The sequence below is a fragment of the Flavobacterium tistrianum genome, from assembly GCF_003254545.1.
GTDB lineage: Bacteria > Bacteroidota > Bacteroidia > Flavobacteriales > Flavobacteriaceae > Flavobacterium > Flavobacterium tistrianum.
In genome coordinates this window covers 1-230,686 of sequence record NZ_QJRH01000068.1, presented here as the reverse complement: position 1 = coordinate 230,686, position 230,686 = coordinate 1, and the positions used below count along the sequence as shown (strand labels likewise).

Sequence of the window (230,686 nt, the reverse complement as noted above, 5' to 3'; positions counted from 1 at the left end):
ATTAATGCGATTTACAAATGGAGCAACTGCTTTCCAGTCGATAGATTCATCTAAACATTTTTGGAAACCTCCTGCAGCAAAACTCAATTCATATTTTTTACCCAAAGTAGAACGTAATATTTTAATCAATTCAGTAAAATTAGGTTTGTCAGCAGCTTGATATAAATGTCCAGGAAGTCCTTCAATAGATGGATATTCCCAATCTAAATCTAAACCATCAACTTTAAAATAATCGCTAACTTCTTTTACAGATTTTGCAAATTTTAAGCGCCCTTCAGCAGTTGAGAATGCTTCAGAACAAGGTTCGCAACCTCCCCATCCGCCAAGTGATACAATAATTTTAAGTTGTGGATTTTTCGCTTTAAGCGAAACTAAATGTTTGATCGTAATAGAATCTTTTGCAGAATCGACACTTAATTTGCCATTTTTTAAATGACAAAAACTAAAAATAATCTGATTTAATTTTCCAACTTCGTATTGGTCAATAAGTTGAGAATCGCCAGTATAATAGGCAATAATGTCCATTTTTTTATTTTTCTGTGCGAAAGCAGCTGCGAAGCAAAAGCACAATAAAAATGATGCAATTAGGTTAATTTGTTTCATTATTTTGTTTTTATAGTTTTTAGAATGCTAAATATAATGTAATCCATTTGATGTTTAACTATTCTGTATGAATCTAAAAGCTAATTTTAACAAATATTTTGCAAATAACTGCAAAAATATTGCGACATGTAAGAAATATCTTTTACTGAAAATATAAGAAAAAATAAACCCGCGCAGTTTCGGACTTGCGCGGGTTTATAACAAATTAAAAGCTAAAAACTATTTTGAAATTAGTAGCAGTAAGTGTTTTCTGCTACTAATTTTGCTGCAATTTTTTCTCTAAGTGCCACAACATTTGGCAGGTTAGTATATTTAGTGAAACGTTTAAGTCCCATTAGCATCATACGTTGCTCGTCACCTTCAGCAAAAGAAGCGATTCCCTCTTTTCCTCTTAAGTTTACAATATCTACCGCTTTGTATAAGTATAATTTTGCCATAGCGATTTGCTCTTGAACTTTATCTTCGCCTTGAGCTTTTGCTAATTTTTCAGTTCTCAAAATTGTACTTTCAGCCATATAGATTTCGATTAAGATATCAGAAGCTGCCATCAATAATTGTTGGTGAGCATCTAATTCTGGACCGTATTTTTGAACAGCGCTTCCAGCAACCATTAAGAAGACTTTTTTCAAGTTAGCTACGATTACTTTTTCTTCAGAGAATAATTCAGAGAAATCTGGAGTATCAAAAGATGGAATTCCCATTAATTCTTCTTGAACTTTCATTGCTGGTCCAAGTAGATCAACGTGACCTTTCATTGCTTTTTTGATCAACATACCTACAGAAAGCATTCTATTGATTTCGTTTGTTCCTTCGTAGATACGAGCGATACGAGCATCTCTCCATGCACTTTCCATCGGAGTATCTTCAGAGAATCCCATTCCACCAAAAATCTGAATTCCTTCGTCAGAACAAGATTGAACATCTTCAGAAACTGCTACTTTCAAGATAGAACACTCGATAGCATATTCTTCAACACCTTTCAATTCTGCTTCTTGGTGAGAAGTTCCTTCAGCTTCACGAGCAGCGATTCTGTCTTCGATATCTTTTGCAGCACGGTAAGAAGCACTTTCTCCAGCGTACGCGTTAGTTGCCATTTCAGCCAATTTAGCACGAATTGCTCCAAAAGATGCAATAGGAGTGTTGAACTGAATTCTTTCGTTAGCGTATTTTACAGCTCCAGAAGTAACTCTTCTTTGAGCATCTAAACAAGCCGCAGCCAATTTAATACGACCAACGTTTAACGCGTTCATAGCAATTTTGAAACCGTTTCCTCTTTCAGACAACATGTTTTCAACCGGAACTTTAGTTTCGTTGAAGAAAACTTGACGAGTAGAAGAAGCACGGATTCCTAATTTATGTTCTTCTTCATTCATAGAAATTCCGTTTGAAGGATCGTTTTCTACGATGAAACCTGTAATATTTTTATCATCTCCAATACGAGCAAAAACGATGAAAACGCTACAGAAACCTGCATTCGAAATCCACATTTTTTGACCTGTGATAGAGTAGTATTTTCCGTCTTCAGATAAAACGGCTTTAGTTTTTCCTGAGTTTGCATCAGATCCTGCGCCTGGTTCAGTTAAGCAATAAGCTCCAAACCATTCTCCAGAAGCTAATAACGGAACGTATTTTTTCTTTTGTTCTTCAGTACCATAAAGTGTAATTGGCATAGTTCCAATTCCTGTATGCGCACCAAAAGCAGTAGAGAAAGAACCTGTTGCTCCAGAAATGTAGTCACAAACTAACATTGTAGAAACAAATCCCATTCCTAATCCGCCGTATTCTTCTGGAACTGCAACTCCAAGAAGTCCAAGTTCACCAGCTTTACGCATAGAAGCTTCTGTATAAGCATAATCTTTTTTCTCAAAACGATCTTTATGCGCCCATAATTCTTTGTCAACGAACTCTTTTACAGAGTCACGCATCATTAACTGCTCTTCCGAGAAATCTTCTGGTGTAAAGATATCCTCGCATTTTGTTTCTTTAACTAAAAACTGACCACCACGAGTCACGTTTTTTTCGATTGTATCTGCCATTTTGTTTTTTGTTTAGATTAAAAGATGCAAGAGTCAAGAAGAAAGATTTTGATCTAACTTACTTATGAAACCTGTTGTCATCTTTTGAAATTCAATTATTTTGTTTTCTATTTCTTCTGTTTTTGTCTTGGATAGATAATCATTTTGAAAAGCTATCAGTAATTGTGTTTGTAATTCAAATGACGAACCTAAACTAATATTCAAATAATGCTGAAAGTGTCTATTTCCTCTGTTAGAGCCTTCAGCAATATTAGAAGGCATTGAAACAGAACATCTATTCATTTGACTTGTCAAACTATACGTTTCTGATTTTGGAAAAGTGGTAGTTAGTTTATAAATATCATTAGTGATTTCCATTGCTAAAATCCAAATTTTCAAATTCTTAAAATTGTGTCTCATGTTTTTTGAGGCAAGATAAGAAGAAAAATTAAAAGTAAGTTTTTTACTACTTTTAAAAACACGCTTTAGAATATCTACATTCCAAATGTAAGTCTTGCTTCTTGCTTCTTTCCTCTCATAAAAAAACTACAATACCTCGTAAATCCCCGCAGAACCTTGCCCAGTCCCCACACACATAGAAACGATTCCGTATTTATTACCACGACGTTTCATCTCATCGAATAACTGAACAGAAAGTTTAGCTCCTGTACAACCCAGAGGGTGACCTAAAGCGATCGCTCCACCGTTTACGTTTACTATTTCTGGGTTAATGTTTAACTCACGAGTAACTGCTAAAGCTTGTGAAGCAAAAGCTTCGTTTAATTCAATTAACTCGATATCGTTTAATGTTAATCCTGCTTGTTTTAAGGCTTTCGGAATTGCTTTTACAGGTCCGATACCCATAATTCTTGGCTCAACACCAGAAGAAGCAAAGTTTACTAGACGTGCGATTGGCTCAAGGTTTAATTCTTTTACCATTTCTTCGCTCATGATTAAAACAAAAGCCGCACCGTCGCTCATTTGAGAAGAGTTGCCCGCAGTTACACTTCCTCCAGCAGCAAAAACTGGTTTTAAACCTGCTAAAGCTTCTTTAGAAGTTCCTGCTCTTGGGCCTTCGTCTTTGTTTACAACGTAAGATTTAGTTTCTTTTTTGCCATTTTCGTTGATGAAAGTCTGTTCAACAGTAATCGGAACGATTTGTTTATCGAATTTTCCTTCTGCTTGCGCTTTCAAAGCTTTCATGTGAGAGTTGTAAGCAAACTCATCCTGATCTTCTCTTGAGATTTTGTATTGGTTCGCCACTGCTTCAGCAGTTAAACCCATTCCCCAGTAGTAATCTTCATGACCTGCAGCTGCAACTTTATAATCTGGAGTTGGTTTGTAACCTCCCATCGGAATATAACTCATACTTTCTGCACCACCAGCGATGATACAATCTGCCATTCCTGATTGGATTTTAGCAGTCGCCATTCCGATAGTTTCTAATCCAGATGCGCAATAACGGTTTACTGTAACTCCAGGAACATCTTCCACTTTTAATCCCATTAAAGAGATCAAACGTCCAACGTTAAGACCTTGTTCTGCTTCCGGCATGGCATTCCCTACCATAACGTCGTCGATACGTTTTTTGTCGAAATTAGGCAACTCGTCCATCATAAACTGAATGGTTTCTGCAGCTAATTCATCAGGTCTTTTAAATCTAAAAACACCTTTTGGAGCTTTTCCAACTGCTGTTCTATATGCTTTTACTATATATGCTGTTTTCATTTGTTTTTGTTTTTTTAAGATTTTAAAGAAGCAAGAGGCAAGAGAAAAGACAAAACTTTGTTTTGAAGTCTTGCTTCTTGGCTCTTTCATCTTATTCTCTAATTACGAAGTGGTTTTCCTTTAGTTAACATATATTGAATACGCTCCAGAGTTTTTCTTTCCGTACATAAACTCAAGAAAGCTTCACGTTCGATATCTAATAAATATTGTTCAGATACTAAAGTTGCTTCAGATAAATCACCACCAGCCATTACGTAAGCCAGTTTGTTAGCTATTTTCTTGTCGTGCTCAGAAATGTATTTTCCAGCTTCCATTTGATCTGTTCCAACTAAGAACATCCCTAAAGCTTGTTTTCCTAGAACTTTAATATCATTTCTTCTGATTGGTTGAGTATAACCTGCTTCTGCCATTAACAATGCATGTTTTTTTGCTTCAGCAATCTGACGATCTTTGTTTACTACGATAATGTCTTTTCCATGTTGAAGAAGTCCAGTATCAAAGGCTTCGTAACCAGAAGTTGAAACTTTAGCCATAGCGATTGTCAAAAAATACTCTTGAAGAACATTCAATTCCACATCGTTTTTGCGGAATAAATCTGAAGCTCTTAAAGTCATTTCTTTAGATCCACCACCACCAGGGATAACTCCAACACCAAATTCAACTAATCCCATGTAAGTTTCTGCAGCAGCAACCACTTTATCAGCATGTAAGCTCATTTCGCATCCACCACCAAAAGTCATTCCGTGAGGAGCTACTACGACTGGAATAGAAGAGTAACGAACACGCATCATCGTATCTTGGAACAATTTAATTGCCATGTTCAATTCGTCGTATTCCTGCTCAACTGCCATCATGAAAATCATTCCGATATTAGCTCCAACAGAGAAATTCGCTGCCTGGTTACCAATAACAAGACCTTGGTGTTCTTTTTCTGCTAATTCTATTGCTTTATTGATTGCCGAAAGAACGTCTCCACCAATAGTATTCATTTTTGATTGGAATTCTAGATTCAAAATTCCGTCTCCTAAATCTTGGATGATTGCTCCACTGTTGCTCCAAACTTTTTTGCTTTCGCGAATATTGTTCAGAATAATAAATGAATCTTGTCCAGGAACTTTTACTTGCGATTTTGTTGGAATATCGTAGAAATAAGTAGCGCCTTCTTTTACGGTATAAAAACTTTTGCTTCCAGAAGCCAACATTTCGTTTACCCATGCAGCAGGCTCTAAATCTTCCGCTTTCATGATTTCAATTCCTTTTTCAACACCAATTGCATCCCAGATTTCGAAAGGACCATTTTCCCATCCAAAACCAGCTTTCATAGCGTCGTCAATTTTGTAGAATTCATCTGTGATTTCAGGAACTCTGTTTGAAACGTAAGCGAACATTCCAGCAAAACTCTTACGGTAGAATTCTCCCGCTTTGTCTGTTCCTTTTACTAAAACTTTAAAACGATTAATAGGTTTATCGATAGTTTTAGTTAATTCTAAAGTTGCAAAATTAGCTTTTTTTGCAGCTCTATATTCAAGTGTATTTAAGTCTAAAGAAAGAATATCTTTATCTACTTTTTTATAAAAACCTTGTCCAGTTTTGCTTCCTAACCAATTATTTTCCATCATTTTGTTGATGAAATCAGGAAGTTTGAACAATTCGTGTTGTTCGTCGTTCGGGCAGTTTTCGTAGATACCGTTGGCAACATGCACCAAAGTATCCAAACCAACAACGTCAACCGTACGGAAAGTAGCCGATTTTGGACGACCAATTACTGGTCCTGTCAATTTATCAACTTCTTCAATTGTTAATCCCATTTCTTTTACCAAATGGAATAAACTTTGGATCCCGTAAATACCAATTCTGTTTCCAATAAACGCCGGAGTATCTTTAGCAACAACCGAAGTTTTTCCTAAGAATTTAGATCCGTAGTCATTTAAGAAATCCAATACTTCTTTTGAAGTTTTTGGACCAGGAATAATTTCAAATAATTTTAAGTAGCGCGCAGGGTTAAAAAAGTGTGTTCCGCAGAAGTGTTGTTGAAAATCTTCGCTTCTTCCTTCACTCATAAAGTGAATTGGAATACCAGAAGTGTTAGAAGTAACCAAAGTTCCCGGTTTACGGAATTTGTCGATTTGTTCAAAAACCAATTTTTTGATATCCAAACGCTCTACAACAACTTCAATAATCCAGTCTACATTGGCAATTTTTGCCATATCGTCTGTAGTATTTCCAGTCGTAATTCTGTTTGCGAATTTCTGACTGTAAATAGGAGATGGTTTTGATTTTAATGAATTCGCCAAATGTTCGTTTACCACACGGTTGCGAACGGCTTTACTTTCAAGTGTTAATCCTTTTTTAGCTTCAGCTTCGGTCAGTTCACGCGGTACGATGTCAAGAAGTAAAACTTCGACACCAATGTTAGCAAAATGACAAGCTATACCTGAACCCATAATTCCGGATCCAATTACAGCAACTTTTTTAATTGTGCGTTTCATAATTTGTTACTATTTGTTTGTAGGAGAAAATGAATTTTCTTTCTAAAAAAAGTCTATTCCTTTTCTGTGTTTTCTGTTTGATTAAATATGTTTTTATCGTGAATCAGTTCATTTATGATTTCAGAAACTTCGATAAAATGATTCAGTTTTTCTTCCGAAACATGTTTTCTCACGGTTTCATTAAACTTTAGAACTGTATTTTTAGATAAATCTCTTTTTTCTTTTCCAAAGTCGGTTAGATAGATTAGAACACCTCTGCCGTCGCTTGGATTTTTTTTGCGAACAATCAAACCTTTTTCTTCCATAGATTTTAAGGTTCTTGTTAAGCTTGTGGCTTCCATTCCCATTCTTGGGCCGAGAGCCGTTGACGGAGTTCCTTCTTCCTTGTCCATACTTAAAAGAGCAAATCCTGTTGCCATTGTTGCATCATATTTTGCAGCCTCTTCATTATACATTCTTGAAACAGCCTGCCATGTAGCTCTCAAAATATAATCTATCGTTTTATCTTTCATAGGTAACTATATCGATTTCAAATATAATTAAAAAATACTATGCATGCATATAATTTTTTAATAATTTTTTGGTTAGTTATAAAATATCCCTGATTTAGAGGGTTTTGGTTGTTTATTTTAAGTGTAATATACTATTCTTTTTTTAGATTTTAACATTTTTAATGCGGTAAAAATCCTTTTTTAGTTTTTAAAACGCATTTAATTCTGTATTCTGTAAAAAATTATGCATTTATTTCAGTTGGTTTTTCAGAATCGTAGCGTGAAATAGCGTCTTGAAGCATTTTTTTCATACGATTTCTCAGACCTTCTGGTCTTAAAATCTCCAAACAGCTTCCAAAACCTAACAGAAGTCTTTCCATTTCGTAATTTGGTATTACATATATATGTATAATAATACTGCCGTCTTCATTTTCTTTGATTAATCGCTGAGAAGTGTGCAAAGGTTTCGTAAGCACATAAGGCGCATTCGAAGCATCAACCCATAATTCAATACGTCTTGCATTCAATCCTGAATTAACCGTAACGCCAATTACATCTTTATAATAAATGTCGGCATCAAAATCTTCTTCTAAATATGGATGATTAAAATCATAGTCAATCGAAATGATTCTATCTAATGCTAAATTGGTAATCGGCTGTGAGGCTTTTTTCTTTCCGATTAAAAACCAGCGGTTATTGAATTCCTTCAATATAAAAGGATGAAAATGGAATTTCGTTTCCTCAGCAGATTTAAAGGATTTATAGGTAATAATCAGAACCATCTTTTTGATAATTGCCTGATATATTTCATCCAAATAATGCAGTCCTTTTAGTTTTTCATTTTTATCCAAATAAATGACCGGTTTAGTATGCGATTTTTCGGCGTAGATTTTATCTTCCAATCTCTGTAGAATATCTGATACATCATTAAATAAAGAGAAATCTTTAAATTGTTTCAACATTGAAACCGTTTCTGTCAAAACATTCATATCCGTTTCCGTCAGCGGAATATCGGTTATCGAAAAATCCTCGTCTTCATATTTATAATACTTTTTATCGTAAACCACGATTGGTGCATTATAACCCAATTTTTCACTTCGCATCAGCTGAATATCCATTTGGATCGTTCGTTTACTTATTGGATTTTGTCGTCCTTCATATTCAAATAAAGCCTCAGAACATTCTTCGATTAAATCTTCGAGCGTCCATTGTCTGTATTTATTTTGAAGGCATTTATCGATGGTTTTGTACCGAATTAAGGCGTTTTTGTTTTGTGACATGGTTTTTGTTTTTTGCTCGCAAAGTCGCTAAGACGCAAAGTTTTTTTGCCACAGATTATAAAGATTAAAATGATTTTTCCTTTTTTGTCATCCTGAGGGACAAAGGATCACACCCAATATTCCTCAAAGAGAATCGTCAATCTTTGTAGAGTTCCTTGTGCGATCCTTCGTTCCTCAGGATGACAAACTGTGCGTTTAATTAATACTTTAAATAAAACTTTGCGACTCTGCGTCTTTGTGAGATTCAATTTTTTAGCTTAATAACTTTATTTCTTTCTCAATATTAATTCTCGCTTTCTCTTCATACAAAATCCTAAACTCAGCCGTTTGAAAAATAAATTCATTCTCCAGAAAATGTTTCAAAGCTTTTGCACGTCCAGGTTTGTATAGAAAATCAGGATAAATTCGATATTCTTTTCGAATTTGTTCAAAATAGATTTTATAATCTTCCCAATCTTTTGCAAGGATTTTCAAATCAAAATCGATTAACCAATTTATATCTTCAATTGCATTTTGCTGATGTTGCTGTGTGGCGCAGATCGCATCAAAAACTAATTGTTTATTTAGGATGCTATTTTCAGATAGAATTGACAAAGCATATTCGGCACTTTTGAGTTCGTTATCTTTTTTGGAAGCCGAATACACAAAATCATGATAAAAGATTGAGAATAATATTTCATCTGGGTTTTGAAGTTTGTCTTTATAAATTTCAAAACTCTCAATCATTTCTTTTAAATGCGTGAGATTATGGTAATGTCTTGACTTTTTGGAATATGCCTTTTCTAAATCCAACCAGTTTTGCTGAATTTCATTTGCTGAAAAGCCAATATTTAAGAGCAAATCAGAATAAATTTCTTTTAAATTCATCTTGTTTTTTACTCAAATTTAAAATTCTTTTTTTACTGCGCAAAATAATTGCGTAGTAGTTTTGAAATCTTTGCTCAAGAAATAAAACAAATAGTATTTCTAAAAAATGGAACAAAAATTTTACTACGCAAAATAATTGCGTAGTAGTTTTGAAATCTTTGTTCAAGAAATAAAAACAAACGTTCATAGAAATAAAAAAAGGAATAAAACAGGTTAAGTTTGAGTTACTTCGAAACACTTTCCACGTACACACTTACACCATTACCTTTTTATTTATAATTATAATTGGGGCAGTAGCTCAGTGGTAGAGCAGGTAGTTTTGAAATTATCAATCAAAGGTCAATCAAAATTTACTTCTTACACTTTTAATGTCCGTGTCGTGGGTTCGAATCCCACCTGCTCCACAATTAATGGTCAATTAAAACTTACTACAGAAAATTGGTTACTACGGTTCGAGTCCGGCAAGTTTTAAAATTATCATTAATAAAAACGAGGGTCAAGATTAACTTACTTCTTTCGCGGTAGCCCGCTCCATTTTAGCTTAGTTAATCAATTATCGTCAAATTTCAGGTCAAGTGTTTCTTACTTCAAAAATCTTTTAGGTAGAACTCAGAAGCACAATTATCTAAATTTTAAAAATTAAAAAAAATGAAAACAAAAGAATTATTAAAAATTAGTTTACGTCAAAATGCTATTTTCATTCCATCAGAAATGATTACGAATGACGTTAAAAATATATCAGGAACAACTTCAGTTTTGTTGGCCAATGTTTCTAAACTTGGATTCACCTTTTCTGAATCATTGCTTCATGCTTTGAACAATGTAAGTCCGAATTATAAAATCGAGGTTTTAGAAGTTTTGAGAGAAGTCCTAGGAACAGATAAAAACTGGACGCCTTTGGTAAAAGAATGGAATGTGCCAACAAATGAATCTGTTGTAGATCATATCATCACGTTTTTCGGAAATGTTTTTCAGACTAAAAACGGAACAACTTTACAATGTGGACATATCATTCCAGATAATACTTTTCCATTGGAAAGATATAACGGTTGTCCGTTCTGCGGAACTCCGTTTGAATTCGGTAAACTGGGAAATATCGGGCAAGGAAGCAAATTGAAAATGTTGGAATTATGGTCAGAAAAAGATTTAAATGATTTCTATATATCGTTATTGCAATCAAAAACCGCTTTAGACGCTACTCAGGTAGATAGTTTAAAAATGGCGATGCAATATTTGCCTTTACCAAAAACCGAAGTGGCCATGAAGGAAACTTTAATGCTAGTTATTGATCTTTTGATTGAAAATGGTAAAGAAGCCGAAGCGTCTCAGTTTTTGAAAACGCCTACAGATATCTTACGATACTTGTGGTACAAAAACACAGGAATGCTTCAGATTATTGAGCCAAAAACGATTATCAAAAGAACATCAAAAAACGCTCAGCATTTCTACAATGTCTTAGATACAAGCGTTCAGGCGAGAATTGCATCTCAAAAAGATTTGAAACTAAAATATTCCCGAAAAGAATGTTTAATGGTGGCAAACTGGTTGAATAATATGGATATGGATGTTGAAGCGATGTGCGAAACGATGCATCCAAAAAGAGGAATGTGGGTTCGTTTTATCCGAGCGCTTCGTTTGGCAGAATACAGCAAAAGAAAAGGGTTTGAGAAATTGAACTTTTTAATGGATGCATTCTACAACCAAGTGTATGACGTTTGGCAAAGTAAAGTAGATTCGTCAAGATTGAAATTTGATGCAGATAAAACATTTGCGTTATTAAAACAGCGTCCAGGATTATTTGCACGTTCGTTATTTTCGAATATGCTTTGGTTTGGAGCAGAAGAAACTATTGCTCATTTTGAGGAAATCATCGATAAAGTTCCGGCTCGATTGGTGTTTACATTAAATATGTATGCTCAAAATTATTTTGATAAAAACATGCAGAGAAGTGTGAAACCTTTAGGCGGAACAAACAAACGAATCGAAGCAAATGCTTTATTGAAGTTATACGAAGATTTTCAGTTGGAAGCAATGAAAAATCAAATCGAACAATTGTGTCTTTTGGCCATGAAAAAACGATTTGCAAAAATTGCGAACACGAATAAAACAATCTATATCGATCAGCAATTGTTTAATATTCCGGTTTCTATAGGTGACCGAAGCGAAACTGTTCAGGATTTGCCAGTTGCTTTAATGGGAACACGTTTCCCGGTTGAAGGAAACGAAGTGCGATTGTTTATGCAGTGGGGTAAAGATCTTCCTGCACAACATTTGGATATGGATTTAAGCTGTCATATTGCCTACGAAGACCGTTCAGATATTTGTTCTTTCAGCCGATTGACGACTACAGGTTGTCAGCATAGTGGAGATATCCGAAGCATTCCAAATAAAATTGGAACTGCCGAATATATCAACATCAATATCGACGAATTGGCTAAAGCCAAAGCCAAATTTGTAACTTTTACTTGCAACGCGTACAGTAACGGAAGTATTACGCCAAATTTAATCGTAGGTTGGATGAACAGCAAACATCCGATGAAAATTTCGGAGAAAACTGGTGTAGCGTACGATCCGTCGTGTGTAGATCATCAGGTTCGTGTGACGCAGAATGTTGCCAAAGGTTTGGTTTTTGGAGTGTTGGATGTAGCCAAAAGAGAAATCGTTTGGTTAGAGATGACTTTCGGAGGTCAGGTTGTGGGTGGTTTGGATTTCAAAGGCGTTCAAGCGTTGTTGTCAAAACTAAATAGCAAATTGAATATTGGTAGTTTGTTACAGCTAAAAGCAGAAGCTCAAGGTTTAACAATCACCGAAAATGAAATTGCCGATGAGGTGTATACAGCGCAATGGGCGATGAACCCAGCGGTTGTTACGCAGTTGTTAATAGATTAGGTACAAAGGTTCAGAGAGGCAAAGGTTCAAAGGTTTTGTAGAGGCGCACTGCTGTGCGTCTCCTCAAAGATTGGTAAATTTATATCTCGCAAAGGGCTTAAAGTTTTTTGCCACAGATTATGAGGATTAAAAAGATTATTTTAAATCTGCGGAATCTGCGGGAAAATGATCTTGAAATGTAGTAACCACAAAGTTTGTCATTTCGACGTAAGGAGAAATCTCCACAAGTAACTCCGCAAAGAGAAGCCAATCTTTGTAGAGCTTCTCGCGAATATTTCTCCTTACATCGAAATGAAAAAAAATCCCTTTTAATCCTCATAATCTGTGGCTTAAAAAAGAAAAACCTTAGCGACTCTGCTCCCGATAGCTATCGGGATTGCGAGAACCATCTCTTTCGCTGAGCAAAAAAACTTAGAAATAAAAAGCCTACGCAAAATAACTGCGCAGTACGGAACAACCTTTGTACTATCAAAATAAAACAAACAAATGAAAACACAAATAAACGGTACAGATATATTAGAATTAGGATTTCCAGAAGGAAAAATAATTGGAATTGCCTTAAAAATAAACAGCAAAAGAAACGGATTCACAAGAGACGAAATGATCACAAATTTCAAAAACGTCTTAGAAACTCCGGAGAATTATATAGACGATAAAATCTTCAGCAAACTGGCTGTGGCTTTAATCGAAAAATCGAATGAAAAACCAGAAGATTTCATTGCTTTAAATCAGAATCCGAATGCGTATTCGGTTTACGGATTGGATCATATCGAAGACGGAGCGAGAAAACAAATGGAAGTCGCCATGAAACTGCCTGTGACGGTTGCCGGAGCTTTAATGCCAGATGCGCACCAAGGTTACGGATTACCGATTGGCGGAGTCTTAGCCACAAAAAATGCCATTATTCCGTATGGTGTTGGAGTTGATATTGGGTGTAGAATGGCGTTATCGGTTTACGATATTCCAGAAGATTTTTACTTTGAAAACGAAGCCAAATTCAAAAAAGAATTAATCGCGAATTCTATTTTTGGAGCGGGTCACGGATTTCACGGTCAGTACAAATCAGATCATGCGGTTTTGGAAAACGAAACATTCAATATGAATCCGTTTGTGAAAAATCTGAAAGATAAAGCCTGGTCGCAATTAGGATCTTCGGGTGGTGGAAATCACTTTGTGGAATTCGGAATCATGGAATTTGCTCAAGACGATACAGTTTTAAACATCCCAAAAGGAAAATATGTCTCTTTGTTAACGCATTCAGGTTCACGCGGAATGGGAGCAACAATTGCCGGACATTATACTAAAATTGCCAAAGACGAATGTAAACTTCCAGAAGTAGCCAAAAATTTAGCGTATTTAGATATGAACTCACAATTGGGTCAGGAATATTGGATGGCGATGAATTTGGCGGGAGATTATGCTTCGGCTTGTCATGAGATTATCCATAACAAAATGGAACGCGCTTTGGGTGCGACGATTTTAGCCAAAGTCGAAAACCACCATAATTTCGCTTGGAAAGAAACGTGGAACGGCGAAGAAGTGATCGTGCATAGAAAAGGAGCAACTCCAGCCGGAAAAGGCGTTATGGGAATCATTCCGGGAAGTATGACCGCACCGGGATTTTTGGTGAGAGGAAAAGGCCAAGAAAATGCAATAAACTCCGCTTCGCATGGAGCAGGAAGACAAATGAGCAGAACCCAAGCCATAAAAAATATCACCCAAACCGAAATGAAATCGATCTTGAGAGATCATGGCGTTACGCTTATCGGAGCAGGTCTTGACGAAGCCCCAATGGCGTATAAAGATATCAATCAGGTGATGGAAGCGCAGAAAGATTTGGTAGATGTTGTAGCGAAGTTTACACCGAAATTAGTGAGAATGGCAGATGATGGGAGTAAGGAAGATTAGTTCTTCTTTTAGGTTCAAAGGGACAGAGTAACAAAGGAGCAAAGGTTTCTCATCACATTGAATATCCTCATTTTATGTCATTTCGACGAAGGAGACTCGAGTGATAGCGAACTGGCGAAGCAAATCTCCACAAGCAGCTCCGCAACGTGAGTCCAATCTTTGTAGAGTTTCTCGCGAAGATTTCTCCTTCGTCGAAATGACAAATATTATGTTTTAAAAAACTTTGTCCCTCTGTCCCTCTGTCCCTTTGAACCTTTGCAACTTAAAAACAATAACCAAAAAGACTCAAAGAGAAGAAACCTTTGTCCCTCTGTCCCTTTGAGCCTTTGTAACTTTAAAAAAATATGAATTATATAGATATCGGAATTAACCTAACCAACAAACAATTCCAAAACGACATAGACGATGTCGTACAAGACGCACTTGACGCCGATGTATCGCAAATGATACTCACAGGCACCAGCGTACGAAATAGCGAAGAATCTGCAAAGATTGCGAGACAGTATACGGGTGTGTTGTACGCTACGGCGGGAATACATCCGCATGATGCGAAGAGTTTTGATGCGCAGAGTATTTCGAAACTCAAGAAATTATTAGAACTGAAACACGTAGTTTCGGTTGGGGAATGCGGACTCGATTTTGATCGTGACTTTTCGCCCCGAAACAAACAGGAAGACTGTTATAAAGCCCAACTCGAATTGGCGATTGAAGTACAGAAACCTTTGTTTTTGCACGAAAGAAGTGCTTTTAGTTCGTTTATGAATATCACAAAAGACTATCTGCCGAAACTGCCAAAAGCCCTTGTGCATTGTTTTACGGGAACTCTGCAAGAAGCGAAAACCTATCTCGATAACGGATTTTATCTGGGTTTTACGGGAGCGATTTCAGATGCCAAACGTTTCAGCCATTTAAAAGAAGTCATTCAGTACGTACCGCTCGACCGAATGATGATTGAAACCGATGCGCCGTTTATGCTTCCTAAAAATGTCCCGAACAGCCTCTTGAAGAAATACCACGAACGCCGTTGCGAACCTGCTTTTCTGCCGTATGTGGCCGGAACAATTGCACAGTTTAAAGGAATTACTTTGGATAAAGTGGCGGAAGAAACGACTCGAAATTCTAAAAGTTTTTTTGGGATTTAGAATTTTAAAAAGTTTATAAATTTATAATAAAAATCAACTATGAGCCAAGAAAATATAGATTTCAAGATACTTACAGATTATATATTGTCAATGAATCTATGGGATGATTTTGATTTTGATTTAATTGAAGATTGGGCAATAGAATTTATTAATTTAGGATACGAAAGTGAAGCTCTTTATACATTAGCGACCTTTTATAAACCCATTAATTCTAAAGAAATTATGCCTTATTTAAAACGTACTTTTTTAGAGCTGAATTTAAAAGAAAAAGATCAAGAAGAAACTAAAGTATGTTATATCCGTTATCATCTTTCTAAAATCGCAAAAAAAGAAGACATTAGGAGACATTTTATATATGCTGAAAAATTCTACATTGGCAATGGTATGCAAGCCGAACAGAATCTTAATTTTCTTGATGAAATGTGGCTTGATATGAAATATAATGTAGATTCTTGCTATAATGCAATGAAGATAAATAATAGTGAGCAAATAGTTATTGAGAAAGCTAAATTGTGGTTAGAAATGAATCCTTTAAATTAAAAATATTTAGAATTTCCAAAACCTTAGACGAGTAGAGAAAAAAAATATCAATAACAAATCTTAAAAATAGAGGAAAAGAAGCAAGTGACGATGACTTATTCGGAACGGAGAAAATACAGGTAAAACTAAAAGAAGCTGTGACAGATTTGTCTTATTTTCTGAGCAGAGGTTATGGCGAAAAAGCAACATTAGCTTTAGTTGGAAACCGATATCGTTTAAACTCCCGCCAGCAACAGGCAGTTCGGGGAATGAGCGCTTCTCAAAGTCAGATTGAAGACCGACAATCTAAAGAAATTCAAAGCTCCGATTTAGAAGGAAAAGAAATTGCTATAGATGGTTTTAACGCTTTGATTTTATTAGAAAGTATTTTGTCAAACGCTTATGTTTTTAAAGGACAAGATGGTTTTATTCGCGATTTGTCTAGCGTTCACGGAACTTATAAGAGAGTAAAACAAACGTCACAGGCAATAGAAATGATTGCTGATTTCTATAAAAAAGAAAAGATTAAAACAATCTATTGGTTTTTTGATAAACCTGTTTCAAATAGTGGAAGATTGAAAAAGATGATTGAAGAAATAGCTTTAGAAAATCAATACGATTGGAAAATAGAATTGGTTTATAATCCAGATAACGTCATTGCAGAAAGTAATTGGATTGCTGTGACTTCTGATGCTTGGATTTTAGATAATGCATCAGCTAATTTTAATCTGATTAAATATATACTATTGAAAACGAATGTGAATGAAAATTTAATTTGTTGTGAGTAAAAAACTTATTTGCGTTTGGAAGGTCTTTTATTTTTAGATGATTACAATTCATTATTGATTATGGAAAGCCGTAAAATACATTGCAAAATTTTCTGCATTTTTGATTAGTAATTTTCAATTAGAAAAAAATGCAATTCAAGAAAATTGATATACAGGATTTAGTTTCGTGTTAATAAAATAAAATAGTTATTATGGAAAAAATTTGCGATTTAATATTAGACTCAGAATTATTTAAAGATTATTTTTTAAATGATGAAGATCATTCGATAAATTATTTTCCAAAATTTAATTCAATAAATATAATTGTTGGAGCTAATAATTGCGGCAAAAGTAGATTTATGAGACAATTGATGTCGCTAAATTCATATAATGGAATTAATGATATATTGTTAACAAGGCAACTGATTCAAGAGTATAATTTATCTGTTGAAATTTTTAATAGAGACAAAATACAAACTTTCGTAGATAAGTATACTCGAAGGATGTCAGGGACAAATATAGTGGAGCAGAGAGCTGTTAAAATTCAAAATAATAGACTTGTTAAGTTGGAAGAGGGGGAATTAAAGAATGTTATTTCTGTAATAAATGGAAATAAAAAGAGACTTAATGAAATGGAAGGTTATCCCAATTTACAAGATGAGTTTTTGAAAAATTATTCTAAAATCGAGGGAACATTTAGGACAGAATTTAATCCTAAAAAATATTATATTCCAACTTTAAGAACAGCACATTCCTTATTTAATTTTGACTCAGATTTAAAAAAATATTCTAAGATTGAAGATGACGCCTATTTACATACTTATTTAAAGAATTATAAAATAAGTAATAGTGTTGAAATATTTACTGGCTTACATTTATATAGAGAAATTTTAAACGCAAGAAATTCAAAAAGAGAAACTAGAAATAAATTTGAAAAATTTCAAGATTTTGTCGGTGAGAATTTTTTTGATGGAAAAAAAATAGATATTGTAGCGGAATTTAAGAAGGAATATAATCTTGATGGAAAAAACGATAATGAAATAATAAGCGTTGATATTGAAGGTGAAATAGAATCGAGAGATCTCTGTGATTTGGGAGATGGAATTCAGGCATTAATAATTTTAATGTATAAGATTTTTATGGTAGAGGATAATTCATTCATTTTTATTGATGAACCAGAATTAAATCTTCATCCAGGAATGCAAAGATTATTTTTAGAGCAAATTACAAATAATAAGGATCTAAAAAAGAAAAATTTAACTTATGTTATAACAACTCATTCTAATCATTTTTTGGATTTGACAATTGAAAAGGAAAATGTGTCTATTTATTCATTTGCTCAAAAAAAATCAGATGTTGGGGAAACACAATTTGTAATTAAAAATGTGAACAGAGGTAATAACTGTTTGCTAAAAGAGTTAGGAGTAAATAACTCTTCAGTCTTTATGGCAAATTGTAGTATTTGGTTAGAGGGAATATCAGACCGTAATTATATAAAAGCATTTTTAAAATCATATTGTAATTATAAAAAAAAATCTTATCCAAAGGAAGATATAGATTTTGCGTTTTTTGAATATGCAGGCTCAAATATTGACCATTATATTTTTGATAATAAGGTTGAAAAAGAAGATGCAGATATTGTTTTGGAAGATATAAGAGCTTTAGCAATTAGTAATAGAATATTTCTTTTAGCGGATTCTGATGCATCTAAACAAAGCAGTAAAAAAGGAATTAGATTAAAAGAGTTAGAAGAAGCAAAAACAGATAACTTTGTTCCTAAAGTTGTTTGGAATATTAGAGAGGTTGAGAATCTTTTGACAAACGAAATGTGGAAGGAAATTCTAATTGAGCTTTGCAATAAAACATTGGTTAAATCAAATAAAACTGAGATTTTATTAAAAATTGATGAAGCGTTGTCAGAGGTTAAATATTCGGATTATGAAAAAAAATATGTTGGAGAATTTCTTGAAAAGATAAGAAATAAAATGGGGAGAATTTCTTCTACTTTTATTCTAAATCAATCTGCTTATGAGGTAAAATTAGATGGATCATTTGGTACGATAATTAATAAAAGAGAATTAAGCGAACTAGTTTTTAATGCTAATTTTTCATGGGAAACTTTATCTAAAAACAAAGAGATTGAAAAATTAACTATTGAAATTTATGAGTTTATAACTCAAAAATAAGATGCAAATCGTTACAAACAAAAAACGTTAAAAAGTGAGTTATTTCTTTCTTTTTAAAATAAAAATATATCTTTGTAATGTCAAAATACAATACAAGGAGAAATCCGAAACTTAGTAAATAAGTTAACATAACGAGCCCTCATTCACGTTGCTGGAGCTAGTGATAGCCCTAATTCCACTCCTTGTAGTGTTTTGACACAACCGAAGATGAGGGCTTCGTGCGTTTAAATATTTTCGAAAATGTCAAAAGAAAATCAAAAACCAACACATCGTGATGTAGTGCCATCCGTAATTAATTTCCTTACAGACGAATTGTTTGAGGGAGATTACAAAGAACAGCCCCTGTATTTGCAGGAAATCTTCGAGCTATTAATGCATACAGAGTTTGGCGACGATATCAATTTAAGGCAAAAAATACTGAGCTGTTTAAGAACCAGCCGAAATCTGGCAGAAACCTTATCGCCATTTTCAGAGAAACAGATTTATAAGGCTTGTAGTAGCAATCGTAAATTATCTCAATAAAAACTCAAATCCCGACAATGTCTATTTGTCGGGATTTTTGTTATAAAAAATATATTTTCAGTATGTTTTGTTAAATTAATCTAAAATATACTACATTTGTATCTGTAATTAATAATAGAAAAAAATACATATGAAATATTCATCAAGCCAATTTTTTGAACCTTTAGCGGGAAATTTTCCAGCTAATTGCTCAGGATGCGTATGTATTTTTATGAAATTATGATCTAGAATTTAGAGTCAAACTCATCATAGAATAGAAAAGCGTCCTTATTTTAGGACGCTTTTTTGTTTTAAAGCCTTTCGATTTCGCTTAAAAAGCACTTCGACTTCGCTCAGTGTGACAAAAGTGAACAAGAAAATGATAAAGAAAACAAACCAGAACTAAAAAAACTAAAAAAATATTTAACCAAAATGTTTAATGATTAATAAAAATAGAGAGATATAGTCTTGGAAAGTAATCTGATGAGTAACAGTCATTTGATACAAAAGTGAGATCTGCACCAGTTTGCGGACAGGAATTTCTTTGTCTTTATTTTGAGTTTAACTTACTGGTAATCAGAAAATTATTATTTAAAAATATTTGGAAATATGAATTTTTCCATCATATCTTTGCCGAACAAAATTGAAACAGATTGCAATAACAATAGCAATAACAATTACAATAAAACAACAATAGCAATACAACAACAATTAAAAAAATAAATAAAATGAGTTTTAAATTATACATACATAACCCAGGATTAGTAGCCGCGACTTCGTTTCGTGAATGCTTTTACATGTCGGTGCATCAATATAGGCAATAGGATAGTTATATCGTATTTGTTATAGAAGCACCTTTAATTGGGTGCTTTTTTTGTTTAAGGTGCAAAGGGACAGAGGTCCAAAGGAACAAAGGTTTAAAAAACTTAGTCTCTTAGCATCTTAGGGACTTAGAAGCTAAAAAATTAACAATAAAAATTTAAGGATGAATCAAGAAATAGGATTTGCGTCGGACCATAGTGGTCAAACAGATAAACTGGAAACAGGTGAACTGTCGTTTGCCTCAATTAAAAAGAAAGATTTGGAACTGATTAACCTATGGAAAGAGAAGGTGAGTTTTAAGGAAATTATATATATCATTTAGAGATTTTTCTCTGGTAAAGCAATGGTGCTTTTGAACTTTTGTGATATTGGATTTCTTAGAAAAGCCTTCGATTTCCTGAGATTCCCAAGAATTACAAAATCAAAATACCATGCAAAACAATACATTACAACAATATAAAAAAGCAATTAGAAAAAAATACGAAATAGAAAAAGAAGGCAAATACTTTGATTATTTGTACAAGCCTTCTCGTGGAAAACTTCGTGATTTGTGCTGGCTAATTTTCGAAAACAACCCAACAAAGGATGACTTGAACGTTTTCAGTAACCTATTGGGCTTAGATTTCGATCATAGTAAAAAGAATAAGTTTAAAGAGAAAAAAGATAAGTTCAGACCTATCGAAACTTTCTTCAAGGGAGAAACAGATCCGTCAAACATTGATGCTATAAACATGGCAGCTATTTTGGTAGATTTTGAGCCACGTCCTTTTAAAAAGTTTTACGAAATGTCTAAAACTGAAAAAATAGAACCAGTTAAACGGATTGAGAAAGCTAAAGCAGTTTTTGAAAAAAAGAAATCTGCTAAAAAGGAAAAGCATGAAAAGAAGTCTAAAAAAAGAAGTTTCTTTCTAGATTTTAAAAGCATGTTCTTCTAAAAACAAAAGATATTCGGTAGAGACGCACAGCAGTGCGTCTATCACCGAGTAATATAAATCTATCCGAGTTTAATTTTTTTATTTTCTACGCAGAATAATTGCGCAGTTCAATTTGAATATTTGCTCAAGAAATAAAACAAGTTCTTTATAAAATGAAATATATCAAAGTTTCGGCTTTGGCTAAAAATATCAAACAAGCCCAGTTGCGTGTTTCTGTATAGCACCATTGTAGAGAACTTTCCGCGAAAGCGTATTATGTTTTTCTATGCAGCTTGGTTTGGAGGTTTTGATGGTTTTCCAAAAAACTATCTCACGATCTATTTGTCATGGGTTCGATTCCCATCCGCAGTAATGTGGTAACTCAGTTGGTAGAGTAATAGAATGTTTATGCAGGTTCGAATCCTGCACCGAACGCGTTTTGGTTGGACGAATCCGGTAAGTCAACGGGTCTCAAAAACCTGTAACAGTAGAGACCATCACTCTTAAAAAGATGACCATTAGAAAAAACTGATTTGTCTTTGTCAGTGAAACTAAGATTTTAGAATCTGATGTTTCACACTCTGATAAAGCCAGTGCGAATAGAAACGTACTTTGAAAAGTTTGTTTTCTTTTTGATTTGATTGTTAAGAGAATTTGGGGATTCTCTCAGTAAAATAGAATCAGAAACAATTCAGGTAGACAAGTAACAAACTATTCGTCCGTTTTTCTTAGAGGAGAAAGGCAAAGAGTTTTTTTATTTAAAAGAGAATAGAATAAAGAAGAAATAGAAGTTTTATAGGTACTAGAATTTGGAACATGAAACTTTAAACAAATAAAACCAAACATAAACCATGATAAAAAGAATTAAAATCGAAACTTACCAAGTAGGCTTGGTGTTTGAAAATAGAAAATTAGAAAAAGTATTAAAAGAAGGATTGCACTGGATTTTTGGAAACAAAAACATTATGATTTACGATCTAAACGGATCTTTTCAGGCTCCTTTTGAGTTGGATATTTTATTGCAAAATGAAGTATTAGCATCTCTTTTGGAAGTTGTTGAGGTTGCCGATAACGAAATTGTATTACAATTCGTAAAAGGAAATTTCAAAGAAGTTTTAACACCAGGGAAATATGCTTTTTGGAAAGGAGTTGTAAAAAATGAATTCATTAAAGCAGATTTGTCTAAGATTGAAATCACAGAAAATATTCAAGTTAACTTATTGGAAAATCCTAAGATGAGATACTTTACAAGAAAATTCATTGTGGCAAGCAACGATAAAGCTTTGTTGTTTGTGAATGGCACTTTCGTGAAAGAATTGAAATCAGGGACGCATTATTTCTGGAATAATGCCATTACAATTGAAGTGAAAACTGTTGATGTAAGACAACAACAATTAGAAATTTCTGGTCAAGAACTGTTGACTAAAGATAAAGCAGGATTAAGAATCAATTTTTTTGTGAGATACCAAGTAGTTGATATCATGAAAGCTTTGACTGAAAATAAAGATTTTGAAAAACAATTGTATGTAGCAATGCAATTGGCTTTAAGAGCTTTTGTTGGAAGCTTGACTCTAGATGAATTATTAACTAAAAAAGATGCTATTGCCGAAGCTATTTTAGAAGAAGCAAAAACTAAAATCGAAGATTTAGGGTTGAAAATTTCAGATGCTGGAATTAGAGATGTAATTCTTCCAGGAGATATGAAAGAGATTATGAATCAGGTTTTGGTTGCTGAGAAAAAAGCGCAAGCCAACAGCATTATGAGAAGAGAAGAAACTGCTGCAACAAGAAGTTTGCTTAACACAGCAAAGCTGATGGAAGAAAACGAAATGTTATGGAAATTGAAAGAGATGGAGTACGTTGAGAAAATCGCAGATAAGATTGGTGAAATAACCATTTCTGGCGGCGGAAACGTAATTGGTCAATTAAAAGAAATCTTCGTGAAATAAAATCTCTCTCTATGAGAGAATTATTAAAAAATTAAAAAAATGAAAACAACAGATAAAATTATTATTATCGATTTAGAAGCCACATGTTGGCAAGGCGCAGTCCCGAGCGGACAGCAAAATGAAATTATTGAAATCGGATTGGCGGTTTTAGATACCGAAACCGGAGAAATTTCAAAGAACAAAGGAATTTTAGTCAAACCACAGCGTTCAAACGTCAGTCCGTTTTGTACTGAACTGACCACTATTACTCAGGATTTACTGGATAAAAACGGAGTGAGTTTTGAAGAAGCCGTTGATTTGTTAATTGACGAATACAATCCAGATTTGTACACTTGGGCGAGTTACGGCCAGTACGATCTAAATATGCTGAAAAAACAATGTAAATCGTTTGGTATTCAATATCCGATGGGAGAGGAGCATATCAATGTAAAAGAGCATTTTGCCGAAAAGTTTGGCTTGGTTAAACCAACCGGAATGAACGGCGCGCTTGCATTGCTGAATATTCCGCTAGAAGGAACACATCACCGCGGAATTGACGATGCTAAAAACATCGCTAAGATTTTGCATTGGTGTCTGAAAAACTAGAATGGTTTAAATCCACTCTCCAGCTGCATTATAGTCATCTGGAAGATAAGTGAGATATTGAACCATTCGCGGTTTTTCACCTTTATTTGGTGTCGCACAATGCGGAAGTGCCTGATGCCAAATAATAAAATCTCCCGCATCACCTACAATCGGTTTTGCTTTGAGTGTCTGCAACGCTTTTTCTCTCGGATCTTCATGAGGTTCTACTTCGTCCAACCACTGATCGATTTGGTTATGAAACCCAGGAACGCAATGAAAAGCACCATCATTTGGTCCGCAATCGGTTAAATACAGTAAACCTTGAAGGCCAAAAGTCAGAGGCTTTTTCAGACTCATATCCCAATGAAGCGGACTTCCTAGAAAATTAAAATTTTCTGTTTCAGGCGGATTAAAACTTACCTTATCAATCGTTTTGTAAATTTGAGTGGTTTTATAGAGCTGTTCATACGCTTTTTTTACTCTTGGAGAAAAACGGTTACGGTTTAAAGTTTCATGATCAGAAAAATTGAGCATAAGACCTTTTTGATTTTCGTGCCTTTTGTACCAGCTTTCTTTGTCATCAGGATTCATTTTGAGATATTCCCAAATAGCTTTTTGAGTGTCTTCGCAATCTTCTTTAGAAATGGCATTTTTGACTACAATATAGCCGTTTTGATTCCAGAATTCTAAATCGTGTTCAGACAGGACATTTTCAGTTAAATCTTCGGTTTCAGAAGCAGAATCTCGTTTTCTGTTATTAATCCAAATTTTAAAAGTTTCAAAATCGGGTTTTTCGAAATATAAGAACTGCAAAGTATCTTCCATGCCGATGCCCAATTGGTAAAGGGTTTTTATCTCGTTATCCCAGTTGGTATTGTTCGAATTGGAGTTTTCCTTTTTTACGGTGCGTTTCCACATTTGTTCTAGTACATTCCAAGGCATGGCTTTCAGTTTTAGAGAAAAGCTAAAATAAACGATTTATGGTTTAGTATTCAAAGTAAAAATACCTGTTTTATAAACTAAAAAAGCTGTCTTAATTTCTAAGACAGCTTTTCTTTTTGGTTTATGTTATTCTGATTTATTAATTGTTTCCGTAGATTTTTCCGTAAAGATCTTTATAAATTTCTTTAATAATTTTACGTTTTAGTTTTAAAGTAGGAGTAAGCTGTCCGCCATCAATAGACCAAACATCTGGAGTAAGCTCAAAACGTTTTACTTGTTCCCAGTGTCCAAATTTTTTGTTGATGCTTTCCACTTCTTCATCGATACGTTTAATTACATCTGGATTTGCACTGATTTCTGCATCAGAACTTCCTAAAGTAATTTTGTGGATTTTTGCCCATTCTTTTACAAATTCAAAGTTTGGCTGAATAAAAGCTCCTGGCATTTTTTCGCCTTCACCAATAACCATAATCTGCTCAATAAAACGAGATTGTTTCATGGCATTTTCGATCATTTGCGGAGCAATATATTTACCTCCAGAAGTTTTGAACATTTCTTTTTTACGATCTGTAATTTTTAAGAAACCTTCGCTGTCAATCTCTCCAATATCTCCGGTATGGAAATAATCATCTTGTAAAGCTTCTGCTGTTTTTTCAGGATCTTTGTAATAACCTAACATCACATTAGGACCTTTTATTAAAATTTCTCCGTCTTCGGCAATTTTAACTTCTACATTACGGATTGGTTTTCCAACAGTTCCAATTTTGAAACCTTTATTTCTTTGGTCGTTTACAGCAATTACTGGAGAAGTTTCAGTTAATCCGTAACCTTCCATAACCGGAATTTCTGCAGCAGCAAAAACTCTTGTCAAACGTGGCTGTAATGCGGCACTTCCAGAAACCATTAAATCTAAATTTCCGCCCAAACCTTCTTTCCATTTGCTGAAAATCAATTTACGGGCAATTTTTAATTGAAATTCATACCAAGCACCATTTGCTCCGTACGGTTCGTATCTTAAACCTAAATCAATAGCCCAGAAAAATAGTTTTTTCTTGATTCCTGTCAATTCTGCTCCTTTTGCATAGATTTTATCGTAAACTTTTTCTAAAAGTCTTGGCACAGCCGTAATTACAGTTGGACGAACTTCTTTTAAGTTATCGCTGATTTTATCAATAGATTCTCCAAAATAAACCGATACACCATAATATTGGTAGATGTACAAAATCATTCTTTCAAAAATATGGCAGATAGGCAAGAAGCTTAATGCTGTACTTTTTCCTGGATCAAACGGAATTCTTGGCGAACTGTCTAAAACATTCGACACAATATTTTTGTGCGAAAGCATAACTCCTTTTGGTCTTCCTGTTGTTCCAGAAGTATAAATAATAGTAGCTAAATCATCTGTATGAATGCTGTCTTTTCTAGCCTCAACTTCGCTTTGATTACTGTCATCTTCACCTAAAATCAATAAATCTGACCAATGTTTACAGCCATCAATTTCATTAAAAGAATAAACCTCTTTTAAAGAAGGTACGTTGGCTTTAATTGCATTTACTTTCTGTAAAACTTCTTCATCAGAAACAAAGCAATAAATACTGCCACTGTGGTTTAAAATATATTCGTAATCTTCTTCTGCAATAGTTGGATAAATTGGAACGTTCTGCGCAGCAGTCTGCAAAATACCAATGTCCATTATATTCCATTCAGTGCGGTTATTTGAGCTAATTAAAGCAATTTTATCATCTTTCTGAACGCCCATGCGCAATAATGCTCTTGAAATAGCATTTGCTTTTGCAATATATTCCTCGCTAGATGTTTTTTCCCAGACTCCATTTTTTTTGGTTGCGAGAGCAACTGGAAGGTTGTAAGTTTCTTGTTGATAATAGGGAAAATCAAAAAGGCGTGTGATTGAAACCATGTTTAATATATTGAATTATTATTGCAAATTAAATAAAAATCAGGTATGATTTTTAAATTTATAAAATTTAATCGGAAAATTTACGGGTACCATTAAAATTCAACGAAAACGTTTTCTTTTTGGTAGAAAATGAGGGTAAAATTGAATAAATATTTAATAAGAGGACTGTTTTCTGAACTTTACTGAACGTTGTAATCTACATATTCTTTCACTCTTTCGCCCATTAAAAACATTTTTTTCTTGGCAAAATGAATAGAAAATTGAGAATAATACCATTCTTCGCTATCATTTGGTCTGTACCAGAAAGTGTAAGAAGCGCTGTTAAATCCTTCTTTGAATACTGGAACACCTTCTTCATTGCATTCTATTCCCCAATTGATTTTTTGTTTGCTCAAATCTTCAGCCTGAATAAAACCTGTTCCATCAGGATTTAAAACCGTAATAGGCTGTTTTTGATTTAAAGGCGCATAAGTTCCAGGAACCGGATATCCGATTGTTGTGGTAATATAACGTTGTTTTGAATTGTAGGTAATCGGATCTACGTGAACTTGCGAATGTGATGGCGTAACAGCAAAGAATAAGCTGAAAACAAAAAGTAATTTTAAAAATTTCATTCTATGTAGGTTTAAGTGTTTTTGGGCCGAAAAAATCGAGTGGCTGATTTTTTGCTGGGCGAATATAATCCAATTTTTTTATAGAATGGAAGCTTAAAAATACAAGAATGAAATTTTTATGATTTATTTATTTTAGGTAAGTTTTTACTCAGTAGAAAACTGATTTTCGAGTAATTTTTCTTTAAAGTCAGATCTGAAAGTGTAGGCAAAAGTTACCATCAATGCACGTGTGTCTGATTTGTTGGTTCGGTGATTGCTAAACAAAAGGGTATTGTTTTTATAACCACTTTCTAGAGTATTAAACATATCAGTTACAACCAAACCTAATCGAGCATTTCCTTTTCCTAATTTCTGTTGAAATCCCATATCAACATTATAAATCGGAATTCTTTTTCCTTGCGGAGTTGCAACAGCCGAATTATAATTTCCAATTATTTGAAGTTTTCCGCCTTTCCACGGAACAAAGTTATTGATCACTTTTCCGTACCAGCTGAAAGCGCTGTTTACAATGTCTTGTGCTTGTGGTAAATTGTCTGCATTGATGTTTTGCTGAAAAGCTGTCAAACTAATATTAGCGTCATAAAAGCCAACTGGTTTAAGGGTAAAAATGGTTTCTAAACCATACGTGATAGTACTTCCAATGTTTTGTGGCTGAAGTAAAACCACTCCATTATCTAAAAGCTGTGCATATTGCCTAATTGCATCAGTTGCATTTCTGTAAAAGGCATTGGTTGAAAAGGAATAATTTTTCCAGTTTTTGTTATAGCTCATTTCTGCAATATGAATGATTTCTGGTTTTAAATACGGATTTCCTCCATGCGGATTTAGTGCATCTGTAATATCAATAAACGGATTTAAATCATCGAGATCAGGACGATTAATTCGTTTGCTATATCCTAATTTGATAAATTCATCAGGTTTTAAATTTAATTGCAAGGAAGCCGACGGAAAGAGTTTCAGGTAATTATTGCTGAATCGGTCACTATTATTTTGCGTTGCTCCAGTATTAGAAACATTTTCTGCGCGTAAACCTAAATTATATTTCCATTTTGGATTTTCGCTTTCGCCAATATAAGAATTCATCAGACCATAAACGGCATTTATCTGTTCGTTAAATTTAAAAGTATTACTCGCTAACGGATTTACGACATATTCGCCATTGATCATATCAGCGCTTTCAAAATCTGAATTAAAAAACCTGAAAGTTCCTTTGTAACCCGTTTCTATAATTGATTTTTCAGAAATTGGAAAAGTATAATTTACAATTGCATTAGAAATATTTTGGTTTTCGTAATTGTGCGTTCGTTGTAATTTAGCTTCACCAATTTGCTGTTGATACTCATCATAATTATAAGTATCAATATCGGTATTTTCTCTGTGTTTCCCGAAAGAAGAAGTAATTGAGGTATTTAAACTTTTTCGGTCATCATCGAATTTATGATCATAAGTAAAAGCAAGTTCACCAACTTTTGAACGTTCCAGTTCTAAAGAATGTCTTCTGTTGCTAGAGAAAAATGCATTAGTGCTTGTATTTACTTGTGTGTATAAAGTTTCATCATTGTCTTGAGTTTCAATATTTCCCAATGCTTCAAATGAAAAGCTGTTTTTTTCATTTGGAGAAAAATCGATATTTAATTTCAAATTCTGAAGGCCCTCAGTTCGTTCATCATTTCTATTTTGATGAATATAGTGCTCGTCATTAATAAAATAATTGGTTCGGTCAGCATTTATTTTTTTTGTTCTTCCGGCAAAACGATTGTCATATCCTAAACCAAAATTCCATTTTTCTGTTTTATGGTTAAAAAGAACAGAACTATTAATTCTTCCTTTTGCTCCAAAACCTGCACCTAAAGCTACAGCGCCATTTGTACCGCTGAGGTTGTTCTTTTTAAGCTTTATATTAATAATGCCGCTTTCTGCATTTGCATCGTATTTTGCCGTCGGACTTGTAATGATTTCAATGCTTTCGATACTGCTCGCTGCAATCTGATCCATGTTGGTAATGGCAGAATTTTTTCCGTTTATCAGAATCAGTGGCGATTTTCCCCTTAACGTGATACCGCCTTCGGCATCAACGGCAACAGTGGGAATGCTTTTTAGCATATCTGTAGCGGTTCCGCCTGTTTGTGAAATATTCGAAACAGCATTAAAAACAAATCCTTCATTTGTTTTTTGAATCTGTTTTTTCTGTGATTTTACAACAACGTCATTCAATAAATTAGTGTCGTTTTGTAGTTTGATTGTTCCAATAGAAATTGGACTCTCAGAAACTTTTACTTTTTGGGAAATAGTCTTAAAGCCTATTAATTTAAATTGAAGCTGATAATCTCCAGGAACAATATTTTCTAAAGAGAAATTTCCAGAAACATCTGTTACAGCATAATTGGCAACTTTAGTAGAATCGTTGACGCTTTTTAAAACGACATCAACAAATTCAACAGGCAGTTTTCCATCAGAAACATTTCCTTTTATCGAAGGGTTTGTTTGGCCAAAAGAAAATTGGCTCATTAAAAATAAGAGAATAAGGGCGGATAATTTTTGCAACATTTTTTTCATGAGACAAAGATATTTATCCGAATGTTTGTGCTTGCTTAAGCTGTCTTAAGATACCATTAAATTAATCTTAGAATAGTTTTAAATAGTTTTTTTTTGCTATCAATTAAATTAGTTTTCAATGATTTTGAGTTTTCCTGCAAGGTTTTCAAAACCTTGTAGGTCTTCTATATAAAGAATTTGAATTATACACCTACAAGGTTTTGAAAACCTTGCAGGAGTTTTAAACAAAAAACGCCCGATAAATTCGGGCGCTTTAGTAAAAATATATTTTTAGTTTTTCTCAATCCATTTTCTGGCATTCACAAAAGCTTCGTGCCAAGGCGTAACCTCGTCATTTCTATCTTTTGGATAATGCGCCCAGTTCCATTGGAAAGTAGAACGCTCAATGTGAGGCATCATAACCAAATGTCTTCCTGTTTTATCACACATCATCGCTGTGTTGTAATCAGAGCCGTTAGGGTTTGCAGGATAACCTTCGTAAGCATATTTAGAAACAATGTTGTATTGATCTTCTGCATAAGGTAATTTGAATTTACCTTCTCCGTGAGAAACCCAAACTCCTAAAGTGCTTCCAGCCAAAGTAGATAACATCACAGAGTTGTTTTCTTGAACAGTTACAGAAGTAAAGATACTTTCGTGTTTCTGACTTTCGTTATGAAGCATTTTTCCGTGAACTTCGTGCTCTGGATTAATTACTTCCAATTCCATAAACAATTGGCAACCGTTACAGATTCCAACAGATAATGTATCTTCTCTTTTGAAGAAATTATCCAAAGCAGTTTTTGCTTTTTCGTTGTATAAGAAAGCTCCAGCCCAACCTTTAGCAGAACCTAAAACGTCAGAGTTAGAAAATCCTCCAACAGCTCCAATAAACTGAATATCTTCAAGAGTTTCACGACCAGAAATTAAATCCGTCATGTGAACGTCTTTTACGTCAAAACCAGCTAAGTACATAGCATTTGCCATTTCACGCTCAGAGTTACTTCCTTTTTCGCGGATAATAGCTGCTTTTGGTCTTGGCTTAGAATTGTCGATTTCTGGTTTCTTTCCTGTAAAATGCGCAGGGAAAGTATAATTTAAAACCTGATTTTTATAATTTTCAAAACGTGCTTGAGCTCTTCCGTTTTTAGATTGTTTTTGATCTAATAAATAAGAAGTTTCAAACCAAACGTCTCTGTACTCCGCAATATCCAAATTATAAATTCCAAATTCCAAACTTGGTTTGCTTTGAACTGTACCTAATTTGAAGAATTCAATATTCTTGGCATTTAATTTAGCTTCAACAGCTGCATCCGATTTAGCTTGGAATACGATTCCGATGTTTTCTGCGAAAAGGATTTTCAATAAGTCTTTTTCTGCGAAAGCATTGAAATCAATTTTAGCTCCCAAATTCACATCAGCAAAACACAATTCTAATAAAGTTGTGATTAAACCACCGCTTCCGATATCGTGACCCGCTAAGATTTGGTTTTCACCGATTAATTCCTGAATCGTATTAAATGCGTTTTTGAAGAAAGAAGCGTCTTTAATTGTAGAAGTTTCGTTCCCAATTGTATTTCTGATTTGTGCAAAAGACGAACCTCCTAATTTGAAATCGTCTTGTGACAAATTGATATAATAGATTGAATCTCCGTTTCTTTGCAAAACAGGTTCAACTACTTTTCTAATATCTGTACAGTTTCCAGCCGCTGAAATAATAACCGTTCCAGGAGCGATTACTTCGTCGTTTGGATATTTTTGCTTCATTGAAAGTGAATCTTTTCCTGTTGGAATGTTGATTCCCAATTCAATTGCAAAATCTGAACATCCTTGTACAGCTTCGTATAAACGAGCGTCTTCACCTTCGTTTTTACAAGCCCACATCCAGTTTGCAGATAATGAAATTCCTTTTAACTGATCTTTAATTGGCGCCCAAATAATGTTTGATAACGATTCTGCAATCGCATTTCTAGATCCCGCAACCGGATCGATCAAAGCAGCAATAGGAGCGTGACCAATAGAAGTTGCAATTCCTTCTTTACCTAAATAATCAAGAGCCATAACTCCAACATTATTCAATGGCAATTGTAACGGACCAGCATTTTGTTGTTTCGCCACTTTTCCTCCAACACAACGGTCAACTTTGTTTGTTAACCAGTCTTTTGAAGCAACAGCCTCTAAACGTAAAACGTCTTTTAAATAGCTTTCGAAATCTGCAGCGTTGTAAGCAACTTTAGCATATTTTCTGTCAACAGTATTGTCAGTCATAACCGTTTTTGGAGAACTTCCGAAGAAATCTTCTAAAGCATAATCCATCGGTTTTGAACCGTTAGTTTTTGATTGGAAAGTAAAACGGTGATCTCCCGTAACGTCTCCAACCTGATACATTGGGGAACGCTCTCTGTCGGCAATTCTTTGTAATGTATCAATATCTTTTTGACCAATAACCAATCCCATTCTTTCTTGAGATTCGTTACCGATAATTTCTTTTGCAGAAAGTGTTGGGTCTCCAACTGGCAATTTATCTAAATCGATCAAACCTCCAGTTTCTTCAACCAATTCAGAAAGACAGTTTAAGTGTCCTCCAGCTCCGTGATCGTGAATCGAAACAATTGGATTATTGTCGCTTTCTACTAAACCACGAATCGCGTTTGCAGCACGTTTTTGCATTTCAGGATTTGAACGCTGAATGGCATTTAATTCAATTCCTGAACCGAAAGCTCCTGTATCTGCAGACGAAACCGCAGCACCACCCATTCCAATTCTATAATTTTCTCCTCCAAGAATTACGATTTTATCGCCTTCTTTTGGTTTGTGTTTGATAGATTGATCCAATTTTCCGTAACCAATTCCACCTGCTTGCATGATTACTTTATCATAACCAATTTTTCTGTTTTCTTCTTCGTGCTCGAAAGTTAAAACAGAACCTGTAATAAGCGGCTGACCAAATTTATTTCCGAAATCAGAAGCTCCGTTTGAAGCTTTTATCAAAATATCCATTGGCGTTTGGTACAACCATTTTCTTTCTTCAACAGCATTTTCCCATTTTCTGTCTTCTTTCAAACGAGAGTAAGAAGTCATGTAAACAGCAGTTCCAGCTAATGGCAACGATCCTTGACCTCCAGCTAAACGGTCACGAATTTCTCCTCCAGAACCTGTTGCAGCTCCGTTGAAAGGCTCAACTGTAGTTGGGAAATTGTGTGTTTCTGCTTTTAATGAGATTACAGAATCAAATTCTTTTATTTCGTAAAAATCAGGTTTGTCAGCCGATTTTGGTGCAAATTGCTGGACTTTTGGTCCTTTTACAAAAGCAACGTTGTCTTTGTAAGCAGACACAATATCATTAGGATTTTCCTGAGATGTTTTTTTGATTAATTTAAAAAGAGACGTTTCTTTTTCTTCTCCGTCGATCACAAATGTTCCGTTGAAGATTTTGTGACGGCAGTGCTCTGAGTTTGCTTGAGAGAAAGCGAAAATCTCAGAATCAGTTAATTTTCTTCCTAGTTTAGTCGAAAGATTGTTTAAGTAATCAACTTCTTCTTCGCTTAAAGCTAAACCTTCCACTTTGTTGTAAGCAGCAATATCATCAATTTCCAGAATTGGTTCTGGCTGAATGTTGATAGTGAAGATTTCTTGATCTAATTCATTGAATTTTTGAGAAAGCATTGGGTCAAAATCAGTAAAATCTTCCGTTGCAGGATGAAATTCCTCGATTCTGATAATGCCAGAAATTCCCATGTTTTGAGTAATTTCTACAGCATTTGTACTCCAAGGTGTAATCATGGTTGCGCGTGGTCCAACAAAAAAACCTGGTAATGCAGATTTCTCGATCTTATTCGCGTCGGCAAAAAGCCAGTTTAATTTTGAAATGTCTTGAGCTGAAATTTCGTTTTGCGTTTGTACGGCAAAAACAGTTTTGCTTTGGTTTTCAAAGAAATGGATCATTTGTGTAGTTTGTTGTATTGAGCTGCAAATTTAATGTAAATAAATAGTAAGCGCAAATTTGAAAACCATCTCTTTTCAAAAAAAATGAAATTGCTTTTTTCTTGCATTTTTTCTACCAAAAAGACGCAATATCAAGAGGTTTCGGTCTTTCGCGAAATTTAATGTTTTAGTAAAATTTCTTTTTTGATATGTTCTGTAATATTAAACTTTTAGAAAGGAAAAAATCAAAAATAAAACGGCATAATTTCGATGCTTACACTTCAGCAGATTTGCAAAATTTACGAAATGCAGAAAGTGATAAAAAATACGTTTCTAAAGAAAAATCTTTCAGCCTTTATAAAAAAAGCGGCAATTTGCCGCTTTTTTAGTTGTTGAAAATCTAATTTTTAATTAATAATAACCTTTTTAAAAGCTGTTTTTTCTCCTTTTATAATTTTAATAATATAGATTCCTGTTGGAAGATTATGTACCAAAACTTCTGGAGAAATTGTGTTTTGTTTTTCGAAAACTTTCTGTCCAGAGAATGAGAAAATTTCAACAGAATAAGGACTATTTACAATACCTGGCTGAATATTGAAATTTCCATTAGACGGATTTGGGTAAATTGCAATTTCGTCAGCAATAACTTCTTCTTCGATTTCAGGAGTCTGAACCATTTTACTCGCTAAGTTGTTGCAAGTATCTTGAGAATATGAATCCCACTGCGCACTTAAATTGAATGTGGTACTTGGAGAAGTTACAGTCGATTTTCTTCTTAAAGTAACATCTATGGCAAAATTGGCTGTTCCGCCATTGAAAGTTCCAATGATATCAATTAAAATGCCATTTTTAAATAAACCTACAGCATCATTTCCGTTAAAAGTAAGTTCGGTTGCTGTTGTTGAAATATTGGCCGCGCTTGTAGAGAAGCAGCTTGATGACATGGAGCTGTTTACAATTACAAATTTGCTACCAGTTGTTAACGTACCGCTTAAAGCTAATCCTGTGCTCCAAGAACCTGCGCCATTTGTTTGTTTTTTGATTGTATAGGCAGACAAATTAACAGAAGCTCCAGTATTGTTTGCAATTTCTAAAGCTTTGTTGTTTCCAGAACCTTCAATATATTCAGAGAAAAGCAAATCGGTTGCAGTTCCTGTTCCGCTACTATTGGTTGTGACTGAAATGGTATTGCTTGATGCAGAAACATTTCCAGCTGCATCTGTTGCTTTTACATAAATAGAATAAGCTGTTGAAGCTGTCAAACCAGTAATTGTTGCAGTTGTAGTGGAAACAGTTGTTTTTAAAACACTATTTGCATAAACATCATAACCTGTAACAGCAACATTATCGGTAGAAGCTGTCCATGAAAGCGCAATTGAAGTTGCTGTTGTAGATGTCGAAGCCAAACTTGCAGGAGCAGTAGGTGCCTGAGTATCTCCAGAAGATGTTCCGCCCCAAATTTGATTTACATATTCTGGATGATCAATAAACGGATTTCTATTGTTTTGGCGTGCGTAAACGGCATTGTTTCTAGCAATTTCTCTTGCACTCACAGGATCTTGCGCGTGCCAAGCCAAAAGCATATTCAAGAAAGCTGTTGTAAAAACTTGGTTGCTTGTGCCATTAAACATGGCATAAGAATAACCTGCAACGGTGTTTTCGTATCTTGTCGCAAAGTAGAAATACATTCTAGCAATATCACCTTTAAAATCATTTATCGGTTCGAAAACAGTTCCTGAATATCCAGAAACGGCGCTCGATCCTAATTTGCTCCCGTTTTGAGAAGTGTAGGTTGCAGAACTTACATTTCCGTGCGGATAATTGGAACGCATTCCGTTTACTTTACCATCAGTTGGAGTAATAAAATGAGCATCGGCAACCATTGGCGACTGCTCATTAAAAACAGATTGCGGAATAATGTGTTCTCTGTTATAGCAATCGCCTTCAACAGAATAATTTCCACAGCGTTGTGTGCTTCCTGTACTATAATTGTAAGGGTCTGTTCCAGAAGGATTTTCAGAATACATGTCTAAAACAGTTCCATCATTTTCGTAGAAATTATCAACGTCAGAAGTTTGGTAAGTGGTGTACAAACCTGCGTAACCATTATCGGTATGTCCTTTAATAATGTTGTACAATTGAGTTTTTAAAGTGTAGCCCGTTCCAGTTGCAGTGCTGTAATATCCAGAAGGAATTTGAGCAAAACCAATTGCAGTAAACATCAATAACCATAAAAAGTAGTTTTTTTTCATAAGTGAAGTTTTTAAGATTTGGTTTGGAATTGAATTTTAAACTTTTTAAATGTTTGAATTTTAGAAAGTTAAAAATGTATTGTAACAAATCTACTACTTTTATGAAAGCAATACGTTAAGTGATGTTTAATTTTGGATATATTTTCTTACGAGCTAAATAATTAGGTTTTTTAATCTCGCAAAGGACGCAAAGTCGCTAAGTTTTTCTACTTAAAAGATTAAACTTGGCGACTTTGAGTCTTTGCGAGCAAAAATCATTTTGAGCTTAAAAAAATACTTACTTTGGAAAATCCTGACTCTGATAAGCCCCCACATCTGGCGGAGAAGTTCTTGTAATTCCTAAAATATCTATTGGAATGATATACGCTTGATTTCCTTTCGCGAAAGCGGCAGAAGTTTTATCGATATTAAATTTATTCTGAGAAACATTATAAAATTTCGGATTTTCATTTAGAATAATATTCGTATAATGTTCTGTATCAGTTTTAAATTGATAATTAGAATCTTTAGTTGAACTGCTAAATTTTAGTAGACAATTGTTTAATTGGTAAACAAATGGCGCGCTTGTATTTTTATCTAAATTAAATTCGTTTGTAGCCGAACCATAAATAATGCAATTATTAAAAGTTGCCTGAATAAGCGGATTCGTTTCTGGAGTTGCCCCTGCCAATGAATTGCTTAAGTTGACAGCAAATTGAGAAGGTGTTGACCAGTTATTGTTGAAAGTGCAATGCGTGAATTTATAGTTTCCGCCATAAACGCAAGACAAACTCGATAATCCAGCATAATTAATCACAATATTTTCTCCATTAATTTGAGCGTTTTGAGCTAAAATTCCATACTCAGCACAATTGTAAATCTGTGAATTTTTAATTTCAATTGTATTTGAAGGACTTCTAAAATCTAAACCAATAACAGCATTTTTTAAAGTCAAATGATTGATAGCATGTTTGGCGCTCCCTTTTTCAAAAATAACCGATTTCCATTGTCCTGGAATATCAGAATAAAGAGATTCCAAACGATCGCCTTCAAAAATCACTTCGTTTTCAAGTTTATCAGTTGTAGAACTTGTTCCGTTAATTTCTAGAGAAGCCTTATTTCCAACATATAATCCAGAATTGGCGTGAAAATGGACTCTTGCGCCAGCTTCAAAAGTTACGGTTTTATTTTCAGGAACTCCCGCGTAGCCATAAATTACGTATGGTTTTTTATTTGTAAAAAGAAGTTCATTTCCGTTTGTCGGATCATTTTCACTTAAATAAAATCCATCAACATCTTTGCCGTCTATTTTAATTTTTTCTTTGGTTCCATCAGGATTTTGGTTGGGATATAAGAAAACCGCATCTTGAATTAAAGTAACCAAGGCAACTTCTTGCAGATTGGCTCCGCTGTCAAATTGGATTTCATCGGTATATAAAAAATCTGTTGGATTGGCATCTGTAATGTCTGCTGTAGTTTCTATAAATATGTACAAACTGTCTTTGGCTAAAAGCGTAACATCTTTAAAAATCTTTCCGTTGTTGCCACTCATTCCGTCAACAGTCATTCTATATTTAGAATTCAAGCCTTTTTTAAATTGCACAATTGGAATCGAAATATCATTTTTACTTCGGTTGTATACTTTTAATTGGTAAGTGCTTGAGCCAATATTTTTAAAAACAGTATCCAAATAAACTGTGTCTTTTGAGAACTTTAAATCTCCAGAACTGGCAACAGTATCAAAATCAGTTCGGCAAGAGCTGAATGTTAGAATTAAACCCAGAACAAAGATTGTAAAGTATTGACGCATTGTTGTTTTTCTTTTTTTGCCACAGATTAAAAGGATTAAAAAGATTTTTTTTGCTACGAATTCACGAATTATTTATTTTTTAAATTAGAAAAATTCGTGAATTCGTGGCGGAAAAATTCAGCACGAAGTATTTTAAAATCCCTTTAATCTGTGTAATCAGTGGCAGAAAAATCAGCCAAAGATTGATTTTGATTGTTTTTGTAAAAATAACAAAAAACCTACAGGTTTGAAGTTGATATTTAAATTTTAGAATCTGATTTTAGATTTATGTCTTATCTTTCTTTAATTTTACGTTTTTAAAGTTTATTTTAATGAATTATACAAAAGAACAGATTTTAGCGCGCTGTAATGAGTTTTCTAAAAACACATTAATGGAAACGCTGAAAATTGAATATATCGACGCCGGAGAAGATTTTTTAACTGCAAAAATGCCTGTAAATCCAAGTGTTCACCAACCAATGGGATTGCTTCACGGCGGAGCTTCTGTAGCATTGGCAGAAAGCGTAGGAAGTGCAGCTTCTTTCTTCTTTATCAATCCGAAAGAGCAGGAGGTAAGAGGAATTGAAATCTCGGCAAATCATCTAAAAAGTATTCGTGAAGGTTACGTTTTCGGAACAGCCAGAATTATTCACAAAGGAAGAAGTCTTCATCTTTGGGAAATTAAAATTACCGATGAAGAAGGAAACTTAGTTTCGCTTTGTAAATTGACGAATATGGTTTTGGATAGAAAGAAAAGTGAATAAATTATGAATTCATTTTTCTTAAAAATTAAAAATCATAAAGAACAGAATTTACCTTTTGTGCTTTATTTAAAACCCAATACAGAAAATTACGTTGGGATTTTACAGCAAAATAATAATTTAAATACGGTTTCTGATTACAGCGAAAAAGGATTTGTTTTTGCTTCTTTTGATGAAAGACAATTGATCCTGATTCCAGAAAATGAATCTGAAATTATTACTGCTGAAAAAGAAATGACTTCATTTGAACCAATTGAAATTGATGATTTAAGTTTTGATCCTGAAGCTAAATTTCAATATGAATATTTAGTGGCTCAGGGAATTCAGGCCATAAAAAACGAAGAATTCAAAAAAGTAGTTTTATCGCGAAGCGAAGAAGTGCCTTTGGCTGAATTTGATTTTATTGAAACTTTTCAGCATTTGGTTCAATTATATCCAGCGACATTCTGTTATTGCTTTTTTCATCCGAAAATAGGACTTTGGATGGGAGCAACGCCTGAAAAACTTTTAAAGGCAAACGGAAATGTTTTTGAAACCATGGCTCTGGCAGGAACACAAAAAGATAATCAGGAAACTGAAATTGTTTGGCAGCAGAAAGAAAAAGACGAACAGCAATTTGTGACCGATTTTATTGTGAAACGCCTTCGCGAATTTACCGCTTCGGTTGTAGTTTCTGAACCTTATAGCTTAAAAGCAGGGTCAATCTGGCATATTAAAACGGATATTTCTGGAGTTTTAAAAGATAATTCAACTTTAGAAGAAGTAATTGATACTTTGCATCCAACTCCAGCTGTTTGCGGACTTTCTAAAAAGAAATCGAAAGCATTTATTTTGGAAAACGAAAATTACGACAGAACTTTCTATACAGGTTTCTTAGGCGAATTAAACAGCACTTTTGCAGGAAATAATGCAAGTTCTGATTTATTTGTAAATTTACGATGCATGCAGATTCAGGAAGATAAAGCCATTCTGTACATGGGATGCGGAATCACAAAAGAAAGTATTCCTGAAAAAGAATGGGAAGAAAGCGTCAATAAATCGATGACGATGAAAAGAGTCTTGAGAGTTATGAGTTATGAGTTATGAGTTATTAGTTATGAGTTTTCAGTCGCAGTCGCAGTTTGCAGTTACTGAGACTGCGACTAAACTTGAAACCTGAAACCTGAAACAAAACAAACAAAAAAATCAAAAATCAATTTTAATTTATCAGAATTGTTATTGAAATTGATTTTTGGCATTGATATTAAAAATTATGAAACTAGACATATTAGCCTTTGGTGCACATCCAGACGACGTAGAATTAGGTTGCGCTGGAACCATTTTAAAAGAAGTATCGCTTGGTAAAAAAGTAGGTATTGTAGATTTAACGCGTGGTGAGTTAGGAACTCGCGGAACTGCAGAAATTAGAGATCAGGAAGCAAAAGATGCTGCGAAGATTTTAGGAGTTCTTGTGCGTGAAAATTTAGCCATGCGCGATGGATTTTTCGTTAACGATGAAAAGCATCAATTAGAAGTCATTAAAATGATTCGCAAGTATAAACCTGAAATTGTATTATGTAATGCAGTTGACGATCGCCATATCGATCACGGAAAAGGAAGCAAACTGGTTTCTGATGCTTCCTTTTTATCTGGTTTGATGAAAATCAAAACTTCGATAGATGAAGTGCCACAAGAAGCGTGGAGACCAAAAGTGGTTTACCATTATATTCAGTGGAAAAATATTACTCCAGACTTCGTTGTGGATATTACAGGATTCGAAGAAAAGAAAGTGGAAGCGATTATGGCTTATAAAACCCAATTTTATGATCCAAATTCAAATGAACCTGCAACGCCAATAACGAGTAAAAACTTTTTTGAAAGCTTAAATTATCGTGCAAAAGACTTAGGAAGACTAGTTGGTAAAGATTTTGCCGAAGGTTTTACAGTTGAAAGATGTTTGGCAGTCAATAGCTTAGAAAATTTGATGTAATTTTTATGAAAATTTTTCATTTTTTTCTTTGTAGAACTCAACCTTTGTTCTATATTTGCACTCGCTAAGCAGAAAAATGGTGGTTGTAGCTCAGCTGGTTAGAGTAGCGGTTTGTGGTGCCGCGGGTCGCCGGTTCGAACCCGGTCAGCCACCCAGATTTAAAGCCTTGAAGAAATTCAAGGCTTTTTTTGTGCGTTTAATTTTGTGAACCATATAAGTTATATAAGATCATTTTAGAGTAAGACTGGAAATTATTAAGTTTAAAAAGAGGAGGCTTTAATTTTTTTAGAATCTAAAATTTTGATAGATTTTTAATTCCAAAATCCAAATTTCGAATTTTAAATATAGCCCGTGGTTTCAACCACGGGAACGTTCGCATATGTAAGGGCATGGATTGCGCAATCGTTGTGTTCCAGCGGTTGACCGCTGTTTATGTTTTTTTGTATGGCGCTGAAAAAATTAAATTTATATAAGATCATTTTAGAGTAAGACTGAAAATTGCGATCTCCAAAAAGAGAGGACTTCAAAATTTTTTAATATCTAAAATTTCGATCGATTTTTAACTCCAAAATCCAAATTTCGAATATAGCCTGTGGTTTCAACCACGGGAACGTTCGCATATGCAATGGCACGGATTGTGCAATCGTTGCGTTCCAGCGGTTGAAACCGCTGGCTATGTTTTAAATATTGAGAGGTAATTGAAAAGAATGAGATTTCTTATCCCTAAACATAATTAGAGTTTAGAATTTTTAAAATATTGGAAATTAAAAAAGCCCAACTGTATAGTTGGGCTTTTCTGGTGGTTATTATATTTTGGTTTATGTATTATCGAATTTCTTCAAATGTAGTTCCTTGTTTAATGTCGCCAGTTTTAAAACCTTTTTTAAACCAATACATTCTTTGTTCTGAAGTTCCATGGGTAAAAGAATCTGGAACTACATGTCCTTGCATTTTACTCTGGATGGCATCGTCTCCAACAGCATTTGCAGCACTTAATGCTTCTTCGATGTCTCCAGTATCTAAATTTTCCTGATTGTAATGTGCCCAAACGCCAGCGTAGAAGTCAGCTTGTAATTCTAGAGCAACAGATAATTTATTAGCTTCGGCTTCACTTTTTCCTTGCTGTTCCTGACGCATTTTTGCAGACGTACCAAGCAAAGTTTGTATGTGATGGCCAATTTCATGCGCTATAACGTAGGCAATGGCAAAATCACCGTCTTTTGCACCAAATTTACTTTTTAGCTCTTCAAAGAAACCTAAGTCCATATATACTTTTCTATCTCCTGGACAATAAAAAGGGCCGGAAGCCGATGATGCACCTCCGCAGGCCGTTTGTACAGATCCTTTAAAAAGTACTAGTTTGGGTTTTTCGTAGGTCATGCCATTTTCAGTAAAAATTTTACTCCAAATGTCTTCATTATCTGCCAAAACAACTCTAACAAAATTTCCCATTTCTTCATCTTCCTTGCTTAAAGGAGCTGCAGCTTCTGTCTGCTGACCTTGACCGCCTTGCATTTGTTCAAGAATTGGTGCTATCTGTTGGCCAGTTTCACCGCCAAAAACATTCAGAAGCAAAACAATGATTCCGATAACTCCACCGCCAATTATTGCTTTACCTCCGCCGGAAATTGATCTTCTGTCTTCGACGTTATCACTTTGTCTTCTGCCTTGCCATTTCATATTGAATTGTTTTTTTATTTTTTGATTGAAACGTTGTACGAATTTATAGATTTTTTATGATAAATTTTACAATTGAAACGTTTATGTTTAGTTTTCAGTTTCGACAAATGGTCTGTGAATAAAACTAAAAATTATCCCAGCCATTTAATTAAAGCTTCTTCAACACTTCCTTTCATAATTGGTTTAGAAATATAATCGTCCATTCCAGCAGAAATGCATTTGTTGCGTTCTTCTTTTTCTGCGCCAGCAGTAACTGCTATTATTGGAATATCGCGTCCTTTTTTAGTATTTCTAATGGCTTTGGCTGTTTCATAACCATTCATAATCGGCATCTGAATATCCATAAAAATGATGGTCGGGTTAATTTTTTCAAATTGCTGAATGGCTTCGTATCCATTTTCACATTCGAAAATAAAAGCGTTATTATACAGATTTTTTATAATCGTCTTAAGAAGAAGCATGTTTACTTTGTTGTCTTCGACGATTAAAAAAGTAATATTGTTGCCATTTGTCTCGATTTCGTCAGAATCCAGATCGATGTTTAAGCTTTTGAGCTCGGCGTTGTATTTGTCATTAATGCTTTGGTTGCTTGTTTTTAAATTCAAGTCAAAGAAAAAAGTGCTTCCTTCATCAATTTTGCTTTCTAGCTGTAAACGGCTTTCCATTAAAGCAAGCAACTGATTGGATATGGTTAAACCGAGTCCAGTTCCTCCAAATTTTCGAGTAGTAGAACTGTCTTCCTGCGAAAAGGCTCTGAAAATTTTCTTCTGGTTTTTTTCTAAAATGCCAATTCCTGTATCGATTACAGCAAAGCGGATCACGAAATTATTGTGCTTTTTTTCTAAAACCGAAACATTTAATTTGATGGAGCCTTCAATTGTAAATTTAACCGCATTAGAAAGCAGATTAATCAAAATCTGTTTGAGACGCACAATATCTGTCCAGATATATTTAGGAACTTCAGGATCAATATTCAATTCAAGTTCCAGGTTTTTTTTGTTGGATTCGTAGATAATTAAATCAAAAACTTGCCCTAAGATTTTTTTGATATCATACAAATCAATAAAGAGCTCTAATTTTCCGGCCTCAATTTTTGAGAAATCTAGAATATCATTAATAATTTCAAGAAGAGAATGAGCCGATTGGTTAATTGTGGTCATGTATTTTTCTTGAATTTCCTCTAAATCTGTTTTCATTAATAAATGTGTAAAACCAATAATTCCGTTTAGAGGAGTCCTAATTTCATGCGACATATTGGCTAAAAAGTCAGATTTTGATTTGCTTGCGGCTTCTGCCAGCTGTTTGGCTTTTATGGCGTCTTCAATTTCTTTTTTACTTGTAATATCAAAATAAATTCCGCCAACAAATTCAATTTCATCATCTCGCTTAATTACGTCTCCAAATTCTTCTATCCAAATATACTCTCCGCTTTTGCGCTTAATGCGATATACATTATGCAAAGGCATTCCGTTTTGGAGATTATCGATTTGATTGTTAATTACTTCTTCTTTATCCTCAGGATGAATTAACGATAGAAAAGATAAATTATTTTCAATAAATTCAGATTTTGAGTATCCTGTAAGGTTTGAGACCTCGTCATTTAAGAATATTTTGGTTGAGAAAGCATCAAATTTTGATAAATAAACCGTTCCTGGAATATTGTTGGCAATCAGTTTGAATTTTTCTTCGCTTTCGATAATTTTAGTTTCATTTCGGTTTCTTTCTAATGCAGACGAAATGTTATTTGCTAAAACCTGAAAGATATTAATTTCGTCTTCAGACCATTTTCTTTCTGTCGTACAATCATCAAAGCCAATAAAGCCAGTGAAAATGTCATTTATGTAAATCGGCAAAATTAAAATCGACTGGATTTCGTTATCGATTAAAAGCTTTTTGAAAAAACCATCATTAAGATTTCGGGTTAACGTATTTAGGATTTTTCTCTGCGAGGCCACGTCATAAATCTCTCGCAGATTTTCTTCTGTCATATGGCGAAGTGGTGTTATCTGGTGAGTAACTCCTTCGCGCGACCATTTATATTTCTGGCTTACTGTATTGTAGATTGCATCTTTTTCGTAGTAATACATGTGGTCTACTTTGGCTGCTTTTCCAATAATGTTGTACGTTTCCTGAAACATTTGATGCGTGGTTTTGCTTAGCAGGAACTTTTCTGTGCATAGAGAAAGTGCAGACAAAAGTTGGCTTTTGAGTTCTAATTTCCTTTCTGCTTCCAATCGCATTTGTGAAGAAATAGCAAGCGAAATTACATCTGAAATAGTTCTTGCATAATTAATATCCTCATTATCCCATTCGCGTTTATGCTCCGTGCTTTCAAAACATACAACTCCTGCCAATTGTCCTGTTAAGAAAATAGGAACATCTAGCATTGATTTTATGTTGTTTTTTGTAAAGTAAAGTTTTTGAAATTCAGATGTTTCCAATTTATTAAATACATCTGGAGCATTTATAATGGCTTTGTTATTTAATGTTTCAAAATAAATAGGATAGGACTCTTTGTTTAAAATGTTTTTGTCACTTAAACTTTGATTGTCAAGGCTAAAGAGATTTTTGCAAGTAATGAGATCGTTATCATATTTCCAGAAACTTACACGATTGACATCGCTTATCGTGGCAGCTTCTTTTAATATTAAATTAATGATTGTGTTTAGTTCGTCATATTTGCTAAAATCAGTAGTCGATAATTTTTTGGTCGAACTATTGTAAGCTTCAATTTTTTTAAGACGTCTTTTTTTCTCGTTTTCAATATTCTTTTTTTCAGTAATATCTCTTGCAATACCAGAAAAACCAGTTGTTAATCCTAAATCATTTTTACGTACAATGATTTTTTGCGAAATCCACATTTCTTCACCATTTTTCTTCAGAACGGGGATTTCAATAATCGGATAATTATTTTCATTTATAACTAAATTTTCATAAAAATCGACAGCACTAGTGATGTAGTTTTCATGAATAAAATTGGAATAGTGTTTTTTAATGATTTCGCTTTCGGTATAGCCGAGAGTAGAAAAACCAAATTCATTTATAAAAGTAAAATAACCTTCTGCATTAATTTCAAAAATGATATCGGTTGCAGTCTGAATTAAATTTTTGTATTGATCTTGAACGATAACCTGCTCTGTAACATCTTGCCCGATACTTATGATTAAATCTTCTGAGAACTTTTTGTCCTTCCATTGGATATATTTGTATTCGCCACTTTTGGTTTTTAATTTCCTGATGTAGAGTTTGTTTTCGTGGTTTTTGATAGGATTTAATTTTTCTTCAGAATCTTGAGTTAGCTCCCAGAATTTTACCCCCATGACCTCTTCTGGCTGATATCCTAAAATAGGAGTTATGGTTTCGCTGCAAAAGAGTATTTCGCTTTTTTGATTTGAGGCTATTGTAAGCGAATTTCCTTTGTGAACGATTTCGCTAGCAAACCTAAAATTGTCTCGATTGTTTAATAAAACAGCATATTTTACCTGATTTATAATGAAGATTAGAATGCAGAAATTAAGCAATAAAATAGAAGATTTTATTGGAATGAGATGAAATGCTAATGTAGCAATTAAAAAGGTAAAGGTTAAACCGACAAAAGACCAATAAATTTTTATGGGCTTGAGAATATTGTACGAAAAGAAAAAGGAAATTAGGAATACAATTATTGGTACAACATCATTTCGTAAAGTGACAATATTGTAAGAAACGTAACTGATATAAATGAAAAAACATGAAATAAAAATCTGCTGGATATGATCTCTCATCCATTTGATTTTGTTTGTTATCATGTAAATAATAAGAACAAAAATACCAATTAGAACATTTACCAGTAAAAGACTTTTGGGTCTGATTTTGAAAATTTCATTGATGATTTCGATAACTATTACTGCGATACCGAAAAATAGAATATAAAGCTGGTATTCTTTGCTTACGGTTTCTTGTTCTTTCTTTTTTTCAATGAAATATCCAATTTTGGCTTTAATCTTAAAAAATTGGTAGACTAAAAGCGAAAGAAAGGCAATGAGCGATAAACCTAAAACAACAAGTTTATGGTTGTTGTAATAAATGATATCAGGATTAAACACATACCATCCGGTCATAATTGATTCGAAGGCATTTCCGCTAGCGGAAATTCCTGAGATAACCGAATTGAAAAAACTACAGTTTGCGACCATAGAATTTGGGTATGTTAGTTAAGTAAATAGCGTTTGAAAATTCTTAAAAGAAGTGGTTAGGTTCTCTATGATTAAGAATTTTCGATTTTAATCTACATTGTATTTTCCGATTGAATCAATTGAATCCTCTTCTTCAGATTGTGTTCCAAAAATGGCAAAATAAGTTGCATATTGCATTGAACTGTTAAAAACTGCAGTAAATATTACTCCTACACAGCATGCAACAAGTCCTACTAAAGCACCCAAAAAACCTATGATGAAAAATGCAAATATATTTAGTGGATTTTTAGTAACTATTCTAATGCTTGCTTTCAAAGATTCTATTCCTGTTAAATTTCCAAAAATAATTAGAGGGGTCGACAAATAAACGAAATAGGATATAATGTAGGGAATTGCAAAAGCAATTAATTCTCCAAATGGAATATTTAAACTTCTAATTAAATTAGAAAGTAAGTTTCCTGTAATAGCGGCGATAATAGCTGCGATGAAAATCTGTCCAAAATATTTTCCTTTGTAATAGGAGAACATTGTAGAGACGTTAAATTCAATATCCTTATCAGCAGAATCTGCCATTTTTAAAAATCCTGCGCCAAAAGGAGCTATTAATGCTGCTAGCACAGAAAATCCAATAGTTTGGACTAAAAGCTCAACAGCTGTAAAATTTTGATTTGCGAATTCCTTTAGATAATCTTGCTTTAGGCTTTCGATTCCAAAATAAGCTATCAATATTCCCACATATGCCATCACAATGATAATGGTTAAGACCAAAATGATAAGTCCCGAATAAAGAGCTATTTTTTTATAGTTTTCGAATGCGTGATTAAAAACTGTAGAAAAATCAAGGGAAAAGCCATTTTTTTTAATGTCCTCAATTTGGTCACGTGTAGATTTCATTTTTATGTAAAATTGTTTTATAGACTTGTAATATTTTAAAGGTATCTTGACGTAAATATAATATTTTTAATCAATTTGGTATAAAAATCTATAAAACATTCCGAAATGTTTTAACTGACTTATAGCCAGTCCAAAACTCGTTTGATGGAAGCTAGTTTGTTTTTGTAAGGTGCATAACGCATAGGTAAATCAAGCCAATTTCCTTTTTTGACAATTGCTTTATGGTGAGAAAATGTATCAAAGCTTCGTTTACCATGATAAGCTCCAATTCCGCTGTGGCCGACACCGCCAAAAGGCAATCTATTATTAGAAAAATGAATAACAGAATCATTGATACAGCCTCCTCCAAAGGAGTATTTTGCCAGTAATTGCTGAACGAAAGAATTATTTTCGCTAAAAATATAAAATGAAAGAGGTTTCTCATAACGACTGACAACTTTTTCGATGTCATTTTCATTTTCGTAAACTAGAATTGGCAGAATAGGACCAAAAATTTCCTCTTTCATAACAGGACTATCCAAATCTGGTTCTTCAAGAATTGTTGGTGCTATATATAATTTGTTGGCATCGCTTTCTCCACCAAACAAAACATGTTCGTTTTGAATCATATTGGTTAGTCGATACCAATTTTTTGTATTTATAATTCGTGCAAAATCTGGAGATTTGTCAATTTTTTTTCCATAAGCTTTAATGATTTCTTCAATTAAATATGAAATGAAATTGACCTTCATATTTTTCTGAATCAGAATATAATCGGGTGCAATGCAAGTCTGGCCGGCATTAATAAATTTTCCCCAGACAATTCGTTTTGCAGCGAGTTTTAAGTTGGCAGTTTCATCAATAATACATGGATTCTTTCCTCCCAATTCGAGTGTAACTGGAGTTAAATTTTCTGCTGCCGCTTTTGCAACAATTTTACCTACCGCAACGCTTCCAGTAAAAAAGATATAATCCCAGCGTTGTGCAAGGAGTTTATTAGAAACTTCGATTCCTCCTTCAAAAACTTCTACATGATTAACATGAAACGTTTTTTCTATAATTTTTGCAATTATGGCAGAGGTATGAGGTGTAAGTTCAGAAGGTTTTAAAACTACTCTGTTTCCTGCGGCCACTGCAGCAACCAACGGACATAAAGCTAGCTGAAAAGGATAATTCCAAGGAGCGATAATCAGTACATCTCCGTAAGGTTCATTATAAATGTAATCGCTAGAAGGAAAGTTGAGAATTGACGGAAGGACACGTTTGGGTTTTGCCCATTTATTAATGTTTTTTATAACATCTTTCAGTTCTGAAATGACGTAATTGGTTTCAGTCAAAACAGCCTCGAACTCAGGTTTTTTAAAGTCATCGTATAAAGCTTTTACAATTAAATCTTCGCTTTTCTGAATATTATACAATAACTTTTTTAGAGTTTCCTTTCGATATCCGATGTTGCTTTTATAATCCATTTTTCGATTAGCTTGTTTTTTTCTCCCTGCAAGTTAATCGATAAAATTTAAAAATTTAACAATTAAATCATAAAAATCATACAGCATTCCAAATCGAATCATCTGGAGTAGGAGCAATAATTGTGATATTCTCTTTTGAAACAGGATGCACAAAAGTTAATTTTCGGGCATGAAGATGAATTCCGCCATCAGGATTACTTCGGTCTGCTCCATATTTTAAATCTCCTTTAATTGGAGAACCAATTGCAGATAGCTGTGCGCGAATTTGATGATGACGCCCCGTGTGTAAATTGATTTCTAGAGCGGTATAATTTTGAAGTTCTTTGATGATTGTATAATCTAGACTAGCTAATTTACTGTCTGGAACTTCTTTTAAATGTGCTTTTGAAGTGTTATTTTTTTCGTTTCGTTTTAAATAATGAACCAATTTAGCTTTTGCCTCTTTTGGTTTATTCTTTACGACAGCCCAATATGTTTTTTTCGTTTCACGATTGCTGAATAATTCATTCATTCGGGACAACGCTTTACTAGTTCTAGCAAAAACCACAATTCCAGTTGTAGGACGATCTAAACGATGAATAACACCCAAGAAAACATCACCAGGTTTATTATATTTTGCTTTAATGTATTCTTTTACTACATCAGATAATGGTTTATCGCCAGTTTTATCTCCCTGCACAATATCTCCCACACGTTTGTTAACCACAATTATGTGATTGTCTTCGTGTAAAATTTGGAGATTGTTTTTGTTAGAAAGAATTTTCATATTAGACTTGCTTAGATTTTAGACATACTTAGACTTCTTAGATTTTGACTTTTTTTTGTTTTTACAATAATGTCGCTCTAAATCGGGATGTCATTTTAGTGATTTCTTCCAGTAAATTAATTAATTCAGTTGTGCTTTCTTCATTTATAAATCCTAAATCAGATGAAATTAAAAGTTGTGTTTCAACTTCATAGGCTGATCCGATAGCAATTTCTAAAAAACGAGCAAAATCTTTATTTGAATTTCTTGAAGAACCCTCTGCAATATTTGAAGGGATTGATACTGAAGCTCTTCTTAATTGATTAATTATTCCAAATTTTTCTTCACTAGGAAATGTGGCTGTTACAGAATAAACTTTAGAACAAAATGATCTGCTTTTCTTCCAGATCAAAAGCTCTTTGAATTGATGCATGGCTTAAATTATTGATGGTTTTTGGTATGAGCTTAAGATTTCAAAAATTAAACTTCTTAGAGTTTTATTCAATTATATAAATTTAAGAATAAGATCTAAGAAGTCTAAGTATGTCTAAAAATCTAAGCAAGTCTAACTTTAATACTGTTCATTAGCATTAGGAAAATCACTAGACTTAACATCTGCAGCATATTGTCCGATTGCTTTTGTCATTTCTTCGTAAAGATTTAAGTAGCGACGCAAGAAGCGTGGACTGAATTCGTTATTCATTCCTAACATATCGTGAATTACTAAAACTTGACCGTCAACACCGCCTCCAGCTCCAATTCCGATTACTGGGATAGAAATACTATCAGCTACTTTTTTAGCAAGAGCAGCAGGAATTTTTTCTAAAACAACAGCAAAACATCCTACTTTTTCTAGCATTTGAGCGTCTTCGATTAACTTCTCAGCTTCTTCTTCTTCTTTAGCGCGAACCGTATAAGTTCCGAATTTATAGATAGACTGAGGAGTTAGTCCTAAATGTCCCATAACTGGAATTCCAGCATTTAATATTTTTTTGATAGACTCTTTAATTTCTTTTCCGCCTTCCAATTTCACAGCGTGTGCACCACTTTCTTTCATGATTCTGATAGAAGAACGTAAAGCTTCTTTTGAATCTGACTGATAACTTCCAAAAGGCAAGTCAACTACAACCAAACCTCTTTCTACAGCGCGAACTACAGAAGAAGCATGATAAATCATCTGATCTAAAGTAATAGGCAAAGTAGTTTCGTGACCAGCCATTACGTTTGATGCCGAATCACCAACTAAAATTACATCAATACCAGCGGTATCAACAATTTTTGCCATTGTGTAATCATACGCAGTAAGCATAGAGATTTTTTCTCCATTGCTTTTCATTTCAATTAATGACTTTGTTGTGATTCTTTTATAATCTTTTTTTGCTACTGACATTTTATTGTTTTTTTGATAATGTAAAAGTATTGAATAATTGTAAAAGGGGAATCAGCAATTATAGAATATTTCGACAGAAAATAGTTTTCCGTCTTTAAATTGTAGCTGAATTTGTCCATCTTCTAAGTTTAATGAGTAGTGATGTGGAGTTTTTAGAGAAGTTTCAATATAGGTCCCATATTTTTCGATAAAGTCTCTTTCAGTGAGCTTATAATCAAAAACGGTTTTTGAATTGAGAATAAATTTGTTGTTTTCATTTAAAAAAACTTTTACAATTTCAACCAGATTTTTGCTTTCATCTACAGAAACTTCCAAATCGGAATAATAATAAAAAGTATCACTTAAATAAATGCCACATCCGTCTTCCATGGTTTTCTTTTTTAAAGGCTGATTATACAGTTTTAAAAGTTCGCTAAGCGGAAGATTGAATGTTTTGGTTTTGACTCCTTTTAGTAAAAATTCTGCTTTTTTAGAAATAGCTGTAATTTCATCAAAAGTCTTTTGTTGTCCTAGTTTTCTAGCTAAAAGTTCATTTAGTTCTGTTTCCGAAATTAATTTTTCATCATTAATCTGCTTTACAACAGCAGAATAACGCTGATAAGCAGGTGCTAGTTTTTTGTAACCACTATTCCAAGCAAGCTCTACAATTCGTTCGCTTAGTGTTTTTCTTTCATTTATTTTTGAAACATCCAGTTTGTCAAATTCATTAATTAATTTGTCAAAATCAGGACGTTGTCCAATATATTTTCTTTGTACAAATTTGTTATATTCATCTCTAAATGTACCGCTGATATTAACCCATTCATCTTGGTTTTTAGGGTAATAATTTACAGGAATAGGATCTCCAGTAAATAAAATTTCTCTGATTTTTGAAGTTTTATCAGGCATTGCGCGTGCTTTCAAGCCTGCAGCTAAAACAAATAAATGAGGGCTACCATAATAATTATCGCCACTTTCAATGATTGGGTTTTCTTTATCTTTTGTTTTGATATCAGATGCATTGAGTGTTTCTGCAATATATTTTGCCTCAACATAGCCTTCAGAAAAATTATCAGATTGTATTTTATACCATCCGTTTTCGTTTTTAGATAGTAATTTTATAGATGCTCCATATTTAAAATAGCCCAGAAAATCAGATGATTTGTTCTTAGAAGTAAATAATCTTGTGTCCGATTTTATATAGTATATTTCTTGAGAGTGCAGTAAAAAAGAAGAGCAAAAAGCAAATAGAAAGTAAAGTTTTTTCATGAATGTTTCTATATTTTTTTGCCACGAATTCCACAAATTGGCACTAATTTATATAAAAATAATTCGTGGCAATTTGTGGAATTCGTGGCAACTTAATTTTTAGCAATCAGCCATATTTACGGCAACTGCAAGACCTCCTTCAGAAGTTTCTTTGTATTTTGAATTCATATCTTTTGCTGTTTCCCACATCGTATTAATTACTTTGTCTAAAGGAACTTTAGCATTTTTAGAATCAGTTTCTAGAGCTAATTCAGCTGCATTTATCGCTTTAATGGCGCCCATGGTATTTCTTTCAATACAAGGAATCTGAACCAAGCCGCCAATAGGATCGCAGGTTAAACCTAAATGATGTTCCATTGCGATTTCGGCAGCCATAAGAACCTGAGCAGGAGTTCCGCCCATTAATTCGCATAAAGCTCCAGCTGCCATTGCAGAAGAAACACCAATTTCAGCCTGACATCCGCCCATTGCTGCAGAAATAGTAGAACCTTTTTTGAAGATGCTTCCGATTTCTCCGGCAACCATCAAAAATTGTTTGATTTCTTTTTCGCCTGCATTATGGTTTTCAATAACCATATAATACATTAAAACGGCCGGAATTACTCCAGAACTTCCATTTGTAGGTGCTGTAACAACACGTCCAAGAGAAGCATTAACTTCATTCACGGCAAGTGCAAAACAGCTAACCCATTTTAAAATCTGACGAAATTTAACTTCAGTTTTTCTGATTTCTTCCAACCAGCTTTGCGGATCAGTATAATTTGATAATCCAATTAAATTTTGGTGCATGTCAAAAGCTCTTCTGCGTACGTGAAGCCCACCAGGAAGAATACCTTCAGAGTGGCAGCCTATGTACATACACTCTAGCATTGTATTCCAGATACGCATTAATTCAGAATGCACTTCGGCTTCCGGACGCATCGAAATTTCATTTTGATATACAATTTCAGAAATTGTTTTGTTTTCAGTAATCGTATAATTCAATAATTCGGCTGCATTTTGAATTGGGTAAGGAAATGCACATTTTATGGCTTTCTTTTCTTTCGCATTAGTACGCTCTTCTTTTACAACAAATCCGCCTCCGATAGAATAAAAAGTAGATTCGTATTCAGAATCATCAGATTTATAAGCTGTAAATTTCAAACCGTTGGCATGAAACGGAAGAAAGTCTTTATTGAAAACAATGTCTTGAAGGAAAAAGAACGGAATCACTTTTTGGTTGCCCAAATTGATTTCGTTTGTAGTTTCGATTTTTTTAATAATTCCTGCGATATCTTCAACAGGAATATACTCAGGATCTTGTCCGCTCAATCCGAGCATTACGGCAAGATCTGTTGCGTGGCCTTTTCCAGTTAAAGAAAGTGAGCCATATAAGTCGACTTTTACTCTAGTAATATCGTCTAAAATTGCTTCGTCTTTGAGCTCTTCAAGAAAACGTTCGGCAGCACGCCAAGGACCTAAAGTATGTGAGCTTGAAGGGCCAACGCCAATTTTAAGCATATCAAAAACAGAGATACATTCTTCCATTGTTCAATTTTTATTAAGACAAAGATAATCGAATAATGCAATTATGATTATTTTTTGAATGTTAATCTTGCATATTTGTTAAAAAAGATATTAAAATTTAATAATTCGGCAACGAAATAAATTTAAAACCTTAATATGCGCTTTGCGTAAAAAGTTAGCTATTTTTAGGTATTTTTGTAAAAGAACGAGTTGTAAAAAATACTCGATTCTTCAATATTAATACTTCATGGATTTTGTTTGAAAATGTCTTTTTACAAATTATAATACCACAAGAAGATAAAGTTACCATATGATAGAATTTTTCAGACATCTATTACAAGAATTCGAGTTACCTTTAAGCAATCCTGTATTAATTTTTTCATTAATACTTTTTATAATTCTGCTTTCACCGATTTTACTTAAAAAGATTAATATCCCGGGAATTATCGGACTTATTATTTCGGGTGTTATTATAGGTCCACACGGATTAAACATTTTAGCAAAAAACTCTGCGGTCGATTTATTTTCGACAATTGGGCTCTTGTATATTATGTTTATTGCAGGATTGGAATTGGATATGAATGAGTTTAAAGCCAACCGAAATAAGAGTTTGCTCTTTGGTTTTTTTACGTTTATTCTGCCACTTTCTATAGGTTTTCCAGTTTGTTTTTACTTGCTTCAATATGATTTTAATGCCAGTTTTTTAACTGCGAGTATGTTTGCAACACACACCTTAGTGGCGTATCCTATTGTAAGTAAATTGGGAATTGCCAAAAATCAGGCGGTTGCCATTACCGTTGGAGGAACTATTTTGACAGATACTGCCGTTTTGATTATTCTGGCCGTAATTATGGGAAGCGCTCAAGGGAATTTAAATCAAGCATTTTGGGTAAAACTAATAATTTCTTTAGCTATTTTTTCTGCCATAATGTTTGTAATTATTCCGCGTGTTGCAAAATGGTTTTTCAAGAAATTAGAAAGTGAAAAACATGCTCATTACATTTTTGTGCTTTCTGTCGTTTTCTTTGCAGCCTTTTTGGCCGAAGTAGCAGGAGTGGAGCCAATTATTGGAGCTTTCGTTGCTGGTTTGGCGTTAAATCCTCTTATTCCACATTCTTCTGCTTTAATGAATAGAATAGAATTTATTGGAAATTCATTATTCATCCCGTTTTTCTTAATTTCAGTTGGAATGTTAGTTGATGTAAGCGTTATCTTAAGTGGACCAACAGCTTTGATCGTGGCCGGAACTTTGAGTGTTGTGGCGATATTTGGAAAATGGATTGCAGCATTTTTTACTCAAATTGTTTTTAAGTACACCAGAACCGAAAGACAGCTTATTTTTGGATTAAGCAGTGCGCACGCGGCAGCAACGTTAGCTGTAATTCTGGTAGGGTATAAAGCTAAAATTTTAGACGAAAATATCTTAAACGGAACCATTATCTTAATTCTGATTACCTGTATTGTAGCTTCGTTTGCCACTGAAAAGGCAGCAAAGAAAATTGCAATCTGCGAAGAAGAATTTTCACATGAAGATACAGGAAGAGACCAAATCCTTGACGAGCATATTTTGATTCCACTGGCTAAAACTTCGGCAGCGGCAAGTTTACTAGATTTTGCCCTTTTGATAAAAGATAAAAAATCTTCTAACCCAGTTACTTTACTGACAATTGTTCCTAATAACAATCAGGCGGAAAAAAATATTTTGAAGTACAGAAAAGCAGCTGATAAATTTGTTATTCAAGGTTCGGCTTCAGAAGTTAAAATCAATACCATTGCCAGAATTGATCATAATCCCGCAAGCGGAATTGCTAGAACTTCAAAAGAAATCATGTCTGATATTGTGATTGTAGGATGGCCAAGAAAAACAGGATTTATCGATAAAATTTTTGGAGAAAATGTAGATTCTATAATTAATAATGTCGACAAGACTTTGTTTATCTGTAGATTCCAGAAGAATTTTATCGAAGAAAAAAGACTGATTTTTATCTGTCCTCCGTTTTCTGAAAGAGGTGTTGGATTTCATCTGTTGCTTCAGAAAATATGTCGCTTATCACAGGAATTAAGCATTCCGATTGTGCTTCATGCCGAATACAAAACGCACGAAACTATTCAGCAGATCGCTAATAATTTAAAGCTAAATGCAAAATTAGGATTCAAAAATGTTTCAGATTGGGAAGATTTTGAAAATATTTCAGATGAAATAAAACCAACCGATTTAGTTGTCTTCAACCTTTCTAGAAAAGGCTCTGTTTCGTATCAGTCTATTTTTGATAAACTGCCACAGAAATTTGAGAAATATTTTGACAGCAATAATGTAATACTGGTCTATCCGCAAGACGATCGTAAAGAAAGCGCAATGGATGCTTACGAAGATTTTACGGCATCACCTTTAGCAAAAGGAATTGAAGCTATAGAGCAGATTGGGCGAGGTATTGGAAGTATTTTGAAGAAAAACTAGACAATCTTTTAAAGTTGCAAATCGAATAGATGAAACCAAAACTTCTGTTAATTGTATTAATCGCAATTACTTTTACAGTAAATGCACAGAATAAAATGAAAAACACAAAAGAACTTATAGATAAAGCCGATCCAGGTTGGCCAATTGTAGAAGAGTGGATTAAAACTGCCAAAAATAAAGTTGAGATTTTACCAGTTGATCCAGTGAGAGCAAATGAAACTTTATTTAAAACTCAAGTTACGACAAGGTCAACTATGGGAGCCGTAATTTTTATGACGGGAGGTCTTTTAGTAGATGATGGCTGGATTAGGATTTTGGGTTCTGGAAGTGCAAAATTTAATAGAACATTACCTGATTGGAATAAAGGAAAGTCATTTAACGAGTTTGGCGAAACGCCAAGTTTTTTGTTGATTGCTGATGACGCAATTGGCGGTTTTTATTTATTGAACGGTGGCGGATTAGGAAATGATTTGGGAAAGATTTATTATTTCGCGCCTGATAATTTAGAATACGAGCCACTTGATATTACGTACTCGGAGTTTTTAGGTTTTTGTTTTAATAATGATCTGGATAAATTCTATGAAGGCAACAGATGGAATGGCTGGCGCGAAGAAGTGTCAAAGTTAAAAGGCGATGAAGTTTTTAATTTTTATCCTTTTCTCTGGACTGCTGAAGGAAGCGATGTAAATAAAAATACAAGAAAGGTGATCCCAATTCAGGAACAGTATGGTCTTAATCTTGATTTGAGAAAACAGCTTGGTTTTGAAAAGTGAAAATTGGAAGAGTAATTTCAAAAAGACATAAATATGAATCATAATGCTAAGTCAATACGCCCCTTTATAGGTTCTAGAAATTTTGAAATATCAAGAAGTTTCTATCGAGATTTAGGATTTGAAGAAACGGTTTTAGAATCTAATTTTTCTGTTTTTAAAACGGGAGAAATTGCTTTTTATCTTCAAGATTATTATGATAAAAGCTGGAACGAAAATACTATGATTTTTCTTGAAGTGGATGATGTGGATCGTTATTATAATGAATTGTTAGCGCTTAATTTGACTGAAAAATATGGTGTAAAATTAACGCCAACTCGCCATTTAGATTGGGGAAGCGAGTGTTTTCTGCATGACCCTTCGGGAGTTTTATGGCATTTTGGAAAGTTCAAGTAAATAAATATATGGATTGTGTTTACGATTTGAGAAATTGAATTCACAATTCAACTTAATTTTATTAACATAAATTCGTGAATTCGTGGCTAAAAAAACTACCTCAATCCAAAATCACCCAAAACTCGAGTTGTGCTTTTTCGCTGATACCAGTCATTATAAACCAATTCTAAATTTTTGACTTCAAATTCTCCAAAATCATAATCACGGAATTTCTCTGCAATTTCAATTAATTTTTTCGGATTTTGAAGTTTTTCCTGAAAACGCATTATCGTAGAATGCGCGGTAGAAATTTCATATCGGCTGTCTATAGATTGCTGTAATTCCGATTTTTTGAAATTCTCTCTAAGCCTATTTCTAAGATTATTTAACGTTTCATCACTTGGAAATCCTTGAATCATTATGGCCGATGGAGAAGCGGTTATACCTTTGTAATGGATTTTGATTTTCTCCACTTCAACAAGACTTCTGCAAATTACCTCAATATATTCGTTTGGAGAAATCTGATTTAACTTAAAATTTTCTGAACAAGAAATAATCGACATAACCGTAATATGAATATCTGAATCGGGATAAAAATACTGCTCAGGTTCAGCTTTTTTTAATTCGTTGATAAAAGTCTGAATGTTAGCTTTAATCTCATCATTTGGGCGAATAAGCAACGTAATTCCGAAACGGAAATCTGATTCATTTTTAAGTTCAGAGTCAATAGAATATTTTCCTGCCGAAATGATTTCAGAAGATGTTTTATAAAGCTGATCGTAATGTTCGGTTAAATTCATTTCTGTACGTTATTCTGCTTCAAAAATTGATTTTAGAAGCTTTTGTAAATCATGTTTATTGTTTTCTCCGCCACCTTTCCATTTTCCAATAATAATGCCGTTTTTATCAATAAGGACTTTGTGAGGGATTCCATTAACGAAATAATCGGTGTCTATAGAACTGTTATTTTCTAAAATCGAAATGTGTTTCCAAGATTCGATTTTGTCTTTTTCAATGGCCTTTTTCCAAGCATCTGATTTTTCATCTTTTGTAATGCTAATAATTTCAAGACCTAGTGAATTATATTTTTTGTATAACTCTCTAATATACGGTAATTCTTCGCGGCAAGGAGCACACCAGCTCGCCCAGAAATCAATTAAAACATATTGTTTGTTCTTAAAGTCGGCAAGCGAAATGTCTTTATTATCAATATCTTTCAGATTAAAGTAGGGAGCAGGACTTCCAACTTTACTTTGTTTAAAATATTTAAGTTTCTCGAACATTTCTTGCCCTTTTTCAGAATTTTTTATTTCTGGCGTGAAATTTTCAAAAACTTCCACGAAAGTGTCATAAAAATTCATTCCGATAAAACGACCAACATGAATTCGTATAAGTTGTAACGCACAGTATGAATTAGGATGATTTTTAGCAAAAACAAAATCAAGTTTTAATTCGTCAATATCATTTTGATCTTTTGCATTTTCCAATTCATCCAAACGAAGATTTAATTGGTTTTTAATTATGGAGTCTTTTTCAATTGCAATTTTTGAATACACTTCTTTTTGCAGTTTTACGATTGAATCACGAACTTTTTTTGTGGGTTTATGAAGTTCTAAAATTTCTTTTTCAATTGTGGCTTCGTCTTGAGCAAAACTCAAAAAGGTTACAAAAAAGGCAAAAAGTAAAAAAAGAAAGTTTATTTTTTTCATTGAATAAGACTTTACAAATGATAAGAAAATTGAATCTAATAATTATTTCTTTTTTACTTTTTCAAGGTTTTCTTTTACTCTAAACTTAACAATTTCAGCAATTAAGTCAAAAGGCATTGGCTCTTTCAAAGGAAATTGAACAGAACCTTTCCCTGATTTATACTTCGAAAGTTTTTCGGCAAATGCAGCATGCCCAGAAGGTAGAGCGTAAAGTCCGATATGGTTTTTGAAAGCCGCAAAATAAACCACAATTCCGTTCTGCTCAAAAGCCGGCATCGAATAACTGATTTTTTCTTTAGCATTTGGAGCCGCTTTCTGAATCGTCATTCGAACCTTCTCAAGAATTTCCTGAACGTCATTCGGAAATCCGCCAATGTATTCGTCTATATTCTCGGGTTTTTTAACTTCCATAGTTTTTTGTTTCAGGTTTCACGTTTCAAGTTGACTTTCTTTGCGGTTAAATTTTTACCGCAAAGTGCGCTAAGTTTTTTTTACTACAACAACTAAGCAAAATCTATATTTTAAGTTCGCAAAGCATAGTTTATAAAAAAACTTTGTCTAGACAAAGCTTTGTGAACTTTTTCATTTTTAAATGACTCTCAAAAAAACTTAGGATACTTTGCGTAATCCTTTGCGTTCTTTGCGGTAAAATTTAAAAGCAAAGGCCGTAAAGCATAGTCTATAAAAAAACTTTGTCTAGACAAAGCTTTGTGAACTTTTTCATTTTAAATGACTCTCAAAAAAACTTAACGTACTTTGCGTAAATCTTTGCGTGCTTTGCGGTAAAAAAAAAAGACTATGCGGTTAAAAAAATTAAGCGAGTCCCTTCGGAAAACGATCTAGAACCAGATTCAATCTTAAATTATGTTCTAAATAAGCTTTTGCTCCAGCAAGAACCAAAGTAAAACCTTCAGTTGAATTACGAACCTGATCGATTATTTTATCTGAATCTCCGTGAAAACCAGAATTGGTGATACTCACAAAAGTTTCATTTTCGTTCAACGGACTAAAAACCCATTCGACTAAAGTAATTTCGTCTGGATTTCCCCATTCAATAACAATTTTTTTGTTTTCTTGAATGACTAGTGTCGTTACAGAAAGAGAGAAACCATACATTTCCCAAGTCCATTCGGTTTTTTGGTTTTCTTCTAATTTTCCCGATCCTTTTGTAAACCAAAATTTACTGGTAATCTGTGGATCAATAAAAGCCTGAAAAACTTCTGAAACAGGTTTTCTAATCAGCATTTCGGCCTTTGCATATTTGTTGTTTTCTGTTTTCATTTTTTTTAGATTAGAAGTTATTTGTTAGAAGTTTAAAAGTAAATTTTAAATTAATTTACTTTTAAACTTCTAATTTAGGAATTCAGATATTATTATGTGCTAAAATTTAATTAAAATGTAAATCCAGCGATTAAATTAAGAGAATTTGTTTTCATTGATCCATCAGATCGAATAGGGTATTTAGCAATATCTGTTAGACCTAAATTTTCTCGTAATTCAATATAGATGTTGTGATTGTCATTTAGTTTAAATTCTTTTCCGAATCCAGCTGAAATTCCAAAATCCATTGATTTACTGTATTTTGTGTCTTCTAAATTTTCATTTGAGTTTTGTATGCCAGAAGTTTCATATTTCCAACCAGACTTAAGCAAATAACCAAAATAAGGCCCTCCATTAATATAAAAACTCTTATTTCGGGTAAAATTGAATTTTAACATTATAGGAAGTGTAATATAGTTAAAGTAGTTAGTTGCTTTAATGCTATAACGGTTATATGGTGTATCCGAAGTATAAGTACCTTCTCCTTTTGAAGTTTGTGTTTTTCTGTCGTAATTTAAATCTGCTCTTAAAGATAGGCTTTCATTTATTTGGTATTGTGATGAAACTCCAAATAAATAAGAAAAGCCAGGTTTTTCATCTGCAAAAGATTCATAACCTCTAAAACTTGAGTAAGTTAAGCCTGCTTGCACACCAAATTTAAATTTTGATTCTTGTGCAGTTGTTTTGAATGTGATTAAAGTAATTGTAAAAAGGAGTAGAGTAATTTTTTTCATTTAGTAATTGGCTAGTTAATTTTGAAGGGCGAATATATGTATTTAGCTTTTACTAGCTAAAATTAAACGTTCTTTTTATCAATCCATTTTCCAACAGTTGGCGCAACATAATTTTTCATTTGATCCAACAAATCATCAATATTGTCACTTACCAAAAGCATTTCTCGATTTACTTCTTTGAGCAATCCTTTTTCGGTCATAGTTTGCAATAACTCAATCAGGGAATCGTAATAGCCATTTACGTTTAAAACAGCAATTGGTTTTTTGTGCAATCCTAATTGTGCCCAAGTCAACATTTCAAAAAGCTCTTCTAGTGTTCCAAAACCTCCCGGAAGCGCAATTACTCCATCGCACAAATCGTTCATTTTGGTTTTTCTTTCGTGCATGCTCTCTACCAAAATTAATTCAGTTAAACCTAAATGCGCAATTTCTTTTGATCTTAAAAAGTTCGGAAGCACACCAATTACTTTTCCGCCTGCATTTAAAGCTCCGTCTGCAACAGCACCCATTAAGCCTACATTTGCTCCTCCGTAAACTAATTCTATATTTTGCTCAGCTAAAGTTTTTCCTAAAGCAACGGCTTGTTCTTCGTAAATTTTTTCAGTGCCAAAACTAGAGGCGCAGAAAACAGTTATTCTTTTCATTCTTTTGAGTTATGAGTTATTAGTTATGAGTTGGATCTAATTACAAGTTATTGTCAACTTATAATTCGTAACTCATAATTCATCATTTTTTTTAGTTCATATTCAAAATAGGGGAAATCAGCGCCATTAATAGAAAATGTCAACTCATTAATTTTTTCTGCACCGAGTTTTAAAACGGCTTTTTGAGATCGGAAATTTTCTGCTCCAATGTGAAAAAGCACCGAATTAACATGCTGGAAAGCATAATCCATCATTAGTTTTTTGTTTGACTTATTATATGGTCCACCCCAATATTTTCTTGTAATAAAAGTGTAGCCAATTCCAACATTCGATTTTTCTGGATTGTAGTCATAAAAACTTGTTGTTCCCATAACTTCATTGGTTTGTTTGTCAAGAATTAAAAACGAACTTTTTGTGATTATTATGTCAAAATAAGTTTTAAAACCTTCTCTTGTATATCGATCCTTTACAGGGTTCTGTTCCCAAATTAGTGGATCAGAGGCAGCTTCAAATAATGCTTCAAAATGTTTTTCTTCTAAAGGAATTAATTTTGAAATTTCATTTTCTAAGAAATCTGGTTGTAAATTGAAATTTGATGTTTGCATTGTTTTGGTTTTTTGATTGATGGTTTGAAGTTAAATTTTTTTAATCTGCACGCAGGAAACATTTTGCATTTTAATCTGTTTTCCTGCTTTCTTTAATAATCCGGTTTTAGGATCTCTTTTAAAAACAACAATATTATTAGTTTGAACATTCGAAGCCACTAGAAATTTTCCACTTTCGTCAATAGCAAAAATACGAGGATGTTTTCCTAATGAAGATTGATAACCAATGTTTTTCAAGAATCCGTTTTCATCAATAGAGAATATCGCAATATTGTTTTCCTTACCTCGGTTTGTCGCATAAAGAAATTTTCCGTCAGGAGAAATATGAATGTCAGAACTTTCAAAACCTTCTTTGATTTTGTCGGGATGTGTGGCAATGCGCTGAATTTTGCTCAATACACCATTTTCGTAATTGTAAACGCTTATTTGTCCCGCCATTTCTTCAATACAATAACCCCATTTTTGATTTGGATGAAAGGTAAAATGTCTTGGCCCAGCTTCTAAATCGGTTTTCGTAAACGGATTTTGAGTTTCGATTAAAGGTTTTTTTTGATTTTCATCAAAAGCATAACAACGTATTTTATCGGCGCCTAAATCAGGTAAAAACAAATAATTGCATTGTGGAGAAAACACTGCCGAGTGCACATGAGATTTGGTTTGTCTTTCTTTGTTTACACTTCCGTCTGAATATTGAAAATTTTGCGCGATCGAATCGATTTTACCGTTTTCTAGAATTGGATAAATAGAAACGCTTCCTTCTGTATAATTGGCATTGGCCAGCCATTTTCCGTTTTTATGCACGCTAACATACACTGGATTTTCGCCACCGCTTCTCTGGCTGTTCAAAAATGTCAAAGTTTTTGCCTTTGTATTAAATTCAAAACTGCTCACGCTTCCTGCATTTGGAGTTTTGGTATCTGTGCATGCATAAACATATTTCCCGTTTGGAGAAACCGTTAAATAAGACGGATTCACAATATTTTTAACCGAAGTAAATTTAATTAGTTTTCCTTTCACCGTATCCAATTGATAAACCTGAATTGCTTCTGCCGATTTATCACGATTATAAGATCCTAAAAAGACATATGTGCTTTGAGAAAAGATGCTGGTTGTTACGAGAAATAAAAGTGCTAAAAAAAATATTTTGTTTTTCACGGTTTTTAAGTTTGTTTCAAGTTTCAGGTTTCAAGTTTTGCCCACATTGTCAGGCTGAGCGAAGTCGAAGCCCTAGTATTAATGGGAACGCCCTTCGACTTCGCTCAGGGTGACTATTGGATAGATTTAGAACTCACAATTCATAACTCATAACTCATAACTCATAACTCATAACTCATAATTATTTAACCTCTTTCCACCATTGTTTAAAAACTTGTTTATCATTTTTTAATTCAACCGCTTCACCGATCATTGGCGTTACTAACGGAATCGGATTTTCTGATAAACTATTCAATTCAGTTACTTTATTCAAAGGTTCGTCCCAAGAATGTAGCGATAAAGCAAATTTCGATGAATGTACTGGAAATACTCTTTTTGCTTTCAGATCTTTCATCGCTTTTATTACATCTTCTGGCATGTTGTGAATATATTTCCATTTTTCATTGTACTGGCCATTGTCAAGTAAAGCAATGTCAAAAGGACCGTATTTCTCGCCAATTGCAGCAAAATGGGAATCATAACCGCTGTCTCCGCCTAAATACATTTTAAAATCTTTTGTTTCCAGAATGAAAGAAGTCCAAAGCGTATTACATCTTTTAAAACCTCTGCCAGAAAAGTGGCGAGAAGGAGCAGTATGAATCGTTAGATTTTCATCCAATTCGATTTTAGAATACCAATCTTTTTCAATAATAATTTCAGGAGCAAAGCCCCAGAATTCCAAGTGAGAACCTACGCCAAGAGCTGTGATTATCTTTTTGGTTTTAGGTTTTAATTTTAAAATCGTATCGTAATCCAAATGATCGTAATGATCGTGCGTAATCAGTAAATAATCAATTTCTGGAAGATCTTCAACTGTGTAAATATCTGATCCTTTAAACGATTTTGTTGTGCCAGGAATAGGAGAGGCGTTACCGCTGAAAACAGGATCAATCAAAAAACGCTTTCCTTCCAGCTGAATAAAATAAGACGAATGCCCAAACCAAACTAAAACATCTCGATCTAAGGGAAGTTCTAGTAAATTGGTTTTTATTGACGGAATTAAATCTGCCGGGATTTTTCGATCTACTTTTTTAAAGAAAAATTCAAATAAAACTCCTGCCATACTTGCTCCCTCAGCTAAATCTGGCGTGAAGCTCTGGTTTTCGAATTTTCCGTTTTTATATTGAGGTGAGTTTTGAATCTGAATCAATCTTTCACCAGAAGGTGCTTTTCCGAATTTGGGATGCTGCAGGAAAATGTAAAATGCCAAAGCAGTCAGGCATAATAGAATTAAGAATGTTATCATTTATTTTTAGGATATAAATTTTGGGTATATTGAATTGAAAGTAAAATTATCTTTTTTAAGATTTCAATATCGATATCTGCCAATTTTTTAATATAAATACAGGCTTTTGAAGAAGTATGTTTTCCTAGTTTAGATAAAAGTGCTTCTCTTTTTTCTTCTGGCAGATAAAAATAAACAGTCATTGCTGTTTTTCTTGGCGAAAAACCAGCCAACGGAGCATCGCCTTCGTGACCGCTTTCATATTTATAATGATAACTTCCAAAACCAATAATGCTTGGTCCCCACATTTTGGGTTCAAAACCTGTTATTTCCTCAATTATTTTTAGAAGTTCAAAAGCATCATTTCTTCTGACATCATTTTCAACAGCGTTAATAAAATCAGTCACGCTATTTTGAGTTTCTGTAGTTTTATTTTTTGCCATTTCAGTTTATTTTTTTATTTAATAAATCGCTTTTCAAAAGCATGTTTTTGATTTTAAATTCAGTCGCATAAAACAAATTAGAATCTTCTGGCATCTGATTTTCCATTACAATCAAACTCACATCACTTTCAGGGAAATACAAATTTACAGAAGAAAATCCGTCACCTAATCCTGTATGTCCGAGATATTTAATGGATTCTTTTTCAATAACTCTAATTCCGTATCCATAACCGTCTTCTTGTTTACCGAAAAAATTATGTTGAGACAAAATGGTGTTTTTAATCAATAATCGATACGATTCTGGCTTAAGAATTTTTCCTTTATGAAGATTGTTATTCCAAATTGCTAAATCTGATGCTGTAGAAATAATGCCATCTGCTCCCAAGCTTTCGTCGGTAATTTGTCTCGTTGTAATAGGTTCTAGCTGATTATTTGCATTAAAATATCCTGTTGCTAGGTTTTGGGTTTTATCTTCAGAATAGCAAAAAGTATGATTCATTTGTAGTTTCTTAAAAAGCGATTCGGCAACTTCGCTATAACTTTTTTTAGTGCTTGAGGCTACAATTTGGGCAACCAAGTTAAAACTCAAATTTCCATATTTGAATTGTGTTCCTGGCTTAAAAGCCAAAGGTTTTTGTAAATCGACAATTCCGTGAGAATGATTTAAAAGCTGATGAACCGTTACCGAATATGCCCAAGTTTGAGTTAATTCGGGAAGATATTTTTTTATTGGTGCATTCAAATCTACTTTTCCTTTCTCAACTTCCAATAAAAGCAAAGTCGCAGCAATTAATTTACTGTTCGACATGATTTCAAATTGTGTATTCATTTTCAAAGTCTTTTTATTTTCGAAATTTGAAAAACCTTCAACTTTTGAATACAATGTTTTTCCGTTTTGAGAAATCAAAACAACACCATTAAATTTAGGATTAGCGTTTTGAAGTATACTATCAATGCTTTTTTTATAATCGTCTTTTTTTTGAGCCGACGAATTGCACGAAGCGAAGATTAAAACTAATAATAAGGAGATTTTGGCGATGAAATTCATTTATAATTGTTAATGGTGAATTTTTTAAGGTTTCAAGTTTCAAGTTTCAGGTTTAACGTTTTGTAAGTAACTTGAAACCTGAAACGTGAAACAAAAATTAAAACATTCCGTTTTCGTTAATAGAATCTTTTGGTACGGCTTGTCCTAAATCCCAAAGTTCTACAATTTTATCTTCTTTGAATTTGAGAATATGCACAACTGCAAAGCCAATATCTGAAGGAGTTTGTTTGAGATGCGAATGCACGGCAACAAGATTTCCGTCTTCTAAAATATGATGGATTTTAAAAACTTTATTCGGGTTTGTTCTGGCAGACTCTTCCATGGCAAGCATCAATGTGTCAGCATCGCCTTTGAAATAGGCATTATGATGTTTGAAATTCTTTCCGACATATAATCGAAAACCTTCATGAGGATGCCCTTTTGCTGCTAGTTTCAGGAAGTTTTTAGCGATTTCTTTATTAGTCATAACTCAAGATTTTAAAGCAAACTAAGTTATGAAATTAAGCGCTATAAATTTTGTAGAAAATAATGTGAAATTTATAAAATTAAACTTCTTCCGACTTGATTTTAGAGAGATCTACTCCAAGTTTGGCAAACTCGTTTTCGCCCAATTCCGTAATATAAAAATGCTTGTCCGAGGCTTCATTTTTAGCAATCCATTTTTTGTCTGCGAATGTTTCAAAAAGCAATTCGCCGAGTTTACCGCCAATGTGGCTGTAGCATTTTTTGGCTGGCTTTATAGTGTTTTTTGATTCCATTTTTCTTTATATTTTCTTTTTTACAGCGATTTTAGAAGCCAGATATGCCATTGGAAGATAAGCAAAAACTAAATCGACAATGCTGAACCAAATTGGAGATGGAAGTGTGAAAACCATTGTAATGCCACCAAATAAAAAGAAAGCTCCAATAACAAAAGCTAATTTTGTTTTGTGAGAGGCAGCTGATAGTGCAGTTGTAAGTGCTCCAGCAAAAGTTCCGATTGCGTGGGCTAAAAATGGAAATAGAAAATGCTTTGGCTCAAATAAGTGCATAGTAGCCTGTAAACCTTCTGTTGTAGTAACATCAGCACCATTTGGAGGCGGAATTATAGAACCGCTTATTAAAATGATGCTCATGTTGACAATGCTTCCGATAACAAGACCTGCAATTACGGCCAAAGTATTTCTTAAAATAGGATTCATAATTTTCGTTTCTTTTTATTGTAACGAATTTATGAAATTTATTCTTTTGATGATAAAGCTCTTTCGGTTTCTATTTGAGGTTTTCCAGTGGCATTCGGCTGACCTTTTCCAGTTTCAATTAATTTTTTCAAACTGTTTTCGATATAGTTGCTCCAGCCTTTTGTGCAAACATCAAAACATTCGTATTCTGGAACCAAACCAATGTGGGTAAAAGTGAGTTTTGTTTTATTGTCTTCTTTAGAAATATCAAAAACAGCTGTCGTATTGGTCCATTCGGTATCGTCTTTGGTAAAACTGAAAAAGTTTTCTTCAATGAGCCAGACAATTTTTTGGTTCGGAATAACTTTTGTTAATTTTATTTTACAGCGGTGAACGTCTTCATAGTGGTATTTAAATTCGTCTCCTTCGTTTGCTGTTTTTCCTTCAATTTCTTCAGACCACCAGCCTTTAACGTTTTGTATAGCTTTAAAAACTTCTTCTGGCGATTGGTTGACAAGTATTGTTGTGGTAAAATCGTGTGAGTTCATAATCAATTGATTTTTTAAATTAGTTAGGTAAAATTACAATCTAAAAATCAATTGATTAAGGTGTTTAAAAGACAATTTTGAGGTGCTTTTCGGACAAACTCTGTTCTTATTCTTTTCGTAAGAAAGACATCATAAAATTTGCAATGTAAATAGGAGTGGCAACAAAAAGGATAACAAAAATTTCTAAGATTAATACTAAATTTAGAACTAAAGAATCATCAGCGAGAGAGAAATCATTATTTGCAATTAGTTTATAATAAAGAAAAAGAAACCAATAAATCATAAAACTTCCAATCAAAATAATAGAGTGAATTACGGTCAAAGGTTTTGTAAGCTGTTTTTTGAAAACTTTTTCAATTAACCAATAACCTGAGCCCATAAAGAAATAGAGAAAAAATAGACTAGCAGTAATTGCAAGATTGGAAATTATATAATAAGTATCATGAATATTAATATCCAGAAAAGAGTTGGGATAAAAACTTTTTATAAAACCAATAATTAGAACTAGAATAGAAACAATCCAAAATAAGTGGTAAACTTTTATTTTGTTGAAAGGCATAATCTATTGTGTTATTTTTTAAAGAATGTGATTAACGTAGTCCGAAATGTTTTGCTATAATATTTTTTACAAAAGTTATATGGAACTTTCTGTCAATAGAACTACACTCATAATAATTCCAAAAAATATTAGAATGCTCAATAAGCCAATCAAAGTAACTCTCCACCCGCCGAAAGTTTCACCACCATTTTGAATATGATTTTGAATGTTCTGTTCTTGAAATTTTTTCAAGAAATAAGAGGCTACAGCTGAATAAAGCACTGGAAATAGAATATTTGGAAAGTTATCGGGAATTATAAATATAAGCCCAATAATTGCAATCATTGATAAGGCTGTAATAATCCATGTGTTTTTTGCTTTTTCAAAGTCATTAAATGCTTTAAAATTTTCTGCAATGCAATAACCTGCAACTAGTGGGCCAGCAAAGAATGTTCCTATTCTTATAGCTTTTTCTGAATATATTTTTTCGGTTGGAATTTCTTCAAAAACTGATTTTTCTAAATTATTGTCTGATGTCATTTTACGAATTGAGGTTTGTAATTTATTGTATTGCTTTAATTTTTTCTGGAATTTTATTAATTAGTTCAAAATGCTTTGCCATTACATTTTCTAGTTCTAATGTTCCGCCCAGAATAATCATTTCTTTATGTGTAAAACGTTTTCCGAGTCTGTCTTCGAGCATTATTTTTTCCATGCTTTGTGCGATTTCAATTTCGTGTAAAAAATCATTCGGATGACCCGCTGTACAAATTACAAGTCCAAACGGAATGGTTTTCATTTTTCTCGAAGTTTCATTTTGTCCGTAAGCATATCCAACAGAATAAACTCGGTCAAACCAGCCTTTTAATTTTGCAGGACAATCGCTCCACCAAACTGGATACAGGAAAATAATGACATCTGCTTTTTCTATTTTTTCCTGTTCTGCTAAAACATCAGAAGGAATAGGAAGCTGTGTTTTGGCAAATCCTTCACGCTCATATTCTGCTTCAGACATATCGCTGACAAAATTAGAGGCATACAAATCGGAGACTTCAATATTCCAATTTTCATTTCTTAAAACCGATTTTAATCTTTCCAAAACCTGAAAAGTGTACGATTTTTTGCTTGGATGCGCATAAACAATTAAAACATTCATCGCTAGATTTTTTTAGATTTTCAACTAATTAAAATTCAGATCTGATTTGTACGAAAATACGAATTATTTTATTCGTTTTTACTTCCCAAATTGAATTCTCCTTTAGCAATCTCTGTAGATAGAGTTGAAGAATATTGTTCTGGAATGAATTTGAAATTACTCATTTTAAATTAGATTTTATAATTTTCAAATGTACGTTTTTTACTATGAAAAACTTCTTTTATTCAATAATCCATTTTCCTTTTTCTTTTGCAATATCGATTAATTTTTGACCATGTTCTGTCATTAAATTCTGTTGAATCATGCGTTCGGCTCTTTCGATATTTGGTTTGCTCCATTTACTGGTTTTGGGATTTCGGTGAGAGAAGGTCAGGTAGTAACTTTCAGCATCTCGTTTTTTGCAGAGACTGTCAATCCAACCAAAACAAAGCGCTTCTTCGGTTGCTTCAACTAAATTCACACTTTGCGTTTTACTTTTTTTATGAAACAAGATTAGCCAAACCGATTTTTCTGTTTGACTGTTTGCCTCGAGCCAGTTGCGCCAATCTTGTCTAGTTGGAGCATAAACAGCTAATTTTCCGTCTTTAGTTTCCATCTTTTTAATTTTTATTTTATAAAAATAAAATGCCTTTATGACAACAGTATGTCAGTAATAAAATTAAAATAAAGTTTTGAAAATTAAATGGTTAATAAGTCTGATTATTTTAACCGAAGTAATTGACCTTTTCGTTTAACAATGTTTTTATAATCCCATTGAATTTCCCTGCTTTTGTCAAGCCAGCGTTTTAAATCTTCTTCATTTATCTGATCGATGTTTGTGTAGCGCTTTTCAGCAGCTTTAAACGAGCCTTCATTATGAAGTTTTTTTTCTTCAAAAGATTGTCCGCTCCAGAAAAGCAGTCTAATCGAATCTTTTAATTTGCTATAACCCACGATAGGATTTCCATCTAGAAACCAAACCGGGTGAGCATGCCAGATTTTGTTTTCAGCTTCAGTTAAGTTTTTATTTATAATGTTATAAAGAAGGTCGCAGATTTCTTTATTTTCTGCTGTTTGAGAATCGTTGTAGTCCTGAATCTGATTCATATCTTAAACATTTAGGTTAATTTATATCTTTTGTAAGTTCAAATAAAATATAGGTTCCATTGCTTGAATGTCCTTTCGATTTTTCTATAAATCCTTTTTTAAGGTAAAATTCAGTTGCTTTGGTGTTGCTTACAAGACATTTCAGGGTAATTGGAAATGCTGTTTTCTGTATTGCGGCTTTTAATAATTGGGTGCCAATGTTTTTTCCTTGATAGGCACTATCAACGTAAAGATGATGAATAAAATGGTTAGGCATCCAAATAGAAATAAATCCGACGGGAATATCGTCTATAATTGCAGTTAGAATATATTCTCCTTTTGTCTGTTTGTCAAAATCTTCAAGTTTAAATTCAGATGTGTCTTGCTCTGTAAATGTTCGCTGTCTTTCATTTAAGAATATGGTTCTTAAATGTGGTAAATTGATATTTTTCGCTTCTTCTACAATTAGCATTTCGAATATATTTATTGTTCGTTAAGCGTATGAAAGTTAAATAAAAAATCCGACTTGCTGATGCAAATCGGATTTTGGTATTTTTTAGGGCTGTAACTTTTTCATGAATTCATTTGAAGCCAGTTCTAATGCTTTGTAATAGTTTCCTTTTTTAAGTTCAGGAACTGAATAGGTGCTAATTATGTTTTGTGTGTCTTCGGTACTTAATTTGTATCTTATAAAATCGACACTTATAACCTGAATTTGTCTTAATGTTTTGCTTACTATTATTAAAAGAGTAGGGTCTAATCGCGGGTCTTTTGATAGAAATTTATCGAGCTCCAATGTATATTCTTCCAAGGACTTAAATGGAGAATAAGAAGGAGTAGTGATAACAACAATTTTATAAAGGTATTTTTTTTCGAAACCGTTTAGTGTGTTATTCAAAGATTTAAGCTCGGTTGGAGTTAATATTTTTTCGAAGTCGTTGACACAGTCTGTCGATCCTGAAAAAGAGTTTTTTAGTTGAGCAGCAAAATCGGTGTCGTTTTTTGTTTGGGCAGATAAAAGAACTGAGGTTAACAGTACTAGCGTATAGAATAATTTTTTCATTCTGTGGCAGTTTAGATTTGGTGCAGCAAAAGTAGCACATTCTTTAATTTTAAACAGATGAAAAGTAGAATAGTTTTGGTTTTAAATGGAAAAAAAATCCGACCTCCTTTCACAAATCGGATTTTGATAGTTAACTTTGATAAAATGAATATGTTTTGTCAAATTGTTTATTTATCAAGTCAAATTTGTTAATAAAAATTTGGTGGATTTCTACGTCGTTATCTAACTGTAATAGTAAAATATCATCTTTTGAGTCATCATCATCAATTCTTGGATCTTCTTCAAAATAAAAACTTCCATAGCCTCCAATTTTATATGAACAATGATTAAACAATTTACTAAATTGTTCTTTTTCTATTTCATTTAAAAGATCTTCGTTTAGGCCATTAAATTTATAGTCAAATCTAAAATCTCCCGTAGAAGCATATTCTTCTTTCAAAAAAAAGGATATTTTTCCTTCATCGACAATGTATACTTCGTCGTAAAAATCATTTGGAAGAAAGCTAAAATCTGTATGATATTCTTCTATTTTCTCATGATATATTATATGGAATTCAGAATTAGATATATAAGATTTATCTAAATAAACTTGTAGAATGCCGCTGTCTGGATAGTTTTCGAGTTTAGGCATTTCGGAGAAATTTATCTGTATTATTAAAGGCATGAGATTTCCGTTTTTATCTTTAGGATATTCTGCGGAAATTGGTATATAAGGATTTCCTAAATATTTGCTATCAGTTATGCCTATTATTTCATTTTTTTGTAATTCATAAGTGTTGATTTCAATGTAATTAAGTTTATAATCTAATAGATCTTTTTCAAATTTCTTTAAAAATTCTGGTAATAATGTATTCATATTATTTGCATTGAGATTGCAAATATATAAGTTTTTTACTACTTTTTTTAATAGAAAGAAATAAAAAATCCGACCTGCTTTCACAAATCGGATTTTAAAGTTTTCTATTGAAGTAAAGGCAATAAATGATCCCACTTTAATTCTGTGGCAAAATCTAAAGCAGTTTTGCCTGTAGCTGTTTTAGCATGTTTATCTGCGCCAGATTCTAGTAAAACTTCAACAGAAGTCTGATTTCCCGCAATAGTTTCGCGATGCAGAAAAGTATAGCCTAATTCATCTTGGTTGGATACTTCTTCTGGATTATTGGTAACAAATTCAATAAGACTTTCTTTCATGTTTTTGCTCATTGGGTGTTCGATTAGATTTTCTGGCTTTTCTTTTTGTTCGTTTACAACTAGAATATCATTAAAATCGCCAAAATCTAGTCCCCAAGCTTCGTCATGAGATTCTCTTTCGTCTTCGCTCATTTCAGAACGCATCGCCTGAATTGTAAATGCGCCAAAAGTTTGTCCATTGATGGCAAATAACCAATCGCTGATTTGATTTATCGGAATTGCAATTTCGTCTCCGTTACTTACATTGGTAAGTTCATTTGGATCGTTTACTAAAATACCGTAGATATTTTCTCCATCAAAATTTACATCATTAATCCACATGTGTTCTACAACAGTTTCATTGTCAATTTCTTGAGTAAAAGCTAGTTTCACGCAAGCAACGTCCAATCCTGGAACTATTCTTCTGTATTCCCAAGAAAGTTCTCTCCAGAAATATTTAAATGTTTCTTGAGCTTTTTTGTAAGCTTCGATCATTTTCGGGTTTTCCCCGTCGACGTAGAATATTTTTGTTTCTTCCATTACAATGCTTATTTATATTGATTTATAAAAGTAATCTTTTTATTACTTGATGAGAAATGTTATTTTTTACTAACTTAAAAAGCAAGATTGTTTAAGAAAAGTTTTGTCATTTCGACCGAAGAGAGAAATCACACTAGAAATTCCGCAAAGTGGAGTTATTGATAAAGATTTTTATCAATCTTTGTCGAGCTACTTGTGGAGATTTCTCCTTACGTCGAAATGACAAAGATCGGCGATTCACTTTGTAGAATTTCTAGTGTGATTTCTCCCTTCGGTCGAAATGACAAAACTATAGGCACAAAAAAAAATCCGACTTGCTTTCACAAATCGGATTTTATAAATTGAGAATTATATATAACCGTAAAACGGTATATTTTTACAAGTGAATTACTTCGCCGTAAGCATCAGCTACAGCTTCCATAACAGCCTCGCTCATAGTTGGGTGAGGGTGGATAGATTTTAAGATTTCGTGACCAGTAGTTTCTAGTTTACGAGCTACAACTGCTTCAGCAATCATATCTGTAACGCCAGCACCAATCATGTGGCATCCTAACCATTCTCCGTATTTAGCATCGAAAATTACTTTTACAAATCCGTCAGCATTTCCAGCAGCTTTTGCTTTTCCAGAAGCTGAGAATGGGAATTTACCAATTTTTAATTCGTAACCTTTTTCTTTTGCTTGTTTTTCTGTTAAACCTACAGAAGCGATTTCTGGAGTTGCATAAGTACAACCAGGAACGTTTCCGTAATCGATTGGGTCTACGTGAAGTCCTTTAATTTTCTCAACACAGTTAATTCCTTCAGCAGAAGCAACGTGCGCTAAAGCTTGACCTGGAGTAACATCTCCAATTGCGTAATATCCTGGAATATTAGTTTCGTTGTAAGCGTTTACTAAGATTTTATCTCTGTCAACAGCGATTCCAACTTCTTCTAATCCGATGTTTTCAATGTTTGTTTTGATTCCAACCGCAGAAAGTACGATATCAGCTTCAAGAACTTCTTCTCCCTTTGCAGTTTTAACGAAAGCTTTAACTCCTGTACCTGTAGTGTCAATACGCTCAACAGAAGAGTTTGTCATTACTTTAATTCCTGATTTTTTCAAAGAACGCTCAAATTGTTTTGAGATATCTTCGTCTTCTACAGGAACTACATTTGGCATAAATTCTACGATAGTAACATCTGTTCCCATTGAGTTGTAGAAGTGAGCGAACTCAACTCCAATTGCTCCAGAACCAACAATGATCATAGATTTTGGTTGCGTTGGCAAAGTCATTGCCTGACGGTATCCAATTACTTTTACACCATCTTGAGGTAAGTTTGGCAACTCGCGAGAGCGAGCTCCAGTTGCGATAATAATGTGATCAGCGCTATATTCTGTAACTTTATTGTCTTTATCAGTAACGTCAAGTTTTTTTCCTGGTTTTAGTTTTCCAAAACCTTCGATAACGTCAATTTTGTTTTTTTTCATTAAGAATTGAACACCTTTGCTCATTCCTTCTGCAACACCACGGCTGCGTTGAATAACTGCAGGGAAATCTTTATCAAATTCAGAAACTTTCAATCCGTAGTCAGAAGCGTGTTTAAGGTAATCAAAAACCTGAGCAGATTTTAAAAGCGCTTTTGTTGGGATACATCCCCAGTTAAGGCAAACCCCACCTAGATTTTCTTTTTCTACTACAGCAGTTTTAAAGCCTAATTGTGAAGCTCTAATCGCTGTTACATATCCTCCAGGACCACTTCCTAAAACAATAACGTCGTATTTCATTTTTTTTGCTTTTAGTATTAACTATCGAAAATGAAGTTTATATTTCCGAAACTCATCTTTCGATTTCTTCTTTTGTTATTTGTGTTTGCGAATTTAAGGATTTATTTTATATGAACACCTGAAATTTTGTTTTTAAAGAAGCAGATTTTGGTCTTTTCACAGAAACCGAATGAATTGTGAATTGCAAATTGTGAATTATGAATTGATTTTTGTGATTTAGTGAGTAATTGTTTATGGTTTATGGTTTGTGGTTGTTGTTTGATGTTTGATGGTTGTTGTCAAAAAAAATAGCCACAGATTACACAGATTAAAATGATTTTTAAAAAATCTGTGTTAATCTGTGTAATCTGTGGCTATTATATTTTTTAGAATTAATAATTAACCATTAATAATTAACCATTAAATTTTCACGTGTCCCCAGTTTTCTCCGCTGGCAATTCTTCTAATTTGCATTTCGCTTACGCCAAATTGTTTGGCGATCATTTTAAGACGTGTTTTTTGCTCTGGTCTAGCAAGGATTTTTTTGATTAACATCACTTTTGTTGTGGTTAATTTTCGTCCGTCGGCTTTAAGATTGTGTTCGATTAAGTTCTTTTTTGCCTGAATAACGCGCGGACTTTTACGGCTATGCGCCATCATTTCCTGTTTGGTTGCCCATCGAAGATTGCTTACATCATCATTAGCTCTGTTGTAATCTAAGTGCAGCACATAGGTTTGCTCTTCCGATTCTTTCGGAATAAAATATTGGGCAACTAATTTGTATAAGAAAAGATATTTGTTTACGATTTTATCGTCTTTTTTAACCTTAAAACGGAAAGTTGGATATCCGTCGCTTAAGCCGCCTTTTAAGATGCGTCCGTTTTCAATATTGTCGGTAAAACTTATTAATCTTCCTCTGTTTGAAATGGCATATCTTAATTGTAATGAGGCATTTATTTCTATTTCTTTGAACTTTTCATCAGGATAAAATCTATTTTGTGGCATTGTCTTTTACATTTGATTTCTATATTCTCAAAGATAAATAATAAACCAAAAATTTCAGCTATCTTGCTGATTGTGAAAGGGCAATTTTATGATTTCTATAACGCTAATTTAACGTTTTAAAACGTTTTTGACAGTTTTTAGTCGGATTTTAAATCACAATTTATCAAAAATGCAGTTTTTGCGTTTTTTGAATTGGAATTAATTTATAGCTAAATAATTATTAAATTACTGATCTAGCCACTTCTTGAAGTTATTAATTTCCTTTTTGCTGATGAAAATTGCGTCAGATTCGGCTGCGGGAACTGTCAAAATCAATTCAACTTTCTGGTTAGAATGTTTTATAACTTCTTTAATGCTGTCTCGTCTTACGATGTATTTTCTATTTATTTTGAAGAAATGGAACGGATCAAGACTGTTTATGATTTCGGTTAAGGTGCTATTGTACAAATAGCTGTTTCCAGATTTTATATGAATAAAAAGATGCTTTCCAGTTGCGGAAAAATAAGTGATTTCATTTTCATTAATAGAAATCAATTTATAGCCATGATTTACTAAGAAATGTCGCTGTATTTTATTGCTTTCAGGATTTTCTATTGCTACCAAAGATTGCAGCGTAGAATCGCTGTTAAAGCTGTCTTTTATTTTTTTGAATTTCTGAAGTGCTTCCCATAATTCTTCTTCTTCAAATGGTTTTAAGAGATAATCTATTGTGAAATGTTTGAAAACCGAAATGGCATAAGAATCGTAAGCGGTTACAAAAATAACAGGGCAGGAGATATCAGTTTTTTCAAAAATTTCTAGACTTTTTCCGTCACCCAAATGAATATCCATGAAAGCGAGATCTACTTTGTTTTCGCTAAAAAATGCTACAGCTTCTTTTACCGATTTTAAAACGCTGATTGCATCAATCGATAAGACGTCCTGCTGTTCTAAAATAGATTTTAGATAGCTGGAAGCAAGATGTTCGTCTTCGACAATAGCAATTTTCATTTTGCAGATATTTATAATGCAAAGATAAATTCGGGAATTCTTATACGCAATAAAGAGCGCATTTTGTTGCATTGATTTTATAAAAAAAAGGCCTAGTTTATAAAAAAACTAGACCTCTTTAAAAAAAAACAATTAGGTAAAATTATAGATTGGGATTATTCAATCTCGCGTTTGCTGGATAAATAATGGTATAACGCGGATCATTCTGTATTAAAGTGCTTTCGGTTGTCAAGAATTTATGAACAATTTGTTTTTGAGTTGTTCTTCTTAAATCAAACCAACGGTGACCTTCGACAGCAAATTCTCTATGTCTTTCTTCGTAAATGAAATTCGTTAAATCTGCTTTGTTCATTGCATTAACTTCGCCTTCTAGCTGTGCATATCCAGTTGCTGAATATCTGTTTTTAATGAAATTTAAAATAGTTGCTTTAGCATCGTTAATATTGTCTAATTTCAATAAAGTTTCAGCTTTTGTTAAATACAATTCTGAAGTTCTGAAAGATGATTTTTGATTATCATTTCCGCCTTTCGCAATTCGGTAACGGCTTCCGCTAGCTGAGAAATAAAGCGGGAAACGTAAATCAGCTGTTTTATTGTAAGCAGCAATTAAATCGGCAGATGCAAATGAAGCTCTCTGAAGACCAATTATGTATCCGTCTTCCAATGCTAAAATCGATTCTTTTCCGTCAAATTTTGTAGCTAGAACAGGAGTTGCTTTTAAGTCAATTAAAGTATTGTTGATTTCCAAAGCTTTGTTTGCAGCATCTAATGATTTTTGCCATTGCTGCTGATATAGATACACACGGCTTTCTAAACTGAATAAAGCTGCTTTTGAGAAACGGTAGTTTAATCCTTTTGGCTGTGTGCTAATGTTAATTAATTTTTCAGCTTCTTTAGTATCAGAAATAATTTGGTTGTAAACAACTTCTACACTCTGAGGTACAAAAACTTGTTCCAAATCAATTTCTAAAGCTAATGGAATTCCTTTGTCTGTCCCTGCAGTTGAAGGATTATAAGGTTTCCCGAAAAGGTTAACCAAATCAAAGTTTGCCATTGCTCTCAAAGCATAAGCTTCTCCTAATAATTGATCTTTTTCCTTAGATGCTTCTACTTTTTTTGAAGCTTCATTTATAACTACATTCGTGTAAAAAATAACATTGTATAAATCTTGATAGTGAAACTCTAACGTGCTCTTATCAGGATTTGCATCTTTCCATAAGTATACATCTTTATAAATAGAAACTTCGCTGTTGTCTTCATTCATCAACAATTCGTCTGTACGAACTGCCGATAAAGATTTGTGTTCTGGATATGATGCATATCCTTTGGTTAGAACTGCACGAAATTCTTCTAGCGATTCTGGAATTACTTTTCCTATCGGAGTAATGTCTAGATAGTCATCGCAGCTGCTAAGGGCAATAGCAGCAACGAATAGTGTTATATATTTTGAGAATTTTTTCATCTTTTTTAGTTTTTTAGAAAGTAACATTAAGTCCTAAAGTAAATGATCTAGGAACTGGCTGTGCATAAATGTTTCCGAAAGTTTCTGGATCAAAGTAACCTTTGTAATCTGAACTGATCACAAACAAGTTTCTTGCTTCAAGATTTAAACGAATACTTTGAATATTGATATGATCTGTGAATGTTTTTGGGAAAGTGTATCCAAAACGAACACTGCTTAATCTCATATAACTCATTTCGCTAACCCATGTATCTAGGTAATTGTAAGTATTGATTTGATTTGCACCAGAAAACCAGCTGTATGCCATCCATGAATCGCCTGTACCAGAATCTTTACTCGTAATACCTGGCAAATTTGATGACGTATTTGTTGGTGACCAAGCGTTTAAAATATCAGTTGTATAGTTCTGTCCTCTGTCTACTATTGTTCCATTGTAAGGAGGTGTTTTGGTAACCGTTTGTTTGATATTGAATGATGCGGCAATCGTAAGATCAAAATTACGAACCTTAAAGGTGTTTGTAAGACCTCCTGTAAATTTAGGATCTTTGTCTCCTAGGTAAACAAATAGATCTCTAAACTCTGCAGGTGTTAAACTTGACTGCGTAATTTCTCCTGGTAAAAAGTCTGCATAAGGATCAAACAAACCAAAGAAAGTCTGTGCATTTACAGTTTCTCCTTTTTTGTTTACGAATAATGGATAACCATTTTCGTCAATTCCGTTTGTTTTAAATCCAAAAACAGCGTTTACAGCATGACCTTCTTGGTTTGGCAAATAACTGTTATCTCTTATTTCTAAACGGTCAATGTTACTTTTGTTATGAGCAAAATTAATTGTAGTATTCCATTTAAAATTAGGACGATCGATGTTTTTTGTAGCCAAAGCAATTTCATAACCTTTGTTGCTTACCTGCGCCCAGTTCATATTGGTAAATTCAAAACCATTTTCTAAAGGAAGCGCTTTCATACCAATTAAATCGGTACTTTTTCTTCCGTAGACATCAGTTACAATGCTAATACGGTTGTTAAACATACCAAGATCTAAACCTAAGTTGGTGCTTTCTGTTTTTTCCCAACGTAATTTGCTGTTTGGTGGAGTCGTTACTTCAATTATAGGTTCTGTCTGTCCAGGCAAAATAGTGGTAGTTTTATTTTCTCCAACTACATAAGGTGAAGTATTTTTATCAATATTTCCTTGTAAACCGTACGAAGCACGAAGTCTTAAATTAGAAATCGTTTTGCTGTCTTTTAAGAAATCTTCTTGAGATACTAACCAAGATCCAGATGTTGACCAAAGTGGCAAGTATTTGTATTTAGGGTCTACACCAAATAAATCAGAACCATCATAACGAACACTTCCGTAGAAACTATATTTTCTGTTGTAAGTATATGCTGCTGTTGCAAAGAATGATGCAAAGGCATTTTCTTTTTCTGTTTTTATGAAAGTTTTGTAAATAGCATCATTAACAGAATTTGAGTTCGGGAAAATAATTTGCTGAGTTGTCAAATTCTTTTCGTCAAAACCAAAACCTCTTGTTAAGATCGAAGTGTTTTTATTTCTTCTTAATTCATTACCAACCATTACTTCAATTTCGTGTTTTTCTCCTAAAAGTTTAGAATAGTTCACCATTGTTTTTAAGTTGTACTGAAAAAAGTCTGTGTTTGTGTTTTGAATAATACCGCCTTCAGGAAGGAAATACTTTTGAACTCCGCCAGAATAATAACTTGTTTTTTCTTTTTGTTTTCTAGTGTAAAATGTCTCCTTTCCAGCAAATTTTTCGCTAGAAGAGTTGTCCAACTGTAAACCTAATTGGCTTGATACTTTCAAATCTTTTGTGATTTTATACTCAGCGTCAAGCAATGCTTTTATAGCTCTTGTTTTTAAATCGTAAGAAGTATTGTTTCTTTCTTCTAAGAAATTAAAAGGCAATTTAATATCAGAATATGAAGCAATATCTGGATCGTATTTATAACTTCCATCTGCATTGTACGGAGTCAAATACGGATTTACGTTTCTTGAATAGTTGGCAGGATTTGTAAATCCGTCAGTATCTGTAACGTAAGACGTAGTTTTAGTGTCTGAACCAAAAAGACCAATACCTACTTTAAATTTATCAGTAATATCGTAGCTGTTTTTTAAGGTTAAATTATAACGTTTAAGACCTGTTCCAATAGTTGTTCCTTTTTCGTCATAATATCCTAAAGAGAAATAGTAATCAGATCTCTCGCTACCTCCAGATAAACTTAATCCGTGTTGTGTGTTAATGGCAGCTTGGTATAATAAATTACCCCAATTTGTATTAATGCCTCTTAGGTTATTGATTGATTGCTGTGTTTGCGGACTCAAAGAAGAGAATCCACCGGCTCTGTATGCGTCTAATTCATTCGCTCCATTCAGGATACGAGCAACATCACCACCGGTGTCTCTGTAAGTCAAATCTGCACGGCTCGCCATATTCAATTCAAGATCAACTTTTTGGTTTGAGTCTAATAAGTTTAATTTTGAAAATTCTGGTCTTTGCGTGATAAAAGTATTGGTATTGAAGCTAACAGTCATTTTACCGCTTCTTCCTTTTTTAGTTGTAACAACGATTACACCATTTGCCGCACGGGCACCATAGATAGCAGTTGCCGCAGCATCTTTTAAAATGGTAATATCTTTAATATCGTCTGGATTTAAACCAGCGATAGAGTAGTTGTTTAATACATCGATATTGTCTTTGTCGTAATTTTTAGGTACATCGTTGCTCTCTAACGGAAGTCCGTCTAATACCCATAAAGGATCTTGAGTTCCGTTTAAAGAAGCAGTACCTCTAATTCTGATTTTTGCGGCAGCTCCTGGCGCTCCTGATGGAGTAGTAACAGCAACTCCGGCAACTTGTCCAATCAATAACTGGTCAATGCTAGAGACACCAGTCTGTTGAATTGAAGCCATATCTACTTTTGTAATAGCAGATGTTAGCTTTCTTTTTTCAATTTTTTGGTAACCTGTTATAAGAACCTCTTGAAGTTTTGCTGTTTCAGAATTTAAGGCAATAGTATAATCTTTTTGAGCAGATAATTCAAGAGTATACGATTTGTATCCCATGAAAGTAACTCTCAAAGTAGTAACGTTTTTTGCGATTTTCAAGCTGAATTTACCATCAAAATCTGAGGTAGTTCCAATTGCTTCACTATGAATAATACCTGCCATAGCAGTTTTGTTTGATATCGAATTATTCTCAACGAAGATCGATGCGCCAGGAATTGGCGATGAATCTGCTGCATCTTGAATGATACCCGTGATGGTTCGGGTTTCCTGCGAGTATCCTGCGATGGCCAGGAACAGCAGTAAGGCTTGTAAAATTTTTTTCATGTTTTTGGGTTGTGTATTAAAAGGTTGTATTATTTAGGTTTTTTTCGATTCGTTGTATCAAATCGCGGTAATGATTTTGGGTCGATTGATCTCCAGTGCTCTTTTTAGTTTTTAATAATTGAAGGATTTTATTTAGTTCTCCTTTTTTATCAGAAGTCACTTCTGTAACTCTTTTTAAAGAAGACTGATTAATGTTTCTTGCCATATGAGCATCATCCAAATAAGTGCACAAATGAGGCATATTTAAAGTCTGCTGAATGTCTACTAATTTTTTTGCATCTGTTTTCTCAAATAATTTGTTGGTCGAAACAATTAACACATCAACATAATTCTTTTGCGTCATGCGCTCCAGAATCGATAATGATTTATTGGCGATAGTTCCTGCAAAAACACTTTGGTGCATTTTTTTAAACAAATCATTTACGGTAAAAACGGGATCTTTGGTTTTGTTACGTTGATATAATTCGTTTTCAGTCATTCGAAGCAAGCGATCATCGCTTAATAAATCATACAAAATACTGTACTGCAATTCTCTCGAAAGTGTATACGGAGTATATTCGTAAGGCCCAAGAGGAGAATCTTTCAACGGATTTGTCTTGTCTAAAATGTCATTAAAGAATAGCCATTGCGGAATTGTAATCACATTTTTAGCCAGATAATCTGCTGCTCTTTTTTGCATTGCTACTGGAACTGGAATATAGCTTTGCTTGTTGTCGCCGTGAACGGTAGCATTCAAATAAACACCACCAATATTATTCATTACATGACGGTTGTACATTTGCCACTGGCCGATAGTCCCAATGTATAATTTACCAGTTTCATAATACGACTGATCTTTATCGTAAGTCCAGCTTAAAATATTATCTACAACACGTTTTAAGTTTTTCAAACCATATTCGCTTGCTTTAACAGCATCATTTCCTAAATCTTCAGATTGTGAACGAGGATCAATTATATTTTCCTGCTGTTCTCCATAAAAATAAATGGGGTCATCTTGATGTTTTGTAATTAAGGCGTTTAGTTTTGTTGTTTCGTTGTCGTTAGGCGAGTACCATCTGTAACCCCATTCAATAGCATATTTATCATATTCTCCAATTTTCGGAGTAATAACTGTAACATTGTCTTCTGGCTGTGCTACATAATTGTAACGCGCATAATCCATAATTGATGGAGCAGTTCCGCCCATTTTTGCTGTGAATTCTTTAGAACGCAACGATTCTACATCATAAGCAAAAGAAGAACCCATGTTGTGTTTTAGACCAAAAGTATGACCCACTTCGTGAGACGAAACAAAACGGATTGCTTCTCCCATATGTTCATCGCTAAATTTATTTCCTCTAGCTTTTGGGTCAATTGGTCCTGTTTGGATGCGCATCCAGCTTTGAAGAGAAGTCATTACATTATGCCACCAGATAATATCGGCTTCGATAATTTCACCGCTTCTTGGGTCAACCACAGATGGCCCCATTGCATTTGATTTTGGAGATGCAGCATACGTAATTACAGAGTAACGTACATCATCAATATCAAAATCCAAATCTTTATCAGTAGGTTCTTTTGCTATAATAGCGTTTTTGAAACCCGCTTTTTCAAAAGCTGCCTGCCAATCGTGTACCCCATCAATAATATATTTTCTCCATTGTTTTGGAGTCGATGGATCGATGTAATAAACGATTGGTTTTTTCGGCTCTACTAATTCACCTTTCAAATATCTTTCTTCGTCTTCTTTTTTTGGTTCTAATCTCCAGCGTGTAATGAGTTCTTTTTCAACCATTGCTTGCTGTGCATCGGTAAAATACCAATGCTTTTCAGAAAAGAAACCAATTCGGTTATCAGAAAAACGAGGTTTCATTGGCGTTTTATCCAATAAAATAATATTACTTGTTACGCCAAGCGTTACCGATAATGCCGGTCCGCCTTCGCTTACAGAAGTTGTCAGTTGAGATTTTACAACAATATTTTTAGGGAAAGATTTTACACCTTCAATATAAGAGAGATCAGATTTTACAGAACCTCCAAAACCAATATTGCTCAAAACATCATTGAAGCTTTTTTGTTTTCCGTCAAAAATCTTATTTACTTTAATAACAACAGAAGTCGAATCGTTGTTTTTGGTTTCAATATCAAAAACTTCAATAATAGATTCTGCAAAATTATTTTGAACCGATTGTGTAATCGCATCTTCTTTTGGTGAAGAAACCTTAGGAACATACGATTTTACCCAAACCTTCTTTGCAATTGTATCTTTATAAAAACTAATGACTTTGTTTTCATAATTCATTCCTTTGTTTAGTCCAGCTTCGTTTACTTGAAAAGGAACTTGAGATAATTTGTTTACTACTAAAAACTCTCTTTGAAATAAACTGTCTTGAATTTCAAAATAAACATCGGTTTTTACTTGAATGACATTGAAGATTCCTTTTTTAACAGAACCTTTTTTTACAAGGTCATCGTATTTTTTACCTTTTTTAGAATCGGTAGAATCTTTTTTAATTTCAGTTTTGTCCTCTTTTTTGTCTTTCTTTTTCTTTTGAGAATGAACGGTAAGCGGCGATAATAATAATAGGAGTATGCAAATTGTTATCAAATTATGCAGGAATGATTTTTCCTTCATTAGATGTTAAGTTTAGGTTAATTTTCGATCCGAAACTATTTTATTTTACTTCGGAAAAAAAACAAAAAGGAGTGAGTGGCTTTTTTTTAGGAGTGAATGGATATTAATGGAAGAATACAAACAAAATAGCCATCTTTTTCTGATGTCTTAAATTCTGTTTTTGAATAATAATTGTAAATACTCTTTAGGTAATTTAACCCAAATTTAGTACTTGGTTCAGCAGTCAATTTCTTTTGAAGAGTATTGCTGATAATTACCTGATCTTCTTTAATCAGGATTTTTGTAGTAAGTGGACTTTCCTGTGTGGCTCTATTATGCTTAATAGCATTTTCGACCACAATCTGAAAAGCAAGATAGGGGATGTGTTTGTTTAATGCAGCTTCGTTTTCAATTTCGATAGAAAAGAATAACTCTTCCTTAAAACGAGTTTGCTGCAAAAAGATATATTTTTCGATAAATAATAATTCGTCCTTCAAAGGAACAATGTTCTTTTCAGGCGGATCAATTAAATAGCGATAAATACGAGATAGGTTTAAAGTAAATTTCTGCGCGACTTTAATATCACTTCCAATTAGCATATAAAGTGAATTGAGCGAATTAAATAAAAAGTGCGGATTAATCTGCTCTTTCAGTTGCTGTAGCTGAATCAAAGCTTTTTCTTTGATGATCTTTTCATTTTCGACCAAGAGTTTATTTTTCTCTTTTATGACAATTCCTTTTTCTCTGTAAGCACGTCTGTTGGCATAAGAGAAAAGATAAAAAATCAAAAGCAGCATTATGGTCGTAATCGAATACGTTAAAGTCGAATACCTTTTAATGACAGCTACGTTTTCATCAACAAAAATTTTAGGGAAATTGACGCAGATAAACCAGTTAGAATTTTTAACATCTAGTTTTTGCGTATAACGGATCACATCTAGTTTTAAAAACTCAGACATGGTAATTCTTTTTGCAAAATCTTCATTCTTCTTGAAAATCGTATCAGAAGAAACAAACGACGAAATTTTAAAAATGTTTTTTCCAATAAAAGCAGCTTCTGGATGGTAAACGCAGGTTCCTTTTTTGTCAAAAACAAAGGCGTAGTTGGAAGCGGTTTTATCTATTTTAGAAAAATAAGTATGAAGTAATCCTAAATTAATATCGTAACCATATTTTACAACCGTATTATCATTAGAAACTAATTTGAAGAAAATACGCCAAACCAATTCTTTCCCTTGACGGACAACGACGCTAATATGTTTTGCATTTTTATTTTGAAGCAGAAAAGTTTTTAAATCATTTTTGGTTTCATTGGAAATGACTTTTTTTCCGTATTGAATCGGATTTTCATTAATCTGAAACCAATTGTTTTCAACTAATCTGTTGTTGGCTTGGAGCAGTGACATAAGCTGCAGGTTATTCTGGAGATTCGCTGGACTGCTTATTTCTAAAACATGCTGAATTTTTTTCTCCTGCTCCAGAAACTTAGAAAATTCCTCAGACATAAACTCCTGCTTTTTGACTAACGTTCGCAGCGAAGCATCATCATTGGCTTTTTCGGTCAAATCAGTAATCAGATTACTTAGAATGTAAACCGCCGAAACCGTAATTAGAATCGAGACAATAACGTATATTAAAAAAGCACGTCTAGAAGTAATATTTTTTAATCTAAATTTCAAAAAGTAACATTATGACTTAGTTTGCCACAGCAAACTGTGAGTCATATAAATTTTTATAGTAACCATCAGTTTTAACTAATAACTCCTGATGCGTCCCTTGTTCAACAATCAATCCCTTATCCATCACCACAATCTTATCTGCATTTACAATTGTTGCTAATCTATGTGCAATAATAATAGAAGTTCTTCCTTTTGTAATCGTCTCTGTTGCGCGCTGAATCATTTCTTCTGAATACGTATCAATCGAAGAAGTAGCTTCATCCAAAATCAAAATACTCGGATTACTCACATAAGAACGTAAAAAAGCAATAAGCTGACGCTGGCCAGAAGAAAGCATAACGCCTCGCTCTTTTACATCAAAATCATAATTATCTGGTAAGTTCATAATAAAATTATGAACACCAATTTTCTTTGCCGCATCAATTACTTTATCACGAGTAATTTCTGGATTGTGCAATGTGATATTATTATAAATCGTATCGGCAAACAAAAAGACATCTTGTAAAACCACCGCGATTTGTTTTCTTAAAGAAGCCAAAGTATAGTTTTCGATATTTTCTCCATCAATACAAATTGTTCCGCTGTTGATTTCGTAAAAACGATTCAATAAATTAATAATAGTCGATTTTCCTGCACCAGTAGAACCTACAATTGCAACAGTTTGTCCAGCTGAAACCGATAAATCAATTCCTTTTATGACTTCTTCTTCTGGAATATAGCTAAAACGAACATCTTTAAATTCGATACTTCCATTAAAAACAGGCGCTTCAATTTTTCCAGTATCTTGAATATGATCTTGCGTATCGATAATATCAAAAACACGATTGGCAGCAATCATTCCTAATTGCATCTCATTAAATTTATCCGCAATTTGCCTTAACGGATTAAAAAGCATTCCGATAAACATGGTATAAGAAAACAAATCTCCAAAAGTGGTAAAATGATCTCCGTTCAAGATTCTAAAACCACCATAAACCACAACTAAACCTAAAGTAATAGACGAAATAATATCGGCAATCGGGAAGAAGATCGAGTTGTACAGAATCGTCTTAATCCAAGCTACTCTATGTTTGTTGTTGATTTCTTTAAAGTTTTCAGCTTCGATTTTTTCGCGGTTAAAAAGCTGTACGATCTTCATACCTGTTACGCGCTCCTGTACAAAAGAGTTCATGTTGGCAATTTGAGTTCGTACTTCCTCAAAAGCCACCTGCATTTTGCGTTGGAAAATTCTCGTGACATAAACCAAAATTGGCATCGCAATTACCACAATCCAAGTCAGTTTCCAGTTCATGTAAAACATAAAAATCAAAACCACAACCATTTTCATCAAATCGCTTATAATCATAAACAAGCCTTGGCTGAAAATACGAGCAATCGACTCAATATCCGAAACGGCTCTTGTAACCAATTGCCCTACCGGAACCAGATCAAAATACTTCATTCTGAAACTCAAAATGTGCTGAAAAAGTTTGGTTCTAATATCTTTTACAATATCCTGACCAAGCCAGTTTGCCCAATATACAAAGTAAAACTGAGAAAAGACCTCCATAAGCAAAACCACTCCCATCAAAATGATGTACAGCAGCAATCCCATTTTGTCATGAGTTTTGATGTAACCGTCAACTGTTTCTTTAAGTAAATAAGGACGAAGTGCAGCAAAAATAGACAGCGAAATGGCAAAAATAATTACGCCATAATAACGCCATTTATAAGGGCGGGTATATTTTAAAATTCGTTTGAATAATCCTGTGTCGAATGCTTTTGCTTTCATTTATTTTTAGGAGCTGTTTCCTGCTTTCCGTTACAAGTTTTTCTCAAAAATATGTTTTTGTTTTAATTTTTATAAAGCTTCCGTTGGTCGCTCCATAAAAATTACAAAAACTATATTTTTTTCAAAAAAGCTTTTCACTGCAATCAGGGCTATTAAATGTAATCGTAATAAATATTGGTTAAATATAAACCATGTGCTGGGACAGAAAACCCTGCTTTTTCTCTGTTTTTGCTGGCAATAATATTTTCAAAATCTGCCAATGTGATTTTGTGCAATCCTATATTAATTAAAGTTCCCACAATGGAACGAACCATATTTCTTAAAAACCGATTGGCCGAAATGGTAAAAATCAATTTTGAATTTTCTTGTTTCCAGAACGCCTCAAAAATCGTGCAATCAAAAGTATTTACATCCGTATTAACTTTTGAAAAACATTGAAAATCGGTGTGTTTCAATAATAATTGCGCCGCTTCATTCATTAAATCTACATCAAGTTGCTGTGTAACATACCAGCTCAATTCCTGCAAAAACGGATTTTTAACGGTATTGATATGATATTCATACGTTCGTTTTGTTGCGTCAAAACGACAGTGCGCATCGTCATGAACCGCAATGATATTAAAAATCGCAATATCTTTTGGTAAATACGAATTCAGTTTATAAATCAAAACCGGAATATCCAAAGTCTTTTCTGTATCAAAATGACCATACATTTCACTCGCATGCACGCCAGTATCTGTTCTTCCAGCACCCATAATGCTGATAGTTTCATTTAATAAAACCGAAAAAGCTTTATTTAAAGTTTCTTGAACTGAAGAAGCATTTGGCTGTATTTGCCAGCCATGATAATGTGTTCCGTTATAAGCGAATTGAATAAAATATCTCACTGTTGAGGTTCAAAGGTTCAAAGGCACAAAGGTACAAAGGTTTTTTCTTTTTTAGTTGCAAAGTTACAAAGGTTCAAAGTAACAGAGGTTTTTGGGTATTTTTATCTGTAGAGACGCACCGCAGTGCGTCTAACGCCAGATTGGAAAAATGTACTTATATATAGGTATACCATTTGCGATATGATTTCTAACTGATAAACACCTGTTTCAATAAAATCTAAAAACAAAAACTTAGTTGATTAGCATCTTAGGATCTCAGAAACTTTGTTAAAATCCATTAAAACCCAAAATGCAAATCATAGTTTGTCCAACTAAAAATCGTGTCAGAAATTGACAATTCTAACGATTTAATTAAAATGATTCTTTAACATTTTTAGTCAGAAATTTCTAAATGTTAAATTTTTAAAATTTTCATTTTAACATTTCATATTTCTCCTATGTTTGTATCACTAAAAAACAAAAACGATGAATGAAATTACCTCTTATTGGTGGATACTTTTAATTGTATTTGCCATTCTTTTTTACAAATTTATTTTGCGCGTTTTCTTCGGAATGGTGATTGTTCCTGAAGATAAAATTGGTTTGGTAACCAAAAAGTTTGTTTTGTTTGGCGCAGACAAATCATTACCCGACGGCCGAATTATCGCAACAAAAGGCGAAGCGGGATATCAGGCCAAAACACTCGCTCCAGGGTTGTACTGGGGAATGTGGATTTGGCAGTATTCAATTGATATGACTAGTTTTACATTAATTCCGGAAGGAAAAATTGGACTGGTTTTAAGTAAAGACGGAAAAGAAATTCCGACAGGAAGAATCTTAGCTAGAAAAGTAGAAAGTGACAACTTTCAGGATGCAACAGCATTTTTAGACAACGGCGGACAAAAAGGACGTCAGACTGCTTTTATTACGACAGGATCGTATCGTATCAATACGTTTTTGTTTGAAATCATAATTACAGATCAAATTAAGATTTACGAAAACATGATTGGTATTGTTACAGCTCTTGATGGTGAACCAATTCCGCAAGGACAGATTGCGGGTAAATTTGTTGATAATCACAACAATTTTCAGGATTTTGATAAATTCCTTGAGCATGGCGGAAACCGTGGTTTACAGCCTCAGGTTATGTTGGCAGGTTCTTATTATATTAATACGTGGGGAATTTTAATTGAGCAAAATCCAATGACAGATGTGCCAATTGGTTACGTTGGAGTTGTGATTTCTTATATAGGAGAAGATGGGCAAGACGTTACAGGCGACACTTTTAAACACGGAAATATTGTTTCAAAAGGACAGCGTGGTGTTTGGATGGAGCCTTTCGGGCCAGGAAAATATGCTTTGAATAAATATACAACTAAATTAGAGCCTGTTCCAACAACAAATTTGGTTTTAAACTGGGCTAATGCCAGAAGTGAATCGCATGATTTAGATAAAAATCTATCTACAATTACGGTTCGTTCAAAAGACGGTTTCCCATTCAATCTAGACGTTGCACAAATTATTCACGTTCCAGCAGCCGAAGCACCAAAAGTAATTGCACGTTTCGGAAGTATGAACAACTTGGTTTCTCAGGTTTTAGAGCCAACAATTGGTAACTATTTTAGAAACTCGGCTCAAGATAGCGATGTGATTTCATTTTTGACTACAAGAAAAGAACGTCAGGAATCGGCTAAAAACCATATTAAGTTAGTTCTTGATGAATATAACGTAAATGCAGTTGATACCTTAATTGGAGATATTGTTCCGCCAGATTCGTTAATGAAAACCTTGACAGACAGGAAACTGGCAGAAGAAGAGCAGAAAACATATCAAACCCAAAAACTGGCGCAAGAACAACGCCAGGGAATGGAAAAAGAAACGGCAATTGCAGATATGCAGAAAGAAATTGTACGAGCTTCGCAAAGTGTTGAAATCGCACAGCGTACCGCAGATGCAACTGTTAAGAAAGCTGAAGGAGATGCAACAAGTTTAAAACTGAATGTAAATGCTGAAGCAGAAGCTACGAAAATGCGTGCAAGTGCAGAAGCTGAAGCTACAAAAGCAAGAGCAGGAGCACAAGCCGAAGCAACAAGATTGAACGCTAGCGCAGAAGCTGAAAAAATCTCAAAAACTGGTTTGGCTGAAGCGGAGAAAATTATGGCGATTGGTAAATCTACTGCGGAAGCATATCAATTGCAAGTTAGTGCAATGGGCGGAGATAACTTTACGCGCTACAAAGTAACCGAAGAAATTGGTAAAGGAAATATCAAAGTAATTCCTGATGTATTAATTTCAGGAAACGGAGGTTCTGACGGTTCTATTAGCGGTTTATTAGGATTGAAATTGATGGAAATGATGGATACCAAAGAATCGAAAGAAGGTAAAAATCAAAATACTAAAAAATAAATTAGCTCCCAAAATACCTGACAGGTATAATAGTTTACAAAAATCCGATCTGGAAAACAGGTCGGATTTTTTATCTTTATAAAGCAGACAAAACTTTACAAAAGATGCACTGCATCGCGTCTCTACAGAAAAACCTTTGTACCTTTGTTACTATGAACCTTTGAACCTAAAAAAAATTGACCAAAATCCTACTTCTCTCAGACACCCATAGCCATATCGATGATACAATTTTAAAATATGTTGCTCAGGCAGATGAAGTCTGGCATGCTGGAGATATAGGAGATTTGATTGTGACAGATACTATTAAAAAGCTAAAACCTCTGAGAGCAGTTTATGGAAATATCGACGATGCGAAAGCACGATTAGAATTTCCGTTAAACAATCGTTTTTCGTGTGAAAATGTGTCAGTTTGGATTACGCACATTGGCGGTTATCCAGGAAAGTATAATCAGAATGTTAGAGAAGAATTGACTCTGAATCCGCCTAAATTGTTTATCTGCGGACATTCACATATCTTGAAAGTCATGTTTGATAAAAAGAATAATTTACTACACATGAATCCGGGTGCAGCAGGAAAAAGTGGTTTCCATAAAGTAAGAACCATGCTTCGATTTGTAATTGACGATGATAAAATCAAAGATTTGGAAATTGTCGAAATAGGAGCTAAGTAATCAATGCGGCAACGGAATTCCAATTTTTATTTTGGTTCCTTGATTTTCTTTTGAAACAATTGATAGAGAACCTTTGTATTTTTTAATTCTAGCTCTAATTCTGTTTAAGCCGAAACCTTCAGCCTCTTTTAATTTTTGAGTTTTAAAACCAATTCCATCATCATGAATACGCAGGATTAATTGGTTTTCTTTTTCATTCAAAGTAAGTTTTGCTTTTTGGGCATTGCTATGCTTCATAATATTGCTGAACAATTCACTTACAATAAAATAAATCTTCATTTCGAATTTTTCAGCATATCGTCTGCTGGTCGGAATTGAACTTGAAAATTCAAATTCAATAGCAGAATTGGAGTTCTTTTCGCATAAATCTTCTAAGGAATAAATCAGCCCAAAACGCACTAAAAGCGATGGAACAAGATCATGAGACATATCTCTCAAAAGTTCGTGAGCTTCAGATAAAATAGTTTTTGCCTTCTGTATTTCATTAGATTCTACATTGTTTTGAGCTGTAAATGTATTTAAATGTAATCCAGCTGAGGATAATAGCGAATTGATATTGTCATGCAGAAAAGAAGCAATTTTTTTGTGTTCTGCTTCTTGAGAATCAATGCCCGAATTGATGATGTCAAGAAGAATTTTATGTTTTGTGTCTTTTCGTTTTATTTTTTGCTTTAGTTTATTGTTTTGATATAAAAAATAAAACAAAAGAAAAATAATAATGGTGAGTATGATGGATAAACTAACGATTTTTTTATTTCGTAATTGTTCAGATTTGCTAATAGGTTTAAGAGAAGTCTTATTATCAACTTGGGTTTGTGGTGCCTTTGCATTTACAATATTTTTTGGCTGTTCAAGATTTGTTCCTTTGACAGCAAAAAATAATAATAAAGAGATAAAAAAACGAAAACCAAACATAAAGGGAATTATTAAGGGTTGATTAGATTGTTTTTAAGAGCATATTTAACTAAGCCGATTGTGCTTTTAATGTTCAATTTTTTCATGATGTTTTTTCGATGCGTTTCGACAGTATGCGAACTGATGAAAAGTTTTTCACTGATTTCTTTTCCGCTATATTCCAAGGCAATTAGAATAATAATTTCTATCTCTCGTGGGCTCAAAATTGGATTTTCTATAATCAAATTATGATTCAGTTTTGGACTGTCCATAAAAGAGTTGAAGATTTTTTCTCTGACAGCATCACTAAAATATTCCTGTCCTTGATAAACAGCTTCAACAGCTTCGATAATATTTTCTCCTGCGCAATTTTTTGTCAGATAACCTTTTGCGCCTAGTTTCATTACTTCTTTAATGATTTTTAAATCATCATAACTAGACAAGATAATTACTTTGCAGGACAATTGTTTTTCATTAAATTCTTTCAGCGTTTCAATACCATCTTTTTTAGGCATGCTAATATCTAAAATTAAAACATCGGCATTGTTTTTCAAAACATCATCATAGACAGTGGTGCCGTCTAGTGAAGTCCCTGCTACTTCAAAGTTTGAAACGGTCTGAAGTAAGTTGGATAATCCATCAATTAAGACCTGATGATCATCTGCTAGATGAATCCTTATTTTTGGTGCCATGATTTATTTGAATTTGAAAATACAAATTTATCATGCAAAGTATATTTTTATAATACTCTTTAAGTTTGATTTATAATATAATAGGACAAAAAAAACCCGAATCAAAATTCGGGTTCTTCTTCGCACAAAATAAACTAAGTTTATAGGTTTACCTCAAACGATCAACAGATTTTACAAGATCTTCGTCCTTTTTGATGGCCTTATTAGCTAAAACTAATAACACGATAGCGACAATCGGCATGAACATCCCAATACCTTTCTCAGAGACCTCAGTCCCTCCAGATAAATTTAGTGATCGATATACAAATAATCCTAATAAAATTAAATTTAATATTATATTAAGTCTGTTTAGCACAAACTGATTTTGTCTCTTTTTGAATGAAATAATACTGATAATACTAAGCATAGTTGTTAAGCCTAATAAAACAGTATAAAGTTGATCCTGCATAAAAAAGAATGGTTTTCCTGCACTAGTTGTCCAAAGCGGAACAAAAAGCATTAAAATGCCAGTTGCAGCAAAAGCTAGAAATAAATATACAGTCTGAATTCTTTGTATCATGGTCTAAAAATGTTTTACAAAAATATATTTTCTTTTTTTAAAATACTATTGTATGATAAAATTTTATTCGTATTATTGCATCATAATACCGTAAGCACTTCATACTGCGGTCAATTCAAATTAATTATCTACCTATTCTTTTTACAGTATTCCTTAAAATAATTAAATTCATAGAACATTCATGTTTGATATTTCTGCATTAAAAGAAATGAAGCTTTCTGAGCTTCAAGAAATAGCTAAGTTAGCTAAAACAATAAAGATTACTGGTGTCAAAAAAGAGACTTTAATAAGTCAGATTTTAGCACACCAAGAGGCATCTCTTGCGCCGACAGAAACTCCAAAAACTGAAGCAGCAGAAACTAAAGAAGAGAAACCAAAACGTGCTAGAATTGCACCAGCCAAAGCAAAAGCAGCAAATACCAAAAATGCACCTGTTTTAGAATTTGATAAAGTAGAGGAAACTGTTCAAAATACAGAAACTGCAGAAAAAGTGGAGCCAATTGCAGAAACGGTGACAGAAGCAGTACAGGAAAATAAACCTGCAGGAGGAAAAAAAGAACCTAAAGCAGTAAAATTCAATAAACAGGCATACGAGAAAAAAGTAGCTCTTAAAAAAGAGAAAGAGGCAGTTAAAGAAGTAACTGCTGAAGAAGTTGCAGATTCAACTCCATCAGAATCAATTATTTCTGAGCCAACAGCAGAAACAGCTGAAAAAACTACACAATCTCCTGCAAAAAAGATTAATCCGAATCAGAATAAAAATCAGAACCAGAACCAAAATCAAAATCAAAACCCGAATCAGAACCAAAATCAAAACGGGAATGGCAATGGAAACGGAAATCACAATAACCAAAATCCTAATCACAAGAATAAAAAGAATAACAATAATTTCAGAGATTCTGATTTTGAATTTGACGGAATTATCGAAAGTGAAGGCGTTCTAGAGATGATGCCGGACGGTTACGGATTCTTACGTTCATCAGATTATAATTATTTAGCTTCTCCAGATGATATTTATTTATCGACTTCACAAATCAGATTATTTGGTTTAAAAACTGGGGATACAGTAAAAGGAGTGGTTCGCCCTCCAAAAGAAGGTGAGAAGTTTTTCCCTTTGGTTCGTGTATTAAAAATAAATGGGCACGATCCGCAAGTGGTTCGCGATAGAGTTTCTTTCGAACACTTGACACCAGTTTTCCCTTCAGAAAAATTCAAACTAGCCGAAAAAGGCAGTTCTATTTCAACAAGAATTATAGACTTGTTTTCACCAATAGGTAAAGGTCAGCGCGGTATGATCGTTGCACAACCTAAAACAGGTAAAACAATGCTTCTTAAAGATATTGCAAACGCAATTGCAGCTAACCACCCAGAAGTTTATTTAATTGTTCTTCTTATTGATGAGCGTCCTGAGGAGGTTACAGATATGCAAAGAAGTGTTCGTGGTGAAGTTATCGCTTCAACTTTTGATAGAGAGCCACAAGAGCACGTAAAAATTGCTAACATTGTATTGGAAAAAGCAAAACGTTTAGTTGAATGTGGTCACGATGTAGTGATTTTATTAGACTCTATTACACGTTTGGCAAGAGCTTACAACACAGTTCAACCAGCATCTGGAAAAGTATTAAGTGGAGGTGTTGATGCAAATGCATTACAAAAACCAAAACGTTTCTTTGGAGCGGCTAGAAATGTAGAAAACGGAGGTTCTTTAAGTATCATCGCAACTGCGTTAACAGAAACAGGTTCTAAAATGGATGAGGTTATCTTCGAAGAATTTAAAGGAACGGGTAACATGGAACTTCAATTAGATCGTAAGATAGCTAATAAACGTATTTTCCCTGCAATCGATCTTACATCTTCAAGTACACGTCGTGATGACTTGTTATTAGACGAGAAAACATTACAAAGAATGTGGATTATGCGTAAGTATCTATCAGATATGAACCCAGTAGAATCTATGGATTTCGTAAACGACCGTTTCAAGAAAACGAAAAATAATGAGGAGTTTTTGATTTCTATGAATGACTAATTTAAGGAGCAAAGGTTCAAAGTTACAAAGGTTCAGAGATTTTTTTTTGGAATCTATAATATAAAAAAGGGATGAATTTTAAAATTCATCCCTTTTTGGTTTTTTATAATTTTTGCAATATCGGTTCTTATCGAGTAATCTTTGAACCTTTGTACCTCTGAACCTTTGTACCTATTTTTTATCAACTACCGGTCTATTTTCTCTATTAGCTAAATCCCAGGCTACTACGAAAGCCAGTTTTGTTCTTTTTGTTAAAGCGTCGTATTCAATTTTTTGAGGTTCATCGCCTTTTCCGTGGTAATCTTCGTGAACTCCGTTGAAGAAGAAAACAGCTGGGATACCGTGTTTTGCAAAGTTGTAATGGTCAGAACGCTCATAGAAATGGTTTGGATCTTTTGGATCATTAAATTTAAAATCTAAGTCCATTTTGATGTATTTTTCGTTTTGAGCCACAACCGCATTGTGTAAATCAGAAGATAATCTGTCAGCACCAATTACATAAACGTAGTTATTTGTATTAGAATGCTCCACATCGCGACGTCCGATCATATCGATGTTGATGTCAGCAATTGTATTTGCAATTGGGAATAATGGATTTTCAGAATAATAACGAGATCCGTGTAAGCCGTGCTCTTCGCCAGTTACGTGAAGAAACAAAATAGAACGTTTTGGACCATGGCCTTGTTTTTTAGCTTTAGCAAAAGCTTTAGCCATTTCAATAACCGCTACAGTTCCAGAACCATCATCATCAGCTCCATTGTAAACTTCACCATCTTTAACGCCCACGTGATCATAGTGTGCAGAAATTACCAAAACTTCATCTGGTTTTTCAGTTCCTTCAATATAAGCCCAGATATTTTCTGAATCAGGAAGGTTTTGATTACGTCTTGCATTCATAAATGCAGCAGGAACTGGCTGATAGAAATCTGAAGCTCCTTTTGGAAAAGAAATCCCGCTTTTTTTGTATTGCTCGATCATATAAAGACCTGCTTTTTTTTGCCCTTTAGAACCAGTTTCGCGACCTTCCATTTCGTCAGACGCAACAGTATAAAGCATTTTTTTAAGATCTTTTTCACTGATGGCTTTAACGTATTTTGATGGATCTGAATTGTCTTTTGATGCCGTTGACTGCGCAGTTTTGCAAGAATACGCAGTAACAATTAAAAATAAAATGAGTATTTTTTTCATTCTAGATAGTTAGTGTAAATTAATAAATGTGTAAAGAACGTAAAGGGTTAGTAAAAATAGAATAAAAAGAGAATTTATAATAAACAAGAAGAAGCTTTTAATAAATGAGACTATTCTAGATTCACCATAAAAACGATGATGTGCAGGATAAAAATAATAACACATCCAAATGGTTCCCGCAAAAGTGGTAATGCCTGAAATAAATGATAATGGACTATCTTCTCCAAAAAGACCAATTACTCTGTCGATGATAAACATGATGAGAAAAATCAGTAATAGGAAAGAAAAATAATGGAGCGTGAAAATGCCATGATCAAAATAATACCATTTCTTTTTGTTGTGGAAAAGCCACAGGAAAAAAGCAAAAAACGGCATTATTATAAAGAGGATTTTAGGAAGGTTGTGAAAGAACGATTCGACAAATTTTTCATAAATCTCTTTTTTGGTATATTTTTCCGTAACATGTATTGCTTTTTCTGAAAACCAATAAGAAGAAGCGTTCAGCTTCTCATGTGGTTTTCCATATTTTTGAATCGAATCAATTTCTTTCATTGTTTTAAAATGAAAGTATCTTTTATCGTCCTTTCTGCTTATATTTAGACTGTCAGTAGCCTTAGAGAGCTCTTTGTTAAGCGCTTCTTCACTTTTGTCAATTTTTTCACCTACATTGTTTGGAAACATTGCTATCAATAAAAAAGTAATAAAACTTATAAAAATGTAAAGTCGAACCGGTGCAAGGTAAGACAAACGTTTTCCTGAAAGATATTCTTTGGTAAGCGTAGAAGGCTTGAATAGCAGATTTTTTATGGTTTTCCAAAAAGCATTTTCATAATGGGTCAAATCTTCAAAGAAATGAACAAATAAATGATGAAAAGTTTTTCGGCTATCGCTGTTTTCTTGTCCGCAGTTGGGGCAGTATTTTTGTTCAACAACATGTCTGCAGTTTAGGCAAGTTTTGTCTTCTCTTATTTTATTATGTGACATTGGTTTGTATTAATTGATTTGTTCTGGTAGTTTTTAGGTATTTAATTTTTGAAATTATTTCTTCAAGACTTCGTTTAAGAAAAGCTGTAAATGATCAAAAGATCTTTTTGCCGCAACAGCATTGTATGCAGCGCCTTTAGAATTATCATTTCCGGCTTCTGGATTTGTAAAAGAGTGAACTGCATTTGCATAATAGATCATTTCCCAGTCTGCTTTACCATCACGCATTTCCTGTTGAAAAGCAGCAATTTCATCTTTTGAAACATACGGATCATCGGCTCCATGACAAATAAGAACTTTTGTAGAAATTGGTTCATTCTTTCTGCTGGCATCTTTTCCTAAACCGCCGTGAAAAGAAGCAATACCTTTTACATTCAAATGCCCGCGGGCAGCTTCAAGAACTCCGCTTCCGCCGAAGCAATAGCCGATAGCAACAATATTATCTTTATTAGCGCCTAATTTGATTAATTCATGTAGTGCTATATCAATTCGTTTTTGATATTCTTCATAATTTGTTTTATAATATCCGGATTGTTTTCCAGCTTCACTTGTATTTTTAGGATAATTTCCTTCGCCGTATATATCAGCAATAAAAACGTGGTAACCCAGTTTAGATAATTCTTCCGCAATTCCTTTAGAAGCATTATCAATTCCAAGCCAAGCTGGCAAAAGTAAGATTCCCGGATTGTTAGCGCTTTTTTTAGCAGATTTTATGAATAAGCCATTTAGCTGTTGGCTTCCTTCTGTATATTTTACTGGTTTTAACTGCGCATTCATAAGATTTGAAAATAAGATTGCACTGAATAAAATGATTATGGAGTTTTTCATGATTTCTTCAATTTTTAACAAATATCAGAAATATTATGTTACAAAAAAACCTCGCAAGTAAATTCTTGTGAGGTTTGTAACCAATACTTTAAAAGAATGTTTTTCTTTTTTACAAAGATATATTTCGTTTAAAAGCGCAACCCAATTCTACAATAGAATCGGTTTTATCGATACCTGGTATTCCATCGATTTTTTCATAAAGAATACGGCGCATGTGCTCATGATTTTTGGCTATGATTTTGATGTAAAGCGTAAAGGAACCTGTTACATAATAACATTCGGTAATCTCAGGAATTTCTTTAAGCGCTTCAATAATTCGTTCAGAATCAGAATCTTTATTTAAGGTAAGTCCAGTAAAAGAGGCCCAGTCGTACCCAATTTTCTTTTCTTGAATAATGGGTTTAATTCCGCCAATTACACCTTGTTCAATCATTCTGTTAATACGCTGGTGCACCATTGTATTTGATATTTTAAGATTAGTGGCGATAGCAGAATAAGCCATTCTTCCGTCTTTTTCTAATTCTTTTAGGATACTAATATCAAATTCGTCTAATAATTCCATTCAGTAAAAATCGTTTTAAAATTGAGTCTTTTGCGATTCATAAAAGTAATTCTTTTTTTTAATAAACAGACATTGAATCACATTTCTCAAAAATAAATATGTCTTTTTTGATGTGCTTAAATTTAAGTTTTGACTTTTATTTTGTTATATTTAAGTCAAAATATTCTTTTTTTGATTATTATTCGTTTAATTTTAATATTTTTGTAGAAATAAAAAGCATATTATGACAAGTACAGAAAAAACACTTTCATCAAAATCAGAAGTTTTGATTGAAAAAGAAAACAAATATGGAGCTCATAATTACCATCCGCTTCCTGTAGTTTTAGAACGAGGAGAAGGCGTTTATGTATGGGATGTTGACGGAAAGAAATATTATGATTTTTTATCTGCTTATTCTGCGGTAAATCAGGGTCATTGCCATCCTAAAATTGTGAATGCAATGGTAGAGCAGGCGCAAAAACTGACTTTGACTTCTCGTGCTTTTTACAATGATAAATTAGGAAATTACGAAGAATATGTAACGAAATATTTTGGTTTCGATAAAGTCCTTCCAATGAATACAGGTGCTGAAGCAGTTGAAACAGCTTTAAAAATTTCTAGAAAATGGGCCTATGAAGTAAAAGGAATTCCAGAAAATCAGGCGCAGATTATTGTATGCGAAAATAACTTTCACGGAAGAACCACTACTATCATTTCATTTTCAAATGATGACACAGCGCGCAAAAACTTCGGACCTTTTACAGATGGTTTCATCAAAATAGAATATGATAATCTTGAAGCTCTTGAAAACGCTTTAAATTCATCTAAAAATATCGCTGGATTTTTAGTTGAACCAATTCAGGGTGAAGCAGGAGTTTATGTTCCTTCCGAAGGATATTTAGCGAAAGCGAAAGCACTTTGTGAAAAACATAATGTGCTTTTTATTGCCGATGAGGTGCAGACTGGAATCGCACGTACAGGAAAATTATTGGCAGTTCATCACGAGAATGTACAGCCAGATGTTTTGATTTTAGGAAAAGCAATTTCTGGTGGAGTTTATCCAGTTTCGGCTGTTTTATGTAATGACGAAATCATGAATGTGATTAAACCAGGACAACACGGATCTACTTTTGGAGGAAATCCTGTTGCGGCAGCAGTTGCGGTTGCAGCCTTAGAAGTAATTAAAGACGAAAAACTGGCTGAAAACGCAGAACGTCTAGGTGTAATTTTAAGAGACGGATTGAATAAAATCGCTGAAAAAAATAACTTAATTACACTAGTTCGCGGAAAAGGTCTTTTGAATGCCATTGTAATCAATATAGACGAAGAATCTGATTTGGCTTGGGAAATCTGCTTGAAATTCAGAGACAATGGATTATTGGCAAAACCAACTCACGGAAATAAAATCAGACTGGCACCGCCTTTGGTAATGACCGAAGAGCAGATCAAAGAATGTTTGGAGATTATCGAGAAATCTTTGAATGAGTTTAAAAAATAATCTGATTTCTTTTTTAAGATAAAAACAAAAGCTGTCTCATAACAAGACAGCTTTTTTTGTAGACCATTTTTTTGTTTTAAAAAGCGACTGCTGTCACAACAATCGCTTTTTGTTATAATTACTAAAATATCAAAAAAGTAATTATTTTTTGGGAGCAGCACCTGGAATCAATTCGCTCTTTTGCTTGAATTTGCTGTATTCTACCACTCCTGTTTTGTCTGCCCAATCAAAATATTTTGCAGAAAGATCATTTACAATTCCTGGATTTTGTGCTGCAACGTTTGTTGTTTCTCCACGGTCTGCTTCTAGATCATAAAGTTCCCATTGGTAAGACGGATAAATTGAAACCAATTTCCATTTTCCTTCTCTAACGGCTCTGTTTCCAGCTCTTTCCCAGAATAATGGCGCACCACGGTTTACTTCTGATGCGCTGTCAAATAAAACAGGCAATAAACTTTTACCAGGAAGCGGATTAGAGTTTACCCCATTTAAAGTTTTAGGATATTCAATTCCAGCCAATTCGTAGAAAGTAGGAGCAAGGTCAATAATATGTCCAGTTCCTTTATCGATTCTTCCTGCTTTAATTTTTGATGGATACCAAGCAATAAATGGAGAACTGAATCCGCCTTCGTGCATATTGTTTTTATAATCCTGTAAAGGTGTATTCGATAAATATGCCCAGTTTTGTTCTTGATAATCAAAAGAGCCAGAAGAACCCACAGGTCCGTCATTTCGAACCAAACCTCTCCCCAGCGGATTGTAAGTATTAAACCCACCTTGAGCACCATTGTCGGAAATAAAAATAATTAATGTGTTTTTATCCTTTTTTAGTTCTTTTAGTTTGTTCAAAACTTTGCCCACGTTTTGATCCATATTGTCCACCATTGCGGCATAAACCTCCATTTTGGCTTTCCAGAATTGTTTTTCATCGTAAGTCAATTTATCCCATTCTGGAACTTCAGGATCACGAGGAGCAATAGTTTGGTTAGGAAGCAAAATGCCATTTTCTCTTAATTTTTGAATTCTTTTTTCTCTTAATACATCCCAGCCTTCATTAAACTTGCCTCTATATTTTGCAATATCAACAGGTTTTGCTTGTAATGGCCAATGTGGAGCAGTAAAAGCTAAATACAAGAAGAAAGGTTTGTTTTCTTTGTTTTGCTCATCTAAGAAAGTAATCGCATTATTGCCGATTTCATCTGTAAAATAATAAGAATCATCTTTTGGGTGCAGCTCTTCGTTATTGCGAATTAATTTCACTGGATAAGGCGTTTTTCCAAAAGGCAGAGGTTTGGTGTCAAAATAATTTGAAGCTCCTTTTAAGATACCATAAAATTTATCAAAGCCTCTTTGATTAGGCCACTGCGCTTGATCTTCAGAGCCCACATGCCATTTTCCTGATAAAAGTGTACTGTATCCGCCTGCACGAAAAACTTCACCCAAAGTCAAAGATTCTTTGTTTAAGTAACCTTGATAAGCTGGTAATCCCAGATTGACATCAAAGAAGCCAACACCAGCTTTATGCTGATATTGTCCCGTTAATAATGAAGCTCTCGTAGGCGCGCAGATTGAGTTGTTGTAAAATTCGCGAAGACGCGTTCCTTCTTTTGCCAATCGATCTAGATTTGGAGTGCTAATTTCGGAGCCGTAATTTCCTAAATCAGAATATCCCATATCATCTACCATAATCAAAATGATATTTGGTTTTGATGAATTATTCTGTGCGTTCGATTGGTAAAAACCAACCGTTCCAGATGCAAGAAAAGACAGTAAAATGTTTTTTATTTTAGTATTCATGGTATTGTTTTTTGTTAATTTTCATTGGTTTTTATGTATTGAAAAGTAAAAAAGCAATGAAAAGGGTAATAATAATATTGAATAATTGTGCAATTAAGAAGGCAAATAAAGGTTTTCTACTATTATTTTGAAATAAATCTCTAAAATTGGTTTCTAAACCAATGCTTGTAAAAGCTAAAGCAAACCAAAGCCCTTGCAGATTTTTCAAGCTTTCTTTAAGTTCATCGCGAGTTTCTGGTGCAACAAAAAAGGAGAAAACAACAGAAGCCACGATAAAACCAATAACAAACTTTGGGAAACGTTCCCAGATTACTCCAAGAGTTGGTTTAGATTCTTGAACTTCAGAAGATTTATTGTGAGTGTAAGTCCAATAAATAGAAATGGCAAAAGCGGCTAATCCTAATAAAACATTTTGAGAAAATTTGACAATTGTGCTTATTTTTAAAGCAGTTTCGCCAACCAAAGTTCCAGATGCTACAACAGCTCCAGAAGTATCAATACTTCCTCCGAGCCAAGCACCTGTTACTTCTTCAGGGAAATTAAAATATTTAGCAATAATTGGCATGAAAATCATCATCGGAATTGCGGTAACCAAAACGATTGAGATTACATAAGATAATTTTTTTGAGTCGCCTTTGATTGCGCCAGAAGTTGCAATGGCAGCCGAAACTCCACAGATGGATACAGCACTTGAAATCATCATGGTTAATTCGTCATCAACTTTTAGTTTTCGACAAAGCCAAAAAGCAAAATACCAAACCGATAAAACGACAACCAAAGCCTGTATTAAACCTAACGAACCTGCTTTTAGAATATCCGAAAAAATAACACTCGTTCCCAATAAAACCAATCCGATTTTGACAAAAAGCTCAGTTGATAGAGCAGAACGAAACCATTCTGGAAGTTTGAAAAAATTACCAATAATCAATCCGATGGCTAAACTAAAAATTACAGCTTCTAGATTGAGTGCTTTTACTTCAGTATTTCCGGCAAGTATTAGTGCAATTATAGTGAGGAAATAAACTATTGGAAATCCTAAAACGAAATTTTTAACCGATTTTCCAACTAAAATAGTTCCGATTATTCCAATGACAATAAAATAAAGAAACTGAAATCCAATTGTTTGAAGGTTTTTGATTTCGAAAATATTGTTTATTAAGTCTGTTCCGTTCGTCCATTTAAAAATGGGAATTTCGGGAAGAAAAATAAAAAGAGAGATTCCGATGATTAGAAAACCAAGAATTACGACGGTCCAGTCTTCGTGAATAGTAAATTTTGTTGAGTTTGACATTGTATTCTTAATTAATTTGTTATCCTAACAGGTTTTTTAAAACCTGTTAGGTATTATTTGTAGGCAATTAAAATAATAGCTGCTATACAATTGATTTTGAATCCGCTAGATTTCCTATTTGCTTTAGACTGATTTAAAAGTAAATACCTAACAGGTTTTAAAAACCTGTTAGGATATTGGAATTATTTCGTCTGTAATGTTATAGATAGTTTACAAATCGACAAAGTATTTTTGTTTTCCAAAGTCAAATTCGTAATAAGTTAAATTTGGCCAAAGCGGTTTAATTAAACCCTTTTCCCAAGTTTGCAGCGCAGTTTGCAATTCTTTTACTTTTTTTGGATTTTTTTGTGAGAGGTCTGTTGTTTCCGATTTATCTGAGGCAAGATTGTACAGCCATTTTTCATGTGTTTTTCCGCTGATGACCAATTTCCAGTCACCACTTCTAATGGCTTTTGCATCACCTGAGCGCCAGTATAAGTCTTTGTGGGCGACTTTGTTATCATTTACTGTTTTCACTAAATCGACCCCGTCATAAATTCTGTCTTTTGGTAAATCAGATCCAATTGCCGATGCAATGGTTGTAAAAATATCCAGAGTGCTTACAGGATTTTTATAAACCGTATGCGGCTTGATTTTTCCTTTCCACGAAAGTGCAAAAGGAACATTGATTCCGCCTTCAAAATGTGAAAATTTACCGCCTTTTAATGGTGCATTTGTTGTCGCAAAAGTATAATCGGCACCGCCATTGTCGCTGGCAAAAACAATTAAAGTATTTTCTTCAAGACCTTCTTTTTTGACTTTTTCGCGAATTCTTCCGATGGCATCATCCAAAGCGCTGATCATGGCAAAATAAACGCGTTTGTTTTCGTCTTTTACATTCGGGAAACGGTCATAATACTTTTTGCGAACCTGAAATGGCGTATGAGGCGCATTAAAAGGAATATAGAGTAGAAAAGGTTTATTCTTATTTTTATCAATAAAAGCTTCTGCTTCATCAGCAAATTTTTCGGTTAAGTAGGCTTTTTCGTCAATAATAGTACTGTCTCGACGAATTTGTCCAATTCCAACACGGCCATTTCCCCAAATCGTTTTGTCTGTAAAATCTTTATGATGATGATTTATAATATCAGGATCATCTTCAGGAGCATAAAGCGAAAATGCCTGATAAAATCCGTAATGATAATCGAATCCACGGTCTAAAGGGAAAAATCCTTTGTTGTGTCCTAAATGCCATTTTCCGATAATTCCTGTAGCATACCCTTGTCTTTTGGCTAAATCAGCAAAAGTGATTTCAGATTTTGGAAGTCCTTGCGTTTTAATAGAAGCTTCGTTTGGATAATCGATTTTATCATTTAATCTCCAGCCATTTGTATTAATTAAATATTTAAAACCATAATATTCCAAATTATTTTTCGGATAACGATCTCCAGGCTGATACTCATGTCCAAAACGTTCTTGATATCTTCCCGTAATCAATCCCGCGCGCGAAGGCGAACAGATTGCTGCTGATGCATAACCATCTGTAAAAGTAACTCCAGAAGCTGCCAAAGAATCGATTTGTGGAGTAGGAGTTGATTTTCCGCCATAGAGCGAAATATCATATTTGCCTAAATCATCTGCAAGGAGAATTATAATATTTGTCTTTTTTCCTATAGCGGAATCTTTAGGTTTTGAGGCTAAAAATTCTTTTTTGCCTTCTGCCAATTTTTGATCTTCTTTGACTAATGTTTCGTCTGTATTAATTGGCCAGAATAAAAATGCTGCCAGAATAAGAAGCAATATTAAAATCGGAATTACAATTTTGGTTATTTTTTTATAGGTTGCCATATTTTGGTTTGGTTAGTTTTTGAATGGAATGGAAGTATCTATAAGAACTTTGTCAAAGTTTGAAACTTTGACAAAGTTTTAAAGTTTCAAGACTACTTCGAAGCCAACGCAACATCAACTTCATTTTTCAAGTCATTTGTTCCTTCTTTCTTAAAAACAATTTTTCCATTTTGATATAAAATCAAGGTTGGAAAAACTTTTACGGTTTTTAAATCGGCAATAACTTGCGGACTGTCTTCCAGTTCAATTTCTACGATTTTTAAGTTCGAACTATATTCTGATCTTATGTTCTCTAAAACTGGTTTTACTTTTTTGCAAGCACCACAGTATTTCGAACCAATATCAACTAAAACTGTTTTATTTTCAGCTATAATTTTATTGAATTCTGCCAGAGACAATTTGCTCTTTAGATTGGAATAAAAAGGTTTTCCGTTTCCAATCCAATTGGCAATTCCGCCTTCTAAACTATAGGCTTCTGAGAAACCATTTTTTAATAATTCTTTTTCTAAAGCAACGCTTCTGCCAGCTCCAATAGAATATATAAAAACAGGTTTTGACTTATCTAGTTTAGCAACAGATTGCGCATAATTTTCAGATTGAAGATTAAAGTTTACAGCACCTTCAATATGATTCAGAGCAAATTCTTCAGGCGTTCTGGCATCGACAATCTGCGGATTCTTTTGACTTTTTATTTTCGAATAAAATGAATCTAATGATAATGAATTATGAATTTCATTTTGCGAAAAAGCAGCAACTGCGCATAAAAAGGCAATTGCTGTTATACTGGTTTTTAAAATGTAATTTTTCATATCGAAAAGTTTTATACTTGTTCTAATACTGGTGCGGGAGTTTCTTCAGCAACAACTGCCTTAGGTTTTAAAGGAAGAGATAATACGCCTTCAGCAAGAGAACTTCCTTCTTTTTTAGATTTGAAAATTGGCCAAAGAAATTGAGCGTACCATTCTTCTTGCTTGTATGATTTTGTTCCGAACGATTTTGGATATTGGCGAGTAATCAATCCTGTTCCGAAAATGACATCCCATATAAAAAACATGTTTCCGAAGTTTCCTTTAAAATGTCCAACACCGTCTCCGCTTGTGTCAGCATGGTGTGCGTGATGCGTTGCTGGAGTAGAAATCAGTCTTTCTAAAACCCATGCAATTGGATGCAATATTCTGTATTTGTAAAAAGGTTTGTCCCAAGGAATGCTTGAATGCGCTCCTAAAGTGATGAAACTTTTTATTACTAAAACAAATAAAGCAGGAAGTCCTAAACCTAAATAGGTTAAAGTGGCTGTCAAATAAATTTGAGAAAAGAAAACTGTATAAATAAAGTTTTGTCTAGAAGCCATAGCCATTCCCATATACGGAGCAGAATGGTGTGTTCTATGAAAACGCCATAAAAACGGAACTTGATGATGCAATCTATGATACCAATATTGCGTTAAATCGTCGGCAATTGCAATTAAGAAAAAGCCTCCCCAAAACGGAACCCATGATAATGAATTAGCCAGATTTGGCAATAAATAAGGCAAAGCAGTTAAACTAAAAAAAGCAATTACAGGAGGTAAAAGCAATTTTGGAGCTAAGAAGCAAACGATATCTATTTTGCGTTCTTCGCCTGTCCATTCATCATCGTATAAGCCTGCCGCAAATTCGATGACTCCTAAAACTAGCATAAAAACGGTTAATCCCCAAGTGCGGATGTTTTCGAAAGCTGGTTTTGCAAATTCTAAGAATGAAGGTAATGCAATATGTGACTCGCTTACTGCACCGCCAGTTAGTTTAAAATAAAGGTAAATTGCCACTACAGGCAATGAATAAATGAAGAAACTTATCGTCAAATCTCTTGTTAATTTTTCTTTTTGAACTATTGCCATGATTTCTTATTTTAAAAATTGATTTACTACTGCTAATCCGCCAGCTAAAATGGCAAGCGGAACTAAAAACAAGATTATCCCAACGACAATCTTTTTTCCTATAATTTCATAATCTACTCGTTTCATAATTATTCTTTTTATGTCCTGCAAGGTTTTTCAAACCTTGTAGGTGTTTTTTATTTATAAGATTTGAAACCTACAAGGTTTGAAAAACCTTGCAGGTTAAGTGTAACTAGTTATTGGTTCCTCCAGGTTTAGTTGCCTGTTTGATTAAATCAGAAATTGTTTTTCCTTTATCAGCACCAGTATTGTGAATTCTTCTGTTATAAACATCCTGCCAATCGATTAAAGGATATAGATTATTTTCTTTTGCCTGTTCGTCAAATAATTTTTGAAGTTCAGCCAGTTTTTCAGGATATTTTTTTGCTAAGTTGTTACGTTCGTTAAAATCTTCGTTTAGGTTGTATAATTCCCAAACATCAGTATCGAAGTTACTTGGAGCAGGTTTTTCGTTGCTTCCTAAAGACTTTTTTACTGCGAAAGAATCTGGTAAGTGTGCTGCAGAAGCCTTCCATCCGTCTTTATAGATTGCTCTATTTCCAAAAATGTAGTAATACTGCACTTTATGTAATGATTCAGCTTTTGGATTGTCTAAAGAAGCTTTGAAAGTTGAACCTTGAATAATGTCTTGTTTGATTCCTTTAATATATTCTGGAGCTTTAATTCCAACAATATCCAAAGTAGTTGGCAATAGGTCTGTTACATGACTGTACTGATTTCTGATACCGCCTTTATCTTTAATTCCGTTTGGATAAAAAACAATCAACGGATTACGAGTTCCTCCTTCTGATTGTGCATCTTGTTTCCAGTTTTTGAAAGGAGCATTTGTTGCTTGTGCCCATCCTAAAGGATAATTCGTGTTTAAGCCTTTTGCAGTTCCGATTTCGCCTATATTGTTCAAATTGCTTTGGAAGTTTTCTTCGTCGGTTTTTCCTTGAGCAAATAAACTTTGGTTAATTGTTCCTTGAAGAGTTCCTTCTTTACTTGCGCCGTTATCTCCAATGGCAACAAAAATTAAAGTATTATCCAATTGTCCGCTTTGTTTTAAATAATCTACAACTCTTCCAATTTCATAATCTGTATACGTTAAGAATCCAGCGTAAACTTCCATGAATCTTGCGTATACTTTCTTTTGATCTGGTGATAATTTTTTCCATTCTGTAATTAAAGCGTTACGATCTGGAAGACCTGCATTTTGAGGAAAGATTCCCAGTTTCTTTTGGTTAGCCAATACTTTTTCGCGGTAAACATCCCAGCCTTCGTCAAATTTACCTTTGTACGGTTCAACCCATTTTTCAGCCACTTGATGAGGTGCATGAACTGCTCCCGGCGCATAATACAAGAAAAATGGTTTTCCTGGCGCAGCTTTTTGCTGTTTTTGAATATAACTGATTGCTTTATCTGTAATCAATTCATTCAAATGACGCCCATCAGGTTTAATATGAACTTGATCTTCTACCAAATCAGGATTGTACTGATCGGTCTGAGAGCCTAAGAATCCGTAGAAATGGTCAAAACCTTTTCCTGTCGGCCATCTGTCAAAAGGACCTGCATCTGTTGCATCTTCGTCTGGCGTAACTCCATATTTTCCGACAGCAAATGTATTGTAGCCGTTGTCGCGTAAGATTTCTGCAATTGTTCCTTTATCAGAAGGAATTCTTCCGTCCCAACCTGGGAAACCAGCTGATAAAATGGTATGAGAAAATCCGCTTACGTGAACTCTTCCAGAATTTCTTCCAGTTAATAAAGCGGCGCGGGTAGGAGCACAAATTGCTGTTGTATGGAAGTTTGTATAACGTAAACCGTTATTTGCCAGATTCTCGAAAGTTGGCGTGTTGATTAAACCTCCAAAAGCACTTGAAGCTCCAAATCCAACATCATCCAATAAAATCCAAACAATATTAGGAGCGCCTTTTGGTGCCGTTACAGGATCTGGCCAATATTCTTTAGAATCTGCTAAAGTTTTCCCTATTGTACCCTTAAATTCTTGTTTTTCCTGTGCAAATCCTAATTGTGCAATTAGGACAGCAGTAATCAAAAGCCCTTTCTTAGAGCCTTTGATTGAAATGCTATTTTTAAAATTTTTCATTTTTATAGTTTTTTAGTTATATGGTTTTAATTAATATCCAGGATTCTGAGGCAACCCGTCAGGGTTGATGTTTCTTTCGCTTTGCGGAATCGGATAGAGATTATTTCGTTCTGAAACTGAATTTTTAGCCGTTACTTTTTTTACTTCGGTAACCAATGTTCCCCACCTTACCAAATCGTACCAGCGCTGTCCTTCCTGCACAAATTCTTTTTTGCGTTCTTCTTGAATTGCAGCTCTGAAAGAAGTCTGATTTAATCCAACTAAGTCGACAGTTGCATCTGGAGTTGTAATAGCTTTTCCAAAAGCTCTTCTTCGCACTTGATTAATCAATTCGTATGCCTCTGTAGTTGGTCCGCCTTGTTCATTTATCGCTTCCGCTAAAGACAAAAGGATGTCTGCATAGCGTATAACAGGAAAGTTGATCGCGACATTTCCAGGAGTTGCCAGATTGCTTAAATCCAAGTATTTTTTGAAGATAGGTTTAGGAAATGTATAAAGCGTTCCTGTTGCTGGATTTAGAAGCTGTTTGGCATAACTAACATCTCTTCTTTTATCTCCAGGTGCATAGATGTCGTAAAACAAAGCAACATCTGAAATAATATCTGCTGGTTCTGTTGCTGTAAATCCGGTAAAAGAAGTAGATTGGAAAGTACTTCCGCTAGAACCGTTTCCTGCCTGATTTGGCTCAAATTGAACAGAGAAAATATGCTCTTTTCCGTTCTTTTTTGTTTTGGTGAAAATATCTTGAAAATCTTCAAATAATGCATATCCGTAACCGCCATTAATTACTTCTCTCGATTTTGCAATAGCATTTGGCCAGTCTTTTCTAGTCAGGTATACTTTTGCTAAAATCGCTTTTGCTGCTCCAGAAGTTGCACGTCCGGCATCTGCTGCTGTATACGTTTTCGGAAGAGCTTCGGCATCGGTTAGATCCTTAACGATTTGAGCGTAAACTTCGTCAACTGTTGAGCGATTTGTTTTTAAATCTCCCAAATTGATAGATTTAGCTTCATGCAAAACAATTGGAACTCCACCCCAAAGACGAACTGCTTGAAAATAAAGCAATGCTCTGATGAATTTAGCTTCATTGATCAATCTAGTTTTGATTACTTCAGAACCAGATACTTTTGGGATGTTGTCAATCGAAACATTAGCTCTATTGATTCCGTTATAAATTTGTCTCCATGCTACCTGAACGCGGTCATTAGTAGCATCGTGGGTTAAACTGCTCATTGCTCTAACTTGCGGATTTGTTGCGGAAACTCCCGCTGCTGCATAATCAGATCCCATATCAGTCAAGAAATAAAGATTTCGACCAAATAAACTCTGCTCACCTGGATCAAGGCTTAAAGAAGCATAAACAGCAGTTACACTAGCCGTAGCATCATCTTGAGTGATAAAGTAATTGTCTTCGGTTACAAAAGAGGTAGGTGTTACCTCTAGATCAGCGCAAGATACAAGTAGACCAGCGCTTAAAAGTAATGTTATAATTGTCTTTTTCATTTTAATATCTTTTACTTAGAAAGTTACGTTCAAGCCCGAGATGAATGTTTTGGAGTTTGGATAAGAACCAAAATCGATTCCCGGATATAAGTTGTTTTGTTCGTATGAACTTACCTCTGGATCGTAGCCAGTGTACTTGGTCCATGTAATTAAGTTTTCTGCTGAGACGTATATTTTTACCGCTTTTACACCCAATTTTTTAGAAGTGCTTTTTGGCAAAGTGTATCCTAAAGTGATTAATTTTAACCTTAGAAAAGAAGCATCTTCTACATAGCGTTCAGAAACAATTCCAAGTGGCGAACTAGAAGCTCGCGGAATTTCGTTACTTGGATTTGTTGGTGTCCAACGGTCATTTAATGTCGCTGCCGCGTTAGTTCCAAGGGTAGAAATCTCTAACTGTTGATTTAAAGCATTGAAGATTTTTCCGCCGTATGCGCCTTGAAAAGAGAAATTCAAGTCAAAGTCATTATAGGAAACTGTGTTGCTGAAACTTCCAACAAATTTTGGCTGAGAGGTTCCTAAGTTTCCTTTGTCAAGAGCTGTAATTACGCCATCTCCGTTGGTATCTACATATTTTCTGTCTCCCACTTTTGTATTTGCCAAACTATTGATTTTTGGCTGTGTGTTTACTTCTTCCTGAGTTTGGAAAATTCCGTTGGTTTTATATCCCCAGAAACTTCCCAAAGGCAAGCCTACTTTTACAATTACGGGTTGTTGTTGCAGCAAAGATCCGTTTGGCACTACAGGAAAAAACTCGTTTACACCATTTCCGATTTCTGTAACTTTATTTCTATTTAAAGAAAAAACGATGTTCGAATTCCAAGCGAAGTTTTCTGTTTTAATATTTTCAGTTGTTACACCAACCTCAAAACCTTTATTTTCAACTCCTCCAATGTTCTGAAGTACTGTTGCATAACCAGAGCTCAATGGCACTGGAACATTGATTAACAAATCTTTTGTTTTCTTATAATAAACATCAAATACAAAGTTAATTTTTCGATCTAATAAGGATAAATCAAGTCCAACGTTGTACTGATTTGTTTTTTCCCATTTCAAATCTGGATTTGCCAATCGGGTAGGAGCAAGACCTGTGTATAAAGTTCCTCCAAAAGAATAATTTACAGAACCCATTGAAGCCAGAGGAAGGTAATTTCCAATTTCTTGGTTTCCTGTCGTTCCTGCCGTAATTCTCAGTTTTGCTTCGGTTACGCCTTTAATATTGTTGGCAAATTCTTCGTCAGTAATATTCCAAGAAAATCCAGCAGAAGGAAAGTAGCCCCAAAGAGATTCTGAACCAAATCTAGAAGAACCGTCTGCACGTCCAGAAAGCGTAAAGTTGTATTTTCCTTTATATGAATAATTAACTCTTGCCAACCAAGATTTCAAAACACTTTCGTATGCTTCGCTGTATGGTTTTACCGCCACACCATCTTGAAGTGCATTGTATGTATTGGCATCATTAACAAAAGTCTGAGCACCAGCATTCACAACTTCGCCTTTTGTATATTGAAGTGTATAACCTCCCAAAGCTGAAAATTTATGGTTTTCTCCAAAATTAGTGTTGTAAGTCAGCGTATTTTCGTTTAAAACTGAACTTACCTGTCTTTCTCCAATAGATGCCAAACCTTTTGTTCCCGCACCTGTAGTAGTGTTTGAAGGAGCATAGTAATTTTGTTTTGTATTTAAAACGTCACCACTTACAGCCACTTTTGCTGTCAATTCTTTATTGAATTTATATTCGCCAAATAAACTAGTTAGAATTCTGTTTAATTTGGTTTCGTTTGTCGTATTATCCAAATCGTTAATCGGATTAGGAACATAACCATTTACAGAAGTTGCGTAAGGATTGTTGGTTACATTGTAACTCCCATCTGCGTTTTTAATAGGAACTACAGGAGCTGTCAAAACTACACTAACAAGCGGGTTCGGATTTCTTCCGGCCGCTGCGCCTCCATTTGTACCAACACCATTTGCAATCGAATTGGTATAATTGGCATTTACACCAAATTTGAACTTCTGAGAATAATTTCTTTCATAGTTTGCTCGAAGCGAAATACGTTTAAAGTCAGAGCCTAAAACAATACCGTCTTGATCGAAATATCCTGCAGAAACCGCATATCTTGATTTTTCGTCTCCGCCCGAAAAAGATAAATTATGATTTTGTACAGGTGCTGCAGTAACAAAAGCAGCCGACTGCCAATCGTAATTTCCAGAAGTTTTTAAAGCTTCGATTTGTGCAGGAGAAAAAGAAGGAGCCTGACCAATACTAGCCTGAACGTCATTTCTTAAACTTGCCCATTCGCTGGCATTCATTAATTTTAGTTTCTTGGAAATATTTTGGAAACCAAAATAGCCTTGGTACGAAATATTATCTTGTCCTTTGGTTCCTTTTTTAGTTGTAATAATTACAACACCATTAGCACCGCGAGAACCATAAATTGCTGTTGCAGATGCATCCTTAAGAACTTCTATAGATTCAATGTCGGCAGGGTTTATAGTAGATAAAACATTTACACTTGCCCCGGCATAAGTTACTCCAGCGCCGCTATTGCTGTTATCGTTATAAATTAAGATTCCGTCAACCACATAAAGAGGCTCGTTACCAGCAGTAATAGAGTTTCCTCCGCGAATGCGAACACTCGAAGAAGCGCCTGGACGCCCAGAACTTTGTGTAACTACAACTCCTGCTACAGCACCTCTTAAAAGATTATCTGCCGATGAAGTTACCTGAGATAAATTGGCTTTTGGTACAGAAGCTACAGAACCTGTAATGTCTTTTCTTTTTTGAGTTCCGTAACCTACAACTACTAATTCGTCTAGTTCCTGACGTTCTTCTTTAAGGTTAATAATGACTGGATTTTTCTCAACTATTACTTCTAATTTTTTATATCCAATGTAACTTACGATCAAGGTGTAAGGAAATTTTTGTCCCGTTTGAAAATAGAATTTTCCCTCAGTATCTGTTACAACGCCGTGAGTTGTTCCTTTAATATTGACAGAAGCGCCTATAATAGGTTGATTTGTAATAGCATCAACAACAGTTCCATCTAGTTTTGATTGAATGAGTGGGGTGGTATTCTGGGCTTGTATTCCTGCCGTTATCAAGAGTAGAAACAGCAGTATGTGTATGTTTAACTTTTTTTTCATTTCTTTGTGTTGGTTTTAAGTAATTAACAAGACGCCATGAGCACTGTATATACAGCACTCTAAAAGTGTTCTTGATTTAGTGATAAATGTTCTTTAAGCCTTGCCATTTCTGTTGCCGCAGAAATGGCTTTTTTTATTTACAGCAACAGCTTTGCATTGTTTTCATTTTAGTCTTTTTAGTTGTTAGTCATTTAATTTGTTGAATAATAGGTATGGTTTCAAGAATCTGCCAAACACATTTTGAATGTCTCAGGGAGATTTCTTGGTTAAAATTCAGTAAATATTTTTGGTGGTGTTTTTTATGTTTTGCTTTGATATGAACTCGAAAGGCAAACAAAATGAAAGTAGATTATTAACAACAGAAACACATATAACAAATAGTGCTATAAGTGTAATTTTTAGGAAGAATGTTACGCGATATGCTTTCTGTTGTTTTCACAATAATAGTTTTTATGGTTTGAAATATTATTTTTAAACTCTACTAATCCTATAGACAAAGTTAAATTTTATATAATAAAAACCAAAAGTTTGAGGAGTTTTTTTTGAAAAATATATGTTTGTCGAAGCGCTGTAAGAAGGATTTGTTTTGTTTATCCCTTATTTTAAAAGGGATCACAAAGAATTCTGTAATCAGATAAATGTTAAAATAAATTTTGCGCTTGGATTAAAATTGTAGTATTTTATACTTGTTTTTAACTCTAAAACAGCACTTTTAATAGACTCAAATGGATACAAAAGCATAAAAAGAGTCTTCAAAAACTCTTTTGGCACTTATATCTAAAATCTAAATTTAAATTTCAAGTTGATTTTGAATAAATTAGAGTAATTTTATAGACTATAAAAAGAAAAGTAAAATTTTTTAATCAACTTACGAATAAATACTTATATGTGTATTAAGTATTTTTACTTAGTTTTATAATTAAACGAAATGATAGAAGTAAAAGAAGCTTTAGAAATTGTGGCTGCAAATAGTTCAGTTTTGTCTACTCAGAAAATTTCTGTTCAAAAAGCGCTCGGATATGTTTTGCCAGAAACAATTTACTCGCCGATTTCAATGCCTCCGTTTCGCCAATCAGCAATGGATGGTTATGCTTTTATTCATTCAAGAAGACATCAGTTTGATGTGGTTGGAATTTCGCAGGCTGGCGATCATGCCAATATAAAACTAAAAGAAAATCAAGCTGTTCGCATATTTACTGGCGCGTATGTTCCTAATGATGCAGACACTGTAGTAATGCAGGAGCATGTAATGGTAAACAGAGATTCGATTTTGATTGCAAAAATGCCAGAGTCTTTGGCCAATGTTAGAAATAAAGGAGAGCAGATTAATGCGGAGGATGTTGTTTTTGATGCCAATACATTAATCACTCCAGCAGCAATCGGATTTTTAGCCTGTTTAGGAATCACAGAAATAACAGTTTATAAAAAACCGAAAGTGGCCATTTTGGTTACTGGAAATGAGCTGGTGAAACCAGGCAAGAAACTTCCTAAAGGAAAAATTTATGAGAGTAATTCTGTAATGTTGCAAGCCGCTTTGCAAACCATCGGAATTAATAAAGTTAAAGTTCACACGGTAAAGGACAATTTGAAAGCAACGAAAAAAGCATTGAAGCCAATACTTAAAAAGAATGATATAGTGCTAATATCTGGTGGAATCTCTGTTGGAGATTATGATTTTGTAAAAGAAGCTTTGCTGAAAAATGGTGTAGAAGAGCTTTTTTATAAAATCAATCAAAAACCTGGAAAGCCGATGTTTTTTGGTTCTAAAAAAGATACTTTAGTTTTTGCATTGCCAGGAAATCCAGCTTCGTCATTGACTAATTTTTATATTTATGTATATCCTGCAGTTAAAAATAAAATGGGATTCTCGAATACGCATTTGCCAAAAATTGTTCGAAAATTAGAAAATGACATTGTCAATGACACAGGAAAAACACTTTTTTTAAAAGCATTATATAATGAAACAAGTGTTACAATTTTAGAAGGACAAGCCTCTTCAATGTTAAATTCTTTTGCTATTGCAAATGGTTTGGTAATTGTGCCGCAGGATGTTGAAAATATTAAAAAAGGCGAGTCGGTAACGATTCTCCCAATCGATTAAAGTTCTTGAAAAAATAAATTTTACGGCAAAAAGTAAAAAGCGCTATATAAATAAAAACACATAGCAAAAAAACGATTAAACAGTTAACCAAATAAAAGATTAAACAAAAAATATGAGTCTCCTAACTTCCGAAAATATACTATTATTCAGTTTCGCATTAATTGTAATTGCATTTTTATATTCAAGTGTTGGACATGGCGGAGCTTCGGGATATTTGGCATTGATGAGCATTTTTGCTTTTCCAGTTTCTATTATGAAACCATCAGCTCTACTGCTGAATTTGTTTGTTTCAAGTATTTCGTTTTTGTTTTATTATAAAAATAATTATTTCAAGCCCAAGCTATTTTATCCGTTTGCCATTGCTTCGATTCCAGCAGCTTTTATAGGAGGTTTTATCACTTTAGATAATGCGATTTATAAAATAATTCTCGGAATTGTATTGGTTTTTGCAGCCTTGAGATTGTTTGGAGTATTTAATTTTAAAGAAAAAGAAGAAGTAAAAATAAATCTTCCGTTTGCTCTGGCAATTGGTTTTGCGATCGGATTATTATCTGGAATGTTAGGAATTGGCGGAGGAATCATTTTGAGTCCGATCCTGTTATTTTTAGGATGGGCATCGGTAAAAGAATCGGCAGCGATTTCGAGTCTGTTCATTTTTGTGAATTCATTTGCCGGAATGTTAGGATTCTTTTTAGGAGGAAAAACAATTCCAATGGAAAGTTTTTATTTAGTTCCAATCGCAGTTATAGGAGGAATGCTGGGCGGATTCTATGGAAGCGGCTCTTTCTCCAACAGAACTTTAAAAATGGTTCTAGGAACAGTAATTTTAATGGCAAGCGTGAAATTGATTTTTCCATGATAATGATATGGTTTTGCCACAGATTTAACAGATTAAAAGGATTTTTTTTTTGCCACGAATTACACGAATTTCAGTTACATATTTAAAAAAAATAATTTGTGAAAATTTGTGTAATTCGTGGTAAAAAAATCAACACAAAGCATTTAAAGAAATCTTTTTAATCCTTTTAATCTGTGGCAAGAATAGACAAAAGAAACCTGAAATAAGAAAACTATGAAAACACTAACAGTATTTATTCTTTGCGGAGGAAAAAGCTCCAGAATGCAGTCAGAAAAAGGATTGGTTTTGTTTCAGGAAAAACCATTTATAGAGCATATAATTCAGGCAATTTTGCCTATTACAAATAAAATAAAACTGGTAACAGCTTCAAAAGAATACGATTATCTTGAATATGAAAAAATACCCGATCTTATTTTAGACAAAGGCCCAATAGGAGGAATTTATACGGCACTTACACACTCTGAAACCGAATTCAATTTAATTTTAAGTTGTGATATTCCGTTAATTTCAACTGAATTATTGCAAGAATTAATTTCAAAACATACAAGTGAAGCTGGAATTACAGTTTTTGCTTCCGAAAGTAAAACCCATCCTTTAATCGGAATTTATTCAAAAAGTATTGTTCCCGTTATAAAAGAAGCAATTGATTCTAATGAATTAAAAATGATGGATCTGCTAGCAAAATTGCCACATCAGATTATCAATATAGAAGAAAGTGAAAATTATCATTTCACCAATGTTAATTCGCCAGATGAATTAGATGATTTAAATATCAATTCAATTTAAAGCAATATGGAAACTTTAAAAACACCCAAGTTGACAATCGTAGGCGCAGGTCCTGGCGATGTTGAACTGATTACAATGAAAGCCATAAAAGCTTTAAAAAGTGCCGATGTAGTTTTGTATGATGCTTTGGTAAACGAAGAATTATTAAATTATGCACCAAATGCAGAAATTGTTTTTGTTGGAAAACGTTTAGGTTGTTACGCTTACACTCAGGATCAGATTAACGATTTGATTGTTTCAATGGCAAAAACTCATGGACATGTGGTTCGTTTAAAAGGCGGCGATCCGTTTGTATTTGGAAGAGGAAGTGAAGAAATTGAATTTGCAGAAGATTTCGGAATCAAAACTGCCATTGTTCCTGGAATTTCATCTGCTTTGGGAGTTCCCGCTTCGGTTGGAATTAGTTTGACGCAACGTAAAGTAGCTGAGAGTTTCTGGGTTATTACAGGAACAACTTCAGATCATAAATTGTCAAAAGATATTCAATTGGCATCAAAATCAGCAGCAACGGTTGTTATTTTAATGGGAATGCATAAATTGGAAGAGATTGTTTCGATTTATCAAGAAAACAGAAATGACGATCTGCCAGTTGCCATTATTCAAAACGGAACGAAAAATTCTGAGCAAAAAGTAATAGGAACTATAAGTACAATTACTAAATTGGTGGCTGAAAAAAACATATCATCACCAGCCATTATTGTAATTGGCGAAGTGGTTAGAAATACATCAAGCTGGATTTCTTATTTTCAGGAACATTTTGATGATGAGTTTATTTTCCAGAATTTAAATTTATAAAAATGATTGAGGTTAAATATTTTGGAGCTGTTGCCGAAAAGACAAAATGCGAATTTGAAAAGTTATCTTTTTCTGAAGAATTATCATTGCAAAAACTATTGCAAGATTTAAACGAAAAATATGAATTTGAAGCACTTACTTTCAGCGTGGCTGTCAATCAAAAAATAGTTCCAAAATCGACAGATTATACATTGAAAATCAATGATATAGTAGCTTTATTGCCTCCGTTTGCAGGAGGATAAAAATTAGTTTATGAGTTCAATAAGCCAATATAACAGACAAATAATTCTTCCTGAAATAGGAGAAGAAGGTCAGGAGAAATTATCAAAATCAAAAGTTTTGGTAATAGGCGCCGGAGGTTTGGGAGCCGCGATTCTGCCGTATCTGGCTGCAGCTGGAGTTGGTGAAATCGGAATTGTAGACCAAGATGTTATTGAAATTTCAAATCTTCAAAGACAGGTAATTTATAAAACCGCTGCCGTTGGAAAATCAAAAGTAAAGGAAGCAAAAGCGATGATTACTGAATTAAATCCTTTAGTGAAAGTAAAAGCGGTTTCAGAAAAATTATCGGGAAGAAATGCCATTTCGTTGTTTTACAACTATGACATTATAGTTGATGCAACTGACAACATCGCAATCAAATATTTAATAAACGATGCTTGTCTGGTAACTCATAAACCAATGGTTTACGGATCAATTTTTAGATTTCAAGGGCAAGTTTCCGTCTTCAATTATCAAAATGGCCCAACATATAGATGTCTGTATCCTGATGAAAATTTAAATACATTAAATTGTGAAGAAGCGGGAGTTCTTGGTGTTTCAGTTGGAATTATCGGGATGTTTCAGGCAAATGAAGTACTAAAAATGATTCTCGGAATTGGAGAAGTTTTAAACGGAAAAATATTGGTTTATAATACGCTGAACAACGAACAGCAAAAATATGATTTTGATAAAAGTGATTTTCAAATCATAACTAGAGAAACATTCGAAGAAAAATATAATAAATGCAAAGTTGAAGAAGTGAGTTTTGAATCGGTTTTGAATGAAATGGACAATGATGAGGTTCTTTTTCTCGATGTTCGAAATGCAGATGAATCACCAAAAATTAATATAAAAAATCAAATTCAGATTCCGTTAATGAATTTGGAAAAGGAAATCGAAAAACTGGATAAGAATAAAAAAATATATGTTTTCTGCCAATATGGAATTAGAAGCAAAATTGCGTTCGAATTGCTTCAGAAGCATCGATTTAAAAATATAAAAAGTATTGCAGGCGGAGCTTTGGCAATGAAAAATGTATTGAAAGAAGAAATGATATAGCCACGAATTCACGAATTATCATGTAATCTTTGTGTAATTTATATTTCGCGATTTTATTTTTTAAAATCTATCCGCAAAGTATTGGATTAATTCGTGAATTCGTGGCGGAAAAAACGTAAAAAATGAGTAAAAATGTATTTGTAGAAGGACCGATTTCTCCTGAATTTATAGCCGAATCGATCGCCAAACATCAATCTAAACACACAATTGGGGCCCACAATATTTTTCTAGGGCAAGTCCGCGCCGATGTTATTCACGATAATACAGTCGTAGCAATTGATTATTCGGCATATAAAGATATGGCAAATGAAGCATTATATGCGATTCGAGAAAAAGCTTTCGCCAAATTTGATTTAACTTGTATGCACATTTATCACAGTTTGGGCGTTGTAAAAGCAGGCGAAATCTGTTTGTTTGTTTTTGTATCGGCTACGCGCCGCAAGCAGGTTTATGAAGCGACAGAAGCCATTGTAAACTGGATTAAGACAGATGTTCCAATTTTTGGTAAAGAAATGTTTGAAAACGATACGTTCACTTGGAAACAAAATACCTAATAAATTATAATGGTAGATATTACGCATAAAATAAGCACATTAAGAAAAGCAACCGCAACTGCAATTGTAAAAGTCAGTAAACAAGAAACAATTGATGCTGTTGTCAATAATTTAGTGCCAAAAGGCAATGTACTGGAAATGGCAAAAACTGCGGGTTTGTTTGCGGTAAAAAATACCCATTTGTCCATTCCAGATTGCCATCCGCTTCCAATTGAATATACTTCTGTTGAATATAATATTGAAGGATTAGAAATTCATATTATCTTCAATGTAAAAACAGTTTATAAAACAGGAGTTGAGGTTGAAGCCATGCATGGTGCGTCGATTGTAGCGCTTACAATGTATGACATGTTGAAACCAATTGATAAAGAAATCGAAATTTCAACCATCAAATTAATCAATAAAGAAGGCGGAAAATCGTCCTTTAAAAATAAATTCCCGAATGCTATAAAAGCAGCAGTTTTCGTTTGTTCCGACTCGATTTTTGCGGGCGATAAAGAAGATCGTTCAGGAAAAACCATTGTAGAAAAATTAGGTTCATACGGAGTCGAGACTTCTCATTATGAAATCATTCCAGACGAATTGGATATTATTCAAGAAAAAACAAAAGCTTTCGCTAAAGATAATCAGCTGGTGATTTTTACAGGTGGAACTGGTTTGTCTCCAAGAGACGTTACGCCAGAAGCTTTAGAACCGATTTTAGAAAGTAGAATTCCGGGAATTGAAGAAGCGATTCGCAATTATGGTCAGCAAAGAATGCCATATGCAATGCTTTCGAGAAGTGTTGCGGGAATTTTGGGCAAAAGTCTAGTTTTAGCTTTGCCGGGTTCAACAAACGGGGTAAGAGAATCGATGGATGCTGTTTTTCCGCATGTAATGCACGTCTTTCATATTTTAAAAGGAAAAAATCATGACAGCCTCTAACACTATTTTAACGGATGGTTTTGGGCGCAAGCACAATTATTTGCGCATTTCGTTGTTGGAAAAATGCAACTTGCGTTGTACGTACTGCATGCCAGCTGATGGAATTGCACTTTCTCCAAAGGCCAGTTTAATGACGTCAGACGAGATTTTTGCCATTGCCCAAACTTTCGTAAAAAATGGTGTTGACAAAATCAGGTTAACAGGCGGTGAACCTTTACTAAGAAAAGATTTTCAAGAAATAGTTTCTAAACTATCTCAGTTAGATATTTCACTTTCTTTGACTACAAACGGAATTTTAATTGATCGTTATATTGAGGTTTTAAAACAGTTTAATGTCAAAAAAATCAATTTGAGTTTAGATACTTTGGTTTCGTTTAAATTTCATTCTATAACGCTTAGAAATCAGTTTGAGAGAGTGATTGATAATCTGCATTTGCTTTTGAATCATGATTTTCAGGTAAAAGTAAATGTAGTTTTGATTAAAGGTTTTAATGAGAAGGAAATTGTTGATTTTGTAAAATTGACTCAGTTTCTCCCAATCTCAGTTCGTTTCATCGAATTTATGCCTTTTGCAGGAAACGAGTGGGATAGAAGTAAAATGGTTTCGCAGAAAGAGATTTTATCATTAGTTGAAACCCAATTTTCATCAGATGAAATTCTGAAATTAGAAGACGAAAAAAACTTCACTTCTAGAAATTATAAAATAAAAGATTTTCAAGGCGATTTCGGAATTATTAGTTCCATTACAAATCCGTTCTGTGATAGCTGCAATAGAATTCGCTTGACGGCTGATGGGAAAATTAAAAACTGTCTTTTCTCCAATTCTGAAACTGATTTGTTAACGGCTTTTAGAAATGGAGAACCCATCACTAATTTGATTTCAGAATCGATTCAGAATAAAAAGAAAGTAAGGGCAGGAATGGCAAAAGTTAATGAAATTAATGATCCAACACTTCATTCAGATAATCGTAGTATGATTGCAATCGGGGGGTAATAGTTTCGAGAGAAACTTTGACAAAGTTCATGCATAGTTTGTCATTGCGAGGAACGAAGCAATCACACGACTATTTGCAACGTAGCTTTTATTAATGTGGTTGCTTCGTTCCTCGCAATGACTCGTTGGAAGGTAAAAAAAGGTTTAACTAAAAGTCAAACCTTTCTCAAAATTATTTTTTCTTTTTAGCTTTTGCCTTTTTCTGAGCCTTAGCTTTTTTGTCGGCAACTTTCTTAGCTTTAGCTTTCTCTTTTGCTTTTTTAGCCTTTTCTTTTTTCTTTTCAGCCGCTTTTAGTTTTGCTTTTTTAGCTTTTTCTAATTTTTTAATTACAGCTTTAATCGCTTTTTCTCTCTTCTTTTCTTTTTCCTTTTTGGCTCTCAGCTTAGCTTTTAGCTTTGATTTTATATCGTTTTTTTCTTTGCCAATTTTTTCAACAGTTACAACAGGCTTATTTTCTGCAGCATCATTGGTTTTAATTTCTACAATTTCAGAAACTATTGGTTCTTTTTTTGCAGGTGCTGTAGCTGCTTTTTTGACAGTTGCGCTAGGAGTTGCTTTAGAGGCAGCTCTTACAGGTGTTTTTGCTGCAGGTTTTACAGTAGCAGTGGGAGCTTTTGTTGTTGTTTTCGTAGCAGTCGATTTTGTAGCCGCCGTTTTTGCTGCTGAGGTCTTCGTAGCTGTTGGTTTTACAGCTGTTCTAGTGGTTCTTTTAATTGTTGTCTTAGTTTCTGGTTGTATTTCTGTAGTGCTTTCTACAGCTGTTTCTGCTGGAATATCGGTAACTTTTTCGGCAGAAGATGGTGTTGTTCTTTTTATCATAATTGTATTTTTTATTGAATAAATAGATGTTAACCAAGTGGTTTTAAAGCTTTTGAAGTATGTTGCTTTACCATAAATTCTTAGTTAAGCTAAATATACGCAATTTTTGAATACAGAAATGTTAAGCTTTTGTAGAAAGCACGAATGTTCAATTGTTCCAGGTTTAATTTTCATGTTCTGAATTGTCGGATGCAATTATTTTTTTCTTCCCACAAAGCGAATTACTGAACCTGTTCCGTTATGGAATAAACCTTCGTTTAGTTCGATTTCTTTTTCTTCCAATTCAATGATTTCATAATTTAGAAAATCAGCTTTGATTTCTTCTATTGAAAAAAGAGATTCAATGTCTTTTGGGCCGCCGACTTTTTCATTTTTGGTTACATATTCCAGATGCTTTTTGCTGAAAGCTTCAAAAATAATGATACCGTTTTTGCGTAATAATTTATTTAATTGTTGATGAATTTCCGATTTAATTTCAGCAGGAAAATGAGCATAAATTAGAGCAATTGTATCAAATTGTTCTGCTTCGAAATCAAGAGTTTCTAATTCGCCGACTTGATAATCAATTGAAACATCATTTGCTTCTGCAAGTTTTAAGGCTTTATTTCTTCCTTCTTCGCTAATATCAAAAGCCGAAACGTCCCAGCCTATTTTTGCAGCAAAAATGGCATTTCGCCCTTCGCCTTCGGCTGGAAAAAGAATAGAAGCAGGGTTTAATTTTTCTAGTTGTTCTTTTAAGTAATTGTTGGGTTCTTCGCCGTATGCAAATTCTACGCTTTTGTAACGGTCGTCCCAACGCTGAGTCCAGTTGTTCATGGTTTATATATTGAATTTAATTATTTAAAGAATAGTTTTTAAGAAACCCAAGTCTCTTCAATTTTATCTATAATCCAGTTTTCATTTATTTTTTTTATATAGATTCTAAAACCTTGTCCGCAAAGTCTTCCGCAAACAAAGCCTCCATTTAGAACTCCAAACTTTTTATTTTGATCAAATTGTATTCTAGTAAAGAAAACGGTTCCTGAAAAATTGAAGTTGTATTTAGTTTCCCAAATTTTGCCTCTTTCTTTAGGAAACTGATTTTTGTTTCTTAATTCAAATCTATTATTAAGTTTAATCTTTTTAAAGTCAAAAATATATTCATTGTACACTTTTTCTTTTGGAACAAATGCTTTTACGTTTTTAAATTGTTTTTCAAGATATTCTTTTAAATCTTCGTTACTATACTCTATTATAGGATCAAATGCAATTACGATTTTAGAAGTATCTTTTTTTATTTTTTCAGTTTTAATTTTCCACTCTAACAATTTTTGTTTTTGTTCTTTTGTTGCTTTAGTGCTGTCAACACCGATAAAATGACCTGTTTTATCAAATATTGATTCACCATACTCTGGAGGAAAGTTAATAAATAGCCTTGTATCCATGCAAGTTGAATCAATTAAGCTTGGAAAAATTTCAGTCATTACTTTTTTTTCAAATTCTAAATCTGAAATTTCTTTTTTACAGCTTATAAATAGTATGATAGATGTAATAAATAGAAAGGATACGATTTTCTTCATATTGGATTATTGATTCGATTGTCAGGTGTATTTTAAATTGCAGACTTCAAACTAGAGATTGAATTTAATTATTAAAGGTTTGTGATCACTGAGCATTGTCCAATCTTTGTAAGCACCGATTTTAACACTTTCTAAAACTTCAATAAAATCATTTGAAGCAAAACAATAATCAAGATGATAAGGTTTGTTTTCGTGACGATACAGATACCAAGTTGGATGTTCTTCTTTACCTTGAATCTGATTGAAGTATTTGTGATACGTGCTAAAAATATTCTTTTCAGCCAATTTATTTACAACAGTTGTATGATTTCCTTCGCGACGTGGTTTGTCCCAAATGGTGTTGCTGTTGAAATCGCCAATTAAAATAGTTTTGGTTTCTTTAATTAAATTTTCGTAATAATTAATCGCTTTCCAAATTTGGGTTACATAAGCGCCATCTTTATCCGCAGGATTATTTGCCCAAATGGCGAATAGCATAAAATCAACTTTTTCGTCAGTAACGGCTATTGGTAGAATATTTTTAAAATCCGGATTATGGCAATCAAGAAGTTGAAACCGATAATCGCTATAAGAGAAAACGCCAACTCCTTTATTTGGATTTGTGCCATACCAAAGAATATCGTTTGGCGCTTTTATGTTCGTTGGGAATTTTAACTTTTCAGGACTTTCACACTCAGAAATAACGACAATATCAGGATTATGAGCCAGAATGAATTCTGCTTTTTTTCTGAATGCCATGTTGCAATTCCAAGCGATGATTTTCATTTGAAACTAAATTATTTCTTACTCAAATATAATGATTAAAGAGAAGAATATTTTTGTGATTTATCAAAAAAAAAGCCCTTTCTCAAAATAGAAAAAGGGCAGTTAATATATTTAGTTTCTTTAATCTTAACCAACAAATTTTGTCTCTCCGCTATTGATGTCAATTTCGGCAAAATTATGTTTTCCGATAACGATAAGCAGTTTGTTTGAGTTGTAGCCAACATATCTAATTTCAGGTTCGCCTTTTTTAGGTTTTCCGCAGATAGAAATTACATTGGTTTGCCATTTTAGTTTTTTTCTTTTGTAGGCAGAAATGGTTTGCAAATCATTTTCAACATAATAAACGATGTTGTTTTTTTTAATTCCTCTTTTTTGCGTTTTAGCAAAATTAATTTCTGAGTTTTTCGAAATTAAGGCATCGTCATATTTTTGGGCAATACCTGTTTGCGTGACAATAAAAGTCAGCAATGACAATTTTAGAAATGGTTTCATTAGGATAGAATTGGGGGTTCATAATCACTTCAAATATAAATAATTAAACATATAATCAAAGCTATTATGAAATAAAAAAAATACCCTTTTCCAGAAATAGGAAAAGGGTAAAAATTATGAGTTAATTTTTAAGAAAAATTATTTTTTCCAGCTAAAAATTCTAGGATTAACAGAAATCATTAACCAAGCCCAATTGTTGGTATGGTTTGCATCTCCATTTTTGATAAATTCCATTGTTTTAGAACCAAACATTTGAGAATAACCTCCTGTTACTGTGATATCTTTTCTGAAATTATAGCCAAAACTTGCGTCAATCTCAGTTCCTAAATACGAATCCATTTTTTCGTTAAGAGGAACATTGACTACATCAGCTGCAGATAAAAATACGTGCGGAATCAAAGCAAACTGCCATTTGTTTATGTTGTAATTCAATTTTATAAAAGCGTCTTGCAAACCAACATTGTTTAAGTGATTTCCAACATAAAAATAATCCATATAACCGTTAAATCCATGATTGGTTCCAAAAATCGGGTTAAAAGATTTGATTACTGTACTTCCGTCATTTGAAGCTTTTCCAGATAAAAATTCGTATCCTAAACCAGCTTTAAATGATTCTGTAATGTTGTAATTAAAATTTGCGGCAGCATTCCAAGCGCTTACTTGTAGATCGGTACTTTTTCCAGTTTGTCCGTATACCCAAAAGTTACTATCTATTTTATTTGTTTTGTATGTCAAATAAGGTCCGAAAGTCTGCTTGTAATCAACCAAAAGTTTCGCGTCTGCATTTGCATATTCGTAACCAGTGTTAAGCATTAAAAAGCTCGCACCTAATTTTTCGTTAAATTGGTTATGATACCAAGCATATTGCATTGTTTTATAATTGGAAATGGTATAAGGAGTTTGAAATACATTTTCAGCATTTGAATTGTAAGCGCCTCCAAAATCTAACTTTTGTTTTTCAGTTTGATAAGTAACAATAAGTGCATCGTGGCTTTGACCTTGCTGCGCCCAGTCCATTTCACCCAAAATACGCTGATTGTCATAAGAAAGAACTTGACGTCCCATTCTGGCGCTCCAATTCTCGGTAAAATTATACTGTGCCCAAGCTTCAAAAACAGCAACGCCATTTTTATCGGCAACGGCTGTGGTTGGTACATCTCCCCATGTTCTGGTATTTTGGAAAGTTAATTTTACAATTAAATCATCTTGTTTGAAGTTAATGTTTAGACGAGAACGCTGAGAAATTTGAGAAGTTCCCTTTTGGCCTTCAGGAAGAAGGGTTTTGTATCCATTTCTATATTCAAAACGCGGTCGCAGTTGCAAGTTAATATCTAGTTCCTGTGCCTCTAAAGAAGTTACGGATCCTAGGAGTAATAGAATTATAAATCTGATTTGTTTCATTGGTTTGAATTTTTTTTCTGTAGTAAATTTATAAGAAAAACAAGCTCTTATTTTTAAGAGATTATTTTTTTTTTAATTGAGTTATTGCGGTTTTTATTTGATTGGAGAAATGGTATGCTTAGCTAAAAATGCATCATTCCAGAATGTTTTCAGTATTATCGGAATAATTATCTTTAAGGCATATTAATTTTCAAAGATTAAAAGAATATTAAAAATTGAAGATGCTGAACTAAATTACGTATAAGTACGTAAGTTTTAAACCAAAGAAAATTCAGCAGCTTTGTTAGAAAGCTCCATCAAGTTTTTCACTTTTAATTTTTTCATTAAATTAAATCGATGTACCTCGGCAGTCCTTTTGCTAATCTTTAGATTTTCAGCGATTTCTTTATTCCCTTTTCCAGATAATAAAAGAGTGAGAATTTCTTTTTCTCTTTTTGTAATCATCATTTTATCTCCCAAATTCTGTTTTGATTCTGATGAACCTGATGAATTTGTTATCTGGTTGATTAAAATGCCAGAAACATCCCCACTGAAATATTTTCCGCCGGCAACAACCGTGTGAAGTGCTTTTAAAAATTCATCTTTGCTTGAACCTTTAAGTAAATAGCCATCGGCACCTGCTTTTACAGATTTTAAAACATACTCTTCAGTTTCATACATTGAAAGCATTATGATTTTTAAAGTGCTGTTTTTACTTTTAAGTTTTTCAACCAGTTCGATACCATTTAAATTAGGCATGCGAATGTCTGTTATAAGTAAGTCGGGATTACAGTTTGCAATTACTTCCAGAGCATCAAGACCATCAGTAGCCTCTCCTGCAACCTCTATTCCGATTTCATTTTCCAGTAATGATTTGATTCCATCTCTTACAAAAACATGGTCATCTACCAATACTACACGAATGTTTTTACTCATAACTTACTTAATTTTTATTCTGGCTTTTACGTATTTTCATCTATGAAGAAGACGCTAATATACGTAATTCTTTAAAATAGACTTTAATGCAGAAACTAAAAATTAAAATAACATTAAAAAAAACAGTCTTATTTTAATGCAATAGTTTGACCGCCAATCGTAGAAATGTGTAAGGAGTATGAGGTAGTTTTGTTTTTTTTCTAAAGTCCTAAAGAGGCTTTTATAAGATTAAGATTTTCTTCAGTATAATTGATTTTTAAAGCTTCTTGATGCCCTTTTTCAGACATTTTGTCCCAGGTTTTTTTGATGATGTTTTTAAGTTTTTCTTCATCATGTTTGTGAACGAAAGGTTCTAAGTAATATTCTAAAAACACCAGACATATAACATCTTCCAATAATTGGGTTTCGGCGTCTTTTTTAAGTAGTTTTTTCTCAATTAAAAAAGAAACGCGATCAATAAATGTTTGGTCGTAGCCTGCTTTTGCCAGAATTTCGGCAGTAGTTTTGGAGTGAAATTTTTTAAGTTCTTCTCTCCATTTCAAATAACCCACACGATCCATTGGGTATGATTCGCGAGCGACTTTCCATCGGCAGATATGCTGTGCTTTTGAAGCAATCTGAATCTCTTCGGATGCCTTGGGTTCAAATTCCATCAATTTTTTATACATCCTGTTTGAATACAAGAATTCTTTTGGATATTCTTTGTTTTGATCGATTTCGATATTTGGATCTTGCGCATTTTCGGCATCAATCCATTCGCTTGCTTTTTGAAAAGGTGTAGTCATTTTTGGCTTGATAATAGATTTCAAAGATAAGTAAATTAGTGTGAAAGTTGAAAGGAGGAACCCTAAAGTCAAATGTGAAAAGTGAGAAGCAAGATGTAAGCGTTTCAAAAAAATGTCGTAAATTCATAAGAATTTTTAAGAGTGTTTTATAGAAAAAGAATGTTTTTAAACTAAAATCTCATGAAAAAAATACTTTCAATATTATTATTATCAATTTTTATGATAGGATGTAAAACAGTGGCAAACAAAGATTCTAACGGGACGACTTCAGCAATTTCTACAGAAGAAGATTTAAAATATTATTTTAAAGGAACAGGAAATGAACCGTTTTGGGGAATCAAAATAGGAAATGAAGAAATCGTTTTTACCTCATTAATAGCAGGAAAAGAAAAAATCATTTTTCCTGCCGTTGATGCGATTAGAGCAATGGATACTAATGTGAAAATGTATCGTGCAAGTAATGAAACTTCTGCAGCAACGATTACGATTCAACAATTGGATTGTCAAGATTCTATGTCTGGTGCGATTTCTCCTTATAGTGTAAAGGTTGAAATTAGAAATAATTCAGAATTAGAAACTAAGAAATTAAGCGGATGCGGAAAATATCTTACTGATTATCGACTTCACGACATATGGGTTTTGGAAGAATTGAATGGTTATAAAGTTTTTGCAACAGATTTTCAGAAAGAGTTTCCAAGAATAGAAATTAATTCTGCTGAAAATCGATTTTCGGGTTTTGGAGGTTGCAATTCGATTACGGGGCAAATCTTTTTTGAAAAAGACCTATTGCGCTTCACTAAAGTAGTTTCAACTTTAATGGCTTGTCCGCAAGGAAATAAAGAAGGAGAATTTTTGAAAGCGTTGCAAAGTACTACAACTTATTCCATTGGAAACAATCAATTGACTCTGTCAAATCCTTCTGGGAAACTTTTGGTTTTTAAGAAGGTAGATTAACTTTTATGTCTATTTTACGCATTTTTTTGTCATTTCGACGAAGGAGAAATCTCCACGAGAAGCTCTACAAAGATTGGCTTATAGGAACGGAGCTACTTGCGAAGATTTCTCCTTCGTCGAAATGACAATATTGTGTTGAATTCGTTGTCTTCAACGGATTGAAATCTGTTGATATAAAGTAAATGGTTCCTCTGGAACTTTCTTTAAAGAGCCTTCGGCTCGGTTTATATTGTAGGCAGGGATTTTAGTCCCTGCTAAACGAGAAAAAATGGTAGATTTTATTTTTATTCAAACAATTCCTTAGGTTCTTCATCTTCCAACTCTTCTTCAATAAAATCCAATTCCAAAGCTTTCACACTTTGGACGGCATTTCCAGCAATGCCGCGAATCGAACCGTACATTCCTAAAGTATTGTGAACGACTTTTTCGATTTGCTTTTCGCGTTGCTTCCATATTCTCTGCATTGCTCTTTTTTCAGAATCCAAGTCGTTTTGCATTTGGGTAAAACCTTCCACAATTCCTTCAATCTGCAAACGGAATTCGTTGCTGGTCAAGAAATCATATAACATTGACATTTTATCGCCTTTATTTTCCTGAGCTTCTACGGCTTGACTTATTTGAATAAGTGACTGACGTAAAACGGCACTTAAACCCTTAAATTCTTCATAGGTACAAATCCAGATTCCGTCGCGCATGCCCATTCTATCCATTCCGTTTGGCATGACTTCGGTAACCAAAACTCCAATGTTGGCTCTTTTGGTTCTAATATCGTTTTTGAATTTCTCAATCCACGAAGGCTGAAACGCTTTTGTTCTTTTACTTTCGTAATAAATAGAACCGCAGTTTTGATGTTCTCGTGTATTTACAACTTGAAGACAGTCAGCACCATTGGCACCTTTTTTAACTTCATCAATACTGTCAAGAGGAAAATTGTTGGCCAGCCATTCTTCAATCGCTAATTCCATTACTTCGCCTTGCAATTGCATCGAGCCTTGTTCCTGCTTGCGTTTCATTTCTTCCGTCAGCTTTTTTTGTTCTTCAAGCTGTTTCTGAAGTTCTTTGAATTTCAGTTCGTTTTTATCGTCTTCCTGTTTTCTGATTTTTTCACGTTCCAAAGCCAATTGAGCATTCAATTGTTTTTCGGCTTCGGCTTGAATAGCTTCTTTCATTTCCAGTTTTTCGCGCTGCAATTTGGCGATTTCTCCTTCCATTTTATTTAATTCTCTGATTTTTTCCGATTTTTCAGAGAGTTCTTTTTCCATTAAAAGCAAACGATCTTTGTTTTCTTCTTCGAGTTTTGCTTTTAGTTTTTCGGAGATTTCTTTTTCAGCTGTTTTTTTCTCACGCTCTAAACGTTCTGCAAAAAGTTCGTTTTCCTGTTTCTTTTTGGCTTCAAATTCGGCTTTGGCTTTATCCAATTGTTCGTTTTTAAGCTCTAATTCACGGTTTTGAATATTCGCTTTCTGCTGGAATTCTTTACGAATGCTATCTTCCAATTGATGTTTTAAAACATCATTGACATCGATAGGAGTTCCGCAGTTTGGACACTGAATTGAAGATTGCTCAGCCATTTTATATTGAAATTTTTATTGTAGAATTTGAATTTGCTAAGATATTTAAAAGTTCTGTTTTTGTAGTGTTGATTTCTGTACTAATTTGTAACGATTTTTTGTTATAACGACAATCTATTCTGAATGTGTCTCTCGCAAAGTCGCAGAGGCGTAAAAGTTTTTTTGCCGCAGATTTAAAGGATTAAAAGGATTTTTTGAATTGCCTCCAGCTAAAGCTGAACGTAACTTAATAAATAAAACTTTGCGCCTCTGCGTCTTTGCGAGATTAAAAAAAATAATACTTAGAGAAAACTATTCTTCATCAACAAAAACGCAACAGCAGATTGTGTAATCTCAGAATCATCTTCTTTTGAAATAATAATCGAAACATTTGTAAAAAGATTTACTTTCTTCAATTCAATAAAACCAATTTCAGGATCTTGACTATTCTTTGCAATGTTTGAAGGAACAATCGAAATTCCTAATCCGTTTTTGACCAATTGTACGATGGAGTTGATGTTATTCGCTTCGTGAATAATCTTTGGTGTAAATCCATAAAAAGCACAAAGTTCTAATAAAACTTCATGATAATGTGGAGCGTAATCTTTATTGAAGAATACAAACGTTTCGTCTTTTAGATTTGCGATTTCATTTTCTGATTTTATTTGAATGGATTTTTTATTATAAACTAATGAGAATCCGTCTTTAAACCATAAATGTGATTTTATTTTTGGAGAATGAATGGGTGATCTGATTATTCCCATTTCAATTTTTCCCTGTTCTAAGGCATCAATCTGTTTGGTAGTGGAAACTTCAAATAATTTGAAATTGACGTAGGGAAACTGCGCTTTCAGATGTTTGATTAAATCTGAAATAACTGAAGAATATATAGAACTGATATAAGCGATTCTGAATTCGCCTGAAACATTCTCTGCTATTTTTTTTGTTTTCGCAGAAATCTGTTCCAAATTCTGGAAAAGAGTTTTAACTTCTTTTTCAAAATATTTTCCAGCTTCAGTCAGTTCTACTTTTTTATTGTTTCTGATGAAAAGTTTTGCCTGAAGTTCTTCTTCCAATTCTGCGATTTGTCGGCTTAATGGAGGTTGAGAAATAAATAGTTTTTCTGAGGCTTTGGTAAAGTTCAATTCTTCGGCTACAGCCAAAAAATATTTTAAGTGACGTATTTCCATGATACTTTTAAAGTATTGTTAATTGATAAAAATAGTATTTTTAAAGTATTTATGAAAGAAATAATTTTGGTTTTAGAAGTTATGATTTAAAAGTTAAATGTTATGAGTTAAGCGTGAAAGAAATGGCATGTAACCCTTAACGAATAACTCCTAACTTTTAAAGAAAAAATAATTCTCTCGCAGATGTAGCAGATAGGGTAGATTATTAATTAATTTTAAAAATCATTTTTAATCATACATATTCCGATCTATAATAGCAAAAAGATCCCCTAATCTGCTTGATCTGCGAGAGATAAAAAAAACAAAAGACCATGAAAAAATCAACTATTGCAGAAATCAAGGAACGATTTGACAATGATGTCGAACGATTTTCAAATTTAGAAACAGGACAAGTCGCTACAATCGACGCTACTATTTCTTTAGAATTAATAACTGAAGCTTCAAAACGCATTGTTCCAAACGCTAAAAATGTTTTGGATGTAGGTTGCGGAGCTGGAAATTATACTTTAAAAATGTTGTCAAAAGTGCCAAACTTAAATTGCACTTTGGTCGATTTGAGTTTACCAATGTTAGATCGCGCTTTTGAAAGAGTTTCAAAAGAAACAAAGGGCAAGGTTGAAATTAAGCAAGGTGATATTCGTGAAGTAGATTTAGAAGAAAGCAGTTTTGATATCATCTTGGCTGGAGCGGTTTTGCATCATTTAAGAGACGATCAAGATTGGGAAACTACTTTCACAAAATTATTCAAATTGTTGAAACCTGGCGGTTGTTTGATGATTTCTGATTTGATCACGCAAGACACGAAATTATTGAATGAATATACTTGGCAACGTTACGGCGAATATTTGGAAGGAATAGGAGGGGCAGAGTACCGCCAAAAAGTTTTGGGTTATATCGAAAAAGAAGATTCACCAAGATCTATGAATTATCAATTGGATTTGATGAGAAGAGTAGGTTTTTCTAAAGTAGAAATTTTGCATAAAAATATGTGTTTTGGGGCGTTTGGAGGAATAAAATAAGACGTCAATTAAATATAAAAAAGTATAGATATTTTAATAAAACTGCCTTAAGGGGCAGTTTTTTATTTTCTGGTAGTAAGTTGAAAATTTAATCGGAACTAGTTAATATACAATTGCTTTACAATAAGATAATATCATTTTCTTGTATCTCATTTAAATATTTTTATCAAAAAAAATAGCAATCTGTAAAATAATGAAAAGATAAAATGATACGTCTTTTTATTGATTTATGGGAATTAACTAGTATCACTAACCTAATAACTACCATTTTGAAAAAACACTACTTTTTTGGGGCAGTTTTTCTGCTTCAGTTTTTTGTTTCCTTTGGACAAAATCCGACCCGCTGCGGTACTCAATTATCTCAAAAAGAAGAGGCCGCTTTTGTAAAATCATTATCAAAAATTAAAACCTGGAAAAAAGGAAGTACGGCTAAAATGACTGCTACACCTTATATTATTCCGGTAGTATTTCATATTCTTACTGATGGAACCAATGTTAGTAGTGGCTTAACTAAAGAGAAAATGAAATGCAGGATCGATGATGCTTTGCTCACAGTAAATAAAGATTTTAATGGTTTGTTTCCAGAATATGCCAATACAGATCCGCGTTTTGATGGCGTTAAAAGTAAGATGAATATTCAGTTTGTTTTGGCAACTGTCGATCCAGACGGAAATCCATTGGAAATACCAGGTTTAGACTGGCATCCAGAGGCACATGTAAGTGATGGATATGATCCTAAAATCTACAATTATATTTGGTACGGTAAAAATAGCAGGTATTATCTAGATGTTTTAGTTGTTGATGAGCCTAATACAGGTCAAGGATCTGTGGGGTCTGGACATGCATTTTTGCCAATACAAGATGCTATTCCCCGAGTAACTTACAATCATAGATACATTGGAAGTACATGCGGATCTGATGCCAGTGCTACTTTTGCAAAAGTAATGACGCATGAGTTTGGCCATTATTTTGGATTAAAACATACTTTTCAAGATGATTGCGATCCTATAAATGACGGTATGGCTGACACTCCGCCCACAAAAGTTGGTGAAGGCTGTACTAGAAATGTGCTCAATAGCTGTGGGGTTTATGCCAATGCTGAGAATCACATGGATTACAATACAGATTGTCAAAATATGTTTACTAGAGATCAGACTAATGCGATGACGTATTGGTTAGACGATACTTCTGTGGCGCGATATCCAAGAGGTTTTTTATGGCAGCAAAGTAATCTTAGCTCTGTTGGCGTGATAGAATCTGCACCTGTAGCCAATTTTACTAGTAGTACTACAGCGGTTTGTTCTGGAAAAGCAATTGTTTTTAAAGATCGTTCTTTAGGTTTGCCTACTTCAAGGTTGTGGACTTTTGAAGGCGGAACTCCTTCTACATCTACAGAATCTAATCCGACTGTTGTTTATAATACTTCAGGAGTATTCAAGGTAAAATTGGAGGTTACAAATTCTTTAGGAACAAATGCCAAAGAAACACCTAATTATACTGAAGTAGACCAAAAAGCAGCTGTAAATTTAACGGAGAGTTTTTCAGGAACTTTTCCTCCACGAGGATGGGAAATTTCTAATCCTGATAATGGATTAGAATGGGAAAAACGAAATGGTATTGGACATAACGACAGCTCTTGTATGATTATGAACAATGCAGATAATGCTGTTTTAGGTTCTTTAGATTACATCAGATTGCCATATTTTGATTTTACGGCAGGGCAAAACAGTCAGATGTTTTTTGATGTGGCTTATACAAAATTTGACGATGCGAGTCCGGATGTTCTAAAAGTGCAGGTTTCAACAGATTGCGGACAGACTTGGAATGATGTTTACTCTAAAACGCATACGGTTTTGCAGACTACCGAAGTGCCAACTGCTTTAGCAAATAATTGGGTGCCAACTTCTGATGCCAATTGGAGAAAAGAAGTGGTAGATTTGAGTGCTTATCAAGGAAATGCAAATGTTTCTATTCGATTTGCAAATGTTTCAGGTTATGGAACTAGAATTTGGATTGATAACGTAAATGTAGCCGTAACGCAAGCAACGACTCCAGTTTCTGATTTTACTTCAAATATTAGAGACACAAGATGTACAAATCTTACGGTTCCGTTTCTAGATGTTTCAACAGGAAATCCTACATCTTGGGAATGGTCTTTTCCTGGAGGAACACCAGCAACTTCTACAGACAAAAATCCTGTGGTAACTTATAATTCGCCAGGTTCTTATGCGGTTACACTTTCTACAAAAAATGCAAACGGAGCAGGAACAATTTTAACTAAAAGCAACTTTGTAAAGATAGTTGATCCAGACAGGATTTCTTATACTGAGAATTTTGAAAACTCTTTTCCTCCTGCAGAATGGGAGATTGTGAATCCAGACAATAAATTGACTTGGGAGAAACGAACAGATGCAGGCCATAATTCTTCATCATGCATGGTAATGAATAATGCCGATAATGATAAGGTTGGCGCGATTGATGAAATTATTCTAAAACCAATCGATATGTCTGTTGGAGTAACCGATTTTTCATTTGATGTTGCTTATGCAAAATTTGATGCTGAAAGTCCAGATGTTTTAGAAATTTTGGCTTCTAATGATTGCGGCGCTACTTGGAAAAGTGTTTATTTGAAAACGCATACAGAGTTGGAAACATTTGTAAGCACTGACCCAAATAACTGGATTCCGACAGCAGATTCGCATTGGAGAACAGAAAGAGTATTGCTGACAGAATTTAAAGGTTCTTCGAATGTTTTACTTAAATTTAAAAACACTTCAGGATATGGATCTAGAATATGGATTGACAATGTTAAATTTACTTTTGACAGTAAAGAAAGTCCATTTTCAGAATTTGCCATTGAGAATGATAAAATATGCAGCGATCTGCCAATTGCATTTAAGGACATTTCAACAGGAGAACCAACTTCTTGGTTGTGGTCATTTCCAGGTGGATCTCCGTCTACTTCTACAAGCAAAACGCCAAATGTTATTTATGAAAATCCAGGAACTTATGATGTTACGCTAACGGCTATGAACTCTTATGGAACCGGAACAGTGATGCATAAAACAGGAGTGGTGGTTGTAAAAGGAAAAAACAGTATTCCGTATTTTGAGAATTTTGAATCAAGTTTTCCTATTCAGGACTGGGAAATTATTAACCCTGATAAAGATGCTATAACTTGGGAGAAACGTTCTGATGTTGGAAAAGGAGATTTGTCTTGTCTGGTTATTAATAACGCTGATAATCCTGCGGGTTTAGTTGATGAGCTGATTTTAAAACCATTTGATTTTTCTTCTGCTTCAACTCCGTTTTTATATTTCGATTTAGCATATACCCAATATTTAAATGCCTTTGATCCAACACCTGCTCCTGATAAAATTGAGATATTTGCATCATCAGATTGTGGAGCAACATGGACTTCAGTTTATTCAAAAAATCAATTGCAGTTGCAGACTGTTTCGCCTCCAATTGAAGATGATAAGTCGACTCCATCAACAAATGAAACAAATGACTGGATTCCGACCAAGAATTCTGATTGGAGAGAAGAGAAAATTGATTTAAGCATTGTAAAGAATCAAAAGAATGTGTTGCTTAAAATAAAGAATACTTCTGGGTACGGAACAAGAATTTGGTTTGATAATTTGAAAATAGATAATGGACCAAATTTATCTGCGGCAAAACCTCAGAAGCCAATTAATTTGGATGGCGTTCAATTATATCCAAACCCGTCAAGCGATGTATTTTACTTGACAACACCATCTTCTGGAGATGATTATACTGTTACGGTTCTTAATGTTGCTGGGCAAGTTATTTATAATGAAAGATTCCAAACCAAAAATAATAACAGTAAAACTATTAATTTGGGAGGGCAAGCAAAAGGAGTATATTTTTTAAATTTAACTTCTTCGCCTAAAAAGACTTTTAGTCAGAAAATAATAAAGCAATAACTCCATATTTAAATGAAACAAAAAAGACTGCATTGTAATAGATTGCAGTCTTTTTTTGTTTTCTAAATATATTATTTATTCTATTTCTGAAGTATTTTTTACTTTCGGGGAAGGAAATTTAGATCTAAAATCAAAAACTAATTCTGAAGCTCCATTCTGTTGTAAATAATCTAATTTTTCAACAGCTTCTCCAAGCGTAGGGATGTGACCTTTTGGAATCCACCACATGGCAGTATGTGCTTTTCCGAATTTCTGAAACCATTCTTTTCGACGTCTTAAAAAATCACTGTGAAAAGTTTTGTACATATAATGTTCTAAAGTTTCGATGTTTTCCCAAACAGAAACGTTGATAATTATTTGTTCATCATTGTACGGATTCAGACTTGTAGCATTGTCGGTTTCATCTTTCAAACGCCAGACAAAACCTTCACTTTCTTCAGCTATAGTGTTTATAGCATCTAAGTTATCTACAAATTCTTTCATAATTGGGTCGTTAATATCGACACCTTTCATCTTGGCAATATTAATTTCTGCAAGGTGATAATTGCTCATAAAATATAGGTTTCTGAATTTTAGGCAATTTAGCTTTTTTATAGCCACGAATTCACGAATTATTTTTTTTAATCTATGCGCAAAGATTTTGAAATTAATTCGTGAATTCGTGGCTATTAAACTTATAATATCTGTGCAGTTTTGTACACCTGAATCGGGCTTGAAACCAGATTTTCGGTTTTTTTGATGAATTCTTGCAAGTAGGACTGATTGTTATGCAAGTCTAATCCTGATTGATCTTTCCATTCTTCCCAAAGAATAAAAACATTCTCTGAAGTGTGTAAATCGTAACGAATACATGCAGCTTCTTTTCTAGTTTCGGTTACTAGATGTGTCAGCAGGTTTTGAACTTCAATTAAATGCTCTGGTTTACTTTTTAAAATTGCTGTAATCGAAATCATAATTATAAGTTTTTAAAAGTTTGTTCTAAATGTTTCGTATAATTCTCTTTAAATATAGCAATATTTTCTGTTGTTGCGCCTTTTTCTACATCATGAAAATGGAATCCATTTATTTTTTCCATTCCTGTGAATTTGTTCATTTTATGGAAACCAAACATAACGCCGTCATCAACAGAAGTTTGTTCGAAGAATTCTCCTGGAAGGGTAAAAGCGGTTGCAGGTGCATTCCAGCTAGTAGTAAGCATATATTTACGTCCGTGTAAAAGACCTCCTGTTCCATAATTGATGTCTGGGTTTATACGACTTCTTCCGTCGCTTTTGTAAATTCCGTTGTTGTGCCCTTGTGTGAAAACATCATCGATGTATTTTTTGAAAAGATTCGGAATTTGAAACCACCAAACTGGTGTATGATAAATAATTACATCTGCCCAAACGAATTTTTCTACTTCTTTTTGAAGATCTATTTCATCTTCGATGTGGGTTGTTTTTATTTCGTAATTATTGTTTTTTGAAAGAAATTCAACTGTCCAATCCTGAACGGTTTTATTGAATTGTCCTCCTGAATGAGCAAATTTTTGCCCGCCATTGATTATAAATATCTTTTTCATTTTAATTGTTATTTCTTTTGAAAATGGACGCGTGAGGGATAGGAGCGATATCCTTTTTCTTTTTTCTTTAAAAAGAAAAAGATTTAGCGGATAGCCCGGTTCGCCGCTGTGAAACACGCCCAAATTCTAATTATTTAAATTGTTGAGATTTTTTTAAACACATAGACTATCAAAGTTTGTCATTCCGAGGAACGAGGAATCACACTAGAAACTACGCAAAGTATTTCGCCAATCTTAGACGGCCAACGAGTGTGATTTCTCGTACCTCGGAATGACTAGATTGCGTAGACTATGTGTATTTAAACAAGTGAAACACCTTTGTTGACAAACCAAAACTATCCCCGATAGCTATCGGGGCTATGTATTTAAAAAAGAGAATTATTTTATTTTAGCAATCGCCTGATTGATAAACTCCAATTCTGAAGTTGATAAGTCAAAATCCATTGTTTTGGCATTTGAAATGGCTTGTTCTGCGTTTCTTGCTCCTGCTAGAACAATTGAAATTCCTTTTTGTAAAGTTGTCCAACGTAAAACCAATTGCGAAATTGAAATGTGTTTTGAATGTGCTAATGAACTCAATTCTTCGATTAGGGTTTTTACTTGCTGTAAATCGAATTTCCCGAAATAGCCGTTTCTGTGATCGTTTTCTTTTAATTTGCTGTCTAAGAAATATTTTCCAGTCAATAATCCTCTTTCCATTGGGCTGTACGCAATGATTCCGATATTTTCTGCTACTGTAAACGGAATTAAATCAGCTTCGATTCCGCGGTTTAACATACTGTATGCTACTTGGTTTGAAGCGACTTGAATTGTTTTTTGTGCTTCCTGAATTTGTGCAACGTTGTAATTGCTGACTCCGAATGCTCTGATTTTTCCTTGCTGAATCAAAGTCTCAACAGCTTCCATTGTTTCAGAAATTGGAGTTGTTGAATCTGGCCAGTGAATTTGCAGTAAATCGATATAATCGGTTTGAAGGCGTTTTAAGCTTTCTTCAACTTCTTTAATGACATTTGCTTTTGATGAATATTTGTAAATCGGAACTTGTTTTCCATTATCGTCTGCATCGAAAAAGAAATCACCTTTTCCGTTATTGCTTCCATCCCAAACCAAACCGAATTTTGTAAGTAACTGAACTTTAGAACGATCATAAGGTTTTATAGCTTCGCCGATCATTTCTTCGCTTAAACCAAATCCGTAAAAAGGAGCGGTGTCGATTGTAGTAACACCGTGATCGATTGAAGCTTGAACAGATTCTATTGAATCTTTCTTTTCTGTTCCGCCCCACATGGTTCCGCCAATAGCAAATGCACCGTATGTAATAGCTGATAATTCAAGTTCTGAGTTGCCTAATTTTCTATATTCCATGATTGTGATTTTTTATGTTTAAAATTGATGAGGCAAAATTATACTGTTTTTATGATTCTTACTTGGTATATATTTGTCTTTTTTAGGTATATTTGCATCTTCAAACAAATGGGATTATGAAAAAAGAAAACTTATACGAACCTTTTACGGTTTCTTTTGAGACGCTGAATGAATATCCAGACGTTGGAGATCGTCATAATTTTTTCGAACTGGTTTATATTTTAGAGGGGACAGGGAGACAGTGTATCAATAAGAATATTTTTGAATATGATCCTGGACATTTGTTCTTATTAACACCTGAGGACTGTCATAATTTTACAATTGAAACTAAAACGAAATTTTTCTTTTTGAGGTTTAATGATATTTATTTAAAAAACTCAAGTCTGCAGAATGAAAATATTCAGCGATTAGAATATATTCTTCAAAACGCGAATCATCAGCCGGGTTGTATTCTTAAAAATGATCCTGATAAATGTTTGGTGAAAGTAATGATTGAAGCGATTTGCCGTGAACATCAGGATAAAGATGTTTATAATCAGGAATTAATTCAGCAATTGGTAAATACATTGATTATTATTGTGGCGAGAAATATTGCGAAATATCTTCCAGAACAAGTAACCATAAATACTGAAGCTAAAGCAATGGATATTCTGCAATACATTCAGAATAATATTTACTATCCTGAAAAAATCAAAGCGGAATCAATCAGCGATTATTTCGGAATTTCGAACACGTATTTAGGCCGTTATTTTAAGAAGCATGCCAGCGAAACGATGCAGCAGTATATCAGTAATTATAAAACAAAACTGATTGAACATCGTTTGCAATTTAGCGAGAAGCGTATTAATGAAATTGCGTACGAATTTGGCTTTACGGATGAAAGCCATTTCAATAAGTTCTTTAGAAAACAAAAAGGGTATAGTCCGTCTGAGTTTAGAAAGACGATTCGATTGAGTGCTTAATTTTTTTATTCGCCACGAATTCACGAATTTACTCTAACTTTTTGGCTGTTTTCATTTCACATATAACACTAAAAATTAAAAATGAATCTGTTAATCTGCGAGAGAAAAAAAAGAAAAAAAATCCGTAAAAATCAGCGTTTTCGCAAAGCGAATCCGTTTTATCCGTGTACTTTAACTCAAAGTCCTAATTAGATAATTTTCTTGATTACACGTAGTTTATGAGTGTGTTTGTTTAATTCAGGATTGTAAATTCCGGTGTGGTCCAAACGGTCAATGCGAACTTTTCCACTTGCGTGAATGATGTAGTTATTTTCCATTATGATGCCTACGTGAGTAATGTTTCCTTCGTCATTATCAAAGAAAGCTAAATCGCCTGGTTCGCACTCTTCAATAAAACTTAACGGATTTCCTTCAAGCGCTTGTTGCGATGCATCACGATGAATTTTATAGCCGTTTAATTTATAAACCATTTGAGTAAATCCAGAACAGTCAATTCCAAATGGTGTTTTTCCGCCCCATAAGTATGGAGCATTCAAATACATAAAAGCGGTTTTGATTAAGGCGCTTTTAGGTTTGATGCCGCTGGTTTTTGTTCCTTCAAAATCAAAGTTTGAAGTATTGATTTCACTGTTGTTTAAAAAAGATAAGGAAGCTCCAAGCGGAATAGGAAGCAACAGATTATTTGGTGCAGTGATATAATCAATTAAATCTGCATTTAAAATAATCGATTCTTTACTCAAAAGATCAAATTGCTCTTTGGTAATTTCCTGATATTGTTTTGAATCGACCCAGCCTTCATAATCATCATATTGAATTCTGATTCGCGCCCATTGATTATGACGTTCTAAAATCTCGATATGCTCGCCAAATAAGAGCTGTGTAACAATTTCACTTCTGTCGCTGGCTTCAGCGCGAACAGGTACTATGGCTAGATTGCAAATTCCAAACATCTAAGGAAATTTATAAAGTTGAAAATCAGGAGTCATATTGTAACTCCTGATTTTTTGAGATATTGTTTAAGCTCTTTCGATAACAATTGCCGATGCGCCACCGCCACCGTTGCAAATTGCAGCAGCTCCAGTTTTTGCATTGTTTTGTTCTAAAACATTTAGTAAAGTTACAATAATACGCGCTCCAGAAGCTCCAAGAGGATGTCCTAAAGAAACAGCACCACCGTTTACGTTTACTTTGTCGTTATCTAAATTTAATATTTTTGCATTAGCCAGTCCAACAACAGAGAAAGCTTCGTTAAATTCGAAGAAATCAACATCTGAGATTGAAATTCCAGCTTTGTCTAAAGCTTTTGGTAATGCTTTTGCTGGACTTGTTGTAAACCATTTTGGTTCTTGAGCCGCATCAGCATAGCCTTTTATGTATGCTAAAGGTTTTAAGCCTAATGCATTTGCTTTTTCTTCAGACATTAAAACCAAAGCAGCAGCTCCGTCATTGATTGTAGAAGCATTTGCAGCGGTTACCGTTCCGTCTTTTGTGAAAACCGGAGCTAAAGATGGAATTTTATCTAATTTCACATTAGTATATTCTTCATCTTTTGAAAATATAATTGGCTCGCCACGTCTTTGTGGAACTTCAACAGGAACAACTTCATTGTCGAATTTTCCAGCGTCCCAAGCTTTGGCGCTTCTTTCATAAGATTGAATTGCGAATGCATCTTGTTCTTCACGAGTGATTTTATATTCAGAAGCACACAAATCAGCGCAAACTCCCATTGCGTTGTTGTCGTAAGCATCTGTTAAACCATCTTTTTGCATTCCGTCAAGCATAGTTGCAGGACCAAATTTGTTTCCAGCACGCATTTGTACATAGTGAGGGATTAAGCTCATGCTTTCCATTCCACCAGCTACTACGATTTCAGCGTCTCCACATGCGATTGCTTGAGCGGCAAACATTACAGCTTTCATTCCAGAAGCACATACTTTGTTTACTGTTGTAGCAGCAACTTCTTCAGATAATCCGGCAAACAATGCAGCCTGGCGCGCTGGTGCTTGTCCAACTCCCGCCTGAATTACATTCCCCATGAAAACTTCATCGACTAATTTTGGGTCAAGATTAATTTTTGAAAGCGCTCCTTTTATAGCAGCAGCGCCTAATTTTGGTGCAGGTACACTAGATAACCCGCCCATGAAACTTCCGATAGGTGTTCTAACGGCAGAAACGATAACAACTCTTTTGTTCATTTTCTGTTTAATAATAGTTAGTAAGCAAATTTACTGTTTATTTGAATAAATTCAAATTTTGTATTGAATCGTAATGATTTTAAATTTAAGGTGAAATTTTTGTTAATTCTATTTGTTTGATTGTGAAGTGGTTTTGAAAAAAGATGAAAAAAAACTAAAAAAACTCAAAAAAAAGCTTGTGAGAAAAGGAATGTTGTTATACATTTGCACTCGCAAAACGGAAGCAATTCCACTAGCAAGGAGAGGTGCCAGAGCGGTAATGGAGCAGATTGCTAATCTGTCGACGGGTAACCGTCGCCAGGGTTCGAGTCCCTGTCTCTCCGCTTAAATTTTGCCTCGGGGTGTAGCGTAGCCCGGTTATCGCGCCTGCTTTGGGAGCAGGAGGCCGCAGGTTCGAATCCTGCCACCCCGACTACAATTGAAATAATGGACGCATAGCTCAGCTGGATAGAGCACCTGCCTTCTAAGCAGGCGGTCGAAGGTTCGAATCCTTCTGCGTTCACAAAAAGTCACTCAAATCGAGTGACTTTTTGCTTTTATGTATATAGGTTTGATTTCTATTCTTAGAAATTTAAAAAAATAATGGTTCCATAGCTCAGCTGGATAGAGCAACGCACTTCTAATGCGTAGGTCGAAGGTTCGAATCCTTCTGGGATCACTTTATAGGATGATCATTTTCGATCATCCTTTTTTGTTTTACATCTATTTTCTTTATTTTTAGTTGTTCGAGATAAAAAGATTATTAGTATGAGAATAGCAATACTAGGGGCTCATTTGGTAGGTAAAACTACATTGGCAGAAAAATTATATGAATCTTTTCCTGATTATGAGTTTTATCCAGAGCCTTATTTGGAACTACAGGAAATGGGTTTTGATTTTTCTGAAGAACCCACTGCAGATGATTATGTGATCCAGTTGGAATATTCTATAAAACAAATCATGAGAAGTAATAGAGATGCTATTTTTGACCGTTGTCCAATTGATCTTTTAGGATATGCTTTAGCAGTTGACAATACATTAAACTTTTCATCCGTATTTAATAAAATTCAAAATGTGATTAAAGAAATTGACATTTTTGTGTTTGTTCCCATTGAAGAACCAGATCGAATTTTATGTCCGCAATCAGATTTACCTGAATTGAGAAATGAAGTAAATGAAATTATTAGAGAATTAATTGATGATTTTGATTTGGAAGTAATTGAAGTTAAGGGAAATTTGTCTGAAAGACTAAATCAAATTCAGAATCAAATAAATAAGTTGAAAATATAGAGAAAATCCGATAAAGTAGGCTGTATGTGTTTTTAAGATTGCTACTAAGAGAGATGGTCTTTTAAATTATTTTGAGGTAAATTGCATCTTCATTTAATTCTAATAACAAATAAAATTTTTACTACACTCCATGAATGAAGAAATAAATTTTTACCGAAATGCCAAGAAAACGAGAAGCTTACTTTTATATGCTAGCGCAATCAGTGTATTATTGGCGATTATGCTTTTATATGGCATAGGAACTTTTGACGGAGTATTTAAAATAAAACTATCGATTGCTTCAGGTGCTATTCTTTTGATAATGCTTGTTTTGATATTTAAAATGCTTGCCAGTATAAAAGACAAATCTCCATTAATTCAAATAGATTCAAATGGTTTTTCTGGAAGAACAACTCCAGTAGCTAAAGCTTTCGGAAGAATAGAGTGGCAAGATGTTACCGATGTGCAATTGCAAAAAGTAGGAGGCGATACTTTGGTAGCCATTACGATTGATGATATATCTAAGTATGATGGTCGTGTTTCTAAATTTCTTTGGAAAATGGCTTATAACGAGCAAAATTCAAAATTGAATATAATGTACTCGGCTTCAGAAATTGAAATTAATGCAGATGAATTGTATAAGCTGATTTTAAAATACTGGAAAAAATAAAATAATCTGTTATAAAATTTAAAGAGCCACTTTAGTTAAGTGGCTCTTTTGTTAGTTCTAAATGCAAAATTGAATATGGTTTTCCACAGCCGTCTAAATTAGAGGTCGATTGTATCTCAAATCCGAAATGCTTGTAAAATGCGGTTGCTGTAAGGTTATCTTCATTCACGTCAACTTTCGAGATTTTAAGCTCTTCAATTGCATACAATAATAGTTGTTTACCAATTCCTTTTCCAATTTGGTTTGCTGTTACAAACAACATTTCTAAGTTTTCTTCATGAGTTCCGACAAAACCAATAATTTGTTGTTGCTCATTTTTTATACAGTGCAATGACACATTGTCAAAAAAGTTTGGAATTAGCTCTTTGTAAAATATAAAATCTTCAGGTTTTAAGAAATCATGCGTCGCTTTTACCGAAGATTCCCAAACCGAAATCAATTCAGGATATTCTGTTTTATTTACTTTTTGAATCACAGTCTTGATTGTTTAATTTTTTTGATGACTGGCAAAAATAGCAATTATATGTAATATTGAATTTATCTTTTGCCTGCTGCCCAGAAAATAGAATTTCGAAGTAGGGTAGTGTATGCTTCGTTTTGGAATAATTCTGGTGCGTGTCCCATAAAAATATAAACGTTTCTTGAAGGAAATTTATCGTTTGTCCACACTACAGGATGGTCTCCCATTTTTATTTTTGAGTCTGGCTGATAAGTAGATTCGTCAACCGAAGCCAGAACATGAACATTTGGCCTTGGGCTTTTGTCATAAATATACCATTCTTCTTTTTTGATTAAGAAATCAGCAGGAATGCCTTTAGTTATAGGATGAGATTTATCTTCGATATTTACTTTTCCACTTGCAAAATCTGGAATGTAATTTACAAATCTGATTCCGCCCATAAAATAAGAAAACCAGTTCCACATCGGGTATCCATCAAATTCGCCAAGCAAAGTTGCATGATGCAAACCAACCCATCCACCTTTGTCGCTGTTCATGTATTTCTGAAACGCCTGCATCGATTCTTCACTCCAAGTATAAGGCGGATAATCTAATTGTATAAAGACTTGATATTGTTTTAAAAGTGTTTCATTGATTGTTTTGGTGCTTTCAATATAATCAATGGTAAAACTGCTGTCAATGGCAAGTTTGTTTAACCAAGGCTTAGCTGCTTTAGTAAACGGAAGATGATGTCCGCCATTTTCATATAAAACTAAAGCTTTAAATCGTGACTTTTTTTGTTTTTGAGCTTGGCAATCCAGATGAAGCAAACAGCTTAAAACAAGTAAAATAAATACTATTGAATTTTTCATGAAAGCAATTTTATGATGATGAAATAATTATGGTTCAACCATTGCGGTTATAGCTTGTAAAAACCATGCTGAATGCGGAATCCATTGTTCTGTCCACCGCCATTCATTGCCTTTGTCTTCCATTTTAAAATCGATTCCAGAACCGTCAGCGTTTCCGTCTTTACCAGTAATTCCGTTAGAAATGCCACCTTTTTCAGATCCGTGTCCGTAATTAGAATGCATATAAGGAACATTGTTTTCGCCAAATTTGTACAAAAAACACATTGAATACGGATTGCATCCCAAAATCCAAGATAGTTGCTGTGAAGCGTACAAGTCGAGCGATTTTTTTGTATTATTATTTTTTTGAATTGAAAAACTTTTTCCGCCTTCTATAGCTGCGGTTGCCAATGAAGCCAATCGGGCATTTTCGCCTTGCCACCACCAGCCGGTTTCATTATCATGCGGAATAAAAAATCCGTCTTGAATTTTATCATTAAATAAAAAACTTTGCCTCGCATAACCAAACGGATTAGCTACATTGTTTGTAACAGCAAGATTGTATTGCAAAGCTTTTTTAATAACATTTTCTGCAGCAGTTCTTTCTTTGCTGTCAGATTCTTTTTTAAGATATCTCGTTAGAGCTACGACAGGCAAACCAGCATCGGCTGCATGCCAAAACGGACGATTTCCGTCATTGCTTCTAAACCAACCTTTATCTGTCATTCGGTTTTCAAGTTTATGAGCCCATTTTTTAGCTTCATCTTTATAAAAATTATCATTAGTAGCAATCCATAATTCTGTCGCCGCCATCAAAGCGCAATAATCATCTATAATGTTTTCTTTTCCGTCATCATCATATTTTGTATTATTGATTAGTAGATGTGCGTAAGCTCGTTTTGCTCCGTCTAAATATTGTTTTGAAGTAAAATCTCCACTCTTATTCCATTTTGAAATTCTAGCAAGTGATGCTATTGCCATTCCTGCACCTTCGCGAAAAGCAGATTGATACTCGTCAGTAGTAACACTATTGGCTTTTAATCCCACAATTCTTCTTGCTGCAGGATTTTTATCAAAATAGCTGAAAACTATCATATAGAAATAATCTTCATCAGATAGACAGCGCATCATGTAGTCGGCTCCCCAAATGGCTTCATTGTCTAAAGAATCTTTTATTTTCCATTGCACGAGCTTTTTTGAAATGGTTTCAGAAGTGTTTATAAGTGACCAAGTTACCAAAGGAGTTTGTTGAGGCGATACAAAATTTGCATAAGCTAAATGCGAAAAATATTTGCTCACATCTCCAGACGCATCACACCATCCACCGTGAACATCTACTTTTTTTGTGCTTCCAAACAATAACATGTTCTTGTCAGCTTCGAGTTCTTCAGGAGTATTCGCTCTTTGTTTGTTGTAATAATGTACGATTGAAGAAATGGTGTGTTTTGCCAATATATCTTCTTCAATTGAAAAACGGGCAGAAGTGTATATTTGATCTGCAATTTTAAATGATACTTTATAATTTCCTGGTTTTTGAAAAGATGAAAAATCGGCTTTATAATAAAAATTGCCAAGTTTCCATTCGTCAACACTTTCTGCTTTTCCAATCTTAGAAGTAAAAACTGTTTTTCCTGACTCTGCATCTATAATATCAAAAGTTGAATTTAAAAGATTGCTGTGATATTCAATAATAGCAATTTTTGGACTTTTTGGATTAAAGCCTACTTGATTTACAAAGATGATAGTTTTGCTATAAGCTGAAATAGAAATAAACAAAACTATTAAAACGCATCTTAATTGTTTTCTAAGTTTTAGCATGGTTTTAGTTTTTTTAGCTACTAGAAATGGCAAATTACAAAAAAGAGAAAATTTTTCTAAGCTAAACAGGTTTGTGCTAAAAACGTGGAATTTGCACTACGAACAAGTTTTATGGGCGTTTATGCCGTAGTTAAGAAATCAATGATGTGTATTTGATGTGATTTTTGCGAACGGATTAAGATTATTTTAATTCACTATTCTTTGCACTTTTTCCATCTGATTAAAACATCTGGAATGAATTTCAAGACCTTCTTTGTATTGTTCGAGACTCATTCCGTATAAATTGGGAATGTTTTCTAAATTGTTCTCGTTTAATGAGATTTTAAATTGATTTTGAATAGAATCTAAATGGTTGTTTTCCTTTTTATTGGTATTATGGGTTGTCATAAAATATGGGCTTTGGTTGAAAATGGTTTTTAGTATACTTTTTAAGATTGTGACGTTAAGAGTTTTATTTTTTCTATCGCTTGCTTATTCTCGTTTGCAACTTCTACTAATGCAAGCAAAATATCATTTCTGAGTATGGTTTTGTTTCTTACATTTCTAATCAACGATTTGCTTGGAGCAGGATGCCCTTTTTTAATAATACAAGCTATAGTAAGATCAACATAGGTAACTGGTAAATGCCTATCTATAAATTCATAAGCTTTTTTATTGTGAGAATTATCTTCTTTAAAATTGCTATTATTGATTAATTTTGACATATATTTGCTAATAATTATTTGTATGTATTTTATTACGTGTAAATGTAAGAATATTATTATATTATTTATTCTTTTTAATGTTAAAAAATATATTGTAGCTATATTTTGTTTGAATTTTAATAATGATGTATCACGAGAAACTAAGTAAATTCTTTAAGGATAAAGGATTAAAGCAAAAGGAAGTAGGAGCAATTTTAGGATTTAGCCCTGCAATGATTGGAAGATATTTACACGGAACGGCTAGTATAGGTTCTGAATTTATACTTAGCTTAAGTAAAAATTTTCCGGATGTGGATTTGAATGATCTTTTTGCTGATGAGCAAAATAAGGTTAATGAGGCTGGACCAGTTTATGAGAAGCAGAATATTCTGAATGACTTGCAAGAAATTGAAGGACGTATTCATAATATTCGACTGCGTCTGGCGGACAAAAAGTTTGAGGAATAACAAAAACTTTTCCCAAAAGTATCTAACAATTTAAAATGTCACAATTTTAATTTAAACCACTCTTTCTGAGTGGTTTTTTTGTTTAAAATACTCCTTTTTTATTTAATTATACACTTACAGTTTAAGTTTTTTTTTACTAAATTTGATTAACAATTTCTAGCAGTAACCAATATGGAAAAATTAAAACGACCGGTTTATGTTAAACCAGGAGCAGATGATTTTTTTAAAAAGATGCGTTTAGAAGTGAATGAAACGGTCTTAAAAAACTCGTCTTTGTATGTATTAAATGTTGTGAAGTCGCTAGGACTTCTGGCAGTATTTTTTTTGTTCTACGCCTGTATTTTAATTTTCGGCAACCAGACGCCTTTGTTATTTCTTTTTTACATTTTGTCTGGTATTACCATGATCGTTTTATTTATAAATGCTTTTCATGATGCTGCACATGGAGCTTTGTTCAAAAAGCCAAAGCATAATGAATGGTTTTTATATGTTTTGGAACTATTTGGAAGCAATCACTGGCTTTGGATGCGACGCCATATAAGCCTGCATCATGCTTATCCAAATGTACCAGATTGGGATGTCGATATTAAACAGAGCGATATTATTAGAATATTTCCAAATAGTCCGTTGTTTAATTACCACAAGTATCAGCACATTTACATGTGGTTTATTTATCCTCTTTACAGCCTCAATTGGCTTTATATTAGAGATTTTAAAGACTTTTTTGGCACAAAGGATAACTATGTAAAAAAAGTAGTGGATAAAATCCCGAGACAAGAAGTTTACAGACTGTTTGCAGCTAAGATTATCAACCTTATTTATTTACTTTTTATCCCGATGATGTTGTTAAGTCAGCCTTGGTATATGGTGCTTTTTGCGTGGCTGTCTATGCATTTATGCGGTAGTGCAATTGGTGTTGTGGCATTGGTTTCGACACACGTTGATGAAGATGCTCACTTTCCGCATGCCGATGAAGATGGGAATCTTTCGGATACATGGGTAATGCATCAAATGATTGTGACTAAAGATTTTAGTACAGAAAGCAAATTGGCTAATTTTCTTTACGGCGGATTTACGCACCACGTTGCGCATCATCTTTTCCCTGCAGTTGGACATACGTATTATCCTTATATTACGCCAATTATAAAACGATATGCAGAAGAATACAATTTGCCATACACTTCATATCCGTTTTATCACGCTGTTCGTTCTCATTTTAGAATGTTGAGAGACAAAGGTGTAAAAGAAAATATTTTAGCGACAGGGGAAATATAACTCTAAAAATATCCAGTAAAAAAAGCGGTTTTTTGAACCGCTTTTTTTACGCTTGAATTATTTTTTATTTTGGATATTCTCCTTTTTAATATTTAAATCTTTTAAGAAGTTGCCTTTTATTTCAATATCAAAATTATCTTCTTTAAAAATCGTCAGTTTAGACTCTGAAAATTTGTAGACATTGATTTTATTGTTTTTAACATCAATATACAAATCATAAGAATACGTGCTGCAGTCATGTTGCTTGCAGCCCCAAGCATGAAGTATATTATCTTGTTTTTCAAAAGGAGTTTCGGTATTCCAGTTTTTTACCATTTGATCATAATCTGCTCCTAATAATTTTTTTAATCTCGGGGCTAAACTGCTTTTGGTTAAAAACTGAGTGCCAACAACACTTTTATCTACTAGAGCATATAGAGAATCGTTCGGGTTTATAGCAGTGCTGTCTGCCTTTAAAGCCTCCGTTTTTACGGAAGTTGAATCTGTTTTAGGAACTTCTTTGCTAATTTCTTTTTTACACGAAAACAGGACTAAACTGCTTACAAGTGCTGCTGAAATGTATTTGGCTCTGTAATTCATAATATAAATGGTTTTTAGAATTAATAATTTTATTTACAAAGTCGTAAAGAGCTAATTTTCATAAAGATATTAAAAATAGTGTTTGGTTTGAAAGGAATTTATGACGAATTGTAGATTTGTAAAAAGAGAACTTTTGTTTCTATAGAGAAATGATAGAATCGGTTTTTACGTTTTTTTTGTTTAATTTCAATTTTTAAAACCGTCTTATAATGAATCATACTTTCAAAATATTAGTCTTTTTTCTTTTTGGAATTAGCTTTTTGCAAGCCCAGAATGAAACTTATACTTCTCCAGCTCAAGTTAAAATTTCTGACACTACATTTGTGAATCTGCGAGATTACAGCAATGATTTTGTCTATGATATGAAGTATGCGACCGAGGATAATTTCTTAAAGACAAAAGTTTATGATTGTGCCGAATGTATGCTTCGTTTAAAGACTGTAAAAGCATTAATTGCGGCTAATAAGGATTTTTTGAAGAAAGGCTATAGAATCAAATTATATGATTGTTACAGGCCTTTGGATATCCAGAAAAAAATGTGGGAGATTGTATCGAATCCTATTTATGTGGCAGATCCAAAAAAAGGCTCCATCCACAATAGAGGAGGAGCCGTAGATATTTCTTTAGTAGATATAACCGGAAAAGAAGTTGATATGGGAACTTCTTTTGATTTTTTCGGAATTATGGCGAGTCATAATTTTAAACAGCTTTCAAAAGAAATACTTTCTAATAGAGCTTATTTAAAAAAAAACATGATTAAAAATGGCTTTAACTCTTTTGATTCTGAGTGGTGGCATTATAATTTAAAAACCGGTTTAAAAGATAATGTGTCCAACCAGAAATGGAAGTGCAATTAATTACTCAACGCACCTGATATTATCCATAAAATAAGTATTCGGATTGGTTACCTTTCCTGTTAATTCGGAAGTAAGTTCTCGCTTTACGATATAATCTTCTGTATTAGTAAGGTATTTTATTCGCATTATAGAAATTGGAGATTTTTTCAGCTCTTCATAATTATCTTTCATAAACATAAAAATCCCAGTATTGATACGATTATCAAAACCTTTTTCATCACGAACAAGTGTACCGCAGTTTTCTTGATTGATGTGCATTAGGGTTACAATTTTTCCGTTCTCTAATTGCAAAAATATTTTTGAGTTCTTATCAAAACAGTTTGCTTTGATGAAATCCTTGCTCTTTTGGATAGATTGAAGGTTTAATGTTGGTAAACCATCTGTTTGAGCCAAAGAGAAGAAGATATAATTAAAGCTTCCGCCAAAATATTTCTCACTCATCAAATATTCATTTGTTATTTTATAAGATCCGATAGAATCATTTACATTTACACTATATTCACAAGGTTTTTGTGCAAATGCGGCAATCGTTAATAAGAAAAGAGTTAATGTAATTAATTGTTTCATTGCGTTAGATTATTTTGGTGCAAATTAAAACTATTTTGTTATCTTTTACATCTGTCGTAAAAAAACAATACAAATTTCCTCCATTTTTTATTTTCCATTTCTTTCGGATGTTTTCTACAGTCTCAGGAAAATTTCGAGTGGTAATATTAGCCTGCTTATTGGCAAGTTCATTTTTCATTTCATTTTTATTGTATGAAATGGCTTTTTGAACTTCAAATTTTCTTCCAGGAAAATCGATTAAATCTTCTGAAGTATATAAATGAGAGTGTTTATGAAGTTTATCAATTTGAAAAGCGATGCTCACTTCATCAAAACCGCCAGATTTCATGATAGCGGCATTGGGTTCGTAAAGATATTTCTTGGGAAAATCAAAAGATGGATATGAGATTTCATCGCCCAAAACAAATTCAAAAGTTTCTGTTTTTTCTTTTAAAATATTGGCTGTTTTTAGAGTTATTTCGCCTGAATATCCCTTGTGAATCTCAAAAAGCAGTTCTTTAACTTCGTTTTCTAAAGCAATGATGTGAATGTTCTTTACATTTTTTAATTCAGATAATCCTGCCGAAATGTCTAATAAAGGTGCGGTTTTAATTAAAATAGAATTTGATTTTTCGAAATAAAAATCAAGCAATTCAGGAACATTAGGAAGACAATCTTTCAGCATAAAAACTTTGCCTTTGCTGTCATTTCTTCGTGAAGGATCAATATAAATCCAATCGTATTTTTGTTTGGTTTCTTCTAATAGATGAATAGAATCGCCAGCATAAAAAGTACAATTTTCAACTTGCATCTGCTTAAAATTGTGCGATACAATTTTAGATAATTGTTCATTTATTTCGCAATGCGTTATCGATTTAAATTTCTTTGAAAAATAATAATCATCAACACCAAAACCTCCAGTTAAATCAATCAGAGATTCGCCAGATATTAAAGAAGCTTTGTATGCAGCTGTTTTCTCTGAAGAGGTTTGTTCTACTGAGATTTTGCTTGGATAAATAATATTTTCGGCCGCAAACCAAGTCGGAAGTTTTTCTTTTGCTTTTGATCGGGCTTCAATCTGATTTAAAATTAAAATCCAATCCATTTCTGGAAATGGATTTTTTTGGAGCGCCAATTTTGTTATATCTGCACCAGTATTTTGAATTATATATTCTTGAATTTCTGGATGCAAAATAGGATTGTTCAAAGCTAAATTCTTTCGGTTAATACGGAGACGATTTTGTTGTCAGGGAAAAATTCTTTTAAAATTACTTTAATCATTGTAAACGCAGGAATGGCTATTATCATACCTACAATTCCAAACGTAATACCACTGATTAAGATAACCAAGAATATTTCTAACGGGTGCGAATTTACGCTTTTTGACGAAATTATCGGCTGGCTAATATTGTTGTCAATTGCCTGTACCAATAAAAAGCCGATCACAACATAAATGGTTGTTGGAAGAATTTCTGATTGAAAATCTTTTCCAATCATGCTTATCATAGTTAAAATCGCAGCTAAAGTTGTTCCAATAATTGGTCCCAAATATGGAATTATGTTTAAAATGGCACATAAAAAAGCAATTACAAATGCATTTTTATTTCCGAAGATTAGCAATACAATAAGATATAGAATAAATACAACAATTAATTGCAATAACAAACCAATAAAATAGCGAGTTAATAAATGGTTTATTTTTGCGATGGAATTTAAAATTTTGTCTTCATTTGAATCTGGCAATATTCTTCTAGCCTGATCTTTAAAGATATCTTGATCTTTTATGAAAAAGAATGTGATGAAAAAAACCGATACTAATCCCATGCCCATATCGGCCATAAAGTTGATTATAGTATTTATAAATCCTGTGAAATAGCTAAAATCTAAGAAAGAAATTAGCTTAGAATCTTTTATAACTTTATTTAAATCGATATGCGGAATATTAAAATATTTTTCAAGACTGGTTTCTGTTTCCATAAATTGAGCCTGAAGATGTGCTGTATCTAGAAGTGCCAGATTATTTGCCTGAGAAATAATTAAAGGGACAAACAACAGAATAAAGCCAACAATTAGAAAAATGAAAAAGATAATGGTTGTCGACGCTGCCATCGAATTGCTGAATTTTAATTTGTTCTTTAAAAACAATACCATCGGATTGGCTATTAAACACAATATTAGCGAAATGCACAAATAGACAATTACGGTCTGGATTTCATATAAAAAATATAAAACAATGCCAATTATTAAAATCGTAGCTAAAGCTCTTAATATTCCGTTAGAAATAGTTTTTGATGTGATCATGCTTAAAATTTAGACTATAAATATAGGAAAAAGCATTCTAAAATTTAGAGGTAAACAAAAAAAGCGAGATGAATCATCTCGCTTTATTGATATTTTTAGTTTCAGCTTATTGTGCAAAAGCAGCTCTCGCTCCTCCAGTTGTAAAAATAGCTGAAATTCTGTTTTTCTGTCCTGTTGAGAACATGTACATTGCAGCATCGTCTACATAATCCATGTAGTTCATTGTCATTTCTACAGGTGTACCTGTACAAGTGCTGTAATGAGGATACGCAGGAACTCCATAGTTTGCTGTGTTGTGAGTAGGAGTATCTGAAACAAGATCGCTTCCGCAAGTTGCATCTCCCCAGATGTGACGTAAGTTCATCCAGTGACCAACTTCGTGTGTAGCTGTTCTTCCTAAGTTATATGGAGCATTTGCAGAACCAGATAATCCGAAATATTTAGGATCAATTACCACTCCATCAGTAGCAGAAGCACCACCAGGGAATTGTGCATAACCTAAAATTCCGCCGCCAATAACACATGACCATAGGTTTAATTTTGTAGTTGGACTAGTTGGAGCAAGTCCGCCTTGAGCTGTTTTCTTCATTGCATCATTTGTTCCCCAAGAAGTTTTAGTTGTTGATTTTCTAATAACTTGGTCTAAAACAAATGAGATTCCGATGTTTGCTTTCACTCCTGCAAATAGTGCTGGCACATTATTGTAATCTGAGTTTAAAGCATTGAAATCTTTGTTTAGCACATCAATTTGAGATTGAATTTGTGCATCTGAAATGTTTTCAGCAGCCGTTCTGTATAAAACATTAACGACAACAGGAATTTCAATTTTACCATTTACCAAACGGCCTGTGAAATTTGAACCTGCGTGTTGCGCCGTAAAAGTTTCAATTTCGTTCATTCTAATCGCCAACATAGGATCGGCTTTCAATTGAGCTTCTAAAACTTCTTGCGTTGCACAGCCTCTTCTGGCAGGAACGCTTGCATCTGCATTAGCAGAATCAGATTGTTCATTTTGACAAGCAAACAGCATTAATGCTGCAAATGTGGTAATAATAACTTTTTTCATAATAATTTGGGTTTTTGTTATAAAATTGTTGATTAGTTGAATAATGTAGCAATTTTATAACAAAATACCTTTCGTGCAAAATATTAGAATAAAAATTTTGTGAGAAATTTTACAATCCCTTACAAACATTGATTCCTACAAAAATTATCTTCTAAAAATTATACAGTATTTTCTTTCTTTTTGTTTTTTAAATGCATTTCGTCGTGATTATCTGTTGTTTAACGATGAATTTTAACAAATAAATTTGAAGCAAAATTGGAGTTTTGCTTTATAAGAGATTTTTAGAGTGCATTTTTTTACAAAGAAGTAATCTCATAAAGAGCAATACTCGCTGCTTGAACCACATTCATGCTGCTATTTTTGCCAAACATATTGATATGCACAATTTGATGAGAAAGCTGTAAAAGTTCGTCTGATATTCCATTGATTTCACTTCCAATCAAAAGTGCAATTTTTTTGTCGAAAGGAATCATAACTTCTTTTAGAGGCTTGCTGTTAGAAGCAATTTCTAAGGCAATAATTTCAAAATTATTGTCAATTAAATAGGATTGAAGCTCCGTATAATCTTCAATAACAGAATGAGGCACATGAAGATGTGTGCTTCTAGAAGTTTTATTGATTTTGCGAGGTGTAAGCGGAATATCTTTTCCGAAAAAAATAATATTTTCAACTCCAAAAGCTTCAGAAATTCGGAACAAAGAACCAATATTCTGCTGAAAGTAAATATGATCGCATACCAAAGTAATGGGAAATGTTTTTCTTTCAAATTGATTTTCTTCGTGAGTTAGCTGCACTTTCTAAAATTTAATTAGTAAAAATATAATTGATAATGTTTGCGCCCATTTTAAGCGCTTTGTCTCTTACGTTTGCAGGATCGTTATGAACTTCTGGGTCTTCCCAGCCGTCACCCAAATCACATTCGTATGTATAAAGCAAAACCAGTTTATTGTCTATGAAAATTCCAAAAGCCTGAGCGCGCGTTCCGTCGTGTTCATGAATTTTTGGCAACCCGTTTGGGAAAGGAAAAGGTTTCTGAAAAATTGGATGATTTGCAGGAAGCTCAACTAAATTATTATTCGGAAATATCTTTTTGATTTCTTTTCTAATAAACTGATCCATTCCGTAATTGTCATCTATATGAAGGAAACCTCCAGCAGTTAGATAATTTCTTAAGTTTGTCACATCTGCATCACTAAAGACCACATTTCCGTGCCCCGTCATGTGTACAAACGGATATGAAAACAAATCTGGATTGCTTGGTTCTACAGTTGAAGGCTTACTTTTAATACGGGTATTAATATTAGCATTGCAAAAACTGATCAAATTAGGCAAAGAAGTTGGGTTTGCGTACCAGTCGCCGCCACCGCTGTATTTAAGCAAAGCGATTTCTTGTGAAAAAGAAGAGATTGAAATTAGTAAAAATAGATAGAATATTTTTTTCATTCTTTTAGATCTTTATTTGTCATTTCGACGAAGGAGAAATCTCTACAAGCAACTCTACAAAGTTTGGCTCTTCGTTGCGGAGCTTCTCGCGGAGATTTCTCCTTCGTCAAAATGACAAAATTGAGTTGATTTATTCTCTTGAAATGTCAAATTTAATTGTCTTTAATTTGTTTATTCATTAAAAAAAACAACGCTATGACAAGCCACAACTGCAGCTGTTTCTGTTCTCAAGCGCGTGTTTCCTAAAGTTACTGGTTTGTAATTGTTTTCTAATGCCAATGCAATTTCTTTCTCAGAAAAGTCGCCTTCTGGACCAATTAGAATCGTTACATCTTCATTGGGTTTTAAAACCTCTTTTAGTGATTTTTTATCGGTTTCTTCACAATGTGCAATTAGAGATAAACCATTTTGCTTTCGTTTAATGAACTCTTTAAACGAAATGGCTTCGTTCAATTTTGGCAAAAAAGTTTCATTGCATTGTTTCATGGCCGAAAGAATGATTTTCTCAAAACGATCCCGATTAATTACTTTTCGTTCAGAGCGATCACAGAAAATGGGTGTAATTTCTTGAATGCCAATTTCAGTCGCTTTTTCTAAAAACCATTCAAAACGGTCATTCATTTTGGTTGGAGCAACGGCCAAATGCAAATGGAATTTTGGCTTTTCGGCATTTGTTATAGAAAGCACTTCTACGGTACATTTATTGTCTGAAGCCAGAGTGATCTGAGTTTCAAACAAAAGTCCAGAGCCATTTGTAACATGCAGAATATCTCCGTCTTTTTTTCTTAGAACTTTTATGATATGACGGCTTTCTTCTTTATCAAAAGAAAAACTTTCGGTCGTCGAGTCTATATTCGGATTAAAAAATAACTGCATGATTAAAATTCGATTCTGGCTTTAGAAACTACAGAAGAAGTTTCGAAACGATTAGATAAGTATTTTTGGTATCCTACAATTCCAATCATTGCAGCATTATCTGTTGTATATTCAAATTTCGGAATAAAAGTTTTCCAGCCGTATTTGCTTTCGGTTTCTTTTAAAGTATTTCGAATGCCAGAATTTGCTGAAACTCCACCGCCAATAGCGATTTGTGTAATTCCAGTTTCTTTTACAGCTAGTTTAATTTTATCCATCAAGATTTCGATAATCGTATGCTGAATAGAAGCGCAGATATCATTTAAGTTTTCTTCAATAAAATTCGGATTCTGCTGTTTGTTTTTTTGAATGAAATATAAAATAGCCGTTTTCAGTCCAGAGAAACTGAAATCTAATCCTGGAACTTTCGGTTTTGTAAAAGGAAATGCTTTCGGATTTCCTTCTTTTGCATATTTATCAATCAAAGGTCCACCAGGATAAGGAAGTCCAAGAATTTTGGCACTTTTATCAAATGCTTCACCTACAGCGTCATCTGTAGTTTCCCCGATAATTTCCATATCAAAAAAGCTATTTACTTTTACAATTTGCGTGTGTCCGCCACTTATTGTTAAAGCTAAAAAAGGAAATTCTGGTTTATCGTAACCTTCTTCATCAATAAAATGAGCCAAAATATGAGCATGCATATGATTTACAGCAATTAACGGAACATTTAAAGCTAATGATAATGATTTACTGAATGAAGTTCCCACCAATAAAGAGCCCATTAATCCTGGTCCTTGCGTAAATGCGATTGCGCTTAACTGTTCTTTTTGTACATTTGCTTTACGAAGTGCAGCATCTATCACTGGTACAATATTCTGCTGATGCGCTCGGGAAGCCAATTCGGGAACAACACCTCCGTATTGATTATGAATTAATTGATTGGCTACAACATTTGACAATACTTTGTCGTTATGTAAAACCGCGGCAGCAGTATCATCGCATGAACTTTCGATGGCTAGAATAAAAACCTCTGGATTTTGCATATAAAGGCACAAATTTTGAATTATATTTGACAAATCAAATGATTACATCTCTTTGATTTAAGCAGTGCCCCAAAATTAAAGAATTTTTATCAAAAACAGCCGTTCTTTGTCTGTTCAAATAAATTAAAAGAAAAACTAAAATTAAAGAAGCTATCAAAAAAGTAAAGAAAATAATATCTAGAACCCTAATTGGGTTGATTTTACTTTTGTTAGCACTCGCTATCATACTCTCTCTTCCTGTCGTTCAGACACAGATTGCCAATTATGTTACCAACAGATTAAATGAAGATTACAAGGTTAATATTAACGTTGAAAAAACGGCAATCAATATTTTTGGTGGAGTAAAATTGAAGAAAGTGACAATCCTAGATCATCATAAAAAAACGATGATTTATTCGGATATCATCACTACTGATATTGCCAGTTTTAGTAGGCTCTTAGACGGAGATTTAATTTTTGGCGATTTACGTTTGACAGGTTTGATTTTTAATTTGAAAACCTACAAAGGTGAAGATGAAAATAATATCAATAAATTTATCCAAGCTTTTGAGGTAGAGAATACACCTAAGAAAAAATCAACCAAGCATTTTCTTCTAACGGCTAAAAATGCCTACATCGAAAAAGGAAGATTTTCTGTTGTTGACGAAAATAAAACGACACCTAAATTTCTAGATTTTACAAAATTAAACGCTTATATCAGCGAGTTTAAATTGTACGGCCCAGATGTAAATACAAACATTCATAGGTTTTCTTTTATGGATCATCGCGGTTTGTATGTTTCTAACTTTGCTGGGAAATTCAGTTATACCAAAAAACAGATTAAAGTTGAAAATCTGGCTATTAAAACCAAAAGGTCTTCTATTTATGGTGTAGCAATTTTGAATTATAAACCATCAGATTTTCTTGATTTTACAGATAAAGTTCGATTTGATGTTTTAATAGATTCTTCTTCAATTGCAACAAACGATATTCGTCATTTTTATGATGGTTTAGGTAAAAATCAGCATTTTAAACTGAAAACCAAATTAGACGGTCCGTTGAATAATATGACGCTTACAGGATTGAGACTAAGCGACACAAACGGGTCAAAAATTAACGGAACAATCAATTTCAGAAATCTTCTAGGCAGTAAAACGCAGAAGTTTTCTATGGACGGAAAGTTTAGCAAACTGCTTTCTAGTTATGATGATTTGGTAGTTTTACTTCCTGGAGTTTTAGGTAAAAGGCTTCCGAAAGAAATGAAGCGAATCGGCAAGTTTAATATTGTCGGAAAAGCAAAAGTAACGACAACAGAATTAGAAACCGCTTTTAAAATGGCTACAGATGTAGGAAATGGTCAAGTCGATCTTCATTTGAATAATATGGATTTTATTGACAAGGCTTCTTATTCTGGAAATATTGTTTTAGATAATTTTGATGTTGGTGCGGTTTTAAACAGAAAAGATATTGGCAAGACGACTTTGAATCTTGATGTAGATGGCGTTGGTTTTACTGAGAAATATTTGAATACGGTTATCAAAGGAGATATTGCAAAGCTGGATTATAATAAATACACCTATAATAATATAGTAGTCAACGGAAATTTCAAATTGCCTTATTATAAAGGACAAATTGCGATAAATGATCCGAATTTAAATTTGAATTTTGATGGTTTGCTGGATTTGAGCAAGAGAGAAAACCGTTATGATTTTCATATTAATGTTGAAAATTCAGATTTGCGAAAACTTAAATTTATCAATGATTCTATCTCGCACTTTAAAGGAGATGTTGTAGTTCAATTGTCTGGAAATTCTATTGAAAATCTGCAAGGTGATATTTTTATAAACGATGCAGAATATCAGAATCCAAAAACAACTTATGTTTTTGATCAGGTAAATTTAAATTCAAGTTTTGATGCAGATCGCTTAAGAACCATTACAGTAAGTTCGAATGATGTTGTAGACGGAAAAATTGTAGGTAAATTTAGATTTGATCAATTGGATAAATTGGTCATGAATTCTGTTGGTAGTTTGTATACCAATTACAAGCCTTATAAAGTTAGAAAAGGACAATTCTTGAATTTCAATTTCCGTGTTTATGATAAAGTGGTCGAAATGCTTTACCCGGAAATAAATATTGATTCTTCGACCGTTGTGAGAGGAAAAATAGATTCTGATTTGCAGGAATTTAAATTCCGTTTTAGATCTAAAAAAATTACAGCAGACAAAAGTACATTTGATAACATTCGAATTAACATCGATAATAAAAATCCGCTTTACAATGCTTATGTCGAATTAGACAGTATAAAAACACCTTATTATAAAATACGTGATTTTAATTTGATTAATGTTACGGCAAATGACACGCTTTTTGTTCGTTCTGAGTTTAAAGGAGGAGATAAGGGCGAAGATTACTTTAATCTTGATTTGTTTCATACCATTGATAAGAACAAAAATAACATTGTCGGAATCAAAAAGTCTGAAATGAAGTTTAAGGATTATATCTGGTACTTAAACGAAGATGCAGAAAAGGATAATCAGATTGTTATTGATCAGTATTTTAAAAACTTCACATTCGACAATATCGTTTTGTCTCATGAAAATCAGAAAATTGATTTAAATGGAGTTATAAAAGGGAAAGATTATAAAGATCTCGAACTTACTTTTGAAGATGTTGATATTAATAAAATAACCCCCGCAAATTCCAAATTTGTATTTAATGGTAACTTGAATGGAAGTGTCAATTATAAGCAGAACAAAAATGTTTATCAGCCCACTGCATCCATAAAAATTGATCATCTTGTGATGAACAAGACAGAACTCGGTACGCTAAATTTTGATATTTCGGGAGATGAATCTTTTAGAAAATTTACGGTTAATTCTTCAATTCAGAATGGTTTTACTGAATCGTTTAGAGCTAACGGAACTTTTGCCGTAGAGAATAAGGAGACCATCTTGGATATGAGTTTGAAATTAGAAGGTTTCAATCTGGCTACTTTAGGAACTGTCGGCGGAGATGTTTTGTCAAATGTGCGCGGTTCTGTTTCTGGAAATGCCGCTGTTGTCGGAAATTTGAAAAAACCAGAAATCAATGGTCGTTTGTATGTCGAAAAAGCGGGAATGACGATTCCGTACCTTAATACCGATTATGAATTAAGCGATCGAACGGTTATTGATTTAACCAATGAAAAATTCTTGTTTAGAAATAATCAGTTAACGGATACAAAATATGGTACAAAAGGTTTGCTGAATGGAACTATCGAGCATAATAATTTTGGCGATTGGAAACTGGATTTAAATATCACTTCTAAACGATTAGTGGCATTGGATACAAAAGACAGTGAAGATGCTGCTTATTTTGGAACTGCCTTTATAAATGGAACGGCTAGTATAAAAGGTCCTGTAGAAGGTTTATTTATTAAGGTAGATGCGAAATCTGAAAAAGGCACAGAAGTTAAGATTCCAATTAATAATGCACAAAGTGTTGGAGAAAGCAGCTGGATTCATTTTGTGACGCCGAAAGAAAAGTATAATCTAGAGAACGGAATTGTTGAAAAAACAAGAGACTATAACGGACTTGAACTGGAATTTGATTTCGATATTACGCCAGATGCCGAAGTAGAAGTTATTTTAGATCGAAATTCGGGGCATGGTATGAAAGGTCGAGGATACGGATCATTGTTGTTTAAAATCAATACGTTAGGTAAATTTAATATGTGGGGGGATTTCCAGGCATATGAAGGAACTTATAATTTTAAATACGGTGGACTTATCGATAAAAAGTTTACGGTTAAAAAAGGAGGTTCGATTATTTGGGAAGGAAACCCAATGCGTGCCCAGCTGAATTTAGAAGCAGTTTATAAGACGCAAGCCAATCCAGCAGTACTTTTAGATAATACTTCTTCATTCAATAAAAAAGTTCCAGTAGAAGTGGTTATTGGATTGAGAGGAGATTTGGCGAGTCCAGAACCTAATTTTGATATTCAGTTTCCGTCTGTAAGTAATGTTTTAAAATCGGAGATACAATATAAATTAGACGATAAAGATATTCGTCAGACACAAGCACTTTACTTATTATCGACTGGTTCGTTTATGAGTACCGACGGATTTAGCCAAGGAGATTTTTCTGGAACATTGACAGAAACCGCTTCAAGTTTGTTGGGTGGCATTATCAAGTCGGACAATGATAAAGTAAATATTGACTTAAATTACATTGCTGCAGACAGAAGAACGGGGCAGGAGGTTGACGGTCAGTTTGTGGCTAATATATCTTCTCAGATTAATGAAAGAATTACTATTAACGGGAAATTAGGAGTTCCTGTTGGAGGTGTGAATGAATCTGCAATTGTTGGAGATATCGAAATTCTGTATCGAGTAAATGAAGACGGAACAATGAACCTTCGTTTGTTTAATAAAGAAAACGACATTAATTATATAGGACAAGGAATTGGGTATACGCAAGGTGTCGGTATTTCGTACGAAGTAGATTTTGATACCTTTAGCGAGCTTGTAAATAAGCTATTTAAAAATCATAAAATAGAAAAAGCTGTAAAAAATTCTTCTCATGACGATCTTCAAGATTCGTATCTTCCTGAATATATGAATTTCTCAAGCAAGAAAGATTCAGAAAAAAATAAAAAGAAAGCAAAGGAAGACGAAGAGAAAAGGAAAAAAGAAGAAGAAAAGAAAAAGAAAAAAGAACAGGAACAAACTCCAAGCAATAATCAAGGACTAATTCCTGATAACGATTATTAACACTTTGTTAAAAATAACCTTTTATAAAACCATTATTCTCATAATGGTTTTTTTTGTGCTAAATTTAGGGACTCTTTTAAAATTTTCCATATGAGCGGGAAATTCTATTTTTATAACACTTCATTAGGGTATTGTTAATTTTGACGATTTAATTAAAAAAATAGCGTTTTATTATTTTTAATGAAATTTTTTCCTAGAAAAAACTTATTAACGAAAACGTTTGAATTTAACAGATTTTATTAATTTATGATAATCGTAACCCGAAAAGTGCTGAATGTTTGCTAATTTTACACTTTAATACTTAAATAATGCCAAAAACAATAAAAAAAGTAGGTGTTCTTACCTCAGGAGGAGATTCACCTGGAATGAATGCTGCAATACGATCAGTTGTTCGAACTTGCGCATATCACAATATAGAATGTATCGGAATTTATAGAGGGTACCAGGGAATGATTGAGGGTGACTTCAAAGAGATGGGACCACGTAGCGTAAATAATATTGTAAACAAAGGTGGAACGATCTTAAAATCGGCTCGTTCAGTTGAGTTTAGAACCCCTGAAGGTAGAAAGAAAGCACACGAGAATCTTGTTAAGGCTGGTGTAGATGCTTTAGTTGTTATTGGTGGTGATGGAAGTTTTACTGGAGGATTAATTTTTAATGCAGAATTTGGTTTCCCGGTAATGGGAATTCCAGGTACAATTGATAATGATATTTATGGTACAAGTTTTACTTTAGGGTATGACACTGCTTTGAATACTGTTGTAGACTGTATCGACAAAATTAGAGATACAGCAAGTTCGCATAACCGTCTTTTCTTTGTAGAGGTTATGGGTAGAGATGCTGGCCATATCGCTCTTAATGCAGGTATTGGTGCAGGAGCAGAAGAAATCCTTATTCCTGAAGAAGATTTGGGTTTGGATCGTCTTTTAGATTCACTTCAAAAAAGTAAAGCATCAGGAAAATCATCAAGTATAGTTGTTATTGCTGAAGGAGATAAGATTGGTAAAAACGTATTCGAATTAAAAGATTATGTTGAAGCCAACCTTCCTGAATACGACGTAAGAGTTTCTGTTTTAGGACACATGCAGCGTGGTGGTTCTCCATCTTGTTTTGACCGTGTTTTAGCGAGCCGTCTTGGAGTAAAAGCAGTAGAATCTTTAATTGAAGGAAAATCTAACTATATGGTGGGACTTCGCGAAGATAAAGTAATCTTGACTCCACTTGAGCAGGCTATTAAAGGAAAATCAGAGATTGACAAAGAATTGTTAAGAGTGTCAGACATTATGTCGACATAACTAATATAAAAAGTTTAAAAAAGAAAAGAAGTTTATTGTGAGGAAATTAGACTTTGAAATAGTGTAATAAAAACAAAAGCAAAAAATTTAGTAAAATGTCAAAAGTAAAATTAGGAATAAACGGATTTGGACGTATCGGAAGAATCGTTTTTAGAGAGTCTTTCAATAGAGATAATGTAGAAGTTGTTGCAATCAACGATTTGTTAGACGTAGATCACTTAGCTTATTTATTAAAATATGATTCAGTTCACGGTCGTTTCAACGGAACTGTAGAAGTTAAAGAAGGAAAATTGTATGTAAACGGAAGAAACATCCGTATCTCTGCAGAAAGAAATCCAGCTGACTTAAAATGGAACGAAGTTGATGTAGATGTAGTAGCTGAATGTACTGGTATCTTCACAACTATCGAAACAGCAAGTGAGCACTTAAAAGGTGGTGCAAAGAAAGTTATCATTTCTGCTCCTTCTGCTGATGCTCCAATGTTTGTAATGGGAGTTAACCACGAAACTGCAAAAGCTTCTGATTTAGTTGTTTCTAACGCTTCTTGTACTACAAACTGTTTAGCTCCATTAGCTAAAGTTATCCACGATAATTTCGAAATTGTTGAAGGTTTAATGACTACTGTTCACGCAACTACTTCAACTCAAATGACTGCTGACGGACCTTCTAGAAAAGACTGGAGAGGTGGACGTGCTGCTGCAATCAACATCATTCCTTCTTCAACAGGTGCTGCTAAAGCGGTTGGAAAAGTTATTCCATCTTTGAATGGAAAATTAACTGGAATGTCTTTCCGTGTTCCTACTGCTGACGTTTCTGTAGTAGATTTAACTGTTAAAGTGGCTAAAGAAACTACTTACGAAGAAATCTTAGCTGTATTGAAAAAAGCTTCAGAAAACGAAATGAAAGGTATCTTAGGATATACTGAAGATGCTGTTGTATCTCAAGATTTTATCTCAGATAAAAGAACTTCTATCGTTGATGCTGGTGCAGGAATCGGATTAAACTCTACTTTCTTCAAATTAGTATCTTGGTATGACAATGAGTACGGATACTCAAGCAAATTAATTGATTTATCTGTACATATTGCAGGTTTAAAATAATAATATATATTTTTGCAAAATCCCGTTACTTTACAATAACGGGATTTTCTTATTTTGTCACTTCTATAATTAATGTAAAAAATACACTTTTAAGTTAAAGATAGAAAAACCTAATTCCAAAAACTAAACAAATGAAATTAATAGTTGACAGTGGATCTACTAAAGCCGATTGGATTGCGATAGATGATAATGGAAAAGTATTATTCACAACACAAACTTTAGGATTAAATCCTGAAATTCTAGACGAGCCAGAAATTATCGAAAGATTAAATGACCGTTTTGATATCTTACAAAACAAAAAAAATGCTACACATTTATTCTTTTACGGTGCCGGTTGCGGTACAGACAGAATGAAAGAGTGGTTGAAAAGAATTTTTCAAGAATATTTTTCTAACGCAATTGTAGACGTTCAAGAAGATACTTATGCTGCTGTTTATGCAACAACTCCAAAAGGAGAAGAAGCAATTGTTTCTATCTTAGGAACAGGTTCTAACTGCAGTTATTTTGATGGAAAAGCATTGCATCAAAAAGTTCAATCATTAGGTTATATTGTAATGGATGATTGCAGTGGTAACGTTTTTGGAAAAGAATTAATTAGAAAGTACTATTTTAATAAAATGCCTAAAGAATTGGCTGTTGAGCTTGAAAAAGAGTACGACGTTGATCCAGATTTTATTAAAAACAAATTATATAAAGAGCCAAACCCGAATGCTTATTTAGCTACTTACGCTAAATTCTTGATTAAGCATAAAGACACAGAATTCTGCAGAAAAATCATCTTCAAAGGAATGAAGTCTTTCGTTAAGAATTACATCAAACAATTCGATAACTGCAAGGAAGTTCCGGTACATTTTGTTGGTTCTATTGCGTTTTATTTGAAAGATGAATTACAAGAGACATTTAACAAATATGAACTTCAATTAGGTAATGTTTTAAGAAGGCCTATTGATGGATTAATTGCTTACCATGTCGCTAATCAATAGTTCTGGTTTTATGGAAATTGCCATTATTGCTCATGATGGAAAAAAAGCTGATTTAATTGATTTCTTGATTAAAAATGAAGCTGTTTTGCACAATGAAAAAATAAGACTTATTGGTACTGGTACTACGGGAGGAAAAGCAGAAGCTGCTGGATTTAAAACTCAGAGAATGCTTTCTGGACCTCTTGGAGGCGATGCGCAAATTGCTGGAAGGGTAGCGGAAGGAATTACGCAAATGGTTTTCTTTTTTAAAGACCCTTTGTCAAGCCATCCGCATGAAGCAGATATTAATATGCTAATTCGTGTTTGCGATGTGCATAATGTGCCGCTGGCAACCAATGAAGCAACGGCACAATTATTATTAGATGCTATTGCACAGCAATTATAGAAATTTCTACATTAACATTTTTTGGCAAACAAGCCACTTGAACCGTTTCACGAGCTGGAGCGGTTTTTTCGTTAAAATAAGAACCGTAAACGGTATTTATTGCTCCGAAGTTATTCATGTCCATGATGAAAATAGTTGACTTTACAACGTTCTCAAAAGTCATATTTGCTGCCTCAAGAATAGCGGCAATATTTTTCATAACTTGAGTAGTTTCATCATTAATGTTGTCTGTAATCAATTTTCCTGACTCAGGATTGATTGCAATCTGTCCAGAAGCATAAAGTGTGTTTCCAGATAATACAGCTTGATTATAAGGCCCGATTGGAGCCGGAGCTTTCTCGGTAAAAATGATTTTTTTCATAATGAAATTATTTTGATTCGAAAGTTGTTTATCTGTTTGAAACGCTACGTTTGTTCCATTTGATATCGCTCAGCATACCAGATTTAATTCCGATAAAGAAGTTCCAGTTAGAATTTGTTCCAAGAGGTTGCCAGTTAAAGGCCATTCTCCAGCTCAATAAGTCTCTTTCAAAACGGAATTGTGTAAAGGTAACCCCTTTTTGTACAAAATCGTAACCAGTTGAAACCCCTGCTTTCCATTTAGGAGTAAGATCGGTATTGATGGAAATCATGATAGAGTTTCCAGAAATAGTATTCTCTCGTTTTACGTTTGAATACGTTAATGAATACGCAAGCGTCATGTCCCACGGGACTTTAGAATTAAAGAATTCCGTAATGGCATCTTCTTTCTCAGGTTCATTGGCAAACTGGCTGTTACGGCTGTCATTTAAATCTGTATTTGTTCCAAACAAATCATCATTTCGACCACCATTTCGCTGGCTCTGAGTATTTTTTTCTTTTTCTTTTCCTGTTCCTTTGTTCGTGAATGAATAGTTTACAGTTACGTTTGCACTTGTCATTCTAAACAAACTTCCGCCATTGTCAATATTGAATTTGTCAATTTTGTTACCACCGTTATCAATCGCGTACGGATCTAATGTGGCACCAAAATTCATGTTCATTTTGTTGTCAAAAAACTGTGTTCCACCACTAACCAATACAGGTTGCCATCCAAATGTGCTTTTTCCGTCAGCGTTGAAATTATAGCTTGTGCTGAAGTTCAAGTTGTTCAGCAGCATAATCTTTTTAGGCTCAGTTTTTGTGCTGTCACGGTCTCTTACTTTAGCTTCAAAAGTATTGCTCAAAGCAAAACCAACAATGTTAGAATTTTCTTTTCCTGGCGCTCCGTATAATCCGTTTTCGAATCTGGTGTATTCAGAAGTAATTCTTCCAGAAGCGTCTACAGCATATGTGTCGTAATATTTTTCAAAACTTGGCGTGTAAGCATATGTAATACTCGGACGCATCACGTGTCGAATAGATTGGATTTTTTTATCAGCTCCAAAATTGAAAGTTCCGTAAATAGTGGTACCTAAATTGGTGCTGAAATTATATGTTCTAAAAGCATCAAAACCATTTACAGTTTTATTAATGGTTTGTCCAGCAGCTGGATCATATTCTTTCTGGATAGTTTTATTAACCCACGTTTCTTGGTAAGTTGTGGAAGCTCCTGCACTAAAATATTTAAAAATCTTAAAGTTGGTGCTCAACGGAATAGTCTGTTGTAAACCTAACTGTGCATCATCAAACATCTGAGGTTTGAAGAATAGCGAATCTTTTGTTTTAAAATAATTTTTACCGCTTACATTATATTGCAAGTTGATATTCTTGATTAATCCTTTCTTTACGCCATCTTTTCCAACAAACGGGTATACACGGTCAATACTTCCTTGTAGAGACGGAAGCGTCATAATAATGTCTTCTGTCTGCGTATTCTGGCTGTGGGTTGCAGATAACGAAATACGAGAACCAGGAATAGTATTAAAAGTTTTATTGTATGAAATAGAAGAACTTAAAGTGTTATTTAAGTTTGATCCAATATTTGCTTGGTTGATAGACTGTTTAAAGTACTTACTACTACCCATGTTGACAGAAGCAGAGAAAGTAGAATTCGGGTTTGCTTTTGTGTCTTTAGAGTGTGACCACTGAATATTGTAAATGTTCTGTTTCGAATAGTCAGGATAACCACGTTCACTGTTAATTAAATTCTCAAAACGGATATTGACATTTCCTCTATACTTATATCGCTTAGCATATGCCGACTCAAATCGCATGGCGTAACTTCCGTTCGTATAATAATCTCCAAGTACAGTTAAGTCGTAATTATCGCTAAGAGCAAAATAATAACCTCCATTTTGCAATGAGAAACCTCTTGTGTTAGAATCATTATAACTTGGAATGATAATACCCGAAACGCTTTTTTCTTTACTTAAAGGGAAAAAACCATAAGGCAATGCAAGCGGAGTAGGAACATCAGCAATTACTAATTGTGTTAAGCCAGCAACGATTTTTTTGCCTGGCACAAATTTAATTCTACTAGTTTGAAAGTAGTATTCAGGATTGTCAATATCTTGAGCAGTTGTAATACGCGCTCCTTTTAAAAAGTAAACAGAGTCGTTTTCTTTTTTAGTAACAGAAGCCTTAATGTTCAATTCGCCTTGTTTTGTTCTCGAATTATAAATTAAAGCCTTTTTGGTTTTAAAATTAAAACGGATAGAATCAGGCTGTACTTCGCTTGAGCCTTGTTTGAAATTTGGATATTGCGTTAAAACGCCAGCAGAATCTTTAATTCTTCCTGCATAAACTTCATCTTTTTCATAATTAAGTACAATTATACCCGATTTTAATTCGACATCTTTATAGTATAATTCAGCTTCATTATATAAAGTAATCAGCTTTTTTTTCTGGTCAATTTTAGCATAATCTTTGGCTTTATATCTAACTTTTCCGTCCAAAAAAGTCTTTTTTGGTTTAACAGTATCTAGTTTTATGGTATCTGTAATCGCAGCAGTTTCTTTATCTGTTTGTTTTACAGCAGGTAAAGGCTTTTTTTTGTTTTTTATTTCTTGCGAATATAAATTACCACAACCTATAGTTAGGAAAAATGATATTAAAACGATATTAAATAAGTTTGTATGCAAAGGTTTAAATGCTATTTTTGTAAAATTATGGCTTGTTTTTTGACACGTCAAACTTACATATAATTTTTTGGCAAAAATAATCAATTCTAAAAATTATAACAGCTGCGTTTTATTAAAATTAACTTTTAGATTTATGAATGGAATTAACAAATTTAAAGTAATATTTACTTTATTTCTAACGATATCGTCTTTTTGTGCTCACAGTCAGTCAAATGTATTTAAGGTAACACTTGATGCTGGACATGGAGATCATGACTTTGGTGCTGTTTACAGTGGGCGAATTGAAAAAAATATTGCTTTAGCTATTGTTTTGAAAGTAGGGAAGATATTAGAGCTAAATCCAAATGTTAATGTAATTTATACTCGTAAAACAGATGTTTTTGTTGATTTGGTCGAAAGAGCCAATATTGCAAATAGAGCAAATTCAAATATTTTCGTCTCTATTCACTGTAACGCCAATAAAAATACTGCGGCCGACGGAACTGAAACTTATGTAATGGGTTTAAGTAAAGTAGCATCGAACCTTGAAGCTGCGAAAAAAGAAAACTCGGTAATTACATTAGAGAAAGACTATAAACGTAAATATGAAGGGTACGATCCAAATTCTCCAGAATCTATGATTGGTATGACTCTAATGCAGGAAGAATATTTGGATAATAGTATTACTCTAGCAACTAAAATCGAAGAAAACTTTGAAAAATTAGGAAAAAAACTTCGACATGGAGGTGTGAAACAAGCACCTTTTATGGTACTTCATAAAGCATATATGCCTAGAGTTTTGGTTGAAACAGGATTTGTCTCTAATCCAGCAGAAGGGAATATCTTGAATTCAGAAGAAGGACAAGACGATATTGCAAGAGCGATTGCAGAAGCTATTTTAAGTTATAAAAGAGAATACTTTGGTTCAGGAACTGAGTTAGAGGATAGTCGGCCCATAAGAGATACTTCAACTAAGGCAAAACCAAAAACAACTACTCCAGTTGCTGTTGTTAAAAATGCTCCAAAAGGAACATTCTTTAAAGTGCAGCTTATTGCAAGCATAAAAAAAACACCTTTAGAACCAAAAAACTTTAAAGGTCTTAAAAATGTAACTATGGTGTACGAAAATAATATTTATAAATATTTCTACGAAGAAACTCCAAGTTACGAAACAGCGCAAAAATATCTGCAAGAAGCTAAAAGTAAAGGATATGGCGCAGCATTTTTAGTGGCAACTAAAGATGGCGAAAAAATCAGTATTCAGGACGCGATTAAATAATAAGCATAAGTTCGAATATTTATATTAATTTTGTACAAACACTTAGAATTTTGAAACTAACAAGAGAAATTAAAACGGCTATTTTAGTCATCGCATCCATTCTACTATTTATCTGGGGATATAGTTTTTTAAAGGGAAGAGACCTTTTTACTAATTATACAATATTATATGCTGAATATGATAATGTTGAAGATTTGGCACCATCAGCGCCAGTAACCCTTAACGGACTTGCGATTGGTAAAGTAAATAAAATTACAATTGATGAAGTTACAGGTAAATTGTTAGTTGAGCTTCAGCTTAAAACAGATTTTCCAATTTCTAAAACAAGTACAGCTTCTATTTATTCTCCAAGTTTGATTGGAGGGAAACAAATTAAAATTATTCCAAATTTTGCAGATAAAGAATTGGCAGAAGACGGACAAAAATTAGTTTCTTCTGTTGAATTAGGATTGACAGAATCATTAGGAGGAAAAATTGAACCAATTCAACAAAAGCTTGATAAAATGCTTTTGAATATTGATAATTTGGTTACAGGATTAAATAATACTTTAGATAAAAACACTCAAGAAAATCTAAAGAAAACAATTGCTGAGTTAAGTCAGACAATGGAACAATTTCATAAAGCTTCTGGAAGTCTTAATAATATCTTGGATACTAATAAAGGACAGATTAATGGAATGGTTACAAACTTCAATAAGATGTCTGGCAACTTCAATAAAATTTCAGATTCATTAAATAAAGCAGATTTAGGAAAAACGGTTCGCAACTTGAATCAAACTTTGGCTAAAGTTGATGTTTTAATGAGCAACTTGAATTCTGGAAAAGGTACAGCAGGAAAAATACTTAATGATGAGGCTTTGTATAATAACTTGACAAAAACTTCAAAAGAACTTGAATTGTTATTGCAAGACCTTCGTCTTTACCCAACCCGTTACGTAAATGTTTCTCTTTTTGGAAAGAAAAATAAACCATACGTAGCACCAACAGAAGAAACAAACTCAACCGATAAAAAATAATTATAAATGAGTTATTTAGATAATATTTTATTCGCAATACTTCTTATAGTAGGTTTCGGTTTTTTTACAGCGAGCGTAAAAAAAATCATCCGAAATATTAATCTAGGAGTCGATGTAGATCGAAAAGATAATCCTAAAGCTCGTTGGAAAAACATGGCATTGATTGCTTTAGGGCAGTCAAAAATGGTGAGACGCCCTGTTGCAGGAATTCTTCATATTTTTGTATATGTTGGTTTCATAATAATTAATATAGAATTATTAGAAATTATTATCGATGGACTTTTTGGAACACATAGAGTTTTTGCACCTTATTTAGGCGTAGTTTATGATGTTCTAATTGCTTCATTTGAAATATTGGCGATACTTGTAATTATTGCTGTAGTTACTTTCTGGATCAGAAGAAATGTAATCCGTTTGAAACGTTTTGTAAGCAAAGATCTAACTGGTTTTCCAAAGAGCGATGCTAATTACATTTTGTATTTCGAAACAGTTTTGATGATTCTGTTTTTATTGATGAATGCGTCTGATTTGCATTTGCAGAATGTTCCAGGAGGATATTCTCATTTTCATAAAGCAGGAAGTTACCCAATAAGCCAGTTTATAGCGCCAATTTTTAATGGTACATCCAACGAAGTTGTTGGATTATTGTTTGAAGTTTTCTGGTGGTTGCATATTGTTGGTATTTTAGTTTTTATGAACTATTTATACTTCTCTAAACATTTGCATATTCTTTTGGCTTTTCCAAATACCTATTTTGCAAACTTAAAACCAGAAGGGCAGTTTGATAACTTAGCTTCAGTTACGAAAGAAGTGAAATTAATGATGGATCCAAATGCAGATCCGTTTGCGGCTGCGCCCGCTGATGAAAATGCTCATCCAGCTAAATTTGGTGCAAGTGATGTTCAGGATTTAAACTGGGTTCAGTTGTTGAATGCTTATACTTGTACGGAATGTGGGCGTTGTACTTCTTCTTGTCCTGCAAATCAAACAGGTAAAAAATTGTCTCCGCGTAAGATCATGATGGATACAAGAGATCGTTTGACAGAAGTTGGTAAAAATATCGATGCTAATAAAGGAGTTTTTGTTCCAGACAACAAATCACTTTTAAACGATTATATAACGCCAGAAGAATTATGGGCTTGTACGTCTTGTAATGCTTGCGTTGAAGAATGTCCAGTAAATATTAGTCCATTATCGATTATTATGGACATGCGTCGTTATTTGGTTATGGAACAAAGTGCTGCTCCGATGTCGTTAAATGCAATGATGACTAATATTGAAAATAACGGAGCTCCTTGGCAGTACAGTCAGCAAGACCGTTTAAATTGGAAAAACGAGAATTAATTTTAATTCAAAAAAAAAATTAAAAATTCAGATTTCAGAATAAAATTTGAAACTTTGAACTTTAAACTTTAAACAAAGAGAGAGATGTCAGAAAGTTTAGTTGTGCCAACAATGGCAGAAATGCTTGCCGAAGGAAAACAGCCAGAGGTTTTGTTTTGGGTAGGTTGCGCAGGAAGTTTTGATGATAGAGCAAAAAAAATTACTAAAGCGTTTGTGCGAATTTTAAATCGTACGAATGTTTCTTTTGCGGTTTTAGGTACAGAAGAGAGTTGTACTGGTGATCCTGCAAAGAGAGCTGGAAATGAGTTTTTGTTTCAAATGCAAGCCATGATGAATATCGAGGTTTTGAATGCTTATGAAGCAAAAAAAATTGTTACAGCTTGCCCGCACTGTTTTAATACTTTAAAAAATGAATACCCGGAATTAGGAGGTAACTACGAAGTTATTCATCATACAGAATTTTTGAAGTCATTAATTGATGAAGGAAGATTAACTGTTGAAGGCGGACAATTTAAAGGTAAAAAAATTACTTTCCATGATCCTTGTTATTTAGGAAGAGCAAATAAAGTTTACGAAGCGCCAAGAGATTTAATTCAGAAATTGGACGTTGAATTAGTAGAAATGAAACGTTCTAAAGCAAACGGATTATGCTGTGGAGCAGGTGGAGCGCAAATGTTTAAAGATGCAGAACCTGGAAACAAAGAAGTAAACGTTCTTCGTACAGAAGATGCTTTGGAAACTCAACCTGATATTATTGCAGCAGGATGTCCATTCTGTAATACAATGTTGACAGACGGAATTAAAAATAAAGAAAAAGAAGGTCAGGTTAAAGTTTTGGATATCGCTGAATTAATAGCGAATGCGCAGGATCTATAGTTTTTTAAGGTTCTAAGATGCTAAGGTTCTGAGGCGCTAAGTTTTTTTGAAACCTAAACGTGAAACTTTCATAAATCTAAAATCAACAATCTAAAATCAACAATCTAAAATCAACAATCTAAAATCTAAAAATCTAAAAATCTAAAATTAAATGTATATACCTTTTGAAAATTTACCAGGTGAATCTAGAGTTTGGATTTACCAGTCTAACAGAAAATTTTCTGAGGAAGAATTTTCTGAAATAGAAACTGATTTAAAAGCTTTTGTAGAACAATGGGCAGCACACGGCACAAGTCTTGAAGCTTCTTATTTATTGAAATACAACAGATTTATAATATTGGCGGTAAATCAAGATGTTCAAGCTGCTACAGGTTGTTCTATAGATAGTTCTGTTGAGTTTATTCAAAGTTTAGAAAAAAAGTATGATGTTGATTTATTGGACAAAATGAATGTCACTTTTAAACTTGGAGAGCATATTGCACACAAACCATTAATTGATTTCAAGAAAATGGTTAAAGATAAAGCGGTAACAGCAAATACAATTGTTTTTAATAATTTGGTTACCAATATCGAAGAATTTAATGAAGCTTGGGAAGTTCCTGCTGCTGACAGCTGGCATAGTAGATTTTTCTAAGAAGAAATATTAAGATATTTAAAAAGGCATGAAATAATAGATTTTGTGCCTTTTTTGTTGTTTAAAGTTTCAGGTTTCAAGTTTAAAGTTTGGATTCTGAAAGCTGACAGGTTTTTAAAACCTGTCAGGTTTATTCCTGTATTATGTTTGTTGTGAAGTTTGTCAAAGTTTGAAACTTTGACAAAGTTGGAAAAAGCCACTTTTTCTGAAAATAGTTATTAACTGGAATTAATCTAATTTTGTCAAAAATCTAACAGTTTAAAAGCCTGATGAAACGCTATTTTTGAGTATTTTCGTAGAATTAAATTTAATCCATGAAAATAGCAATTGTTTGTTATCCGACTTTTGGAGGTAGTGGGGTAGTAGCCACGGAGTTAGGTCTCGAATTAGCCAGAAGAGGACACGAAATACATTTTATTACATATAGTCAGCCAGTTAGATTGGCACTTTTAAATCCGAATGTTCATTATCACGAAGTAAATGTTCCGGAATATCCTTTGTTTCATTATCAGCCTTACGAATTGGCGCTATCTAGCAAATTGGTTGATATGGTGAAATTGTACAAAATAGAGCTTCTGCATGTGCATTATGCTATCCCGCATGCGTATGCAGGATACATGGCAAAACAGATGCTTAAAAATGAAGGAATAAATCTTCCGATGATTACAACACTTCACGGAACTGATATTACGTTGGTTGGAAATCATCCGTTTTATAAACCTGCGGTGACTTTCAGTATCAATAAATCAGATTATGTGACTTCGGTTTCTCAGAGTTTGAAAGATGATACTTTGAAATTGTTCAAAATCAAGAATAAAATTAAGGTTATTCCGAATTTCATTGAATTGGACAAGGTCAAAAAAGATCCAAACGCGCCTTGTCATCGTTATGTAATGGCTAATGAGGATGAACGTATTATTACTCACATTAGTAACTTTAGAAAAGTAAAACGCATTCCAGATATCATTAAGATTTTCTATAATGTTCAGAAAGAAATTCCAGCTAAATTAATGATGGTTGGAGACGGACCTGAAAAAGAAAAAGCAGAGATGTTATGTCAGGAATTAGGAATTTTAGACAAAGTGATCTTCTTTGGAAATAGCCATGAAATTGATAAAATCTTATGTATGACCGATTTGTTTTTACTGCCTTCAGAAACTGAAAGTTTTGGTTTGGCGGCTTTGGAAGCAATGGCTTGTGGTGTTCCGGTAATTTCGAGTAATTCTGGAGGTTTGCCTGAGGTTAATTACGACGGTTTTTCAGGTTATTTAAGCAATGTTGGAAATGTTGAGGAAATGGCACAAAATGCTTTGAAGATTTTAAAAGATGATGCTGTTTTAAGTCAATTCAAAGCAAATGCATTAGAAGTTGCAAGAAAATTTGATATTAAAAACATATTGCCTAAATATGAAGCTTTATATCAAAAAGCGGTTGATGATTACAAATTGGAGAAGCACTAATTTAAAAAGGAAAAAATGAAGAAAGTAATTTCTATTTTAGCGGTTTTTGTTTTGATTTCTTGCGGAGTGAAGAAAGCTGGAAGTTCAAACACATCGCTGTATGAGGTTTTGACAACACAATCTGACGGCGGTGGAAATATTAAGTTTTTTGAAATTCTGACTGAACCAAATGAGATTAAAATGCTTGAAAATGATCCAAATTTGACTCATAAAATGAAAGATCCAGATGTTCAAGATTATAATTATGTGATTTTGAATATGGGTGAAAAAAACACAAGCGGTTATACGATCGATGTTGAAAAGGTGGAAGAAACAGATAAAAATATCATTATAACGGTAAAAGAAAACAATCCTCCAAAAGATGCCATGACCATGCAGGTGATTTCATATCCTTATACGGTTGTAAAAATCCATTCTAAAAAAGCGATTATCATTAATTAAGAGCTTAATGTTTTGAAGTAATAAAAAAAGCCTGTCGCTTTAAAACGACAGGCTTCTTCTTACAATTATTTTTTAATTTATTTTAGAATCTAAATTTGACACCTAAACCAACGTCAAATCCAAAATTATCATCATCGTAATATCCTGAACCAATTTCTGGTCTTGCGTCTAATGATAAAGTAAGCGGCACTTCTTTAAATCTATATTCTATACCGATATCTCCAGCTGCAAAAACATAAGTTCCGCTATCTTTGTATCTGTAGTTATTGTTGTAATAATCATAATCCCAAGCAGCTAGTCCTCCTCCGACACCAGCATACCAGTTAAAACCTCCGTCGATGTTCCAAACCCATTGGTAAAGAGCAACTCCTTTTATTGCGTCTACATCATGACTGTTTCTCCATCCTAAATCGAATTCAAGTCTGTTTTTTTGATTTAACCCTAATTGATATGAGATTTCTCCCCCAAAACCGTTATTGTCACCTAAACGTAATCCTAAAGCGTTTTTCGAAATTTCTTGCGATTGAGCCGTAAATGCTAAACCAAGAAGCATAATGGCAGATAAAAGTATCTTTTTCATAAAAATGGTAAATTAATTTTCTTCAAATGTATTATTACAGTTAAATACAAAACGTATAACATTTTTGAAAATTGTTATATAATTTACATTTTCGAGAAATTGGAGTGTTAAAATTCTTAAAAACCTGCTTTTGAGGTGCTTATTTTAATATTATCGAAGAAATTAGTTGAGAAGTAAGGAGATCCTCCATTTCTAAAAGGTTTTCCTCTTCTGAAAAATTGCTAGCCTTATAAGAATACAATTTCCAGCGTTTTTTATGATATTCTAAAGCTGTTAAGTTTTCTACCCAGTCGCCTGAATTCAAATATAAAGTGGAGCCATGTTTGTTTTCTTTGGTCATGATTTTTGGTTCATGAATGTGCCCACAGATAACATAATCGTATTTTTTTTCTATAGCCAGATCGGTTGCAGTAGTTTCAAAATCTGAAATAAATTTTACTGCTTTCTTAACGCTTGCTTTTATTTTTTTTGAAAAAGAATAAGGTTCGCGTCCTAATTTTGCTAGGCACCAGTTGGCAAATCGGTTTGTTAGAATCAAATAATCGTAACCTAAACCGCCTAGTTTTGCGATCCATTTGGAATGTTGAACAGAAGCATCAAAAACGTCTCCGTGAAAAATCCATGCTTTTTTATCGTCTAATTCTAAGACTAATTTATCTACTAGGGCAAAATTTCCCATATTCATATCACTGAATTTTCGAAGTATCTCGTCGTGATTTCCAGTAATATAATACACTTTTGTTCCTTTAGAAGCCATTCCGATAATACGCTGGATAACACGCAAATGTGCTTTTGGAAAATAAGATTTGCGAAACTGCCAAGCATCAATTATATCGCCGTTTAAAACTAGAGTTTTTGGTTTAATGCTTGAAAGATAGTTGTTTAGCTCTTTTGCGTGACTCCCGTAAGTTCCTAAATGGACATCAGAAAGAATGACCAATTCGACATTTCTTTTTTTCAATTTTTCTTGATTTGAAGTTTTACAAATGAATGAAAATTTGTGAAATTCGATTTTATTAAAAGGTTATCAAAAAGAGGCTAATTTTACCAAATCGTGATTTTTATCCCGTTAAATGTTTCGTTAATAATACCAGTTTTAAATTTTTTAATTTAATTCATAAAACTTACATTTGCTCAAAACAAAACACAATGGCAGGAAACAGCTTCGGCACACTATATAAAGTAACAACATTTGGAGAATCTCACGGTGAAGCTTTAGGCGGAATTATCGACGGATGTCCTCCAGGAATACAACTAGATTTTGAAGCAATTGAAGTAGATATGGCTCGTAGAAAGCCTGGTCAGTCAGCAATTGTTACACAAAGAAAAGAACCAGACAGCGTTCAGTTTCTATCAGGAATATTTGAAGGAAAAACGACAGGAACTCCAATTGGTTTCATTATTCCTAATACCAATCAAAAATCAGATGATTACTCTCATATAAAAGATAACTACAGACCAAGCCACGCTGACTATGTTTACGATCAGAAATATGGTTTCCGTGATTATCGCGGTGGCGGAAGAAGTTCTGCAAGAGAAACAGCAAGTAGGGTAGTAGCAGGTGCAATTGCAAAACAAATGTTGCCTGAAATTAAAATCAATGCTTATGTTTCTTCTGTTGGTCCAATTCATTTAGAAACACCATATCAGGAATTGGATTTTTCTAAAATTGAAAGCAATCCAGTGCGTTGTCCAGATGAAAAATCTGCAGCGATTATGGAAGAATATATTCGTGACATTCGTAAACAAGGAGATACCGTTGGTGGTGTTGTAACTTGCGTTATTCAGAATGTTCCAGTTGGTTTAGGAGAACCAGTATTTGATAAACTTCACGCAGAATTAGGAAAAGCAATGCTTTCTATTAATGCAGTAAAAGGTTTTGAATATGGAAGCGGTTTTTCTGGTTCTGAAATGAAAGGAAGCGAGCACAACGATTTATACAATCCTGACGGAACTACAAAAACAAATCTTTCTGGAGGAATTCAAGGTGGTATAAGCAACGGAATGGATATTTATTTCAGAGTGGCGTTTAAACCTGTTGCAACTATTATGCAGACTCAAGATTCTTTAGATAATAAAGGTAACATTACACCAATGACAGGAAAAGGACGTCATGATCCCTGTGTAGTGCCTCGCGCAGTGCCAATCGTAGAAGCGATGGCCGCAATTGTTTTGGCAGATTTTCATTTAATCAACAAAACATATTAATAAAAGGTAAGACAGTGAGGGTCTTATTATTTTAATAATTAAAAAATAATTTAATGCAAGAAGTTACAGAAACTAAAAAAACATCATTTCTTTCGGGATTAACAGGGCAAATTATAATTGCGATGGTTCTAGGAGCCATTTTAGGAATTATATTGCACAATTCCATTTCGCCCGAAGCAGCGCAGGCATTTAGCAGTAAAATTAAAATGCTGGCGACCATCTTTATTCGTTTGGTGCAAATGATTATTTCTCCATTGGTTTTTACGACTTTGGTGGTTGGAATTGCGAAATTAGGTGATATTAAAACTGTTGGAAGAATTGGAGGAAAAGCTATTGGATGGTTTTTTACAGCGTCATTTATTTCGCTTCTAATCGGATTGTTTTATGTAAATATTTTGCAGCCAGGCGTTGGTCTAAAATTGGATCACGTTGATATGTCAGCGGCTACTGAAGTTACTGGTAAAACACAAAACTTGTCTTTTGATAATTTCGTTGAGCATATTGTTCCAAAAAGTATTGTGGAGGCAATGGCAACTAACGAGATTCTTCAAATTGTAGTTTTCTCAATCTTCTTCGGATTGGCAGCTGCTTCTCTTGGAGATACGGTAAAGCCTATTATTGGAGCATTTGATAAATTATCTCACGTTGTTTTGAAAATGGTAAACTACGTCATGAAATTTGCGCCAATTGGAGTTTTTGGTGCAATTGCAGGAGTATTTGCTATACGTGATGCAGAAGAACTGGTAATTACTTACTTTAAATTTTTCGGATCGTTTTTAATTGGAATCAGTACGTTATGGGCTATTTTAATCCTAATCGGATATATTTTCCTTAAAGGAAGAATGACCGAATTATTAAGACGTATTACAGGACCTTTGGCAATTGCTTTTGGAACAACGAGCAGCGAAGCAGTATTTCCTAAATTGACAGAAGAACTAGAAGCTTTTGGGGTAAAAGATAAAATTGTTTCTTTTATGCTGCCGCTTGGATATTCGTTTAACCTTGATGGTAGTATGATGTATATGACATTTGCGAGTATTTTTATTGCCCAATTCTACAATGTGCATCTGGATTTAGGAACACAAATGGCAATGCTTTTAGTTTTAATGCTTACTAGTAAAGGTATTGCAGGTGTGCCAAGAGCGAGTCTAGTAGTTGTTGCGGCAACATGTGGTATGTTTAAAATACCTATTGAAGGAATTGCATTAATTCTTCCAATTGACCACTTCTGCGATATGTTTAGAAGTGCAACTAATGTATTAGGAAATGCGTTAGCAACTTCTGTTGTAGGACAATGGGAGAACAATAAAGAATAAATAATAGTACTGAGATTTTAATTTTTTATCTTAGTTATTGAAATAATATTTGAAAAGCTGTATTTTTTTATGAAATACAGCTTTTTTTTATTTTAAAGTGTATATTTGATCAAATTAGCCGATTAATGCCCCACAAACGGATTTTTTTACTTTTTTTATTGGTTCTGAATTGCTTTGCCAATTCAGCAATCGCGCAATCTAATTGCAACCTCGATCCTAAAATTGATAAGAATGTAAAGAAAGCACTTTTAAATTTTAGAGAATCCAATTTTGAAAAATCACTTGTCTATTCTCGAGCAGCCTTAAATGCTGCAACAGCAATAAAAGATTATTGCCTTACAGCTCGTTCGTATAATATTATAGCTGCCAATTATAACGAATTGGAAGAGTATGATAAAGCCATTTTTTTCTATAAAAAAGGTTTGTATTATGCTAATAAAACTACTAACGATTCTTTGAAATGTAACCTTTATAATAATTTAGGAAACATGTATTGTTTTGGAAAAGAACAATTTGATGAAGGAATCCGTAGTTATAAAAAAGCAGTAGCTTATGCTTTGAAAATAAATGATTTAAAAGAGGTTTATTTTACAAACGTAAATATTGCATGGGCTTATTTTGATATTGGAAATTACAATCAAGGATATCTCTTTTTAAAGTATGTAAATAGTACTAAAATAAAGTACAATGACCAATCAACAGAGGTTATTGTTGCTATGTTGAATGGTATTTACTCTAGCTACAAAAATGATAATAAAGCAGCGAATGCTTATTTTTTGAGTGCTATTGAGTCAGGCAAAAAATGTCAGGAGAAAATTGATTTGTCACGTGCCTATTTAGAATATTCACATTTTTTGAATAAAACCAATAGGCATAAAGAAGCGTACGATGCACTTGTTAAACATTATGATCTTTCGGCTACACTATATGATGTTAAGAAAATTAAAAAGGCTTCTCAAGCTGGTTTAAGTCTAGAATTGGACGAATATAAAAGGCAGATTGATAAAGTTGAGGGAGAAAAAGTAGAGCAGTCTCAAAGCTTAAGGAAATCAAAAATTATCGTAATTCTTTTCATTTTGATTTCTCTAATTCTTTTAATTTTAATTATCACACTGATAAAGAACATCAGATACAAGAAAAAACACAATTTAGAACTTCTTAAAGCAAAAGAAATTGCGGAAGAAGCTTCTTTGCTCAAAACACAATTTATATCCACAATAAGCCATGAATTGCGCACACCGCTTTATGGTGTTGTGGGAATTACGAATATGCTGCTCGAAGAGCATAAAGAAATTTCAAGAAGCCAGCATTTAAGTTCGCTTAAATTTTCTGCCAGATATTTATTGTCTCTTGTAAATGACATTCTGCAGATCAATAAAATTGAAGAAAATAAAATTGTACTTGAAAATCTGACTTTTAATATTTCAGATGAAATTACGGTAATCAAAAACTCGCTTTCCTTTCTTTCACAGAAAAATAATAATAGAATTTCCACCAATATTGACTCAAATATTCCTGAGTATTTAATTGGAGATAAACTGCGTCTTGCTCAGATTTTAATGAATTTGGTAAGTAATGCATTAAAATTTACTAAAGACGGGCAAGTTGAAATTAACGTAAGGCTGAATAAAGTAGAGGGAAAGCTGTATTATTTGGATTTCTTAATTAAAGATAACGGAATCGGAATTGCAGTTGCAGATCAGAATAAAATTTTTGAAAAATTTGTCCAAGTTGGCAGAAGAGATGAAGATTATCAAGGTACTGGTTTAGGGCTTAGCATTGTAAAAAGATTGCTTGGGCTTTTTGGAAGCACAATTACACTTGACAGTGATATTGGAAAAGGAACTGCATTTTCGTTTACAATTGCCTTCGAACATGATTTAGCGAAAACGAAAAGCATTATTGATGAAATTGAAGTTGATCTGACTTCGAGCGAAATTTATAAAATTTTAGTTGTAGAAGATAACTTGATTAACCAGCTTGTGACAAAAAAGATTATCGAAAAGAATAATTATTCCTGCAAAGTAGTCGACGATGGTTTTGCGGCGCTTAAAGCTTTAGAAAACGAAACTTTCGATTTGATTTTGATGGATATCAATATGCCTTTAATGAACGGATTTGAAACTACAAAAAGAATACGTCTTCAAGGAATTGAAACGCCAATTGTCGCCTTGACTGCTTTTGATAAAGATGAAATTACAGACGAAGCGATTTCGTCTGGAATGAATGATATTATTATAAAGCCTTTTGAACCGGTTAAATTATTTAAAATAATCAATTTCCTTATAAAAGAAAAAAACGCTGTTTAGTACCAGCGTTTTTTATTTTTCTTAGCGTTTGTTGATTTTCTTGATTTATGAGCACCACCGCTTCTGTTCGAGTTTTTAGGTTTTTCTCCAGCTTCTGGACTTCCAGAATGCCATTGATATGGATGGTCTGCAATTGTTTTTACGTCAACTTTAATCAGTTTTTGAATGTCTTTCCAATAAGGAAGTTCATCTTTTCCGCAGAAAGAAATTGCAATTCCACCATTTCCAGCACGACCTGTACGACCAATACGATGAACGTAAGTTTCAGGAATATTTGGTAAATCAAAATTGATTACATACGGAAGCTGTTCAATGTCAATTCCTCGCGCTGCAATATCAGTAGCAACCAGAACGCCAACTTCTTTGTTTTTAAAGGCATCTAAAACTCTTTGTCTTGCATTTTGCGATTTATCGCCGTGAATTGCTTCAGCAGGAATATCTTTTTTGCGAAGGGCCTTTACAACATTGTCAGCGCCATGTTTTGTTCTCGAAAAAACAAGCACGTTTGATAAATTTTCGTCTTTAATTAAACTATATAATAAGTTTCTTTTTTCGGTTTTATCAACAAAATAAATGCGTTGTTCTACATTTTCAGCAGTTGAAGAAACTGGAGAAACTTCTACTTTTTCAGGATCTTTAAGAAACATTTCTGCCAGTTCGCGAATAGCAATTGGCATTGTTGCAGAAAACAACAACGTCTGACGATTTTTAGGCGTTAGTTTTACAATCTTTTTTACATCGTTTATAAAACCCATGTCCAGCATTTGATCTGCTTCGTCTAAAACCAAAGTGTGCAGATGGTCAAAATCTAAAAAGCCTTGTTTGTGTAAGTCAAGCAGCCTACCTGGAGTAGCGATTAGAATGTCAACTCCTTTTTTTAAGGTTTCAACCTGCGGATTTTGAGATACACCTCCAAAAATTGTTAATTGTGTTAGATTGGTATATTTGCCATAAGTGTCAAAACTTTCTCCAATTTGCACAGCAAGTTCACGGGTTGGTGTAACAACTAGCGCACGAATTTGTTTTGCTTTTTTTGATGAGCCAACAATTCGGTGTAATTGATGTATGATTGGAATGGCAAAGGCTGCCGTTTTTCCAGTTCCTGTCTGCGCACAGCCTATTAAATCTCTTCCCGATAAAACAACCGGAATAGATTGTTCCTGAATTGGAGTCGGATTTAAATAGCCTTCTTCAAATACGGCTTTTTGTATACTTTTTGAAAGTGATAAATCTTCGAATAACATATCTTAGTGATTAACGATTTTAGTTTTAATTCTAAAATGCTGTGCAAAGATAGGTTTATTCAGTCAATCGTTTGTTTGAATTGGCTTTTATTTGGCAAAACCAATTTGTTATGCTTGCAATTGGCTTTTTAAAATCAGTCTTTTTCAATATTTGCTTTAACAAAATCGGTTACTAAATAACCAATTAGTTTGCCAATTAAGTTGTTGTTTGGAGAATTATCTAAATCTGGAGCACCTTCACAGATATGTAAATAAGCCGCATTTTTATGCTCGCCAAAGAAAGAGACAAATTGTCTTAGTTCTTCAACAGAAAAACCACTTATCGTCATAGCGCTGCTAGCAATATTTGGAATTGCGTCTAAATCAACTTCGATTCCGAAAGCGTCATTTTTAATAAAATCCAAAGCTGTGATCATCTCACGATTAAAATCTTTTTCTTTTCTAATATTGACACTGTCATAAGTATTATATCGAACGCGATCTTCGAGTTTTTTTATAATATCTAAAACGCTTTTTGAAGTATAATTTTCGTGAAGTCCAAAAATGAAATATTTCTTTAAAAAACCTTCTTCATAAGCGTATGAAAATCCGTTTCCGCTATGGCGGCCTTCTAAAATTCTGAAATCAGAGTGTGCGTCAAAATTTACGGCGTTTACAGGTTTCCCTTTCGCAAGAGCGGCACCTTTAATATTTCCGTACGCATTGTTATGCCCTCCGCCAATAATAATTGGCGTTTTTCCAGCTTTAATTATGGTAAAGATAATATGAGAAACTTCTTTGTCTATTTTTTCAACCAGCTGGCTTAATTTTGAACGATCATCAATATCATTAAAATCAAGATTTTCTACTTCCCGCATTTCATTTGCAACATTAATTTGCCCTAAAACAATAATATTGCTTCCTTTACAAAAACGATTATGCTGAATGTTTGCAATACTTTTTATAGCGCACTGCCATGCCGAAGCTGCCCCAGGCCTTCCGTAATTGGCGCGCACACCAATATCTTCAGGAATTCCTAAAAGAACATATTTTGCTTCGCTTTCTTTGAGAAAATTAACTTTATCAACTCCAGAAGGAATGACAATCATTTTTTCTCCGAACTTTAATTCACCACTTCTGTGATTTGTGACTTTTGCTAAATCATTTATGGTGAAAGGGATTAATTTTTCCATGAAAAAAATTTATTTTCCAAAAATAATATAATTGTAGAAACTTACGTTATTACCTTATATTAATTCTTAAATTTGTTATTAAAGAAAATTATTTAAATATGGAAAACCCAAAGAACAACAATTCAAGTCTAAAGGCGGTAATCGCAGTTTTAGCAGTCCTACTGATCGGTAGTTTAGTGTATATTTTTAAATTATCTTCTGATACAGAGGTAGTTAAAACTGAGCTTACAACAACTTTGACAGAAAAAGAATCTGTAATGAAAGATTTACAGGAGTTAAAAGCGACTTATGATGCTGCAATTGCTGAAAACACTTCGATGTCTGACGAATTAATCCAAGAAAGAGATAAAGTAGTGGCTTTAATGGATGATTTGAACAAGTCTAAAGGAGATGTTTCTAAATACAGATCTCAAGTTCAGGCAATGCAAAGCAAAATGAAAACTTTAGTTGCTGAAAACGATGAGTTGAAAAAACAAAATGGTGTTTTAACTACTCAAAGAGATAGTACTATTGTAGTTTTAGGAGAATCTAAAAAATATAACGAAGTATTAGTTGGTCAAAACGAAGAACTTGCTAAAACTGTAGAAAAAGGTTCTAAATTGTCTGTATTAAATACTAAAACTTCAGCTTACAAATTGAAAAGTTCTGGTAAGCAAATCGAAACTGATAAAGCAAGCCGTGCAGACATTTTAAAAGTTAGTTTTACAATTGCTGAAAACCAAATTGCTAAATCTGGCGATAAAACGTATTATGTTCAAGTTATCGATTCTAAAAACAATGTTTTAGGAGAAAAGAAAACAGAAAGTTTTGGAGATAATACATTGACTTACAGTTTCAAAACTACAGTAAAATATGAAAATAAAACTGTACAAGTTAGTGAAGATCTTCCAGGAAAAGATTTTGCTAAAGGAACTTATTTTATCAATGTATTTGATAATGATGAGTTAGTTTCTAAAACTAGTTTCAGTTTAAGATAATTTTGCCAAAGGGAAAAAATACCACTAAGATATTAAAGGTCTGTGATTTTCACAGACCTTTTTTTATGCATGAAATTGAATGGTTTTGCTTAGGAATGTGCTTAACAATACGTTTCCCGTGGTTGAAACCACGGGCTATATTTAAATTTAATCGTTGAAATAATTATTCTAAAATTTTTCCTTCTACAAAAACAGATTCAATTAAATTGCTTCCAAATGCGTAAGGAATTTGATAATAAGAAGAAATTGGTTTTGTGAGGATCAAATTGGCTTTTTTACCTTTTGTAATACTTCCGTGAGTTGCTGAAAGTCCCATTGCGTAAGCGCCATTAATTGTTGCTGCATTTATAGCTTCTTCTGGAGTCATTTTCATTTTAATGCAAGCTGTTGCAACAACAAAATTCATATTTCCGGATGGAGTAGAACCTGGATTGAAATCTGTTGCTAATGCTATTGGTAAACCGGCTTTAATCATTTCGCGAGCAGGAGTGTAAGGAATGCTTAAAAAATAAGAACACGAAGGTAGAGCCACAGGCATTGTTTCGGTGTCTTTTAAAGCTTCAATATCTTCTGGATTCATAATTTCTAAATGATCGACAGAAAGTGCATTAAATTTAACTCCAGACTGAATTCCGCCAATCGAATTGAATTGGTTTACGTGAATTTTTGGTTTTAAGCCGAATGCTAAACCTGCTTCCATAATTTTTTCGGTTTCTTCTACAGAAAAATAACCGCTTTCGCAGAAAACATCTACGTAATCAGCTAGCTTATTTTTAGAAATTTCTGGAAGCATTTCGTTGATGATTTCGTCCAAATAACCCGCTTTATCATCTTTGTAATGTAGAGGAAATGCATGTGCGCCTAGAAATGTAGCTTTTATGGCTATAGGATAGTTTTCAGCGAGTTTTTTAATTACACGAAGCATTTTTAATTCGCCATCAACTGTTAATCCGTAACCTGATTTTATTTCTGCCGCTCCAGTTCCTAAATGCATTACTTCTTCTAAACGGATTTTAGATTGCTCGTAGATTTCTTCTTCAGAAGTTTCGTTTAGTTTTTTAGCCGAATTTAAAATTCCACCGCCGCGATTGGCGATTTCTTCATAAGAAAGTCCGTTGATGCGGTCTACAAATTCTTGCTCACGATTTCCTGCGTAAACAATATGTGTGTGACTATCACACCAAGATGGAAGAACGACTTTTCCTGTTGCATCAATAGTTTTATCAGCATTGATTTTTGGAAGATTATCCATTGAGCCGAAATCTTCAATTAAATTGTCTTTTAAAACTAAAAAAGCATTTTTAATTGTTGGTAGATTAGCCATTTCAGAACCTGAAACTTTAGCAATAGAAGTTTCGCGAACCTGTAGTAACTCTTGTATGTTTGTGATTAAAGTTATCATTATTAAGGAGTGTTATAAAACACAAATTTCACAAATTTTCACGGATTAATATGTGAAAACTTGTGAAATTCGTAAAATTCTTTTTTGTCTAAAGTTATTCTGAAACTGTAATTTCAAACATTTTGCTCCAGTTTTTTCCTGTTACAAAAATAGTTTTAGTTTTAGGATTGTAGGCAATTCCGTTTAATACATCTTCAGTTGTAATGTCGTTCATGGTTTTTCTTAAATCAGAAAGATTTAAAATTCCCTCAACAGCACCGTTTTCTGGATTTACAACTGCAATAGCGTCTTTAAACCATACATTTGTGTAAATTTTTCCATTAATCCATTCCAACTCATTAACAGCTTTGATTTTTGAATTCCCAGAATAAACATTAATGTAATCAATCATTTTTTGAGTATTTGGATCAACTTTCCAAATCTTTTCTGTTCCGTCAGTCTGATAGATATATTTTCCGTCATTCGTCATTCCCCAACCTTCAATATCTTTTTCGTAATCAAAAGTTTTTTCCAGTTTTAATGTTTTAGCATCGTAGATAAAACCTTTTTTGTTTTTATATGTTAATTGGAATAATTTGCCATTTATGAAAGTGATCCCTTCTCCAAAATATTGCTGATCAAGATCAATTTGTTTGAAAACTTTGCCTGTTTTATAATCGTATTTTTTAATAAATGAAGCGCCTTCTTGTCCAGTGCTTTCATATAAAGTGTCATTGTAAAATTCAAACCCTTCTGTAAAAGCTTTTTTGTCGTGAGGATAAGTATTTACAACTTTATATTTTAATAGTTTAGGTTCAATATCTGAAACGACCTCGATTCTCTTAGTAGCATCAGAAGAATCTCCACCAAAATATACAGAAGCTTTTAGGTATTGGTAGCCTAATTTTTGATCTTTTAATTCAAATTTAAATTTTTCGGCACCTTTTGTACCTCCAACTCTTTTATCATTTATAAAGTAAGCAACGCTGTCGATTTCTTTCGAATTTGGATTTAAAATTCCAATATTAAGGACTTCTTTTTGCGTAAAATGAGCTGGAAAAGCAGAATCATCGATAGTAAATAAAGAATTTTCACCTTTATTTTTTTCTTTGCATCCAATTAATGTGATTCCTAATAAAATGACAGTTAGGAAGTTATATTTTTTCATAGTTTAAAATTTGAATAAGCCAATATACGACGTTATTTTTATAGCAGCAAAGGTCTTGCAAAAATATAAAAAGGTTGTATATTTGCACCGGCAAGTCCTACACGACCAGCTCCTGCAGACTCCCCCAGGATGGGAACATAGCAAGGGTACGCGGTTGAGCGGTGCGATGTAGGTCGCTTGCCATTTTTTTTAGAATAAATTTAATTTGTAATCTTCCTTTTCAGGAGGATTTTTTTATTTTTGACCCTATCTGAAGTTAGATGTTATTGGTTAAAAGTTAAATGTTTGAGCATTTTATGTATTGTTCAAAATAATACCATTTTCCAAAACTCATAACTCATAATCCATAACTTATAACTAAAAAAATGAGTAAAGTCGTTTTAATTACCGGAGGATCATCAGGAATTGGAAAATCTATTGGTGAATTTTTACACCATAAAGGTTTTGTGGTATACGGAACAAGCAGAAATCCTGAGAAAGTTTTAAATTCTGTATTTCCTTTGGTTGCTTTAGATGTTAGAAATTCAGATTCCATTAAAAATGCTGTAAACCGAATTATAGAAACTTCTGGAAGATTGGATATTGTAATTAATAACGCTGGTGTTGGAATTACGGGGCCATTGGAAGAAATTCCGACTGAAGAAATTCGAAATAATTTTGAAACAAACTTTTTTGGTCCAATTGAAGTTATGAAAGCTGCGCTTCCGCAAATGCGTAAACAAAATTCTGGACTTATTATTAATGTTACTTCGATTGCTGGTTATATGGGACTTCCGTATAGAAGTGTTTATTCGGCTTCAAAAGGAGCTTTGGAATTAATTACAGAAGCTTTGAGGATGGAGGTAAAAGCTTTTGGTGTAGAAATTACAAATGTTGCGCCAGGAGATTTTGCGACTAATATTGCAGCAGGACGTTATCATGCGCCAGTGATTAAAGATTCTGCTTACGAAAAAGTTTATGGAGATGTCTTGGCAACCATGAACGATCATGTTGATGCAGGAAGCAATCCAAATGAAATGGCAGAAGCGGTTTACAAAATCATTCAAACCAAAAAACCGAATGTGCATTATAAAGTTGGTGCATTTATGCAAAAGTTTTCGATCGTTTTAAAACGTGCGCTTCCAGATAAGATGTATGAGAAGATGCTTATGAATCATTATAAGTTATAAATCGCAATTATTTGCTTGATTTTAGATTTAAATCACAAATTGATTTGATTTTTGAAATTGTTATTGGTATTGATTTCGTAATTTTGCAGCTGCGTTTGCGTGAGGGATAGGAGTGAACTACCGAAGTAGTGCGGATAGCCCGACCAGATTTGGGAAAGGCGCTCGTAAGCGGTTTGGTAAGTGCGCCTTTTACAAATCTGGTCACGCCCAGAGTAAATCAACACAATTTAAATAATATAAATTATGAAATTTTTTATTGACACAGCTAATTTAGCTCAAATTAAAGAAGCACAAGCTTTAGGTGTTTTGGATGGTGTGACGACTAATCCGTCATTAATGGCAAAAGAAGGAATCACTGGAAAAAACAATATCCTTAAGCATTATGTTGATATTTGCAATCTTGTTGAAGGTGATGTAAGTGCTGAAGTTAATGCTCTTGACTTTGAAGGTATGGTTAAAGAGGGTGAGGAGCTGGCTGAATTGCATGAGCAGATTGTTGTAAAACTTCCTATGACTAAGGAAGGTGTTATGGCAGCGAAATATTTTTCTGATAAAGGAATTAAAACTAACGTAACTCTTGTTTTCTCTGTAGGACAAGCTATCTTGGCTGCTAAAGCGGGAGCTACTTATGTTTCTCCTTTCGTTGGACGTTTAGATGATATTTCTACTGATGGATTAAACTTAATTCAAGAAATTAGAGAAGTTTACGATAACTATGGTTACGAAACTCAAATTTTAGCAGCTTCTGTACGTCACACAATGCATATTGTAAACTGTGCTAAAATTGGTGCTGATGTTATGACAGGACCTCTTTCTGCAATTTATGGTTTGTTGAAACACCCATTGACTGATATCGGTTTAGCTCAATTCGTAGCTGACTTTGAAAAAGGAAACAAATAATCCTTAGATATTTACAAAATTAAAATCGTCTTTTTTCTAACGAGAAAAGGCGATTTTTTTTACTTTTATATTGAATCTTAAATAGTTAAATATGAAAGTTGTCTTATTTATGTTGTCATTTTTTGCGGCGAGTTTCTCGATAAATGCCCAAGCCGCTAAAGTTATTACTTCGGTTAATGAAGCCGGAGATGTTGCAACTTATGAGTTGGATTGTTCTGTTAAATTTCAAACTCTTGCTAAAGGTCTTCGATATAACATTACGAGACACGAGTTTAAAGGTCCGGAATTGAAAAATACGTATCGACTTTTATTGGTGATGGACGGATTTTACTCTAAGACATTAAATAGCGAAATGACAATCTCGGCAGTTTTAAGTGATGGCACAAAAATAGAAGCTAGAAAAACTATTGAAGATGATGGCTTTTTTGATGGAGCTTGCACGTTGAAAATAAAGGATCCTCAAGCGCTTTTAAATGCGGATATTGATAAGGTAATTGTTCATGCGGATAAAGATGTTGTTTATCCTTTGTCGGCGCAAAATAAGGCTATTTTTAAGAAGAATTTGAGCAATATTATTAATGCGAAATAAAAAGGTTCAAAGGCTCAGAGTTGCAAAGGCTCAAAGTTTCTTTTCTTTTGAAAATAAAAAATCCAAATTCCTATTGGAGATTGGAATTTGGATTTTTTTATATTGGATTTTTTTAATTTTTAGTGTCCGCTGCCAGCACTTTCGATATGGCTGATTCCTTGTTTTTTCAAGATTTTTGGACAGTAGAAGCCGTAGAATCCTAAATAAGCAAAACCAATAAGCGGTACAATGTATGAGAAGTGCGTATATGTGATACCGAAAATTCCGTTCGGATTTGTAGCATCTAAATCACAGATACTTCCTTGTAACAATGGAATTACTCCACCACCAAGAATCATCATAATCAAGAAAGATGATGCTTTTCCTGTGTTTTTTCCTAATCCTGCAATCGCTAAATCGAAGATTGAAGGCCACATGATAGACAAGAACAATCCTCCAGAAATAAAGAAGAATTTAGCTATAGAAGGATCTGGCCAAGCAAGACCTAAAACCATCATAGTTAATCCTGAAATTCCGAAAAGCATTAATGTTTTTCCTGCGTTTTTACCACCAACAAAGCTTACAGCGATAAATAGTAAAATCCAGATTGGGTAAATGTAGAATGAAGAAACGTCGTGAGCAGCAAAGATATTTGCTCCGATAATTACTCCAAATGCTGCAGCTGGCACGATAAATTTAAGAGCCGTATTTACCAAGTTCGAAGTATTAAATACGTTTGCTCCACCATTCCAACGGCCAATCATTAAACTTCCCCAGTAAAGCGCAATAAATGGCGCAACTGCATCCTCTAAAATGTTTCCGAATTCGTGTGTGTGCAATAAGGCAGGTAAATTACTGATAATAGTAACCTCAGTTCCAACATAAATAAAAATTCCTAACATACCCAAGTATAATTGCGGATAGTCAAGAATATTAAAATTGCTGTGTTTGTCTTTGATGATTGCTTCCTCCTCTTTTACAGGGTCTTCAATTTTAGAAAAATTCATGAAAACAGCAACCGCAATAAAGGCAAGACCTAAAATGATGAATGGCAATTTGATATCTTCTAATGAAAGAGATGTTTTCTTGTTATCTCCCATTCCGAATAAAGCAATACCCAGTAAAATAGCTCCGATTGTTGTTCCGAAAGAGTTGATTCCTCCTGCAAGTGTTAAACGGTGTGCTCCAGTTTCTGGACTTCCCATTTTAATTGCTAACGGGTTTGCTACAATTTGCTGAATTGAAAATCCTAATCCTACTGTAAATAAAGCTGTTAAGAAGAAAGGGAAACTTTGAATTGTAGCCGCAGGAACGAATAAAAATGAACCTATAGCAGACAGAACTAACCCTGCAGATAAAGTTCTTTTGTAGCCGTATTTTTGTAAAACGTCTACTTTTAAAGAAACGATAAAGAATATAATTGATCCAACAAAATAAGCAGCGTAGAAAGCCCAAGCTACTAATTGAGATTGTACTTGCGATAACGTAAATACTTTTTTGAATACTGGAATCAGGATGTCATTGGCTGATCCAACAAAACCCCAAAAGAAGAAGACGATTATCAAAGAGATAAATTGCCCCCATTTGGTTTGCACATTTTCTGAACTCATAATAATAAGGTTAATTTTTTATTTTATTGTTTTTTGAAGACCGTAAATATATTTGTTAGGATTCTCAAAAAAAAATAAAAAGGTATAAATAATGTTAAATTTAAACCAACGACTATGTTTTTTCAACAAAGTGTTAATTTTAACCCAGTTAGAAAATGTAATTCGTAATTATGTTTTATTCCAATATCTTGTTTTTAACTTCTTTACTGTAGTTTCGACCTATCGGAATGTTATATGACTGTATTTGAACGCGGTTTCCTTCTATAGATTTTACCTTGTTTAGGGCGATTACATACGATTTATGTATTCTTAGGAAACGATCTGCTGGCAATTCTTCCGATAGTGATGTAAGAGATTTATGTGTAATATAAGTTTTATCAGGTGTGACAACTTTTATGTATTCTTTCATTCCTTCAACGAACAAAATTTCTTCAATATTAATTTTCATCATTTTTTTATCGACTTTGATAAAAATATGAGAATCGCCTTTTGTGGTTTCGACTTTAATATTGTTTTTGAGATTATACTCGGTGGTGATCTTATTGATGCATTTTATAAATCTTGGCAGCGGAATCGGTTTTACCAAGTAATCTAATACATCCAAATCATAACTTTCTGCTGCAAATTCTCTAAAGGCAGTAGTAATGATAACTTTAGTTTTGTTTTCAATAAGACTGATCAATTCAAAACCAGTCATCATAGGCATGTTAATATCTAAAAAGACAGCGTCAACAGAAGTGCTGTTGATAAAATCGAGTGCCTCTAAAGAGTTATTGAATGTTGCTATAACTTCAAAATCTGTAAAATTGGTAAAATAATTTTGCAGGACTTTGATAGCTAAAGGCTCATCATCAATTAACACGCATTTAATCTTCATTCTGAGTAGGTATTTGTAATCGGATAATGTAGAAATTTAGTTTAGTGGTATGCTTAAGGCTGAAATTGTTTCTATAAATTAATTTTAACCTCTTTTTTGTATTAACTAAACCGATTCCTCGTTTTGGATTGTGAGTTTGTGAAATTACAAAATTATTTAAGATTTCAAAATCGAGCGTTTTATTATCTAAAACTCTGCAATTGATTTTTATTTTTAAATTTTTATTGTTTAAGCCTCCATGTTTAAAGGCATTTTCAACCAATGAAATAAAGATTAGCGGAGGTACAACAACATCTTCGATATTTGATTCAAGGTTTATCGTTACTTCTACATTTTCAAAACGAAGCTTTTCAATTTCTATATAATTCTGGATATAATCGATTTCCTTTATTAGGGGAACAAATTTGGTTCCTTTAACATCATATAAAACATACTCCATCAAATTGGAAAGTTTTATGATAACATCTGGAACTTTCTTTGAAGATTCTAGCGATAAAGCATAGAGATTATTTAAGGTATTAAAGAAAAAGTGTGGCTGAATCTGATTTTCAAGGTACTTAAGTTTTATTTTAAACTGGTTTTCTCTTAAAGATCTATTTCTTTCACGCTCTCTTAGCCATGTTAGCGTAAGATAAACCGATGAAGCCATTGCTAGTACATACAACTCTCCAATGCAAACGGCAACTATGTGATTAATTTCAAAAGGATGGTATTCTCTATTGGCCTCAGGCCAGATATTTTCTGATATTATATAATAGGTGAGGGCTGTTTTAGCCAAATAAATCGCAAATAAACTTAATAGAAGTAGAAAAGTGTACATGATGTATCTCTGCTTTAGTACATATTTTGGAACTAGAACAAATAAATTCAAATACACTAAAGGAATAACTAGTGAGAATTCGATTAAGTTGGATTTAAATGAATAAGGATAATCATTAAAGTAAGCGCCCCATCTTAAAAAGTTTAAAGTAAAATATACTCCCCAAAACCAAATATGATTTTGCAGTTTAATATCAAATTTAACTTTTCGTATTTCTTTCAATTGGTTTGGTTGGTTAGATAAATTTAGTTTTTCTTAACAATATTAAAATATTGTGCAACTTTAAACAATTAACTGCAAAAAGCCAATTTTTTTGAATAAAATTTCGCAAAAAAAGGATATTGGTGCTTAATTTTTCTATTAGAACGTTTTCGTAAAGCGTATTATTGAATGATTTATGTCGTTCGTTTAAATTTTGTTGTCGTTGGTTTAATTTATTTTTTTTAACAATGCCTTAAGAATAATTTTACTTCATAACTAACAAAATAAAATAAACATGAAAAAAATTTTCTTAATCTTTATGATTGTTTTTACGGCGCAAGTTTCGCTTGCACAAGTAAAAAGTGTCAAAGGTGTGATTACAGATTCTGAAGGTATGCCATTACCAGGAGCTTCTGTTTTGGTACAAGGAAGTCAAAAAGGAACAACTACCGATTTTGACGGATTGTATACTATTGAAGTTCAAAAAGGACAGACATTAGTTTTTAGTTATGTGGGTCTTGGAACACAAAACATAGTTGTAGGCGATGCTGCTACAATAAATGTAAAAATGGTACAGGCTGCATCAAATGCATTAAATGAAGTAGTAGTAACTTCATTGGGACTTAAAAGATCAAAAAAGACTTTGACTTATGCAGCTCAAGAGGTTAAAGGTGAGGAGGTAACAAGAGTTAAGGATGCCAACTTAATGAACAGTTTATCTGGTAAAGTTGCTGGTCTTATTGTTGGAAAAAGTTCTGCTGGCGCAGGAGGTGCTGCAAAAGTAACAATACGTGGTAACTCATCTGCGACAAATAACCAGCCATTATATGTTATTGACGGGATTCCAATGTTAAACTCTAACTCAGCTCAAGCAAATCAGGTTTTTGGTGATACAGCAGGAGGAAATAGAGATGGTGGAGATGCAATCTCTATGATGAACCCTGATGATATTGAATCGATGACAGTTCTTAAAGGAGCTTCTGCAGCTGCTTTATATGGTTCTCAAGGAGCAAATGGTGTTATCGTAATTACAACTAAAAAAGGAAAAGAAGGAAACGTAACAGCATCTTACAACGCGAGTGTATTTGTAGATAATGTGGTTTCATTACCTAAATTTCAAACTAGTTATGGAGCAGCGCCATCATCTGACAAAACTTGGGGTGATCCTAAAAATTCTCCTGACCACGTAAAAGATTTTTACAATACAGGTCTTACTATGATCAACTCTGTATCTGTAAATGGTGGATCTGATAAAATGTCAACTAGTCTTACTTATGCAAACACTAAAGTTGACGGTGTAATTCCAACAAACGAGTTTAAGAAAAATAACATTGCACTTCGTCAAAGCGTTAAATTATTTAATGATAAAGTAACTATTGATGGCGCGATATCTTATGCGGAGCAAAAAATTATAAATAAACCAACAAACGGATTGTACTTCAACCCATTGACAGGAGTTTATTTGTTCCCAAGAGGAAATGATTTTAACGATTACTATAAAAACTTTGAAGTATTCGATCCAGCAAGAAACTTGATGACTCAAAGATGGCCTTCTCAAACTTCGGATATTATTCAAAATCCAGGTTGGATCTTAAACAGAAATCAATCTATTGATAAAAACCAATCGTTAATTACTTCTGCAGCTATTACATATAAAGCAACTGATTGGTTGAGTATTAAAGCAAGAGGTGGTTATAATAAATTTGATAACATTTTTGATAAAAGAATGTATGCTGGTACAAATGAGACATTGGCACCATCAACAGGTAGATATATTTATTCAGATAGTGAAAGTAATCAATTATATGGTGATTTAATTGCTACTATCAATACAAAATTCAGTGAAGATTTTTCATTCAGTGCTAACCTTGGTACAAGTATCACAAAATCCACAATCAATGATGCTTACTTAAGCGATTCAGGTCAAAAAAATGGACTTGTATATGCAAACTGGTTTAATACAGGAAACTTTGTATCTGCAGAAAGAAATGCTCATACTATTGGAGGTAAAAAAGAAGTTCAATCACTTTTTGCAAGTGCAACTATTGGATACAAAGACATGATTTATCTTGATTTGACTGGAAGAAATGACTGGTCATCAACTTTGGTAAATACAGATAATTTAAGCTTCTTTTATCCTTCAGTAGGTCTATCAGCTGTCTTAAGTCAAATGGTATCTTTACCTGAAGCAATTAGTTATGCAAAAGTTAGAGCTTCATTTGCTCAAGTGGGTAATGATATTTCTCCTTTCTTAACTTCACCAGTAAATACTTTAGTTGGTGGTATTCTTACACCACCATTAGTTGGTCCACAACCAGGAACTTCTTTGAAGCCAGAAATGCAAAATTCTTATGAATTTGGTACAGAGTGGAGATTCTTAAACAACAGAATCGGATTTGATTTTACTTACTACCATAACGAAACTAAAAATCAATTAATCACGTCTCCAGCTCCAATCCCAAATACTACAGGATATACTAACTACGCATTTAATGCAGGAAGTATTGAAAATAAAGGTTTTGAGATTACAGTAACTGCCAAAGCAGTTCAAAATGAGAATTTCTCTTGGGATCTTGGATTGAATTATGCCTCAAATAAAAACAAAGTACTTGATTTAGGTACAGGTGCAAATGGAGAACTTAATACAGTTATCTTGACTAATGGTGATCCAAATAGCTATAGATACGTTATGAAAGAAGGACAGCCATTCGGAACAATTCAAGGGAAAAATATTTTGAGAAATGCGCAAGGTCAAATGTTACTTGCTGGTTCTGGAAATGATGTTCGTGTTCAGAAAACTGACTGGGTAGACATGGGAAGCTCAAACCCTGATTTTATGTTAGGTTTTTCAAACTCTTTCAAATACAAAAAAATATTCTTAAATGTGCTTATCGATGGAAGATTTGGTGGTAATGTAATGAGTATGACAGAAGCAATGCTTGATTCTTATGGTGTATCTAAAGCAAGTGGTGATGCAAGAGCTGCTGGAGGAATTAAAGTAGACGCAATTGATGCTAACGGAGCTCCAGTAACTACAATGTCTGCACAAAATTACTATAGTTCAGTTGGGGATAGAGCTGGTGCTACTGGAGAGTATATGTACAAAGCGACAAATGTTAAATTAGGCGAGCTTTCTCTTGGATATACTTTTGATTTCAGTAAAACTACAATCTTCAAAGCAGTGAATGTTTCTCTTGTTGGTAAAAACTTATTTTTCTTCTACAAAGATGCTCCGTTTGATCCAAACGTAACATTAAGTTCAGGAGAAGGATTGCAAGGTGTTGATATTTTCGGATTGCCTTCAACAAGAAGTATAGGTGTTAATTTGAATTTAACTTTCTAAAATAATTAATAAAAGGACAAAACCTTCTGGTTGTTGTAAGACTCTTGTTTGTTGATTGAATGTAGAAATAATGCAAAATAACAAACAAGTAACCCTTTGAATGGGTTGGCTTATAAATCAATAAAAATGATTTTAATTAACGATAAAAATTCACAGATGAAAAATAAATTATTAATATTAGGTTCAGTTTTAGCTCTTTCGTTAGGTAGCTGTACAGGAGACTTTGAACAAATAAATACCAATGAGAGTGGCTTTAGCAACGAACAATTGGAACAAGATTTTAATCAAGTTAAAGCGCCTCTTAAAACAATGCAGAGAGGAATGTATATCTTGGTTGCTGATGACTGGCAAGGAGATATCCAATTTAACTTAAATGCTGATATCTTTTCAGGATATATGGGAACACCTCACGATTTTGAAGGAAACGCAAATAACTCAACGTATGCGCTTTTGGATGGGTGGAATGGTGCTGAATGGGTTCAGAAGTACCAAAAAGAGATGGTAAATGCCTATAATCTTGAGAAATTAACAAAAGATAAATATCCTCAGTTTTATGCTTGGTCTTTGATCTTAAAAGTTTATGCAATGCATAAAACTACAGATTACTACGGGCCAATCGTTTATTCAGGTTTCGGAAATCCTGATGGAACAACTCCGTACGATTCTCAAAAGGCGGTTTATGATCAATTTTTTGCAGAGTTAAAAACTGCGATTGATATTTTAACTCCAAAAGCGGCAGATGCTTCTGCAACTTTCTTTGCAGCAGGAGACGCAACAGATGGAACTACTGCTGCTGGAAATATTCAGAAATGGGTAAAATTTGCTAACTCTTTAAGATTACGTTTAGCATTGCGTATTTCTAACGTTGATCCTGTAAAAGCAAAAACTGAAGGAGAAGCTGCATTGGCAGGCTTAGGTGTAATTACTTCTAATGCTGATAACATGGCTTATATTGCTGAGCATCCTGTTAAAACATACACTGGCCCTTGGGCAGATATCAATGCAGGTGGTGCAATTACATCTATTATGAATGGTTATAATGATCCAAGAAGAGATGTATTCTTCCATAAAGCTACTGGAGGTGTTTATCAAGGTATTAGAATGGGAACTTTAGTTGATGCTAATTATAGAACAGCAAAAGCTGATTTATTCTCTAAAGTTGGACCAATCGTAGAAAACAACTTGATTCCTTGGTTTAATGCATCTGAATCTTATTTCTTAAAAGCTGAAGCAGCATTAAAAGGTTGGAATGTTGGTGGATCTGCTCAGTCACTTTATGAAGCAGGAATTGCAGTTTCATTTGCTCAGTTAGCAGCAGGTGATGCGTCTGCTTACATTAATGACGATACTTCAATGCCAGCAAACTTTACTGACCCATTAAATGCAGCGAATAATATTGCAGCACAAAATTTAGTAACAGTTAAATGGTCAGAATCGGCTTCTAATGAAGTTAAACTACAAAAAATTATTACTCAAAAATGGATTGCTGGTTTCCCTGACGGACAAGAAGCTTGGGCTGAGACAAGAAGAACTGGATATCCAAAATTATTCTTGCCAGTAAATAACTTCTCTGGAGGAAAAATTCCTAATGGAACTTTTGTAAGAAGATTGAATTTCTATGTAAATGAGAAAACTTCGAATCCAACAGGTTATGCGCAAGGGGTTCAGCTTTTAGGAGGTCCTGATACTGGAGCAACAAGACTTTGGTGGGATACTGGAGTAAATAAATTCTAGAAAAAAAATGGAATATTAAGTTTGGTTAGTGGTATGGTATAGATGGTGAAAGCTGTCTATACCATTCTTAAAACCAAAATGGTAAATACTACAAAAAAGAAAAAAATGAAAAGTGCTTTAGAAATAAAACCTGATATTAGTTACAAAAGCGCTGGAAAATTTGAAGAAACTCGTTTTGAGAAAATTCACATCGAAATCTTCAAAAATTCTATTGAAGCTTCTGTAATTGTAGCGCAGGAAATTGCGCAGCTAATTAGATCTAAGCAAGAAAAAAATAAACCTTGCGTTTTAGGTCTGGCAACAGGTTCTTCTCCTATAAAAGTTTATGAGGAATTAGTGAGAATGCACAGAGAAGAAGGACTAAGTTTTAGCAATGTAATCACCTTTAATCTGGATGAATATTATCCAATGACTAAGGAGAACAATCAGAGCTATCATTATTTCATGCATGAGCATCTTTTTAATCATATTGATATCAAACCCGAAAATATTAATATTCCTGATGGTACAGTGGCAATTGATGAAATCAATCAATACTGCATCGATTATGAAATGAATATTAAAAATGCAGGAGGTCTTGATTTTCAATTACTTGGAATTGGCCGAACAGGACACGTTGGATTTAACGAGCCAGGTTCGCATATCAATTCAGGAACAAGAATTATTACTTTAGATCATATCACAAGAGTAGATGCTTCTTCTGCTTTTAATGGTATTGATAATGTGCCGAAACGTGCCATTACAATGGGAGTTTCGACTATTTTGAGATCAAAACGTATTGTTTTGATGGCTTGGGGACAAAACAAAGCAGACATTATCAAGAGAACAGTTCAAGGCGATATTAGTTCAGAAGTTCCAGCAACATTTTTACAGAATCATCCAAATGCAACTTTTGTTTTAGATCAATCTGCGGCTTCAGAATTAACCCGTTTCAAAACACCTTGGTTAGTTGGCGAATGTCTTTGGACACCTGAATTAAAAAGTAAAGCAATTGTTTGGCTTTGTCAAAAAACAAAACAATCTATTCTAAAATTGACAGACCGAGATTATAATAATAACGGAATGTCTGATCTTTTGGCCCAGGAAGGTTCTGCTTATGATATGAACATTAATATGTTTAATATTTTACAGCACACCATTACAGGATGGCCAGGAGGAAAACCAAACACAGATGATTCATTTCGTCCAGAAAGGGCAAATCCCGCAAAAAAGAGAGTTATTCTTTTTAGTCCGCACCCTGACGATGATGTGATTTCTATGGGAGGAACATTTTCAAAGTTAATCAAACAAGGACACGATGTTCATGTAGTGTACCAGACTTCAGGAAATATCGCAGTTTCAGATGATGAAGCCTTAAAATTTGCAGAAGTAGCCAGTGATTTTATTGGAGAAGGTCAAGCAGATATCAATTTCAAATCGGTTATCGAATTTTTGAATAACAAATCTGAAAATCAGATCGATTCTTTGGAAGTTCGAAAATTGAAAGGACTTATCAGAAGAAGAGAATCTTACGGAGCAACAAGATATATCGGATTGAAAGATGAAAATACACACTTTTTAGATCTGCCTTTTTATGAAACAGGACAAGTTAAAAAGAATCCGTTAGGGCCAGAAGATATTGCTATTGTAAAAGATATCATTGCAAGAATAAAACCACATCAGGTTTTTGCTGCTGGAGATCTTGCAGATCCGCACGGAACTCATGAAGTTTGTCTTAATGCCATTTTTGCAGCATTAAAAGAACTTAAACCAGAACCGTACATGGATGATTGTTGGTTGTGGCTTTATAGAGGCGCTTGGCACGAGTGGGATATTCATGAAATAGATATGGCAGTTCCGTTAAGCCCATCAGAGGTTTTATTGAAACGTCATGCCATTTTGCATCACCAATCTCAAAAAGATAGAGTGATGTTCCAAGGAAATGATTCTCGTGAATTCTGGGTTAGGGCAGAAGATCGAAATAAAAACACAGCCATATTATATGATGAGTTAGGTTTGGCTGAGTATGAAGCGATTGAAGCCTTTAAACGTTTTGACTACTAAAAAAATTCCCGATTTATTTTCAAAATGAATCAAATAGCAAAATTCAGAATGATCTCATAGCAAAAGTGAGGTAAAAGCTGAAGTCACTCTGAGTTTTGTTTTTTTATAAATCAGGATACTTATAATTATCCGACTCTCCAAAAAAAAAGAAAAATGAAATATTTATTTGTACTATTATTTGCAGGTATATCGGCAGGAGCTCAAGTTCAGAAAGAGCAACTGAATCTTATGCCTTGGCCTCAGAATGTTGTTATTAATGAAGGTAATTTTAATTTAAGCAAAAACTTTAAAGTTAACATTACAGGAAATCCAAATCCAAGAATTTTTGGAGGAGTAACTCGTTTTTTACGCCGTTTAGATGGTAGAACAGGTATATTTTTCGAACAAGGTTTTATTCAAAAATTAAATGAAGTTCCAAATGCAGAATTACAGATTAACTGCACCAAAAGTGGTAAAATTGGTTTGTATGAAGACGAAAGTTATCATTTAGATATTACATCTAATAAAATCACTCTAAATGCTTCAAGCGATTTAGGAGCATTGCATGGTTTGGAGACATTGCTTCAAATGCTTCAGAATAATTCAAGAACATTTTACTTTCCAGTTTCAAAAATTGCAGATTTTCCAAGATTTACATGGAGAGGCTTAATGATGGATGTTTCAAGACATTTTCAGCCAATTGATGTAGTTAAAAGAAATATTGATGCATTAGCCGCCATGAAAATGAATGTTTTCCATTGGCATTTGGTTGACGATCAGGGTTGGAGAATTGAAATGAAAAAACATCCAAGGTTTACACAAGTAGCTTCGGATGGAATGTATTACACACAAGAGGAAATTAAAAATATCGTAAAATATGCCGATGAGCGCGGTATTTTAATAGTTCCAGAAATAGATGTTCCAGGTCACGGATCTGCAATCTTAACAGCTTATCCAGAAATTGGAAGCAAAGTGATTACGCTGACAGGAGGAACATCCGAAAAAAATATTCAAGGTACAGCAATTGCTACCTATGGAATTGAAAGAAATGCTGGAATTTTTTCTCCAACATTAGATCCTTCAAATCCTAAAACATACCAATTATTAAGTGAAGTTTTTGATGAGGTTTGTCCATTATTTCCAGGTGCCTATTTCCATATTGGTGGAGATGAAAACGAAGGAAAAGACTGGGATGAAAATCCTAAAATTCAAGAATTCATGAAGAAACATAATTTAAAAAACAACCACGAATTACAAACGTATTTCACAATGCAATTGGCGCCAATGTTGAAGAAACACGGAAAACAATTAATGGGTTGGGAAGAAATTTTGACTAAAGATTTATCTAAAGAAGCCATTGTACATTCTTGGAGAGGTCCAAACGAAGGAATGCCAGCAGGGCAATCTCTTGTAGATGCCGTTAAAAAAGGATATAAAACAGTTCTGTCTAATGGATACTATATCGATTTGATGTATCCAATTGCAAGTCATTACCTAAATGACCCAATGCCAAAAGGTGCTAATTTAACTAGTGACGAAAAAGCAAGGATCCTAGGTGGAGAAGCTACAATGTGGTCAGAATTGGCTACACCAACAACTATAGATTCTAGAATCTGGCCAAGAACAGCGGCAATTGCAGAAAGATTGTGGTCGGCAGAAGATGTAGTGGATGTTGAGAATATGCGCAAACGATTAGAAAATATTTCTTTTAGATTGGAAGAATTGGGTATTACACATATTCGTAATAAAGATGTGATTTTAAGAAATATTGCAAACAATCAAGATATCAAATTATTAGAAGAGTTTTCAAATGTAAGCGAACCATTAAAAGGATATACTCGTAATAAAGGAGGAACAGAATATCAAATGTATTCTCCATTTACCTTATTTGCAGATGCATGTGGTCCAGATGCGAAAGATTCTCTAGCATTTGATGCAGCGGTAAATCAATATTTGACAAATAAATCAGCAGACAATAAAGCCAAAGTAACTGCATTTTTTACCAAGTGGATTGCAGTTCATAAAGGGTTAACAGAATTAAGCAATAATGCGCCACTAGTACAGCCAATATTACCATTGTCTAAAAAACTGAATGATGCTTCTCAGGAACTGTTATTGGTTTTAGACAATAAATCAACTTTAGCACCGGCAGATCTTAAAAAATTGATTGAACAATGCAATACAAAAGATCATGCAGATGTAGAACTGTCTGTTTATGAGAGTTTAAAGAAATTAATTTAGAGTTGGATTTGAATTAGTATTTAGTACGTTTTTGAGTTACTAATGTTTTTTTAGAGTGTTGATTATCTCTGCCATGATTATGGCAGAGGTAATTACGATTAAAATTTTGAATTCTGTTTTTTTTAGACCGAGACAACAATTAAGTAATAAATTATAACAAACTAAAAATAACCAATAACGGAGTATTAACCTTTTAAAAACCAAATAGAGAGAATAAAACAAAACATGACAAAAAAGAGTATAGATTGATGAGTAGTCCCAAATTTATCATTTGTATTTAACATTAATTTTTTAAAAATTATAAATAAATATCAATCACTACTATTGGCTAATGATTATGTAAAAATCGGTAATAGTAATATTTATCTATAGAATTTAATTTGAGTTTATTTCCAATCGACAGCAGCCTTCCAACCTGCAGTTGAGCGAAACCCAGAAGCTTAGAGCTGCTGTGGCCCAATTACTTATTTTCTATTAACTAATATTTATTAATTATGAAACATTATTACAGATTGCTCTTTTTGTTACTGTTTCCCTTACTTGCGTTGGCACAACCAGCCCACGGAAAAAAAGTAGTAGGGTATTATGCTCAATGGTCTATCTATGCCCGGGATTTTAATGTTCCGAAGATTGATGGAAGTAAATTGACGCATTTAAATTATTCTTTTTATGGGACTACTTATGATCCTGCCCATCCAGAGAATACAAAATTAAAATGTTTAGACACTTATGCTGATTTTGAGCATATGGAAGGCGGTATTCCGTGGGATGCGCCAGTAAAAGGTAACTTTTATGATTTAATGAAATTGAAAGAAAAGTATCCGCATTTAAAAATTTTAATCTCTGTGGGAGGCTGGACAAAAGGTCAAGATCTTTCTCCAATTGCTGCAAGCCCTGTAGCAAGAGCAGCTTTAGCGGCAGATATGGCAAACTTCATTACTACATATCCGTTTATTGATGGTTTCGACATCGACTGGGAATATCCTCTTTCGGGTGGGACTGACGGTACAGAAATAGTAAATGGTGCGCCTGTTCCTCCACAAAAATATAGCCCAGACGATAATAAAAATTTAGTGCTTTTATTGAAAGCAATGCGTCAGGCAATGCCAAATAAACTGGTTACGATTGCTGCTGGAAACAATGTTAGAAATGTTGCTAAACAGTATTTAGGACCAAACAACAGAGCACAATACGGAATGACAGAAGACATTTCTACTTATTGTGATTACATTACTTATTTCGGATATGATTTTGGCGGTAACTGGTACGATAAAACTTGTTACAACGCACCTTTATATGCAAGCGGAAACCCTAATGACCCGTTGTATGGCGCAACGCAATCAGAATCATTAGATGAATTAACTAATCAATATTTAAATGTAATTGGTTTTCCTGCGAATAAATTAATTATGGGATTGCCTTTTTACGGAAAGAAATTCGATAACGTTGCTGCAAATTCAACAAACGGATTATTTGTTTCAGCACCAAGATATGTAGTTCCTGGATGTACAAATCCGCAAAATCCAACAGGAACATGGGATGGTTCTGGAGCTTGTGAAAAATCTGGAAGTATCGAAATCTGCGATTTAGTCGGAAATCCAGTTACCAATTCACATGCTTATCTTGATCCAAACACGATGATGGTAACACCATCTGCAGCTTCGGCAGGATGGGTTCGTTATTTTGATAATACTACTAAAGTCCCTTACTTATATAATGCTACGACAAAAGGATTTATCTCTTATGAAGATAAACAGTCAATGGACTTAAAAGTGCAGTATATAAAATCGAAAAATTTAGCTGGAGGTATGATTTGGGAATTATCTCAGGACACAAGAGGTGCAATTCCAAATTCATTATTAAACCAAGTGGATACTTCATTTGGAAGCGTTGTTCCTGGAACTGTAAGCATTTCTGGTTCTGTAAAAAATGGAGCAACTTTAGTTACCAACGTTACAGTTGAATTGCGAAATGCAAGCAATGCAGTAATTCAAACAGTAGTTTCTGCAACAGGAAATTTCACATTCAACAATTTAACTTCTGGGCAAAACTATTCGCTTACAGCAGTAAAAGCTAGTTATACATTTGTTCCTGTAAGTTTAAACAATGTTACAGTAAATCAGACAGGTGTTACAATCAACGGATCTCAGCCAACTTACACTGTAAGCGGAACAGTTCTAGACGGAACAACAGGAGTTTCTGGGGTAACAGTTTCTGCAGTTTCTGGGACTACAACATTAACAGGAGTTTCAAATGCAAGTGGAGCTTATAGCGTTGCAGGTTTAACAGCTGGTTTAAACTTTACAGTTACAGCTGCAAAATCTGGATTCTCTTATACTCCAGCTTCAACAGTTTACAATGCAATTGATGCCAACAAAACGCTTAATTTTACTCAAGGAGCAGCAGTTGTAACCTACACAGTAAGCGGAACAGTTCTTAACGGAACAATTCCAGTTTCTGGTGTAACAGTGACAGCATCTTCTACAGCTGGAAATGTTTCTGCAACAACTAATTCAAGTGGAGCTTATTCATTGACTTTAGCTTCAGGAGGAAATTATACGGTAACAGCAGCTTTAACTGGTCAGACATTTACACCAGCATCTACAGTTTATTCTAATTTGAATGCGAATAAAACATTGAATTTTACTCAAGACGTTGCAACAACTACAAGTAAAATTAGCGGAACGGTTAAAAACGGAACTATTCCTGTTGCGGGTGCAAAAGTAGAAATCGTTTTGCCATGGACAGATAATGCACATCCGTGGAAAAGTGTTCTGGCAACAACAGATGCACAAGGAAAATACAGTTTTGATAATTCTGTTACAGACGGTTATACAACCATTACAAGTTTAAAATTAAATACTTGGTCAAACGGAGAAGTAAATTATTACCCAAATAATTTGGCAAACTTTCCTGTTCCATCAACTCCAACGGTTTACAACTTTAATACAAGTTCAACTGCGAGAGTAGCATTAGCTGCAGCTGCAAATTTAATCAGCGGAACGGTGAAAAATGGTTCAACGCCTGTAGTAAATGCTAAAGTAGAAATCGTTTTACCATGGACAGACAACACACACAACTGGAAAAGCGTTCTGGCAACAACAGATGCATCAGGAAATTATGCTTTTGATGATTCGGTTGTAGCAGGTTATACACAAATTTTAAGCTTGAAATTAAACTCTTGGCAAAATGGAGAGGTAGCTTATTACCCAAATAATTTGGCAAACTTTGCTGTTCCTACAACGCCAACAGTTTATAATTTTAATACACAAACGACAGTTGTGACTAAGCCCGTAGTTGCTATTACAGCACCAACAGCTTCGGCTATAGCTATAAATTTAGGATCATCAATTAATTTTGTTGCAAGTGTTGGATTAAGCGCTGCTGATGCTACTACAATTTCATCTGTTGTATTTAGTTTAGACGGACAAACTATAAGTGCTACCAATTCTTCGGGAACTTATACTTCGGTTTGGACGCCGGTAGCAAATCAGTTTGGAGTTTCTCATACGTTAACCGTTACTGCTACTGCATCAAACGGACAAACAGATGCAAAAACTTACAGCTTTACATTAAATTGTTCAGGTGCAAATTGTCCAAATACATTACCTGTAATTACTTGGAATTCACCATCAAATACTACAATATACCAAAGCTCTTTCCAAGCTGTGCCAATTTCAGTTACAGCTGTTGATAGCGACGGAACGGTTTCTGGTGTTACGATTACCATAAACGGCGGTACATTTAATATGATAGCAGGTACAAATAATACTTATACGTACAATTTTACGCCAACTGCTTATCAGGATTATCCAATTGTAATCAAAGCAACAGATAATAAAGCTGCTGTGACTACTTTAAACAATACTATTAAAATTGCTACAATAAGTGGTAATAGATTTATTCCGCTTCCATCTAAAATTATTTTAGGATATGCGCATTCTTGGGAAAACACTTCAGCTCCATTCTTATATTTTTCTCAAATAAAGGGAAGTAAGTTTAATGTTGTGGATTATTCTTTCGTAGAAACCGTTAATCGTGATGGTTATACGCCAATCCTAACTACAAATGACGCTAGATATTTGACTAATGGTGTTTTCGATAAGCAATTATTGAAAAATGATATCAAAACTTTAAGAGACAGTGGTGTTCCTGTTATTGTTTCTATTGGAGGTCAAAACGGTCATGTTGTTTTAGAAAATGTAACTCAGAAAAATATTTTTGTTAATGGTTTAAAAGCAATTATCGACGAATATCAATTCGATGGAGTTGATATTGATTTTGAAGGTGGATCTATGAATTTTAGCGCAGGAGGTTTAAGAGATATTTCTTATGCGGGTATTTCTGCTTATCCAAGATTGAAAAACGTAGTAGATGCTTTCAAAGAATTAAAAGCGTACTATGGACCTGGATTCTTGTTAACTGCAGCTCCAGAAACGCAATATGTGCAAGGAGGTTATACTACTTACACGGATACTTTCGGTTCGTTCTTGCCAATCATTCAAAACTTGCGTAACGAATTGGATTTGTTAGCGGTACAATTGTATAACACAGGAGGAGAAAACGGATTAGACGGTCAATATTATGGTACGGCTAAGAAAGCAAACATGGTTACAGCGTTGACGGATATGATCATAAAAGGATATAACATTGCTTCAACAGGAATGCATTTTGATGGTTTGCCAGCTTCGAAAGTTCTTATTGCACTGCCAGCGTGTCCGAGTGCGGCAGGTAGCGGTTATCTGACTCCAACCGAAGGAATCAATGCAATGGACTATTTAAGAAATGGAACCAATTTCACAGGAAGAACATATACTATGCAGCCAGGCGGACCATATCCTTCTTTAAGAGGTTTAATGACTTGGTCTGTAAACTGGGATGCCTCTTCTTGTGGTAATTCATCTGAATTGTCTAAAGCGTATGCGGCTTATTTTGCATCTCAAGGTACAGCAAAAACATTGGCTGTAAACGATATTACGCCTGAGAGTAATGCAACTGTTGCCTATTTTAGAAACAATACCTTATCTGTTGCTAATGACACAGGAGATATTGCTCAAGTTGATGTATTCAATACGATTGGGCAGAATGTTACAAGCCATAGAAATATTCAAAACAATAAAGAAGTATTGCTTAATAGTCCAAGTTTTGCTAGCAAACAAATTTTTGTTGTGATAGTAACAGATAAATCTGGACACAAAAAGTCATTGAAAGTAATGAACTTTTTAAACTAAAATAAAATGATTGAAAATTTAGAAATAAGAAAGTTGGGACGGTTAAAATTGAGTTTGGTTATTTATTTTTTAGCCTAATTTTTATTTCTTAAATGCTGTGAATTGAGGTAATTTGTTATTTGGTTTTTGCCTCATGTAGCGCATTATAAACCTGGCAATTTTTGTTGCCAGGTTTTTTTATGACTAAAACATTTTTTTATACCTCCAAATAAGGATCTAAAACTTCTGCAAGTTGATTAAGCCAATAAAAATTATCATCGACATTCTTTATTCCCGATTCTATCGTTTCGCATTTTCTCATAACTGATAACGAAAGTACATTATTTACTTCTCGTATCATTTTTGCCATTTCTTTACAATCAATTTTATCTGTAAAGAAATCGTTTAATCTTGTTTCAACTTCGGTTGAAAATTTATCTGTAATCATAATCTTATAATTTTTGTAAATATATTGAAATTTGACACAAATTTGTGTCAAATTAAAAAATAATTGTTATGACTTTTGAAATATGAATATTTCAGAAGAAGCTTTTATTATAAATCTTGGAGTTCACATCAGACAATTGCGTGAAAAAAAGGGCTTATCTCAACAGGATTTGGCTGATGATTGTGGTATTCCGAGAAATCAGATTGGCAGAATTGAAAGAGCCAAAATAAATACAGGTATAAAAACTCTTATTAGAATTGCAAATGCTTTAGATATTGAACTTGCTGAATTACTTCGTTCTCAAGTAAAATAATCAAAAAAAAATCTCCTCAATCTGCAAAATCTGCGAGAAACCTTTCGCGAACTTTGCGTAAACCTTTGCGTCTTTGCGGTTAAAAAACTTTCACTATTTTTGAAATCAAATACAATTGTTTCAGAATCCATGCAGAAATTTATCACTTTAATTACATTTCTTTTCATTTTCACAATAAGTTCAGCTCAAACTAAATTTGGAAATCCAGAAGTTGATCCTATTCAAATTCAAAAAACATATACAGATTGGTCTGCTTATCAAAGTAAAAAAATCATGCTTTCTAGAGATTTTACAGCTTTGGATGCTGCTTCGAAAGAGATCTCAAAAGAAGTTTTTCTAGATAAATTAGCAAACGAAAACTACATTCCAATAAGATTAAAATCTGAAGCGAATATTTATGTTTATAAACTTTTCAAAATTCAGCCAAAAACCGATACAAGTATAAAAGCGACAATTAACCAAATCAGTTTTGATGCTTATAAAAACTATAAAATGGAAGGAACCGCTTTTCCACAATTCTCCTTTAAAGATTTAAACGGAAATCTGGTAACCAACGAATCCATGAAAGGAAAAATCATTGTGATTAAGTGCTGGTACATTCACTGCACACCATGCATTAGAGAATTTCCGCAAGTCAACAAATTAGTCGAAGAATACAAAGACCGAAACGATATTGTCTTTATGAGTTTAGCCGAAGATTCAGCAGAACAATTAAAAACATTTTTGGCTAGAAAACCACTTTCGTATTCTGTAATTCCCGATATGAAAATCTATATGAATGAATCGTTGCAATTGAATTCATTCCCAACACATTTTATTATAAACAAAAAAGGAATGATTGCGAAAGTGCTTCCAAATTTTGAGAGTTTGGAAGTGGCTTTAGCGAAAGAAAGTAAGCTATAATTGAATCTCGCAAAGTCGTGAAGGCGCAAAGTTTTTTAAGCAAAGTAACCGCATTTTTGTCATTTCGACGAAGGAGAAATCTCCGCAAGTAGCTCCGCAACAATAAGCCAATCTTTGTAGAGTTTCTCGCGGAGATTTCTCCTTCGTCGAAATGACAAGATTGTGTAATAACACTTCATGATTGCATTTGTAATACTTTGGATGAAACAAAACTTTGCGTCTTCGCGACTTTGCGAGAAAATATTCACGCAAAGAAAAAAACCTTAGCACCTTAGCATCTTTGCAACTTAGAACCTTTTTCCGTACTTTTGCACCAAATTAATTAAAAAGACATTCATGTTAACAGTCAATAATTTATCAGTTCAGTTTGGTAAAAGAGTTTTATTTGATGAAGTAAATACAACTTTCACTCATGGAAATATTTACGGAGTTATCGGAGCAAATGGTGCAGGAAAATCTACTTTCTTAAAAGTAATTTCGGGTGATATCGACCCAACTTCTGGACATATTCATTTGGAGCCAGGAAAACGTATGTCGGTTTTAAACCAGAACCACAACATGTTCGACGAACACACTGTTTTGGAAACCGTTTTAATGGGAAATAAAGTTCTATACGCTGTTAAAAAAGAAATGGATGAGCTTTATTTAGATTATAATGATGCTAATGCAGACAGAATAGGGGAGTTACAAGTTCAGTTTGAAGAAATGAACGGATGGAACGCCGATTCTGATGCAGCTGCGATGTTATCTAACTTAGGAATCACAGAAGCAGATCATTATACTTTAATGGCAGATATGGAAGGAAAAATGAAAGTACGTGTGCTTTTGGCGCAGGCACTTTTCGGAAATCCTGACTTGCTAATTATGGATGAGCCTACCAACGATTTGGATTTCGAGACAATCGCTTGGTTGGAAAACTTCTTGGCAAATTACGAAAACACTGTAATTGTAGTATCTCACGACCGTCACTTTTTGGATGCGGTTTGTACACATATTTCTGATATTGATTTCGGAAAAATCAATCACTACTCAGGAAACTATACGTTTTGGTACGAGTCTAGCCAATTAGCGGCAAAACAGCGTGCACAGCAAAACAAAAAAGCAGAAGAGAAGAAACAAGAACTTGAAGAATTTATTCGTCGTTTTAGTGCAAACGTGGCGAAATCGAAACAAGCAACTTCTCGTAAAAAAATGATTTCGAAATTGAACATTGCCGAAATCAAACCATCTAGCCGTCGTTATCCTGCGATTATTTTTGATCAAGATCGTGAAGCTGGAGATCAGATTTTGAATGTACAAAACTTATCTGCTTCTGTAGATGGTGAAGTTTTGTTTAAAGATGTTGATTTGAATATGGCAAAAGGCGATAAAATCGTTCTTTTCTCTAAAGATTCACGTGCAACAACTGCTTTCTACGAAATCTTAAACGGTGAACAAAAAGCAGATTCTGGAACTTTCGATTGGGGAATTACAACCAACCAAGCGTATTTGCCAGCTGAAAACCATAAATATTTCGAAAACGATTTGACTTTAGTAGACTGGCTACGCCAATATGCTAAAACAGAAGAAGAGCGTGATGAGGTATTCATTAGAGGTTTCTTAGGAAAAATGATTTTCTCTGGTGAAGAAGCTTTAAAAACGTCTAGAGTTTTATCTGGAGGAGAAAAAGTGCGTTGTATGCTTTCTAGAATGATGATGGAGCGTGCTAACGTTTTAATGCTAGATGAGCCAACAAACCACTTAGATTTGGAGTCTATTACAGCTTTCAATAACTCATTGAAAAACTTTAAAGGTTCTGTAATCTTCACAACGCATGACCACGAGTTCGCGCAAACTGTTGGTAACAGAATCGTAGAATTGACACCAAACGGAGTAATTGACCGTTACATGACATTTGATGAATATCTTGATGATGATAAAATTCAAGAACAAAGAAAGAAGATGTACAATCTTTAATCTTTTATAAATTACAATATTTAAAATCCCAAATTCCAATTTTTGTGAATTTGGGATTTTCTATTTTATACCTTTCACGCATAGTTTGTCATTTCGAGCGTAGGGAGAAATCTTCGCAAGTAGCTCGACAAAGATTTGACTTTGTTTTAAATGATAAAAAAATCCCAAACTCCAAGTTTTAAATTGGAATTTGGGATTTTTATTTGTTTATTTTACCACTATTTGCTTCCGAACATTTTTGCAAAAATCCAGATAATAATCGCAATTATAAAAATTACGATAAAGATCCCGAATCCCATTCCGGCTTTAAAAATGTCTCCAATAACTTCGCAGCTTGTAAATGAAAACAGTATTACAAATACCATTAACAATCTTAGTATTTTATTTTGCATGACTTCTGGTGTTTTAAATTGATACTTAAAATTACTTCACGAATCATGAAAATGTGTTATAGAATTTTTTGGAAATGTTTTAGGATTTGGATTCGTTTCTATTTACTTTCCTGGTGACGAAATAATTTGAGAATTAATTGAAGCTGATTCATTATTTTTTTGTTTGTCAGAAGATTTAAATGAAAAGACCAAATATGATATTAACCATAAAGCAATAATAAAGAACCTATAGATTTTTTTTCCAGAATAGACTTCTGCTGCAAAAAGTTCATGCAAAATCATTACAATTATAAGAACTATAACTAAGAATATTTCAATTTTTCCATAGTACGTAAATAAATTAAATAGACATACAATGAATAAAGGTTGAATTGCTTGTTCAATTAAATAATTAAAAAGGTTAATTCTTTTATACTGGATTGTATCATCTAAATAAGCATCAATATCTCCATATCTTTCAGAGTTTTCAGCAAGTAACTCTTTTTTTTTGTTTATTCTTAAAAGCTCTCTTTTAGAAAAGGTAATGATAGATGGAAGAATAACAGAAAATATGCCTCCTAAGAATAAAAAGAGAATTTCTTCATTATAATATAACATATTAATAGCGGTTTTTTATCCAATTGGTTAAACGTTGATCGCGTTCAAATAAAATACGTTTCCATAACTCGTGAGTTTTTTCTCCTTTTTCATCACCGACGGTTTTAAATTCTTCTTTTCCTATTCCAGGTTTTGTTAATGGGATATAATAAGAGTTGTAATTTTGCCCTTGGCTTGTAATCGTGATTTTGGCTAGAAGATTTAAATCAATTAATCTATTTATAAAATGATGATATTTTTTATCGTCGTATTTTTTGTCAATGAAATAAATATCTTTCTGAGGTTCTATTTTATTGGTTAAATCAACTAAAAATTGGTTATAAATTAGACTCTCTATGCGTTGATCATAAGGACTTTTAAATAATAAATCTAGCCATCCATAAATTAGAAAAACCGATTTTATTAATTCAATTTCTATTACGCCATTAAATGGGATCAATTTAAATGATTCTGATTCAATAATATATTTTGAAACAGTTGGAATTATTTCATTCTCTCTTTTGCCTTTAATCTCATTACCTAAAATATATAAATCTTTAGAAGAAGTTAAGTGGAATGTTTTGTTATCTAGACAAAAAATCACTTTGTTTTTTTCTTCTAGCAAATCGAGATCACCACTTAATCTTAGATTAATGGTTTTAACCTCCTTTGTAAAAAAGTAGCTTTTACGATTTGCTATGATATCTATTATAACCATTAGTTATTTTATTAAAAACCGAAGATAAGATAAGATTTTTAAAATGCAAAACAGAATTAACTGCTCAGTTGCTAGTTTGTAAAACTTGTAAAAATATTTCCGACCCCAACACCCCAACAAATAAAATCAGATTCCGTATATTTGCGCAACCAAACATTACAATCACTTATGAGTCAAAAAGTATTACTTAATTCGAAAGAAGTTACTATCATACTCCATCGTTTGGCTTGTCAGTTAATCGAAAAACATCTTGATTTCTCTGAAACTATTTTAGTTGGAATTCAGCCAAGAGGTGTTTTTTTAGCTGAACGTTTAAAACAAATATTAGAAAACGAATACAAGGTTCCTGAAATTTCTTTAGGATATCTTGACATCACTTTTTTTAGAGATGATTTCCGTCGTACTGATAAACCGCTTGAAGCCAATAAGACACAAATCAATTTTATAGTCGAAGACAAAAAAGTCATTTTTATCGATGATGTTTTGTTTACAGGAAGAAGCATTCGTTCTGCCTTAACCGCCATTCAATCTTTTGGAAGACCTTCAGAGATTGAATTATTGGTTTTAATTGACAGACGTTTCAGCCGTCATTTACCAATTCAACCCGATTATAGAGGTCGTCAGGTAGATGCTATTAATGGTGAAAAAGTAATTGTAAGCTGGAAAGAAAATGATGGTGAAGATGTTGTTCACTTAGTGACAAATTAAATTTGGTTAATCGTTTAATCGGTTAATTGTTTAATCGATTTATTTCGATTACTAAATTAAAAATTATAAAATAGGTTAACCGTTAAATCGTTTAGCTCTTTAATCGCAAAGCAAACGATTAAACGATTCAACAAATAAACAATTAAACAAAAAAGATGAAAGAATTAAGCGTAGATCATTTATTAGGAATCAAATATATCAACGAGAATGATATTAACCTGATTTTTGAAACGGCAGATCATTTTAAAGAAGTCATTAATAGACCGATTAAAAAAGTTCCTTCATTACGAGATATTACCATTGCCAATATTTTCTTCGAAAACAGTACCAGAACCAAACTCTCTTTTGAATTAGCGCAGAAACGTTTATCTGCTGATGTGATTAGTTTTTCTGCAGCTCAGTCATCGGTTAAAAAAGGAGAGACCTTGATTGATACTGTAAACAATATCCTTTCGATGAAAGTGGATATGGTTGTAATGCGCCACTCTAATCCCGGAGCGGCTTATTTTTTATCTAAAAATGTCAAAGCAAGTATTGTAAACGCTGGAGACGGAGCGCACGAACATCCAACTCAGGCTTTATTAGACAGTTATTCTATCAGAGAAAAATTGGGTGATGTTGCTGGTAAAAAAGTAGTTATTGTAGGCGATATTCTGCATTCGAGAGTTGCCTTGTCTAACATATATGCTTTGCAGATGCAAGGCGCTGAAGTAAAAGTTTGCGGACCAAAAACATTGATTCCGAGATATATTGAATCGCTTGGTGTTACGGTTGAACCGAATTTAAGAAAAGCTTTAGAATGGTGCGACGTAGCGAATATGCTTCGTGTACAAAACGAACGTATGGATGTGAATTTCTTTCCATCAACACGTGAGTACGCACAGCAATACGGAGTAGATAAACCGCTTTTGGATTCGCTTGGAAAAGAAATCGTAATCATGCACCCAGGACCAATCAACAGAGGAGTAGAGATTACTTCTGAAGTGGCTGATTCTGATCATTCGGTAATCTTGAATCAGGTTGAGAATGGTGTAGCGATTAGAATGGCGGTTATTTATCTGTTGGCTTCTAAGATTCAGCAATAATTTTGTTTCTGGTTTAAAATTTAACCGCAAAGTTCGCAAAGAGCTACGCGAGGTTCGCAAAGCTTTGTTTTTTATTGTGTACTTTGCGAAAAAACCTTGCGAACTTTGCGGTTAAGCTCACAAAGTTTGGCAACATAAATTTGAAACGTGAAACAACAAAAAAACTTAGTAAATTAGCCTAAACAAATATAAGCCCCTCAAAAATATAAAATGAAAGTAGATCAAAAAGGACATACTGTTACGATTAAAGATACGCAAGGAGATGTAAATGCTTTCTTGGAAAAAGTAACGCAACAATTTAAAACCTTTGAAAAACAAAATATTATAATCGATTTATCATCAGATTCTAATATTTCAGAAAATGATTTAAAAGCTTTTTTACCGCTTTCTAAAGTTCAGAAAAAAGCAAAAAAATCGTTTGTAATTGTAGCAACTGACCTTGATTTTAATGCTATTTCGGATAAATTGGTTGTAGTGCCTTCTCTTCTAGAAGCTCACGATATTATCGAAATGGAAGAAATCGAAAGAGACCTAGGATTTTAGATTTTAGAGTTCTGATTTTAGAATTTAGATTTTTTTAATACTAAATCTAAAATAGTTTGTCAATTTAAAATCTACAATCTGCAATCTAAAATCAAAAATGAAATTAACTATACTTGGCTGTTATGCCGCAACTCCCAGAACGCTTACTAATCCGACTTCGCAGGTTTTAGACATTAAAAACAGATTATTTTTAATTGACTGTGGCGAAGGAACTCAAGTGCAGCTTCGAAAAAACAAGATTAAATTCTCTAAAATTAATCACATTTTTATCTCACATCTTCATGGAGATCATTTGTTTGGATTAATAGGAACTATTTCGACTTTTTCGCTTTTAGGCAGAACTACAGATTTGCATATCTATGGACCTAAAGGAATTAAAGAATTGATTTTAATTCAATTAAAATTGACTGAATCTTGGACAACCTATTCTTTGTTTTTTCACGAATTAGAATCGAAAGAAAGTGAAGTTATATTTGAAGATAAGAAGGTCATTGTAAAAACAATTCCGCTAAAGCATCGTGTTTATACGAATGGTTATCTTTTTCAGGAAAAACCAGATGAGAGAAAATTAGATGTCGAGGCTGTTCAGCGCTATAACATTCATGTTGCTTATTATCAGAAAATAAAAAATGGTGGACACATTACGCTTGACGATGGTACTTTAATTGAAAACGAAAAACTTACTTTTGATCCACCACCAGCAAAAAGTTATGCCTTTTGTTCGGATACAGTTTATAACGAAGAGATAATTCCAGTTATTCAGAACACCGATATTTTGTATCACGAATCTACGTTTTTAGAATCTGAAGCAAGACTAGCAGAAAAAACACTGCATTCGACAGCAAAAGAAGCGGCAAATATTGCTTTAAAGGCAAATGTAAAACAGCTTATTTTAGGTCATTATTCAACTCGTTATGATGGTTTGGAGCCTTTTAAAAAAGAAGCGCAAGAAGTTTTTCCAAATGTGCTTTTGGCAGATGATGGGGTGAGTTTTGAGTTTTAAAAAAGATGCTAAGATTCTAAGATGTTATCCCGATAGCTATCGGGACTAAGTTTTCTTGAAACTTGAAACTAGAAACAAAATAAACTAAAATCAAAAACTATGAACGATTTAAGTAATTATAGAAAATCTTACGAGAAAAGTGAATTACTGGAAACGAATATTCCAGAAGATCCTATTAATCTTTTTAACCGATGGTTTCATGAAGTGGAAGATTTTGGCGGAAGCGGGGAGGTAAATGCCATGACGGTTTCTACAATTGGATTGGATGGTTTTCCTAAATCTCGTGTGGTTTTATTGAAGAAATTCTCAGAAGAAGGGTTTATATTTTATACCAATTACAATTCGGAAAAAGGAAAAGCGATTGAAGCAAACCCAAACATTTGTCTGTCTTTTTTTTGGCAGGAAATGGAACGCCAAGTTATCATAAAGGGAATTGCTCAGAAAACATCTGAAATTATATCCGACAATTATTTTGATTCTCGTCCTGATGGAAGTAAGCTAGGAGCCATAGTTTCTCATCAAAGTGAAGTGATTCCGTCAAGAACATTTTTAGAAGAAAACTTAAAAAAGCTTGAAGCCGAATTTGACGGAAAACCAATTCCTAGACCTGAAAACTGGGGCGGTTATATTGTAACTCCGCTGCAAGTTGAATTCTGGCAAGGAAGACCAAATAGACTTCATGATAGAATTCGATACACAAGTCAATCAGATTTTTCTTGGAAGATTGAAAGGCTATCTTCGTAAAAGTATTTTTACGTAGGAATTTTATATTTAAAATATAAAAATAAGTGCATTTCATCGATTATTTTTGCACTTTAACGGTAAATTGAATACGTTTGGAATACAATAAAGCAAACGATATTTATACAAAGATAAATTTAAAGGATTTGCCCCAACATTTACTTTAAACCGCTAAAATGCTGATGATTATGAAAAAGATTACGCGCACCATGTTGTTCATTGCGATTTTGTTCGCAATGAACGCATGTTCTGCTGATTCTGCCGAAGCAAGCTTGGACACTGCTACTCCAACAGAAACGCTTGTTGCCAATTACACATACAACGATACCGAAATAGAAACGATGAGACTGATAAACGAATACCGTATGAGTATTGGTTTGAATTCCTTGGAAAGAGTTAATCATATATCATTTAAATGCGAAGAGCATAATAAATATATGATTGCGAATAATGTTGTGGATCATAATGATTTTGTGGCAAGATCAAGTAATATGACTAGTGTATTGGGTGCAAAGAAAGTAGGGGAGAATGTTGCCTACAATTATAAAACTCCCGAGGCGGCTTTAAAAGCTTGGTTGGATAGTCCAGGGCACAAAGAAAATATTGAAGGAGATTTTACTCATTTTGGATTGTCTGTAACGACAGATCCGGCTACAGGAAAAAAATATTATACTAACATTTTTGTTAAGCTTTAAAGATTTATTGAACAGGTTGGTTTTTTAGAAGTCGTTGTGATTCTTAGGATTGCAACGACTTTTTAAATTAAAAAAAGCTGCCATTTAGGCAGCTTTTTTTGTTATGTCTTTTTTAGATTATAAAGCAGTGATAATAAATTCGCTTCGTCTGTTGGCCTGATGTTCTTCTTCAGTACATGGAACGCCATCAGCGCATTTATTTACAAGTTCTGTTTCGCCGTAGCCTCTTCCGGTCAGACGTTTAGGCGAAACTCCATTTTTAACCAGCCATTGAATAGTTGATTTTGCTCTTCGGTCAGATAAAGCTTCGTTGTATTGGTGAGAAGCTCTACTGTCTGTATGCGAACGGATGTCTAGTTTCATATTAGGATAATCGTTTAGAACGGCCAATATTTTTTCTAGATCCAATGCTGCTTCGGTTCTAATATTTGATTTATCCAAATCGAAATAAATCATTTTAATTCCGAAACATTTTCCTAAATCATCGCCCACAGTAACTTTGCAGGTTGCTTTTTCCAATGCAATTGGCAAGTTTGTTTTACCGCTTGTTTTATCTATAGTTATACTTACTTCTTTTGTTGTGTATTCTGGTTTTTCGGCTCTTACATAATATGTTTTTCCGCATTCTACATCAAAGGAATAAAGTCCAGAACCATCTGCAACAGCAGAGTTTTTTAGATTCATCTGATCGTCATACAAGGTAACTTTTGCTCCAGGGAGGACGGCTCCAGTTTCAGCATCTGTTATGGCACCATATAATTCCTGAACACATCTGAGTCTTCTGGTTTCTAAAAATTTATAGATATCATCAGAACCGTGTCCACCTTCTTTGTTGGAACTGAAAAATCCTCTTCTTGTTTCGGGATCAATAATGTATGCAAAATCATCTTTTGGAGAATTGACATCTGCTCCGACATTCTGGATATTGCTAACTTTTCCGTTATTGTCAATGTTACCCACAAAAACATCCAAGCCTCCTAAACCTGGGTGCCCATCAGATGAAAAATAAATTTCATTTTCGCTGGTAACATATGGAAAAGTCTCTTTTCCTTCGGTATTGATGCTATTTCCGAGATTTTCAGGCGGACCATAACCTCCGTTTGGATTTATGCTTACTTTATACAAATCTGACTCTCCAATAGAACCTGGCATATCAGAAGCAAAATACAGTGTTTTTTCATCTGGGCTAAGTGCTGGATGAGCTGCGCTATAATTATTGCTGTTGAATGGAAGCTCGGTAATGTTGGTCCATTTGTTGTCTTTTCCAAGTTCGGCTTTGTAAAGCTTTATTAAGGTAACTTTGTTTTCGTCTTTTCCTTTTTTCCCATCAAGATAGTTGTTCCTGGTAAAATAAACTGTTTTCCCATCTTTTGTAAAAACAGGAGACGCCTCATGAAATTTGGTATTAATAGCCGATTTAAATTTATTTACTTTTGATGTGCTTCCTGTTGCAGGGTCTAGATCAGCATCATAAATATTTGTAAAATATTCTCCTGTCCATTTGTGTTTGCGCTTAATAAAATTTCCCGTATCTCGAGCTGAAGCAAAATATATTTTATTATTGTAAACGAATGATCCGTAATCGGAGTATTTGCTATTAATGCCGGCGTCTTCTATCTGGTACCTCCCAGAATTTGCTTTAATCTGATCCAAGTAGTTTACATCTTCTTTGTAAAGTTTTCCTCTACTGTCATTTTTGGAGATCGCATTAAACTCATCCAGAAGTTTATTGGCTTTGCCGAGATCACCAGTAGATTTTAAAGATTGCGCATATCTAAAATAGTATTCTGGCTCGACCTTTGTGTTCATTGCAAATAATTCGCCATACCATTTTGCTGCATTTTGAAAATCTGAATTAAAGTAATAGGCATTTCCCAGTTTTTTAAACATGTCCTCAGATTTATAGCCTTTTGCAGCAACTTTTTCATAGGTTTTTATTGCATCAATATAAGCATAGCCATCATATTTTTTGTCTGCATTGTTTATTTTTGACTGCTGTGCATAACTGCTAAATGAAAAAGCACCTATAATTGTAATTAAAAGTAGTGTATAGTTTTTCATGATACCTAATTTTTAGAAGAAACGAGGAGTTGTCATTTTGCCTTTGTTTGAGAAGAATTCATAGCGAAGGAAAATTTCGTGTGATCCTGAATTATAATTGTTTAAGTGTGTGGTTTCTCGGTCATACCCATAACCTAAATAAAGTCCGTCTGTGATCTGAAAACCGACCATAGCACTTAATGAAGCGCTCCATCTGTAAGCTATACCAGCCATAAATTTGTCATAGAACATAAAGTTGGCCGAAAGATCTACTTGAAGTGGTGCGCCCTGAACCATTTTGGCTAAAACAGCAGGTTTAAATTTTACATATTCGTATTTGTCAAGATTGAATACATAACCTCCAATCAAATAATAATTGATTTTGTCTTTATAAATTGCTACGTCATTATTGTCGTAACGATTTGTTTCTATAAAATTTGGAACAGATAAACCAATATACGCTTTATCAGAATGCCAATAAACTCCAGCTCCAACATTTGGACTGAATTTATTATTTAAATCCTGAAATTGCGGATCGCCTTGATCTGCAGGATTTAATTTGTTTACATCTAAATTGAAGATGTTTGCAGTTCCTTTAATACCGAATGATAGTTTAAAATCTGCAGATGTCTGAATTGTGTAGGATAGATCAACTGAGATATTGTTTTCATTTGTAGGGCCAATTTTGTCATTAACTAACGAAGCTCCTATACCGAGTCTGCTATTGTTTAGCGGAGTATTAATTGAGAAACTGCTTGTTTCTGGTGCTCCATCAAGGCCAACCCACTGAGTACGGTAAAGACCAAATACACTAAACGCTCCACGAGAACCTGCATAGGCAGGATTTATGTTTATTGTGTTGTACATATACTGTGTATATTGTGCATCTTGTTGCGAATACCCAGAACATGTAACTAACAGAATGACGAAGAAAAATAATTTTGTTCTCATAGTAGATTTTATTAATTTAATAATTACTATTGACTTTTAAATGTCTGAATTTCAATGTTTTCTATTCAAAATTAATCAAAAATGTTGTATGTTTTTAAATACGCTGTAAAAATGTATTTACAGCGTATTTTAACTATTTGGATAAATATAAGTATCCGTCTAATTTATGATTTTGAATATTGTTGTTTCCATCCAGAGATTTATAGTTAATAATGTAAAAATAAGTTCCAGTTGGTAGTCCGTCAGATTGCTTAACAGTTGTTCTTCCTCTTGAAGTTCCATCAAAAGCATTCGTTGTATTATTGTAGTTTGTAGTTTCAAAAACTAAAACTCCCCAGCGGTTATATATTTCGACAGTATTGCCAGGATAACAAGTTGTGTCATCGATGTTGTCAATTTTGAAGAAATCGTTTATGTTATCACCATTTGGAGAAAAAGCATTATGCACTAAGACATTACCACAAGCTAGGACTTTACAATCATCATTGATTTCCATGTTTAAAACTATGCTTCTCGGACATTTTTCGTCAGCTATTATATATTCAAAAGCATAATTGCCTAATGCTAAACCAAACGGATTAAGAACACTTCCCTGAAGCGCATTAGTATTGTTTCTATCCTGCCAAACTCCAGTCAATGGACTTCCTTGAGGAAGCAGGCTGTTTAAGTTAACTAATGTCGAATCATCAGTACATGCTGTGCCACTTACTTCTACAACACCATTTGGAATTACCGTAATAGTAACAGTTGCAGAATCACAATTTTGAGAACTTAATTTGTCGCAGATTGTATAGCTGTAAACATAAGTGCCAGCAGGTGTCAGGCTTGATACATTTACATTTCCAGAAGCGTCAACAGTGATATTTGGATCTGTTTTTGTATTATTTCCTTCAGTGACAAGATTAAAGTTTACTAATTCTATTGTCGCAGGAGTTTTTCCTTTTAAATCATTGCTTAATATATTACCTACCAATCCAAAAGTGTTACAGCCTATATTGTTATATATATCGTCATTTGCAATTACTGGCGAGATTACAGTAACAGTTACTATAGCAGTATCACAGTTTCCAAAGTCGGCTTTTTCACAAATTTGGTAAGTCAATGTATAAGTTCCTCCTTGTGTATTTGCAGCGACATTTATAGTTCCGTCAGGTGCTATCGTTATTGATCCTGTTGGGTCGGCAACACTTGTTGTTAATGTTACATCATTGATGTTTACCGCAGAACCGTTTAATGTGTCATTTGTTAATACATTTCCTAGAGTAGTTTGTCCTGAATTTCCTATTATTGGTGCAGGATTGTCATCATTTGCTACTATAGCAAATGTTGGTCTTGCAGTACAGAACGGATCTGCTGGAGGATAGTTAAGCGTAATAGTTTCGCTAGGATTTACTGATATTGTTACATTTGCCGTTGGACGTAATTTTTCAAATCCATCAGCTGCTTCAATCCATCTATTATTTTCAAAAATCCATCCTGGCCAATCAATTCCTTTACCTTGGTCATCTACTACTGCACCAGGCCATAGCACACGCCCGCTTAATGGCAGATCGGTCATTGTGCTTACTACGTTATTATTACTATCTTTCCAAGCAATAGTTACACCGTTTATAGGAGTGAAGTTTACTGGTGTTACGACATAGTCAACGTAAGGAACGTCATTTACACATATCGATGTTGCAGTAACAGTCATTACTGGAGCTTCTATTGTAATGGTAACAGTTGCAGTATCGCAGTTATCTGTCTGATCGGCTTCGCAGATTTGATAAACCATTGTTAATGTTCCTACTGGAGCATTTGGCAGTACATCAACTGAACCATCAGCATTTAATTGTAAAAACTCGTTTGGTGTTACAGTTGTTATGATTACATCAGATGGAGTTATAGCATTTCCTTCTAAAGTATCATTTGGCAATACATTTAATACATTAGTAGTAGTATGGTTTACACCAGCAATCGGACCAGCACTATCATCATTAGCCACAATGTCTTTGTATTCTTTACAGCTTACGCCAAAATCCAGATCTAAATGAACTAAATCTTCTGGTGTAACTGTTACGACATAGCCAGCATCTGTAGTTGTTTTACATACTGTGTGCAATTGCGCTTTACTTGTTTTACCTGAAATGTTTTTAGCAGATACAGAAGGAAGCACTTTTACTAAACCAGTAAATCCTAAGTTTGCTGCCACAGTGTCAAAATTAGCATCTCTTACCAATTTTACTGTATATTGTCCGTAAGGATTTGCTGTTTCTGGACGGTTTCTCCAGAATCCTTCAATTCCTACAATAACATCAGCATGGTATCCATTTGGACCATCAACAATTACATTAGCACTAAGCGCGTTTCCAAAGCCTCCCGCATTTAATTCCCCAACATTTTGTGGGCCAGCGTAGCTTCCGTCTCCGTTAAGATCTATCCATTCCCATTGGCTATAGTCAATAGCTCCATTTGAATCTGGAATGTTTTTAGTAACCACGCCATCGTTATTGGCGTCGTACCATTCATCTTGAATTCCATTGCTATTAGTGTCATACCAAACATAATCTCCAAGAACAGGAAGTTTTGAAGCTCCATATTCGAAGTTATGAACTTGGAAGGCACATTCATTAAGAGTCGTAAAGAATAAACTTGAATTAATAGGGTATAATTGATATGCACTATTTAAATTCGCATCTTGTACTTGTACCAAATAACTTCCAGCAGGCATTCCTGTGAAATTGTACATACCGTCTGCACCTGTGATACGCATTTGTATTGGTCCTGTAGTTGTTCCCTGAGGAATCAATGTTACAGGTACATTTGCAAGAGGAGTATTTGTATCTACATTTATTACTTGTCCAGATACTTTAACTCTATAATTTGGTTCTGTAATCACCACTGTTGCAGTTGCAGTACAGGTTTCTTTTTCAGTATTTACCGCAGATGTTGCAGTAAGTGTATAGGTTCCAGCTGGTAAATTGGTATTTCCAACTACCTCATTATTTTGATTGGTAATAACGACAGTAGCTCCAGCAGTACTGGTAACTGCAATTGAACCGTCACTTTCTCCTTGGCAGCTTACATTTGTAGCAATACCGTTCACAGAAACTTTATTTTCAACTGTAAAGGTTTGAACTAATTCAGTTTTGTTACCTGCACAGTCTGTTAGAGTATACGTTCTAGTTAAGATGTAAGATTGTCCATTACATCCTGTTCCTCCATTGTTAGCATCACTTACAGTGATATTTACAGTTCCTGAGCAATTGTCTTTGGCATCTTTTATGTCGTCTGGACTTCCTGCTGGAATGTCTGCAGCACTTTGTAGATTAGCAACATCTGCTGCTGCAGTACCTGTTGGAGGTGTAGTATCTCTTACTGTTATAACTTGAGTATAAGAAATTGAATTTCCTCCGCAATCACTTGTAGACCAGTTGCGAGTTAAGGTATATTCTGTACCACATTCGTTTCTAATATCGCTTTTAGTTTCATTGAAAACAATTGGTAAATTTCCACTGCAATTATCAGAGGCTTCCATATTAAATGGTTCTGGAACTGCGTCACAAGAAACTGTAATATCTGCAGGAAGGTTGCCAACGAAAGTTGGTTTTGTAGTATCCTGAATTGTGATTACCTGAGTGAAAGTTTCAGAAGTGTTGCCGCAGTCATCTTTAACTGTCCAAGTATTGGTGTAAGTTCCTGCGTTTGCACAACTTTCAGAGGCAACAAATGATCCGCTTACTTTTTCGATATTTAGAACATCAGCATCGCATAAGTCAGAAGCTGTAGGGAACTGAGCTTGAGCGGCGGCAAGTCCTTCTGTATTACTACACTCTAAAGTCACATCTAGAGAACCAGCAACAGTATTCCAAGTTGGCGCTGTAGTATCCTGAATTGTAATTACTTGAGTAAAAGTTTCAGAAGTATTACCGCAATCGTCTTTCACAGTCCAAGTATTGGTGTAAGTTCCTGCGTTTCCGCATCCTTCAGAAGCAACGAACTGTCCGATTACTTTAGTGATATTTGAAACATCAGCATCGCATAAGTCAGAAGCTGTTGGGAATTGAGCTTGAGCAGCAGCAAGACCTTCAGTATCACTACACTCTAAAGTCACATCGAGAGAACCAGCAACAGTATTCCAAGTTGGCGCTGTAGTATCCTGAATGGTAATTACCTGAGTGAAAGTTTCAGAAGTATTACCGCAATCATCTTTTACAGTCCAAGTGTTGGTGTAAGTTCCCGCGTTTCCGCATCCTTCAGAAGCTACGAACTGTCCGCTTACTTTTGTGATGTTTAAAACATCAGCATCACATAGATCTGAAGCTACAGGAATCTGAGCTTGGGCAGCTGCAAGACCTTCTGTGTCATTGCATTCTAAAGTTACATTTAAAGCTGTAGGAGCAGTAGTCCAAGTTGGCGCTGTAGTATCCTGAATGGTTATCACCTGAGTGAAAGTTTCAGAAGTATTACCGCAATCATCTTTTACAGTCCAAGTATTGGTGTAAGTTCCCGCGTTTCCGCATCCTTCAGAAGCTATAAACTGTCCGCTTACTTTTGTGATGTTTAGAACATCAGCATCGCAAAGGTCAGAAGCTACTGGGATTTGAGCCTGAGCTGTTGCAAGTCCAGACGTGTCACTGCATTCTAAAGTCACATCTAAGGCTGTTGGAGCAGCTGTCCAAGTTGGAGCAGTTGTATCCTGAATGGTTATCACCTGAGTGAAAGTATCGGATGTGTTGCCACAGTCATCTTTTACAGTCCAAGTGTTGGTGTATGTTCCTGCATTTCCGCATCCTTCAGTTGCAACAAACTGTCCGCTTACTTTTGTGATGTTTAAAACATCAGCATCACATAAATCTGAAGCTACTGGGATTTGAGCCTGAGCAGCAGCAAGTCCACTTGTATCACTGCATTCTAAAGTCACATTTAAGGCTGTTGGAGCAGTTGTCCAAGTAGGAGCAGTTGTATCTTGAATTGTGATTACTTGAGTGAAAGTATCAGAAGTATTTCCGCAGTCATCTTTTACAGTCCAAGTGTTGGTGTAAGTTCCAGCATTTCCGCATCCTTCAGCTGCAACAAATTGTCCGCTTACTTTAATGATGTTGGTAACATCAGCATCGCATAAATCTGAAGCTGTTGGGAATTGAGCTTGAGCGGTGGCAAGTCCAGATGTATCACTACATTCTAAAGTAACATTCAAAGCTGTTGGAGCAGTTGTCCAAGTTGGCGCTGTAGTATCCTGAATTGTGATTACTTGAGTGAAAGTATCAGAAGTGTTGCCACAGTCATCTTTTACAGTCCAAGTATTGGTATAAGTTCCTGCATTTCCGCATCCTTGAGAAGCCACAAACTGACCGCTTACTTTAGTGATGTTTGAAACATCAGCATCACATAAATCTGAAGCTGTTGGGATTTGAGCTTGGGCAGCAGCAAGACCTTCTGTGTCATTGCATTCTAAAGTTACATTTAAGGCTGTTGGAGCAGTTGTCCAAGTTGGCGCTGTAGTATCCTGAATTGTGATTACTTGAGTGAAAGTGTCAGAAGTATTTCCG

191 protein-coding genes, 6 tRNA genes and 1 other RNA gene (1 of these 198 cut by a window edge) are annotated in these 230,686 nt (G+C 33.7%); 78 read left to right on the top strand and 120 right to left on the bottom strand.

The window, feature by feature from the left end; all coding sequences use genetic code 11:
• The 8 genes from DMB71_RS11555 to DMB71_RS11520 all read right to left on the bottom strand — a co-directional run.
• Positions 1-525, bottom strand: the 5' portion of a protein-coding gene (locus DMB71_RS11555) for a glycoside hydrolase family 18 protein (protein WP_239452960.1). Its footprint begins 492 nt before the window's first position; only the first 525 of its 1,017 coding nucleotides appear in the window; it begins with the start codon at positions 523-525; its stop codon lies off the left edge, out of view.
• Between the two features lie 308 nt (positions 526-833).
• Positions 834-2,639 (bottom strand): acyl-CoA dehydrogenase family protein, encoded by a 1,806-nt coding sequence (locus DMB71_RS11550; protein WP_111366233.1) that lies wholly within the window; start codon positions 2,637-2,639, stop codon positions 834-836.
• 33 nt (positions 2,640-2,672) lie between these two features.
• Entirely contained in the window at positions 2,673-3,038 is a 366-nt protein-coding gene (locus DMB71_RS11545) for a four helix bundle protein (RefSeq protein ID WP_111366231.1), read from the bottom strand.
• Positions 3,039-3,164: 126 nt separating this feature from the next.
• Positions 3,165-4,346, bottom strand: coding sequence for a thiolase family protein (locus tag DMB71_RS11540; protein WP_111366372.1), 1,182 nt, complete (start codon positions 4,344-4,346; stop codon positions 3,165-3,167).
• Between the two features lie 98 nt (positions 4,347-4,444).
• Positions 4,445-6,835, bottom strand: a complete 2,391-nt coding sequence (locus DMB71_RS11535) for a 3-hydroxyacyl-CoA dehydrogenase/enoyl-CoA hydratase family protein (RefSeq protein ID WP_111366229.1) — start codon at positions 6,833-6,835, stop codon at positions 4,445-4,447.
• A 53-nt stretch (positions 6,836-6,888) separates the two neighbouring features.
• Positions 6,889-7,347 (bottom strand): MarR family winged helix-turn-helix transcriptional regulator, encoded by a 459-nt coding sequence (locus DMB71_RS11530; protein WP_111288579.1) that lies wholly within the window; start codon positions 7,345-7,347, stop codon positions 6,889-6,891.
• A gap of 221 nt (positions 7,348-7,568) precedes the next feature.
• Positions 7,569-8,606: a helix-turn-helix transcriptional regulator gene (locus tag DMB71_RS11525; protein WP_111366227.1), complete on the bottom strand. Its 1,038-nt coding sequence runs from the start codon at positions 8,604-8,606 to the stop codon at positions 7,569-7,571.
• Positions 8,607-8,858: 252 nt separating this feature from the next.
• Positions 8,859-9,473 carry an HD domain-containing protein gene (locus DMB71_RS11520; RefSeq protein WP_111366225.1) on the bottom strand — a complete coding sequence of 205 codons (615 nt, stop codon included), beginning with the start codon at positions 9,471-9,473 and terminating at the stop codon, positions 8,859-8,861.
• Between the two features lie 287 nt (positions 9,474-9,760).
• Here DMB71_RS11520 and DMB71_RS21960 point away from each other — a divergent pair.
• The 11 genes from DMB71_RS21960 (at position 9,761) to DMB71_RS11465 (ending at position 23,655) form a co-directional block, all read left to right on the top strand.
• A tRNA-OTHER gene (locus DMB71_RS21960) sits at positions 9,761-9,877 on the top strand.
• A 244-nt stretch (positions 9,878-10,121) separates the two neighbouring features.
• Positions 10,122-12,362, top strand: coding sequence for a hypothetical protein (locus tag DMB71_RS11510; RefSeq protein ID WP_111366222.1), 2,241 nt, complete (start codon positions 10,122-10,124; stop codon positions 12,360-12,362).
• A gap of 486 nt (positions 12,363-12,848) precedes the next feature.
• Positions 12,849-14,270 (top strand): RtcB family protein, encoded by a 1,422-nt coding sequence (locus DMB71_RS11505; RefSeq protein WP_111366220.1) that lies wholly within the window; start codon positions 12,849-12,851, stop codon positions 14,268-14,270.
• 344 nt (positions 14,271-14,614) lie between these two features.
• A complete protein-coding gene (locus tag DMB71_RS11500) occupies positions 14,615-15,412 on the top strand; it encodes a TatD family hydrolase (protein WP_111366218.1) in 798 nt (265 codons plus the stop codon).
• Between the two features lie 39 nt (positions 15,413-15,451).
• Positions 15,452-15,952 carry a hypothetical protein gene (locus DMB71_RS11495; RefSeq protein ID WP_111366217.1) on the top strand — a complete coding sequence of 167 codons (501 nt, stop codon included), beginning with the start codon at positions 15,452-15,454 and terminating at the stop codon, positions 15,950-15,952.
• A 44-nt stretch (positions 15,953-15,996) separates the two neighbouring features.
• Positions 15,997-16,719, top strand: coding sequence for a DUF434 domain-containing protein (locus DMB71_RS11490; RefSeq protein WP_111366215.1), 723 nt, complete (start codon positions 15,997-15,999; stop codon positions 16,717-16,719).
• Positions 16,720-16,910: 191 nt separating this feature from the next.
• Positions 16,911-18,884, top strand: a complete 1,974-nt coding sequence (locus DMB71_RS11485; RefSeq protein ID WP_111366214.1) for an AAA family ATPase — start codon at positions 16,911-16,913, stop codon at positions 18,882-18,884.
• 240 nt (positions 18,885-19,124) lie between these two features.
• Positions 19,125-19,406: a hypothetical protein gene (locus DMB71_RS11480; RefSeq protein ID WP_111366212.1), complete on the top strand. Its 282-nt coding sequence runs from the start codon at positions 19,125-19,127 to the stop codon at positions 19,404-19,406.
• Between the two features lie 1,232 nt (positions 19,407-20,638).
• The gene (locus tag DMB71_RS11475) at positions 20,639-21,142 is read left to right on the top strand and encodes a hypothetical protein (RefSeq protein WP_111366211.1); all 504 of its coding nucleotides are present in this window, start codon (positions 20,639-20,641) and stop codon (positions 21,140-21,142) included.
• An 830-nt stretch (positions 21,143-21,972) separates the two neighbouring features.
• Positions 21,973-23,070, top strand: a complete 1,098-nt coding sequence (locus DMB71_RS11470; RefSeq protein ID WP_111366209.1) for a slipin family protein — start codon at positions 21,973-21,975, stop codon at positions 23,068-23,070.
• A gap of 39 nt (positions 23,071-23,109) precedes the next feature.
• Positions 23,110-23,655 carry a 3'-5' exonuclease gene (locus DMB71_RS11465; RefSeq protein ID WP_111366208.1) on the top strand — a complete coding sequence of 182 codons (546 nt, stop codon included), beginning with the start codon at positions 23,110-23,112 and terminating at the stop codon, positions 23,653-23,655.
• 6 nt (positions 23,656-23,661) lie between these two features.
• On the opposite strand, the gene DMB71_RS11460 is transcribed toward DMB71_RS11465, so the two are convergent.
• The 7 genes from DMB71_RS11460 to DMB71_RS11425 all read right to left on the bottom strand — a co-directional run bounded on the left by DMB71_RS11460 (position 23,662) and on the right by DMB71_RS11425 (position 37,608).
• Positions 23,662-24,576 carry a phytanoyl-CoA dioxygenase family protein gene (locus DMB71_RS11460; protein ID WP_111366206.1) on the bottom strand — a complete coding sequence of 305 codons (915 nt, stop codon included), beginning with the start codon at positions 24,574-24,576 and terminating at the stop codon, positions 23,662-23,664.
• A gap of 139 nt (positions 24,577-24,715) precedes the next feature.
• On the bottom strand, positions 24,716-26,494 hold the full coding sequence (locus tag DMB71_RS11455; RefSeq protein WP_111366205.1) for an AMP-dependent synthetase/ligase: 1,779 nt from the start codon (positions 26,492-26,494) through the stop codon (positions 24,716-24,718).
• 179 nt (positions 26,495-26,673) lie between these two features.
• Positions 26,674-27,108 (bottom strand): hypothetical protein, encoded by a 435-nt coding sequence (locus tag DMB71_RS11450; protein ID WP_111366203.1) that lies wholly within the window; start codon positions 27,106-27,108, stop codon positions 26,674-26,676.
• A 144-nt stretch (positions 27,109-27,252) separates the two neighbouring features.
• Positions 27,253-29,616, bottom strand: a complete 2,364-nt coding sequence (locus DMB71_RS11445; RefSeq protein ID WP_239452958.1) for a TonB-dependent receptor domain-containing protein — start codon at positions 29,614-29,616, stop codon at positions 27,253-27,255.
• A gap of 318 nt (positions 29,617-29,934) precedes the next feature.
• On the bottom strand, positions 29,935-33,588 hold the full coding sequence (gene purL / locus DMB71_RS11440; RefSeq protein WP_111366200.1) for a phosphoribosylformylglycinamidine synthase: 3,654 nt from the start codon (positions 33,586-33,588) through the stop codon (positions 29,935-29,937).
• 386 nt (positions 33,589-33,974) lie between these two features.
• Entirely contained in the window at positions 33,975-35,819 is a 1,845-nt protein-coding gene (locus DMB71_RS11430; RefSeq protein WP_111366197.1) for an endonuclease, read from the bottom strand.
• A gap of 277 nt (positions 35,820-36,096) precedes the next feature.
• Positions 36,097-37,608, bottom strand: a complete 1,512-nt coding sequence (locus tag DMB71_RS11425) for a hypothetical protein (RefSeq protein WP_111366196.1) — start codon at positions 37,606-37,608, stop codon at positions 36,097-36,099.
• 311 nt (positions 37,609-37,919) lie between these two features.
• Here DMB71_RS11425 and DMB71_RS11420 point away from each other — a divergent pair, with 311 nt between their 5' ends.
• From DMB71_RS11420 to DMB71_RS11405, 4 genes are all read left to right on the top strand, one after another.
• A complete protein-coding gene (locus DMB71_RS11420) occupies positions 37,920-38,351 on the top strand; it encodes a PaaI family thioesterase (RefSeq protein WP_012026684.1) in 432 nt (143 codons plus the stop codon).
• 3 nt (positions 38,352-38,354) lie between these two features.
• Entirely contained in the window at positions 38,355-39,434 is a 1,080-nt protein-coding gene (locus DMB71_RS11415) for a chorismate-binding protein (RefSeq protein ID WP_111366194.1), read from the top strand.
• A 166-nt stretch (positions 39,435-39,600) separates the two neighbouring features.
• Complete coding sequence (gene bshB1, locus DMB71_RS11410; protein ID WP_111366193.1) at positions 39,601-40,317, top strand: bacillithiol biosynthesis deacetylase BshB1; 717 nt, start codon at positions 39,601-39,603, stop codon at positions 40,315-40,317.
• A gap of 79 nt (positions 40,318-40,396) precedes the next feature.
• Positions 40,397-40,470 (top strand) — tRNA-His (locus DMB71_RS11405).
• Between the two features lie 672 nt (positions 40,471-41,142).
• Here DMB71_RS11405 and ypfJ read toward each other — a convergent pair.
• The 9 genes from ypfJ to DMB71_RS11360 form a co-directional block, all read right to left on the bottom strand.
• Positions 41,143-41,997, bottom strand: coding sequence for a KPN_02809 family neutral zinc metallopeptidase (ypfJ, locus tag DMB71_RS11400; protein ID WP_111366191.1), 855 nt, complete (start codon positions 41,995-41,997; stop codon positions 41,143-41,145).
• A gap of 131 nt (positions 41,998-42,128) precedes the next feature.
• Positions 42,129-46,172 carry a PAS domain S-box protein gene (locus DMB71_RS11395; RefSeq protein ID WP_111366189.1) on the bottom strand — a complete coding sequence of 1,348 codons (4,044 nt, stop codon included), beginning with the start codon at positions 46,170-46,172 and terminating at the stop codon, positions 42,129-42,131.
• Between the two features lie 87 nt (positions 46,173-46,259).
• Positions 46,260-47,066: a hypothetical protein gene (locus tag DMB71_RS11390; RefSeq protein ID WP_111366187.1), complete on the bottom strand. Its 807-nt coding sequence runs from the start codon at positions 47,064-47,066 to the stop codon at positions 46,260-46,262.
• A 119-nt stretch (positions 47,067-47,185) separates the two neighbouring features.
• On the bottom strand, positions 47,186-48,514 hold the full coding sequence (locus DMB71_RS11385) for an aldehyde dehydrogenase (RefSeq protein ID WP_111366185.1): 1,329 nt from the start codon (positions 48,512-48,514) through the stop codon (positions 47,186-47,188).
• A 76-nt stretch (positions 48,515-48,590) separates the two neighbouring features.
• Complete coding sequence (locus DMB71_RS11380) at positions 48,591-49,280, bottom strand: RluA family pseudouridine synthase (protein ID WP_111366183.1); 690 nt, start codon at positions 49,278-49,280, stop codon at positions 48,591-48,593.
• Between the two features lie 61 nt (positions 49,281-49,341).
• On the bottom strand, positions 49,342-49,692 hold the full coding sequence (locus DMB71_RS11375; RefSeq protein ID WP_111366182.1) for a four helix bundle protein: 351 nt from the start codon (positions 49,690-49,692) through the stop codon (positions 49,342-49,344).
• 138 nt (positions 49,693-49,830) lie between these two features.
• Positions 49,831-50,649, bottom strand: a complete 819-nt coding sequence (gene panB, locus DMB71_RS11370) for a 3-methyl-2-oxobutanoate hydroxymethyltransferase (protein ID WP_111366180.1) — start codon at positions 50,647-50,649, stop codon at positions 49,831-49,833.
• Positions 50,650-50,700: 51 nt separating this feature from the next.
• Positions 50,701-51,897, bottom strand: coding sequence for an SH3 domain-containing protein (locus DMB71_RS11365; protein WP_111366179.1), 1,197 nt, complete (start codon positions 51,895-51,897; stop codon positions 50,701-50,703).
• A 99-nt stretch (positions 51,898-51,996) separates the two neighbouring features.
• Complete coding sequence (locus DMB71_RS11360) at positions 51,997-53,424, bottom strand: L-serine ammonia-lyase (RefSeq protein WP_111366177.1); 1,428 nt, start codon at positions 53,422-53,424, stop codon at positions 51,997-51,999.
• A gap of 289 nt (positions 53,425-53,713) precedes the next feature.
• On the opposite strand from DMB71_RS11360, the gene DMB71_RS11355 reads away from it, so the two are divergent.
• The 3 genes from DMB71_RS11355 to DMB71_RS11345 are packed head-to-tail and all read left to right on the top strand — an operon-like array spanning position 53,714 to position 57,027.
• Positions 53,714-55,861 (top strand): cation:proton antiporter, encoded by a 2,148-nt coding sequence (locus DMB71_RS11355; RefSeq protein ID WP_111366176.1) that lies wholly within the window; start codon positions 53,714-53,716, stop codon positions 55,859-55,861.
• Positions 55,862-55,890: 29 nt separating this feature from the next.
• Entirely contained in the window at positions 55,891-56,634 is a 744-nt protein-coding gene (locus tag DMB71_RS11350; protein WP_204251788.1) for a DUF2625 domain-containing protein, read from the top strand.
• 33 nt (positions 56,635-56,667) lie between these two features.
• A complete protein-coding gene (locus DMB71_RS11345; RefSeq protein WP_111366174.1) occupies positions 56,668-57,027 on the top strand; it encodes a VOC family protein in 360 nt (119 codons plus the stop codon).
• 95 nt (positions 57,028-57,122) lie between these two features.
• On the opposite strand, the gene DMB71_RS11340 is transcribed toward DMB71_RS11345, so the two are convergent.
• The 33 genes from DMB71_RS11340 to truA all read right to left on the bottom strand — a co-directional run bounded on the left by DMB71_RS11340 (position 57,123) and on the right by truA (position 88,651).
• Entirely contained in the window at positions 57,123-57,806 is a 684-nt protein-coding gene (locus DMB71_RS11340; RefSeq protein ID WP_111366173.1) for a 2'-5' RNA ligase family protein, read from the bottom strand.
• A gap of 9 nt (positions 57,807-57,815) precedes the next feature.
• Positions 57,816-58,715, bottom strand: coding sequence for a TlpA family protein disulfide reductase (locus DMB71_RS11335; protein WP_111366171.1), 900 nt, complete (start codon positions 58,713-58,715; stop codon positions 57,816-57,818).
• Between the two features lie 42 nt (positions 58,716-58,757).
• Positions 58,758-59,126 (bottom strand): iron chaperone, encoded by a 369-nt coding sequence (locus DMB71_RS11330; RefSeq protein WP_111366169.1) that lies wholly within the window; start codon positions 59,124-59,126, stop codon positions 58,758-58,760.
• Between the two features lie 402 nt (positions 59,127-59,528).
• Complete coding sequence (locus DMB71_RS11325; RefSeq protein WP_111366167.1) at positions 59,529-59,996, bottom strand: SRPBCC family protein; 468 nt, start codon at positions 59,994-59,996, stop codon at positions 59,529-59,531.
• A 110-nt stretch (positions 59,997-60,106) separates the two neighbouring features.
• On the bottom strand, positions 60,107-60,769 hold the full coding sequence (locus tag DMB71_RS11320; RefSeq protein WP_111366165.1) for a porin family protein: 663 nt from the start codon (positions 60,767-60,769) through the stop codon (positions 60,107-60,109).
• A gap of 62 nt (positions 60,770-60,831) precedes the next feature.
• Entirely contained in the window at positions 60,832-61,413 is a 582-nt protein-coding gene (locus DMB71_RS11315) for an LOG family protein (protein ID WP_111366163.1), read from the bottom strand.
• A gap of 53 nt (positions 61,414-61,466) precedes the next feature.
• Entirely contained in the window at positions 61,467-62,018 is a 552-nt protein-coding gene (locus tag DMB71_RS11310; RefSeq protein WP_111366161.1) for a GNAT family N-acetyltransferase, read from the bottom strand.
• 30 nt (positions 62,019-62,048) lie between these two features.
• A complete protein-coding gene (locus tag DMB71_RS11305) occupies positions 62,049-63,173 on the bottom strand; it encodes a lactonase family protein (protein WP_111366160.1) in 1,125 nt (374 codons plus the stop codon).
• 181 nt (positions 63,174-63,354) lie between these two features.
• Positions 63,355-64,458, bottom strand: coding sequence for an MBL fold metallo-hydrolase (locus tag DMB71_RS11300; RefSeq protein ID WP_111366158.1), 1,104 nt, complete (start codon positions 64,456-64,458; stop codon positions 63,355-63,357).
• Positions 64,455-64,880: a DUF1801 domain-containing protein gene (locus tag DMB71_RS11295; protein ID WP_111366156.1), complete on the bottom strand. Its 426-nt coding sequence runs from the start codon at positions 64,878-64,880 to the stop codon at positions 64,455-64,457. The genes DMB71_RS11300 and DMB71_RS11295 overlap by 4 nt, the downstream gene beginning before the upstream one ends.
• Before the next feature lies 1 nt (position 64,881).
• Entirely contained in the window at positions 64,882-65,928 is a 1,047-nt protein-coding gene (locus DMB71_RS11290; RefSeq protein WP_111366155.1) for a serine hydrolase domain-containing protein, read from the bottom strand.
• A 97-nt stretch (positions 65,929-66,025) separates the two neighbouring features.
• A complete protein-coding gene (locus DMB71_RS11285) occupies positions 66,026-66,394 on the bottom strand; it encodes a nuclear transport factor 2 family protein (RefSeq protein ID WP_111366153.1) in 369 nt (122 codons plus the stop codon).
• Positions 66,395-66,473: 79 nt separating this feature from the next.
• Positions 66,474-66,686 carry an ArsR family transcriptional regulator gene (locus DMB71_RS11280; RefSeq protein ID WP_111366151.1) on the bottom strand — a complete coding sequence of 71 codons (213 nt, stop codon included), beginning with the start codon at positions 66,684-66,686 and terminating at the stop codon, positions 66,474-66,476.
• Between the two features lie 6 nt (positions 66,687-66,692).
• Positions 66,693-67,109 carry a hypothetical protein gene (locus tag DMB71_RS11275; RefSeq protein WP_111366150.1) on the bottom strand — a complete coding sequence of 139 codons (417 nt, stop codon included), beginning with the start codon at positions 67,107-67,109 and terminating at the stop codon, positions 66,693-66,695.
• Between the two features lie 38 nt (positions 67,110-67,147).
• Positions 67,148-67,636, bottom strand: a complete 489-nt coding sequence (locus DMB71_RS11270; protein ID WP_111366148.1) for an SRPBCC family protein — start codon at positions 67,634-67,636, stop codon at positions 67,148-67,150.
• A 106-nt stretch (positions 67,637-67,742) separates the two neighbouring features.
• Positions 67,743-68,195, bottom strand: coding sequence for a hypothetical protein (locus tag DMB71_RS11265; RefSeq protein ID WP_111366146.1), 453 nt, complete (start codon positions 68,193-68,195; stop codon positions 67,743-67,745).
• A 75-nt stretch (positions 68,196-68,270) separates the two neighbouring features.
• Positions 68,271-68,714 carry a hypothetical protein gene (locus tag DMB71_RS11260; RefSeq protein WP_111366145.1) on the bottom strand — a complete coding sequence of 148 codons (444 nt, stop codon included), beginning with the start codon at positions 68,712-68,714 and terminating at the stop codon, positions 68,271-68,273.
• A 22-nt stretch (positions 68,715-68,736) separates the two neighbouring features.
• Positions 68,737-69,330 carry an NAD(P)H-dependent oxidoreductase gene (locus tag DMB71_RS11255; RefSeq protein WP_111366143.1) on the bottom strand — a complete coding sequence of 198 codons (594 nt, stop codon included), beginning with the start codon at positions 69,328-69,330 and terminating at the stop codon, positions 68,737-68,739.
• A 220-nt stretch (positions 69,331-69,550) separates the two neighbouring features.
• The gene (locus tag DMB71_RS11250) at positions 69,551-69,925 is read right to left on the bottom strand and encodes a YdeI/OmpD-associated family protein (protein WP_111366141.1); all 375 of its coding nucleotides are present in this window, start codon (positions 69,923-69,925) and stop codon (positions 69,551-69,553) included.
• A gap of 104 nt (positions 69,926-70,029) precedes the next feature.
• Complete coding sequence (locus DMB71_RS11245) at positions 70,030-70,416, bottom strand: DUF1801 domain-containing protein (protein WP_111366140.1); 387 nt, start codon at positions 70,414-70,416, stop codon at positions 70,030-70,032.
• 16 nt (positions 70,417-70,432) lie between these two features.
• Positions 70,433-70,867: a GNAT family N-acetyltransferase gene (locus DMB71_RS11240; protein WP_111366138.1), complete on the bottom strand. Its 435-nt coding sequence runs from the start codon at positions 70,865-70,867 to the stop codon at positions 70,433-70,435.
• Between the two features lie 84 nt (positions 70,868-70,951).
• Positions 70,952-71,458, bottom strand: a complete 507-nt coding sequence (locus DMB71_RS11235; RefSeq protein WP_111366137.1) for a TPM domain-containing protein — start codon at positions 71,456-71,458, stop codon at positions 70,952-70,954.
• A 130-nt stretch (positions 71,459-71,588) separates the two neighbouring features.
• Positions 71,589-72,314, bottom strand: coding sequence for a YwqG family protein (locus tag DMB71_RS11230; protein WP_111366135.1), 726 nt, complete (start codon positions 72,312-72,314; stop codon positions 71,589-71,591).
• 104 nt (positions 72,315-72,418) lie between these two features.
• Complete coding sequence (locus DMB71_RS11225; protein ID WP_111366134.1) at positions 72,419-73,168, bottom strand: DUF2314 domain-containing protein; 750 nt, start codon at positions 73,166-73,168, stop codon at positions 72,419-72,421.
• 376 nt (positions 73,169-73,544) lie between these two features.
• The gene (gene lpdA, locus DMB71_RS11220; protein WP_111366132.1) at positions 73,545-74,933 is read right to left on the bottom strand and encodes a dihydrolipoyl dehydrogenase; all 1,389 of its coding nucleotides are present in this window, start codon (positions 74,931-74,933) and stop codon (positions 73,545-73,547) included.
• A gap of 399 nt (positions 74,934-75,332) precedes the next feature.
• The gene (locus DMB71_RS11215) at positions 75,333-75,917 is read right to left on the bottom strand and encodes an NUMOD4 domain-containing protein (RefSeq protein WP_111366130.1); all 585 of its coding nucleotides are present in this window, start codon (positions 75,915-75,917) and stop codon (positions 75,333-75,335) included.
• A 225-nt stretch (positions 75,918-76,142) separates the two neighbouring features.
• Entirely contained in the window at positions 76,143-76,907 is a 765-nt protein-coding gene (locus tag DMB71_RS11210) for a LytR/AlgR family response regulator transcription factor (RefSeq protein ID WP_111366129.1), read from the bottom strand.
• Positions 76,908-77,049: 142 nt separating this feature from the next.
• Complete coding sequence (locus DMB71_RS11205) at positions 77,050-78,369, bottom strand: RagB/SusD family nutrient uptake outer membrane protein (RefSeq protein ID WP_111366369.1); 1,320 nt, start codon at positions 78,367-78,369, stop codon at positions 77,050-77,052.
• Between the two features lie 13 nt (positions 78,370-78,382).
• Positions 78,383-81,721: a SusC/RagA family TonB-linked outer membrane protein gene (locus tag DMB71_RS11200; protein ID WP_111366127.1), complete on the bottom strand. Its 3,339-nt coding sequence runs from the start codon at positions 81,719-81,721 to the stop codon at positions 78,383-78,385.
• A 16-nt stretch (positions 81,722-81,737) separates the two neighbouring features.
• Positions 81,738-84,335 carry a zinc-dependent metalloprotease gene (locus DMB71_RS11195; RefSeq protein WP_111366126.1) on the bottom strand — a complete coding sequence of 866 codons (2,598 nt, stop codon included), beginning with the start codon at positions 84,333-84,335 and terminating at the stop codon, positions 81,738-81,740.
• An 86-nt stretch (positions 84,336-84,421) separates the two neighbouring features.
• Complete coding sequence (locus DMB71_RS11190; protein WP_111366124.1) at positions 84,422-85,993, bottom strand: sensor histidine kinase; 1,572 nt, start codon at positions 85,991-85,993, stop codon at positions 84,422-84,424.
• 16 nt (positions 85,994-86,009) lie between these two features.
• The gene (locus tag DMB71_RS11185) at positions 86,010-87,764 is read right to left on the bottom strand and encodes an ABC transporter ATP-binding protein (RefSeq protein ID WP_111366122.1); all 1,755 of its coding nucleotides are present in this window, start codon (positions 87,762-87,764) and stop codon (positions 86,010-86,012) included.
• Between the two features lie 152 nt (positions 87,765-87,916).
• Positions 87,917-88,651: a tRNA pseudouridine(38-40) synthase TruA gene (gene truA / locus DMB71_RS11180; protein WP_111366117.1), complete on the bottom strand. Its 735-nt coding sequence runs from the start codon at positions 88,649-88,651 to the stop codon at positions 87,917-87,919.
• A gap of 465 nt (positions 88,652-89,116) precedes the next feature.
• Between truA and DMB71_RS11175 the strand changes: the two genes are divergently transcribed.
• On the top strand, positions 89,117-91,036 hold the full coding sequence (locus DMB71_RS11175) for an SPFH domain-containing protein (protein ID WP_111366116.1): 1,920 nt from the start codon (positions 89,117-89,119) through the stop codon (positions 91,034-91,036).
• Positions 91,037-91,212: 176 nt separating this feature from the next.
• Entirely contained in the window at positions 91,213-91,707 is a 495-nt protein-coding gene (locus DMB71_RS11170) for a metallophosphoesterase family protein (protein ID WP_111366114.1), read from the top strand.
• Here the strand turns inward: DMB71_RS11170 and DMB71_RS11165 are convergent, their stop codons facing one another.
• From DMB71_RS11165 to DMB71_RS11155, 3 genes are all read right to left on the bottom strand, one after another.
• A complete protein-coding gene (locus tag DMB71_RS11165; RefSeq protein WP_111366112.1) occupies positions 91,708-92,622 on the bottom strand; it encodes a sensor histidine kinase in 915 nt (304 codons plus the stop codon).
• An 11-nt stretch (positions 92,623-92,633) separates the two neighbouring features.
• Positions 92,634-93,293, bottom strand: a complete 660-nt coding sequence (locus DMB71_RS11160) for a response regulator transcription factor (protein ID WP_111366111.1) — start codon at positions 93,291-93,293, stop codon at positions 92,634-92,636.
• A gap of 148 nt (positions 93,294-93,441) precedes the next feature.
• Positions 93,442-93,852, bottom strand: a complete 411-nt coding sequence (locus DMB71_RS11155; RefSeq protein ID WP_008468670.1) for a DUF4293 domain-containing protein — start codon at positions 93,850-93,852, stop codon at positions 93,442-93,444.
• A gap of 181 nt (positions 93,853-94,033) precedes the next feature.
• On the opposite strand from DMB71_RS11155, the gene rho reads away from it, so the two are divergent.
• Positions 94,034-95,878 carry a transcription termination factor Rho gene (gene rho / locus DMB71_RS11150; RefSeq protein ID WP_111366110.1) on the top strand — a complete coding sequence of 615 codons (1,845 nt, stop codon included), beginning with the start codon at positions 94,034-94,036 and terminating at the stop codon, positions 95,876-95,878.
• Between the two features lie 171 nt (positions 95,879-96,049).
• On the opposite strand, the gene DMB71_RS11145 is transcribed toward rho, so the two are convergent.
• The 4 genes from DMB71_RS11145 to DMB71_RS11130 form a co-directional block, all read right to left on the bottom strand.
• Positions 96,050-97,066 (bottom strand): M28 family peptidase, encoded by a 1,017-nt coding sequence (locus DMB71_RS11145; protein WP_111366108.1) that lies wholly within the window; start codon positions 97,064-97,066, stop codon positions 96,050-96,052.
• A 9-nt stretch (positions 97,067-97,075) separates the two neighbouring features.
• Entirely contained in the window at positions 97,076-98,050 is a 975-nt protein-coding gene (locus DMB71_RS11140; protein WP_111366106.1) for a DUF3667 domain-containing protein, read from the bottom strand.
• Positions 98,051-98,104: 54 nt separating this feature from the next.
• Positions 98,105-98,878 (bottom strand): dienelactone hydrolase family protein, encoded by a 774-nt coding sequence (locus tag DMB71_RS11135; protein ID WP_111366368.1) that lies wholly within the window; start codon positions 98,876-98,878, stop codon positions 98,105-98,107.
• 109 nt (positions 98,879-98,987) lie between these two features.
• Entirely contained in the window at positions 98,988-99,440 is a 453-nt protein-coding gene (locus DMB71_RS11130; protein WP_008468693.1) for an Lrp/AsnC family transcriptional regulator, read from the bottom strand.
• Positions 99,441-99,663: 223 nt separating this feature from the next.
• Between DMB71_RS11130 and rocD the strand changes: the two genes are divergently transcribed.
• On the top strand, positions 99,664-100,917 hold the full coding sequence (rocD, locus tag DMB71_RS11125) for an ornithine--oxo-acid transaminase (protein ID WP_111366104.1): 1,254 nt from the start codon (positions 99,664-99,666) through the stop codon (positions 100,915-100,917).
• 141 nt (positions 100,918-101,058) lie between these two features.
• Here the strand turns inward: rocD and DMB71_RS11120 are convergent, their stop codons facing one another.
• The 8 genes from DMB71_RS11120 to DMB71_RS11085 all read right to left on the bottom strand — a co-directional run bounded on the left by DMB71_RS11120 (position 101,059) and on the right by DMB71_RS11085 (position 114,510).
• Positions 101,059-102,714, bottom strand: a complete 1,656-nt coding sequence (locus tag DMB71_RS11120) for an arylsulfatase (protein ID WP_111366102.1) — start codon at positions 102,712-102,714, stop codon at positions 101,059-101,061.
• A gap of 31 nt (positions 102,715-102,745) precedes the next feature.
• A complete protein-coding gene (locus DMB71_RS11115; RefSeq protein WP_111366100.1) occupies positions 102,746-104,005 on the bottom strand; it encodes a YeiH family protein in 1,260 nt (419 codons plus the stop codon).
• 210 nt (positions 104,006-104,215) lie between these two features.
• Positions 104,216-105,832 (bottom strand): sulfatase-like hydrolase/transferase, encoded by a 1,617-nt coding sequence (locus DMB71_RS11110; RefSeq protein ID WP_111366098.1) that lies wholly within the window; start codon positions 105,830-105,832, stop codon positions 104,216-104,218.
• Between the two features lie 92 nt (positions 105,833-105,924).
• Positions 105,925-106,641 carry a thioredoxin domain-containing protein gene (locus DMB71_RS11105; RefSeq protein ID WP_111366096.1) on the bottom strand — a complete coding sequence of 239 codons (717 nt, stop codon included), beginning with the start codon at positions 106,639-106,641 and terminating at the stop codon, positions 105,925-105,927.
• 11 nt (positions 106,642-106,652) lie between these two features.
• Positions 106,653-107,711, bottom strand: coding sequence for a sterol desaturase family protein (locus DMB71_RS11100; protein ID WP_111366094.1), 1,059 nt, complete (start codon positions 107,709-107,711; stop codon positions 106,653-106,655).
• A 232-nt stretch (positions 107,712-107,943) separates the two neighbouring features.
• Positions 107,944-109,860, bottom strand: coding sequence for an arylsulfatase (locus DMB71_RS11095; protein ID WP_111366092.1), 1,917 nt, complete (start codon positions 109,858-109,860; stop codon positions 107,944-107,946).
• Positions 109,861-109,890: 30 nt separating this feature from the next.
• Positions 109,891-111,363, bottom strand: a complete 1,473-nt coding sequence (locus DMB71_RS11090; RefSeq protein ID WP_111366090.1) for a RagB/SusD family nutrient uptake outer membrane protein — start codon at positions 111,361-111,363, stop codon at positions 109,891-109,893.
• A 15-nt stretch (positions 111,364-111,378) separates the two neighbouring features.
• The gene (locus DMB71_RS11085) at positions 111,379-114,510 is read right to left on the bottom strand and encodes a SusC/RagA family TonB-linked outer membrane protein (protein WP_111366088.1); all 3,132 of its coding nucleotides are present in this window, start codon (positions 114,508-114,510) and stop codon (positions 111,379-111,381) included.
• A gap of 928 nt (positions 114,511-115,438) precedes the next feature.
• Here DMB71_RS11085 and DMB71_RS11080 point away from each other — a divergent pair.
• The 9 genes from DMB71_RS11080 (at position 115,439) to moaA (ending at position 122,843) form a co-directional block, all read left to right on the top strand.
• On the top strand, positions 115,439-116,611 hold the full coding sequence (locus DMB71_RS11080; RefSeq protein WP_111366086.1) for a molybdopterin molybdotransferase MoeA: 1,173 nt from the start codon (positions 115,439-115,441) through the stop codon (positions 116,609-116,611).
• A 112-nt stretch (positions 116,612-116,723) separates the two neighbouring features.
• Positions 116,724-117,470: a sulfite exporter TauE/SafE family protein gene (locus DMB71_RS11075; protein ID WP_111366084.1), complete on the top strand. Its 747-nt coding sequence runs from the start codon at positions 116,724-116,726 to the stop codon at positions 117,468-117,470.
• 213 nt (positions 117,471-117,683) lie between these two features.
• Positions 117,684-118,256 (top strand): molybdenum cofactor guanylyltransferase, encoded by a 573-nt coding sequence (locus DMB71_RS11070; protein ID WP_111366082.1) that lies wholly within the window; start codon positions 117,684-117,686, stop codon positions 118,254-118,256.
• A gap of 6 nt (positions 118,257-118,262) precedes the next feature.
• The gene (gene cobA, locus DMB71_RS11065; protein WP_111366081.1) at positions 118,263-119,051 is read left to right on the top strand and encodes a uroporphyrinogen-III C-methyltransferase; all 789 of its coding nucleotides are present in this window, start codon (positions 118,263-118,265) and stop codon (positions 119,049-119,051) included.
• Between the two features lie 2 nt (positions 119,052-119,053).
• Positions 119,054-119,293, top strand: coding sequence for a MoaD/ThiS family protein (locus tag DMB71_RS11060; protein WP_111366079.1), 240 nt, complete (start codon positions 119,054-119,056; stop codon positions 119,291-119,293).
• Positions 119,294-119,303: 10 nt separating this feature from the next.
• Positions 119,304-120,371: a HesA/MoeB/ThiF family protein gene (moeB, locus tag DMB71_RS11055; RefSeq protein ID WP_111366078.1), complete on the top strand. Its 1,068-nt coding sequence runs from the start codon at positions 119,304-119,306 to the stop codon at positions 120,369-120,371.
• Between the two features lie 122 nt (positions 120,372-120,493).
• Positions 120,494-120,925 (top strand): molybdenum cofactor biosynthesis protein MoaE, encoded by a 432-nt coding sequence (locus DMB71_RS11050; protein WP_066034044.1) that lies wholly within the window; start codon positions 120,494-120,496, stop codon positions 120,923-120,925.
• Positions 120,926-120,934: 9 nt separating this feature from the next.
• The gene (gene moaCB, locus DMB71_RS11045) at positions 120,935-121,849 is read left to right on the top strand and encodes a bifunctional molybdenum cofactor biosynthesis protein MoaC/MoaB (RefSeq protein ID WP_111366076.1); all 915 of its coding nucleotides are present in this window, start codon (positions 120,935-120,937) and stop codon (positions 121,847-121,849) included.
• Positions 121,836-122,843, top strand: coding sequence for a GTP 3',8-cyclase MoaA (moaA, locus tag DMB71_RS11040; RefSeq protein WP_111366074.1), 1,008 nt, complete (start codon positions 121,836-121,838; stop codon positions 122,841-122,843). The genes moaCB and moaA overlap by 14 nt, the downstream gene beginning before the upstream one ends.
• A gap of 172 nt (positions 122,844-123,015) precedes the next feature.
• Here moaA and DMB71_RS21955 read toward each other — a convergent pair whose 3' ends face one another.
• The 8 genes from DMB71_RS21955 to DMB71_RS11000 all read right to left on the bottom strand — a co-directional run bounded on the left by DMB71_RS21955 (position 123,016) and on the right by DMB71_RS11000 (position 129,580).
• On the bottom strand, positions 123,016-123,663 hold the full coding sequence (locus DMB71_RS21955) for a hypothetical protein (RefSeq protein WP_162614814.1): 648 nt from the start codon (positions 123,661-123,663) through the stop codon (positions 123,016-123,018).
• Between the two features lie 195 nt (positions 123,664-123,858).
• Positions 123,859-124,479: a class I SAM-dependent methyltransferase gene (locus DMB71_RS11030; RefSeq protein ID WP_111366072.1), complete on the bottom strand. Its 621-nt coding sequence runs from the start codon at positions 124,477-124,479 to the stop codon at positions 123,859-123,861.
• Between the two features lie 38 nt (positions 124,480-124,517).
• Complete coding sequence (locus DMB71_RS11025) at positions 124,518-125,222, bottom strand: hypothetical protein (RefSeq protein WP_111366070.1); 705 nt, start codon at positions 125,220-125,222, stop codon at positions 124,518-124,520.
• Positions 125,223-125,273: 51 nt separating this feature from the next.
• Complete coding sequence (locus DMB71_RS11020) at positions 125,274-125,987, bottom strand: endonuclease/exonuclease/phosphatase family protein (RefSeq protein ID WP_111366068.1); 714 nt, start codon at positions 125,985-125,987, stop codon at positions 125,274-125,276.
• Positions 125,988-126,113: 126 nt separating this feature from the next.
• A complete protein-coding gene (locus DMB71_RS11015; RefSeq protein WP_111366067.1) occupies positions 126,114-126,479 on the bottom strand; it encodes a hypothetical protein in 366 nt (121 codons plus the stop codon).
• Positions 126,480-126,617: 138 nt separating this feature from the next.
• A complete protein-coding gene (locus DMB71_RS11010) occupies positions 126,618-127,880 on the bottom strand; it encodes an alginate export family protein (protein ID WP_111366065.1) in 1,263 nt (420 codons plus the stop codon).
• Positions 127,881-128,135: 255 nt separating this feature from the next.
• Positions 128,136-128,795, bottom strand: a complete 660-nt coding sequence (locus DMB71_RS11005; protein WP_111366064.1) for a response regulator — start codon at positions 128,793-128,795, stop codon at positions 128,136-128,138.
• Positions 128,796-128,995: 200 nt separating this feature from the next.
• Positions 128,996-129,580 (bottom strand): DUF4202 domain-containing protein, encoded by a 585-nt coding sequence (locus DMB71_RS11000; RefSeq protein WP_111366062.1) that lies wholly within the window; start codon positions 129,578-129,580, stop codon positions 128,996-128,998.
• Positions 129,581-129,760: 180 nt separating this feature from the next.
• On the opposite strand from DMB71_RS11000, the gene DMB71_RS10995 reads away from it, so the two are divergent.
• Positions 129,761-130,534, top strand: a complete 774-nt coding sequence (locus DMB71_RS10995; protein WP_111366061.1) for an META domain-containing protein — start codon at positions 129,761-129,763, stop codon at positions 130,532-130,534.
• A 284-nt stretch (positions 130,535-130,818) separates the two neighbouring features.
• Here DMB71_RS10995 and DMB71_RS10990 read toward each other — a convergent pair whose 3' ends face one another.
• Positions 130,819-132,105, bottom strand: coding sequence for a DUF2130 domain-containing protein (locus DMB71_RS10990; RefSeq protein WP_111366059.1), 1,287 nt, complete (start codon positions 132,103-132,105; stop codon positions 130,819-130,821).
• Between the two features lie 281 nt (positions 132,106-132,386).
• Entirely contained in the window at positions 132,387-133,274 is an 888-nt protein-coding gene (locus DMB71_RS10985) for a LysR family transcriptional regulator (RefSeq protein ID WP_111366057.1), read from the bottom strand.
• A gap of 311 nt (positions 133,275-133,585) precedes the next feature.
• On the opposite strand from DMB71_RS10985, the gene DMB71_RS10980 reads away from it, so the two are divergent.
• Positions 133,586-134,293: a class I SAM-dependent methyltransferase gene (locus tag DMB71_RS10980; RefSeq protein WP_111366056.1), complete on the top strand. Its 708-nt coding sequence runs from the start codon at positions 133,586-133,588 to the stop codon at positions 134,291-134,293.
• Positions 134,294-134,562: 269 nt separating this feature from the next.
• The gene (locus tag DMB71_RS10975) at positions 134,563-138,240 is read left to right on the top strand and encodes a PKD domain-containing protein (protein WP_162614813.1); all 3,678 of its coding nucleotides are present in this window, start codon (positions 134,563-134,565) and stop codon (positions 138,238-138,240) included.
• Positions 138,241-138,315: 75 nt separating this feature from the next.
• Here the strand turns inward: DMB71_RS10975 and DMB71_RS10970 are convergent, their stop codons facing one another.
• The 4 genes from DMB71_RS10970 to DMB71_RS10955 all read right to left on the bottom strand — a co-directional run bounded on the left by DMB71_RS10970 (position 138,316) and on the right by DMB71_RS10955 (position 141,166).
• Positions 138,316-138,792 carry a DUF3291 domain-containing protein gene (locus DMB71_RS10970; RefSeq protein WP_111366053.1) on the bottom strand — a complete coding sequence of 159 codons (477 nt, stop codon included), beginning with the start codon at positions 138,790-138,792 and terminating at the stop codon, positions 138,316-138,318.
• A 122-nt stretch (positions 138,793-138,914) separates the two neighbouring features.
• Positions 138,915-139,193, bottom strand: coding sequence for a putative quinol monooxygenase (locus tag DMB71_RS10965; RefSeq protein ID WP_111366051.1), 279 nt, complete (start codon positions 139,191-139,193; stop codon positions 138,915-138,917).
• Between the two features lie 2 nt (positions 139,194-139,195).
• Complete coding sequence (locus DMB71_RS10960) at positions 139,196-139,801, bottom strand: NAD(P)H-dependent oxidoreductase (RefSeq protein WP_111366049.1); 606 nt, start codon at positions 139,799-139,801, stop codon at positions 139,196-139,198.
• A gap of 378 nt (positions 139,802-140,179) precedes the next feature.
• Positions 140,180-141,166, bottom strand: coding sequence for an aldo/keto reductase (locus DMB71_RS10955; protein WP_111366048.1), 987 nt, complete (start codon positions 141,164-141,166; stop codon positions 140,180-140,182).
• Positions 141,167-141,282: 116 nt separating this feature from the next.
• Between DMB71_RS10955 and DMB71_RS10950 the strand changes: the two genes are divergently transcribed.
• Entirely contained in the window at positions 141,283-142,128 is an 846-nt protein-coding gene (locus DMB71_RS10950) for an AraC family transcriptional regulator (RefSeq protein WP_111285332.1), read from the top strand.
• 188 nt (positions 142,129-142,316) lie between these two features.
• Here the strand turns inward: DMB71_RS10950 and DMB71_RS10945 are convergent, their stop codons facing one another.
• A complete protein-coding gene (locus DMB71_RS10945) occupies positions 142,317-143,078 on the bottom strand; it encodes a C40 family peptidase (protein ID WP_111366046.1) in 762 nt (253 codons plus the stop codon).
• 66 nt (positions 143,079-143,144) lie between these two features.
• Complete coding sequence (locus DMB71_RS10940; protein WP_111366045.1) at positions 143,145-144,323, bottom strand: acetyl-CoA C-acyltransferase; 1,179 nt, start codon at positions 144,321-144,323, stop codon at positions 143,145-143,147.
• Positions 144,324-144,562: 239 nt separating this feature from the next.
• Here DMB71_RS10940 and DMB71_RS10935 point away from each other — a divergent pair.
• The 6 genes from DMB71_RS10935 (at position 144,563) to DMB71_RS10910 (ending at position 146,241) form a co-directional block, all read left to right on the top strand.
• Positions 144,563-144,646 (top strand) — tRNA-Ser (locus tag DMB71_RS10935).
• A 14-nt stretch (positions 144,647-144,660) separates the two neighbouring features.
• Positions 144,661-144,735, top strand: a tRNA-Pro gene (locus tag DMB71_RS10930).
• A 16-nt stretch (positions 144,736-144,751) separates the two neighbouring features.
• A tRNA-Arg gene (locus DMB71_RS10925) sits at positions 144,752-144,825 on the top strand.
• A gap of 82 nt (positions 144,826-144,907) precedes the next feature.
• Positions 144,908-144,981, top strand: a tRNA-Arg gene (locus DMB71_RS10920).
• 89 nt (positions 144,982-145,070) lie between these two features.
• A complete protein-coding gene (locus tag DMB71_RS10915) occupies positions 145,071-145,592 on the top strand; it encodes an AAA family ATPase (RefSeq protein ID WP_111366043.1) in 522 nt (173 codons plus the stop codon).
• A gap of 130 nt (positions 145,593-145,722) precedes the next feature.
• Positions 145,723-146,241 (top strand): STM3941 family protein, encoded by a 519-nt coding sequence (locus DMB71_RS10910; protein ID WP_111366042.1) that lies wholly within the window; start codon positions 145,723-145,725, stop codon positions 146,239-146,241.
• 31 nt (positions 146,242-146,272) lie between these two features.
• On the opposite strand, the gene DMB71_RS10905 is transcribed toward DMB71_RS10910, so the two are convergent.
• The 5 genes from DMB71_RS10905 to DMB71_RS10885 form a co-directional block, all read right to left on the bottom strand.
• Positions 146,273-146,716, bottom strand: a complete 444-nt coding sequence (locus tag DMB71_RS10905; RefSeq protein ID WP_111366040.1) for a GNAT family N-acetyltransferase — start codon at positions 146,714-146,716, stop codon at positions 146,273-146,275.
• 62 nt (positions 146,717-146,778) lie between these two features.
• The gene (locus DMB71_RS10900; RefSeq protein ID WP_111366039.1) at positions 146,779-147,552 is read right to left on the bottom strand and encodes a ThuA domain-containing protein; all 774 of its coding nucleotides are present in this window, start codon (positions 147,550-147,552) and stop codon (positions 146,779-146,781) included.
• A 27-nt stretch (positions 147,553-147,579) separates the two neighbouring features.
• Entirely contained in the window at positions 147,580-149,349 is a 1,770-nt protein-coding gene (locus DMB71_RS10895; protein WP_111366037.1) for a glycoside hydrolase family 9 protein, read from the bottom strand.
• 186 nt (positions 149,350-149,535) lie between these two features.
• Entirely contained in the window at positions 149,536-149,736 is a 201-nt protein-coding gene (locus tag DMB71_RS10890; protein WP_111366036.1) for a hypothetical protein, read from the bottom strand.
• 41 nt (positions 149,737-149,777) lie between these two features.
• The gene (locus DMB71_RS10885) at positions 149,778-150,053 is read right to left on the bottom strand and encodes a hypothetical protein (protein WP_111366034.1); all 276 of its coding nucleotides are present in this window, start codon (positions 150,051-150,053) and stop codon (positions 149,778-149,780) included.
• Positions 150,054-150,175: 122 nt separating this feature from the next.
• On the opposite strand from DMB71_RS10885, the gene DMB71_RS10880 reads away from it, so the two are divergent.
• Both DMB71_RS10880 and DMB71_RS10875 read left to right on the top strand, forming a co-directional pair.
• On the top strand, positions 150,176-150,499 hold the full coding sequence (locus tag DMB71_RS10880; RefSeq protein ID WP_111366033.1) for a helix-turn-helix domain-containing protein: 324 nt from the start codon (positions 150,176-150,178) through the stop codon (positions 150,497-150,499).
• A 171-nt stretch (positions 150,500-150,670) separates the two neighbouring features.
• Entirely contained in the window at positions 150,671-151,774 is a 1,104-nt protein-coding gene (locus DMB71_RS10875; RefSeq protein WP_111366031.1) for a fatty acid desaturase family protein, read from the top strand.
• 57 nt (positions 151,775-151,831) lie between these two features.
• Here the strand turns inward: DMB71_RS10875 and DMB71_RS10870 are convergent, their stop codons facing one another.
• Entirely contained in the window at positions 151,832-152,353 is a 522-nt protein-coding gene (locus DMB71_RS10870) for a hypothetical protein (RefSeq protein WP_111366029.1), read from the bottom strand.
• A gap of 209 nt (positions 152,354-152,562) precedes the next feature.
• On the opposite strand from DMB71_RS10870, the gene DMB71_RS10865 reads away from it, so the two are divergent.
• Complete coding sequence (locus tag DMB71_RS10865; protein WP_111366028.1) at positions 152,563-153,210, top strand: M15 family metallopeptidase; 648 nt, start codon at positions 152,563-152,565, stop codon at positions 153,208-153,210.
• On the opposite strand, the gene DMB71_RS10860 is transcribed toward DMB71_RS10865, so the two are convergent.
• From DMB71_RS10860 to tsaD, 8 genes are all read right to left on the bottom strand, one after another.
• Positions 153,211-153,777 (bottom strand): hypothetical protein, encoded by a 567-nt coding sequence (locus tag DMB71_RS10860; protein ID WP_111366026.1) that lies wholly within the window; start codon positions 153,775-153,777, stop codon positions 153,211-153,213.
• A gap of 4 nt (positions 153,778-153,781) precedes the next feature.
• A complete protein-coding gene (locus DMB71_RS10855; RefSeq protein ID WP_111366025.1) occupies positions 153,782-154,963 on the bottom strand; it encodes a THUMP-like domain-containing protein in 1,182 nt (393 codons plus the stop codon).
• Positions 154,964-154,965: 2 nt separating this feature from the next.
• Complete coding sequence (locus DMB71_RS10850; protein WP_111366023.1) at positions 154,966-156,057, bottom strand: AI-2E family transporter; 1,092 nt, start codon at positions 156,055-156,057, stop codon at positions 154,966-154,968.
• 106 nt (positions 156,058-156,163) lie between these two features.
• Positions 156,164-157,123 carry a zinc metalloprotease gene (locus tag DMB71_RS10845; RefSeq protein WP_111366021.1) on the bottom strand — a complete coding sequence of 320 codons (960 nt, stop codon included), beginning with the start codon at positions 157,121-157,123 and terminating at the stop codon, positions 156,164-156,166.
• Between the two features lie 296 nt (positions 157,124-157,419).
• Complete coding sequence (locus DMB71_RS10840) at positions 157,420-157,917, bottom strand: TrmH family RNA methyltransferase (protein WP_111366019.1); 498 nt, start codon at positions 157,915-157,917, stop codon at positions 157,420-157,422.
• A gap of 10 nt (positions 157,918-157,927) precedes the next feature.
• The gene (locus tag DMB71_RS10835; protein ID WP_111366017.1) at positions 157,928-158,566 is read right to left on the bottom strand and encodes a DUF4159 domain-containing protein; all 639 of its coding nucleotides are present in this window, start codon (positions 158,564-158,566) and stop codon (positions 157,928-157,930) included.
• Between the two features lie 171 nt (positions 158,567-158,737).
• Positions 158,738-159,442, bottom strand: coding sequence for a 16S rRNA (uracil(1498)-N(3))-methyltransferase (locus tag DMB71_RS10830; RefSeq protein WP_111366015.1), 705 nt, complete (start codon positions 159,440-159,442; stop codon positions 158,738-158,740).
• A 2-nt stretch (positions 159,443-159,444) separates the two neighbouring features.
• Positions 159,445-160,467 carry a tRNA (adenosine(37)-N6)-threonylcarbamoyltransferase complex transferase subunit TsaD gene (tsaD, locus tag DMB71_RS10825; protein ID WP_066034076.1) on the bottom strand — a complete coding sequence of 341 codons (1,023 nt, stop codon included), beginning with the start codon at positions 160,465-160,467 and terminating at the stop codon, positions 159,445-159,447.
• Between the two features lie 194 nt (positions 160,468-160,661).
• Here tsaD and DMB71_RS10815 point away from each other — a divergent pair, with 194 nt between their 5' ends.
• The 5 genes from DMB71_RS10815 to DMB71_RS10795 all read left to right on the top strand — a co-directional run bounded on the left by DMB71_RS10815 (position 160,662) and on the right by DMB71_RS10795 (position 168,963).
• Positions 160,662-165,200: a translocation/assembly module TamB domain-containing protein gene (locus DMB71_RS10815; RefSeq protein WP_111366011.1), complete on the top strand. Its 4,539-nt coding sequence runs from the start codon at positions 160,662-160,664 to the stop codon at positions 165,198-165,200.
• Between the two features lie 308 nt (positions 165,201-165,508).
• Positions 165,509-166,495, top strand: a complete 987-nt coding sequence (gene pfkA, locus DMB71_RS10810; RefSeq protein WP_111366010.1) for a 6-phosphofructokinase — start codon at positions 165,509-165,511, stop codon at positions 166,493-166,495.
• Between the two features lie 95 nt (positions 166,496-166,590).
• Entirely contained in the window at positions 166,591-167,595 is a 1,005-nt protein-coding gene (gene gap / locus DMB71_RS10805; RefSeq protein ID WP_008468814.1) for a type I glyceraldehyde-3-phosphate dehydrogenase, read from the top strand.
• Between the two features lie 131 nt (positions 167,596-167,726).
• Entirely contained in the window at positions 167,727-168,578 is an 852-nt protein-coding gene (locus DMB71_RS10800; protein ID WP_111366008.1) for an N-acetylglucosamine kinase, read from the top strand.
• A gap of 10 nt (positions 168,579-168,588) precedes the next feature.
• Complete coding sequence (locus DMB71_RS10795) at positions 168,589-168,963, top strand: methylglyoxal synthase (RefSeq protein WP_044048067.1); 375 nt, start codon at positions 168,589-168,591, stop codon at positions 168,961-168,963.
• On the opposite strand, the gene DMB71_RS10790 is transcribed toward DMB71_RS10795, so the two are convergent.
• Together DMB71_RS10790 and DMB71_RS10785 are read right to left on the bottom strand one after the other, a co-directional pair.
• Positions 168,944-169,324: a RidA family protein gene (locus tag DMB71_RS10790; protein WP_111366007.1), complete on the bottom strand. Its 381-nt coding sequence runs from the start codon at positions 169,322-169,324 to the stop codon at positions 168,944-168,946. The genes DMB71_RS10795 and DMB71_RS10790 overlap by 20 nt on opposite strands.
• A 28-nt stretch (positions 169,325-169,352) precedes the next feature.
• The gene (locus tag DMB71_RS10785; RefSeq protein ID WP_204251787.1) at positions 169,353-172,055 is read right to left on the bottom strand and encodes a putative LPS assembly protein LptD; all 2,703 of its coding nucleotides are present in this window, start codon (positions 172,053-172,055) and stop codon (positions 169,353-169,355) included.
• Positions 172,056-172,137: 82 nt separating this feature from the next.
• Here DMB71_RS10785 and DMB71_RS10780 point away from each other — a divergent pair, with 82 nt between their 5' ends.
• The 7 genes from DMB71_RS10780 to DMB71_RS10745 all read left to right on the top strand — a co-directional run bounded on the left by DMB71_RS10780 (position 172,138) and on the right by DMB71_RS10745 (position 179,033).
• Positions 172,138-173,262, top strand: a complete 1,125-nt coding sequence (locus DMB71_RS10780; protein ID WP_111366365.1) for an N-acetylmuramoyl-L-alanine amidase family protein — start codon at positions 172,138-172,140, stop codon at positions 173,260-173,262.
• 50 nt (positions 173,263-173,312) lie between these two features.
• A complete protein-coding gene (locus tag DMB71_RS10775) occupies positions 173,313-174,278 on the top strand; it encodes an MlaD family protein (protein WP_111366003.1) in 966 nt (321 codons plus the stop codon).
• Between the two features lie 6 nt (positions 174,279-174,284).
• A complete protein-coding gene (locus DMB71_RS10770) occupies positions 174,285-175,622 on the top strand; it encodes a (Fe-S)-binding protein (RefSeq protein WP_111366002.1) in 1,338 nt (445 codons plus the stop codon).
• Between the two features lie 84 nt (positions 175,623-175,706).
• Positions 175,707-176,498: a (Fe-S)-binding protein gene (locus tag DMB71_RS10765; protein WP_111366000.1), complete on the top strand. Its 792-nt coding sequence runs from the start codon at positions 175,707-175,709 to the stop codon at positions 176,496-176,498.
• Positions 176,499-176,649: 151 nt separating this feature from the next.
• Entirely contained in the window at positions 176,650-177,132 is a 483-nt protein-coding gene (locus DMB71_RS10760) for an ABC transporter ATPase (protein WP_111365999.1), read from the top strand.
• A gap of 314 nt (positions 177,133-177,446) precedes the next feature.
• On the top strand, positions 177,447-178,592 hold the full coding sequence (gene bshA / locus DMB71_RS10750; protein ID WP_111365996.1) for an N-acetyl-alpha-D-glucosaminyl L-malate synthase BshA: 1,146 nt from the start codon (positions 177,447-177,449) through the stop codon (positions 178,590-178,592).
• Positions 178,593-178,607: 15 nt separating this feature from the next.
• Positions 178,608-179,033 (top strand): protease complex subunit PrcB family protein, encoded by a 426-nt coding sequence (locus DMB71_RS10745; protein WP_111365994.1) that lies wholly within the window; start codon positions 178,608-178,610, stop codon positions 179,031-179,033.
• Between the two features lie 82 nt (positions 179,034-179,115).
• Here the strand turns inward: DMB71_RS10745 and DMB71_RS10740 are convergent, their stop codons facing one another.
• On the bottom strand, positions 179,116-179,613 hold the full coding sequence (locus DMB71_RS10740; protein WP_111365992.1) for a hypothetical protein: 498 nt from the start codon (positions 179,611-179,613) through the stop codon (positions 179,116-179,118).
• A 139-nt stretch (positions 179,614-179,752) separates the two neighbouring features.
• Positions 179,753-180,574: a UDP-2,3-diacylglucosamine diphosphatase gene (locus DMB71_RS10735; protein WP_111365991.1), complete on the bottom strand. Its 822-nt coding sequence runs from the start codon at positions 180,572-180,574 to the stop codon at positions 179,753-179,755.
• 188 nt (positions 180,575-180,762) lie between these two features.
• On the opposite strand from DMB71_RS10735, the gene aroC reads away from it, so the two are divergent.
• From aroC to DMB71_RS10720, 3 genes are all read left to right on the top strand, one after another.
• Positions 180,763-181,821: a chorismate synthase gene (gene aroC / locus DMB71_RS10730; RefSeq protein WP_111365989.1), complete on the top strand. Its 1,059-nt coding sequence runs from the start codon at positions 180,763-180,765 to the stop codon at positions 181,819-181,821.
• 53 nt (positions 181,822-181,874) lie between these two features.
• Complete coding sequence (locus tag DMB71_RS10725; protein ID WP_111365988.1) at positions 181,875-183,137, top strand: dicarboxylate/amino acid:cation symporter; 1,263 nt, start codon at positions 181,875-181,877, stop codon at positions 183,135-183,137.
• A gap of 125 nt (positions 183,138-183,262) precedes the next feature.
• Complete coding sequence (locus DMB71_RS10720; RefSeq protein ID WP_111365986.1) at positions 183,263-185,446, top strand: response regulator; 2,184 nt, start codon at positions 183,263-183,265, stop codon at positions 185,444-185,446.
• Here DMB71_RS10720 and DMB71_RS10715 read toward each other — a convergent pair.
• Together DMB71_RS10715 and DMB71_RS10710 are read right to left on the bottom strand one after the other, a co-directional pair.
• Complete coding sequence (locus DMB71_RS10715; protein WP_111365985.1) at positions 185,443-186,690, bottom strand: DEAD/DEAH box helicase; 1,248 nt, start codon at positions 186,688-186,690, stop codon at positions 185,443-185,445. The genes DMB71_RS10720 and DMB71_RS10715 overlap by 4 nt on opposite strands.
• Before the next feature lie 134 nt (positions 186,691-186,824).
• Complete coding sequence (locus tag DMB71_RS10710; protein ID WP_111365983.1) at positions 186,825-187,862, bottom strand: formimidoylglutamase; 1,038 nt, start codon at positions 187,860-187,862, stop codon at positions 186,825-186,827.
• A gap of 98 nt (positions 187,863-187,960) precedes the next feature.
• On the opposite strand from DMB71_RS10710, the gene DMB71_RS10705 reads away from it, so the two are divergent.
• On the top strand, positions 187,961-188,839 hold the full coding sequence (locus DMB71_RS10705) for a hypothetical protein (protein ID WP_111365982.1): 879 nt from the start codon (positions 187,961-187,963) through the stop codon (positions 188,837-188,839).
• A gap of 163 nt (positions 188,840-189,002) precedes the next feature.
• Here DMB71_RS10705 and hutI read toward each other — a convergent pair whose 3' ends face one another.
• Together hutI and DMB71_RS10695 are read right to left on the bottom strand one after the other, a co-directional pair.
• On the bottom strand, positions 189,003-190,241 hold the full coding sequence (gene hutI, locus DMB71_RS10700) for an imidazolonepropionase (protein ID WP_111365980.1): 1,239 nt from the start codon (positions 190,239-190,241) through the stop codon (positions 189,003-189,005).
• A gap of 94 nt (positions 190,242-190,335) precedes the next feature.
• On the bottom strand, positions 190,336-191,388 hold the full coding sequence (locus DMB71_RS10695) for a glutaminyl-peptide cyclotransferase (RefSeq protein WP_111365978.1): 1,053 nt from the start codon (positions 191,386-191,388) through the stop codon (positions 190,336-190,338).
• 88 nt (positions 191,389-191,476) lie between these two features.
• Here DMB71_RS10695 and ffs point away from each other — a divergent pair.
• The 4 genes from ffs (at position 191,477) to DMB71_RS10675 (ending at position 194,046) form a co-directional block, all read left to right on the top strand.
• Positions 191,477-191,574: signal recognition particle sRNA small type (gene ffs, locus DMB71_RS10690), an RNA gene on the top strand.
• Between the two features lie 179 nt (positions 191,575-191,753).
• On the top strand, positions 191,754-192,557 hold the full coding sequence (locus DMB71_RS10685) for an SDR family oxidoreductase (RefSeq protein ID WP_111365976.1): 804 nt from the start codon (positions 191,754-191,756) through the stop codon (positions 192,555-192,557).
• A 243-nt stretch (positions 192,558-192,800) separates the two neighbouring features.
• A complete protein-coding gene (fsa, locus tag DMB71_RS10680; protein WP_012026532.1) occupies positions 192,801-193,457 on the top strand; it encodes a fructose-6-phosphate aldolase in 657 nt (218 codons plus the stop codon).
• 91 nt (positions 193,458-193,548) lie between these two features.
• A complete protein-coding gene (locus DMB71_RS10675) occupies positions 193,549-194,046 on the top strand; it encodes a hypothetical protein (protein WP_111365974.1) in 498 nt (165 codons plus the stop codon).
• Between the two features lie 119 nt (positions 194,047-194,165).
• Here the strand turns inward: DMB71_RS10675 and DMB71_RS10670 are convergent, their stop codons facing one another.
• The 3 genes from DMB71_RS10670 to DMB71_RS10660 all read right to left on the bottom strand — a co-directional run bounded on the left by DMB71_RS10670 (position 194,166) and on the right by DMB71_RS10660 (position 197,554).
• Complete coding sequence (locus DMB71_RS10670) at positions 194,166-195,635, bottom strand: MFS transporter (protein ID WP_111365973.1); 1,470 nt, start codon at positions 195,633-195,635, stop codon at positions 194,166-194,168.
• Positions 195,636-195,810: 175 nt separating this feature from the next.
• Positions 195,811-196,512: a LytR/AlgR family response regulator transcription factor gene (locus DMB71_RS10665; protein ID WP_111365971.1), complete on the bottom strand. Its 702-nt coding sequence runs from the start codon at positions 196,510-196,512 to the stop codon at positions 195,811-195,813.
• Positions 196,502-197,554 carry a sensor histidine kinase gene (locus tag DMB71_RS10660; protein WP_111365970.1) on the bottom strand — a complete coding sequence of 351 codons (1,053 nt, stop codon included), beginning with the start codon at positions 197,552-197,554 and terminating at the stop codon, positions 196,502-196,504. Before DMB71_RS10660 ends, DMB71_RS10665 begins: the two co-directional genes overlap by 11 nt.
• Before the next feature lie 274 nt (positions 197,555-197,828).
• On the opposite strand from DMB71_RS10660, the gene DMB71_RS10655 reads away from it, so the two are divergent.
• The 5 genes from DMB71_RS10655 (at position 197,829) to chiA (ending at position 212,104) form a co-directional block, all read left to right on the top strand.
• Positions 197,829-200,876 carry a SusC/RagA family TonB-linked outer membrane protein gene (locus DMB71_RS10655; RefSeq protein ID WP_111365968.1) on the top strand — a complete coding sequence of 1,016 codons (3,048 nt, stop codon included), beginning with the start codon at positions 197,829-197,831 and terminating at the stop codon, positions 200,874-200,876.
• A gap of 156 nt (positions 200,877-201,032) precedes the next feature.
• Positions 201,033-202,610 carry a RagB/SusD family nutrient uptake outer membrane protein gene (locus tag DMB71_RS10650; RefSeq protein ID WP_111366363.1) on the top strand — a complete coding sequence of 526 codons (1,578 nt, stop codon included), beginning with the start codon at positions 201,033-201,035 and terminating at the stop codon, positions 202,608-202,610.
• Between the two features lie 105 nt (positions 202,611-202,715).
• Positions 202,716-204,653 (top strand): glucosamine-6-phosphate deaminase, encoded by a 1,938-nt coding sequence (gene nagB / locus DMB71_RS10645; protein ID WP_111366362.1) that lies wholly within the window; start codon positions 202,716-202,718, stop codon positions 204,651-204,653.
• A gap of 153 nt (positions 204,654-204,806) precedes the next feature.
• Positions 204,807-206,873, top strand: coding sequence for a beta-N-acetylhexosaminidase (locus DMB71_RS10640; RefSeq protein ID WP_111365966.1), 2,067 nt, complete (start codon positions 204,807-204,809; stop codon positions 206,871-206,873).
• Positions 206,874-207,367: 494 nt separating this feature from the next.
• Complete coding sequence (chiA, locus tag DMB71_RS10635) at positions 207,368-212,104, top strand: T9SS-translocated chitinase ChiA (protein ID WP_111365965.1); 4,737 nt, start codon at positions 207,368-207,370, stop codon at positions 212,102-212,104.
• 196 nt (positions 212,105-212,300) lie between these two features.
• Here the strand turns inward: chiA and DMB71_RS10630 are convergent, their stop codons facing one another.
• Complete coding sequence (locus tag DMB71_RS10630; RefSeq protein WP_111365963.1) at positions 212,301-212,531, bottom strand: hypothetical protein; 231 nt, start codon at positions 212,529-212,531, stop codon at positions 212,301-212,303.
• Between the two features lie 82 nt (positions 212,532-212,613).
• Between DMB71_RS10630 and DMB71_RS10625 the strand changes: the two genes are divergently transcribed.
• From DMB71_RS10625 to DMB71_RS10610, 3 genes are all read left to right on the top strand, one after another.
• Positions 212,614-212,844, top strand: a complete 231-nt coding sequence (locus DMB71_RS10625) for a helix-turn-helix domain-containing protein (protein ID WP_111365962.1) — start codon at positions 212,614-212,616, stop codon at positions 212,842-212,844.
• A 99-nt stretch (positions 212,845-212,943) separates the two neighbouring features.
• The gene (locus DMB71_RS10615; RefSeq protein ID WP_239452957.1) at positions 212,944-213,747 is read left to right on the top strand and encodes a TlpA family protein disulfide reductase; all 804 of its coding nucleotides are present in this window, start codon (positions 212,944-212,946) and stop codon (positions 213,745-213,747) included.
• A 336-nt stretch (positions 213,748-214,083) separates the two neighbouring features.
• Positions 214,084-215,703 (top strand): ABC-F family ATP-binding cassette domain-containing protein, encoded by a 1,620-nt coding sequence (locus tag DMB71_RS10610; protein ID WP_111365957.1) that lies wholly within the window; start codon positions 214,084-214,086, stop codon positions 215,701-215,703.
• Between the two features lie 218 nt (positions 215,704-215,921).
• Here the strand turns inward: DMB71_RS10610 and DMB71_RS22085 are convergent, their stop codons facing one another.
• The 3 genes from DMB71_RS22085 to DMB71_RS10600 all read right to left on the bottom strand — a co-directional run bounded on the left by DMB71_RS22085 (position 215,922) and on the right by DMB71_RS10600 (position 217,389).
• Positions 215,922-216,095, bottom strand: coding sequence for a hypothetical protein (locus DMB71_RS22085; RefSeq protein ID WP_008468862.1), 174 nt, complete (start codon positions 216,093-216,095; stop codon positions 215,922-215,924).
• A 102-nt stretch (positions 216,096-216,197) separates the two neighbouring features.
• Entirely contained in the window at positions 216,198-216,692 is a 495-nt protein-coding gene (locus DMB71_RS10605; RefSeq protein WP_111365956.1) for a hypothetical protein, read from the bottom strand.
• Between the two features lies 1 nt (position 216,693).
• Positions 216,694-217,389, bottom strand: coding sequence for a hypothetical protein (locus DMB71_RS10600; protein WP_111365954.1), 696 nt, complete (start codon positions 217,387-217,389; stop codon positions 216,694-216,696).
• A gap of 168 nt (positions 217,390-217,557) precedes the next feature.
• Between DMB71_RS10600 and pyrR the strand changes: the two genes are divergently transcribed.
• The 6 genes from pyrR (at position 217,558) to DMB71_RS10570 (ending at position 222,164) form a co-directional block, all read left to right on the top strand.
• Complete coding sequence (gene pyrR / locus DMB71_RS10595) at positions 217,558-218,097, top strand: bifunctional pyr operon transcriptional regulator/uracil phosphoribosyltransferase PyrR (RefSeq protein WP_008468864.1); 540 nt, start codon at positions 217,558-217,560, stop codon at positions 218,095-218,097.
• Positions 218,098-218,252: 155 nt separating this feature from the next.
• Complete coding sequence (locus DMB71_RS10590) at positions 218,253-219,182, top strand: aspartate carbamoyltransferase catalytic subunit (protein WP_111365953.1); 930 nt, start codon at positions 218,253-218,255, stop codon at positions 219,180-219,182.
• A 210-nt stretch (positions 219,183-219,392) separates the two neighbouring features.
• Positions 219,393-219,725, top strand: coding sequence for a ribonuclease Z (locus tag DMB71_RS10585; protein WP_066034102.1), 333 nt, complete (start codon positions 219,393-219,395; stop codon positions 219,723-219,725).
• Between the two features lie 97 nt (positions 219,726-219,822).
• Positions 219,823-220,728 (top strand): ribonuclease Z, encoded by a 906-nt coding sequence (locus DMB71_RS10580; protein ID WP_111365951.1) that lies wholly within the window; start codon positions 219,823-219,825, stop codon positions 220,726-220,728.
• A gap of 99 nt (positions 220,729-220,827) precedes the next feature.
• Positions 220,828-221,472, top strand: a complete 645-nt coding sequence (pdxH, locus tag DMB71_RS10575) for a pyridoxamine 5'-phosphate oxidase (protein WP_111365949.1) — start codon at positions 220,828-220,830, stop codon at positions 221,470-221,472.
• 185 nt (positions 221,473-221,657) lie between these two features.
• Positions 221,658-222,164 carry a CAP domain-containing protein gene (locus DMB71_RS10570; RefSeq protein WP_204251786.1) on the top strand — a complete coding sequence of 169 codons (507 nt, stop codon included), beginning with the start codon at positions 221,658-221,660 and terminating at the stop codon, positions 222,162-222,164.
• Positions 222,165-222,281: 117 nt separating this feature from the next.
• On the opposite strand, the gene DMB71_RS10565 is transcribed toward DMB71_RS10570, so the two are convergent.
• The 3 genes from DMB71_RS10565 to DMB71_RS10555 form a co-directional block, all read right to left on the bottom strand.
• Positions 222,282-224,225 carry an OmpA family protein gene (locus tag DMB71_RS10565; RefSeq protein ID WP_111365948.1) on the bottom strand — a complete coding sequence of 648 codons (1,944 nt, stop codon included), beginning with the start codon at positions 224,223-224,225 and terminating at the stop codon, positions 222,282-222,284.
• Between the two features lie 12 nt (positions 224,226-224,237).
• Positions 224,238-225,155, bottom strand: a complete 918-nt coding sequence (locus tag DMB71_RS10560) for a PorP/SprF family type IX secretion system membrane protein (RefSeq protein WP_111365946.1) — start codon at positions 225,153-225,155, stop codon at positions 224,238-224,240.
• A 133-nt stretch (positions 225,156-225,288) separates the two neighbouring features.
• The coding region (locus DMB71_RS10555; protein WP_111365944.1) for an HYR-like domain-containing protein at positions 225,289-230,686 on the bottom strand (5,398 nt) is incomplete at its 5' end.

Coding starts and splice junctions, on each gene's coding strand:
- DMB71_RS11550 (WP_111366233.1), bottom strand. CDS start 2,639: ATGGCAGATACAATCGAAAAAAACGTGACTCGTGGTGGTCAGTTTTTA.
- DMB71_RS11545 (WP_111366231.1), bottom strand. CDS start 3,038: ATGAGACACAATTTTAAGAATTTGAAAATTTGGATTTTAGCAATGGAA.
- DMB71_RS11540 (WP_111366372.1), bottom strand. CDS start 4,346: ATGAAAACAGCATATATAGTAAAAGCATATAGAACAGCAGTTGGAAAA.
- DMB71_RS11535 (WP_111366229.1), bottom strand. CDS start 6,835: ATGAAACGCACAATTAAAAAAGTTGCTGTAATTGGATCCGGAATTATG.
- DMB71_RS11530 (WP_111288579.1), bottom strand. CDS start 7,347: ATGAAAGATAAAACGATAGATTATATTTTGAGAGCTACATGGCAGGCT.
- DMB71_RS11525 (WP_111366227.1), bottom strand. CDS start 8,606: ATGTCACAAAACAAAAACGCCTTAATTCGGTACAAAACCATCGATAAA.
- DMB71_RS11520 (WP_111366225.1), bottom strand. CDS start 9,473: ATGAATTTAAAAGAAATTTATTCTGATTTGCTCTTAAATATTGGCTTT.
- DMB71_RS11510 (WP_111366222.1), top strand. CDS start 10,122: ATGAAAACAAAAGAATTATTAAAAATTAGTTTACGTCAAAATGCTATT.
- DMB71_RS11505 (WP_111366220.1), top strand. CDS start 12,849: ATGAAAACACAAATAAACGGTACAGATATATTAGAATTAGGATTTCCA.
- DMB71_RS11500 (WP_111366218.1), top strand. CDS start 14,615: ATGAATTATATAGATATCGGAATTAACCTAACCAACAAACAATTCCAA.
- DMB71_RS11495 (WP_111366217.1), top strand. CDS start 15,452: ATGAGCCAAGAAAATATAGATTTCAAGATACTTACAGATTATATATTG.
- DMB71_RS11485 (WP_111366214.1), top strand. CDS start 16,911: ATGGAAAAAATTTGCGATTTAATATTAGACTCAGAATTATTTAAAGAT.
- DMB71_RS11480 (WP_111366212.1), top strand. CDS start 19,125: ATGTCAAAAGAAAATCAAAAACCAACACATCGTGATGTAGTGCCATCC.
- DMB71_RS11475 (WP_111366211.1), top strand. CDS start 20,639: ATGCAAAACAATACATTACAACAATATAAAAAAGCAATTAGAAAAAAA.
- DMB71_RS11470 (WP_111366209.1), top strand. CDS start 21,973: ATGATAAAAAGAATTAAAATCGAAACTTACCAAGTAGGCTTGGTGTTT.
- DMB71_RS11465 (WP_111366208.1), top strand. CDS start 23,110: ATGAAAACAACAGATAAAATTATTATTATCGATTTAGAAGCCACATGT.
- DMB71_RS11460 (WP_111366206.1), bottom strand. CDS start 24,576: ATGCCTTGGAATGTACTAGAACAAATGTGGAAACGCACCGTAAAAAAG.
- DMB71_RS11455 (WP_111366205.1), bottom strand. CDS start 26,494: ATGGTTTCAATCACACGCCTTTTTGATTTTCCCTATTATCAACAAGAA.
- DMB71_RS11450 (WP_111366203.1), bottom strand. CDS start 27,108: ATGAAATTTTTAAAATTACTTTTTGTTTTCAGCTTATTCTTTGCTGTT.
- DMB71_RS11445 (WP_239452958.1), bottom strand. CDS start 29,616: ATGAGCCAATTTTCTTTTGGCCAAACAAACCCTTCGATAAAAGGAAAT.
- purL (WP_111366200.1), bottom strand. CDS start 33,588: ATGATCCATTTCTTTGAAAACCAAAGCAAAACTGTTTTTGCCGTACAA.
- DMB71_RS11430 (WP_111366197.1), bottom strand. CDS start 35,819: ATGAAAAAAAACTACTTTTTATGGTTATTGATGTTTACTGCAATTGGT.
- DMB71_RS11425 (WP_111366196.1), bottom strand. CDS start 37,608: ATGCGTCAATACTTTACAATCTTTGTTCTGGGTTTAATTCTAACATTC.
- DMB71_RS11420 (WP_012026684.1), top strand. CDS start 37,920: ATGAATTATACAAAAGAACAGATTTTAGCGCGCTGTAATGAGTTTTCT.
- DMB71_RS11415 (WP_111366194.1), top strand. CDS start 38,355: ATGAATTCATTTTTCTTAAAAATTAAAAATCATAAAGAACAGAATTTA.
- bshB1 (WP_111366193.1), top strand. CDS start 39,601: ATGAAACTAGACATATTAGCCTTTGGTGCACATCCAGACGACGTAGAA.
- ypfJ (WP_111366191.1), bottom strand. CDS start 41,997: ATGAAATGGCAAGGCAGAAGACAAAGTGATAACGTCGAAGACAGAAGA.
- DMB71_RS11395 (WP_111366189.1), bottom strand. CDS start 46,172: ATGGTCGCAAACTGTAGTTTTTTCAATTCGGTTATCTCAGGAATTTCC.
- DMB71_RS11390 (WP_111366187.1), bottom strand. CDS start 47,066: ATGAAATCTACACGTGACCAAATTGAGGACATTAAAAAAAATGGCTTT.
- DMB71_RS11385 (WP_111366185.1), bottom strand. CDS start 48,514: ATGGATTATAAAAGCAACATCGGATATCGAAAGGAAACTCTAAAAAAG.
- DMB71_RS11380 (WP_111366183.1), bottom strand. CDS start 49,280: ATGAAAATTCTTTCTAACAAAAACAATCTCCAAATTTTACACGAAGAC.
- DMB71_RS11375 (WP_111366182.1), bottom strand. CDS start 49,692: ATGCATCAATTCAAAGAGCTTTTGATCTGGAAGAAAAGCAGATCATTT.
- panB (WP_111366180.1), bottom strand. CDS start 50,649: ATGTCAGTAGCAAAAAAAGATTATAAAAGAATCACAACAAAGTCATTA.
- DMB71_RS11365 (WP_111366179.1), bottom strand. CDS start 51,897: ATGAAAAAACTTTACTTTCTATTTGCTTTTTGCTCTTCTTTTTTACTG.
- DMB71_RS11360 (WP_111366177.1), bottom strand. CDS start 53,424: ATGGAAGAATGTATCTCTGTTTTTGATATGCTTAAAATTGGCGTTGGC.
- DMB71_RS11355 (WP_111366176.1), top strand. CDS start 53,714: ATGATAGAATTTTTCAGACATCTATTACAAGAATTCGAGTTACCTTTA.
- DMB71_RS11350 (WP_204251788.1), top strand. CDS start 55,891: ATGAAACCAAAACTTCTGTTAATTGTATTAATCGCAATTACTTTTACA.
- DMB71_RS11345 (WP_111366174.1), top strand. CDS start 56,668: ATGAATCATAATGCTAAGTCAATACGCCCCTTTATAGGTTCTAGAAAT.
- DMB71_RS11340 (WP_111366173.1), bottom strand. CDS start 57,806: ATGAATTTAACCGAACATTACGATCAGCTTTATAAAACATCTTCTGAA.
- DMB71_RS11335 (WP_111366171.1), bottom strand. CDS start 58,715: ATGAAAAAAATAAACTTTCTTTTTTTACTTTTTGCCTTTTTTGTAACC.
- DMB71_RS11330 (WP_111366169.1), bottom strand. CDS start 59,126: ATGGAAGTTAAAAAACCCGAGAATATAGACGAATACATTGGCGGATTT.
- DMB71_RS11325 (WP_111366167.1), bottom strand. CDS start 59,996: ATGAAAACAGAAAACAACAAATATGCAAAGGCCGAAATGCTGATTAGA.
- DMB71_RS11320 (WP_111366165.1), bottom strand. CDS start 60,769: ATGAAAAAAATTACTCTACTCCTTTTTACAATTACTTTAATCACATTC.
- DMB71_RS11315 (WP_111366163.1), bottom strand. CDS start 61,413: ATGAAAAGAATAACTGTTTTCTGCGCCTCTAGTTTTGGCACTGAAAAA.
- DMB71_RS11310 (WP_111366161.1), bottom strand. CDS start 62,018: ATGCAAACATCAAATTTCAATTTACAACCAGATTTCTTAGAAAATGAA.
- DMB71_RS11300 (WP_111366158.1), bottom strand. CDS start 64,458: ATGATAACATTCTTAATTCTATTATGCCTGACTGCTTTGGCATTTTAC.
- DMB71_RS11295 (WP_111366156.1), bottom strand. CDS start 64,880: ATGGCAAAAAATAAAACTACAGAAACTCAAAATAGCGTGACTGATTTT.
- DMB71_RS11290 (WP_111366155.1), bottom strand. CDS start 65,928: ATGAATTTCATCGCCAAAATCTCCTTATTATTAGTTTTAATCTTCGCT.
- DMB71_RS11285 (WP_111366153.1), bottom strand. CDS start 66,394: ATGACTAATAAAGAAATCGCTAAAAACTTCCTGAAACTAGCAGCAAAA.
- DMB71_RS11280 (WP_111366151.1), bottom strand. CDS start 66,686: ATGGAATCAAAAAACACTATAAAGCCAGCCAAAAAATGCTACAGCCAC.
- DMB71_RS11275 (WP_111366150.1), bottom strand. CDS start 67,109: ATGAATCCTATTTTAAGAAATACTTTGGCCGTAATTGCAGGTCTTGTT.
- DMB71_RS11270 (WP_111366148.1), bottom strand. CDS start 67,636: ATGAACTCACACGATTTTACCACAACAATACTTGTCAACCAATCGCCA.
- DMB71_RS11265 (WP_111366146.1), bottom strand. CDS start 68,195: ATGCCTTTCAACAAAATAAAAGTTTACCACTTATTTTGGATTGTTTCT.
- DMB71_RS11260 (WP_111366145.1), bottom strand. CDS start 68,714: ATGACATCAGACAATAATTTAGAAAAATCAGTTTTTGAAGAAATTCCA.
- DMB71_RS11255 (WP_111366143.1), bottom strand. CDS start 69,330: ATGAATGTTTTAATTGTTTATGCGCATCCAAGCAAAAAATCGTACACT.
- DMB71_RS11250 (WP_111366141.1), bottom strand. CDS start 69,925: ATGGAAACTAAAGACGGAAAATTAGCTGTTTATGCTCCAACTAGACAA.
- DMB71_RS11245 (WP_111366140.1), bottom strand. CDS start 70,416: ATGAATCAGATTCAGGACTACAACGATTCTCAAACAGCAGAAAATAAA.
- DMB71_RS11240 (WP_111366138.1), bottom strand. CDS start 70,867: ATGCTAATTGTAGAAGAAGCGAAAAATATCAATTTACCACATTTAAGA.
- DMB71_RS11235 (WP_111366137.1), bottom strand. CDS start 71,458: ATGAAAAAATTATTCTATACGCTAGTACTGTTAACCTCAGTTCTTTTA.
- DMB71_RS11230 (WP_111366135.1), bottom strand. CDS start 72,314: ATGAATACATTATTACCAGAATTTTTAAAGAAATTTGAAAAAGATCTA.
- DMB71_RS11225 (WP_111366134.1), bottom strand. CDS start 73,168: ATGGAAGAAACAAAAATATTCTACGTCGACGGGGAAAACCCGAAAATG.
- lpdA (WP_111366132.1), bottom strand. CDS start 74,933: ATGAAATACGACGTTATTGTTTTAGGAAGTGGTCCTGGAGGATATGTA.
- DMB71_RS11215 (WP_111366130.1), bottom strand. CDS start 75,917: ATGCCACAAAATAGATTTTATCCTGATGAAAAGTTCAAAGAAATAGAA.
- DMB71_RS11210 (WP_111366129.1), bottom strand. CDS start 76,907: ATGAAAATTGCTATTGTCGAAGACGAACATCTTGCTTCCAGCTATCTA.
- DMB71_RS11205 (WP_111366369.1), bottom strand. CDS start 78,369: ATGAAAAAATTCTCAAAATATATAACACTATTCGTTGCTGCTATTGCC.
- DMB71_RS11200 (WP_111366127.1), bottom strand. CDS start 81,721: ATGAAAAAAATTTTACAAGCCTTACTGCTGTTCCTGGCCATCGCAGGA.
- DMB71_RS11195 (WP_111366126.1), bottom strand. CDS start 84,335: ATGAAGGAAAAATCATTCCTGCATAATTTGATAACAATTTGCATACTC.
- DMB71_RS11185 (WP_111366122.1), bottom strand. CDS start 87,764: ATGAAAGCAAAAGCATTCGACACAGGATTATTCAAACGAATTTTAAAA.
- DMB71_RS11175 (WP_111366116.1), top strand. CDS start 89,117: ATGAATGAAATTACCTCTTATTGGTGGATACTTTTAATTGTATTTGCC.
- DMB71_RS11165 (WP_111366112.1), bottom strand. CDS start 92,622: ATGTTTGGTTTTCGTTTTTTTATCTCTTTATTATTATTTTTTGCTGTC.
- DMB71_RS11160 (WP_111366111.1), bottom strand. CDS start 93,293: ATGGCACCAAAAATAAGGATTCATCTAGCAGATGATCATCAGGTCTTA.
- DMB71_RS11155 (WP_008468670.1), bottom strand. CDS start 93,852: ATGATACAAAGAATTCAGACTGTATATTTATTTCTAGCTTTTGCTGCA.
- rho (WP_111366110.1), top strand. CDS start 94,034: ATGTTTGATATTTCTGCATTAAAAGAAATGAAGCTTTCTGAGCTTCAA.
- DMB71_RS11145 (WP_111366108.1), bottom strand. CDS start 97,066: ATGAAAAAAATACTCATTTTATTTTTAATTGTTACTGCGTATTCTTGC.
- DMB71_RS11140 (WP_111366106.1), bottom strand. CDS start 98,050: ATGTCACATAATAAAATAAGAGAAGACAAAACTTGCCTAAACTGCAGA.
- DMB71_RS11135 (WP_111366368.1), bottom strand. CDS start 98,878: ATGAAAAACTCCATAATCATTTTATTCAGTGCAATCTTATTTTCAAAT.
- DMB71_RS11130 (WP_008468693.1), bottom strand. CDS start 99,440: ATGGAATTATTAGACGAATTTGATATTAGTATCCTAAAAGAATTAGAA.
- rocD (WP_111366104.1), top strand. CDS start 99,664: ATGACAAGTACAGAAAAAACACTTTCATCAAAATCAGAAGTTTTGATT.
- DMB71_RS11120 (WP_111366102.1), bottom strand. CDS start 102,714: ATGAATACTAAAATAAAAAACATTTTACTGTCTTTTCTTGCATCTGGA.
- DMB71_RS11115 (WP_111366100.1), bottom strand. CDS start 104,005: ATGTCAAACTCAACAAAATTTACTATTCACGAAGACTGGACCGTCGTA.
- DMB71_RS11110 (WP_111366098.1), bottom strand. CDS start 105,832: ATGGCAACCTATAAAAAAATAACCAAAATTGTAATTCCGATTTTAATA.
- DMB71_RS11105 (WP_111366096.1), bottom strand. CDS start 106,641: ATGAAAAATTACATTTTAAAAACCAGTATAACAGCAATTGCCTTTTTA.
- DMB71_RS11100 (WP_111366094.1), bottom strand. CDS start 107,711: ATGGCAATAGTTCAAAAAGAAAAATTAACAAGAGATTTGACGATAAGT.
- DMB71_RS11095 (WP_111366092.1), bottom strand. CDS start 109,860: ATGAAAAATTTTAAAAATAGCATTTCAATCAAAGGCTCTAAGAAAGGG.
- DMB71_RS11090 (WP_111366090.1), bottom strand. CDS start 111,363: ATGAAAAAGACAATTATAACATTACTTTTAAGCGCTGGTCTACTTGTA.
- DMB71_RS11085 (WP_111366088.1), bottom strand. CDS start 114,510: ATGAAAAAAAAGTTAAACATACACATACTGCTGTTTCTACTCTTGATA.
- DMB71_RS11080 (WP_111366086.1), top strand. CDS start 115,439: ATGATAGAAGTAAAAGAAGCTTTAGAAATTGTGGCTGCAAATAGTTCA.
- DMB71_RS11075 (WP_111366084.1), top strand. CDS start 116,724: ATGAGTCTCCTAACTTCCGAAAATATACTATTATTCAGTTTCGCATTA.
- DMB71_RS11070 (WP_111366082.1), top strand. CDS start 117,684: ATGAAAACACTAACAGTATTTATTCTTTGCGGAGGAAAAAGCTCCAGA.
- cobA (WP_111366081.1), top strand. CDS start 118,263: ATGGAAACTTTAAAAACACCCAAGTTGACAATCGTAGGCGCAGGTCCT.
- DMB71_RS11060 (WP_111366079.1), top strand. CDS start 119,054: ATGATTGAGGTTAAATATTTTGGAGCTGTTGCCGAAAAGACAAAATGC.
- moeB (WP_111366078.1), top strand. CDS start 119,304: ATGAGTTCAATAAGCCAATATAACAGACAAATAATTCTTCCTGAAATA.
- DMB71_RS11050 (WP_066034044.1), top strand. CDS start 120,494: ATGAGTAAAAATGTATTTGTAGAAGGACCGATTTCTCCTGAATTTATA.
- moaCB (WP_111366076.1), top strand. CDS start 120,935: ATGGTAGATATTACGCATAAAATAAGCACATTAAGAAAAGCAACCGCA.
- moaA (WP_111366074.1), top strand. CDS start 121,836: ATGACAGCCTCTAACACTATTTTAACGGATGGTTTTGGGCGCAAGCAC.
- DMB71_RS21955 (WP_162614814.1), bottom strand. CDS start 123,663: ATGATAAAAAGAACAACACCATCTTCTGCCGAAAAAGTTACCGATATT.
- DMB71_RS11030 (WP_111366072.1), bottom strand. CDS start 124,479: ATGAACAACTGGACTCAGCGTTGGGACGACCGTTACAAAAGCGTAGAA.
- DMB71_RS11025 (WP_111366070.1), bottom strand. CDS start 125,222: ATGAAGAAAATCGTATCCTTTCTATTTATTACATCTATCATACTATTT.
- DMB71_RS11020 (WP_111366068.1), bottom strand. CDS start 125,987: ATGAAAATCATCGCTTGGAATTGCAACATGGCATTCAGAAAAAAAGCA.
- DMB71_RS11015 (WP_111366067.1), bottom strand. CDS start 126,479: ATGAAACCATTTCTAAAATTGTCATTGCTGACTTTTATTGTCACGCAA.
- DMB71_RS11010 (WP_111366065.1), bottom strand. CDS start 127,880: ATGAAACAAATCAGATTTATAATTCTATTACTCCTAGGATCCGTAACT.
- DMB71_RS11005 (WP_111366064.1), bottom strand. CDS start 128,795: ATGAGTAAAAACATTCGTGTAGTATTGGTAGATGACCATGTTTTTGTA.
- DMB71_RS11000 (WP_111366062.1), bottom strand. CDS start 129,580: ATGACTACACCTTTTCAAAAAGCAAGCGAATGGATTGATGCCGAAAAT.
- DMB71_RS10995 (WP_111366061.1), top strand. CDS start 129,761: ATGAAAAAAATACTTTCAATATTATTATTATCAATTTTTATGATAGGA.
- DMB71_RS10990 (WP_111366059.1), bottom strand. CDS start 132,105: ATGGCTGAGCAATCTTCAATTCAGTGTCCAAACTGCGGAACTCCTATC.
- DMB71_RS10985 (WP_111366057.1), bottom strand. CDS start 133,274: ATGGAAATACGTCACTTAAAATATTTTTTGGCTGTAGCCGAAGAATTG.
- DMB71_RS10980 (WP_111366056.1), top strand. CDS start 133,586: ATGAAAAAATCAACTATTGCAGAAATCAAGGAACGATTTGACAATGAT.
- DMB71_RS10970 (WP_111366053.1), bottom strand. CDS start 138,792: ATGAGCAATTATCACCTTGCAGAAATTAATATTGCCAAGATGAAAGGT.
- DMB71_RS10965 (WP_111366051.1), bottom strand. CDS start 139,193: ATGATTTCGATTACAGCAATTTTAAAAAGTAAACCAGAGCATTTAATT.
- DMB71_RS10960 (WP_111366049.1), bottom strand. CDS start 139,801: ATGAAAAAGATATTTATAATCAATGGCGGGCAAAAATTTGCTCATTCA.
- DMB71_RS10955 (WP_111366048.1), bottom strand. CDS start 141,166: ATGGAATATAGAAAATTAGGCAACTCAGAACTTGAATTATCAGCTATT.
- DMB71_RS10950 (WP_111285332.1), top strand. CDS start 141,283: ATGAAAAAAGAAAACTTATACGAACCTTTTACGGTTTCTTTTGAGACG.
- DMB71_RS10945 (WP_111366046.1), bottom strand. CDS start 143,078: ATGTTTGGAATTTGCAATCTAGCCATAGTACCTGTTCGCGCTGAAGCC.
- DMB71_RS10940 (WP_111366045.1), bottom strand. CDS start 144,323: ATGAACAAAAGAGTTGTTATCGTTTCTGCCGTTAGAACACCTATCGGA.
- DMB71_RS10915 (WP_111366043.1), top strand. CDS start 145,071: ATGAGAATAGCAATACTAGGGGCTCATTTGGTAGGTAAAACTACATTG.
- DMB71_RS10910 (WP_111366042.1), top strand. CDS start 145,723: ATGAATGAAGAAATAAATTTTTACCGAAATGCCAAGAAAACGAGAAGC.
- DMB71_RS10900 (WP_111366039.1), bottom strand. CDS start 147,552: ATGAAAAATTCAATAGTATTTATTTTACTTGTTTTAAGCTGTTTGCTT.
- DMB71_RS10895 (WP_111366037.1), bottom strand. CDS start 149,349: ATGCTAAAACTTAGAAAACAATTAAGATGCGTTTTAATAGTTTTGTTT.
- DMB71_RS10890 (WP_111366036.1), bottom strand. CDS start 149,736: ATGACAACCCATAATACCAATAAAAAGGAAAACAACCATTTAGATTCT.
- DMB71_RS10885 (WP_111366034.1), bottom strand. CDS start 150,053: ATGTCAAAATTAATCAATAATAGCAATTTTAAAGAAGATAATTCTCAC.
- DMB71_RS10880 (WP_111366033.1), top strand. CDS start 150,176: ATGATGTATCACGAGAAACTAAGTAAATTCTTTAAGGATAAAGGATTA.
- DMB71_RS10875 (WP_111366031.1), top strand. CDS start 150,671: ATGGAAAAATTAAAACGACCGGTTTATGTTAAACCAGGAGCAGATGAT.
- DMB71_RS10870 (WP_111366029.1), bottom strand. CDS start 152,353: ATGAATTACAGAGCCAAATACATTTCAGCAGCACTTGTAAGCAGTTTA.
- DMB71_RS10865 (WP_111366028.1), top strand. CDS start 152,563: ATGAATCATACTTTCAAAATATTAGTCTTTTTTCTTTTTGGAATTAGC.
- DMB71_RS10860 (WP_111366026.1), bottom strand. CDS start 153,777: ATGAAACAATTAATTACATTAACTCTTTTCTTATTAACGATTGCCGCA.
- DMB71_RS10850 (WP_111366023.1), bottom strand. CDS start 156,057: ATGATCACATCAAAAACTATTTCTAACGGAATATTAAGAGCTTTAGCT.
- DMB71_RS10845 (WP_111366021.1), bottom strand. CDS start 157,123: ATGAAAAAAGTTATTATTACCACATTTGCAGCATTAATGCTGTTTGCT.
- DMB71_RS10835 (WP_111366017.1), bottom strand. CDS start 158,566: ATGAAAAAAATATTCTATCTATTTTTACTAATTTCAATCTCTTCTTTT.
- DMB71_RS10830 (WP_111366015.1), bottom strand. CDS start 159,442: ATGCAGTTATTTTTTAATCCGAATATAGACTCGACGACCGAAAGTTTT.
- tsaD (WP_066034076.1), bottom strand. CDS start 160,467: ATGCAAAATCCAGAGGTTTTTATTCTAGCCATCGAAAGTTCATGCGAT.
- pfkA (WP_111366010.1), top strand. CDS start 165,509: ATGCCAAAAACAATAAAAAAAGTAGGTGTTCTTACCTCAGGAGGAGAT.
- gap (WP_008468814.1), top strand. CDS start 166,591: ATGTCAAAAGTAAAATTAGGAATAAACGGATTTGGACGTATCGGAAGA.
- DMB71_RS10800 (WP_111366008.1), top strand. CDS start 167,727: ATGAAATTAATAGTTGACAGTGGATCTACTAAAGCCGATTGGATTGCG.
- DMB71_RS10795 (WP_044048067.1), top strand. CDS start 168,589: ATGGAAATTGCCATTATTGCTCATGATGGAAAAAAAGCTGATTTAATT.
- DMB71_RS10790 (WP_111366007.1), bottom strand. CDS start 169,324: ATGAAAAAAATCATTTTTACCGAGAAAGCTCCGGCTCCAATCGGGCCT.
- DMB71_RS10780 (WP_111366365.1), top strand. CDS start 172,138: ATGAATGGAATTAACAAATTTAAAGTAATATTTACTTTATTTCTAACG.
- DMB71_RS10770 (WP_111366002.1), top strand. CDS start 174,285: ATGAGTTATTTAGATAATATTTTATTCGCAATACTTCTTATAGTAGGT.
- DMB71_RS10765 (WP_111366000.1), top strand. CDS start 175,707: ATGTCAGAAAGTTTAGTTGTGCCAACAATGGCAGAAATGCTTGCCGAA.
- DMB71_RS10760 (WP_111365999.1), top strand. CDS start 176,650: ATGTATATACCTTTTGAAAATTTACCAGGTGAATCTAGAGTTTGGATT.
- bshA (WP_111365996.1), top strand. CDS start 177,447: ATGAAAATAGCAATTGTTTGTTATCCGACTTTTGGAGGTAGTGGGGTA.
- DMB71_RS10745 (WP_111365994.1), top strand. CDS start 178,608: ATGAAGAAAGTAATTTCTATTTTAGCGGTTTTTGTTTTGATTTCTTGC.
- DMB71_RS10740 (WP_111365992.1), bottom strand. CDS start 179,613: ATGAAAAAGATACTTTTATCTGCCATTATGCTTCTTGGTTTAGCATTT.
- aroC (WP_111365989.1), top strand. CDS start 180,763: ATGGCAGGAAACAGCTTCGGCACACTATATAAAGTAACAACATTTGGA.
- DMB71_RS10725 (WP_111365988.1), top strand. CDS start 181,875: ATGCAAGAAGTTACAGAAACTAAAAAAACATCATTTCTTTCGGGATTA.
- DMB71_RS10720 (WP_111365986.1), top strand. CDS start 183,263: ATGCCCCACAAACGGATTTTTTTACTTTTTTTATTGGTTCTGAATTGC.
- DMB71_RS10715 (WP_111365985.1), bottom strand. CDS start 186,690: ATGTTATTCGAAGATTTATCACTTTCAAAAAGTATACAAAAAGCCGTA.
- DMB71_RS10710 (WP_111365983.1), bottom strand. CDS start 187,862: ATGGAAAAATTAATCCCTTTCACCATAAATGATTTAGCAAAAGTCACA.
- DMB71_RS10705 (WP_111365982.1), top strand. CDS start 187,961: ATGGAAAACCCAAAGAACAACAATTCAAGTCTAAAGGCGGTAATCGCA.
- hutI (WP_111365980.1), bottom strand. CDS start 190,241: ATGATAACTTTAATCACAAACATACAAGAGTTACTACAGGTTCGCGAA.
- DMB71_RS10695 (WP_111365978.1), bottom strand. CDS start 191,388: ATGAAAAAATATAACTTCCTAACTGTCATTTTATTAGGAATCACATTA.
- DMB71_RS10685 (WP_111365976.1), top strand. CDS start 191,754: ATGAGTAAAGTCGTTTTAATTACCGGAGGATCATCAGGAATTGGAAAA.
- fsa (WP_012026532.1), top strand. CDS start 192,801: ATGAAATTTTTTATTGACACAGCTAATTTAGCTCAAATTAAAGAAGCA.
- DMB71_RS10675 (WP_111365974.1), top strand. CDS start 193,549: ATGAAAGTTGTCTTATTTATGTTGTCATTTTTTGCGGCGAGTTTCTCG.
- DMB71_RS10670 (WP_111365973.1), bottom strand. CDS start 195,635: ATGAGTTCAGAAAATGTGCAAACCAAATGGGGGCAATTTATCTCTTTG.
- DMB71_RS10665 (WP_111365971.1), bottom strand. CDS start 196,512: ATGAAGATTAAATGCGTGTTAATTGATGATGAGCCTTTAGCTATCAAA.
- DMB71_RS10655 (WP_111365968.1), top strand. CDS start 197,829: ATGAAAAAAATTTTCTTAATCTTTATGATTGTTTTTACGGCGCAAGTT.
- DMB71_RS10650 (WP_111366363.1), top strand. CDS start 201,033: ATGAAAAATAAATTATTAATATTAGGTTCAGTTTTAGCTCTTTCGTTA.
- nagB (WP_111366362.1), top strand. CDS start 202,716: ATGAAAAGTGCTTTAGAAATAAAACCTGATATTAGTTACAAAAGCGCT.
- DMB71_RS10640 (WP_111365966.1), top strand. CDS start 204,807: ATGAAATATTTATTTGTACTATTATTTGCAGGTATATCGGCAGGAGCT.
- chiA (WP_111365965.1), top strand. CDS start 207,368: ATGAAACATTATTACAGATTGCTCTTTTTGTTACTGTTTCCCTTACTT.
- DMB71_RS10630 (WP_111365963.1), bottom strand. CDS start 212,531: ATGATTACAGATAAATTTTCAACCGAAGTTGAAACAAGATTAAACGAT.
- DMB71_RS10625 (WP_111365962.1), top strand. CDS start 212,614: ATGAATATTTCAGAAGAAGCTTTTATTATAAATCTTGGAGTTCACATC.
- DMB71_RS10610 (WP_111365957.1), top strand. CDS start 214,084: ATGTTAACAGTCAATAATTTATCAGTTCAGTTTGGTAAAAGAGTTTTA.
- DMB71_RS22085 (WP_008468862.1), bottom strand. CDS start 216,095: ATGCAAAATAAAATACTAAGATTGTTAATGGTATTTGTAATACTGTTT.
- DMB71_RS10605 (WP_111365956.1), bottom strand. CDS start 216,692: ATGTTATATTATAATGAAGAAATTCTCTTTTTATTCTTAGGAGGCATA.
- DMB71_RS10600 (WP_111365954.1), bottom strand. CDS start 217,389: ATGGTTATAATAGATATCATAGCAAATCGTAAAAGCTACTTTTTTACA.
- pyrR (WP_008468864.1), top strand. CDS start 217,558: ATGAGTCAAAAAGTATTACTTAATTCGAAAGAAGTTACTATCATACTC.
- DMB71_RS10590 (WP_111365953.1), top strand. CDS start 218,253: ATGAAAGAATTAAGCGTAGATCATTTATTAGGAATCAAATATATCAAC.
- DMB71_RS10585 (WP_066034102.1), top strand. CDS start 219,393: ATGAAAGTAGATCAAAAAGGACATACTGTTACGATTAAAGATACGCAA.
- DMB71_RS10580 (WP_111365951.1), top strand. CDS start 219,823: ATGAAATTAACTATACTTGGCTGTTATGCCGCAACTCCCAGAACGCTT.
- pdxH (WP_111365949.1), top strand. CDS start 220,828: ATGAACGATTTAAGTAATTATAGAAAATCTTACGAGAAAAGTGAATTA.
- DMB71_RS10570 (WP_204251786.1), top strand. CDS start 221,658: ATGAAAAAGATTACGCGCACCATGTTGTTCATTGCGATTTTGTTCGCA.
- DMB71_RS10565 (WP_111365948.1), bottom strand. CDS start 224,225: ATGAAAAACTATACACTACTTTTAATTACAATTATAGGTGCTTTTTCA.
- DMB71_RS10560 (WP_111365946.1), bottom strand. CDS start 225,155: ATGAGAACAAAATTATTTTTCTTCGTCATTCTGTTAGTTACATGTTCT.